Here is a 230,686-nt window from a genome sequence, read left to right as displayed (position 1 = left end):
TAGTCGGCCCAGACGTTGGCTTTGATCGGGAACGGATAGGAGGTGATGCCGTTCGTGGCGATCGTATATCCGCCGCCCGCGGCGGTTACCGTCGAAAAATCGATCGCGTATACATGCCGATTCCAGAAGAAGCCCTTGTACGTCATCGTGCCGGAGGCAACCACGGTTCCGCCGCCGTCCTTCACTTGATAGGACAGGTCGGCCAGCGGGCTCGTCGACACGACCTGAGCGTCTTTGAACCCGCCCGCGTTGTAGCCGGCCTGGCTGACGACGACGTCGAGCGCCTCGTTCGATTGCGTGACGACCGGGGCCGACTGCACCGGCGTTCGTACCTCGTCCGAAGTGAGGTCCCCGGCGCGGTAAAAGTGCGTATGCGTCCCGGCTGGCAGCTTCGTGATGTAATAATAGTCTTTGCCGTCCGAATAGGTCGTATCGCCGCTATCGGTCTCGAGCATGTCGTAGGCGGCGTCGTCGACGACGAGCTGCATGGCGAACGGTTTTTCGTTGTCGGCGTCCGTATACGTCGCGCGGAAGGTGAACGCCGTATTCTGGGTGTACGCGGACGCGTTGGCGCTCATGCTGCCGGTCAGCATCGGCGCGGTGCCGCTCTCGTCCGTCGAGGCGAAGATCTCGTCGATGAGCGTCTCGCCGTAGGCGCCGCCCGACTGGCGCAGCCAAATCTCAAGCTTGGCCGTCTTCTTCTTGAGGGCGGGCGCGAGCGTGTCGAGATCGTATCGTCGCGTCGTCCAATCCGTCGGGACAGAGACCCATCCGCCCGTCAGGTTGTAGTTGGCCGTCCCGTCGTTCACCGCGACCCGGATGAGCGAATCCGCGTAGCCCGGGTTTTTCATCGTGACGTTCAGGTAGCGGTATCCCGTCAGGTCGACGGACTCGTTCATCGGCTGGAACTTCGCCCAGGAGGAGCCGGTGCTCGGCGTCTGCGCGAACTTGCCGACCTGCCGCGAATCGACCGTGACCTTGGAAAAGGCGCCGGTGCCGCCGCTCTGGTTGTACCAATTGGTCCAATTCTGCTTGTAAAGCCCGCCGCCGCTGAAATCGTCGTACATTAGCGGATTGCCGGGACCCGGCAGCGGCGCGACGGCCGCCGAGACGGCGCCGAACGGCGCGAGCAAGCCGAGCAGAAGCGCCAGGCTCAGCAAGCCGGCAAACGATTTTTTGCCGTTTCCTTTCTTCCTCCAAAAGCTGGTCATTAACGAGGCCTCCATTCGTTTAATGGAATCGCTTACAAAGCTATCGTAATCACGCCGCCCATCGCGCACGAGGATGTAATCTCGCCCGCTTGTGATTTATTCGCGCATGATTTTACGTCACACCTTTCGAGAAAAAGATCATCGACAGGCGTCGCGTCCTGGCTTAGGCTAGACCTGACGGGAGTATCGTCCGATGCGGGCGAGACGGCGCGGACAGCGGGGAGGCAGCGGACATGCACAAAATACTGGTCGTCGACGACGAGCCGAGAGTGAGCACGGGCATCAAAAACTTCCTGCTCGGCTCGGAGCTGAACATCGCGCACGTAGAGACGGCGCTGAACGGCTTCGAGGCGATCGATTATTTGCGGATGGAGACGTTCGATCTGGTCCTAACCGACATCCAGATGAGCCGCATGAGCGGCATCGAGTTGATGGAGACGATCTACATGGAGCAGCCCCACCTGCCGGTGATCGTCATCTCGGCACACGAGAAGTTCGACTTCGCGAAAAAATCGCTGCGGCTCGGCGCGCGGGACTATCTCGTCAAGCCGGTCGAACGCGACGATCTGCTGCGGGTCGTCGGCAGCGTGCTGCGCGAGAACGAGGCGATCGGCCGCCGGTCGCTGGCGTTGACCGAGGCGCAGCGCGGCGGCGCCGAGAAGCCGGGCAGGCCGGGCATGGGCGAGCTGCTGGCGGCGCTCGTGACGGAAGGCGATCTGCCGGCCAAGGACGGCGAGGCGCTCGCGGCGCTGCTGAGCGCTCAGTCGGAGGGCGGGCTGTTCGGGGTCGTCTCGATCCGGCCGGATCTCACCCGCGGCGGCTTCAGCGACAGAGAGATCGCGCTGCAAGGCCGCAAGCTGCTCAAGTACGCCTCCATCAATATATTGAACGAGTGCCTCGTCGAATGGCGCGGACTCTCGCTGAGCGGATACGGCAACGAGATCGTCGCCATCCTTCGGTTCGACGAGCCGCAGGCGCACGAGCGCGGCGCGGGCATCGAGTCGCAGCTCCATCTGATCGGACAGATGATCCATATGAATCTGAAAAGCTACTTGAACGTCGAGACGACCGTAGGCATCAGCTCGCTTCACGCGGACGTGTTCATGCTGCCGAAGCTCATGGACGAAGCGAACGCCGCCGCGGAATGGCGGCATACGAATCCAGGGCAGCGCGTGTTCTATTATGAGGACCGCAAGGCGCGAGAAAATCTCGGCATCGCCGCCTGGATCGCGCAGGTAGATGCCTATGCGCAGTCGCTGAAGGCCGGTACCCGCGATGAAGGGCCGGATGGAAACGACGAAGCGCTGCTGCAGACGCTCCGCCGTCTGCAGGACGAAGCGGAGATCTTCAACAGCTACTTCGGCATGCTGGCGTATCGGCTGTACGGCCTGCTGCTCGAGCAAGGCCGGGCAAACGGGATGTCGCTGCAGAGGTTCGACCCCGACGCATACTTCCGCGGCTTGGATGCTGCAGGCAAGCTGACGGCGCTCGCCGCCTACATCCCCGAGGTTTCGGCCATGCTCGGCCAATTGACGCAAGAACGCGACCGCACCATTCTCGCGCGCATTACCGGCTTTATCCGCGAACGATTCCGCGATCCGGCGCTCAAGATTCAGGACATCGCCAGCGAGGTCCATTTCAGCACGGCTTACCTGAGCTACCTGTTCAAACGGGAGACCGGCAAAAATCTGTGGGACTTCGTCACGGAATTGCGGATCGAAGAAGCGAAACGCATGCTCGAGACGACCGACAAAAAGCGCTACGAGATCGCTTATGCCGTCGGTTATGAATCGCCGGAGCATTTCGGGCGAATGTTCAAGCGGTACGCGGGTCTAAGTCCGGCGGAATACCGCAAAGAGAGGCAGGGGAACGACGGCTGAAGCTCAAATACAAAGTCGCGATCGCGTTCGCGCTGTTCATCGTCTGTCCCTTCCTCGTCGTTGGCTGGATCTCCGCGTACAAGGCGTCCGATTCGATGCGGGGCGAGGTCGGCATGACGACCCTTCAACTCGTTAAGCAGAACCACGTCACGCTGGAGAAGACGCTGTCCGCCGTCAGCGACAAGACCGTCACCTTGCTCGATACTCACTTTTTCAGCGACGACGGGCAATACCGGTTTTGGACCAACATCGAGACGCTGGGCCAAATGCGGGAGGCGGATGCCGTCCTGGAGCGTTGGTCGTCCGACGGCACGGAATATTCCCTCTATATGACGAACAAGGAGGGGAAAAGCGCGCCGTTCGACCTGTCCAACAAAACCCGCGGCTTCAAGTATATAACCTGGGATACGGCCGCGCTGCCGGATTGGGCCGCCCGTGCGCTGAAGGAGAAGGGCGGGGCGACGCTGCTCCCGCTGTCGACGGACGGCGGCGCGCCGACCGTCAGCCTCGTACGCGCCGTGCTCAATCCCAAGGCTTACGACGATACGCTCGGCTTCCTGGTCGTCTCGAGGCTCGAGGCGCTTCTGAAGCGCGACCTCGTCTCGGTCGGGCTCGCGGACGATGCCGGCATCTATCTGTTCAACGATTCGGGCGAGCAGCTCATCCAGGTCGGAGAAGAGCCGCTCGATATGAGGGGCATGCCCGATCGTCTGCGGGGCGAGACGGAAGGCTATTACTTTGACAAGCGCGGCGGAGAGGAGCTGCTTTACGCTTTTTCCAGACGCTCCGCTTTCGGCACCCGTCTCGTGTACCAGATCCCGCTCGGCGCCGTCGCCGACAGACGGACCGCCTTCCAATGGATCATTATGGCCGCATCGGCGATTTACCTCCTGTGCGTATTCGCCTTCGTGCTGTATTTGCTTCGAATCGTCGTGCGTCCGCTCGTCCGTCTGACGAAGATTACGCGGATCTACGAGCCGGGCAAGCGGCTGGACGTCGACGACGGCCTGCTGCGGGGGGACGAGTTCGGCATTCTCTACGGCGCCTTTCTGAAGATGACCGACAGGCTGGACCGTTCCATCGAGGAAAACTACGTCATCAAGATCCAGCAGCGGGAAAACGAGCTCGCCGCGCTCCATTCGCAGATCACGCCGCATTTGCTGTACAACACGCTGGACTCGATCTATTGGTACGCGCTCGACAGCGGCAATCCGGGCGTCGGCGACATGGTCAAGGATCTGTCCAAGCTGCTGCGGATCGGCCTCAGCAAAGGGAAGACGGAGATCCCGATCGGCGAGGAGCTCGAGCATGCGCAGGCGTACTGCCGGCTGCAGATGAAGCGGTATCCCGATACGTTCGAGGCGCGCTGGGAGGTGGACGAGGGACTCTTGTCCTTCATGACGCCGAAGGTCATTCTTCAGCCGCTCGTCGAAAACGCGATTTTCCATAGCGTGAGCAGCATGGACGGCGAAGGACTGATCGTCATCCGCGCGGTCCGCGCAGGGGAGGACATCCGGCTCGAGGTAGAGGACAACGGCTTCCTGCCGGTGGACATGGAGCGGCTCGGCCGGATTCTGAGCGGCGAGGAGCATGACAAAGGCTATGGCATCCGCAACGTGCACGAACGCGTAAGGCTGCACTTCGGCGAGGCTTACGGGCTGAGCTACGAGCGTCCCGGGGAGAGCGGGCTGCGGGCGGTCGTCACAATCCCGGCCAAGGCCGGCGGAGATTAGCGGGAGCGGAGGACGCCGTTGAACGATCCGCCATGAAAAGGAATTCATCAGCGGACATATTCATCGTGGAGCGTCCTCCCTTACCGGACCAACTAAAAAGTCTCGCCTAGGAACAACGAGCGCGCGATAGTACCCAACCCCGCCAAACAAGTCTCAGCTAGGAACAACAAGCGCGCGCTCGCACTCAACCCCGCCAAACTAGTCTCGCCTAGGAACATCGAGCGCGCGACCGCACCCACCCCAGCCAAACAAGTCTCAGCTAGGAACAACAAGCGCACGTCCGCACCCAACCCCGCCAAACAGGTCTCAGCTAGAAACAACGAACTCGCACCCAAGCGCCAGTCTGTATTTCCGCCGGTCCGCCGACGGAGGCATCTCATTTTACATCACACTCTGACGGGAATACATCATCGTCGCAGCCGGACCGCCAATCTATACTGGAGTCACAGAAAGGATGTGGCGCCCGTTGCACGCAAGATGGAAGCTCTTTTGGAAATACAGGTATCTGACCTTGATGATCGTGCCTGCCTTGGCCGTGCTCGTCCTGAACAATTACCTGCCGATGTTCGGCGTGTTCATCGCCTTCAAGAACATCAATTATATCGACGGCATCTGGAAAAGCCCTTGGGTCGGCTTCGACAACTTTGAATTTCTGTTCACCTCGGGCTCGATCTGGCGGATCGCCCGCAATACGGTGTCGTACAGCCTCGTCTTCATGATCGTCAACCTGCTGCTGTCCGTGGCGATCGCCGTCGCGATCAACGAGATCCGCAACCGCTGGCTGGCGAAAACCTACCAGACTTTTCTGATCATGCCTTACTTTTTGTCGATGGTCGTCGTGAGCTATCTCGTATACGGATTCCTGAATCCGGAAAAGGGCTTCCTCAATCACACGATCGTCGAATGGCTCGGCATGGAGCACGTCTTCTGGTACTCCGAGACGGCATACTGGCCTTATATCCTGACGATCGTCAGCGCCTGGAAAGGCGTCGGCATCGGCGCCGTCATTTACATCGCGGCGATCGCGGGCATCGATCCCGAATACTACGAGGCCTCCGTCATCGACGGCGCGTCGAAGTGGCGGCAGATCTTCCACATCACGCTGCCCACGATCCGGCCGGTCATCATTATCATCACGATCCTGAACATGGGGCATGTGTTCAACTCCGACTTCGGCCTGTTCTACCAGGTGCCGATGAATGCCGGTCCGCTCTATCCCGTCACCGATACGGTCGACACATACGTCTACCGCGCGCTGAAGGAGCTGAACGATATCGGCATGTCGTCCGCGGCGGCGCTTGTCCAATCGGTGCTCGGCTTCGCGCTCGTGCTGCTGACCAACGCGTCGGTGCGCAAGATCGACAAGGATCAAGCCCTGTTCTAGTAAAAAAAGAGGTGAACTATAGCTATGCTTAGAACCGCGAGCCGCCGCGAGAATACGATCTCGCCGCTCACCAACTTCGCCCTGAACGGCGGCTTCATCGCCTTGGCGCTGGCCTGCGTGCTGCCCGTCGTGCTGGTCATCGTCGTCTCGTTCACGCACAACGATTCCTTGCTGAGCCGGGGCTACAGCTTTTTCCCCGCCAAGTGGTCGCTGATCGCCTACGAGAGCCTGTTCAAGGATTACGGCACGATCTTGCGCGCATACGGCGTCAGCATCGGCATTACCGCCGCCGGCACCTTGCTCAGCGTGCTGCTGATGGCGTTGTACGCGTACCCGATCTCCCGTCAGGACTATCCGCTGCGTCCGTTTTTCACCTTCTTCCTGTTCTTCACGATGCTGTTCAGCGGCGGCATCGTCAGCAAGTACATCGTGTTCACGCAGGGGCTCGGTCTGCTTGACAATTACCTGTCGCTCCTTCTGCCGCTGCTCATCGTTCCGTTTAACGTCATCATCATGCGCACCTTTTTCCAGACGACGATCCATCCCGCGCTCATCGAGTCGGCCCGGATCGACGGCGCCGGGGAGCTGCGGATCTTTATCCGCATCGTTCTGCCGCTCTCGCTCCCGGTCATGGCGACGATGGCGCTGTTCAGCACGATCCTTTTCTGGAACGACTGGTTCAACGCGCTGCTGTTCATCCGAGCCGCGGACAAGTACCCGGTCCAGTTTCTCATGATCCGCGTGCTGAACGACATCCAGTACTTGCGGGAAAACGTGCAGCTGGCGGCGCAAAATCCGGAGATGATGCGCGATCTGCCGAACGAATCGCTGCAAATGGCGATGGCGGTCGTCGGCATGGGCCCGATCCTGCTGGTCTATCCTTTTTTTCAAAAGTACTTCGTCAAAGGGCTCACGATCGGCGCCGTCAAAGGTTGATCCGAAGCTCGTCGCATACCGGTAGTCCCGGCCGCAGGCACGCTCGCTATGCCGATTCCCGGCCGATCTATATAATCTGAATTAAATACCAGGAGGGTTACGCAATGAACGCGAAAAAAACGAAAAGGCATATCCCGGCATTGGCGCTCGTCTTCGCCTTCGCCACGATGCTGCAGGCTTGCGCCGGCGGCAGCGGCAATGACAAGGAGGCTTCCTCGCCTCCGGCAAGTTCCGCCGCGCCCAGCGCCAGCGCATCCGCTACAGGCAGCGCAGCTCCGTCCGAGAGCGCCGCGCCGAGCGAGCTCGCCCCGTACGAGGTGTCGATCGTCTACTTCGGCAAGCCGCAGGCGGACGACGCGCTCGTCGAAGCGAAGCTGAACGAATTTTTCAAGGAAAAAATCAACGCGACGGTCAAGCTGCAGCCGATCGCCTCGAGCGACTATAAGAACCGCACCGAGCTGATGATGAATACCGGGGAAAAGATGGATCTCGTCTTCACGGCCTCTTGGCTGAACTTCTTTGGCAACGTTTCCAAGGGCGCCTTCGTCGAGCTGGACGACCTGCTGGCGAAGTACGGGCAGGGCATCAAGGACCGCCTGAACCCGCTCTATCTCGAGGCGCCGCGCCTGAAGGGCAAGCTGTACGCGATCCCGACGAACAAGGAAATCACGCAGGGCAAGGCGCTAACCTACCGCAAGGACATCGTCGACAAGTACCAGATTCCGATCGACAGCATCAACACGATGGCCGACCTCGAGCCCTGGATGGAGAAGGTCAAGGCAGGCGAGCCCGGCATCATCCCTTATTACGTGGCAGGCGGCTCGGGCAACTTCGGCGGCGGCTTCATGATGTACGAGACGCGCGGCAACTACCGGCCGATCGGCCCGGCGCCGGCGAAGACGCCGATGTTCCTGCTCGATTACAAATCGTCCGACGAGATGAAGGTCAAATCGGTGCTCGATCCCGAGATCGCGGACATCAACAAGCAGGAAGTCGGATTGTTCCGCAGCTTCTACGAGAAGGGCTACATTAACGCCGACGCGGCGACGAGCACGACGACCGTCAACGATCTGCAGAAGGAAGGCAAGATCTGGGTACAGGCCGCAACCTGGAAGCCGGGCGCCGACATCGAGATGAAGCTAGCAACGGATAGCAAGTACGACTACGTGTCCCATGTCGTCGAAGAGCCGATCGTCACGACGGACCTGGCCGCAGGCTCGATGTTCGCGATCTCCCGGACGTCCAAGGATCCGGACCGCGCGATGATGGTGCTGAATTACCTGCACACCGATCCGTACGTCATCAACCTGTTCGTCAACGGCATCGAAGACAAGCACTATAAAAAGGTCGGCGAGAACCGCATCGAGCCGATCGCCGACAGCGGCTACAACCCCGGCACGTCGTGGGTCGTCGGCAATCAGCTGCTCAACTACCTGAAGCCCGGCCAACCCGACGATCTGTACACGAGCTGGGAGAAGTTCAACAACGACGCCAAGCGCTTCCCGCTCATGGGCTTCGTATTCGACGAGGCCAACGTGAAAAACGAGATTACGCAAATGACCGCCGTCGTCACCGAGTACCAGTCTATCTTCACCGGCGCCGTCAAAAATCCGGAAAAGCTCCTCGACGAGCGCAACGCAAAGCTGAAAAGCGCAGGCATTGAGAAGGTGCAAGCAGAGCTGCAAAAACAAATCGACGCCTGGTGGGCAGAGAACAAAAAGTAAGATTGCGTTAAGCGACGGCAAAGGCATGGAGCGGCAGAGCGCCCGAAACTCGGGTCGCTCTGTCCGTCCGTTAAGGGAGAACATCATCTGCAGCGAGGAGGATTCACAAGTGAAGACGGAAACGAACACGGAAACGAAGACGCAATTGAACACGCAATTGAACACGCGAAACCTGATCTACACGTTTGTCAGCTACGCCGCGCACTACGATACGTCATGGGGGCGCGGCGTCGCCCTGGACGGCATCGACAGGACGGCCGAGCTGGCGCACAAGCACGGCATCCCGGTCACCTGGATCGTCAACGGCAAGTCCGTCCCCGTTCTGCGGGAACGGATCGCCGCGTGGCATGACGAATTCGGGGACGACGTCATTTTGCAAACGCCGTTTTTTATCGAGGACACGGGAGCGGACAAAGAGGCGTTCAAGCGGCGGCTGGAGGAGGACTGGCGCATCGTGCGGGAAGCGTTCCCCTGGGTTCGCACCAAGGTCGCGGCGCGCGGCAAAATTTACAATGAAGTGATCGAAGCGCTTGAGGAGCTGGAGTTTAGCGGCATGTGGGGCTACTGCTGGGAGCAGGTATGGTGGGACGGCATTACGCACAACGGCATTCCGTGGGGCTCGTGGTACGTCGATCCGTCCCGCTACAAAGCGCCGCATCCCGGCAAAGGGCGGGTCGTAGCCTGCGAATGGACGGCCCGCGACTTGAACGCGACGTTCCACTCCGGATGCCCGGTCATCTATTCAACGGATCCGAACGACGTGTTGCGGGCAGGACTCTGCGACGTTGGGGACGTTGAATATTGGAAGCGTCTGTTCGACGTCTACCTGGAAAACACGGCGCACAACGATCGGGTGTTTTTCCTGCAGCAGCAGGAGGCGCATGAGATGGAGTTTACGGATCGGTTCGCCGTATTTCCCGCCGACCATGTCGAGGCGTGCGCGGGCATGCTCGATCTGTTTTTCGCCTATGTCGCGAGCAGCTCCGTCACGCTCACGACCGTGCCCCGGGCGATGGAGATGTATCGCCGGGAGAACGCCGAGACGGCGCCTTCGTATATGCTTGCGAGGGATGCCGGCGGACGGCCGCAGACGAACGAATACACGGTCACGCTGGGAGGAACCGCGTCCGGCCCTTGGCCGAAAACGTTTCTTTACTACGACAAGGAATGTCAGCTGGCGTTCGTAGACGGAGAATGCGTGCCGCGCCGCCTGCGCAGCTATGTGGGCAGAACCGGCGTGCACGATACGTTCGACGCGCAGCCGCCGCAAGTGTTCGTGCGCGGCTACGACAAGACGGGGGACCGCATCGTCATGACCTTCGATATCGGGCATGCGCCGCCGATGCCGTTCGGTCTCGCCTATTGGGACGATCTGAGCGGCTATGAAATAGAGTCCTGTTCGGAAGTTGCGGCGGCCAAGGTGATTCTGGGCGAGCTTGTCTTCCTGCGGCTCGAACTGAAGGGGAAGCCGACGGCGATCGAATTGAGGCTGAAAAAGAAGATAAACGATGACCGATAAGCAAGGCGCATGCCCGCATGGCTGAAGCGGTGCGCCAAAGCTCGAATCGTGCGACGCGGTGATCGATAGGACGCAGGGAGCGCGACGGCGCGTCGGCCGGAGTCCCTCCCTGTTAGAAGAAGAGGGAGGAAGGCGTATGAACCTTTTGCTGGCGGAGGACGAGCTCCGGATCGGTCAAGGTTTTCGCGAACTGATCGAAGCCGCGTTGCCGGGCTTTTTCGTTTTCCGGGCCGCCGCTGCGAGCGGCGAAGAAGCCCATGAAGCGACGCGAAAGCAGCTGACGCTGTCGATCTTAGTAACCGGCGACTACGATACGTTCGCGTTCGCCGGGAAGACGCTTCGTTTCGGCGCGCTTGACGGTTTGCCCGAGCCGTTCGTCAGGTCGGAGCTGGTCCGGATGTTAGGAAGGATGCAGGAGGCGATCGCTTCCCGGACAGAAGGGGACGGCGACGAGAGCGGCGAAGGCGCGTCCGTCGACCGTGGCGGAGCCGGCCAAGCGCGTTTGCTCATCCGGCAGGTCAAGGAGCTGGTTTCGCTTAAACTCGACCGCGACATCTCGCTGCAGTCTCTTGCAGGCGAAGTCTATCTGCATCCCAAGTACTTATCCGATTTATTCAAGCGGGAAACGGGCGTCAACCTGACGGACTACGTGACGGAGCAGCGAATCGCGAAGGCCAAGCGCCTGCTTCGCCAGACGACGCTCAAGATCGGCGACGTCGCGTCCATGTGCGGACTGCCGAACCAGAAGTACTTCGCGTCGCTGTTCAAAAGGCGGACCGGCTGCACGCCGACCGCGTTCAGAGAGGGCTGAATAGCCTTGCGATATCGGGCGGTTATAAGCAAGCGAACGAGTCGCAGTCGACGTGGCGGCAGCCATGTGCACGAGAAGTGTGCACCATGCGAGCGCCGGCGAGCCGCATCGCCTGTCGCCTCCCCTTTTCATCGCAGCAAATTTTTCGCGACCAGCCATAAATTCCCCGGTTTCTCCGCCAGGCGGCGCGTGTAGTAGGGATACCACATCGTGCCGTAAGGCACGTAGCAGCGTACGCGATACCCCTCCTTGGCGAGCCTCGCCTGCTCGGACATTCGCAGTCCGTACAGCATCTGGAACTCGAATTTTTCCTTCGGAATTCCCTGCTTCGACGTATACGCCTTGACCCAGCTTACGATCGCATCGTCATGCGACGCGACCGCCGTGTAGACGCCCCGGTCCAAGTGCAACTGAATGATGCTTTTGAAGCTTGCGACAATCTCGGCCTTATGCTGAAAAGCGATGGCGGCAGGCTCGCGGTATGCCCCTTTAACGAGCCTTAATGAAACGCCTGCATCGATCAAGTCCCGCGCATCCCCTTCGGTCCGCTTGAGATACGCCTGCAGTACGGTGCCCGCGTTGGACAGCCCCTCCCGATGAAGCCGTACGGCCATATCGATCGTCGCCTGCGTGTAAGGCGAATTTTCCATATCGATCCGCACGAAGTTGCCGTACTGTCGGGCCCGGGCGACGATATCGCGAATGTTGCGGAAGCAGGCGTCGGCGTCGAGCGCGAGCCCCATCTGCGTGGGCTTCAACGATACGTTGGCGCGGACGCCCGAATCCGCGATCGCGTCGAGCAGCTTCAAGTATTCGTCGCGATAAGCGCGCGCCTCGTCCAGGCTGCCGATGCCTTCGCCGAGCGCATCCAGCGTAGCCGCTATGCCCAGGCGATTGAGCGCCGCCACCTCGCGCAGGGCGCCTTGCAGATGGTCGCTGGCGACGAAGCGGCTAGCCAGCTTGCGGCCGTATCGAAGCGTCAGCCGTTTCACCGCGCGGTTGCCCGCGACTGCCGTCATCGCTTTGCGGTACAACGTCGAGCCGATATTCATGAGAGACGCTCCTTTCGCATGTCGGTCGTGCATAGATTGAGGAGGAACGACTGTTACCATTCGTTACCCGAAGGAGGCTGTCTTTAGGGATGAGGACGGAATTCAAAAACGAAGCCTTCACGAACTTCAAGGCGGAACCGGGCAACCACGCTTATGACGCCGCGCTCCGGCTAGTCGAAGCCGAGCTCGGCCGGGGCTATCCGCTCGTCGTCGGCGGTGCGCGAATCGATACGGCGCGCAAGGCGACGTCGGTTAACCCGGCCAAGCACGGCCAAGTCGTAGGCATCGTCGCGCAGGCGGACCTCGAGCTGGCCGAACGGGCGATCGCCGCAGCGTCTGCCGCGTTCGAGACCTGGAAGCGGGTCGATCCTCAGGAGAGATCCCGCTACTTGTACCGCGCGGCGGCGATGCTGCGGCGGCGCAAGCACGAATTTTCGGCCTGGATGACGCTGGAGGCCGGCAAAACGCGCGCCGAGGCGGACGCCGACACCGCGGAGGCGATCGACTTCATGGAGTTTTACGCGCGGGAGATGCAGCGCCTCGCCCTGCCACAGCCGTTGACGCCCTCCGCGGAGGAAGAGAACCAGCTTTACTACGCCCCGCTCGGCGTCGGCGTCGTCATCCCGCCTTGGAACTTCCCGCTGGCGATCGTCGCGGGCATGACGAGCGCGGCGATCGTCTGCGGCAACGCGGTCGTGCTGAAGCCGGCGAGCCCGACGCCGGTCATCGCCGCCAAGTTCGTCGAGCTGCTCGAACAGGCGGGCCTGCCTCCGGGCGTCGTGAACTTCCTTCCCGGCCCGGGCGGGGAGGTCGGCGACGCGCTGGTCGATCATCCGCTGACGCGCTTCGTCAGCTTCACGGGCTCGCGCGACGTCGGCTTGCGCATCAACGAGCGCGCGGCCAAGACGCAGCCGGGACAACGGTGGATCAAGCGCGTCGTCCTGGAGATGGGGGGCAAGGACGCGATCGTCGTCGATGCGGACGCCGACGCCGATCAGGCCGCCGACGCGATCGTCGCCGCGGCGTTCGGCTTTTCGGGCCAGAAGTGCTCGGCATGCTCGCGCGCGATCGTACACCAAGATATATATGAAGCGGTATTGGATAAAGTCGTAGAACGAACCCGGAAGCTGGTCGTCGGCGATCCCGCGGATCGCGCGACCGACGTCGGACCAGTCGTCGACGACAAAGCGTACCGCAAAATTCTCGATTACATCGAGATCGGCAAGCGGGAAGGACGGCTCGTTCTAGGCGGGGGCACCCACGATCCGGGCGGCTGGTTCGTGGAGCCGACGATTTTCGCCGACGTCGACCCGAAGGCGCGGATCTCGCAAGAAGAGATCTTCGGCCCGGTCGTCGCCTTCACGATGGCGGAATCCTTCGAGGAAGCGCTGCGCATCGCGAACGACACCGACTACGGCTTGACGGGCGCGGTGATCTCGAACGACCGGGCGCATCTCGAGCTGGCTCGCCGCGAGTTTTTCGCCGGCAACCTGTATCTCAACCGCAAATGCACCGGCGCGCTCGTCGGCACGCATCCGTTCGGCGGCTTCAATATGTCGGGAACGGACTCCAAGGCCGGCGGGCGGGACTATCTGCTGTTGTTCACGCAGGCGAAGGTCGTATCGGAGCGATTTTGAAGGATGGGAAGTTCAAAAGCGTTAGCTCATTTCGAAACTAGAGGAACCGGCGCGCTTCGCGTATAATCGTGGTTAAAGAAGGGCCGACGGCTCTGCTCCGGAATGCCCAGGACATTTCTCGAACGCGCGGCGCGTCTGCGTTCCGAAAAACGTACCGCGCGCAGAGCCGAGTTAGGAGATTTCATGCTCTACTACGTTCTCATGCTTTCCGCGGCCGCGGTCGTGCTGCTCGCTTCCGACGTTCGCAGCGAGAGCGGCCGCTGGGCCGCTTTTTTCCTGCTGAGCGCCGCGACCGGCGGCGTCGCGCGCCTCTGGCTGCAATCTCCGCTGCCGCACGTTTGGTTCGAGACCGCGCAGATGATCAATCAGACCGTGACGCCGTACGGCGTCCTCGTGTTCAGCCTCGTCTATGCCGGCGGGGCGACAGCGGCCTTGACGAAGCGGCGGCGGCTGAAGGGCTGGCTGCTGCTGCCGCCGGCCGCCATGCTCGGGTACGCCTTGCTGCGGGGCGACCTCGAGCCGAACTACCCGCTGATGCTGATCTGGGCCGCGCCCTACTATTTAACGGCGTGCGTGCTGCTGATCGCGTCCTATCTCCGGGAGACCGACCGGCGGATGCGCAGGGGCCGGCTGATCACTGTCGTCATTACGGTACCGACGCTGCTCGCGGTCGTCGCGTTCATCCACGTCGCCAAGGCGATTTGGCCGGATTTCGATTTTTTCGGCTACATCTCGGCTTTCTTCGTCTATTCGTTCGCGATCGCCCTGCTGTGCGTTTTCGTCTACGGCGTGCTCGGGGTGAAGGTACGCGTCGAGAGCGACTCGCTCGCAGGCGCCATGAAGGCGGCTGGCATGGGGACAAGCCTGCTCAACCATACGATCAAAAACGAGGTCGGCAAGATTGCGATCAGCGTGGAAAACCTCCGCGGCGCGCCCGAAGGCTCCGGGACGGATGAGCAGTTGGCGGTCATCGAGCGGGCGGCGGCGCATCTGATGGAGATGGCGGGGCGCATCCACAGCCGCACGCGGGATTTTGCTTGGAATCCGGCGCGCTGCGATCCGGCTTCGCTGATGAGGGAAGCGATGGCGCCGCTGCGCGAGCGATTTGCCCGGCAGGGCGTTACGGTGGTTGAAGCTTACGACGAGACGGAGCCGCTCTTCGCCGATCCGGTCCATTTGCGCGAAGCGATCGGCAACGTGCTCGCCAACGCCGCGGATGCGATGGAAGCCGGCGGCGCGCTGGAGACGCAGATCCGAAGGGACCGCAGGGATATCGTGCTGAGCGTCCGCGACAACGGCGCGGGGATGCCGTCCGAGCTGCTCGACCGGGTATGGGAGCCTTTTTACAGCACGAAGCAAGGCAAGGGCAATTACGGACTGGGCTTGTCCTACGTCCACCAGGTACTTCGCAAATGCGGCGGGCGCGCGGAGATCGACAGCAAGCCCGGGGCCGGCACGGTCGTTCGGCTGCGGATTCCGCGTTCGCGCAAGATGAAGGAGGGAGCGGGGCCATGACGCCGATTCGCCTGCTGCTCGTCGAAGACGATCCGGATTGGGTCAAGTCGATGAGCGTCTATTTGAACCGGGAGGAAGACCTGCTGGTCGTCGGCACGGCCGCGACGCCGGAGGAGGCGCTGCGCTTGGCCGCTTCGATCGAATTCGACGTGGCGCTGCTGGACGTGCATCTGACCGAGGCCGGTCGCGACGGCATTTACGCGGCCCTCGCCTTGGCGGAGCTTCGTCCGGTCAGAATCGTCATGCTGACGTCGGATGCGTCCGAGCGCACGATGACGGATGCCTTCACGGCCGGCGCGCTGCATTATTTGGACAAGTCCAGGTTCAAGGAGCTCCCCCAGGCGATCCGCGGCGTCTACCACCATCCCGAGGCGATGGAGGCGCTGCTGAAGGAGCTAAGGCGGTTGAAGCGCGAGGAGCAGCTGCAGCCGCTGACCGCCGCCGAGCGGGAGGTATACGAGATGCTGGAGGAGGGCTGCACGCACGCGCAGATCGAGCGCAAGCTGTACAAGTCCGAGAGCACGCTCAAAAACCAGGTGAACAAAATTCTCAAAAAGCTCGGCGTGCGCAGCGGTCGCGAAGCGGTCGACAAGGTTCGCAAGGGCGGTCTGGACAATCATCGCGACATCGAGCGAAAATAGAAACCGAGACATCGGGATATAGGCAGAGGAGTGAGAGAGATGGAAATTATCGTAGACGACCTTTCCGGTCCGGAGGTGGCGGCCTTGCTGGAGGAGCATCTGCGGGGCATGGCGGAGGATACGCCGCCGGAGAGCGTTCACGCGCTCGATCTCGAGGGGCTTAAGCGGCCGGAGATCACGTTCTGGAGCGCTTGGGACGGCAAGGAACTGATGGGCTGCGGAGCGCTGAAGGACCTCGGCGGGGGGCACGGGGAGCTGAAGTCCATGCGGACGGCGGCGGCGCATCTGCGCAAAGGCGTGGCGGCGGGCGTGCTCGCCCACATCGTGGCGGAGGCGAGACGCCGGGGCTTCGAGCGGCTGAGCCTGGAGACCGGTTCGCCGGACTCGTTCATTCCCGCGCGCAAGCTGTACGAGAAGTTCGGCTTCGGCTATTGCGGACCGTTTGGGGACTACGAAGAAGACCCGTACAGCGTGTACATGACGATGACCTTATAGGACTTCCCGATTCATAGGCTTCCGGCGATTCGCCGGGGGCCTATTTTTTATAGTCCCCCGCGCGTCTGCCGTCCTACGGAAGTTGGAACTGCCGCGATCCGCCGCCGGCCTCTACAATGGGGACATGAAGGAGGCGGCGCAAGATGGGACGATACGTGGATATGGGGAAAAAGGGCGCTGGCGTCCGAGTGCCGGCGGCAAGTCGGCGCTCGCCGGAGAGCGGCATGCGGGAAGGCGAGGCGGATACGGTAGTGCTGCTGGTGGACGGAGAATGCGCGATGTGCAGGGGCATCGCCCGCTTCGCGGCGAAGCGGGACCGGGCGGAGCGGCTGCGCTTCGCGGCGCTGGATTCCGCCGTCGGGCGGGAGCTGACGGCGCGGCTCGGTCTGGCGCTGCCCGCCGGCGGCAGCTTCGTGCTCGTCCGCGGCTCGGCGTCGTGGACGCGGTCGGCGGCCGCGATCCGCGCGCTCGCCGCGCTGGACGCGCCTTGGCCGGCCGTCGCCGCGGCGCTGCGGCTCGTGCCTGCGCGGCTGCGGGACGCCGTCTACGATGCGATCGCCGCGCGAAGGCATCGTCTGGCGGGTCGCATGGGCGGGCGTTGCCCGGCCCTGCCGGACGAGCGGCTGCGGCGGAGACTGCTGGCCGGCGGCGGCTGGAGCGCGCAAGACGCCGCCGCCGCTGTTGCCGCCGTAATCGACGCGGGCATTGCGGGGCCGGCCGGGTGCGGCGAAGAAGCCCCTGCGACGGATGTCGCGGAGCGGCAAGGCGGGCTTCGATGAGCGGGCCGCGCGATCGTCGGCGAGCGGGGGGCGCAGGGCGTCCGATCTACGTCGAGATCGACGTCGCCTCCGACATGGAGGCGCTGTGGCGGCACACGCAGCAGCCCAAGCTTCATGAGCGATGGGATCTGCGCTTTACCGAGATCGACTATCTGCCCAAGACGTCGCCGGAGGACGACCAGGACTTCCTCTACCTGACCCGGATCGGCTTCGGGCTCTCGATCCGCGGCACGGGGAAGTCCCGGGCGCCAGACGTCGCGGCGGACGGCGTCCGCACCTCGGTCCTCGCCTTCGGCACGGGCCATCCGCTTTCGCTCATCGGGCGCGGCGGCGGCTATTGGCGCTATTCGCCGCTGCCTGACGGCGGCGTGCGGTTCGTCACGCGCTTCGACTATCGCACGCGCTTCGGCCGCGCGGGAAGCTGGCTCGACCGGCTGCTGTTCAGGCCGCTGTTCGGCTGGGCCACCGCCTGGAGCTTCGACGCGCTGCGACTGTGGCTCGACCGCGGCGTGCCGCCGGAGGAGAGCCTTTTGCGCGCCAAGCTGCACGCGCTCAGCGTCGCCGTCCTGTCGCTCTGCTGGGCTTATGCCGGACTGGTGCCGAAGCTGCTGTATCCCGCCGCGTCAGGCGAACTGGACCTGCTGCGCGCGCTCGGCTGGTTCCCAGGCATCGAGCCGGCGATCAATGTCGCGCTGGGCATCAGCGAGCTGCTGCTCGCGGGCATCGTGGCGCTCCGGCGGTCGCCGGGGCTGCTAGCGGCGCAAGCGATCGCGCTATGCGCGCTGACGTCCGGGGCGATGGCAACCTCGCCTGCGCTGGTGTATGCGCCGTTCAACCCGCTTGTCCTGGCGATGCTGATGCTGGCGGCGACGTTCGTCGCCATCCGGACGCGCAAAGGACTCCCGTCCGCTAAGCGATGCCGGAGGCGCCCGGGAAGTCGTTCCGATACGAATATAAAGGAGGAGCGGGCATGAAGTCGATATTTGAAAGAGCGCTCGGGGAGAAGGAGTTCGAGAAGCTGCATCCGAAGATCCGCGAGCGCTTCGGATTTGGCAGCGGCGAAGGAATCGCTTCGATCGGGCGCGGCGTAATGGAGGAGGTCCGATATGCGAAGTGGGCGGCGCTGCCGCTCGCGGTCGGCGCGTCGCGGCATATCATGTTTCCCGAGGGCGGCCGCCAAGTGCCGTTTTCCATCGAAAATTACGCTTACCGCGACGCGCTCGGCAGAGAGACGCTGACCATTAACCGCACGTTCCGATTCGAGCGGTCGATTCGCCGCTTCGACGCCACGATGGTCTATAGCGGCGATCGGAAACGCATCGTAGATTACCTGGGAAATAAACAGCATCTCGCGGTCGACCTTGAAGTTTGGGCGGCGCCGAACGGCGGCATCCAGATCCGTTCCGGCGAGCAGCGCTTCTATGAAGGTCCGCTCGGCTTCCGTTTTCCGGCGCCGCTCACCGGCTGCGCGGACGTGTGCGAATGGTACGACGAGGACGACGCCTGCTACCGCATCTCGGTGTCGGTACGCAATCCGTTGATGGGCAAAATATTCGCTTACAAAGGATCCTTCCAAGCGGAGACCATCCGCGTCGGCGCGGCAAGCATTCCGCTGCAGGCGATGCCGCTCCGGGTGGAACGGAGGGAGTAGTTCATTCAGAGCCATTTATACATTTCATAACACTTCATCGATTCATGGTGCGCAACGACCGAATAGCCGAGTCGCCGGTAAAACCGCGCGCCGCCCTCGTTCCCCTCGTCGACATACAGCATGGCGCGCAGGCAGCCGAGATTCTTCGCATGGCGTTCGACGCGACTCATCAGCCTGGAGCCGTAGCCTTTGCCCTGGCAGGACCGGTCCACGGCGAGCAGATCGACGAAGAGCGTATCGTACTGTATGATGAGGTGAAGAAAAGCGCAAATCTTGGGACCCTCGGACGCGACGAGCGTCGAGCCCTGCGCGAGTCGCGCTTTCATATCCTTGCGGAGCTTGCGGCTGCCCGGCTGCGGATGGGGAGAGATGGGGATCAGCTCCCGGCGGACGATCCGGACGATCGCGGGCAGGTCGCCGCGCCTCAACCAGCGCAACATAAGCCTTCACCTCCAGATCGGTCCGTTTGCGACGCGCGTATCCTGGACTATCATATGAAGGGATCCGGCTTTGCGCTCTCCGCGGAAGGACGCTCTGGGCGAAAATGGATTTATCCGAGACTTTAATCCTTGTCTTGACTAACGCTTCACCGGAGCATATAATGGGTACTACATTGATTCATCTTGAACAGCGTTGAAGAGGAAGATGCGGGTGGGCACTATCGCTCAGAGAGCGTCGGGATTGCTGAGACCGATGCCGATAACCCTGTACGCAAGGTCTCCTCGGAGCTGGTCTCCCGAACGGCTGCATGCAGCCTACTAAGGAGTCTCGGAATGGCGCACGTTATCGCGCCTGAAGTATGGACGTCCTCCGAGCGCTCGGATCGGCGGCATACTTGATGAGGCGCCGATCGCGAGATCGCGCGCGAATCCGGGTGGTACCGCGGAAGGAACAGCCTTTCGTCCCTGAACGTTTAACAGACGTTCGGACGAAGGGCTTTTTTATTTTTGATTTACAGCATACTGATCCATATAAGATTCTACTTAAGGAGGATGAAGGATGGTCGCGAACAGTGCCACGCTGAAGTCCAAGGAACAATTGATCGAGAAATGGAGCAAGCAAGAGGTCATCTCGGGATCCGAGATGTTGCTGCGCAGCCTGCTGCTCGAAGGTGTCGACTGCGTATTCGGCTATCCGGGCGGCGCCGTTCTGTATATTTACGACGCGATGTACGGCTTCGAAGACTTCAATCACCTGCTGACCCGTCACGAACAGGGCGCGATCCACGCGGCCGACGGCTATGCGCGCAGCACCGGTAAGGTCGGCGTCTGCATCGCGACGTCGGGCCCGGGCGCGACCAACCTCGTCACCGGCATCGCGACGGCGTATATGGACTCCGTGCCGCTCGTCGTCATCACCGGCAACGTCGCGACGACGCTGATCGGCACCGATGCCTTCCAGGAGGCCGACATCGTCGGCATCACGATGCCGATCACCAAGCACAGCTACCTGGTGCGCAAGGCCGAGGATCTGCCGCGCATCATTCACGAGGCGTTCCATATCGCCAACTCGGGCCGCAAGGGCCCCGTCCTGATCGACATTCCGAAGGACGTCTCCAACGAAAAGGCGCTGTTCAAGCCGCATGGCGAAGTGAAGCTTCGCGGCTACAACCCGACCGTTCAACCGAACAAGCAGCAGGTTGACAAGATGCTGCGCGCGATCGAGCAGTCGGAGCGTCCCGTATTGCTGGTCGGCGGCGGCGCCGTTTACTCCGGCGCCCACGAGGAAGTGCTCGCCTTCGCCGAGAAGACCGGCATCCCGGTCACGACGACGCTGCTGGGCCTCGGGGCGTTCCCGAGCGGACACGAGCTGCACATGGGCTTCCCGGGCATGCACGGTACATGGACGGCCAACATGGCGATCCAGGAGTCGGATCTGCTCGTCAACATCGGCGCGCGGTTCGACGACCGCGTGACGGGCAAGCTTGCGGGCTTTGCGCCGAACGCGAAGATCGTGCACGTCGACATCGATCCGGCCGAGATCGGCAAAAACGTGCCGACGGACATCCCGATCGTCGGCGACGTCAAGGCGGTGCTGCAGCAAGCGGTCGCCGGCGCGAAGTATGCGGCCAAGGCCGATGCCTGGCGGGCGCTGATCGCGGAGCGCAAGGCGGCGAAGCCGTTTACGTACAAGGATTCGGACGAGGAGCTTAAGCCGCAATGGGTCGTATCGATGATTCACGAGACGACGCACGGCGACGCGATCGTCACGACCGACGTCGGCCAGCACCAGATGTGGGCGGCGCAGTACTATCCGTTCAACAAGCCGCGTTCCTGGGTCACCTCCGGCGGCCTCGGCACGATGGGCTTCGGCTTCCCGTCGGCCATCGGCGCGCAAATGGGCAATCCGGACCGCACGGTCGTCTCGATCAACGGCGACGGCGGCATGCAGATGTGCTCGCAGGAGCTCGCGATCTGCGCGATCAACAACATTCCGGTCAAGGTCGCGATCCTGAACAACCAGGTGCTCGGCATGGTCCGCCAGTGGCAGGAGCTTATCTACGATAACCGCTACAGCCATATCGACCTGGCCGGCAGCCCGGATTTCGTCAAGCTGGCCGAAGCTTACGGCGTCAAAGCCTTCCGCGCGACCAACAAAGACGAAGCCCGTACCGCCTGGGAAGCGGCGCTCGCGCATGACGGCCCGGCCGTCGTCGAGTTCGTCGTCCGCAAGGGCGAGAACGTGTATCCGATGGTTACGCAGGGCAGCACGATCGATCAAATGCTGATGGGGGATGACGAATGAACGCCAGACATACGATCGCCATTCTCGTGAACGACCAGCCCGGCGTGCTGCAGCGGGTGTCCGGCCTGTTCGGACGCCGTGGCTTCAATATCGAGAGCATCACCGTCGGGACGTCCGAAGAGCCGGGCTTGTCGCGCATGGTTATCGTCACGAAGGGCGACGACCATACGCTCGAGCAGATCGAAAAGCAACTGTACAAAATTATCGACGTCATCAAGGTCGTGGATATCGGCAGCAGCCCGATGGTCGCCCGGGAGCTCGGCCTGATCAAGGTCGGCGCCGAGCCTTCCGCCCGGCCCGAGATTCTCGGCATCGTCGATACGTTCCGCGCGGCGGTCGTGGATATCAGTCCGAACAGCCTGATCGTCCAGGTCGTCGGCGACACCGACAAGATCGACGCCATGATCGAGCTGCTCAAGCCGTACGGCATCCGCGAGCTGTCGCGGACGGGCGTGACGGCGATGGCGCGGGGCAGCGCGCGTTAACGCCTTAAGTTAAGGCGCGATCTCGAAGTCGATCTCCGCAATTATTTCCTTCATCCGCTATCCCAGGAGCGGGTGTTCGAGGGGAGAACTCCCTTTCGCGGCTAAGGCTTGTCCGACGAGTCGGCCCCGGGCCGCGCGAATTCGGTTCTCCCTTGGGACGCCCGTTCCATGAGGGTCGCCTATTTAACCCAGCTTCACATACTAAGGAGGATCTTACTAATGGCAGTCAAACTGTTCCACGAAAAAGACGCCGACCTCGGCGCCCTGCAAAACAAAACGATCGCGGTCATCGGCTACGGCAGCCAAGGCCACGCCCAGGCGCAAAACCTGCGCGACAGCGGCCTGCAAGTGATCATCGGCCTTCGCGAAGGCAAGTCCGCTCAAGCGGCCCGCAACGACGGCTTCGAAGTATTCCCGGTAGCGGAAGCGGTATCCAAGGCGGATGTCGTACAAATCCTGATGCCTGACGAGACCCAAGCCCGCGTTTACCGCGAAGAGATCGAACCGAACCTGAAGAAGGGCGCAGCCCTCATGTTCTCCCACGGCTTCAACGTTCACTTCGGCCAGATCGTCGCTCCGAAGGATGCCGACGTCCTGCTCGTCGCGCCGAAGTCCCCGGGCCACATGGTTCGCCGCACGTACGTCGAAGGCTTCGGCGTTCCCGGCCTGATCGCCATTCACCAAAACGGCACGGGCAAGGCTTTCGAGATCGGCATGGCTTATGCGAAAGGCATCGGCTGTACCCGCGCGGGCGTCATCGAGACTTCGTTCCGCGAAGAGACCGAGACCGACCTGTTCGGCGAGCAAGCCGTTCTGTGCGGCGGCGCTACGGCACTCGTCAAAGCCGGCTTCGAAACGCTGGTCGAAGGCGGCTACGCGCCTGAGATGGCTTACTTCGAAGTGCTGCACGAGCTGAAGCTGATCGTCGACATGATGTACGAAGGCGGCCTCGCTTCGATGCGCAGCTCGATCTCCAACACGGCCGAGTACGGCGACTACGTCACCGGCCCGCGCGTCGTGACCGACGAGACGAAGAAGGCGATGAAGGCCGTTCTGACGGACATCCAAACGGGCAAGTTCGCTCGCGACTTCATCCTCGAAAACCAATCCGGCAACGCGTTCATGACGGCGACCCGCCGCATCGAAGCCGAGCACCCGATCGAAGTCGTCGGCGCGCAGCTGCGCGGCCTGATGCACTGGATCAAGAAGTAAGAACAAGCTAACCTTATGATATAATCGGGAGAAGGTCGGAGCATTTCGGCCTTCTCTTTCTCTCATCTGCATGACGATCGGAGGTGCGGGCCGACAGGCTCTGCCATGCGCAAAATTTATATGTTCGACACGACGCTCCGCGACGGTGAGCAATCCCCGGGGGTCAACCTGAATACGCAGGAAAAGGTCGAGATCGCCCTGCAGCTCGAAAAGCTCGGCATCGACCGGATCGAAGCCGGCTTCCCGATCGCCTCGCCCGGCGACCTCGCCGCGGTGGGCGCGGTCGCTCGCGCCGTCAAGAACGCGTCCGTCACCGGCCTGGCACGTTCACGCGAGAAGGACATTGACGCGGTCGTGGAAGCGCTGAAGGGCGCCCAGGATCCGCGCATCCACATCTTCCTCGCGACCTCGCCGATCCATCGCAAGCACAAGCTGCGCATGGAAAAGCACGAAGTGCTCGAAGCGGCGGAAGCGATGATCAAGTATGCGAAGAAGCACTTTTCCCAAGTGGAGTTCTCGGCGGAAGACGCCGGCCGCACGGAGATCGACTTCCTCGTGGAAGTGACAGCGCTTGCCGTCAAGCTGGGCGTATCCGTCGTGAACCTTCCAGACACGGTCGGTTACCTGTCGCCTTACGAATACGGCAACATCTTCAAGACGATGAAGGAGCAAGTGCCCGGCATCGAGAAGGTCCAGCTCTCCGCGCATTGCCACGATGATCTGGGCCTCGCGACCGCCAACGCGCTGGCGGCGATTCAGAACGGCGCCGATCAGATCGAAGGCACGATCAACGGCATCGGCGAGCGCGCGGGCAACACGGCGCTCGAAGAAGTGGCGCTCGCGCTGTACACGCGCGGGGAGTTTTTCCAGGCGACTACCGGCTTGAACCTGCAGGAGATCGCCAAGACGAGCCGTCTCGTCAGCAAGCTGACGGGCATGCCCGTGCCGGGCAACAAGGCGATCGTCGGCGCGAACGCGTTCGCGCACGAATCGGGCATCCACCAGGACGGCGTGCTGAAGGAGAAGACGACGTACGAGATCATTTCCCCGGCGACGATCGGCATGAAGGACAGCAAGCTCGTCCTCGGCAAGCACTCCGGCCGTCACGCCTTCCGCGAGAAGCTCGTCGATCTTGGCTTCGAAGGCTTGTCCGAGGAGCAGGTCAACGCGGCCTTCGGCAAGTTCAAAGACTTGGCCGACCGCAAGAAGGACGTCTCCAACGAGGATATCTTGGCGCTGCTCGAAGAGAAAATCATCGAGACGCCCGAGGTGTTCGCGCTCGAGCAGCTGGTCGTATCGTTCGACAGCCATGCGGGTCCGAGCGCGACGGTCAAGCTTAAGACGCCGGCCGGGATCGTGTCGCATACCGCCGAAGGCAACGGCTCCGTCGACGCCATCTATCACGCGATCAACGCCCAGACGGGCGAGGTCGTCGAGCTGGACGACTATACGATCAAGTCGGTCACGGACGGCACGGACGCGCTCGGCGAGGTTCACGTCGTTCTCCAGCAAGGCGAGTACAGCGCGCAAGGTCGCGGCGTCAGCACCGACATTCTCGAAGCGAGCGCGCGCGCGTACGTGGACGCGCTGAACCGTCTCGTCGAGAAGCGGCAGGAGCCGCCTCGCGTCAAGCGAGACCGCGACAACGTCACTTTGATCTAAGGCAATCGATTATTTAAGGCGGAGGCCCGCCGCATCAAAGCTACGGACCGCCGTCATTTGAGAAATGGGGAACTCCGTATGAACTATAGATACTCCTCCAGACTGGGGAGCTTCTCCTCCTCGGCAGTCCGGGAAATTTTGAAGCTGACGCAGGGGGATTCGATCATCTCCTTCGCCGGCGGGCTGCCTGCCGAGGAGCACTTCCCGGTCGCCGCGGTGTCCGAGGCATTCCAGCGCGTGATGGCCCAGGGCAACAAGGCGCTCCAATACGGCCTGACCGAAGGCTATCTGCCGCTGCGCGAGGCGCTCTGCGAACGCATGGCGCGCAAGGGCTGCGCCGTCACGCCCGACGACATGCTGCTCACGACCGGCTCGCAGCAGGCGATCGATTTGCTGACGCGCATCTACATCGACCCGGGCGACACGATTCTGGTCGAACGCCCGACCTATTTGTCCGCGCTGCAGGTGTTCCGCTCTTACGGCGCAGAGACGGTGTCCGTAGAAGGCGACAGCGACGGCCTCGACCTTGCGGATCTGGAGGCCAAGCTGCTGAAGCACAAGCCGAAGATTCTGTACGTCATCCCGACGTTCTCGAATCCGACGGGCAGGGCTTGGAGTCTCGAGCGCAGAAAAGCCGTGCTCGAGCTGTGCCAGCGTACGGACACGTTGATCCTCGAGGACGATCCGTACGGCGAACTGAAGTTCGGCGACGCGTCGCTGACGTATCCGTCGATTTTCTCGCTGGCGCCGTCCGTCGAAGGATCTTGCGTCGTTTATACGAGCACTTTTTCCAAGACGGTCGCTCCAGGTCTGCGTACCGGTTGGGTCATGGCCGATCCGGATATCATTCGCAACATGGCGCGTGCCAAGCAGGCGGCCGACCTGCAGTCCAGCACGCTGGACCAACAGACGCTCTACCAGCTGTTGACCTGCTTCGATCTGGACGCGCACATCGAATTCGTCCGTAGCGAGTACGAAGCGCGGATGGAAAACATGGTCGGACTGCTTCAGAAGGAAGCCTGGCCGGGCGTCAAATGGGAAGTGCCGAAGGGCGGCATGTTCATCTGGATCGAGTTTCCGGCGTCGGTGAACACGGCCGATCTGCTGAAGACCGCCGTCGAGCACGGCGTCGCCTTCGTACCGGGCGTCTCTTTCTACGCCGAGCAGCCGGAGCTGAACAAGGCGCGCTTCAACTTCTCGTATACGGACGAAGAGCGCTCGCGCGAGGGCATCGCCAGACTGTCCAAGGCGCTCGCGCATGTCGGCGTCGGCGTATAATTGAGTTAAAACGCGCGAGGATTTTAACATGTGAACGCACCGTTCGGTCGAGAATTCGCCGGCGGTGCGTTTTTTTATCGTGGGAGGCGGCGCGTGTAAATAGGCCCGTTTTCTGAGTTCATACCACTATCCCATTGGATCAGCTATGCCCGCTACGATTCGATCATTTATCCCATTAATTCAGCAATGCAAATCGATCCTTTACCAACCGTCTCCCGCAAACAAGTAGCTTTCGAACGATCAGCTTTTCCTTATTAAATCCGGCTGGATGCCAAGTTACGTAAATGGTGGAGGGGGGGCGCACTATTGCGAGTCGGGGAGAAATGATACAATAGTTAACATGCGAGCTGAGCCTATGCATAAATGTTACGTGAGCACGAACGTAGAAAAACATTTTCCGATCCTAAAAGATTTTGTCGATCTACCTTGAATGAGGTCGATCGGACCCGACGATGTCGATCTGAGTCGATGGGATAATGGAATGAGCGCATGAAATTCATATGCAAATTACGAATGTAATTATATGGATAATTTATATTTAGAGAATCGATAAGGGGCTAGAAGGATGAATGGACGCCGGGACGCGATATCCCTTGATGAAGCGCAGCGGCGCATCTTGGCTTGGGCCAAGCCGGTCGGCGCCGAGAAGGTGCCGCTGCTTCAGGCGAGCGGCCGTCGCTTGGCGGAGGCGGTGCGTGCGGATGCGCCGATACCGGCGTTTGCGCGCGCGGGTATGGACGGCTATGCGGTGAGAGCGGCGGACCTGGCGTCGGCATCGCCGCAGAACCCCGTCATGCTTGAGGTATTGGAGGGGGATCCGCGGGATGCTGCGGTTTACCGTATTCAATCGGGCGAAGCCATGCGCGTCGGGACGGGCGGGCCGTTGCCCGAAGGCGCGGATACTGTCGTGATGCAGGAAGCGGTCGCCCTGAGGCAGAGCGAAGACGGCACGCGTCAGGCTGTCTTCCTGCGGCCGGAGACGGCAGGCAGGCATGTGACCGCTTCGGGCGCCGAGGCAGCGTCTGGCAGCTTGCTCCTCGCCGCGGGAACGCGGATCGGGCCGGGACAAGCGGCATTGCTGGCGTCGGTCGGCGTAGCCACGCCGTACGTATTCCGCAAGCCGCGGATCGTCGTCGTTACGGCGGGCGACGATGTCGTGCCGGTCGAATCCGAGCCGATGATCGGGCAAGTTCGCAACGGCAACCTGCCGATGCTGCGGGCATTGATCGAATCGGCGGCGGGGGAAACGGCGTGGTACGCGCACGTGACGGACGAGCCGTACGAAGCGAAGCAGACACTGCAGCGGGGGCTCGCCGATGCCGACCTGGTCATCGTGTCGGGCGGCATCTCCGTCGGAGACACCGACGTCATGGGCGGAGTGTTCAGGGAAGCCGGTCCCGGCCTGTTGTTTTCCAAGCTGGCCATTCGACCGGGAAGCGCGTCTAGCGCGATCGTCATGGACGGCAAGCTGCTGATCGGGCTGTCCGGCAATCCGGGCGCTTGCTTCGCCGGATTCGAGCTGCTGGCGCGTCCGGCGATCGAGCGGATGGGCGGGGGCAGCGGTGCGCTCGATTGGTGCCGGGCGCGCTTGGCGGAAGGCAGCGTGAAGAGCAACGCCAATCCCCGGTTTCTGCGCGGCGTCGTTCGGATCGAGGACGGCATGCTGACCGCGCGTCCGTGCGAAGAGAACAGCTCATCGGGGCTCATCTCGATCGGGCAAGCGAATGCGCTGCTCGCGATCCCGCCGTCCGCCGAGGAGACGCGGCCGGGCGCAATGATCGACGTTCGGCTGCTTTCCGGCTGGCAGGAGCGTGCTTGGCAATGATATCCGAGTGGGATGGGAACGCTAACGATGCGATGCCCGGCTGTCATGCCGTCGTATTGTGCGGCGGAGCGGGCAGAAGGATGGGCACCCGCAAGGAGAGACTTGAATTCAACGGCGAACCGCTGCTCTTGCGATTGTGCAGAAGCCTGTCGGAGATCGCCGAACGGGTAACGGTCGTAGCGGAGCGCAAGCGTGAATACGAGTTTCTTCCAGGCGACGTCCGCGTGATTGAGGATGACGTAGCGGAGTTCGGTCCGATCGCCGGCATATGCGCGGGCATGGCTGCCTCCGAGCTACCGCTGCAGTTGGTCGTCGCCTGCGATTACCCGCTTGCGGGGCCAACCGTATGGCGGGCGTTGGCAGAGACGATGGCTCGGCATCCGGAGGCGGACGCCGTCTTGCCCGAGGCAGGCGGCAAGCTTCATCCGTTGTGCGCTCTATATCGCAGCCATACGCTCTCTATATGGCAAGCCGCGCTTGTTAGCGGCAACAGGCGGGTGATGGAGGCGACGGAACGGATGCGTTTCGTGAAATGGCTGCCGGGGGCCAATGCCTCGGACCAGCTGATGAACATGAACACGCCGGAGGATTACCGGCTTGCAAAGGAGCGTCTGCGATCATGAGTGCTCAGCCTCCCGTTATTCAGATCGTAGGTTATGCAGACAGCGGCAAGACGACGCTGCTCTGCGCGCTTGTCCGGCACCTGACGAGCCTCGGCATGACAGTCGCGACGCTTAAGCATCACGGCCATCCGCCGGAAGGCGAAGCGGACAACGCGGCGCTAGATCTGCCGGACAAGGACACTTGGCTTCATTTGGCAGCCGGCGCCGTGGGGACCGGCGCCTCGTCGTCGGCCCTTTCGGCCGTCTGGACGCCGGGCGAGGCCTCGCTTGAGGGACTCGCGGCGCGGTTGCCGCCGGCGGACCTCATTTTGGCAGAAGGCTTCAAACGCGCCTCCTACGCCAAATGGGTACTGCTGCGAGAGCCGCGCGATATCGTTCTTCTTGATACGCTGTCCAACGTCATCGGCGTTTCCGCCTGTTTTCCCTTTTCGCATCCGAGCCTGCCCGTCTTGGACCGGGACGAGGTCGAACGGATCGCGGCAATGGCAATCGCGGCGGTCCGAAGGTAGCTTCCAAGCAGCAACGCACCCTAATCGCAGCTTTGCCCCCGTAAAGCCGTTGCTCTACAGCCGCTCATAGTCATCAACTATTAACGGCATAGTTTTTATGTTTTGGACGTGACCCGCGATATGTGCTACAACTAAACATAGCAATCGGAATGGAACCTAAGTCGGGAGTGAGCTTAACGATCATGGCAGAAGTGAAGAAGATAGCGGTCATCGCCGGCGACGGCATCGGCCCGGAAGTCGTCGGTGAAGCGATAAAGGTACTGAAGAAAACGGAAGAGCTGTTCGGCTATAAGTTCGAACTCGAGCACGGCTTGTTCGGCGGCATCGCCATCGACGAGAAGGGCACGCCGCTGCCGCAAGAGACGCTCGACATTTGCCAGCGCGCGGATGCCGTGCTGCTCGGCGCGGTCGGCGGCCCGAAGTGGGACAACAATTCGAAGGAGCTGCGTCCGGAGACGGGCCTGCTCGGCATCCGCAAGGCGCTCGGCCTGTTCTCCAACATCCGTCCGGCCGTCGTATTCGACTGCCTGAAGGACGCCTCGACGCTGAAGCCTGAAGTGCTCGAAGGTACCGACCTTATCGTCGTTCGCGAGCTGACCGGCGGCATCTACTTCGGCGAGAAGTTCCGCCGCGAAGGCGCGGGCGGACAAGAGGCCGTCGACACCTGCGTATATAACGTGCAGGAGATCGAGCGCATCGTCCGCCAAGGCTTCGAGATCGCGCAAAAGCGCCGCAAGAAGCTCGCGTCGGTCGACAAGGCGAACGTCCTCGAGACAAGCCGCCTGTGGCGCGAGACCGTCAACAAGATCGCGCCGGAGTATCCGGACGTCGAGCTCGAGCACGTCCTTGTCGACAACTGCGCGATGCAGCTGCTGCGCCGCCCGTCCAGCTTCGACGTCATCGTGACGGAAAACATGTTCGGCGACATCTTGAGCGACGAAGCCGCCATGCTGACCGGATCGATCGGCATGCTGTCGTCCGCTTCGCTCGGCGAAGGCAGCTTCGGCCTGTACGAGCCGGTTCACGGCTCCGCGCCGGATATCGCGGGCCAAGGCATCTCCAACCCGATCGCGACGATTCTGTCGGTCGCGCTCATGTTCCAGCTGACGTTCGGCTACGCCGAAGCGGCAGAAGTGATCGAGCGCGCCGTCAAGGAAGTGCTTGACGCAGGTCACCGTACGGGCGATATCGCGGTCGACAAGAGCCAGGCGATCGGCACGACGGCGATGGGCGATCTGATCGTAGCGGCGATGGTTCGCTAAATCGCGTCTAATCGCGTCGGAATCTATCGGACAGCCGGCACGGCCTTCTTGCAGCTTGAACGGTAAAGATTAGATTAGAATAATTTCAAAGAAGTAATTACTACAGCTTGATTTTCATTCTCACTCTATGATACTATCGTTTATAGCAAATAAGGCCCGGCTTTGTAGTCGGAATTACAGGAGGTAATTGTCAATGGCAGAGCGTTTGGTCGGCCGCGAGGCCCCGCACTTTAACCTGGAGACGGTGTCCGGTGACGGCAAGGAATTCGGCAGAGCGTCCCTTACGGATTACAAGGGCAAGTGGCTCGTATTCTTCTTCTATCCGCTGGACTTCACCTTCGTATGCCCGACGGAGATCGTCGCGCTGTCCGAAGCTTACGACCAGTTCAAAGCGCTGAACACCGAAGTTCTCGGCGTCAGCGTGGACAGCATCCACAGCCACAAGGCATGGATCAACACGCCTAAGAACGACAACGGCCTCGGCCAATTGAACTTCCCGCTGGCTGCCGACATCACGAAGCAAGCGGCGCGCGAATACGGCGTACTGATCGAAGAAGAAGGCATCGCGCTGCGCGGCCTGTTCATCATCGATCCGGACGGCGTACTGAAGTACCAAGTCGTCAACCACAACGACGTAGGCCGCAGCGTCGAAGAGACGCTTCGCGTGCTCCAAGCGCTTCAATCCGGCGGGCTGTGCCCGATCAACTGGAAGCCGGGCGACAAGAACCTGGTCGCCAACTAATCGAATATCGTTTCGGCCAAAGGCGCATGCTCCCGCATGCGCCTTTGCCATCCTTTAGACGGCAGCCCTTTTATTGACTTTTGGGATGCGCGGCAGGAATTTGCCGTTTTAGAGGAGAATATAGTGAATCATCCGGCAGAGCCATACACGTCCAGAGCCATACATGTCCAAAAGGGAGGGGAAGTCGATGTCATTCTGTTGCGGAGCCAGCATGATCGGGACGAAGGGAACGCTGAAGCACTATCGCACGCGAATTCACAACGTCCCGATTCTGTTCTGTCCGGTATGCCACCGCGTCGAGGTGCATTACCTGGTCGAGAACGAATACGAGATTTTGGCCGACTACGCGCACGGCGACGGCGCGTCGGAGGTAGACTTCCAGGACTACGTGGACGAGTCGGAAAAGGATCTGCACGAGAACTCGGTCAACAACGAGGAAGAGGATCCGCTCCTCATGGTGCAGAATCAGATCGACATGGGGCTGGACCTGCTTACCTTCGCCAAGAAGATCGGAGACGAAGAGTGGGAACGGCAGCTCAAGCGCCGCCTTGGCGTGCTGAGCCAGCGCCGGCACAAGCTCCGTCTCAAGCGTACGACGGGCGGGGCGCTGTAGTTCCGACTTATAGAGCAGGCATAGACGCCGCTCCCTGACATGCGACTTTTTACTTAAGTCGTCAGTTCGGGAGCGGCGTTTTTCGCGTTTTTATTCGACATCTTCTCCGATTGACAGCTTTCCCATTCCTTTACTATGATGGACATGACGCAAGGGCGAGCCTGGAGGAATACGGCATGGAGAAATGGAGAACGAGATATTTCCCGGTTCTCGTGGAGTATGCGCTTCACGAAGACACGAGGGAGGGATACGATCTGAGCGAGCTGCTCGATCTGCTGAACGGCGTTCCGGCAGAGCACATTTTCGAGCATCACGAGGAGAACGTTCGCCTGCTCGTCTCGCATGCGGATAGCGAGGACAGGCTAGCGCTCATGCATCGGAGTCTATTGTTTCTTCACGAGATCCTCGGCAATCACCCCTGTTCCGAATCGGCTGCAGCCAATGAAGAACAGCTGCCGGAGGATTTGAGACAGGCCGCGGCGAAGGCCATTCCGCTCCAGGAAGAGAGGCCGAGCCGCTTCGAGACGGTACTCCAGCATCTGGACAGCGGGATTGCGTTGTTCGAACCGGGCGGGACGCTTCGGTTTCTGAACGTGCCGATGGCTCGGCTGCTGCAAGCGCCCAGGCGCATGCTGATCGGCCAGAGTCTCCGCCAACTATTGTTTCACCCCAGCTTGAGCCGTTCTCTGCGGCTTATTTTTATTCGTATGTACAGGCAATTGAAGTACGATCGGCGCGCACAGGGCGAATTCCAGGATGGCAGCCGGTATCTGCTGATCAGCATCTCCCAGATCGAGGAGCTCGACGGGGATATACTGGTCAGCATCAAGGACGTATCGGAGCACAAACAGATCGAACAGAGCGCTTTCCAAAACGACAAGCTGGCGATGCTGGGCAAGATCGCCGCGGCGATCGCCCATGAGATCCGCAATCCGCTGACGAGCATTCGCGGGTTCATTCAACTGCTGAAGCCGTACCTGGAGTCGATCGGCAAGCAGGAGTACGCGCGAATCATTTTATCCGAGATCGACAGAGCGAACGACATTATTTACGAGTTTCTCAATTCGTCCAAGCCTTCTGCGCCAATGACGCAGACCGTGCTGGTCGGGCTGCTGCTCAAGGAGACGATCCTGCTCACCGAGAGCGAGGCGCATATGCAAGGGGTTGAATTGACCTGCGAGATTTTCGATCCGTACCTGACGATCTCGATTGACGTCAAGCAGATCAAGCAAGTGATTTTGAACATGGTGAAAAATGCTTTGGATGCGGTTGCACACGTGTCTGACAAGCGCAGGCCGAACATTCGGCTGTCTGCGCGCAAGGAACGCGGATACGCCGTCATCAGCATCGCCGACAACGGTCGAGGGATGGACCGAGAGACGCTGAGCAGGCTATTCGATCCCTTCTTCACGACGAAGTCCGAAGGGACCGGGCTCGGTCTATCCGTGAGCTATCGGATCATCCGGAATCACGGCGGCACGGTGCAAGTCGACAGCCGGCTCGGCGAGGGCACGGAGTTCATGATTTATTTGCCATTCATAGGGGAAAGAGAGTAGAATCGGATTGAACGAAAGCGCGCTTCGCGACGGCTCCGTCGCGAAGCTTTTTTTATGCCGCCCGAAGGCCATAGCTGCGGGAGAAGCGGTCGATAGAGTCGGATCACCATGGGGGAACTGCCGATGACCAAGCGCATGCGAATCGCCGGTCTGGACATTCAGCGACTATTGCGGAGTAGGTTTAACGATTCAGAGACCAGACGCGGATTGCGAGCTTCATTGATAGAAGGCATCCCCGCCACGATCATCGGCAATCTGCTGGGAGGCCCCTTGCAAACGGCGTTTTTGTTGTACCTGGGGTTCCATTCCGAACAGATCGGGTTGATCGCCGCGATCCCTTCTTTGACGCTGCTCGCCCAGATCTTTATGGCGTTTGCCATGGAGCGTTGGAGAGACCGGCGAAAAGTCTCAATGATACTCGGCGTCGGACACCGCACGTTATGGGTGGGTACGGGTTTAATCCCTCTATTGTTTCCCGATGCGGCTTGGGCGCCGACGTACATGCTTGTATTCCTTTGTTCCTTCACGCTGGCGCAAGCCGGAGGCGTCATCTGGACGTCTCTTATGGCCGATATCGTGCCGCCTCCCGTACGAGGGCGCTATTTCGGCATCCGCAATACGATCCACTGGGCGGTGGCCAGCCTTACGCTGCTAGTAGGCGGTCAACTGTTGGATTGGCTGCCGGGCGGCCGCGGCTTCGCGATTTTGTTCGCGGTCTGCGCGCTCTGCGTCGTCTGGAACGGCATCGAGCTGTCCCGTTACGCCAATCCGCGCTTCGAGAGCGCAGGCGGCGGACTATCCGCTTCCCTAATCCTCAAGCCCTTCCGCGACCGGCCCTTTTTAACTGCGGCTTCTTTCATCACCTTATTTATTTTGATTCAGAACGTCGTCGTTCCGCTTTACGCTTATGCGATGCTTAACTTGCTGAACTTGAGCTACAGCAGCGTTACTTTGATCACGATGGTTCAAAATATTGTGATGATGGTCAGCTACATTTTCTGGGGTAATTTGAACGCACGGTTTTCCGCGCGCCAGCTGCTCACCTGGACGTTCCCGATCATCTCGCTCGCTTGCATCGTTTGGTTGGGCATGGCCGCGCTGCCAGTCCTGCTTATCCTGGGCCTATCGCACATTCTGCTCGGCATAGGGCTAGGAGGTTACAACTTACTCGTATTCAACTTTTTGATCGGGGATACGCCGAAGGCGGACAGACCGATTTATATTGCAGTGTTTTCCGCATTGACCGGCATTGCCGGATTCATCGGCCCGAATATCGGAGGCTGGTTGTTCAAGGCGGCCGACGAAGCGCCGTCTTGGCTGCAAGACTATGGCATCGTCGGGTTGACCGGATTCGCGCTGCTCGTACCCGCAGTCGCGATCGCGCCGTTCGTTTTCCGGAGCGCTCGAGGATCGCGGAATCGAATCCGCGGACTATAAGGACACGAGTCGAGAACATGCGTGCAATCGCAAAAAGGCCCGCCGCGCCAAAGGCGCAGCGGGACAGCAGGAGGAATTGCTAGAGGCAAGAGCTCTTAGTACAGGCCGATGCCCGCACGCAGAATGATCACGAGAAGAATGAAGAGGACGAGGACGAACGCTGCTCCGCCGCCGTAACCGCCAGCTACTCCGCTCATTTGCTACACCTCCGAGGTTTTGGATTGTGGTGACTTCCACACCCCTAATATATGTGTTGTTGCCGAATCGGACTGTCCATTCGCCTATTTCCGCAAGAAAAAGGTGAGCGATAGCCGATAGGTCATTACTATATTTCAATCATTTGACGCCAAAGTACTCCTTCAGTCCGTCCACGATCGCCTGGGCGACGCGGTTCTGGAAGCTGTCGCTGAACAAGATCGATTCTTCCGTTGCATTGGACATAAAACCGACTTCGAGCAGCGTCGCGGGCATGTCCGTCTCGCGCAGCACCTTGTAGCTTGCGTATTTGACTTTGCGGTCGGTGAAGCCTGTCGCTTGAACCAGATGCTTATGCATGACGTTCGCGAGGGTCTTGCCGCTTCCCGTGTAGTAATAAGTCTCCGTGCCGCGAACGGTCGGTTTGCCTGGCGCGATATTGGCGTGAATCGAGACGAATGCGTCCGCGTCGGCTTTGTTCGCGATCGTCGCACGATCGGACAACGGGATGAAGGTATCGTCATGGCGAGTCAGCACGACTTGGAACGCCGACTCCTTCTTCAGCAGCTTCTCCACCTTCAGCGCTAGCGAAAGATTAAAAGATTTTTCCTGCTTTTTCGTGGCGCCGATGCCGCCCGGGTCTCCGTCGCCATGACCGGGATCGATGACGACGATCTTTTTGCCGTTGTTCGGATTGACGGGAGGCGGCGTCGGCGTCGCGGTCGGCTTCAGGTCGACGACATATACGTTCGACTCGACATCGGTCTCTTGATAAGCGAAATATGGCTTGTCCGCCGCCAGGTCCAGCGTGATGGTGATGTTTTTGGAAGCAGCGTCGGTGACGGCATATTTGACATGGGTCGCGTTCGAATCGTCCGAGATGGCGAACTCGCCCGATTGAGTTGCCTTATCGAAAGTCTGCAGCGTAGAAAAAGCAGGGTCGAACGACGTATTCGGAAGCTCGACAACAATACGCGACGGGTTGGCGGCCGCATACGTTTTAGGGATGAGGCTGCCGCTGAAGGAGATGGCCAGCCTGCCGTCGCTCCAGCCGATCCCTTTAATCTGACCGCCAGTTGCGGGAGACGGCGATGGCGTCGGGGTCGTTTCGGGAGCGGGCGTCGGCGTTGGCACGGTCGAAGGCGTCGGTGACGGCGAAGGAGACGGCGTCGCCGATGGCGTGGGCGAAGGCGGCAGCCATGGCTCCGAGGGCTGGGACGTTGTCAGGGTCACCACCTTCTTGGCATTGTCCCAGCCGATGTCGAGTCCGGCGGATTCGCCGACGAAGCGGAGCGGGACGAGCGTCGTGCCAGAACGATTGACGGGAGCGGCGTTGAGCTTGACTTTAGCGTCGCCGACGCTGGCGTTCGAACTGCCGATGGTCAGCTTGATATCGCCGCTGCCGGACCAGATCTTCACGAGTTTGTCGGATGGGTTCCAGGTGACGAGCAGGCCCAGATTTTCGGCAATGACGCGGATGGGGACCATGACGCTGCCTTTAACGATTTCGACCTTGTCTTTCTTCTGGAGTGACAGAGCTTGTCCGTCCAGTATGATGGTTGCCCCCGATGACTGGGCGCTGGCTTGTCCGGCGAACGAAAAACAGAAGAATAATGCTGCGAGCAATGCAAAGAAGCCGAGCTGTTTCAATTCTCCACCTCATCCATGATGTTCTATTACGTTTAGGTTAAACGCCTTCTCTCGATAAAAGGTTTCGCAAGATAGCGAAATCGGGTCGAAAGTACGACTTCTTAACGCTAAACCTCATGTCGAGGGTCAAATAAAGCGGATTGACAGGGATATATAACCTCTTTTTTCTATTTCATACCATTATCCCATCGAATCAGATTGAGCTGCGAGAAAAGGCGACACGCATACTATTTTAAAAATAACAAATGCGATTGTTCACGCTCCCCATCTGCTCATATGGCGGCCTTTCCAACGCGACTTGCTGCCGAAATAGACCCATGGCACGACAAGTACGGGCTTGGGCCTGGTGAGCTCGTCGTATTGGATGGCGCGCGTGATCGAGCACCAGCGCAATAAAGGAAGCAGCACGGAAGCGGATTGCAAATGTTTGTTCAGTCGGAACGCGAACTCGTCCACATACGCCTGCAAATGCTTGGCGCCGATACCGTTGAAGGTATCGTTCAGCCATGCGCATACGGTCTTCGCAATCGGGAATACAGCGGCATGCAGCTTCCCGTAGCGATCGCTCGATGGTATGGCGTGCGGCTCGGCATGCTTGCGGGAGAAGGCGTGATAGCCCGATGCCAACACTCTCCTATTAACCGGGTCGACATGAGAAGGCTCCGGTTGATGAAGCACGACATGATCTGGCTGCTCATTGTCTTTCAACGAGGCGCCGATCAACAGCGGCTGCTGGGCGTCCTGATAGAGGGGCGAGCCGTAATAAAAGGCATCGAGCCTAAAGTCGGCATCGATGAGGTTCGAAGCTTCTGCGGATTGGAGGGCGAACCTAATCTTGTGCGCAATGTGCCAAGCCGTCTTATAGGTGACGGTAATAACGTCGGCTAAACGAAGCGCGCTGATGCCGCCCGGCAGCGAGAGCAGGAACATCGCCTGAAACCAACGCGGCAGCGGCGTACGGCTTCCTTCCATGATCGTGCCTGAAATAATGGAAGTCTGACGACGGCACGAGGCGCACTGATACAGCGGAAGTCTCCGGGTTCGAATGAGCGAGAAACGGCTGCAGCGACAGGCCGGACAGCGGAATCCTTCGGGCCAGCGAAGCGCAAATAGTGCATGCGCGCAGGCAGCATCCGACGAAAACCGTTGGCAAAACTGCTCATAAGTATCGGCTTCAACTGGCATGGCGCGCCTCCACAGGACCTTTTTTTACCATTATATCGAACGTTTGTTCCTATTTCAAGTATTTTATTTGCGGTGAAGGGCTTAAAAGCAAGCGGCTGATTCGATGGGATAGTGGTATGAAGCGCAAAAAGAGAGGCTGAACTATGCGTATGTAAAAATATGGATTATGTTGGAGAGTCAGCAATCCGCTGACTTGGCGGGCTAATTCCTCCGATTCCTCCGGTGTCCGCTGCGGAGCCGCGCGCGGATAATAGAAGAAACCGGAGGGAGGTTGTGCCATGCGATATGGCGTTTGTTATTATCCGGAGCAGTGGCCGAAGGCGCGTTGGCCGATCGATGCGGCGCTCATGCGCGAAGCGGGCGTCAATGTCGTGCGCATCGCGGAATTTGCATGGTCGAAAATGGAGCCGCGCCCCGGCGAATTCGATTGGTCGTGGCTGGACGAGATCATCGGTGTGCTGGCTGCGCATGGCATTCAAACGGTGTTGGGGACGCCAACCGCGACGCCGCCAAAGTGGCTTATGGACCGGCATCCGGACTTGTATATGCGAGACGAAAAGGGTCATGCGAGAGGCTTCGGCAACCGCCGTCATTATTGCTACAACCATGCGGAATACCGGCGGCTCAGCGCGGACATCGTGGAACGGATGGCGAAGAGATATGGCGGGCACGCCCATGTCACCGCCTGGCAGATCGACAACGAGTTCGGCTGCACGGACACGATCCGATGCTACTGCGACAATTGCCGAGCGGCATTTCAAAGGTGGCTGAAAAACAAATACGGCGACATCGGCACGCTGAACGAAGCGTGGGGAACGGTGTTTTGGAGTCACATCTACAATGAATGGGAAGAAATCGGGCTGCCGGCGTACACGGTGTTCCCGATGCACAATCCCGGATTGCATCTGGACTATATGCGCTTTGCGTCCGATTCGGTCGCCGAGTACCAGCAGGTCCAAGTCGACGTGCTGCGGCGCGAGTCGCCGGACAAGCCGATCACGCATAACTTCATGGGTTACTTCGCGGAGGTCGACGCGTACAAGCTGGCCGGTCAGCTGGACTTCGCGTCCTGGGACAACTATCCAAACCTTCATTTCGACGAGAAGGCGGATCCGCTGAATCCGGCGGTTCAGCACGATATGACGTGGGGGCTGAAGCGTCAGCCCTTCTGGGTGATGGAGCAGCAGAGCGGCTCGCCTGGCGGGAATTTCATCTTCGCGATGCCGAAGCCCGGCGAGCTGCGCAGGTGGACGTATCAGGCGGTTGCGCATGGGGCGGACGCGATTTTGTATTTCCGATGGCGTACTTGCTTGTTCGGGGCCGAACAATACTGGCACGGCCTGCTGCCGCATGACGGCATTCCGGGACGGAGATTCGAAGAGGCCAAGCGAACGGGCGAGGAGCTGCAGCGGCTGTCCGGCAGGTGGCTTGGCGCCGGTGCGGTCGCTGAGGTCGCCGTCCTCCGCTCGTATGATAACGAATGGGCGATGGATATCCAACCGCAGTCGTTCGGCCACCGCTATATGGCGCACTTGAAGACCTATTGCAGATACTTCTACGAGCGGCATATCCCGGTTGATATCGTCGCGCCAGACGCGCCGCTCGGGAAGTATCGCCTCGTCGTCGTGCCTCACGATATGCTGACGGATCCGGCGGCGGCCGAGGCGCTCTATGCATATGCCAGTGCGGGCGGTACGGTCGTGCTGGACTTCCGGGCGGGCATCAAGCGCCCCGACAATCGGATGGAGGAGCGGACGATTCCGGGCGCGTACAGGGATCTGCTCGGACTTCGCGTGGCCGATTACGGATCGTTGCGGCAGGCGGACGCGCGGGCGGTCACGCTAGAACAAGGGGAGCGTGCCCCGGAAGGCTTCGCGGGACGCGTATGGTACGACATCCTCGAGCTCGAGGGCGCGGAGGCGATCGCCTGGTACGGGGAAGACTTTTTCGCGGGCACGCCTGCCGCAACCCGGCATGCGTACGGAAGCGGAACGGCCTATTACTTCGCCACGGAGCCGACGCAAGTGCTGATGGCGGCGCTGATGGACCGAATTTGCGCGCATGCCGGCGTGAAGCCGATCCATGGCATCTCGGCGCCGGCGGGGGTTGAGATCGCGCGCAGGAAGAACGGCGATAAGGAATACGTATTCGTCCTCAATCATAACGAGCAGCCGGCCGCGCTCGCGCTTGCCGAGCCGCTGGACGAGCTGATCGCAGGCGTCAAGCAGGCTGGAGAAGTTTGGCTTGAGGCAAACGGCGTACTCGTCTTCGAGCGGGCGGTCCGCTAGCGGACCGCGCCGATTCGCAGGCGGATCGCGCCTCTCGTTTGAGGGGTGAAGGAAGCGGATCGAACAGGTTGTTGATCCAAGGGACCCAGCGCATAATCAGATTATAAGCATCAGACAGAGAAGGCAAGAAAGAGGGATCAAGAGATGGCCGATACCGCGAAAAGCCTTGTCCCGTCTCAGACAGAGGCAATCCGGCGGAAGCCTCGGCGCAAACAAAGCCTAGGCGGATTGATCGCAAGCCAGCATCAATTGCTGATCATGTCCATTCCGTTCGTACTGATCGTCATTCTATTTTCCTACGTCCCGCTGTGGGGATGGATCATGGCGTTTCAGAAGTACACGCTGGGAAAAGGCATTCTGCACAGTCCGTTCGTCGGACTGGACAACTTCAAGCTGTTGTTCAAGGACCAGCAGTTCTACCACGTGCTCCGCAATACGCTCGTCATGGGCGTGCTGAACCTGATTGTCTCGTTCGTTGGCGCCATCGCGCTCGCGCTGCTGTTGAACGAAGTCAGGGCGCGGTTTTTCAAACGAACGATTCAGACGATCACGTACATTCCCCACTTCGTCTCCTGGGTCGTCATCGCCAACATCGTCACGCAGCTGCTCTCCCCGGACGGAGGAACGCTCAACCAGATTCTCGTACAAGTAGGCATACTGAATGACCCTTACTACTTCATGTCCAATCCGAAGCTGTTCTGGGTCATCCATACGATCGCCAACCTGTGGAAGGAAGTCGGCTGGAACACGATCATTTATCTGGCCATCCTGGGCGGGCTCAATCCGGAGCATTACGAAGCGGCGGAAGTGGACGGTGCGAGCCGTTGGGCGAAAATGCGCTATATCTCGATTCCCGGGCTGATGCCGACGGCGATCCTGCTGCTGATCATATCGGTCGGGTGGATCATCCAGAGCGGGTACGAGTCGCAGTTTCTGCTCGGCAACGCGATGACGATCGATTATTCGGAGGTGCTCGATCTGTACGCGCTCCGGTACTCGCAGCAGCTCGGCGATTATTCGTACGGCGTCGCGATCAGCATGTTCAAATCCGTCGTCAGCGTGCTGATGGTGCTGGGCGTCAACTACCTGGCCCGCAAGACCAATCAAAGCCGGCTGTTCTAGCAGCGGCCGGCCGCAAGGAAGGAGATGCGAATCGATGAACCGCGCTCGCGGCAACTACGCGTTCAACACGTTTAATTACGTTTTACTAGCACTGCTCGGTTTTGCCACGGTGTTTCCTTTTCTCAATCTGCTCGCGATCTCGCTGAACGACACGCTTGACACGATGCGCGGCGGCATCTACTTTCTGCCGCGGAAGTGGACGCTGCTGAATTACGAGATTATTTTCCGCGAGAACGGTCTGTTAATGGCGGGCGTGCGCTCGGTCATACGTACGGTGCTCGGTACGACGCTCGGACTGTTCTGTACGACGCTGCTCGCCTACGCGCTCAGCCGCAAGGAGTTTTTCCTCCGCAAGCAGCTGAATGTCGTCCTCGTGCTTACGATGTACATCAACGGCGGCCTCATCCCGACCTACCTGCTCATTCGCAACCTGCATCTGATGAATCACTTTGCGGTGTACATTCTGCCTTTGCTCATCAGCGTTTACAACGTCATCATCATGCGAAGCTATTTCGAGCAGCTTCCCGACGGCATCACGGAGTCGGCGAAAATCGACGGGGCGAGCGACTTTCAGGTTTTGTTCCGCATCGTGCTCCAGATCAGCCTGCCGGTACTGTCCACGATCGCCCTTTTTATCGCGGTCGGTCACTGGAACTCCTGGTTCGACAACTATCTGTACGCCAGCCGCAATCAGAACCTAAGCCTGCTGCAGTACACGCTGCAAAAGGTGCTGATCCAGTCGGCCAACGAGATCGTGAGCGACAACGGACATGCCAACGTCCAAGCGATCCGCAACAATCCGGAGTCGATCCGGGCGGCGATCACGATGGTCGTCACGCTGCCGATCCTGTTCGTCTACCCGTTCCTGCAGAAGTATTTCGTCAAAGGAATTACGATTGGCGCCATGAAAGAATAGCGGTATCATACGGAAGAACCCTTCCGTTGATATAGAAATTCACACACAAATTGAGAGGGTGTCCTATGAAAATGGTCAAACGCAAATACGGCTTTGCGCTCGGCACCTCGGCGGTCCTGCTCGCAGGCCTCGTCACCGGCTGCTCGGGCAACGACAACGAAGGCGCTTCGCCTTCCGCAAGCCAAACTGAAAGCGCTCCCGCATCGAGCTCGGCTGCCGCGTCCGGCTCGGCCTCGGCCAGCGCCGCGCCGTCCCAGGATCTGACGCCGATCACGTATACGATCAACACGTCGGACGACAAGCTTACCTGGGAATCGCCGATCACGAAGAAGCTGACCGAGAAAACCGGCGTCAGCTTGAAATACGACCTGACCGTAGGCGATCAGTTCCAAAAGTGGGACCTGTGGCTCGCCTCGAACGACTATCCCGACATCATCTCGCTCGACCCCAAGTACACGCAAAAGTACAAAGACGCCGGCGCGATCATACCGCTGAACGATCTCATCGATCAATACGGCCCGCATATTAAGGAGAAATTCGGCAAGTACTACAACCTGCTGAAGGACAAGGACGGTAAAATCTACGCCCTATACAACGTCAACGCCAGCCAGGAAGCCTCGCCGGACGCGACGGGCAACTTCATTATCCAGCAAGACGTGCTGAAGGAAGCGGGTTATCCGCAGGTGAAGACGCTCGACCAGCTGTACGAGCTCATCAAGGCTTACAAAGAAAAGCATCCCAAAGTGGACGGCAAGGACACGATCGGCTTCGCCGCCGCGATGCTCAGCTATACGATGAACATCTCCTTCAACAATCCGATCGTCAGCTCCAACGGCTGGCCGGACAACGGCAACTTCAAAGTCCAGGACAATGGGGACGTCAACTACATTCCCGTAACCGACGACGCCAAGAGCTATTATAAGTTCCTGAACAAGCTTTACCGCGACGGATTGTTCGATAAGGAAGCGTTCTCGCTGGACAGTATCCAGGCGAAAATCTCCCAAGGCCGCGTGCTCGCCGCTTATGCGCCGGGTTGGTTCCTCGGGGATTCGGAGAAGGCGCTGCGCGCCGCAGGCAAGCCGGGCAGCACCTACGCCCATCTGCCGATCTACGCCAACGAGAACGTCGACGACCACTCTAACGCCATGACGCCGACGGCGGGCGGCGGCCTCTCGTGGACGATCAGCGCCGGCGCCAAAAACCCGGAGCGCATCATCCAGTTCATCGACTACCTGTTCTCCGACGAAGGGCAAGTGCTGACGCAGTGGGGCATCGAGAGCGAAGATTATACGGTGCAGGATGGCAAGAGAACGGTGGCCGAAGGCTTGCTCGCGCAGCGCAGCTCGGATCCCGACGTCGACTACAAGCGCGGCTTCAAGAGCACCGGCACGGGCGGGATGCCGTGGTTCGGCATCGGCAACGGCGCCAAGCTCGCGGACGGCGACTACGCGACGCCGCTCACCAAGGATTCCGTCGTGCAGACGTACGACGACACGACCAAAGCGACGCTGGCCGCATACGGCAAGCAGGTGTGGGCGGACTTCCTGCCTCCGGTCAACTTCGTGCCCGGGTACCTGTGGCAGCTCACGCCGCCTGAGAGCGTGAAGGTGCAGCAGCAGAAGATCGACGACGCTTGGCGCAAAAACCTGCCGAAGATCGTCATGAGCAAGAGCGACGACGAATTCGAGAGCTCTTGGACGACGATGGTGGGTTCGATCCAAAAGAGCGGACTCGACGACATGAACAAAGCGTATACGCAGCTGTGGGCGGACTTTAACGCGACTTACGAGAGCACGATCGGGGGATGACCTTACGCCCCGCCTTCGTGACGGCGCCTGGCGCCGTCACGAAGGCGGGAAGCTGAAGCAGCCAGAAATACTCCTTGTCTGGCAAGACGGGCAAGGAGTATTATCTTTACCAAGAAAGGGCTTGCAAAAGCCCGGGATGCCGGGAGAAGCGACGCATGAAAATCCGGACAAAACTCATTCTCGCCAACCTGTTCATCGTCCTGTTCCTGCTCGGGTCGGTGACCTATGTGCTCGTTCAGCGAAGCAGCGCGCTCGTCTACGAGCGGGTCATCGAGAACGCCTCTTTGTCGCTGTCGCAGGTGGCCAACAACCTCGACAACAAGCTCGAATCCTATGAATTGATCCCGAACACGCTGTTCCTGAACAATACGATCGACGGCATCTTGGAAACGCGGTACGCCGACTACAAAGATGCTTACGACGACTACGCCGAGTATTACTTTCCCTTCATCTCGGCCGTGCGCACGACGCGCGACGTCGCCCATCTCAATCTGTACACGACGAACGACACGTTCTTGTTCGGCGACATCCTGCTCATCGACGCCGACGTCAAAAAATCGGATTGGTACCCGAAGGTGATAGGCGGCAAGTCCGGCGGCTATTGGACCGGTCCTTATTCGATCATCGGGGAAAATCAGCAGGTCATCAGCTACCGCAAGCGGCTCAACAACTACGTGAACGACTCGCTCAAGATCGTATCGCTGGAAATTAAGCAGCAGGTGCTCTACGACCTCATCAGCGAGGAGGGCAAAAGCAAGCGGTACCTGTTCGCGCTGTCGGACGGCACGGTGATGATGGACAGCGACCGAAGCCGGCCGAAGCCGCTGGCCAAGCTGCAGGACCTGCCCTTTTTCTCCAAAATCGAGGGCTTGGACGGCAGCTTCCGCTATGAAATGGACGGCGAGCTCTATGAGATCGTCTACAAGTCTCTCGGCTCCCGCAACGTGGTCAAGGGCATGAAGGTGCTTACCTTTATCCCGGTGACGCAGCTTCAGCCCAAGCTCGAGCAGCTGCGGTCGCTCGCGATTCTGCTGTTCCTGATCGCCTTCGTCATCTCCGGCCTGCTAATCTCCGCCATCTCCGTGGGCATGACCCGCCGGCTCTCGGAGCTCGCGTCCAAGATGAAGCGGATCCACAAGGACAACTTCCAGAGCTTCGTCGAGGTGCGGGGCAAGGACGAGGTCGCACAGCTCGGCGAGATGTTCAACGTGATGGTCCGCCGCGTCGGTACGCTGATCCAGGAGGTGTACCAGTCCGAGATCGACCGCAAAGGGCAGGAGCTGCGGACGAAGGAGGTCGAGCTGTACGCGCTGCAGACGCAGATCAACCCGCATTTCCTGTTCAACGTGCTCAACATGATCCGCGGCAAGCTGCTGATCGTCGGCGAGCGGGATACGGCGAAAGTCGTCGGCTTGCTCGCGAAGTCGTTCCGCATGATGCTCAAAAGCGGCGGGCAGACGGTCGCGCTGTCCGAGGAGCTGGAGTTCGTCGACAGCTACTTGCAGATTCAGCAGTACCGGTTCGGCCACAAGTTCACGTACCGGATCGACGTACCGGACGAAGCAAGGGACGCGAGATTGCCGAAGCTGAGCCTGCAGCCGCTCGTCGAGAACGCGATCACGCACGGCATCGAGCTCAGCCCGAACGCGTGCCGCATCTGGATCGAAGGCGAGGTCGTCTCGGGAGAACTCCGGCTCGTCGTGGGCGACGACGGACTGGGGATGACGCCCGAGCGGTTGGCCGAGGTGGAGCGATCGCTCGCGGAGGATGCGCTGAGCAGCGATTCGCACATCGGTCTGCGCAACGTTCACGCCAGGCTCATAGCGAGATACGGCGAAGATAACGGCCTGAAAATCGCGTCGGAGCCGGGGGCGGGCGTCACCGTCCGCCTGGTCGTCCCGCTAACGTACAGGGTGGAGGGGGAACACGATGTATAGCGTATTGATCGTGGACGACGAGCCGCTCGCCCGGCAGTCGCTCCGTTATCTGCTCGACTGGAAGTCGCTCGGCTACCAGATCGCCGCGGAAGCGGCGGACGGCGCCGAAGCGCTCGCGGTCATGAAGGCGCAGCCGATATCGCTCGTGCTGACCGACATTCGGATGCCGGTCATGAACGGCCTTGCGTTCGTGGAGCGGCTGCGGGAATTTTCCGAAGCGGCCGTCGTTATCTTGAGCGGCTACGATGACTTCGAATACGCCCGGCAGGGCATGAAGATGGGCGTGAAGGACTATCTGCTGAAGCCGGTCGACGAGGACGACCTGGAGGCGCTGCTGCGCCGCGTCTCGGCGGAGCTCGCCGCCCGGAGCCGGCTGGATCGCCGGCAGCATCTCGGCGAGTCGATGCAGCGGGAGCAGCTGCTGCGCCGATGGACGCTCGGGCAGGCCGGCAAGGATGAGCTGGAGGCGCTGCGCGATCTGCTGCCTTGGCAAGATCGAGACGGCTTGTACGCCTGCCTCTTGATCGAAATGGACTTCGTCTACGGGGGCGGCGCGGCTCTGACGGAGCGGGACATCGCGCTAAAGCGGTTCGCCGTGCAAAATATCGCCGAAGAGATATGCATGGGCACCGGCGCGCTGTTCGAGGTAAGCGAGGACCGCTACGGCATCGTGCTTCGCGTCGACGGGCGACCGGGAGGCGCGGGGGACGAGGAGCGGCAAGCCAGCGAAGCCGGGGAAACGGATCCGTCCAAGGGCGCGGAGCCATGGGGAACGGGCGCGATCGCGGAAGCGGACCGGACCGCGGAGGCGCTGGCGGTACGCATCGCCGAATCCGTCGCGCTCTATGCCAAGGAGACGGTGACCGTCGGCGTCGGGCACGCGGTGGCTGAGCCGCTGCGTACGGCCGAATCGTTTGCCGCGGCGGAGGAAGCGTTGGCCGCCAAGTTCTTGCAGGGCGGCGGCGCCGTGCTGCGGCGGCTGGAGCCGCCGGCGGACGTCGGAGACGCGGAGGGGCGCCCGGCGGAGCCCGTCAAAGCGTTCATGGCGCTGCTCGAACGCGTGCTCGCGGCGGTGCGCAGCCAGGATCGCGCGGCGACCGAGCAGGCGCTGGCGGGCTTGCGCCAGGCGCTGCCGCACAGCGGCATGAGCGCCGGCGCGATGCGGACGGCGATTCTGTACGCACTCGTGCAGCTGTTTCAGCTGCTGAAGGAGCAGGGCGCGGATACGACCCCGCTGTTCGCGCGCGAGATCGGCGATTACGGACGCATCATGGCGTCCAAGACCGCGGACGAGCTGCTTCGGTTCGCCGAAGGCAAATATATCGGCGTGCTCGAGCAGCTCGCCCGGATGCGGGCGGTCAAGCCGAACCGGGTCATCGCCGAGGCGAAGGCGATGATCGACGCGCATTATGGCGAGAATCTCAGCCTGAGGAGCATCGCGGATCGCGTGTTCCTGAATCCGAATCATCTCGGAAAGCTGTTCAAGTCCGTCACCGGCTTGTCTTTTAACGATTATCTGCTGCAGGTCCGCATGGAGCACGCCAAGCGCATGCTGCGCGAGACGGACCTCAAGGTTTACGAGATCGCGTCAAGCGTCGGTTATACCGAATTGGATTGGTTTTACAAGCGCTTCAAAGCCTTCACCGGGGTAAGCGCTGGCGAATATCGGGCGGGCGCGGGATGACTGTCGTCCCCGCCCCCGAAAAGAGGCGAAAACATGGATGAACTTCGAGAATGGCGGGCCGGCTGGATCTGGCCCGAGTCGCTGCGCCGGGAGCCGGAAGGCGGCGTAAATCAGCAGCGGGCGTTGTTTCGCCGCGTGTTCGAGGTGCGGAAGGAGGACGGGGCAAGGCTCAAGCTGGACGTGTCGGCGGACAGCAAATACCGCCTTTACTTGAACGGCAAGCTGATCGCGAGAGGTCCGGTCAAAGGCGACGCTTGGGCGCAATATTACGATACCCTCGACGTCGGCGACCAGCTCGTTCCGGGCGCCAACGTGCTCGCGGCGGAGGTCGTTCATTATCCCCGCTTGGCCAGCTTGCCGGGCGCGGAGGTCGGACCGGCCTCCGAATGGCGGGCGGACTGCGGCGGTCTGTGGATTCAAGGCGCGCTCGAGGACGATGCGGGCGGGGAATTGACGAGGCTCGATACAGACGAGCAGTGGACGGCGCTGCCGCTGCGGGCCGTCCGAATCGGGCCGGAGTCGGGGACGCTGTTCGTCGGCGGCACGGAGGAAGCGCGAGGCGATATGATTCCGTCCGGCTGGCGGAAGGCCGGCTTCGACGACGCGTCGTGGGAGCGGCCGGCGGTGACGGAGCCGCTCGACCGGCTGTACGGTCAGGTTAGCCCTTGGCAGCTGGCCGCGAATCCGATTCCGCGGATGCGAGAGACGCCGCGCGCGTTCGCGCGCGTCATGAGAAGCGAAGGCTTGCTTCTTGCAGGGGGCGGCGCATCCGGTGAGGGCGCTTCCGTAGAGGCGGCAGCAGGTGCGTTGCCGTTTCCTCTGGTGCTGGCGCCGGGGCAATCCGCCTGGACCGAGCTCGACGCCGGGCTTCTGACGACCGGCTACGTTCGGCTGTCCGTCGCCGGCGGCGCGGGGGCGCGCATCTCGCTGCTGTATTCGGAAGCGTACGAATACGAGAACCCCGCCGGCCACGGCGGCAACCGCCGCGGCGTGCGCGACGATCCCGCGGGCAAGGTGCTGCGCGGCAACGAGGACGTGTACGTGCCGGGCGGCGCCGGCACGTCTGACGAGCCGGAAGTCTACGAGCCCATGGGCAGGCGGGCGTTTCGCTTCGTACGCCTGTTCGCGCAGGCCGGCGACGCGCCGCTGACGATCGCGGACCTCAGCTACTTGGAGACCGGGTTCCCCTTGGACGCCGTCTCGCAGGCGAAGACGTCCGACCCGCTGTCCGGGGATCTCTGGGACATCAGCCTGAACACGCTGCGCCGCTGCATGCAGGATACGTACGAGGACACGCCTTACTACGAGCAGATGCAGTATGTCATGGACGCCAAGTCGCAGGCGCTGTTCACTTATGCCGTCAGCGCCGACGATCGGCTGGCGCGCAAGACCATTCACGACTTTCATAGCTCGCTGACGCCTTCGGGCATGATCCAGAGCCGCTATCCGTCCGTGAACGGCCAGTTCATTCCCGGCTTCGCGCTCTATTGGGTCCTGATGGTTCACGATCACTATCGTCACTTCGGCGACTTGGCGCTCGTGCGCAGGTACCTGTCGACGGCCGACGCGATCCTGGGTTGGTTCGACCGGCGGATCGGGGACGACGGCCTCGTCGGACGCATGCCCGAAGCCCACTGGTCGTTCGTCGACTGGGTGGCCGAGTGGAACGCGACCGCCGGATCGCCGCCCGCCAAGTGGCAAGGGCCGCTCGCCGTCTACAACCTGATGTATGCGGCCGCGCTTCGCGAAGCGGCCGACTTGAATGCATGGTCGGGCCGCGGCGACACGGCGGCCGAATACCGGACGCGCGCGGAGGCGGTGCTCGCCGCCGTACGCGGGCACTGCTACGACGAGGCGGAGCAGCTGTACCGGGACGGCCCGCAAGTCGCGCAGTTCAGCCAGCATACGCAGATTTGGGCCGTGTTGGCGGACGCCGTCCAAGGCCGGGATGCCCGCGATTTGCTGGAGCGGATGCTGGCGCGGAACGACTTGCCGAAGGTGTCGTTCTCGATGGCGCACTATCTGTTCAGGGCTGCCGCGAAGACCGGGCTTTATGGACATGCCGACGCTTTCTGGCAGCCGTGGCGGGAGCAGGTCGGCCTGCATCTGACCGCTTGGGTGGAGGATCCCGTGCAGCAGCGCAGCGATTGCCACGGGTGGGGCGCGCTGCCGCTGTACGAATACATCGCAGAGACGCTCGGCGTTCAGCCGGAGGAGCCAGGCTATCGGACCGTCAGGATCGCGCCGCGCGTCGGCGGGCTGACTTGGGCGAGCGGCGAGGCCAAGACGCCTGCGGGTCTCGTTACAGTGTCGTGGAAACGGAATGAAACGAACGACGGAACGAAGTTCGTGCTGAACGGCGAGGCGCCGGAGGGCGTCCCGGTCGTGGTCGTGCTGCCCGACGGCACCCGGCACGTCCCGGCAGGATCGATTTTCGCATACGAATGCAGCATGGAGGAGGAAGCGACGGCATGAAGCTGGCGACGGCGTATTATCCCGACTATCATCCGCAGGCGGAATGGAGCAGGGACTTCCGGCTGATGCGGGAAGCGGGCATCGAATGCATCCGCATCGCGGAGTTCGCTTGGGCGAAAATGGAGCCGGAGGAGGGCGTCTACGATTGGGAGTGGCTGGACGACAGCATCCGCGCGGCGGAGGCGCACGGCTTGTCGGTCATACTGTGCACGCCGACCGCGACGCCTCCGATCTGGCTCACCGAGCGATATCCCGACGTGCTGCCGGTCGGCAAGAACGGCCGGACGATCGTCCACGGAGCCAGGCAGCAGCGGTGCTACAGCTCGGATCATTATAAGCATTATTCGCTGCGGATCGTGGAAGAGATGGGCAAGCGCTACGGCGCCGATCCGGCCGTCATCGGCTGGCAGATCGACAACGAGTTCGGCGGCGAGACGAAGTACGATTACGGCGACGTATCCAAAAAGGGATTCCAGGCGTATCTAGAAGCGGAGTTCGGGGACATAAACGCCCTCAACGAGCGCTGGGGAACCGCGTTCTGGTCGCAAACGTACCGGCGCTTCGATCAGATCCAACTGCCTGCGCCGATCGACTGCGACGTCATGATGTGGCCGCATCCGAGCCTGGAGCTGGCGTTCCGCCGGTTTTCCTCCAAGGTCATGACGGACTTTCACCGCAGCCAGGTCGAGACGCTTCGCCGGTATACGAAGGCGCCGATCACGACGAACGCCTTCATGTTCAATTGGGGCGACAACGTGGACTGGGCGAAGCTGTTCGATTGCAGCGACGTCGTCGGCATCGATATATACAGCAGCGACGAAGCGGAGATCGCCTTCTACGCGGACGCCTGCAGGTCGCTGCTGAACCGTCCGTTCTGGGTGATGGAATACGGCACGGGAAGCGCCGCGCTGCCGGCCGAGATGGACTTGATGCGATCGCGGGGCTGCGAATGGTTCAGCCTGTTCAAGTTCCGCGTGTTCCCGTGGGGGCAGGAGCAAGAAACGGCCAAAGGCGCGATGCTCGCCGTCACCGGCGACCCGCTGCCGGGCTACGGCGCGGTCAAGCGCTGGGCGGACGTCCGAGACGTCTCGCCGCCGCCGCCGCGGGCGCAAGATTCGGGTATCGGCGTCTACTACGACTTCGAGTGCGCCTGGACGTATGAGATCTCGAAGGCCGACCCGGTCGACTATTTCAAGTACGTTCACCGGACCGTATACGCCGGCGTTTACAGCAAAACGTCGACCGTTAGCGTCTTATTCGAGCCTGCCGCCGTCTCAGGCGTCCGCACGCTGCTGCTGCCGCTGCAAATTCTTCACGACGACGCGCTGGAGGAGGCGTTGATCGCTTTCGTCCAGGGCGGCGGTCACTTGGTGGCCACCTCCGACCTTTTCCGGCGCAACCGCGACAACGTCTACTTGAGCCGGGTGCCCGCGATTTTCCGGGAAGTGCTTGGCTGGCAAGACAGCCGCTTCATGGACGACGTGCCCGAGCTCATGGCTTCGCCGATTCCCGTACTGGCGGAGCGCGCTTACGGCCGGGGACGAATGACGATTGTCAGAAGGGATCTTGACCTCGAAGGTTGGGCGTCACTGGCGAAAGCGGGCGTCCAAGCTTGATTATGGATTGACAATTTATTACCGGGCTGTCTATAATATGAACCATCAAAGAAGAGGAGGCTGATGTAATATGTCCAACGTAGCGCTGATTGTGCTGTCGTCCGTCGCGTATGCATCGGTCCCGAACGGAGCCGGCTTGGGAGACTAAGCCTTGATTTCGGCCATCATGGCCGGCTGCCGCGGAGACCGACCGGTCCCCGCGGTTTTTTGTTGTGCACGGAAACGCTCCCCGCTCGCACGGTCGCCTTAGACTGCAACGGGCAGACTGGGTAGGCACGACGATTGTCGTCGCGCTTTGCCTTGCCTTCAGGGAGAGAGTCCGTCCGGCCGCAGGGGGACCTGGGGCTTTTTGTGTTTTTTGATCGTTTACTTTTTGGCCGAAATTCAAATTAAACGACTAAGGGGTTATCCAACGAATGAACGAATATGCAAAAACCGCTTGGCCGGAAATGGAGATTTACGGCTGGGACGAAGCGCGGGACAAGGAATATGCGGCGCTGCCGCCGACGGGCAAAAAACTCGCCCCGGCTCGCGTCGTCGCGCAGTTCAGCCATCAGTACCGCATCGCTGCGCCTTGGGGAGACAGACTCGCCGAGGTGTCCGGCAAATTCGCTTTTACCGCGGCGACGCCGGGGGATTATCCCGCTGTCGGGGACTGGGTCGCCGCGGAGCTGCCAGACGGCGACTCGCACGCGGTCATTCATGCGCTGCTGCCGAGACGGACGTCGATCGTGCGCCGGGCGGCGGGCAGCCGTCCGGACGAGCAGATCATCGGCGCGAATATCGATACGGTGTTTATCGTCGTCTCGCTGAACGAGGATTGGAATCTGCGCCGCATCGAACGCTATCTGATCGCCGTGCGCGATGGAGGCGCGAGGCCCGTGCTGCTGCTGACGAAGGCCGACCTGTGCGAGGAGCCGGACCGGTATGTCCGGGAAGCGAAGGCGATCGCGCCGGAGGTGCCGGTCTTCCCGGTCAGCGCGCTGCTGGACGAGGGGCGCGAAGCGCTGGCTCCGTATTTGGCACGGGGCACGACGGTAGGCGCGACGGGCTCGTCGGGCGTAGGCAAGTCTACGCTGCTTAACTGGCTTGCCGGCGAAAGCCGTCAAGCCGTGCAAGGCATCCGCGAGGACGACGCCCGAGGCCGCCATACGACGACGCACCGCGAGTTGTTCGTGCTGCCGACGGGCGCTGTATGGCTCGACACGCCCGGCATGCGGGAGCTGCAGCTATGGGAATCGGACGACGGCTGGCAGGCGACGTTCTCGGATATCGAAGCGCTGGCGGCGTCATGCCGGTTCCGGGATTGCAGGCACGAGGCCGAGCAAGGCTGCGCCGTTCGGGAGGCGCTTGACGGCGGCGAGCTCGATCCGGCGCGCTACGCGAACTACCGCAAGACCGAGCGTGAGCTTGCGCGTCTTGCGCAGAAGGAGCAGCGCGCGGGCAAGCGTCACGCGAAGGAGGCGGCGGCGCGAGGCGCTAAGTCGGCGGCTGGCGGCATGAAGCAAAAACGCGTGCGACTATATGAAGACGAGGATTAAAAAACAGGCGGGCCGACGAGGCCCGCCTGTTTGCTTTACCTCCCCCAAGCCAGCATCTTGCGTTGGAACTCCTTGGGCGAGCAATGGTTGAACCGCTTGAACATCTTGTAGAAATGCGCCATGTTCGGCATGCCGATGCGGTCGCCGACCTCGCTGACGCTGAGATCGCGGGTGAGCAGCAGCTGCTCGGCGGTCTTGATCTTGCGGAAGTTGACGTATTCGGTGAACGAGATGCCCATCGACTTTTTAAAAAACTTCACGAAGTAATAATAGCTCATATTCGCCAGCCGGCAGGCGTCCTCGACGGTGACGCGTCCGGTGATGCCGGACTCTACGTAGTCGAGCACGGGCTTGAGCCGGATGCGTTCGACGCGGTCCTGTCCCGCGAGCAGCCCCATCTTGTCGTGCCGGATCATGACGAGCAGTATTTTTTTGATCAGCAGATTGACCGCGAGCTCGTAGCCCGCTTCCTTGCGCCGCGCTTCTTCGTAGATCTCCGCGATGCAGGAGGCCGCCTCGCGCCGCGCGACGGCGTTCTCCTTGAACAGGTAGTTCATGGCGCTCAGCGGGACCTTCGTCTCGTTGAAGTACTGCAGATACGAGATCGTGCTCTGGTCGAAAAAGGCCTGGAGATCGAACTGCAGCACGAGATACTGCACCTGGGCGTCGCCGTAGCTCCGGTCGCGGTGAAGCTGCGAGCTGCCGAGCACGACGACGTCGCCTTCGCGCATGACATGCGTCTCGCCGTTCACGTCGACGTCGAGACGGCCGCTCTGGACGAGCAGCAGTTCGCATTCGGGGTGGTGATGCCAGCCGTAGAGCAGATCGGCGTGGCGCGTCGCCTGCCATACCTTGATCGAGAGCAGCGGATTCTCGTATTCGATTTTCTCCTGTCTTGCCTGCATGCCGGGTGGCCTCCCTGACCAAAATCGCATAACGACCGCGCACCATTGCACATGGGAATCCGTTAGATGAATGATATACTTGAATTGTAGTTCTATCAGCGCGAACATTCAAGGAGGACAACCTTTTGAGTCAAGTGCACGTGGGCATGATCGGCTGCGGAGGCATCGCCTTCGGCAAGCATCTGCCGTCGCTCGCCAAGATCCCCGAAGCTAAAATAACCGCATTTTTCGACGTATCCCAAGAACGGGCGCACGACGCCAAGAACAAGTTCGGCACGCCGGACGCGCGCGTCTACGACAACGTCCAAGCGCTGCTTCACGATCCCGACGTTCATGTCGTGCACGTGTGCACGCCGAACGATACGCATGCCGAGATTTCCATCGCCGCGATGGAAGCGGGCAAGCACGTGCTCTGCGAAAAGCCGATGGCGAAGACGTCCGCCGACGCCCAGCGCATGCTCGAGGTGTCCGAGCGCACCGGCCGCAAGCTGAGCATCGCCTATCAGAACCGCTATCGCGCCGACAGCCGCTGGCTGTATGCGGCCTGCCGCGGCGGCGAGCTCGGAGAGGTATATCTGGCCAAGGCCCATGCGATCCGCCGCCGCGCGGTGCCGACCTGGGGCGTATTCCTCGATCTGGAAAAGCAGGGCGGAGGCCCGCTGATCGATATCGGCACGCACGCGCTAGACCTGGCGCTGTGGATGATGGACAACTACGAGCCGCGGACCGTCCTCGGGACGACCTACCGCAAGCTCGCCGAGCAGGGCAGCCCGGCCAACGCCTGGGGCAACTGGAATCCGGAGGCGTTCACCGTCGAGGATTCGGCGTTCGCGATGATCACGATGAAAAACGGCGCGACCGTGTGGGTCGAATCGAGCTGGGCGCTCAATACCCTGGACGTGGACGAGGCCAAGGTTACGCTGCACGGCTCCAAGGCCGGCGCGGACATGAAGGGCGGCCTGCGCGTCAACGGCGAGGAGCACGGCCAGCTTTACACCAAAGAAATTCTGCTCGGCAACCAGTTCGATCCTTCGATGCCGAGCGACTCTGCCGAGCGCGAGGCGCGCGCCTGGATCGACGCGATCCTGAACGATCAAGCGCCGGTCGTCACCGCCCGCCAAGGCTACGTCGTGCAGCAGATTCTCGAAGCGATCTACGAATCCGCGAACAAGGGACAAGCGATTTCCTTCGCTTAAACCTACGTTTTAAGTCTACGTTTTAAGCATATCGTTCTACCGCGTTAGTACCCTTTTCCACCGCGTCGCCGGAAGTCATCTCCGTTTTCTCGCAAAACGGAGATGACTTCCGGCGACCGTTCCTGTAAACTAAGTTTGCTGGATAAACAAAGACAACATGGACCTCTAATTATGAAAGGTTGGGTGAAGCGCTCGTGAAATTGGGAGTATTTCTCGTATTGTTCGGCCAGCAGGACCTCGAAGCCGCGCTGGATACGGCCAAAGCCGCCGGTCTCGAAGCCGTCGAACTCGGCTGCGGCGGATTTCCCGGCACCGCGCACGTTAACGCGCGTGAAGTGCTGAATGACGAAGCCGCGATCGCGCGCATCAAGAATGCGGTCGATTCCCGCGGCATGACGATCAGCGCGCTGAGCGTGCACGGCAATCCGTTGCACCCCGATGCAAGCGTTGCCAAGTCCGATCACGAGGACTTCGTCGCTACCGTCCAACTGGCTGAAAAGCTGGGCGTCGACACCGTCATCACGTTCTCCGGCTGCCCCGGCGAATCGGAGAATTCCAAATATCCTTCCTGGGTCACCTGCCCTTGGCCGCCGGACTTCCTCACCGTGCTCGAATGGCAGTGGAACGAAATCGCGATTCCTTATTGGAAAGAGCAATCCGCGTTCTGCCGCAAGCACGGCGTGCGCGTCGCGATCGAATCCCACCCTGGCTTCCTCGTCTACAATACCGAGACCGCGCTGCGCCTTCGCCGCGAAGCCGGCGACAATATCGGCGTGAACTTCGACCCGTCTCACCTGTTCTGGCAGGGCATGGATCCGATCGAGTGCGTGAAGGCGCTCAGCGATTCGATCTTCCACGTGCACGCCAAGGACACGAAGATCGACGCCCGCAACACCGCCCTGAACGGCGTGCTCGACACGAAGCACTACGGCGACATCCTGAACCGTTCGTTCGTCTTCCGCACGGTCGGCTACGGGCATGACGACGAGTTCTGGAAGAACCTCGTCAGCACGCTGCGCCTGGTCGGCTACGACGGCGTCATCAGCATCGAGCACGAGGACGGGATCATGAGCGTAAACGAAGGCTTCACCAAAGCCGCGGGCTTCCTGAACGGCCTCATACTGAAAGAAAGCGCGGGTGAGATGTGGTGGGCGTAAACGACAAGAAGCTGAACGTCGGCATGGTGGGCTACAAGTTCATGGGCAAAGCCCACAGCCATGCGTACAAGGACGTCGGCATGTTCTTCGATCTCGAAGCGCCGGTCGTCATGAAGGCGATCTGCGGACGCGACGAGCAGGGCGTCAAGGAAGCGGCCGACAAGTTCGGTTGGGAAAGCTACGAGACCGACTGGAAAAAGCTCGTCGCGCGCGACGACATCGACTTCATCGACATCAACGCGCCGAGCGACGCCCACAAGGAGATCGCGCTCGCTGCGATCGCCGCCGGCAAGCACGTCTTCTGCGAAAAGCCGCTGGCGCTGAACCTGGCCGACGCGCGCGAAATGCTCGACGCCGCCGAAAAAGCGGGCGTCAAGCACGCCATTTGCTTTAACTACCGCTTCCTGCCGGCCGTGCAGCTGGCCAAGCAGATCATCGAAAGCGGCAAGCTTGGCGAGATCCACCATTACCGCGCGACCTACCTGCAGGACTGGCTGGTCGATCCCGAGGCACCGCTCGCATGGCGTCTCAAGAAGGAAGTGGCCGGTTCCGGTACGCATGGCGACCTGAACGCCCACAGCATCGACCTCGCCCGCTTCCTGATCGGCGAGTTCGACCGCGTCGTCGGCCACAGCCGCACGTTCGTGAAGCAGCGTCCGATTCCGTCGTCGACGTCCGGCCTGTCCGGCAAGGGCACGTCCGAGATGGGCGAAGTGACCGTAGACGACGCTACCGGCTTCCTGGCCGACTTCAAGAACGGCGCGATGGGCGTCTTCATCGCCTCCCGCTTCGCGGCAGGCCGCAAAAACCATAACACGTTCGAAATCCACGGCAGCAAGGGCACGATCCGCTGGGATCTCGAGCGTCTGAACGAGCTCGAGGTTTACTTCCGCGAGGACGAGCCCGAACTGGCCGGCTTCCGCACGATCCTGGCAACCGATCCGTCGCACAAATACGCGGCCAACTGGTGGCCGGCCGGTCATATCATCGGTTACGAGCACGGCTTCGTGCACATCGTGTACGAGTTCCTGCAACATATGGCGACCGGTTCGCCGTTCGCGCCGACCTTCCTGGACGGCGTGCGCTGCCAAGAGGTGCTCGAAGCGGTCGATCTGTCGATCGAGCGCGGCGCCTGGGTCGGCATCGAAGAAGTATAATGCAGTTTCCGGCGGTATTCCTACTATTCGCCGGCCCCAAAAATCCCTCGGCTCTTTAGAGCCGGGGGATTTTTTTGCTGGCGTGTCCCATTATCCCATCGGTTCAGGCGGGAAGGCTTCATCGATGGCCGTTAATGGTTGTCGATGACCGATAAGGGTTGTCGATGACCGTTAAGGTCGTCAACGGTCATCGATGGTCACCGATCGTCGTCGATCGATGAGACGAAATTGCGTATGTAATCCATTTTAAATAAATGGTAGTATCAGGATGTCGCATCATTCGCATTGCCGTGGAACCCGCGGCATTTTTTGCATGGAATAACACCAGAAATAGTAGGATCCACCCTGTAGACCGTTTCCAAAACATCTGATAATAGAGGATATCATGGGAAGCAAAGGGAGGTTATCCGAATGAATCATTACGCATTCCAGAAAAACGTGGCTGTCTATGACAAAGCGGATATTTTGGTCGTAGGGGGCGGTCCGGCCGGCGTGGCTGCCGCCATCGCGGCGGCAAGGCGCGGGAAAAAAGTCACGCTGCTCGAACAATCCGGACAATTGGGCGGCATGGGCACTTTGGGCAATGTCAGCGTATTTATGGGCGTCGGAAACGTGACGGGCATTTATCGCGAGATCGTGTCCGAAGTGCTGCCTGAGCAGGCGGTTCCGGACGACCATAAAGGTTCGATCTGGCCGCAGTACAGTCCGTTCCGGCTGCGGCACTATTTGAACGAGAAGCTGGAAAAGGAAGGCGTGCAGGTGTTGTTCCACGTCAGCTGCGCGGGAACCGTCACCGAGAAGGGGCAGGTCAAGGCGGTCATCGCGAATTCGCGCGAAGGGCTGCTGGCGTTTGAAGCGGACGTGTTCATCGACTGCACGGGAGACGGGCGCGTAGCCATCGAAGCGGGGGCCGACTACACGTCGGGCCGCGAAGCCGACGGACTGACACAGCCCATGACGATGATGTTCATGATGCAAAATACCGGTCAGCCCGTCAAACGGCAACTGCCGGAGGGCTGTTATCATTATGAAAACGTATCCGAATTGCCGCAAGGAAGACTGCTCCATTGGGAGCAAAGCGAACCGGGCAATCTGCTCGTCAACATGACCCGCGTGAGGGGAAACGGAGCCAAAGTCAAAGACGTCAGCTATGCGGAAAAGGAATCGCTGCGGCAAGCGTTCTCCGTCGCCGACTATTTGCAGCGCAACGGATTCGAGAACTACGCGCTTACTCATATTCCGGGTCAGGTCGGCGTCCGGGAGACGAATCAGATCGTCGGTCATTACACGCTGACCGAGGACGATATTCTCTCCAGCCGGAGATTCGACGACGTGGTGGCGCAAACCAACTACGAGATCGACATTCACAATCCGGACGGCAAGTCGGGCACCGACGAGCGGGCAGTGAAAGGTTACGACATTCCGTACCGCTGTCTGCTTCCGCAGGGCGTTCAAGGCTTGCTCGTAGCGGGGCGCTCGATATCGGCCACGCATGTGGCCATGTCTTCGATGCGGATTCAGGCGACGTGCTATGCGCTCGGCCAGGCGGCGGGCGTCGCGGCCTCGATCGCGGCGGATCGAGGAATGCCGCTGGAGCAGGTCCGTGCGGATGAGCTGCATGAAGCGCTAAGACAGCAAAACGTGATGTTTTTGAAGAACGCCGCCCAGTGATTCGGTCGCTCCATCGTCCGTGAAAAGCGCACAAACGGGTTCAAGTGCCGGAGCAGCTGCGAGGCCCGTTTGTGCTTTTTGTCGTCATAACGTTCCTTCATGTTCGGATGAGGAGGCTGGAAGGATGTATAAGTTGGTCATTATCGACGATGAGCCGGCCGTCCGGGACGGGCTTGGCAAATTCGTGGATTGGGGCGAATACGGTATCGAATTGGCCGGCACGGCTGACGACGGCGATACGGGGCTGGAACTGATCGAACGGGTGAAGCCCGACATCGTACTGACGGACGTCATGATGCCGGCGATGGACGGGATCCGTATGTCCAGGGACGTTCGCGAGCGGTTCCCCGAGACGAAGATCGTATTCATCAGCGGTCACAACGACGCGAACTATTTGCGTTCGGCCTTGCAAATTCATGCTGCCGATTATATTTTCAAGCCGGTCAAACGGACCGAGCTTCGGAAGGTCGTCGAAGGGGTCGTGCAGGACCTGCACGCCAAAGAAAAGGAGCGGCAGCTGCTCAAGGACATGCAGGTGAAATTGACTCAGAGCATGCCGCTGCTTCGCGAGAAGTTTCTGATGTCGCTGATCCAGGATGGCGTCGCAAATACAGATGAACTGCAGGAAAGGGCTGCGTTTCTCAATCTGGCGCTGCCGCTCGAGACGCCATGCCTCGTACTCGCCATAACCATTGACGATACGGAGGAAGTGTACGGCGGCCGCTCGGAGCGGGACAAGCAGCTGTTGTCTTACTCGCTCTTGAACATCGTTCAGGAGCTGATCGACCAGTTCCTGCCCGGGTATGCGTTCGAAAACAAAGTCGCCGAATACGTGGCGCTGCTGGTGCTTGACGATCGGCTGCAAGACCCGGAGGATACGCTGCTCTCGCTGGCAAAGGCGATCCGGGACAATCTGCAGCGATGGCTGAAGATCAGCGTGACGATCGGCATCGGCGGGCGCGCCGAGCACATCGGCTTGCTGCCGGCGTCCTACAGGCATGCCCGCGAAGCGGCGGACCAGAAATGGTATATGGGCAAAAACCAGGTGATCACCATGGACAGTTTGGAGAGCGGTACCGCAGGCCCGATCCGGTTCGATTCCCGCCAGAGCGAGCGGCTGCTGTCCAGCCTGAAGTCGGGAGAGAAACACCGATTGGAGACGGAACTGGACGGCATCTTCGAATCGCTGGCGCCGGTCCGCAAGGAAGGCATCAAATTCGTCAGGCACGCAGGGCTGCAAATGATCGCGCTCGCCGGCAGGCTGCTGCTTGAACTTAACCTGCTTACCCGCGAAAAGGAAGAGCAGGAGGCCCGGGCATTGGACCGTCTCATAAAGCTGGAGACGATGGCGGAGCTAAGGGGATTTGTAAGCGATTACTTATGCGGCATCTGCTGCTGGATTCAGGAGAAGCGGAGCGGGCGGTCGAGCAACGTCATCGAGCATACGCAGAAATACATAGCCGAGAATTATGCCAAAAACTTATCGATCGCGGAGATCGCGGCCAGCGTCTACCTCAGCCAAACGTATGTGAGCCTTTTGTTTAAGCAGGAGACCGGAGAGACGATTTACGAATATTTGATGAAAGTCCGCATCGAGAAAGCGAAGGAGCTGCTGCGCGATCCCCGCATCAAGTTTTACGAAGTGTGCGAGCAGGTCGGTTATACGGATCCGAGCCACTTCGGCAAGCTGTTCAAAAAGATGACCGGCCTTACGTTAAGCGCCTACAGGGATCAGCAATAGAAGAGGAACGGGGTTCCATGCAAAAGGAGTCGATCCGGTGAAAAGCGTCCTGCGAAAAAGAAGGAGCCGCGCATTCGAGCTGTGGCAAGGCATATTGGCGGCCAGAAGATGGATGCTCGCCTACGGACTGCTGATTTTTCTGCCGGCTTGCATCATGCTGTTCGTCTATTACGAACAGTCCTCCCGGATTTTGCAGGAGGAGGTGACCCAGACCATGAAGCAGACGCTGAAGCAGGCAGGCATTAACTTGAGCTCGCGGCTCGATTACGTGCAAAATTCATCCAATTCCTTATTCATGAACCATAAGCTGTATGAAAATCTGGATCCTGCCCATCCGATCATCGAGCGCATCAATCAATCGAAGGAGCTGCGCAATTTGCTCGAGTCGGTGCAGACGGCGCCCGACATCGTCAGGGCGCGTATTTTTACCGATCCGGACAATCTGTACGGCTTCGATTTATTGAATCTTTTTCCGCTGGACAACGTGAAAGAACGCCCTTGGCGCGAAGAAGTCATGAACGCCGGGGGCAGCATCGTTTGGACGGGGGTCTACGAAGAACACTATCTGGACGCGGGACCGACACGGATTCTTTCCTGCGTCCGCATGCTGAGGCACCCGCGGAATTTCGATCGGACGCTTGGCGTGCTGATGCTGGACGTTCCCGAAAAGATGGTCGCGGACATCCTTTCCGAGCTTGATTTCCCGGCGCAAAGCCGCATCTATATCATGGATCGCAGCGGGACGATCGTTTACAGCGCGGAGCATGCCTTGGTCGGCACCAAGTCTGCGCTCGCGAGCGAGTCCGACGAAGGGATCCTCGAACGATCCGACGGCGGCGTCGATTTGTTCGGGCTGCTCGCGCCGATCAAAACCGCGGATTGGCGGCTCGTGCTGGAGGTGCCTAAGACCGGTCTGACGCACCGCGCGACCGCGTTAAGTCAATGGTCCGGCATCGCGACGATCGCGGGCATGACGGTCATGTTTTTGATTCTCGTATTCGTGCTGCTGGCGTTCGTCATTAACGGCATGAACCGCCGCATCAAGTCGGTCGTCAAGACGATCCGCACGGAAGGCGTCGAAGGGCTTGAGGAGGCGCGTACGGTCACGGGGGGCGACTTTTATTTGCTCGAGCGGGTCGTCGATCACTTGGTGCACCGGGTGAAGGATCTGATGGAGGAAGCCTATCGATCGAAAATGCTGGAACGGGAAGCCGAGCTTCGCGCGCTGCAGGCGCAGATTAACCCGCACTTCCTCTACAATACGCTGGACACGATCAACTGGCTCGCGATCTCGCGCGACGCCGACGATATCAGCCATATGATCGAAAGCCTGTCCGACTATTTCCGGCTGAGCCTGAACAAAGGGAAGGATGATGTCCGCGTAGCGGACGAACTGGAGCTTGCGAGAGTGTATCTGGAAATTCAGCAGAATCGGTTTCCTTCGACGTTCGAATTCGCGATCGAAGCGGAGCCGGAGGCGAACGCGTGCATCATTCCGAAGCTGACGCTGCAGCCCATCGTCGAAAATGCGCTCCTGCACGGCATCCGCAAGAACAAAAGCAAAACCGGGACGATTTGCATTCGCGCGCGCCTGATCGGCGACGAGCTTGTCATCGCGATCTCGGATGACGGCATCGGCATGGAGGAGGAGCTGGCTGCCGGTCTATTGTCCGAATCGCGTCCTTCGCAGCGTTCCGAAGGAGGCGGCAGCTCGTACGGGCTTTTCAACGTGAACGAGCGAATCAAGCTGATGGCCGGCTATGAATACGGACTTACGGTCCTCTCCCGTCCGGGCGAGGGCACGGTCGTGACCATTCGTCTCAGGGCGCAGCAGGAGCAACAAACATAGTAGGATACGACGTGAAAGTGTCGGATTGCCATCTACATGACGCATCGCCCTGCAGGTACAATGAAGCCATAAGTGCAGGAGGTGCTACCATGATATGAGCGAGCTTATCACCCCATTGAACGATAAGGCAGAACGGACTCGCGTTTCGCGCAAACGCGAAAGCAGACGGCGATTGGTATGGCGAAACTTCGATACCTATTTGCTGCTGGTGCCCGGCCTTCTGCTACTGCTCCTGTTCAAATACGTCCCCATGTACGGCGTCGTGATCGCATTTCAGGATTACAACATCTTCGACGGGATCTCGGCAAGCGAATGGGTGGGGCTGGAGCAGTTCCGCAAGCTCATGCATTCCTCGGAATTCATGCAAGTGTTCGCGAATACGCTGCTCATCAGTATCTACAAGATCGTGCTGCTGTTCCCGATCCCGATCCTCATCGCGCTGCTGCTGAACGAGATTCGCTTCACGGCGTTCAAGCGGACCGTCCAGACGATCATTTACATGCCCCACTTCTTGTCCTGGGTCATCATCTCCGGTCTATTCATGACCATCCTGTCTCCTTCCGACGGCTTTGTCAATTCCGTCATCCAATGGTTCGGCGGCGAACCGATCAAGTTTTTTATGGACAACAGCGTGTTCCGAAGCGTCGTCGTGTTCACGGCGGGCTGGAAGGAGATCGGGTGGAACGCCATCATCTTCATCGCCGCGCTCGCGAGCATCGAGCAGGAGCAATACGAAGCGGCTTCGATCGACGGCGCAAGCCGCCTGCGGCAGATGTGGCATATCTCGCTTCCCGGCCTATTGCCGACGATCATCCTGATGCTCATTCTGAGACTCGGCATCGTGCTGGACGCGGGTACGGAGCAGATCCTGACGATGTACAATCCTACCGTCTACGAATCCGGCGACGTCATCGGCACCTATGTCTATCGGACGGGCCTCGGCAAGATGGATTACAGCTTCAGCACCGCGGTCGGCCTCTTCAATTCGGTCGTCGGCTTCATTCTGGTCGTCTCCGGCAACTGGTTCAGCAAGAGAGTGCTGAAGCGCGGAATCTGGTAAGGGAGAGCTGACATGCACATTCATAAAAGAACGTTTGGCGACTGGGTGCTGGATATCTTCGTCTACGGCTTCATGATCGTCTTGGGACTCATAACGCTGCTGCCCGTCATTTATGTTTTTTCCAAATCCGTAAGCTCCGACTGGGCGCTCGTATCGGGCCGCGTGAACCTGCTGCCTGTCGGCTTCCAGATCGATACGCTGGTGAACGTCGTTACCTCCCACGCCTTCAGCCGGGCGTTCGTCATCTCGGTCATCGTGACGTCGGTGGGGACCCTGCTCAGCATCCTGGTGACGGCGATTACGGCCTATCCGCTGTCCAAGCGACATTTGCCGGGCATTTCCTTCATCATGGTGATGTTCATCTTCACGATGCTGTTTAACGGCGGACTCATTCCCAATTATCTGCTGATCCGCGAGCTGCATCTGATCAACAGTCTATGGTCGCTCATTTTGCCGGCGATGATCAGCGTTTTCAACATGCTGGTGATCAAGAGTTATTACGAGGGGCTTCCCGAAGCGCTTGAAGAATCGGCGCGGATCGACGGAGCGAGGTCCTATACGATCCTGTTCCGCATCATTTTGCCGCTCAGCATGCCCGTTCTCGCGACGATCGCCTTGTTCTATGCCGTCGGCTTTTGGAACGACTACTTCAGTCCGATGCTCTACATCAACGATCCTGCGCTCAAAACGCTTCAATTGCATCTGCGCGACGTCGTGATGGAGAACGATACGGCAAACGCGATCAACAAGTCAGCAGATGATCTAATGAATATGTCGCCGGAAAGCATCCGGGCCGCTACCGTAGTCGCTTCAACCGTACCGATTCTTCTCGTCTATCCGTTCCTTCAGAAGTATTTTATCAAGGGCGTATTGATCGGCTCCGTCAAAGGTTGATGCTGCATTAACGCCGGCGGAAAACACCGCCGCTTAATGATAAATCGTAAACGATACACGGGAGGTTTAAGAAAAAGATGATGAAAACGATGAACAAATGGATCGCGCTCCCTGCGGCGGTCAGCCTCATGCTTCTTTCCGCATGCGGATCGAATGGCGAGGGAGCGGGCAATGCGGAGAAAAGCGCCTCGGCGCCGTCCACCCAGTCCCCGTCGGCAAGCGAAGCCGCCAAGCCCGAATTGAAAGCGCTTATGCGTCTGGGCCCCAACTTCGAAAAAGATCCGATCGCCGCCATGCTGGAAGAGAAGACCGGCTACAAAGTCAATTACGAAGCGCTCCCGGTGGATAAGCCGGAGGACAAACTCAATCTGCTGATCGCTTCCTCCGAGCCTTACGACATCGTCTCGACGGGCGGGGATAGCAGCTCCAAAGCCATTTATGCCGACTATGCCAAAAAGGGCGCGCTGGTCGATCTGACGCCGCTCATTGAGAAATACGGGAAAAACATCAAGGCGTCGTTATCCGCAGAGACGCTGGAAATGGCCAAGGTCGACGGCAAGATCTATGCGATTCCGACGAGATCCATCGAATCCGTCGGCACGAGCCTGATGATCCGCAAGGATTGGCTGGATAAGCTGGGTCTGCAAGTGCCGACGACGCTCGACGAGCTGACGGCCGTCCTCAAAGCGTTCAAGGAAAAGGACCCCGGCGGCAACGGAGCCAAAAACATCCCGATGGCGATCAAGGGCGACGTTCCGATGGTCGACAACATCGTCGGCGCCTTCGGCATCGTTAACGATTGGAACGAAGTGGACGGCAAGCTGGTCCCCCGCGCCATGAATCCTTCGTTTAAGGACTATTTGTCGTACATGTCCGATCTTTACAAGCAAGGGCTGCTCGATCAGGAGTTCGCGATCAACAAGGACGCGACGGTGAAGGAAAAGTTCACGAACGGCAAGGCGGGCGTCATCGTGCTGCACTGGGCCGACATTCCGCAGATCGACGACGCGCTTAAGAAAAACTTCCCGGATGCCGCGTATGCGTACATTCCCGCGCTGGCAAGCAAGGACGGCCAGGCAGGCCTGGCGCAGTCATCCGGTTTCGACCGGCTGACCTTCGTGCCAAAGTCCTCCAAGCATCCGGAAGACGCGATCAAATGGATCGACGCCAAGCTGGACCCGGATACGTTCAAAAACATGGCGATCGGCCTGGAGGGCACGCACCATACGTTCAAGGACGGAAACTATTATCCGATTCTGCCGATCTTCAATGACGAGCGCGGCTCGGCCAGCAACTATTTGACCGGTATCGACGAGAAAAACTATCCGATCTATTGGCAGGCCCGCGTCCGCAAGGACGAGCGGCTCTACAAGGGCTGGGAAGCGCTGAACAAGCAGCAGAAGCCGGAAGCGTTCAAGAAAAATCCTCTGGGATTGGCGCCCTATTTGCCGGATTACTCCAAGGAAGACGCGCAGCTCGGCCAGATGGTCAACGATTATGCCGTCAAAGTGATCGTCGGCGCCGAGCAATTGGCTGGGTTCGACGCCTTCACGGACCAATATAAAAAGGCCGGCGGCCAAACGAGCTACGACGAAATCAACGCCTGGTACGCGACGGTTAAGAAATAACGCAGTGCGGCAGTCTGCTAGCTTCTCTTGGAAAGCGCAGGCTGCCGCACTTGCTGTATTTAATCCAAAAAGTAGATTACGCAAAGGGGGGATAAATGCTGAAAGTCGGGCAAGTGGATATCCATTATGGGAGGGAATAGGGATGATCGGCTTGGAATTATCGAAAAGATGGAAATCGCGCGTTGTTTTGATGCTCTTTTTTCTGATCGGTATGCTCCTGTTCAATGTTAAATCCCTCAATGCCGCTCAACCGGAAGCTTACAATTGGCAAAACGTGCGCATCGGCGGGGGCGGCTTCGTAACCGGGATCGCCATTCACCCGACCGAGCCGGATCTCGTTTATATCCGCACCGACGTCGGCGGCGCTTTGCGCTGGGACTCGGCCAATCAGAAGTGGATTCCGCTTTTGAATGCGGTTCCACGCGAGAAATACAACTATTACGGCGTTGACAGCATCGCCCTCGATCCGTCGAACCCGGAAGTGGTGTACATCGCGGCGGGCAAGTACAACTATGTCGGCGCGCCGGCGGATATTCTGAAATCGACGGACCGGGGAGCCACGTGGAACCCGACCGGCTTCACTCCCAGACATTATGGCAACGGGTCGGGCCGGGATTTGGGCGAGCGGCTTGCCGTGGATCCGAACGACGGTCAAATCATCTACATGGGAACCCGGTACGACGGGCTTTGGAAAAGCACGTCCGGCGCGAGCAACGGCTCCTGGCAGCAGGTAACGAGCTTCCCGACCATGGGCGCCGATCCGACCGGACTCAACTTTGTCATGTTCGACAAGAGCACGGGGTCTCCGGGCAATCCGTCGCAGACGATCTATGTCGGCGTCAAAGGCACCGGTATCTACCGAAGCACGGACGGGGGAGCGTCTTGGACGCTGATGGCCGGAAGCCCGTTGACGCCTCGTCGGGCTGTTCTTGCCGGTGGCGGCACCCTGTACGTAACTTACGAGTCGGGCGTCGCCAAGTATGCAGGCGGCGTATGGACGGATATTACGCCGCCGTCGACAGGAAGATACAACGGCATTACGGTAGATCCCACCAATTCGAACATCGTGATGACGGCCATCGAGGATGGCTCGAACACGCCGGCGCCGATCTACCGATCGACGAACGGCGGCACGAACTGGACGCAGATCACTTTCGTCAAGCATCAGAACGTTCCTTGGTGGACGAGTAATTGGTTCGCCGCCAATACGTCCACCTTGACCATCGATCCCCATGACCCGAAGCGGGTGTGGCTGACCGACTTCTACGGCACATGGCGTACGGACGATATAACGGCAAGCCCGTCCCACTGGTATACGTACGAAGAAGGCCATGAGGAAGTGGTGACGTTCACCCTGCGCAGCACGCCGATCGGCGCGCCGCTGCTGAGCGGGCACGCGGATGTCGACGGCCTGCGCCATACGTCGCTTGCGACGTATCCGAGCACCAAATTCGGCGGACCTTCGATGGGCGATACGACTTCCATCGACTTTCAAGAGAGCAATCCGAACTTCATCGCCCGGGTAGGCTCCACGCGCTATGCCAGCTCGGGAGGCGGCGGCTACAGCACCAACAACGGGGCGACCTGGACGGCGTTCCCGAATCCGCCGGGCATCGCGGGCCGCATCGCCGTATCGGCCGGCAGCGAGACGATGGTCTGGGTACCCCAATTCGGCAGTCCGCTGTATTCGACCGATCGGGGGCTATCGTGGACGCCGGGAACGGGCGCGCCGTCCGGAACGGTACACGATTTCTGGGTCTGGTACCAGCCTCTCGCGTCCGACCGGGTCAATAACAACACGTTCTATCTGTTGGAACGAGGGACGTGGAAATTGTTCCGCAGCACGAACGGAGGGGCCTCTTGGTCGCTCGCTTCCACGATACCGGTATCGCTGAGCAAGACGCCCGCGTATTTCAGCATCAAGGCAGCACCGGGCAAGGCCGGCGAATTGTGGGCCAGCCTGGATGGGGGAGGTCTCTGGCGCTCCAGCAATGCCGGCGATACGTGGACGCAGCTGCCGAACGTGCAGCAGGCAACGCTGTTCGCATTCGGGAAAAACAAGCTCGGCTCTCCGGATCCTACCGTCTTCGTCTACGGCAAGGTGGACAGTACCGTCGGTATTTTCCGCTCCGACGACTTCGGCGCCACCTGGGCGAAGATCGACGTACTCGACCCGGCGATCGGCGACGAAGCCAATACGATGGAAGGCGACCGACAAACCTGGGGACGCGTTTATATCGGAACGAACGGCAACGGCGTTTATTACGGCGACACCCTGATGAGCGAAGGGACAGATACGGAACCGCCGACTACGCCTGCGAACCTGACGTCTCCGTCGCTTACGTCGGCGACCGTCAACCTGTCCTGGACGGCTTCGACCGACAATACCGGCGTGGCCGGATACAACATTTACAACGGAGGCACGTACGTCGGGGCCACCACGACGCCTTCGAGCACCAGCTATACCGTAAGCGGCTTAACGCCTAACACGACGTATTCGTTTACGGTGCGGGCCAAAGACGGCGCGGGCAATCTCTCGGCCGCGAGCAATGCGCTGAGCGTGACGACGGCGTCTCCGCCGGCATCGCCGACGAATCTGACGAAGACATCGGCAACGCTCACGAGTCTCAGCCTGAGCTGGAGTCCGCCGTCCAATCTGTCCGGCGTCGTCGGTTACAACCTATACGTCGGTTCCAAGCAGGTGGCCGCTACCTCGGGCACGACCTATACGCTTACGAACCTGCTGCCGGACCGCTCGTATTCGGTGACGGTTCGTTCGTTCGACGCCGCAGGCAGCACGTCTGCAGCGAGCAATACGCTTGCCGCGACGACCGCGGCAGGTCCGGGCACGCTTGCCTTCAGCGACGATTTTCAGGACGGGGTTGCGGACGGCTGGACCTCCGCGAACGGGATCTGGTCCGTCATAACGTCGGGCGGATCCAAGGTTTACAGGCAATCCTCCTGGCCGACGGTCGATTCGTTCAGCACGGTCGACGCAAGCGCGTATACCAATTACAGCGTGGAAACGAATATTAAACTTACGCAGAACGACAGCGACCTGGCAGCCGGCATTACGGCTCGCTATCAAGATCCGGGCAACTTTTACTACTTCCGGGTCAAGGCGGGCAAGCTGCAGATCGGGAAATCGGTGAACGGGGCAATCACGATTCTGACCGCGAAAAATTACATCATGACGACGAACGTCGTTTACTCGTTCACGGCGGTATTGAACAACAGCACGCTCGATTTGTACGTGAACGGGTTCAAGGAATTGTCGGTTACGGATACGAGCCTTACTTCGGGGAAAATCGGTCTGTACGCCTTTAAAACAAGCGTGGAATTCGATGATGTGAAAGTCGTCCGCGACCGCGATTTTGCGCCGCCGACGGCTCCCGGCAATTTGCGCTTGGCGTCAAAGAGCGAGACGACGGCAGACCTCGCGTGGGATGCGTCCTCGGACAATATCGGCGTCGCCCAATATGAGGTGTATCAAGGTTCGACTTTGATCGGAACCGCCGCGTCCAACGCGTATTCCGCGACCGGCCTTACGGCGAATACCGCCTATACCTTCAGCGTCAAAGCGAAGGATGCGGCAGGCAACGTGTCCGCGGCGAGCGCCGCGCTGAATCTCACGACCGATCCGTATCTGTATCAGGCGAAGAAGACGATCGCCGCCATAACCGTGAACGGAACGCTTGACGAAGCAGGCTGGTCGGCGTCCGCGTTCAAGCAAATCAAGAAGGCGATCGTCGGCACGCCGAACAATACGGCCCAATTCAGTACAGTGTGGGACAACAATTATTTGTACGTGGGCGTCAAAGTCATCGACGGCAATCTGTACAATACCGCTACGCTGCCCTATTACGACGACTCCGTCGAGGTTTATATCGACAGCAACAACAATAAAGGGACGACGTATGACAGTTATGACCAACAGTACGTAAAGGGCTGGAACGACGGCGCGCTCTGGCTGCAGCGAACGATGCCAAACGGGGTGCTGCACGCATGGGCGCCGATTCCGGGCGGATACAGCGTGGAGCTTGCGATTCCGTGGAGCTCGCTCGGCCTGACGCCGACCGCCGGCTTGACCGTCGGCTTCGACGTGGCGAACAATGACACGGACACCGGCGCCGCCCGCGAGAGCCAGCTGATGTGGGCAGGCACGAACGATAACTGGACGAATACGTCCGCCTTCGGGAGCCTCCAGCTGTCCTCCGTCTCGATCGGAGATACGCAACCGCCGACAGCGCCAGCGAATTTGACGGCGCCCTCGCACACCGACCGGACGGCGACCTTGTCCTGGACGGCTTCGACGGACAATGTCGGCGTGACCGGCTACAACGTTTATAACGGCGCCAGTTTGGTTGCATCCGTCGCTTCGACGACCTATACGGTCACCGGGCTGACGCCGGGAACCAGCTATAACTTCAGCGTGAAAGCGAAGGATGCGGAAAACAACGTATCGGCGGCGAGCAACACGGTCAGCGTCACGATGGATGCGTCCTACACGCTGCTCTCCGTGGCCAAGACGAATGCCGCCATCCAAATCGACGGCTCGCTCGGCGAAACGGCATGGGCGATCACGAAACAAGCGAGCAAAAACGTGAGCGGAACTTCTAACAACACCACGCAGTTCGGGGTACTGTGGGACGATAACTATTTGTACGTCGGGATCGCGGTCGCCGACGCCAATCTGTACAACAATTCGGCGGAGCCCTATTCCGACGATTCCGTCGAGATTTATATCGACGGAGATCATAACAAGGGCACGAGCTATGACGGCTTTGACCGGCAGTTTATCAAAGGCTGGAACGACAGCGCCCTGTTCGAGTCGCGAAGCTTCACGAACGGCGTGCAGCACGCATGGGCCGCGACGGCGGGCGGATACAGCGTGGAGATGGCGATTCCGTGGAGTTCGCTCGGCATTACGCCATCCGCCGGCATGCTTATCGGCTTCGATATCGCGAACAATGACGAGGACGACGGCAACGGCCGGCAAAGCCAAACGGTATGGGCCGGCGAGTCTACGAACTGGACGGATACGTCCGCCTTCGGGGAATTAAAGCTGTTGGCGCCGTAAGAGTACCGATATTATAATGGATCGCATCTGAGTCGATGGGATAATAGGACGAAATAAAAAGGGCCTTCTCGCTTTGGCGGGAAGGTCCTCTTTTACTTGTGTTAATCGGCGTTACAACCGGCAGCTTACTCTACGATAATTTGTCCGACCATATTGTCATGTCCGGATCCGCATTGAACCGAGCAGTTAAAATCGTAGGTGCCGGCTTTGTCGACCGTAAAGGTCGCCGTTTCGCCGTTTTTGATGTTCACGTCAAAGTCGGGGACCTCCAGGCCATGCACGCCGTCCGTGTTAGCAAGCGTCAGCTTGACCGTGTCTCCGACGTGCAGCTTGATTTCCTTTTGATCGAATTCGAAGTTTTTGGCATGCAAGGTGATCTCCTGCGTCGACCCTCCCGCGGCGCCGCCCGAAGCGGGAGCTGACGCGCTTGCCGTAGCGTCGGGACTGGAAGAAGCGTTGTTGTCGTCATTATTTTTGCCGCAAGCGCTCAGCACAAAAAAGGCCGCAAGGGCGACGAGGGCGACGAACAGATACGTTTTCTTGTTTCCTTTTTTCATAGCGTGAAAGACCTCCTAAGTATGTTTTACAGCAAAATGAAAGTCGAGGGCTGCGATGCCCCCTGCCTGTTCGCGTAAAACTTTCATACCCGTAAAGCCGGCCTCCTAATCTCCAATCATTCGACAATTCGACAAAAATCGCGCCGCCTGTCGCTTTAAAATCGCAGGAGGAGGGTAGATAGCAGTGACGCCCGCAGAAGGCTCGCCGGCAAGAAGAAGGCAGCCATGGGCATGTTTACTGAAAAAGGAGGGTTCACACAGGATGAAGAAGTCATACGCAACAGCGGGCGCGCTGCTGGCCGCAAGCTTGGCGCTCGGCGCGTGCAGCGGCGGCGATTCGAAGTCCGGCGCTTCCGCTTCCGCAAGCGCTTCCGCTTCGGCAACCGCGTCCGCAAGCGCCTCGGCGACCGCCTCCGCTAGCGCTTCGGCGACCGCGAGCCCATCGGCGCCCGCCACGGTAACGGGCACGCAGTTCGACAATTTTCCGACCTACGGCTACGACCTCGGCAACACGCGTCATGCGCCGTATACCGAGATCACCAAGGACAACGTATCGGAGCTGGGGGTCATCTGGTCCGCCGATTTTAAACAGCTCGACTCGGACGTCAAAAACGGCAATCAGTCGTACCCCGTCGTCGTCGACGGCGTCATCTACGTGACGACCGCAGGCAATCAGGTATTCGCTTTCGACGCCGTCACCGGCGGACAGATCTGGCACTGGAAGCCGCCGGCCGAGCAAGCGGCCACTTTCAGCAAAGCAGGGATCATCGCCAATCGCGGCGTCGCCGTCGGCGAAGGAAAAGTGTTCATGCTGACGATCGACAACCAGCTCGTCGCGCTGGATCAGAAGACTGGCGAACTGGTCAAGATGATCAAGCTGTCGGATACGATCGAAGGCGTGACCCTGGAAGGCGGCTACTACGAGACGACCGCGCCGGTCTACTACAAGGGCAACGTGTATATCGGCAGCAGCGGCGGCGACAACGGCGTTCGCGGCTTCGTCAACGCCTACAAAGCCGGCGATCTGACCCCGGCTTGGGACGCGCCGTTCTGGACGGTCCCGCCAAAGGGACAGGACTGGCTCGCCAACAGCAAGTTCCAGGGCGGCGGCGCGGTATGGAATCCGCCTGCGATCGACGAAGAGACCGGCATCATGTACTTCGCGGTCGGCAACCCGGCGCCCGACTTCTACGGCGCGGATCGTCCGGGCAACAACCCCTATACGGACTCGGTCGTAGCGGTAGAAGCCGCCACGGGCAAGCTGGTATGGGCGAAACAGGAGATCAGCCATGACCTCTGGGACTACGACGCCGCGGCGTCTCCGATGATCCTGAACGCGACGGTAAAAGGCCAGAAGAAAAAGATCGTCGTCGAAGGCGGCAAGTCCGGCCAGTGGTACGCCTGGGACGCGAAGACGGGAGACGTCGTCTGGGACGGCATCCCGTTCGCCAAGATTCAGCATCCGAAGCCGACGCCCGAGGGCGTACTCGTGTATCCGGGCGTACTCGGCGGCGAGAACTATGCGCCCGAGACCTACGATCCGGATACGAACTATGTCCTGATTCCGGGCATTGAATCGCCGTCCTTGCTCAAGTCGGCCAAGAACCAGGATGAAGCGTCCACGCCGGATTCTCCCGGGGCCGCAGCCTTCGGTACGTCGCTCGGAGAGACGCCCGCCAACGTGGAGTCTTACGGCACGATCACGGCTATGGATGTCGGCACGGGCAAGCAAGCCTACCAGGTCAAGACCAAAGACGCGATGCGCGGCGGCTTGACGAGCACCGCTTCCGGCATTGCTTTCTACGGCGAGCTGGACGGCAAGATCAACGCGCTGGACATCAAGTCGGGCAAAGTCATCTGGACGTTTCAGACTGCGGGCGACAACATTCAAGCCGCTCCGGCCGTATTCAAGGTGGACGGGAAGTCCTATATCACCTTCACGTCTGGCGGCACGAAGCCAAAGGTGTACGTGTTCGGCCTCGGCGGCGACAAGACCCAGGGCAAGGCGGGCAACGCCGATACGGGCAGCGCGCACAATGCCAACGACGACAATACGAAGAATAGCGACAACACGGACAAGAAAACCGACAACGAGGACAAATAAACGCAGTTACCGTTAGGAAACGGACGGGGTGCCTCCGGCACCCCGTTTGCGTTGGAAGAAGGGGGCGTATCGCATGAAAAGGTGGACGATCGTTCTCTCGTCCGTACTTCTGGCGGCAGCGCTGGCGGGCTGCAAGGGCAGCGAAGACGCCGGCGGCGGAGCGGCGCCCGGTGCAGCGGTCGCTACGGCATCCGTCGCGCCGAGCGCGGGCTCGGCGAACGAGACGGGTGCCGGCGCGATCCTTGCCCTCGAACGAGATTCGTTCACGCTGAAGCAGTGGAAAAACGACGGCTCGCACATGACCGCGATGAGCGGAACGCTGAAGCTAGGCGATCTACCGGTGGCCGGGGCCGTCATCCATGCGGGCGCCAGCAAGCGGGACATCGTCACGCAGGACGACGGCTCGTTCGCACTGACCGTGGACCGGAGTCTGCTGTCCGAGACGCCGGTCAAGGTCGTCGCGGTCGACCAAGCCCATGCGGGAGGCAAGCCGCTGGGTGACCAAGCCGCGAGCGCGCTGCTCAAGGCAGAAGCTTTTTACAGCGTCTATTATCCGATCGAGATTACGCGGGCGGATGACGCGCCTGGCAAGGAAGGCGAGGTCGAGGTACATGCGCGGATCGTGTCCGACCCGGGCGACGTCGTCACGTTTTTCCAAGTGGACAAATACCGGATCGGCGGCACGGTGAAGGACGCGGACGGAGCGCCCGTGAAGGATGCCGTCGTGTGGATCGACAGGGACGAGGGAGAAGGATTCGGCAAGTCGACGCCGACGGACGCCGAAGGCCGGTATGAGCTCTATTACTTGCCCGAGCAGGAAGAGGGCACGAATCTGAGCGTCACGATCGGCACGACGCGTTATACCCTGCCGGAGAACCGGGTGTTCCATATCCCGGAGGAGACCAGCGTGCAGATCAATATTACGCTCCCTTCCGAAGGCACGGTCATCGACGACAAGCCGCCGACGCTCGTCAGCGTCACTTCGCCCGGCGCGATGTATACGGGCGTGCTGGCGGGGCTTCGCGTACCGAAGGGGACAAGCTATACCGTCACGATACCGGACCAAGAGGGACGCTTCGTTCTGACTTTACGCAAGTCGGTATGGGATATGAAGCCGCGCTTCTTCGAGACGAAACTGACCCGTTTCGTAGAGGACCGGCAGTTGAGCTGGGGAGACTCGCTTCCTTCCGGATTTTTGCAGGCGGAAGCGGGCGACCCTTCGGTTGAAGCCGGCGGGGCGGAGATGGATTAAATGGTCCGCTTTATTTCGCCGACGCGCTTGTCGACGGGTTCCGTCTCACAATGATCCCCTCTGGCTATGCCCGACGGAGATGTGGTATAGTACCTACCGTACAACTAAAGAATAAATCCGGGCGAGGCTGTTCTGTAAAGACGGCCGGCAGCGCCGGGAGAGGTTCGCGAACTCCCTCTATAAAAAACTATGAAAAAGCGGCGGCCCGCCATGGGCGCTGTCGTTTTTGACGTTCGGCGCGAAGCGGCTGTAGGCCCGCTTCGCGCCGTTTCTTTAGCAACGGGAATTCAGAGACCTCTCTCCTGATGCCCAACTAGGAGAGTGCAGCGATGAAACAGGAAAAAGCGGTCGTCGTATTCAGCGGCGGCCAGGACAGCACGACTTGTCTGTTTTGGGCGAAGGAAAACTTCGCGGAAGTAGAGACCGTAACCTTTAAATACGGTCAACGGCACGCGCTCGAGACGGAGATCGCAGCCGCCATCTCCGAAGAGCTTGGCGTGCGCCATCATCTGCTCGACATGTCGCTGCTGGGACAATTGGCGCCGAACGCGCTGACGCGCGGCGACATCGAGATCAAGCAGGACGAAGGCGCGCTCCCGACGACGTTCGTGGACGGGCGCAATCTGCTGTTTCTCAGCTTCGCGGCCGTGCTGGCCAAGCAGCTCGGCGCGAAGCATATCGTGACCGGCGTCTGCGAGACGGACTTCAGCGGTTACCCCGACTGCCGCGACGTGTTCGTTAAATCGCTGAACGTGACCTTGAATCTGGCGATGGACTATCCGTTCGTCATCGATACGCCGCTGATGTGGCTGAACAAAGCGCAGACGTGGGAATTGGCCGACCGGCTCGGCGCGTTCGAATTCGTCAGGGACCGCACGCTGACTTGCTACAACGGCATTCCCGCCTCCGGATGCGGAGAATGTCCGGCTTGCAAGCTGCGCGCGAACGGCTTGTCAACGTATCTTCGCGAAGCCGGAAAGGAGGGCGCGCGCTGATGCTGCAGCAGATCTATCCGGTCGCCCCGCATCCTTACCGCTACGAGCTGAACAAGGATTTACAATTTGCCGCGGCGCACTTCGTGCCCGCCGAGTCCGCCGGCAAATGCAGTCAAGTGCACGGCCACACGTATTTCGTTAATGTGACCGTAGCCGGGGACTTGCTGGATGAAGCGGGGTTCCTCGTGAATTTCTCCGACATCAAGACGCTCATTCATACGCGTTTCGATCATACGCTGCTGAATGACGACACGGAAAGTTTTAACGCTGACGACCCGAATCGATTTCCGACGACAGAGGTCGTGGCAAAGACGATCTGCGAGCTCGTACAGCATTATTTGGACGGACGGCCGAACCATCCCGTATGCCTTCAGGTGTTCGTGCGGGAGACACCGACCAGCTATTGCGTATATCGGCCATGGCCTAAAGTGTCCAAGCGACCGGCCGGTGACGCCCGTGCTTAAGCAGGCCCCGAACGAACAGGAGAGCCGCGCGGCTCGCATTCCGGTAATGGAAGTTTTCGGCCCGACGGTTCAGGGCGAAGGCATGGTCATCGGGAGGAAAACGAAGTTCGTCCGCACCGCGGGCTGCGATTACCGGTGCAGCTGGTGCGACTCGGCCTTCACTTGGGACGGGACCGGCAAAGATGACATTCGCTTGATGAATCCGGACGATATTTTGCGAGAGCTGACTGCGCTCGACGGGTCCGCGCCGGACCATGTGACGCTGTCGGGCGGCAATCCCGCGCTGCTGCCGCAGCTTGGCGCGCTGATCGCCGCGCTCCGCGCAGCGGGGGCGGTCGTCGCCTTGGAGACGCAGGGCAGCAAATGGCAGGACTGGTTCTTGGACATCGACGAGCTGACGATATCGCCCAAGCCGCCGAGCTCCGGCATGACGACCGATTGGGCCGCGCTCGAGCGGATCGTCGCGCGCCTGGCGCAGGGCGGCCGCCATTTCAGCCTGAAGGTCGTGATTTTTGACGAGACCGACCTGGCCTACGCGGCTGACGTTCATCTGCGTTTTCCGGGCATCCCGTTTTATTTGCAGGCAGGCAACGGCCGGCTCGGCGAGCAGGACCGGGCGCAGCTGCTGCCGTATTTGCTGGCTCGCTACGAATGGCTCGTCGATCGGGTCGTCGCCGATGCCGGCTGGCGAGACGTACACGTGCTGCCCCAGCTGCACGCCTGGATCTGGGGAAACAAAAAAGGCGTATAAGGAGACAATGATCATGGCCGGAAGAAGCAAGGAAGAGCTGGCGGGCGTATCGCTCCTCGGCAACCAGGGGACCGCATACCCGAGCAACTACGCGCCAGAGGTGCTGGAATCGTTCGACAATAAGCATCCGGGCAGAGATTACTTCGTCAAGTTCAACTGTCCCGAATTCACGAGCCTGTGCCCGATGACGGGACAGCCGGACTTCGCGACGATCTATATCTCGTATATCCCGGACGCGAAGATGGTGGAGAGCAAATCGCTCAAGCTGTATTTATTCAGCTTCCGCAACCACGGAGACTTTCACGAAGACTGCATGAACATCATCATGAACGATCTCATCGAACTGATGGCGCCGCGGTATATCGAAGTATGGGGCAAGTTCACGCCGAGAGGCGGCATCTCCATCGATCCGTACTGCAACTGGGGAAAGCCCGGCACCAAGTACGAGGCGATGGCCGAGCACCGGCTGCTGAACCACGATCTGTATCCGGAAAAGGTGGACAACCGATAGGTTGAACGATTCGCCGTCATAACATACGCAAGGAGCTGTCTCGATCGTCCGCCTGGCGGACTGTCGGAGCAGCTCCTTTTGACGTTCTGAGCCAATGAATCCGCTTTTTTCGCGGACGTTCGTTAAAAAAGGGATAATTTACATTTCTCCATCCTTCTCCTAACGCCGCGTTGACAAGCCGCTGATAAACTGAGCGGGTCAAGATCAGCGGATAAGGGGTTGGGAGCATGAGTTTGCTTCTATTAGAAAAAGCGAAATCCCGGGTTGCCGAAAAGGCGCCACGCCCGAAAACGGGAGAGCGGAGCACGAAGCTCCAAGAGGCGGCGCCCGTTCGCGAGAGCGAACCGGCGGAGTTCGCCAAGCATTATCCTTCGGTCGCGCTGGCGGAGTGGATTCGTTCCTGCCCGCAGGTATCGCCGGAGCAGACTTGCGGCGAGATCGCCGAGCTGTTCCGCAGACGCCAGGAGCTCGAGTGCGTAGCCGTCGTGCGGACGACAGGCGAACCCGCGGGCATCGTCATGCGGCATCGCTTCTTTAAATTGATCGGTTCCCTCTACGGCATGCCGTTGTTCGCGGACAAGCCCGTATCCAAGCTGATGGACGTCAAGGCCATGACCGCCGAGACCGAACTGTCGCCGCAGGAGCTGATCGACCGCGCGATGTCGCGGGACGAAGAGCGAATCAACGATGCCGTGATCATGACGAGTGGCGGCGTCTTTGCCGGCGTCCTCACGGTCAGCGACATGCTGCAGCTCTCGCGGCTGCTGCGGCGAGAGCTCGCCGGACGCCAGATGGCGACCGTGCGCGGCGCCGAGAGGATGCTGCGCGACATCCGAGGCGCGGTGGACGTCCTCGCCGGCGAGGCATCGGTATCCCGCGCGGGCAGCCTGGAGATCGCGGAGCTGGCGGAGCACGGCCGGGAAGATTTGACCGAGATGCTGGGGCTGTTCCGCCTCTGGACGGAGACCGCGGAACGTCAAGCCAAGTCGGTGGACGAGCTGCTCGCCCGGGTATCGGACACGGTCGGCATCGCCAAGATGATCGCGCAGCTGGCGGACCAGTGCAACCTGCTCGCGATCAACGCGCAGATCGAAGCGGCGAGAGCCGGCGCGCACGGCCTGGGCTTTTCAGTCGTCGCCCAGGAAGTGCGCCAGCTCGCCGACGAGACGAAGTCGCAGGCCGGCCAGATTCGCGAACAGCTTAGCGGCATGGCGGCTTCGGCGGCCGCCGCGGCCGCTCACGTCCGCGAAGGGAAGGAAGGCGCGGATCGCGGACTGCTGCAAGTGCACAAGACGGAGGAGACGTTCAACCGCCTGTGGACGCAAAGCTCCGAGAACGCAAAGGGAACGGAGCATCTCGCGACGGCATCGCGCGAGGCGTCGGCCATGTCGGAGCAGATCGCCGCGCAGGTCGCCAAGCTCGCGGCGCAAATGAACGAATCCCCCGAAGAAAAATATTAACGTCCGACAATTTTTACATTGCGTTAACAATACCCGAATACAAGAATGACGAATGGCCGCTAGAATCAGAGATGTGCTTGAGAACAAACTATATAAACACAATTTGAAAGGGGCTCTATTCCTTGAAAAAATCTCTGCTCGTACTGACGACGCTCGCACTTAGCATCTCCCTTGCCGCTTGCGGAAAAAACAACAATTCCAATAATGCCGATGCTGGTGCATCGTCAGGCGCATCGTCGAGCGCTCCGGCAAGCGCCGCAGTCAGCGGCGCGTTCAGCGCAGCGGGCTCGACCGCGCTTCAACCGCTCGTCGATCAAGCTTCGAAGAAATTCATGGATCTCAACAAGGACGTCACGATCACCGTCAACGGCGGCGGCAGCGGCGCCGGACTGTCCCAAGTATCGGAAGGCACCGTGCAAATCGGCAACTCCGACGTATTCGCCGAAGAGAAGCTGAAGGATGCCGATGCAGAAAAAGCGAAAGAGCTCGTCGATCACCAAGTCGCCGTCGTATCGATCGCTGCTGTCTCTAACAAGGACGTTGGCGTAGACAACTTGACGAAGGCTCAACTGGTCGACATCTTCACCGGCAAAGTTACGAACTGGAAGGACGTTGGCGGCAAGGATGAAAAGATCGTCCTCGTCAACCGCCCGGCAAGCTCGGGTACCCGCGCTACGTTCGAAAACTTCGCCCTCGGCGCGAAGTCGGAAGACCTGCCGGACTCGATTACGGAAGACGCATCCGGCACGGTTCGCAAGCTCGTCTCCGAAACGCCCGGCGCGATCGGTTACCTGGCGCTCTCCTACCTCGACGACACGATTCAAGCGTTGAAATACGAAGGCGTAGATCCGACGGCCGAAAACGTAGCGTCCGGCACTTATCCGGTATGGGCATACGAGCACATGTATACGAAGGGCGAGCCTGAGGGCGCAGTCAAGGCATTCCTCGACTACATGCTGAGCGACGAAATTCAAGGAACCGACGTTAAGGATCTGGGCTACATCCCGGTTAGCGACATGAAGGTTACGCGCGACGTGGAAGGCAAAGTAACCAACAAATAATAAAAAACGTACGAGAATAGCCGGCAGAGGCGGACCTGAAAAGGGCGCCTCTCTTGCCACGTTAAGGAGAGGCTCGCATGAACATGACCCAAACCCGCCCAGCGGCGGATGCCATCGCGAAGGACGGACGCGGCAAATTTCCGAAGCACAAGCTTGAGGAACTCCGCGGCAGAGGTTACGTGATGTTTTGCGTGCTGCTGCTGATCGTCATCATTTTTTCGATCGTCTACTTTATCGCTTCGAGAGGCTTGACGCCGTTCGCGAGCCAGGGCGTGAGCGTCGGCGAGATGCTCGGCGGCCTGAAGTGGGCGCCGGAAGCGGACACGCCGCGTTTCGGCGCGCTGCCGTTTCTGTTCGGCTCATTCGCAACTTCGCTGCTCGCGGCCATCATCGCCGCGCCGCTCGGCATCTGCGCCGCGATCTTCATGACCGAAATGATGCCCAAAGTCGGCAAAAATATTTTACAGCCTGCCATCGAGCTGCTCGCCGGCGTCCCTTCCGTCGTCTACGGCTTCGTCGGCCTCAGCGTCATCGTGCCTTTCCTGCGGGACATCTTCCCAGGACAAGGCGTCGGCATCCTTGCGGGCGGGATCGTCCTGTCCGTCATGATCCTGCCGACGATCACGACCGTCGCGACGGACGCGCTTCGCAGCTTGCCAGCCGGACTGAAAGAAGGCTCTTACGCGCTCGGCGCCACGCGCTGGCAGACGATATCGCGGCTCGTCATTCCGACAACGCTGCCGTCGCTCATGACCGGCGTCGTGCTCGGTATCGCGCGCGCGTTCGGCGAAGCGCTCGCCGTGCAGATGGTCATCGGCAACGCGCCGCACATCCCGCACTCGCTGACGCAATCCGCCGCGACGCTGACCAGTATCATCACGCTGTCGATGGGCAACACGACGAGCGGTTCCTTGCACAACAACGCGCTGTGGAGCCTCGCGCTCATCTTGCTCATCATGACGTTCCTGTTCGTATTCGTCGTCCGGATGCTGGAGAGGAGAGTGAAGCACGCATGAAGGCCAAGTCCGTAGACCGAATCATGACCGGCGTCATCGTCGGCATCGGCTTTTTGATCATCGCGCTGCTTGCCGCGCTGCTCGGCTACCTGCTCATCCGCGGCGTCGGCCATATCAGCTGGCACTTCCTCACCTCCCCGCCCGAGTCGATCCGCGCGGGCGGCGGGATCGGACCCCAGTTGTTCAACTCGCTGTTCCTGCTCGTGCTGACGATGATCATCACGGTTCCGCTCGGCCTCGGCGCCGGCATCTACATGAGCGAGTACGCCAAGCAGAACCGGCTGACCGCGTTCATCCGCCTGATCGTCGAAGTTCTGTCTTCCTTCCCTTCGATCGTTGTCGGCTTGTTCGGACTCTTGGTCATCGTCAACCGCTTCGGCCTCGGGCTGTCGCTCATGTCCGGCGCACTCGCGCTGACGGTGTTCAACCTCCCGCTCATGGTGCGTATCACCGAGCAGGCGCTCCGCGCCGTGCCGCGCGAACAGAAGGAAGCCGGGCTCGCGCTCGGACTGTCCCGCTGGCGCACGATCACGACGGTCATGCTGCCGATCTCGCTGCCCGCCATCGTCACGGGTACGATCCTTGCTGCCGGCCGCGTATTCGGCGAAGCAGCCGCGCTGTTGTTCACGGCGGGCATGAGCTCGCCGCGCCTCGACTTCACCGACTGGAATCCGCTGCATCACACGTCGCCGCTCAATCCGTTTCGTCCGGCCGAGACGCTGGCCGTTCATATCTGGAAGATCAACAGCGAAGGTCTCGCTCCCGACGCCGCGCAGATCGCGGCAGGCGCTTCGGCAGTCCTTATCATCACCGTGCTCCTGTTCAATCTGGGAGCCAGATGGCTTGGACGCGTGCTGTACCGCAAGCTGACGGCAGGACGTTAAGACCGGCTCCGGCCGGATCACCTGGAACTTAAAGGAGGAATTCATCGTGACTATGATCGCGACCGAAAAGACGGAGGCCCGGCGCAATGCCGCCCCGACCGCCGGCGAAAAACCGGCGGGCACGCCCTCGCCGGCCGATTCCGCAAGCGAAGCCGCGCTTAACGCCGGCACGGGAACCGTCCTGCCGCCTGCACCCTCCGCGCCGCCTGCCCAGCCCGCGTCCGCGCCGAAGCAAGCCCCGTCCGTAAGCGCGGAGACGCCGAAGCCGGCGCCGTCCGAGCCCGAAGCAAGCGGGTCCGCCCTCACGCAAGCCGCGCCGCCGCCTGCTTTTTACACCAAAGACTTATCCGTCTTCTATGGCGAAAAGCAGGCGATCAAGCAGGTCAGCATGGCCTTCCCCGATCGCCAGGTCGTCGCGTTGATCGGCCCATCGGGCTGCGGCAAGTCGACGTTCCTGCGATCGCTCAACCGGATGAACGACCTGATCCCCGGCGCTTCGATCCAGGGGGAGATCTGGATCGGCGGCCATAACATCTGCGATTCGAAGACGGACGTCGTACGGCTCCGCCAGAAGATCGGGATGGTCTGGCAGCGCCCGAATCCTTTTCACAAATCGATCTACGAAAACGTCGCGTTCGGTCCGCGCTATCATGGCGTGAAGAACAAGGCAGCGCTCGATCAGCTCGTCGAAGAGTGCCTTCGCAAGACGGCGCTGTGGGACGAGGTCAAGGACCGTCTGCACCAGTCGGGCCTCGCGTTGTCGGGCGGGCAGCAGCAGCGTCTGTGCATCGCGCGCTCGATCGCCGTCAAGCCGGATATCCTGCTCATGGACGAACCGGCTTCCGCGCTTGACCCCGTGTCGACCGCCAAGGTCGAGGAGCTGATCGCCGAACTGAAGCAGGACTACACGATCGTTATCGTCACGCACAACATGCATCAAGCCGCGCGCGTGTCCGACAAGACGGCGTTTTTCTTCCTCGGCGACCTGGTCGAATACGACGATACGAACAAGATCTTCACCAACCCGACGCGCAAATCGACGGACGACTACATCTCCGGGCGCTTCGGCTGATCGTAAGCGACGGAGCGGCCGCGGGCAGCCGACAGGATGCGGTGCCGGACCGCAGGGCCCGGCCCGACGAGGAGGAGGAGCGCAAGTGATTATCGAGACCAAGAAGCTGCAGCTATACTACGGAAAGTTCCATGCGCTTAAAAACGTGGACCTGACCATTCCTGAGAAAAGCATCACTGCGTTCATCGGCCCTTCGGGCTGCGGCAAGTCGACGCTGCTGCGGACGCTCAATCGGATGAACGACACGATTCCGGGCGTGCTCATCGAAGGCGAAGTGGTCATCCAAGACCGCAATATTTACGACGGGCAGACCGAAGTCGAGTTTCTTCGGAAGCGGGTCGGCATGGTGTTCCAGCAGCCGAATCCGTTTCCCAAGACGATCTACGACAACGTCGCTTATGGCCCGCGCCTGCACGGCGTGACCAAGAAGTCCGAGCTGGACGGCGTCGTCGAAAAGAGCTTGCGTTCGGCGTCGCTATGGCACGAGGTCAAGGACGTGCTGAAAAAGTCCGCGTTGAGCCTGTCGGGCGGCCAGCAGCAGCGTCTGTGCATCGCGCGCGCGCTCGCGATCGAGCCGGACATCCTGCTCATGGACGAATCGACGTCGGCGCTCGATCCGATCTCGACGACGAAGATCGAGGAGCTCACGCGGGAGCTGAAAAAGAGTTATACGATCGTCATGGTCACGCATAACATGCACCAGGCAGCCAGAATCTCGGACCGAACGGTGTTTTTCCTGAATGGCGAAGTAGTGGAGTCCGCGGAGACGGAGCAATTGTTCCGTGCGCCGCGGGATCAAAGGACGGAGGACTATATCTCCGGCAGATTCGGTTAAACGACTTGGAAGGGGCAAACGGCCAATGACGGCGAGAAGGGAATTCGATATCGGGCTCGTGCAATTGCAGAACATGCTAGTAGAAATGGGGGACCGGGTGGAAAAAGCGCTCGGCGACGCGATGCAGGCGCTGGAGGGCTTGAACGGGCCGCTGGCGCAGCGCATCGTCAAAGCCGACCCCGAACTGAACAGGCTCGAGGAACGCATCGCCGATCTGGGGGCCAAGCTGATCGCTACGCAGCAGCCTGTGGCGAAGGATCTGCGCCGCATCCTCGTGGCGCTCAAAATCTCCTCGGACCTTGAGCGGATGGGCGATCTGTCCGTCGACATCGCCAAAGTCGCGATCCGGCTGGAAGGTCAGACGCTGATCAAGCCGCTCGTGGACCTGCCGCGCATGGCGACGCTGGCGCAAGGCATGATCGGCGAGTCGATCCGGTCCTACATCGACGAGAACGTCGATCTAGCCTATAAAATGGCCAAGGACGACGATATGATCGACGCCTTGTACTCGCAGATTCTGCGCGAGCTGTTCGAGATGGCCGGCGAGAACCAGAAGAACGTCGGACAGGCGATGAACCTGTGCTTCGTGGGACGCTACATCGAGCGGATCGCGGACCATGCGACGAACATCGGCGAGAACGTCGTTTTTCTCGTCGTCGGCACGCGTCCTGATTTGAACCAATAGGCTCGGCGAAAAAGTGCGGCGATGAAGCCGCAAGACAAGGGTTGCACTAGCAGTCATTAGTGGCTGCGGGGCAGCCCTTTGTTTTTGCGGGGCGAGGAAATGTTTGGCGGCACGCAGCGGCAGAAGGGGCATCGCCTGCTTTAGAGAAGGCGATGAGTGACATGGGGCCGCGAGAAGGGGCATCGCCTGCTGTAGAGAAGGCGTTGAGCGACATGGGGCCGCGAGAAGGGGCATCGCCTGCTGTAGAGAAGGCGTTGAGCGACATGAAGCCGCCGGAAGGAGTATCGCCTGCTGTAGAGAAGGCGATGAGCGACATGGGGCCGCGAGAAGGGGCATCGCCTGCTATAGAGAAGGCGATTAGCGACATGAAGCCGCCAGAAGGAGTATCGCTTCCTGTAGAGATGGCGTTGCAAGCGCCCATGCGCCATTAAAAAGGGTTGTTCCCATCCGCGTAAACGGAGGAAACAACCCTTTTTGCATTATTTCATCGGTATAAACATCAGCGTGATCGGCAGATTGGAGCCGAGCGCCGTCAGGTACGAGATCTCGACCGTCTCGTTGTACTGCCCGGTGCGATAGACCGGCGTCGCGACGTTCGGATTTTCAAGGATACTCGTGTTGGTGACGGGCACCTTCACGCCGTTGACGAGGAAGGCGCCGGTGTAGATGCCGCCCCGCGCGTTAAGCGAGATGAGCGTGTTCGCCTTGACCTGCAACGTCATGTGGTAGACGACGCCGAAGTTGCCCCAGTTGTTCTCGGGTTGGCCGTTCAGCTGGTCGATGCCGTCAAGCGCCGGGTCGATGCTGTGATCGCCGAACACGATGCGCTTCGCCGTATCGCCGAGCGTCTCCTGGATGACGATCTCGCGGTCCGCGCCCTGGAACGTGCCGCGGATATGCTTGCCGTCGCGCTTCATGACGCCGAGCGTCGGCAGCTTGGTCAATGGATCGTCGCCGCTCTTCACCGCGAACAGCGTGAACTTGACGTTCGTCGAAGTGCTCAAGTCCGCGTAAGCGGAGAAGGTCTGGCCTTTGGACAGCGCCTTCTGGTTCAGCTCGGGTACGATCAACTTGGTCGCGCCTGGCGCCAGCCAAGTGGTCGACGTCGATTGCGAGTCGCGGGCGTCGAGGTAGCGGATCGCCGCCATCTTGCCCGTATAAGCGCCGAATGTCTCCGGACCGGCGCTGCCCCAAGCGCCGAGATCGATGGCCGCCGATTCGGTTGTGCTCTCGTTGGTCGCCGCAAGATAGATCTTGAGCGGCTCGGAGCCGAGGTTCTGGTGGTACAGGAACAGGCGGAGGTCGCCGGACAGCGTGTCGCGGTAAAGGACGCCGGGACCGGTCAGATCCTCGGGACTGTCGGAAGCGATGAGCGCGCGGTTCGTATTATAGAACGTATAAGGCACGGTCGGAATCTTGAGAATGTTCGCGCCGACGACCGGATACTTGTCTCCGACGAGGGTGAAGCGTTCGTTGAATTCTTCCTCGGTGTACATGACGTCCGTCGAGATCGTGATCGTCTTCGAGAAGTCCGAAATGCTGCCGTGCTTGTCGGTCACGCGAAGCGAGATCGTCTGCGGGCCGGATACGAAGAAGCCTCGCTTGTTGTTCGACCATTCGGTCGACACGATCGCGTTCTCGTCGTCGTACGATTGATCCGTGATCGTGATCGGCTCGCCGATCATATACGTGTCCTTGTCGGTCGTAAACTGCGCGACCGGCGGCTGGTTCGGAGGCAGCACGGTGATCGAGACGGCGTACGGATCCAGCCAATTGCCGGCCATGTCCTGCACGCTGCGGGTGATCACGTATGTACCGGGCTCGGGAAACACGCTCAGGTTGCCGTCCCAGCTCTCGGACCAGATCTTGTTCGGATTTTTGGATAGGCTCGTGTAGGTGACCTGCGTCTCGCCTGCGTAAATGACGTCCTGGTCGACCTTGAAGTCGGCTGTCGGCGCGACGCTCCAGGTCAGGGACACCGTGCCTGGCGCGGCGGACAGCTTGGAGCCGCTCGCTTTGACCCAGTCGCGCAGCGGGACCATCAGGCTGCCTTTGTAGATATAGGTCTTGCCGGAAGACGCGACCTTCGCGCCGTTCAGCCAGTACGCGGTGCTGCCGGTCTTGAATTCGACCGCGTTGCCGTCCGTGGAGATCGTATACGACTTGGAAGCGGCGTTGTAAGTAATCTTATAGCCGAAACGGGCGGCCAACATGGATACAGGCGCATAGGTTACGCCTTTGACGATGAGCGCAGGCTGCGGCGAGGCGTACGTCGTGCCGTTGACCGACACTTGCGGCTTGTTCAAGGTCAGGGTAAGTACGTTGTCGCTGGGTCCTGCGGCCGTGGCGACGTGCGAGGCCGTGGGCGCGAGCAGCGTAACGAGGAGCGCGGCTGCGGTGAGCCATTTGATCATGCGTTGTCTTTCCAACTTCCATTTCATAGTGCTAAAGTCTCCTTTTATTTCGTAAAATCCGACGATTACGGTTGCATTCGACTCTATTCTAGACGAAAGCCGCATCCAAAAGTTGCGTAGAAATCGTGAATAAACGGCGAACAAAAGACCGTCCGTAAGGACGGCCTTCCTGTTTTGCGTCGAAAATAGCAGGAAAATAAGGGAACGGAACGTCTTTTTATGGCGTTGCGGACGTCTTCTTTTTAGGTGCCGAGGAGGTGCCGAACAGAATCCAGGCCCATCGGAAATTCCGCTGAATCGTCCAGGTGATCCCCCATGCGACCAGCAGCGCCGCGAGATATTCGCAGGCATAATAAACGTGGAATAGCATGCCGTTGCCCGGGACGGGTATGTCGCGGTAGTAGTACAGCACGGCGGGGTGGACAAAGTAAATGCCGAACGAGCAGACGCCGATATTGCCGAGCAGCCGGGCCCAAAAGGCGGCGGGACGGCGCATCATGACGTTCGCGATCAGAAACAGCGCGATGGCGGACATGATATTGAACACGAATTGCGTGTAGGTGAACACCTGTCCGTCGGCCCAGTTCTTGTGCACGAGACCCTGATAACGCAAGTAAACGTAATAAAAGCCCGATAAGAGCCACAGCGCGTAGGCGAACGGCACGGACAACCGGCGAACGGCGGGGCGGGCCGCGAACCAGGACAGGATCCGCTCATAGTGGATGGCCATCCACATGGCGACCGCGAACGCGCCGAAGTACGAGATGAACAGGCTGCCGGTACGGTGAAGAACGTCCGGCCATCCCGTTTGATGGACGATGTATTCGCGGTTTAAGTAGTAGTAGCCCCATTGGATCGCGATGCCGATCCACCAGATATGGCGGCGGACCCAGCCGCTTCGGAGTGCGAGCAGCAGGATGGGGAACAGGACATAGTACTGGATGATGACGAACATAAAGTACAAGTGGCCGTAAGCCTGTCCGGTGAGCAGCTGTCCCAGGAATTTCGGCGCCCAATCGGCGGCAGGCGCGAATTTGGCTTTCAGCAGAAAATAGAGCAGGCTGAAAATCGCGTACGGGACCACGGCGTTCCAGATGCGTTTGCGGTAAAAAGTCGCGATCGTGCCGCCGTTCAAAGGTTTGCCGACATAATTGTAGGTCAGTACGAAGCCGCTGATGAAAATAAAAGCGGGTACGGCAAAGACGGCAAATTCGTGTAGGAAAACGTATAAACCATAAAAGGAAGAAGACGTCTGCAGCTGAACTAGGGCATTGCTCGTGGAGTGAATCATGACGACGGCCAATATTGCCATCGCGCGCATCAAGTTGATTTCCGGGATGTAGCGTCTCGCTTGGGTCAACGCGAACTCTCTCCTTACGCTTCAAATATATTAGCAATATTAACACAGCCCGCGCGGGCCAGGTGCTTAAACTTTCCTTAAAGCGGCTCGGCGCCTAACGTCGCCCGGTCTCCGGCGTTTATGGTATGATTATTCTTAATGGAAGAAGAACGGATGGAGCGTGCGTAAACCGATGGCGAATAAATGGAAAACCGAGCAAGGCGAGGGCGGGCGGGACAAGCTGCTCCTCATCGACGGCAACAGTATCGTATTCCGCGCGTTTTATGCGATGCCGCCGCTGACCAACTCCGCGGGCTTGCATACGAACGCGGTGTTCGGATTCACGACGATGCTGCTCAAGGTACTCGAGGAGGAGCGTCCGACGCATCTGATCGTGGCGTTCGACGCCGGCAAGACGGTGTTCCGTCACGAGGGCTTCGCCGAATACAAAGGCGGACGGCAGAAGACGCCGCCCGAGCTGTCCGAGCAATTTCCGCTGCTCAAAGAACTGCTGGACGCATTCTCGATATATCGATACGAGATTCCCGGCTACGAGGCCGACGACATTATCGGCACCCTGACGAAGCAGGCCGAGCAGGCGGGCATCGAGGCTGTCGTCGTCTCGGGAGACAAGGATATGCTGCAGCTGGCGTCCGAGCGGACGAGCGTGCTCCTTACGCGCAAGGGCGTGAGCGAGACGGAGCGCTATACGCCCGCGGCGATCGGGGACAAGTACGGACTGACGCCGCTTCAGATCATCGACCTGAAGGGACTTATGGGCGATGCCTCGGACAATATCCCGGGCATTCCCGGGGTCGGGGAGAAGACCGCGCTCAAGCTGCTCTCGGAGTACGGCAGCGTCGAAGAAGTGCTGGCGCATGCAGGTGAGATCAAAGGCAAGCTCGGCGAGAACGTGCGGACCAACATGGACTCGGCAAAAATGAGCAAGGAGCTGGCGACGATCCTGCGAGAGATCCCGGTCGAGCGGAGCTGGGAGCAGCTCGCTTGGGAAGGCGCCGAAGAACCGACGCTTCTCGCGGCGCTGCGCAAGCTCGAGTTCAAGTCGCTCATCGAGCGGCTGGCGCTGAGCGAAGGCGAAGCGGACGCAGCTTCGGTCGCCGAAGCTGCTGCCGCCTACGAGACGGTGCGGATGACCGACGCCGCGGATTGGACCGCGCTCGCGGAGGCGCTCCCGCACGCCGATAGCTTCATCCTTGACGCGAGCGGCGACAACCCGCATCAGAGCGAAGGCATCGGCATCGCGGTCGCCGCGGGAGAGCGCGTGTACGCGCTGTCGTTCGAGGCGCTGCTGACTGCGCCCGAAGCTGCGCCGCTCAGGGCTTGGCTCGCGGACGCCGACGCGCCGAAGACCGGCTACGACCTGCACCGCGCGGAGCTCGTGCTGGCACGCCACGGCCTCGAGCTGCGCGGCCAAGCGTTCTGCTGCTCGCTCGCGGCGTATTTGCTTGACCCGACCGAAGCGGATCCTTCGCTCGTCGGACTGCTCGCGAAGGTGGGGCTCCCCGGCATCGCGTCGGACGAAGCGGCGTACGGCAAAGGCGCGAAGTTCCGCGTGCCGGCGCCGGAGACGCTGGCCGCCCATTTGGCGTCCAAAGCGGACGCGGTCCGGCGGCTAGCCTCGCGGCAGGCGGCCGAGCTCGATGAGGCGGGCATGAAGCCGCTGTTCTACGAACTCGAGCAGCCGCTCGCGATCATCCTGGCCGACATGGAAAAGCAGGGAATCGTCGTGCAGGCCGAGGCGCTCGAAGAGCTGGGCAAGGACTTCCAGGCGCGGATCGGCCAGATCGTGAGCGAGATTTACCGGATCGCAGGCTTTGAATTCAACATCGGCTCGACCAGGCAGCTGGGAGAGGTGCTGTTCGACAAGCTCGGCCTGCCCGTCGTCAAAAAGACGAAGACCGGCTATTCGACGGACGCCGAGGTGCTGGAGAAGCTGGAGCCCTACCACGAGATCGTGCGGCTCATCCTGCACTACCGCCAGCTCGCCAAGCTCCAGTCGACATATATCGAGGGCTTGCTAAAGGAAATTCGGCCGGAGGACGGCAAGATCCACACCTACTATCGTCAGACGATCGCGGCCACGGGACGGCTCAGCAGCCAGTATCCGAACCTGCAGAACATCCCGATCCGCATGGAAGAGGGCAGACAGATTCGCAAGGCGTTCGTGCCTTCCGAGCCGGACTGGCAGATTCTCGCCGCCGACTACTCGCAGATCGAGCTCCGGGTGCTGGCGCATATTTCCGGGGACGAAGGGCTGAAGGAAGCGTTCCGTCTGGAAATGGACGTTCATACGAAGACGGCGATGGACGTATTCGGCGTCAGCGCCGAGCAGGTGGACGGCAACATGCGCCGCAGCGCTAAAGCCGTCAACTTCGGCATCGTCTATGGGATCAGCGATTACGGCCTCTCCCAGAATCTTGGCATTACGCGGAAGGAAGCGGCTGCCTTTATCGAGCAGTACTTTGCTGCCTTCCCGGGCGTACGTCGCTACATGGACGACATCGTCGCGCAAGCGAAGAAGGAAGGCTACGTCAAGACGATGCTCGAGCGGCGCCGTTATCTGCCGGATATTCGCTCGTCGAACTTCAATTTGCGATCGTTCGCGGAGCGAACGGCGATGAATACGCCGATCCAAGGCACGGCCGCCGACATTATCAAGCTCGCCATGGTACGCATGGCCGAGGCGTTGAGGGATAAGGGGCTTAAGAGCCGAATGCTGCTTCAGGTGCATGACGAACTCGTATTCGAGGTGCCGCCGGAGGAGCTGGATTTGATGAAGAAGCTCGTGCCGGAAGTGATGGCTTCCGCGCTGCCGCTCGACGTGCCGCTGAAGGCGGAGGTTAGCGCCGGCGTCAACTGGTACGAGGCGAAGTAAGCGACTCGTGCCGGGTCGGCTTTTAGCGAATCGATCAGTCACCTTAGAGAAAGGATGAACGACAGATGCCGGAACTCCCGGAAGTAGAGACGGTCAGACGCACGCTGAGCGAGCTGATCGTAGGCAAGCGGATTCGATCGGTAACGGTGCGCCTGCCGCGCATCTTGCAGAAGCCGGACGATCCCGACGTGTTCGGCGCGATGCTGGAGGGACGGACGTTTACGTCCGTCGAGCGGCGGGGCAAGTTTTTGCGGCTGATCCTGGACGGACTCGTACTCGTCTCCCATTTGCGAATGGAAGGCCGGTACGGCATGTTCGCGGACGATGCGCCGCTGGACAAGCATACGCACGTTATTTTCCACTTCACGGACGGGACCGCGCTGCGGTACACGGACGTTCGGCAGTTCGGCACGATGCATCTCTTCCCTACGGGAGAGGAGCTCGTGTCGCCGCCGCTCGCGAAGCTCGGGCTCGAGCCGCTCGAAGCGGGTTTTACCGCGGAAGCGCTGATGGGCTCGCTCGGCCGCAGGAATACGAAGATCAAGCCGCTGCTCCTGAATCAGGAATGGATCGTGGGACTCGGCAATATTTATGTAGATGAGGCGCTGCATCTGGCGGGCATTCATCCGGAACGCATGGCCGGCGAGCTGAAGTCCAAGGATTGGACCAGGCTCCATGAGGCGATCGTGACCACGCTGACGGCCGCAGTCGAAGCCGGAGGCTCTTCGGTCAAGTCTTACGTCAACGGACAAGGCGAGATGGGGATGTTTCAGCATCGGCTGCGCGTATACGGCCGGACAGGCGAAGCTTGCCCTGTCTGCGGGTACCCGATCGCCAAGTCGGTCGTCGGCGGGCGCGGCACGCATGTGTGCGCGAAATGCCAAAAACCGCCGAAGGGAGCTGCTGGCCCGGCGAGCGGCGTCAGCGCGGCTGCATCGAAGCGGTACCGGGAGGGCGGCAACGCCGTAAAGCGCAGACTGGACGGCTCGGCTGCCGGCGAATCGTAACCGATTGTTCGAATTGAAGCGGGCATTCGCCCGCGCTTCTGCATAGGATGAACAGAACCGTCGATCCCTAACCGGGTTCGTCGGCATGTATTCGCCATGCAGGAGGTACGGTCATGCTCGCACATTCGGCATCCTTGTTATTTCTCGCGTTCGCGGTCAGTCTGGACGGCTTCGGTGTCGGCATTACGTACGGTCTACGCAAGATTCGCATCCCGCTCCCGTCCATCGCGATCATCGCGGCCTGCTCGGGCGCGGTTATCCTCATCTCCATGCTCGTCGGATCGCTCATCGCCGGATGGCTGTCGCCCTATGGATCCAAGGCCGTCGGCGCGGCGATACTGATCGGGATCGGGACTTGGGCTTTGATCCAATTCGCTCGAAATCGCAAAGCGGACGAAGATGGGAATGACGCGGCGAACGTGGGGACCGTAGCCGGGGAAGAGAGCCGGGTTATGGCGCTGGGCGCCAAGGACGACGGGGCTTCGGTTGCGAAGTCGGGCCTTACGGCGCAGCACCCGGCGGACGCCGAAGGCGCCGTGCCGATGCTGACGTTGGAGCTTCGCGTATTCGGTCTCATCATCCAAATCTTGCGGACGCCTTCGGTCGCCGACGTGGACCGGTCGGGCATCATTACTTCCGGAGAGGCGCTGCTGCTCGGCATCGCTTTGTCGCTGGACGCATTCGGGGCGGGCATCGGGGCTGCGCTCGTTGGATTTCCCGCGGTGCCGACCGCGATCTTGATCGCCGCGGCGAGCGGCATGTTTCTTTGGGCGGGCATGCGCGTGGGGTTTTTGGCGTCGGGTATGCGATGGGTGCAGCGGCTAACCGTTTTGCCGGGAATTATTTTAATCATAATGGGTATATTCAAGCTGATGCAGGCGTCTTAAGGGGCCTGATATCGTCGTCTTGTAGTTTAATTCATGCCATTATCCCATTGACTCAGCAGAAGGGTCGGCAGCCGGTTCGTTAACCGGATCTGAGCCGAGGGGATAATGGCATGGCGGGGAATGTCGGGTTCTGACGTGCGGGACCAACGCGGAAAAGAGGCGTCCCTTTCGTATGGAGCGAAAGACGGCTGATGCAGCCGCTGCAAGGAGGTTAACAGGATGAACATCGGATTGACCGGCGGCATCGCCACCGGCAAGAGTACAGTCGCACGTATGCTGGTCGCCCGCGGGGCGGCGCTCGTCGACGCGGATCGAATTGCCCGGGAAATCGTCGAGCCCGGACAAGCCTCGCTCGCCCGGATCGCGGAGCGTTTCGGGGCAGGCGTCATCCAGGAGGACGGCACGCTCAACAGACGTCTGTTGGGGACGATCGTATTCGCCGACGCGGAAGAAAGAAAAGCTTTGGAGGCGATTACGCATCCGGCCATTCGCGAGCTGATGCGCGAGCGGATCGCCGCGCTGGAGGCGGAGCGGCCCGATCGGCTGGTGGTGGCGGACATTCCGCTGCTGTACGAGTCGGGGCTGCAGCATTTATACGAGGGCGTCATGGTCGCATACGTCCCCCGCGAAGTCCAGCGGTTGCGTCTGATCGAACGCGACGGACTGGCGCCGGAGGAAGCGGACAAGCGGATCTGCGCCCAGATGGATATTGAAAAGAAGCGGCAAATGGCCGATTACGTCATCGACAATAGCGGCACGATCGCGGATACGGAAGCGCAGTTGGATCGCTTCTGGCGGTCGCTCCATCCGGGAACGGTACCGTTATGAGCAAAAAAAGGACAAGGCCGAAGCGAAAACGCTGGTTTTTGGCGCTGTTCCTCATCGTCGTCGCGCTGCTGTTTTTTCGTTCGGAATGGCTAGGCAAGATGGTTTATCCGATTCAGTACCAGGAAGAGATTCAGTCGAATGCGGATCGGTATGCGGTGGATCCGCGTCTCATCGCGGCCGTCATCCGGGTTGAATCCAACTTCGAACCGGATGCCGTGTCTCCGAAAGGCGCGATCGGCATCATGCAGATCATGCCGGATACCGCGGAGTGGATCCTGAAACAAGAAGACTTCGGCAGCATCACGACCAAGCAAGCAGGCGAGCGGGCCGACGCCGGCATTCGCCTCGGAGCCTGGTACCTCAAGGAGCTCCTGCGACAATTCGACGGCGATCCGGTTAAGTCCCTAGCCGCATACAATGCGGGACCCGGCAAGGTGAAGCAGTGGCTGCGAGAGGGTACATGGGACGGCCGGGAGGAGTCGCTATCGGACATTCCTTACGGTGAAACCCGAAGATACGTGCAAAAAGTGCTTTTTTACCGCAAGAAATACGACGAACTGTATGACAATTGGTCTTAAGCGCGTTAAAATGGAAAAGAAGCCCTGAAGCGCGAAGCTTCAGGACTCCTTGTTATTGAATTACCTAGGTGAAGAGCATGAACTTAGAAACGGCCTGCGAGTTGTTGCTCGGCGATTTGCACCAGGCGCTTCGTGATGCTGCCACCGATCGAACCGGTGTCGCGAGTAACCATGTTCCCGTAGTAACCGTCTTGCGGGATTGCGATGCCGAGTTCTTGAGCAACTTCATATTTCAGTTGGTCAAGCGCACCGTGAGATTGAGGTACCACCAGGTTGTTGCTGTTGCTGTTGTTTCCTTGGCTCATGTTGTTCACCTCCTCGCGGTTGGTAAACGTATTATGTGCCTTATCCCCGGAATCATGTAAGGGAAGGCTTGGAAAATTAAAAAAAGTTTCTCTCGTCAAAGGAGAGCCGTCCATATATGAAATGTCCTTATTGCGACTACAACGGTACGAAGGTGCTGGACTCCCGTCCGGCCAACGACAATAAGTCGATCCGCCGGCGTCGCGAATGCGAATCCTGCAATCGCCGCTTCACGACGTTCGAGATGGTCGAAGAGACGCCGCTGATCGTCATCAAGAAAGACGGCAGCCGCGAAGAGTTCAGCCGCGAAAAGCTGCTGCGCGGCTTGCTGCGCGCTTGCGAGAAGCGCCCTGTGTCCGTCGGACAGCTCGAGATCCTCGTCTCCAACGTCGAGCGCGAGCTGCGCAACACCGCCCAGGCGGAGATCGACAGCAACATGATCGGCGAGAGCGTCATGGAGCAGCTGTACCCGGTCGACGAGGTCGCCTACGTGCGCTTCGCGTCCGTGTACCGGCAGTTCAAGGACATCAACATGTTCCTCAAAGAATTGAACGTGCTCATCAACAAGCACGGGATTTGACAATTGGACATGGGAGTTCGGTCTGAACGGCGGACAGGCTCTGCGATCTCGCGGCAGAGCCTTCTTTTGCTTCCGTGAAGCAAAGAATATATGTTTAAAATGTGGTTGACATGCCTTTTGCTCCTGTGATAAGATCATTCTTGTCGCCAACGAACGACACATGATATGGGGCCATAGCTCAGCTGGGAGAGCGCATCGCTGGCAGCGATGAGGTCAGGGGTTCGATCCCCCTTGGCTCCACCAAATGCAAACTTACAGACACGCCGATAAGGCGTGTTTTTTTGCATTTGGTGGAGCCCCGTAGGGGGCGAACCCCGGGGAGCGTTCCACGCGCAGGGAGCGAAGCGGACGAGCATGGCATCGATATCAACCGCTGCGCTCTACTTCGGCGAATTTACTTCGTGAGCAAGTTTAATCAGGATATCGTTATCCCCCTTGGCTCCACCAAACAACGACCACCTACCACGTCCAACTGGACGTGGTTTTTTGTTGTTTGTTGGAGCCCTGGAGGGAGCGTTCCACGCGCAGGGAGCCGGAGGCGGACGAGCATGGTCTCGATATCTACCGCAGCACTCTATTTCGGCGAATTGGCTTCGTCAGCAAGTTAAAGCAGGATATTGTTATCCCCCTTGGCTCCACCATACAATCGATAGTTCATGGTTGCTGTACGCCCAGCACGGGCATCATCTTTAGCGTGAAAGTCCCGCACGGAGGCGGCGAGCGCGTACCGTAGCAAAGGGCAAGTCCACTGACTCTGCTTCCAAGTCGACGAGGTAAACATTAACGCTCCGAACGCACTTAGACCCTACATATGTTACGACTTCTGATAGCTGCGACGGAAGGCGCCGGGCGTGAGCCGTTCCAGCCTCTTGAAGATCGCTCCATAATAGCTGGCGGATTCGAAGCCGACTTGAAGCGCGATATCTTGCATCCCGCGCTGCACATGGTCGAGCAGCAGTTCCTTGCTCTTGTTGATCCTTACCTGATTGACATAGCTGATGGGACGAATGCCCGTCGCGTTCTTGAACAAATGGCAAAAGTATTCCGGCGTGACGCTCAACAGCCCGGCTAGCGTCTGCAAAGTAATCTCTTCGGCATAATGCCGGTCAATATAGTCCAGGACCGGCTTTAACCGCTCATACTGCTGCCCGACGGTATCGCTGCCCTCGACGGAGACGCGCTGAATAATCTCTGTCAATAACGTATAGAGGATGGCGGAGCAGGCGTAATTGCTTAACGTTTGCGCTTGCGGCGTAAGGGCAGCTTGCAGCAGGTCTTGCATGCGAGACAGCAGGTATTCGGGCGATGCGAGCGTGAATACGCTTGTTTCTGTAATGCCGACGGTTTCGAACAAGCTCGCTGACCCGCTGCCGTCGAAGATGACCCAGTCGACTTCCCAGCTCCCCGACAAAGCATAGTATTCATGCTTCTGGCCGGGGAACAGCAGCATGCCCATGCCTTGCTTGACGATATGTTCCGTCCCGCCTAGCTTGAGCTTGCCCTCTCCGCTGCGGCATTGAATCCATTGATAATCCTGAATGCCCGTGTCTCGGCGTATGTGCTCCTGTTCATGATGCACGCCAATGCCAAGCAAATGAAAAGGGAGCAGCTTGTCTCGGCCGGATAGTACCGGGAAAGCGCGATAGGGGTGGGGGTGAGGCATTCGTTCAACGCTCCCGTTATCTTAATATTATGATATCGCCTTAATTATTTAAGATATTCGCTGCAATTAATATAGCATATAATCGCAATATATTGATGGATAAAGGAGAACGCAAGATGGCGATAAAGATCGGAATCGATTATTATCCAGAGCAATGGACGCCCGAGCTATGGGAGAAGGATGCAGCGCTTATGCACGAGACGGGCGTCGCCGTTGTTCGAATGGCTGAGTTCGCCTGGAGCCGAATGGAACCGACCGAGGGGGATTATCGGTTTGAATGGTTGGATGCGGCGATCGAAGTATTCGCCGCGCGCGGCATGGAGATCGTGTTATGCACGCCTACCAATACGCCGCCGAACTGGATGACGACCCGTTATCCGGATGTGCTGCCCATGGACGAGCAGCGTCGAATCATCCGGCCGGGCGTGCGAGGACATCGTTGCAACAACAGCTATTCCTTGAAAATGTTGGGCTCCAGATTTGTGGATGCGTTGTCACGGCGGTACGCGAAGCATCCCGCCGTCATTGGATGGCAAATCGATAACGAGATGCACTACCAGGAATGCCATTGCGATACGTGCAATCGTGCATTCGTCTCTTGGCTGCAGAAGCGTTATTCCAGTCTGGAAGCGTTGAACCGGGAGTGGGGCACGGTCGTCTGGAGCGGGGAGTACAGCAGCTGGGCAGAGATCACGACGCCGCTCGGTACCAGCAAGGTGATGAATCCTTCCTATCTTCTGGAGTACAAGCGGTTCTGCTCGGACAGCGTAGGCTATCTGCTGGGATGGCAGCTTGAAATCCTGCGAAGCAACTGTCCGGGTCAATTCGTGACGCATAACATGTGGCAATACCCGAATAGTCTGGACTATTACGAGCTTTATAAAGAGCTGGACTTCGCCGCTATCGATTATTATCCGAATGAGCTGTATCGCGATTATGGCGATCGGTTCCCACGGAACGGAGCGCTGTCGCTGGACTTGGTCCGCGGCATCAAACGCCGCAACTTCTGGGTCATGGAGCAGCTTAGCGGAGCGCAGGGCGGCTGGATGCCGATTCAGCGGACTCCTTATCCTGGACTGATCCGAGCTCGTTCCTGGCAGACCATCGCCCGCGGAGCCGATACGGTCGTCCATTTCCGCTGGCGGAGTGCTGTCGTCGGCGCCGAACAGTTCTGGCATGGGCTCATCGACCATAGCAATGTTCCCGGACGCAGATTCAGGGAATTCGCGGAGCTTGCTCGCGAGGTGAACCGGGTAGGAGAACGATTAGCCGGCTCGACCATCGTTACGCAGGTTGCGATTCTGCATTCGCATGATCAGCATACGGCGCTTTCCCTTCAGCCGCAAGCGGAGGGGGGGATGCACTATATAGACAACTTGTCCTCGATGCACAATGCATTTTTAAAAATGGGCGTCGGTACGGACGTGATTAACTGGACCGAGGCGCTCGACGGCTACAAGCTGGTCATTGTCCCTTCCCTCTTCCTGTTAAGCGAAGAAGTAGCGCAGCGGCTGGAGCGATTCGCAGCCGGGGGCGGCACGGTCGTCCTCACCAACCGGACAGGCGTGAAGAACATGAGGAATGTATGCGAGATGCTGCCTTTGCCGGGGCTGCTTGCGGAAGCGGCGGGCGTTGTCGTTAGCGAATATGATGCCATAGGCAACAGCGAGCATCGGATTCGAAACGCGGAGGGCCAGACATTCGCTGCGAAGCAATGGTGCGATCTGCTGGAACTGCAAGGAGCAGAACCGATTGCCTGGTACGACAGCGACTTTTACGAGGGCGTGCCGGCAGTTACCGTCAATAAGCTTGGTGAAGGTGAAGTGTATTATGTCGGCACTTGGCCGGAGCCATCCTATTTCTATCAGCTGTTCGAAGGCATATTGAAGGAAAAGGACTTGGCGCCCAAGTTCCGGCTGCCGGAAGGCGTCGAATTGTCGATCCGAACGAAGGGCGAGGAAAGCTTCCTGTTCTTGATCAATTTGACGAATGAGCAACGCGAGGTTACGCTAGACGTTCCCTATCGGAGCTTGCTGACGAGCGAGAGATCGGAGCAGAAGATCACGCTGCCGGCGCTGGGCGTGGATATTCTGACTTTATAAGATCAGCGGCTTGCCTTTTTACGAAGGGCTGTCTCACAAGGCGGAATATCTTGAGGGACGGCTCTTTATCGCTGTTCAACAGAGGTATGGTTGGAAGCGCGTAAAAATCGAAGTATTTTCATACTCGATATATCTAATATTCACGATAGATAACCAACGTTTGTTATATGGTCCCCTCCGGCACAGACCCGTACAATAGAGGCCAGAGGGGGGAAGCCTGGTGGGCAGACTTTATAAATACCGTTGGCAATATCTCATGATTGCGCCGGCCGTGCTGCTATTATTCCTGTTCAACTATGTCCCGATGGCGGGCATTCAGATCGCGTTTCGGGACTTTCAGATCGGCGCTTCGATTTGGAGCAGCCCGTGGGTCGGCTTCGACAACTTTGCATTCTTGCAGGAACCGCAGTTCCGGGTTGTCGTCGCCAATACGCTGTATATTTCCGTATTAAAATTCATCTTCGGATTTCCGGCGCCGATCCTGCTGGCGATTCTCATCAACGAGGTCACCCATTCGGGATTCAAGCGTTTCGTGCAATCGATCAGTTACTTGCCGCACTTTTTCTCATGGATCGTCGTGGCCTACATTCTTCAGTCCTTCTTGACGCTGGATGGAGGATTGGCCAACGACCTGATCGCAAAGGCCGGCGGCGAACCGATCTTCTTCCTGGGGTCGGAACAATGGTTCCGGCCGATGATCGTCGGAAGCGGATTATGGAAAGAGGTAGGCTGGAATACGATTCTTTATCTGGCCGCGATCACGACGATCGATCCGCAGCTCTACGAAGCGGCGAAGGTTGAAGGGGCGGGCAAGCTGGCGCAGATTCGCCATATTACGCTGCCCAGCATCATGCCGACGATTACGATCGTGCTGATCCTTAGCATTCCCAGCTTGATTTCGGTCGGGATGGACCAGATCTATCCCATGATGAACCCGGCGAATATGGCAGTTGCGGACGTATTGGATACTTACGTTCTCCGCAGCGGCTTACAGCAAGGCTACTTCGGCATGGCGACCGCCGTAGGGCTGCTGTCATCGATCCTGGCGTTGATCCTGGTGCTCACGACGAATCAGCTATCCAGGCGAATCAACGGCGAAGGGCTGTGGTGATCGGATGAGCGTCTCGCGTATCGAAAAAGTCAGCCAAGCCGTCATCATCGCCTTGCTGTCATTGCTCTGTCTCTCGGTGCTTTATCCGTTCTTCTATATGCTGGCGATCTCGCTCAATGAAGGTGCCGATGCGGCGAAGGGCGGCGTCTATCTCTGGCCGAGATCGTTCACGCTCATCAATTACGAGATCGTGCTCGGTAACGAGGTCATCCGGAATTCCTACCTCATTACGATCGGCCGGACGATCCTGGGAACCATTTCGGGACTGCTCGTCACGCTGCTCGCAGCGTACGGCTTGTCCTACCGGGCGCTGCCGCTGCGCAATGGATTGCTAACCTACGTGCTCATCACGATGCTGTTCAATGGTGGATTGGTGCCGCTCTACATTCAATTATTTAACTTGGGGCTGGTCAACAGCTTCTGGGTGTACATCATCCCGACCATGTTCTCGGCATGGAATATGTTCGTCATGCTAAAGTTCATCCAGGGCATCCCAGACGCGCTGATCGAGTCGGCAGAGCTGGATGGCGCAGGTCCGGTCCGGATTTTGTTCCAGATCGTCGTCCCGCTGTCGAAGCCGATGCTGGCCGCGCTGGGCTTGTTCACTGCGGTCGGTCACTGGAACGATTGGTTCGCGGGAGCCTTCTTCGTCACCGATCAGTCGTTGATCCCGGTGCAGACGTTCCTGCAGCAATTGCTGCAAGCCTCCGATCTGTCGGCGGTACTTGGCTCGAATACGAACCAGGAAGCGTTGGCGCGGGGATCGCAGATGCAGAATATCACGCTCATGTCGATCAAGATGGCCGTCGTTATGGTCAGCGCGTTGCCGATCTTGTGCGTCTATCCGTTTTTGCAGAAGTATTTTGTCAAAGGCGTGCTGATCGGATCGGTCAAAGGCTGATCCCCCAATCATGGGTATACGGCAATATCATATATACCGCATCATTCGGATAATCAGGGGAGGATACACCATGAAGAAGAGGAATAGGGCAACGAGCATGGCGGCCGGCATACTGTCGCTGATGCTGATGTCCACGGCATGCTCGAATTCGGGCGGTTCGTCGGATAGCAACGGCGCGAAAAATAGCGCTGCCGCTTCGAGCGAGGGCAGCGCAGCATCCGCGGGCGGGCCTTTATCTTTCGATCTATGGCTCGGCTGGACGGCGACGATCAACAACGATAGTCTTGTCCAGAAGTATTGGCGAGAGAAGGAGCCGGGCGTCGACGTGAAGCTGGAAGCGACGCAGGGCGATGCGATCACCGCATTGAACCTCCGCATGAATACGGACGGCTTCAAGGACGCCGCCGTGTTCAACCGCAGCGAGACCGTGAAGAACGCGATGAATCGCTCGGGTAAGGTCATGTCGCTGGAGCAATACTTCGACATGCCGGACAAATATCCGAATCTGGCGGCAATCCCGAAGGTCTATCTGGATCGGATGCGCGACGCGGACGGCCATATCTGGTCGATTCCGACCTGGTTCGACCAGAATCCGGATAAACCTTGGCCGGGCTGGGCTTCCACCACCTGGCTGGTTCGCACCGACATCGTCGAGAAAGCGGGCATGAAGCTGGACGACCTGTCTACGCTCGAAGGCGTGGAGACGTACCTTAAGAAGGCGGCGGAGCTGAAGGATGCTTCCGGCAAGCCGCTGAATCCGATGGGCTTCCTGATGGATCAGAACGATTCGGTGGGCTACAATGACGAGAACGCAGTGCTTAGCGCATTCGGCGTCACGACGGGCTCGGCTAGCGGCGTCATTCCCGTCGAGAAGAAGAACGGCGAATTCGTCCTTCTCTACGACGACCCGCAGTATAAAGCAGCTTATCAATGGATGAACCGAATGTACCAGCAAAAACTGATCGACCCCGAGGTCGTGACGGACAAGAAGGAACGGTACAAGGAGAAGAACAAGAACGGCCGCACGGCATTGAACGTCGGCTCCTTCTGGAATGTCGATCAGACGCTGTGGGAGACGCTCGACGGACCGACTGAGCCCGGATGGTATTACCAACCGATTCCGTTCCCGAAGGTGGAAGGTGTCAACGCGATAGGCTTCAATCAAGTGGTTAACCCTTATCCGGGCTATGATGTATACATTAACAAGAATACGAAAAATCTCGAAGCGATCTTGAAATTCATCGACTATACGCTTAAGCCAGCAGCAGAGCAGCAGCACGTCGTCAACGAAGGTCCGGCAGGATTGTACTGGGATTGGATCGACCAGCCGCTGGGCAAATGGAAGTACATCGATGAATCATACGCCGGACCGCGCAACTCGGGCGATGCTGCGCAGAAGTCGACGGTAACGCCGGAGTTGTACATGCTGTCGTCGTACAATAATGACTGGTATCCGTGGTGGAACAACGAGACGACCGTCGCCGGCGCGGCGAAAAACCAAGAATTCTCCAAAGCCATCGGCGAGATGGGCGGCGTACGTACGGCGCACGCTTACGATACCGTCGCGGCGAAGCAGGGCGGTCTGTGGGAGAAATACGGACCGGAGCTCGAGAATCTGCGCAAGGAATATCGTGCGAAGCTGATCCTGGCGAAGGACGACGCGCAATTCGAAACCGTATGGAAGTCGTTCCGCGACGCATTGGAGAAGCGCGCGCACTGGAGCGAATTGAAGCAAGAGTGGCAAGCGTCTTATCAAGCGCTTGTCGAGACGAGCGGCGAATTCTAGAGCGATCGGAGCAATCCCGGGTAAGGGGTTGCTCCCTTTGCCGTTTAAACTGCGTTCACAGGATCGGAGGTGGCAGCGTTGCTGCTGAGGTTCATCGAGAGGATTACCATCAGGATCACGAGCACGCTTCATCTTCGGGGAAAAATCTTGCTGCTATTCGGCCTCATCGTGATCATCCCGACGATCATACTCGGCATCGCCGCGGGCTATTTCGCTCTTCAGAGCGTACGAAGCAATTATATGGTCACGATTCAAGAAGCGGTTCGGCAGACGGCCCAGAATATCGAATTCCGGAAGCAGGGATATGACCTGCTGGCCGTTCGAACGGCCATGGACGGAGAGCTGGTTGCCCGCTTGACCCGCGAATACGAAGACATGTACGACCGGCTGGATACGGTCGAATACTTCGACCGTGCCTTCCTGTCTACGAGCAAGTACATGCCGGGCATCGAGAACTTTCGCATCTATCATACGAATCCGACGCTCGTCCAAGACGGCAGGCTCCTGTGGAAGCCGGAGGATCGCATGCTTGCGGGCATGTCCGAGTCGTTATGGTACGAACGGACATTGGAGTCGAAGGACATGTCCCGCTGGATCAACGTGCCGGGCAGGCCGGAGGACATTGTCATCACGCATAAAATTATAGCCGCCAGCGGTGCCGGGATCGGCATGGTCTTCCTGCAGCTCGATTACAATGCCGTGTTCGGCAGCCTGACCGAAAAGCCGTTCAACGGCGCGGGAGAGCTGTATATCTTGGATGCGGAGCACCGGGTCATCGCGGCAACGGACCGGGCCCAGATCGGTACGCCGATCGGACCATCGCCGATCCGCGATTTAGCGGAGGAGATCTCCGGCGGAGGCGGCGCGGCGAAGGACGGCAGCCAGTATTTCGTCCAGTCTATCGGATCGGGCTGGAGCGTCGCCGCCGTCATCCATCTGGATCAGTTGGAACGCCAGTCGAAGTGGATCTTGTACGGCATTATCGGGTGTATCGTTTTCTTCCTGCTCTTGTCCACGTTCATGGTCATGACGGTGATGAAGAATGTCGTATGGCGCATCCGCAAGCTGGGCAACCGAATGAGCGATATTGCGGAGGGCGAGTTCGCCGTGTCGGTCATGAACCGGGATAAGGACGAGCTCGGCGAGCTGGAGATCTTATTCAATTCGATGTCGGGGAAGCTCGGAAAGCTGGTCGTGGATATGGCGAAGGTCAAGCTGAAGGAAAGGGAGCAATCGTTTCGCGCGTTGCAGGCGCAGATCAATCCCCACTTCATCTATAACTCGCTCAGCTTGATCAGGTGGCGCGCGATGGATCTGAACGACCAGACGCAGATCACCACGATCGATGCGCTGACGACCTTCTACCGACTGGCGCTCGATAATGAGATTAACGTGACGCGAATCGAGAAGGAACTGCAGCATGTGCAGGCTTATCTGGAGATTCAACAGCTTCGATACCCCGAATTGGTGCGCATCGAATGGGATATCGACCCCGCTGCGGCAAGATTCTATACGATCAAGTTGCTCCTGCAGCCGATCGTCGAGAACTGCTACGTGCATGGTGCGATTACCAGCAAGACGGATGCTGTCATACGTATCTCGGCGAGATGCGCGGGAGATCGCATCCGGTTCCAAGTGGAGGACAACGGAGCGGGCATCCCGCCGGGGACGTTGGCATCGCTTGAACGAGGCGAGCGGACAGGTTCGGGCAACGGTTTCGGCACGGCCAACATCCGCGAGCGCCTACGGCTGTACTTTGGCAGCGAGAGCCGGTTCGCGATCGACAGCGAGCAGGGCTTCGGGACGAGAGTAACGATCGAGATTCCGGCTTGCGTCGAACGGCCGGACATTCGAAAGGAGGGGGATGCATGATACAAGCACTGGTCGTGGATGACGAGCCGATGCACGTTCAGGGGTTGATCCGCCATGTAGATTGGCAATCGCTCGGATATGCCAAGCCGCTGTCGGCCTTGTCCGGGGATGCTGCGCTCCGGATCATGCGCGAGCATCGGGTGGACGTCTTGATTACGGATGTATCCATGCCCGTCATGAACGGCATCGAGCTGGTCGCCCGATGCAAGGAAACGGATCCGGCCGTACAGGTGCTGATGGTCAGCGGCTTCAACGAGTTCGAATTCGTGCAGGAAGCGATTCACGTTGGGGCGCAGGGGTACGTGCTCAAGCCGATCAAGGTGGAGGAAGTCGAATCCAAGCTGACCGCTTTTCGCGTCGCGATCGAGAAACGGCGCCGTATCGAGGAGGAAGCGAACGTACTGCAGGAGAAAGTAACCGATAGCCTCAATGCCGTGAAAGAGCGATTCGCCCACGATCTGATACAGGGGGCGGTAGACAACGGCATGATGGAATCCTGGAGCCGGTTACTGGAATTGCCAAGCTTGACTAGCGGCATCCGCATTGCGGTGTTCGGTTACGATCGATTCATGGACGGCAGTCTGGACGCCAGAGGCCGGGTCGTTCGCGGCGTCGGTTTTCAACAAGCAGTCAGCGTAGGCCTATCGGATATCGATTCCGTCATCGTAGCCAGAATCGGCGCGGACGAAGTGCTCGTCATGCATCTGAATCCGACGCCCGAAGCCCAAGCGATGGCGGAGAAGCAGATCGCTTTCATCCAGCGCGTCATGGAGGAACAATACGGTTCTACCATCACGGTCGGCATCAGCCATAAATTCGCGGAATGGGGCGAGATGCCGCTTGCCTATAAGAGAGTGAAGTTCATGATTGCGAGGGCACGATTAATCGAAGGCGGGCAGCTGCTGTATGAGGACCGGTTCGACAAGACGGATTACCAGGACTATCGGCTCAGGGAAGAGTATATCCCCGAGATCGTTCGAATGCTGGCGGAGTCGGACGACGTAAACGAGGTGCTTGAATACGCCCGCAACGTGTTCGACATGCTGGCGACGCGGCATTCCTTCTCCTACATCCAAGCGTTCGGGATCGGTTTGATCAGCGAGCTCATGCGAAGGCAGAAACAGACGGATGCTTCTGCCTCCGAATGGAACGTATCGGTCATGCAGCGGTTGATCGACAGCAATCAGGCGTCCTCGGTCAGCGAGCTGGTGCTGGATTATATCGGTCGTTATGCCGCAGCCGAACGGACGGAGCAGGTGAACCAGCAGCATCATCTGATTCGCCGGATCAAGGCCTATATCGAGGAGCATTTGCACGAAAACGTAACGGTCAAGCATCTGGCGGAGCTGCATCTCATCAATGTCAGCTACTTAAGCGTCCTATTCAAAAAGGAGACGGGTAAGACGGTATTGGAGTTCATTCAGGAGACCCGAATGAACAAGGCGATCGAGCTGCTGCAGGATCCAACGATACGAATCTATGAAGTAGCCGAACGGGTAGGTTTCCAGACGGCGGCGTATTTCGCCTACCTGTTCAAGAAGTTTACGGGCCGGACGCCGCAGGAATACAGAGATTACCACTGGCAATGACTACTGATGCGCGAAGAAGCGCCGAAAGGTCTGGAATGACAGCATGCTGACGAGAATCGGATTGGAAGGCACTTGGGAATTGCAGTTGGATGCGAACAAGGAAGGGCTTCGTCAGCCGTTCGGCGACACGATGACGCTGCCGGGTACGACTTCGCATGCGCGAAAGGGCAAAGTAAACGAGCTAGTCGAGACAGGCGCGCTTACGGATGAATATCGATTCGAGGGCTATGCTTGGTTCTCTCGAGAGGTCGATATCCCGGAAGCGCTGGACGGCGTCGCCTGCACGTTGTATCTCGAGCGGACGCGCGCGACGACCGTGTGGGTCGACGGACGCGAGATCGGGACGCAGAATAGCCTGTGCACGCCGCATCTCCATGAACTCGGCGGGCTGACGAGCGGGAAGCGCCGGCTCACGATCCGGGTCGATAACACCGACTACCCGACGAAGGGCGGCCATATGACCTCCCGCGATACGCAGACCAATTGGAACGGCATCACCGGCCGAATCGAGCTGCAGTTCCATGGCGCAGCGTATATGCATGATGTGCAAGTGTATCCTGAACCCCAGGACAAGTCGGTGACCATACGCGCGCAAGTGATCGGGACGCAGGAAGGATCGCTGAGCGTATCGGCAACATCCGTTCATGGGGGGAGCGGGCACAGCGCAGAACCGGTGTCGTGTGCGGTGAAGGAGGGCGAGTTCGTCGCTCGCTACGAGCTGGGGGAAGACGCCAAGCTCTGGAGCGACTCGGAGCCTCATCTGTACCGGCTGACGCTTCGTCTTGCCGGCGGCGATCGACAGGAGGATACCTACGAGACCGTGTTCGGCCTGCGCGAATTCAAAGCCGATGGGGACAAGTTCGCAATCAATGGCAAGAAGACATTCCTTCGGGGCAAGCATGACGGGCTGATCTTTCCGCGGACCGGCTTCGCGCCGACGACGGTAGAGGAATGGCTCGACGTGCTCGGCACCGCCAAGTCCTACGGCATCAATCACTATCGCTTCCACACCTGCTGTCCGCCGGAAGCCGCCTTCACGGCTGCGGACATGCTCGGGATCTTTATGGAGCCGGAGCTGCCCTTCTGGGGGACGATTACCGAGGAAGGCGACGAGAAGCACAACCAGGCCGAGCAGGACTACCTGATCGAAGAGGGCTTCCGCATCCTCCGTACGTTCGGCAACCACCCGTCGTTCGTCATGATGTCGCTCGGCAACGAGCTGTGGGGCAGCAAGTCCACGCTGAATAGAATCTTGAAGGCTTACAAGGCGTACGACGACCGCCGCCTCTATACGCAGGGATCGAACAACTTCCAGTTCGTGCCGGTCATCCTCGAGGAAGAGGATTTCTTCACAGGCGTCCGCTTCTCGCGGGACCGCCTGTTCCGCGGCTCGTATGCGATGTGCGACGCGCCGCTCGGCCACGTGCAGACGGACAGGCCGGGCACGATGAAGGATTATGACGAGCAGATCGTCCCCGCCCTCAAGCCGCTTGATACGGACGAGGCAGCAACCGAAGGCGGCACGATCCAGATCCAATACGGCACCGAGGCTCGGACGGTGAAGGCGGACGCGGCAGGGGAGGAGCTGATCCCCAATCTGCCGGTCGTCTCCCATGAGATCGGACAATATGCCATGTATCCCCGGTTCGGCGAGATCGAGAAGTATACGGGGCCGCTCAAGGCGCGCAATTTCGAGACGTTCCGAGACCGCCTCGAGGCGAAGGGCATGGGCCATCTGGCGGACCGCTTCTTCGAGAGCTCGGGGCAGCTTGCGGTAGCCTGCTATAAGGAAGAGCTGGAGGCAGCCTTCCGTTCGAAGCGCTTAGCGGGCTTCCAATTGCTCGACCTCCAGGACTTCAGCGGCCAGGGGACGGCGCTCGTCGGGATCCTGGACGCGTTCATGGATTCCAAGGGGCTGATCTCTCCGGAGGAATGGAGGAGCTTCTGTTCGGATGCCGTGCTGCTCGGCCGATTCGAGAAGTACAACTACGTCGCAGGCGAGCCATTCAGCGCCGCTGTGGAACTTGCCTACTTTCGGCCCTCCCCGCTTCGCGGCGTGCAGCTGACATGGTCGCTTGCGGTAGGGCAGCGCGTCATCGCCGGCGGCCAGCTTGAAGCAGCGGCGGAGGAGGGCTTGCCTTACATCGGCTTAGGCGAGATCGCATGCGACATGCCGGACGTGACGGAGATGACGAATGTCGTCCTGACCTTGGCGATCGCGGGTACGGACATTGCGAAGTCATACGACCTGTGGATCTATCCCAAGAGTGTAGATGCGGATGCGGACCTTGCGGGCGTGCATCTGTTCCATTCGTTGTCCGCGGAGGCGCTCGCCCTGCTCGAACGCGGAGAGAACGTGCTGATCATGGCAAAGACCGACGATCTTTCCCATACGATCGAGGGTACCTATTGCACGGATTTCTGGTGCTACCCGATGTTCCGCTCGATATCGGAGAGCATGAACAAGCCCGTGCCCGTTGGCACGCTTGGCTTCTTGATCGACAATGCGCATCCGGCGTTGGCCCAATTTCCGAGCGAAGCGCACTCGACCTATCCGTGGTGGAGCATCGTGATGCGTTCGCGATCGTTCATCCTCGACGACATGCCGAGGGAGCTGCAGCCTATCGTCCAGACGATCGATAATTTCGATCGCAATCACAAGCTGGGCTTGTTGTTCGAGTGCCGCGTTCTGAACGGGAGCGCAGTCGTTTGCGCGCTAGATGCCGACGGCGCGGCACAGACGCCGGAAGGGCGGCAGTTCTTGCGCAGCCTTGCCCGGTATGTCCGATCCGAACAATGCCAGCCATCCGTTCGGCTGGAGGTAACCGAGCTAAGACGGCTGCTGGGTTAAGCGATCGGTCATATTTTTCGATTCTATAGAGCGCTATCATAATCGCGGGATCGTCCCTAAGGGCGGTCCTATTCTTTTATAGATTATTGATTCTGTCTTTGAATTCAGATCCTCTTAAAGTCTGAAAAGTGAATGCAGAGTCGGAATTGTTGCATTGTAGCGCATCATGAGGACGACTATAATAATGCGACGATTCATATGCGAGGAGCGCGTCAATATGGGGCAATCCAATCGAAAATGGCATAGATCCATCTTCTTCAGACTTATCGTCGCCTTCGCGGTCGCGATGCTACCGATTTATTTGCTTGCGGGATTTCTTTATCAGTGGGGAACATCGATGCTCAGGAACGATATCGTGGAATCTGCGGAGACGCAGTCGACCAATTATGTCAATGAGTTAGAAAATACGTTTAAACGTTTCAGTACGATGCAGTACGAAACGTTGAACGATGACATGCTCATTCGGCTAATGGGGGCCTACGACGTATTGGAGCCTTATCGAAGAATCGAACTGATCAATTCGATTCGATCAAAGTTATTTTCGATGAAGAACAGCAGCGATTTGATTGCCGACGTACGCATCTACTTGTCAGGGATCGGGATCCAGATATCGGCAGTAGATGGGTATGGCGAATTGAAACAGGATCATTTGTCGCTTAACCTTATTCGTTCGCCGTATCAGGTTATTTTCGAGCGAAACACGCTTTTAATGGTCGCCTATCCGCTTGAAAACGAATCGGCAGGAATGCCCGATCTTATCGTGGAAATCGAGCTCCGGGAAAGAGAGATTCGTCAAAACTTGCAATCTGCCCTGGGTCGCGAATATACGGGAGCGATCGATCTTCGCTTATCCGACGAGCGACATATTATCGTTGTCCAGAAGCCCGAGCTTCGCAAGTGGATAGACAGCCATGAGACGTCGCTTGAGACGGCGAACGGACACGGGACTGTGGATATCGCTGCGGAAGGAAACGATTATATTCGCGTTAGATCCGCTTTAACGGAAACAGGCGTATTCATCGATCAATACCTGTATAAGAAGTCCATGTTCCATAAGGTGACGAAGCATATTCAGTGGTTCTGGTTGTTTTTCGTCGTGGCGTTCATAGCGGTAGCGTTTTTCCTGTTTTATATCAACCGTGCGATTAACAAACCGCTCGTGAAAATCGTCCGGGCATTCCGGCATGTGGAGGAGGGGAACTTCGATTTTACGATCCGGCACGATACGGACGACGAATTCGGCTACATGTACGTACGTTACAATGAAATGCTCGTGAGATTAAAAGCTTTGATCGACGAAGTATACAATCAACAACTTCAACGTCAGAACGCGGAGCTCAAGCAATTGCAATCTCAAATCAATCCGCATTTCTTGTACAATTGCCTCTTTAGCATTACCCGATTAATCAAAATGGACAAATTCGATGAGGCCATTCGTTTTACGGATCAACTGGCTAGATATTTTAGATTTATTACGCGAAGCACGAGGGACACCGTTCCGTTGGAACAGGAGGTCGATCATGCGCGCAATTACGTGATGCTGCAGTTAACCAGGTTCTCGGATCGCGTATCGGTGTCTTTCGAGGATGTACCTGATCGTCTAAAGCCGATCGGCGTTCCCCGACTCATTTTGCAACCGTTGGTCGAGAATGCCTTCGTCCATGGTCTCGAAAACGTGGACGAAGGAGGATTGCTTCGCGTTTCATTCAGAGCCCGCCCGGAGGGTGCGATCATTTCCGTTGAAGATAACGGAGAGGATGCGGAACGCCAACTTACGCGAATGAACGAAGTCCTTCAGGAAGCGGATAATCCCCAAGAAGTCACCGCTATCCTGAATATACACCGCAGGCTTTTATTTATGTTCGGTACCGGAAGCGGGCTCCAGTTTGAAAGAAGCGAGCTTGGCGGCGTAAAAGTCAGCATGATGATCAAATGGAACGGGGGAGAGTCGATTGTACCGGATGTTAATCGTCGATGATGAAAAGCTGATCGTCGATGGCTTGTTTGAAATGCTTGTTGAACAAGAAGGCGACCGTCTCAGTTTATATAAAGCTTCCAGTGCCCGCGAAGCGCTTGACGTAATGGGCGATCGTAAAATCGACATTCTTATGTCCGATATTAAAATGCCCAAAATGACGGGGCTTGAACTCGGCGATATCGTTAGGCAAAGCTGGCCGGAATGCCGCATCATTTATTTAACGGGTTTTGACGATTTTCATTATATTCATCATGCGGTTAAAAACGGTGCGCAAAACTTTGTATTGAAGTCGGAAGGCGACGATCAAATCTTGACTTCGGTGCGTCAAGCCATAGATTACCTGGAAGCCAGAACAGAAATGAATTCATTATTGATAAAAGCAAACGACATTCGACGGCAGCAGATCGCGCACCATCGATCCATGTATTTTACGGATCTGCTGGAAGGTCAATTACCCGAAAACGAAATGACCGAGTCAGCCTTTGGAACATTAGGTTTGACGATAGATGCTTCCAAACAGATATGGCTCGTTATCGGTCGGCTCGATCCGGACGGAAATGCCATTCGAATCAAAGACAAAGACATCTTATTCGCTGCCCTCGCCTCGGTATGCGGCAGATTTTTGTCTCCGGTTATCCGGTTCGATCATGTTGTCTATACTCGGGAGTTGCTCGTTATTTTTCTTCAACCCGCGGAGGAAGCCCGCATGTCCGATGAACGGATTCGTTCGTTCGTAGAAGGGGCGTTCGAGACGATTTCACAGACGGCCGACAAGTCCACGGGACACACCTTTTCGTTTGCAATCGGGGCGAAGGCTTTGCCATTGAATGAAGTTCCCATACAATTCGCCAAGCTTCATGGACTGTTGTCCCATTTCTACGGAGAGAAGAAAATTATCGTTAACGAGCGGAATATGGCATCTCTCATGGAAGGAATCTTACAATCCGATTCGAGAGGTCAAGTTGAATTGTATCTTAAAAAAGCATCGTTGCTGGATACGTATTTAGAGACGGGTCGAAGGAATGAAGTGCAGCAGGTGCTTTCAGAGCTTCGTGCGCTCGCCTTTCAACCTGCACATGGAGATCGATTTCTTGAAATGCATTACGCCACGGTCCTTCGGTTCATGACGGTCGTGAACAATTATGGTTTGCGAAGATTTTCTGCCATTCAAGAACAAATCGATCGACTGCTGCAGCCAGCGAGTTACGGTTCCATCGAAGATTCGATCAAGGCGTTGGAGCGGCTGGCCGTGACGTTAGACGATTATTATACGGCCAACGCCTTGAAGATGAGGGGCGATGCGGTTGAGACGGTTAAATCGTACATTGACGGAAACCTATCCGAAGATTTGTCGCTTCCTCGATTGGCGGAGATCGTACACTTAAACCCGGATTATATGGCACGATTGTTCAAACAGTCGGAGAAATGTACGTTAACCGAGTATATCGGCATGCTGCGAATTCAAAAAGCGAAGGAGCGTCTCTCGCAGCCTCATGTTCTTGTTCAGGATATCGCCAAAGAGCTCGGGTTCTCGACAGCGGGATATTTCAGCCGATTCTTCAAAAAGGAAACCGGCATGACTCCGCAAGAATATCGGACGAAGTAAGGAGTCGTGAAAGTGCAAGCGAAATCGGAAGTTTGAAATAGGAAGGCTGTAAGCGATTTCGGTAAAATGAAGCCGTAACCAAAACACTTCCTTGGGGGGAAACACTTGAAAATCAACGTAAAGAAATCGTTAGGGGCAAGCACGGCAGCCCTATTGCTGCTGACCGTGTTGTCCGCTTGCGGAGACAACAATAACAACAACGCTGCGAGCGATTCGGGGAATGCCTCGAATCGTCCGACGGCAAGCGCGCAGGCTTCTGGCGAAACCGGCGAAGTATCGGACGCACCTATCGATCCGAACGCGAAGTTCGAACCGGCTGTGGACGCGACCGTCGGCGTATCCATTAATGACGCCATGGGGAAAGATTTTACCGAGGAAAAATGGGAAAATAGCGTATGGATCCAGGCTTATCGGGACCAGCTCGGCATCAACATCAAGCCGTCATGGTACGCAAAAGGAGTAGACGCGACTAAACAAAAGATCAGCGTCTCCATCGCTTCCGGGGATATCCCGGACATTCTCGGCGTTACCCAAGAACAGTTGGCTACCTTGTCCAAGACGGATTTGATATGGGATATGAAAGACATCTTTGACAAGTACGCGACGCCTCTTACAAAGCAGATCATTACCGAAGAAGGAAATACGGCTTTGGATTCCGCGACTTTTGGCGGCAAATTGCTGGCGGTTCCCGGAACGAATTCCGCAATCGACGGCGCTTCCTTCTTATGGGTAAGACAAGATTGGTTGACGAAGCTCGGGTTGGCAGTTCCGAAGACGACAGACGAGCTGTATAACGTAATGAAGGCTTTCGCGGACAAAGATCCGGATGGCGACGGCAAGAAAAATACGGTCGGACTTATGTTAAACAAAGACTTCTTGGCGCCGGGGGTAGCGGAAGCGATTGGCATCTTCAACGCATTCGACGCCTATCCGAAAGCATGGGTCCGAGGTGCTGACGGCAAATTGGTTTACGGAAGTGCGCTTCCGGAAGTGAAAGATGCGCTGGCCTACTTGAACAAGCTTTACAAAGAGGGTTTGATCGAAAAAGATTTCGCTGCGAAAGACTCGTCCAAAGCCGCCGAACTAGCCGCCTCGGGCAAAGTAGGCGTCGACTTCGGCGCCATGTGGAACGGTATGTACCCCTTGCAGCAAACGAAGGATAACTTTGCGGATTCCGATTGGCGCGCATATGCGATCGTTTCCAAAGACGATCAACCAGCTAACCCGCAAATTAAACTGAACGTCGAGAACTACTACGTCGTTAGCAAGGAATACGAGCATCCGGAAGTGTTGGTCAAACTGATCAATTTCTGGACGGAGCTGAACTACGGTAACGCGACGCAAGAAGAATTCGATAAGTTTTTGGGTCCGGCTCCCGCGCCTGGCCACCATTGGGCCGTAGCTAAAGCTTGGAAAGCGCAAAAGAACCTGCAAGCGCATTTGAACGTTGTTGAGGCGTTCAAGTCGGGCGACACGTCCAAGCTGAATGCTGAAGAAAAAGGCTATTACGACAATATCGTCAAGTTCAAAAACGGAGATAACGCACAAGCGCAGTTCGAGAAGGTGTTCGGAGAGACGGGATCCTTCGTGGCCATGAACGATTATGTCACGGGGAATCTCTTCAAAATGGATAAGTTCTACGGCGCATCCACGGAAGCCATGAAAAATCGGTTGAAGACGATCGAGCAGACGGTAATCGAATATTACACCAAAGTCATCATGGGCGCGGATTCCATCGATAACTTCGATAAATTCGTCGATCAGTTGAATAAGCTCGGGCTTGCTGATGTTACCCAAGAAGTGAACGAGTGGGACGCAGCTAAAAAATAATGGTTTGTAAGGGAAGGGGTTATCCGACCCCTTCCCTTACTCATAGAGAGACGGAGTGAACATACCGATGGAAACGACAGGAATCCGTAAAAGCGGGCGAATCGCGAGCGCCTATCACCTGATGTTGTTGCCGGCCGTTATCCTTGTGCTTATTTATAGCTACGGGCCGATCGCCGGAATTGTCATCGCGTTTCAGGATTTCGTTCCTTCGAAAGGCTGGTTTGGATCCGATTGGATCGGTCTTGGCAATTTCGAATACGTATTCAATATGCCCGATACGATGCAGGTATTGAAAAATACGCTGCTGATTTCCTTGATGAAAATGATCGTAGGAATTATTTTTCCGCTTACGCTCGCTATTTTGTTGAGCGAAGTGAAAAACGCTTTGTTCAAGCGTACCGTGCAAACGATCGTTTATATGCCTTATTTTTTATCTTGGGTTATTTTATCGGGGATCCTGGTCGACATCTTGTCCCCAACGGACGGCATCGTCAATAATGCGTTGCATGTGTTCGGCATCGATTCCATTTATTTTCTGGGGGATGGGGTCTGGTTTCGAATCGTGCTGATTGCTTCCCATATTTGGAAAGAGCTCGGGTTTGATACGATCGTTTATTTGGCTGCCATATTAAGCATCGACAAGTCCCTATACGAAGCTGCTTCTCTCGATGGAGCAGGTCACATGAAGCAAACTTGGCATATTACGTTGCCGGGTATGCGGCCGATTGTCGTACTCTTGAGCGTATTGAGCCTTGGCAATATATTGAATGCCGGGTTTGATCAAGTATTCAACCTGTATAGTCCGCAAGTGTACGATAGCGCGGATATTCTAGATACCTTCGTCTATCGAATCGGGATCGAGCAGATGCAGTACGGCGTAGCCACGGCAGTCGGACTTTTCAAATCGGTCGTGTCGTTAATATTCATATCGGGCTCTTATTTTATGGCCTATCGCTTCGCGAATTACCGCATTTTCTAATCGATCGGAGGAATGGAATATGATAGAAAGACGCACGCCCTCCAGAATGTTATTTCTGTACGGTAATTACGTAATACTGACCCTGTTCGCAATAACTTGCCTATTTCCTATTCTGCATATGGCCGCGATGTCATTAAGCAGCAATTCTGCCGTTACCGCCGGTTGGGTCACCGTTTGGCCGGTGGACTTTAACTTGGATACCTATAAATATATCGTTCGTAACCAAAGTTTCTTGTATAGCGCGGTAAATTCCTTCGAACGGCTTTCCCTCGGCGTTAGCCTGGGACTGGCATTAACGATATTGGCGGCTTACCCGCTCTCCAAATCCAATCTCAAATTCAGATCGAGAACGGTTTATTCGTGGTTTTTCGTCATTACCATGATATTTAACGGTGGATTGATCCCTACATTCATGGTCGTGAAAGAAACGGGCTTGATGGATTCGATAGGGGCGCTCGTCATTCCATCCGCCGTTAACGTATTTAATATCGTGCTTATGCTGAACTTCTTCAGGTCGCAACCTATCGAACTCGAAGAGTCGGCGCAGATCGACGGCGCGGGTGCCTGGCGGACGCTATGGAGCATCTATTTGCCCATCTCGAAGCCCTCACTGGCCACCATTGCGTTATTCACGATTATTTTTCATTGGAATGCCTGGTTCGACGGACTGATTTATATGAATTCGCCGACGCATTATCCCCTGCAAACTTATTTGAGGACGGTGATTGTATCGCACGATTTGTCGAACGTAAACGCAAGCGATTTTAGCATGATCCAGAACATTTCGAGCCGCACCGTACTCGCTGCGCAGTTGTTCGTTTCCATGTTGCCCGTATTATGTATTTATCCGTTCCTGCAGAAATACTTCGTGCATGGGCTCGTACTTGGAAGCGTCAAAGGATAACGGCAAACGATGAAAAGAGGCGATGAAATGAAACTGCAGCGACTGAAGGAAATATTCAAAAGTCCATCGGCGGATTATCGTGCCGTACCGTTCTGGTCTTGGAACGACGACTTGAAGCAAGAGGAGCTCGACCGGCAGGTAAAGGGATTTAAAGATCAAGGCATGGGCGGATTTATGATGCACGTTCGGGAAGGACTCGAGACTCCTTATCTCGGAGAAGCGTTCATGGAACGAATCAAATCGACAGTCGATACGGCCAAGAAGGAAGGCGTGTTTGCTTGGCTTTATGACGAAGACCGATATTCCTCGGGTATGGGCGGCGGCGAAGTGGCTCGATTAGGCGGCGATGACGTTCGCGCTAAAGCGCTCACCCTGGAGGTCGTAAAAGAGATACCGCAGGGAAACGACCCTAGCATGGTCGCCCTTTATGAAGCCTTTATTAGGGGCGACGAGCTCGCATGGTTTCGTAGAATCGATCCCACGGTCAATAAAGGGGACATTCCTCCAGCTTCGGATGAAAATACATATCTTCTATTCCGACGCGAATTCGGAGTCGCCAACGACTGGTGCCATGGAGATACGTATACGGATTTGCTGAATCCGCGTTCGACCGAGCTTTTCATTCAATCGACGTATGAGAAGTACAAGGATGCGGTGGGCAGTGAATTCGGCGAGACCGTTCCCGGCATTTTCACTGATGAACCAAGCATTCGCGGGGTTTCTGAAAGCCTGCAATTAAACCGAGCATGGATATCTTGGACGGACGGACTCCCTGCGTATTTCAAGGACAGCGTAGGATATGAAATTTGGGACGTCCTTCCCTACTTGTTTTTCCAAGGAGAGAAGGCGTCTAAGACCAGATTCGATTATTGGAAAACGGTGACTGAGCGGTTCAGCGAATCTTATACGAAGCAAATCGGCGATTGGTGCCGGAGCAACGGACTATTGTTCAGCGGACATTATCATTCCGAAGGCAGCCTGGTAGGTTCTGTGCAGACGGCTGGCGCCGTTATGCCCCATTATCGTTATATGAACGTTCCGGGAATTGACACGCTGTGCGAGCAAACCGACGAAAGCTTGACGATCAAGCAAGTGGCGAGCGTGGCGCGGCAATATGGAATGAATCGCGTCATTACCGAAACTTACGGCGTGACCGGATGGGATTTCACTTTCGAAGGACGCAAATGGCTTGGAGATTGGCAATTCGTTCTCGGCGTCAACGTGTTAACCCACCATCTCGCCTTATACTCGCTTAAAGGTTGTCGCAAACGCGATTATCCGCCTTCCTTTAACTACAATACCAATTGGTGGTCGCATAATCACGTGATGGAAGATTACTTCGCGCGCTTGAGCAGCGTCCTCACGCAAGGGAAAGTCGTTAGGGACGTTCTCGTGCTGCATCCGATATCGTCGGTATGGTCAATGCTTGGCGCCAACGCTAAGGATGAGCGGATCGACGACTTGCGGGAATTCGAACGCCAATTCAATCGGTTTATCGATCTGATGCTTGCGGTCCATTATGATTTCGACTTGGGCGATGAACTGATCTTACAAGAAAGCGGCCGAGTCGAGGACGGGAAACTGATCGTTAATTTAGCTGCCTACAAAGTCGTTATCATGCCGACGATGATGAATGTGTTCAGTAGCACCTTGGAGCTTATTCGCAAGTTTATGGATGACGGAGGCAAAGTCATCGCTTCGGGAACGCTTCCCGAAAGGGTAGACGGCGAAATGACGGATGCAATGGAAGGAATATCGCGGCATTCAGGATTCATTCATGTCGAAGATGCCGGAGAAATCTCATCTGTCCTAGAGAAAATCCTGCCTAGGGAAGTCAGCCTGAAGAACGAGAACCAACGCGAAGCCGAGGATTTTCTGTACATGCTGCGCGAAGCCGATCAAAGCAGAGTCTTATTCGTAGTGAATAAAGATCGACACAAGGGGGCGAACATCGAGATCGCGTTAAACGGCATTGGACGCGTCGAAGCCTGGGATCCGCTAACCGGCGAAATAACAGAAGCGGAGTCCTTGGAGAAGGACGGAAAAATGATCATTCGTCAAGCATTCGGTCCTGCGGATTCTAAGCTGTACATGATGGATCTTGCTGGTAAAGGAGAATCCAAACCGGACCGATCCATCGAACGTAGTAAAAAGACGACGAAGCGCAAGGATCGGATTGTTACGGCGCTGGGCCCGGCAAGCCGCTTCTCCCGTACGCAGCCCAACGCCTTGACGCTAGACAAATGTCAGTATCGAATCGGGGAAGGCGAATGGTCGACGGAGATGGATGTCTGGCAGGCGCAACGAGAAATTAGATCTGCGCTCGGCATGCGCCAGGTATTCGCCAATGGAGGTCTTCAACGTCATTTGTGGATTCACGGTCCTCATATTAAAAATGGAACTCTAATATCGTTAGCCTTTGAATTCAACGTTTCCGTCGTACCTTGTTCCGAAATATGCGTAGCGATCGAGCAAGCGGAATTATTCGCGATGAACTTAAACGGCGATGCCGTTGTCGGTGGAGCGAAGGGCTGGTACTTGGACAGAAGTATCGGTACGGTCTCCCTGCCGCAGCTTAAAGAAGGTCTTAATCGGCTTGAGGTATCCTGTGCCTATGATCATGCCATGGAACTGGAGGATTGTTACTTAATCGGGGACTTCGGGGTGTCGCCCGATAGGGTTCTCGTGAAAGAGCCTCATACATTGCGTTTCGGTGACTGGTGCTTGCAAGGTTATATGCATTATTGCGGAAGCATGGTCTATCATTTGGCTTACGAGTGCCTGGAGTTGCCAGGTGCCGGATCAACGATGATCCTTGAGCTGGGAGATTATCGTGCGGTGACGATTGAAGTGAAGGTGAACGGCCGGCACGCCGGTTATGTACCTTGGGCAGCTGCGAAGCAGCTGGATATCGGCGAATGGCTCGTTATCGGCGAGAACAGCATCGACATCGAAGTCGTCGGCAGTCCGCGCAATTTGCTCGGTCCGTTACACCAAGCGGCAACTTCATACGATTGGAAAGAGTGGTGGGACTATCGCCGCGAGGGCGTCGAATATACGCCGGAATACGTCGTTGTCCCCTACGGCTTGATGGGTCAAGTACATCTCAAGCTGAGGGAAGTGCAGCTCGTCAATTAGACAGCATAAATTATATAGGTCTTTAATCGGTCTTGGTCCTGAATTCCATGGGACTAGGATCGTTTTTTTTGAGTTTGCTAGTCCTTGAGACAGCCATTCAATTGGTCGAAAGAGTGAAAGGATAGTCGGTTCATTCACATTGTAAGCGCTATCAGATGAAATTAGAATTTTTATAGAGCCTCGGAAAGGAGGCAGCTGGTCAACCGTAATGTAACAAACAGATTTTTGTATGACGGGGAACTCGAATCAAAAATCGAACAAAAAAAGGGTGATTGTGATGACTCGAAAGTTTAATTTTCGCAAGATTAAGCTATTTCTCATGATATCCGCAATGCTGTTGGTATCGATTCAGGCCGCTTATCTATCTCCCAAACCCGCATATGCTGCCAGTACTCTAATTCAGAACGACGTTTTCTGGAAGGACACTTCGAATCATAATATTTACGCTCAAGGGGGCGGCATTCTAAAGGTCGGAAACACCTATTATTGGTACGGCGTAAAATATAACGGTGCAGTCACCTACGCGAATAATCCAACATCTAAAAACTCGGATACTAGTTTTAACGCCATTACGATTTTTAACGAGCACTTCTCCTAACGGTCCTTTTACTTACTCTCATGTAGAGAGCAATATTCCAAACGTAGTAACGGCAACTACAGGAGATCAGTCCGTATTTGTTGACGATAACGGGCAAGCCTATTTGATTTTCAGCAATTCGAACGGTAGAACCCATCTCTATGTTGCCCCTATCAGGGCGTCGGATTCTCTGCACATTGAGCCGGCCACTGAGGTGTATACGAGTACGAACGGGGGCCGAGAAGGCAATGTTATGTTCAAGCATAATGGTTATTACTATATGCTTTCATCGGATCTTCATGGTTGGAATGCATCCCACACGTACTTTATTAAATCCACTAACATCATGGGGCCCTATTCTTCTGAATCCGTCATGTCAGGTACGAACTCCGATTTCTCGCACGTAACGCAAACCGGACTAGCAGTTACGGTCACGGGTAGTTCCGGATCATTTGTCGTGTTCGGCGGCGATCGGTGGAGCGATTTTGCGGGAAATGGAATCGGGTACAACCAGTGGATTCCCATTTCTTTTAGCGGGAGCACGCCTTACTTTAACTCGTTAAGTCAATGGAGTATCGACGTGGCAAACGGTACTTGGAGCGTGGGGGCGGGAAATAACTACGTATTGAATCCAAGCTTTGAAGCCGATAGGGTAGCACAAACCGCGTTAGCAGGCTGGGCGAATTGGGATAATCTTCCCTCCGCTGAAGCGAACGCGAACGTATCCGGAGGACAGACCGGAAGATGGGCAATGACACAATATTTTGCATCGGCTTATAATGCTAGCATGTACCAGAACATCATCGTTCCGAATGGAACCTATACGCTCAAAGCATGGGTGAAGAGCAGCGGAGGCCAAACAACGGCTCATCTATATGCTAAAAACTTTGGCGGAACCGAGAAGACCATAGCCATCAATAGCAGTATAGGTAACTGGACACAGATGACGATATCAAACATTCAAGTAACGAACGGTTCCATACAGGTGGGTGTCTTTCAGTCGCCAATGCTGGAAATTGGGTCAGAGCGGATGATTTTTCTTTGGTTAAAGATAAACTCCAAAACAGGGTCCCCATTAAAGTCGCCTATTATGCGGCTTTTTTAATTTACGGGAGCTAGTTCTTGTCGTAGGCCGATGTCAAGAACGCGATCCCGAAGCGATCCTGCCTCTTGAACCTTCTGAATATTTTGCAACTCAGGAACCGAGCATATTGAATTATTAAGCGCTCTCTTGAATGCTACGATGTTATTGCAAACGACCACATACGAGAGAGGGGCACCATCCTTGAAAAAAACAAAACTTGCTGCCATCGGCACAAGCGCGCTGCTCGTCACCGCTTTCCTTGCAGGCTGCTCAACCAACAACAACGCGAACTCAGGCAGCCCGTCGGGAACGGCTTCGGGAAGCGCATCCGCGTCGTCGTCCGCATCGGCTTCCGACAAGCCCGCATCCGGCGAGCAGGTGAAGTTGACCTTCTGGCGCAACTCCGGCAATGACGCCGAAAACTCCGCTTACGATCAATTGGTCAAGGCATTTAATGCGAGCAATCCGGACATCAAGGTCGAGATGAGCCCGATTCCTTATTCGGACTACGACGCGAAGCTGCGGACCTCGATCGCAGCGAACAATCCGCCCGATATTATGGCGATCGATGCGCCGAACATGGCATCCTACGCGCAATCGGGTGCATTGCAATCCTTGACGGACTATTTCAAGGCGGACGGCAATCTCGACGATATTCCCGCGGGTACGATCGGGGCTTATACTTACAAAGACAACATCTACATGGCGCCGCTCACCGAATCGTCCATCGCTCTTTTCTACAATAAGAAGATGTTCGAGGCAGCGGGTATTCCGCTGCCGTCCAAAAACCCGGATGAGCCGATGACCTGGGATCAAGTACGCGAAGCGGCCATGAAGCTGACCGACGCGAAAAAGGGCATTTACGGCATCGATCCGGCCCAAGGCTTTGGGAACGCGGGAGCGACCGCTTACTTCAAGTACCCGATCGTCTGGCAGTTCGGCGGGGAGATCATGGACAAGGACGGTACGACCTCTAAGGGCTACCTGGATATGCCGGAGACGAAGAAGGCGCTGCAGTTCTTCGCGGATCTGTATAATAAGGATAAAGTATCGGCGCTGGAGTACCCGCCGGATCCGTTCCCTACAGGCAAGCTTGCTATGACGGTCGACGGCTCCTGGTCGTTGTCCTTCTTGGCCGAGAAGTTCCCGAACTTCAAGCTTGGAGAAGATTGGGACATCGCGCCGCTGCCGAAAGGAACGAAGCAAGCGGTGGCCAACGGCTCTTGGTCCCTCGCCATCTCTTCCAAGAGCAAAAATGCGGACGCAGCCTGGAAGTTCGTGAACTACGTGACGGGAGCGGAAGGCTCCAAGCTGTACAGCAGCGTGACGAAGGATATTCCGGTTCGCTACTCCGTCGCGAAGCAGTTCCCGGAGCTGAACGAATATCCGAAGAACGTCTTTGTCATCCAGAACCAGAAATACGGCCGCTCGCGTCCGATTACGCCGATCTTCCCGCAGATGTCCGATGCGGTCAACAAGATGTTTGAAGACGTAACGATCAGCAAACGCAACGTCGATACGGCGATTGCCGACGCCATCAAGAAAATCGACAAGGCTTACGCCGATATGCCGAAGTAAGAAACCATCGATAACCTGAAAGAGACGATCCGCGAAAGGCGGACGTCTTTTTCAGGCTTTTGCGTTCATACTGCTTTCATCTTACATTCACCGGAGGCCTGACGACATGCTCTACTCGCTTCGAAGCCGGCTTATGGTTGCTTTCTCCATCCTGCTTATTTTCCCGTTCGTTGCGTTGGTCTATATTCTGACTTCCGAGTCGGCGAAGCTCATTAAGACTTCCCTTGAAGTATCCGCTTCGCAGACGATCGAGCAGTATGCTTCCCACGTAACGACCTTGATGAAGCAGCTCGAGGATGTCGGCAACCAGGTTCTCGGAAGCTCGACGACCCAGACTTGGCTGGCCGATCTGCGCAATATCGAAAGCCAGGATAGAGAAGAACTGCTGTCGAAGCGCAGGGTGCAGAATTTTCTGTCCTCCTATGCGGTGAATAATTCAAACGGAATCTCGATCAGTCTTTTTACGGCAGCGAAGGGCGGACTGTGGAGGCAGGACCGCACCTATGAACAGCAGCCTTGGTTTGTGGATTACAAGGAGCAGGATGTGAAATGGACGGGGTCTCACCTGGAAGAGGACCAGCCGGACGAGAGTATGAGGAGCCGGAGCGTGAACGCCTACCTGCTGCCTCTTGTTGAGCTTCAGACGTTGACCGGCGTAGGCATCATTAAGGTCAACTATCCGACGAGCGTGCTGCGGGATCCAATTGACCGGATTCATTTCGGCGAGACGGGCCGCGTCTTCCTGCTGGACGCCGATGGGCGGAGCGTGCTCGGCCAGCAGCTTACAGGAGAAGCGGCTATCTTGAAGGAAGGGGAAAGCAAGCTTGCGAAAGTCCTGCAAACCACTCGGGTGAGGAAGCCAGAGGGGGAGAGCGGCGTGTTCGCCGTTCGAAATCAGGGCAAGCCTTATCTAGTCTTCTACCGGAAGCTGCCGGACCAGAACTGGACAATCATGGGCGTCGTGCCGGAACGGGAATTGTATGCGAAGCTGAACCGGATTAAGGAGACGATGCTGCTCGTAAGCGGTATTCTGCTGGTGATCGTGCTTGTCGTGGCATTCGGCCTGTCCAAAAGCGTCACGAATCCCCTTACGCGAATGGCCCGATCCATGAAGCTTGTGAAGCGGGGCGAGTTCGACGAAGCGATTAAGCAGATGCCGGACACCCAACGGGGGCACAGCGAGATCGGTTATGTGACCGGCGCCTTCGGACAGATGACGAACCGGCTAAAGTACCTGATCGAAACGGAATACGAGACGAACCTGAGGCGTAAAAACGCCGAATACAAAGCGTTGCTGCTGCAGATCAACCCGCATTTTTACAACAATACGCTCGAAATTATTAGCGGTTTGGCCGCGATGAAGCGCAATGACCTCGTGATGGATGCAACCGAAGCGCTAGGGCAGATGATGCGGTATTCGCTGGATTTGAGCGCCGATCAGGTATGGGTATCGGAAGAACTCGCGTATATCCGCGATTATTTGTTCATCCTAAAGCTAAGGTACGACGATCGACTACAGGTCCGGATCGAAGAGGCGCCGGGGACCCGCGAACTTAAGATGCCTAAGTTTATTCTGCAGCCGTTGGTTGAGAATGCGGTGAAGTACAGCTTGGAAAACGGGGAACAGGCGCTAGTTGAACTGGGGGCCGAGGCCCGCGACGACTGGCTGTACTTGACCATCGCCGACAACGGAATCGGCATGAATGGGGAACTGGCAGCCGATCTGCAGAGAGGGCTGTCCGGGGCGGATACAACGGCGATCCTCTACTCGAAGGGGGACAGCATCGGACTGCGAAACGTGCTGGCGCGCTGCCGGGTGCAATACGGCGATGCCTTTGAAGTCCGCATTGCTTCATCTCCGGATTCCGGCACGACGATAACGATGCGGTTGCCCGCAAGCAGGAGTTGATCATCATGTACCGTGTCATGCTCGTAGACGATGAAGCCGGCGTTCGCAATAGCATCCGGGCGAAGATCGATTGGGAGGGTGCCGGATTCGTTATCGCTTACGAAGCGTCCGGCGGAGAGGAAGCGCTCCATATGCTTGCCGAGGCGGAGGTACGTCCGGATATCGTCATCTCGGACATTCGGATGCCGAAAATGGACGGGATCGCCTTTATCCGAGCTTGCAAGGAGGCCTATCCGGACCTGCGCGTCATCGTCTTGTCCGGCTATTCGGACTTCGATTATATGAAGTCGGCCATCCAGCTCGGCGTCAAGGATTACCTGCTGAAGCCTGTCGTGCGGGCGGAACTCTCTTCGCTGCTCGGGAAGCTGGCGGGCGAGTTGAAGGAGGAACGACTGCTGGAAGGCGAGCGCCAGCGGGAGAAGGTTCAGCTTAACCAGCAGCTGCGGCTCATGCAGGAGCATTTCCTCCTTCAATTGGTGAAGGAGGAAGGCATCAGCGAGTCTGCGGTGCGGGATCGACTGCACCAGTTGCAGCTCGCCAAGCTGGACGGCGAAGCGCTAAGCCTACGCTTCGCGGCACTGGAGATGCGCTTGCCGCCGGGACGGCTGCGAAGCTGGGAGGGACGCCGCGATCTGCTGCAGCTGGCATTCCGCATGCTCTGCCGGGAGACGGCCGACAAGCGGGAGAACGTGTACCCGTTCTATGACGTGGGGCACCCGTCGATGATGTTTTTCCTGCTGGCGGAGACGGGAAGCAAGGCGTCCGGGGACGAAGTCGCGGAGCAGTTCGTTCGCGAGCTGAGGCGCAATGCGGCGACGTACCTGCGGCTTGAAAGCGTCGGCGGCATCGGCGAGCCCGTGCGCGGGTGGCGCGAAGCGAAGAACGGCTATGCCAGCTGCATGCTGGCCTGGAGCCGCGGAACGGTCGACGGATCGGCCGCCGCTTCGACCCAGAGGGAAGCACTTGATTGGGCGCAGTCATTCACGGCCGAGACGGAGCGTAGGCTGATTCAGGCGATCGAGACATTGGATCGACAAGCTTTTTCCGCTCAACTGCTTGAGCTGTTCCCGCCGAATCGGGACATGCCGATGTTCGCCTTCACCTTTCTAGCGCTGCGGGTCATCCTAACCTTCGGGTCGCTTGCGAAAAAGTTCGAACTGGGCGACACCTCGCTTCAACAGGTGCTATGGAATTGCCAAGCTTCGATCGCGACCTATCGGAGTCGGGGAGAGGTACTTGCGCAAATTGAACGGCTTGCCGATCTGGTCATGGGTGCGGTGCGAAGCAGCCGGACGTCCAGCGGCCAGCTGCAGGCGGAGGCGGTCCGCAAGTATGTGGACGAGAATTATCCTTACGAGTTGACGCTGTCCCAGTTGGCCAGTATGTTTCACATGAACGAGACTTACCTGTCAGGCTTGTTCAAGCAGAACGCGGGCTTTACGTTCAGCGACTATTTGACGCGGCTCCGGATGACGCGCGCCGCCGAGCTGCTGAGCGGGACCGATCTGAAGCTGACGGATATCGCGATGCTGGTCGGCTACTCCAGCTCCAGCTATTTCAGCACCTCTTTTAAAAAGAATTACGGCTGCAGCCCGAAGGAATACCGGGAGAAGCAGCAGAAAACGAATGAAAGCTAACGATCCGCTGCTTCCTCCCTCCACCCAGCATTTTAGAAGTCGCTCCCCGAGCATAGTGAAAGCCTTGGCCCTTCCCGCAGCCTTACAATGGAGGCAATCGAAACAACCATGGAAGCCGCGGGAAGGAAGAATTCAACATGAAGAGCACGAACACGAGGCAAAACAGCCGCCAATTCGAGCATGAAGAGGCGCTTAAGCGAGCGGAGGAGGCGGTTCAGGCCGGAGCCGCGCGGGCGGCGCAGGACCCGTTCCGCCTGCGCTATCACCTGATGGCGCCGTCGGGCTGGATGAACGATCCGAACGGCCTGATTCATTATAAAGGCGAGTATCATGCGTTCTACCAACATTTCCCGTTTGGCGATTATCAAGGCCCGATGTACTGGGGGCATGCGGTCAGCCGGGACTTGGTGCGGTGGGAGCATCGCCCGGTTGCCCTTGCGCCTACGGAGCCTTACGAGTTCGGTTCGCCCGAAGGCGGCTGCGGCTGCTGGTCGGGCAGCGCGGTGGAGCACGAGGGGCAAATGGTGCTTTTCTATACCGCGCACGTCGACGGGCGTACCCCGGAGGAAGTGCAGGCGATGGCGACGAGCGAGGACGGAATCCGTTTCGTTAAGCATCCGGCGCCGGTCATTCAAGGCAGTCCCGACGGTGAATGCTTCGGCTTCCGCGACCCGAAGGTATGGGAGCATGAAGGGCGCTGGTATATGGTCGTCGGCTCGGGTAAAAACGGCCGCGGCCGCGCTCTCCTCTATGAGTCGGCCAACCTTGTGGATTGGTCGTACCGCGGCGTCGCGGCGGAGAGCGACGGCACGCAGGGCGATATGTGGGAATGCCCGGATTTGTTCCCGCTAGGCGGCAAGTATGTCCTGATCGTTTCCCCGATGAACATGGACGGCGTCAAAAATCTCTACATGATCGGCGAGATGGACTTTGCGACGGGGCGTTTTACCCCCGAGAGCAGCGGCATCATCGATAACGGACCGGACTTCTATGCCGCGCAGACGATGCGGGACAGCAGCGGCCGCCGCATTCTAATCGCCTGGATGGACATGTGGGGATCGCGGCTCATCAAGACAGGACGCGCCTGGTATGGAGCTATGACGCTTGCCCGTGAGCTTCAGCTGACCGAGGATGGGCGTCTGGCCTCGAGACCGGTAGAGGAGCTAGTCACTCTTCGAGGACAAGAAATCGCAAAATTAGACAACGGACTTCGTCTGCAGCCAGGCGAAGAACGGACCTGGTTGCTGCCGCCGGCCTTTGAATGGCAAGCCGATATTGATCTGTCCGCGACAGAGGCGCAGGAGCTGCGGATCGTTATTGCCGGAGCGTCCGAGGAATTATCCGACGCTAAGTCCGTAAAAAATTCGCGGTCCGTCACCGAAGAGCGCACGAAGATTCGCTGGCTGGCTGCGCAGCGCCGCATCGAATTGAATCGCGACGAGGCGGGAATCGGCGACCCCGGCGTGTACGTATCCGACCTTCCGGCTTCTGCCGCCGCTCGCCTGAGCCTCCGTCTGTTCTCGGATCATTCGTCGGTAGAGTTGTTTGTCAACGATGGCGACCGGGTGTTGACCAGCCGCATTTATCCGCTGGCTTCAGGCCGCAGACTGGCGCTTCAGGCGTTGGGGGGAACCCTTGTATTCAAAGCCATGCGGCTTTGGCATATGGATGGGCTGGAGGCTAAGGAATGAGCGGGATTCCGCGAAAGTCCAAGCCGGCCTTTGCCGTGATCGTTATCGGCGCGGCGGTTGCGCTCGCGATCGGAGGAGCGATCTGGATGTCTGGCAAAGCCAACAAGGGGAAGGACGCATACGCGCCGCCCGCCCCGTTCCAATTCAATCCGACCGAGAATTACTACACGGAACGCCATCGCCCGCAGTACCACTTAAGCGTCGAGTCCGGCAACATGAGCGATCCGAACGGCATGGTGTATTACGAGGGCGAGTACCACCAATTTTACCAGAACAGCGGCCAGTGGGGACATGCGGTCAGTCAGGATCTCGTGCATTGGGAGCATCTTCCGGTCGCCTTGATGCGCGATGAGCTCGGCGAAATATGGTCGGGCAGCGCGGTCGTGGACTGGAACGATACGAGCGGTTTTTTCCATGGGAAATCCGGGCTGGTTGCCATCTTTACGCATTTCCAGGGAGGCGTGCAGTCGCAGAGCATCGCCTATAGCAGCGACCGCGGGCGTACCTGGACCAAGTATGAGGGGAATCCGGTTATTCCGAATCCCGGGCTCAAGGATTTTCGCGATCCGAAGGTGATCTGGCACGAGGCGAGCAAGCGTTGGGTCATGGTCGTATCCGTCGACGATCATGTGAGATTCTACGCTTCGCCCGATCTCCGAACATGGACCGAGACAGGCGAATTCGGCATCGATCAAGGTTCGCATGCCGCCGTTTGGGAATGTCCGGATCTTTTCGAGCTTCCGGTAGATGGCAGCGGTAAGCGCAAGTGGGTGTTGACGCTGAGCGTCGGCAGCAACGAGGCGACCAAAGGCTCGACAGCGCAATATTTCGTCGGCGAGTTCGACGGCAAAACCTTCCATAATGATAATCCCGCCGATACGGTGTTGTGGACGGATTTCGGTAAGGACTTCTATGCGGCAGTCTCGTATTCGGACATCCCGGAGAAGGACGGACGGCGCATTTGGCTCGGCTGGATGTCCAACTGGCGCTACCCGTTCACGATGCCGACCGATCCTTGGAAAGGCAACATGTCCGTTCCCCGCGAGCTTATGCTTCGCGATATTCCCGGTGAAGGAATCCGCCTCATTCAACAACCAGTCAAAGAACTCGCTTCGCTGCGCGGCACCGCTCTTAAGCTCGAAGCGCAGCAGCTCGCGGCCAACTCGAACGCGTTCGGGAAGTGGCGCGGAACCGCTTATGAGCTGGATACGACCTTCACCGTTTCGGCAGATGCTGCCTTTGCGCTCAAGGTAAGGACAGATGGCACGGGGGCGGAGGAGACCAGCATCCGCTACGATGCCTCAGCAGGAACACTTACGGTCGACCGTTCGAAATCCGGCGATGTTTCGTTCGAGCGAGATTTCGCGGAGAGCTTTGCGGCTCCGGTGAAGCCGTCTGCAGACGGAAGGTTGCCTCTTCGGATCTATGTAGACGAAGACACGCTCGAAGTGTTCGCCGAAGACGGCGCGAAGGTGCTATCTGCCATCGTGTTCCCCGAGCCGACAAGCAATGGCTTGTCGCTAGAACTTGAGCGGGGCAGCGTCAAGCTCGATGAAGCCTCATTCTACCCGATGCGCTCGGCGTGGCGCGACGAGAATCCGGATTCCGGCGTACCGAGCCGCATCCTCATCGGCAAGGATAGCGTAGACGTGGCGGTTGGCGCGCATGCAACCGTGAAGTCGTCCGTGCTGCCGCTGGCCGCCCCCCAGCAGATCGATTGGACGTCCAGCGACGAGTCGGTCGCTAAAGCGACGCGTGCAGCGGACGGCAGCGGCGTTGACATCTCCGGAATCGGCGCAGGGCAAGCGGACTTAATCGCGAAGACGCCTGACGGCCAAGTGACGGCGACGATGAGCGTGTTCGTCTACGAGCCGTAAGGGGCGCTCGCTCTCTCAACCAAGTTTATTCACCCCATCCACCAAACTGAAAGGAAGGGAAACCATGGCGCACACCGAGCTGGCTACATCGATATCCAAGCGCCGCAAGGGAAATTCCTTCGGCCGGGCACTGCGCCAGGAAGAGAGAACGGCCTGGCTGTTCATCTTGCCTGCGTTGGCAGCGCTTCTGCTCTTTGTCTTCTACCCGATGGTCAAAGCATTCCTCATCAGCTTCCAGAACTACAACATGGTAGGCGGAACCCGGTCTTTTAACGGCATCGATAATTACCGGACGCTGATAAATGACGCTGAATTTCTGGCAAGCCTTCGGCACTCGCTGTTCTTCGCGGTCATTGTCATCCCGGTACAGACGGCGATCTCCCTTGGCCTCGCGATGCTGATTCAACGAGCCAGGCGTTTTACGGGCCTGTTTCGCACGGCTTATTTTATCCCCGTCGTGATCTCGACTTCGGTCGCAGCCACGGTGTTCAAGCTCATCTACAACAAGGACTTCGGCATCCTGAATCAGGTGCTCAAGACGATGGGACTGCCGATCACGAACTTTTTATCCAACCCGGATACCGCGATGTACGGCATCATCATTCTCGGTATCTGGAAAGCAGCCGGGTTTTTCATGATTATTTTTCTCGCGGGACTGAATAACATCTCCCAAGACTTATATGAAGCGGCTCGGGTTGACGGAGCAAGCCGTGCGCAGCAGTTCTTCCGCATTACGCTGCCGATGCTGAACCGGACGATGGCTTTCGTCGTCATCATGACGACGATCGATGCCATCAAGCTGGCCGGTCTCGTCTTCGTCCTCACGAACGGCGGGCCCAACGGCTCCACCCAGACCGTCGTGTATTACATCTGGAAAATGGCATTCCAGCAAATGCAAATGGGCTACGGCACCGCGGCGGCTTTTATACTGTTCGCGATCGTGCTGATCATCTCGCTTGCGCAAATGACCTATTTTAACAAGAAAGCTGACTACTAGGGGGATCATCATGCGGCAAATGGGGCTTGCGCTTAAATACATCCTGATGACGCTCATCGCCATCGTCTGCATCATTCCGATCGTATGGATGGTCGCCGGATCTCTGCGTCCCTATGAGGAACTGTTCCAATATTCATCGAGCTTGAATTGGCATTTGTTCGTGCCCGTCGAGTTCACCTGGATAAACTACAAAAAGGTTATTTTCAACGATACGAATCCTTTCCTGCGCTACATTTGGAACACCGTGATCGTTGCCGGGTCCGTAACCGGCATCGTGCTTGTCGTAAGCGCCTTGGCCGCCTTCGCTTTCGCGAAGCTGCGATTCCGCGGCAAGTCGATCGTCTTCGCCTTGTTCATGTCGGCGATGATTATTCCGGGTGAAGTAACGCTCGTGCCAAACTACTTGCTGATGAACAATTTCGGGTGGGTCAACTCGTACGCAAGTCTCATCGTGCCTTCCGCGCTGTCGGTATTCGGCATCTTCCTGCTGCGGCAGTTTTTCGCGGACATTCCGAATGAGATTATGGAGGCGGCAAAGATTGACGGCGCTTCGGTTCTGCGCGCGTTCTTGCGTATCGTCGTTCCGGCGGCCGTTCCGGCGCTGATCACGCTCGGCCTGATGACGTTTCTCGGCAACTGGGACTCGTATCTCTGGCCGCTTATCGTCATCAACGACGACAAGAAGCAGATGCTCCAAGTCGCGATTGCGTCGTTCTCTTCGATAGCGGGTACCGATTGGTCCAAAATTTTGGCCGCCAGTACGATAGCGACGGCTCCGATCCTGATTCTGTTCTTGTTCCTGCAGCGCTACTACATTCAAGGAATCACGATGTCGGGGGTCAAAGGGTAATGGGGCGCAAAATTTACGATGCGGTGGCGCTCGGCGAGTATTTGATCGATTTCGTGCCGGACGGCTTGTCGGCATCCGGGGAGCCCCTATTGGAACGCAATCCCGGCGGCGCACCGGTCAATGTGCTGGCGGCGCTCGCGAAATTGGGCAACAAGACGGCCTTTATCGGCAAGGTCGGGCAGGATCCGTTCGGCGAGTATTTGCGGGATGTGCTCATCCGGCAAGGGATCGCAGATGAGGGGCTTGTGTCAAGCCGGGATGCGCATACGACGATGGCATTCGTCCATTTGGACGAGCGGGGAGAGCGTTCTTTCCACTTCGCCCGTCAGCCGGGAGCGGACGCACTGCTAACGGAGGCCGAAGTACGGCCGGAGCTTACGCGCGGAACGCGCCTGTTCCACTTCGGCTCCATCTCGCTAACTTCGGAGCCTTCGCGCCAAGCGACGCTTCATGCAGTCGAGGCGGCGCGGCAAGCAGGGGCGATCATCTCCTACGATCCGAACTGGCGTCCGTCTCTGTGGGAGACCGATGAACTGGGGCTTGTCTGGATGAAGAGCGGGCTTGAACAGGCTCACATCGTTAAGGTGTCGGACGAGGAGCTGGCGCTGCTGACGGGGGGCCAGCCTGACGCAGGCACGCCGGATCTCGCTGCCGGAGCCGAAGCGCTTGTCCTGCGCTACGGGCTGGACGTTCTGTTGGTGACGCGAGGAGCAGCAGGAACGTATTATCGGACGGCGCGCTACGCCGGCGAAGTGGCAGCCAGCCGCGTCGTTCCCGTCGATACGACAGGGGCGGGCGATGCCTTCATGGGCGCGTTCCTGCACCGCGTGCTCGGCAGCGAGACCAAGCCGGCGGACTGGAGCGAAGAGGAGCTGCGCAGCGCCGTCGCCTTCGCTAACGCTGGAGGAGCCTTGGCGACCACACGCAAAGGCGCGATTCATTCGCTCGGTACGCTGGAAGAAATCGAGGCGCTGCTTGGCGGGACGCGTTAACATCGAACATCGAGGATCAGCGATAACTGACTCTCGCCGCAGAACAAGAACGAATGTGCCTGATTATTCGGATTGAAGCGACTTTATGTCGCTTTTTTTGTTGTTCGGGTTTGATCGGCGATCCCTTTCAATCATCGTTGATTTTGTATTAGTTTTAGTTGCTTGCCTGAATGTGTCGATCTGCCATAACGAACTATAATCGGTTTGTGAAAGAGTTTCCAATGTTGGTAGCGCTTACGACGAAGAGGAGGGTATGCATGAACGACAGGAGAGCGTACATGAAGCGAAGTTGGAGTAGGCCGCTCGCGATCATGCTCGCGGCGGCTTTGGCGTTATGCAACGTCACAATCGCCTCGGGCCGGTCGGCTGCCGCAACGAACGAACCGCTCGCGACGAACAACTTGACCGTCAACGGCGAGACGGCGGCATGGACGATGAACGGCACTTGGCCGACGACGCTTGGAGACGGCAGTTCATCCGGCGGGCTCGACTATTGGGACAACAAGCCCATCGACTTCACGATTACGCATGAAATGACGGGGCTCGCGCCGGGAACGTACTTGATGACGGCGAAGACATACGGGGACAAAGGCGAACCGGCTGCCGGTTCGGTCATGTTCGCGACGAGCGGCGGCCAGACCAAAACGACGCCGATCACGTATGCGGGCAGTGCTTGGGGGAGCCCGAGCACGTTAACGCTCGGAGACGTTGTCGTCGGGAATGACGGCGTCGCCACGCTGGGCTTTACCGTGAAGTCGACGGGCGAGCATTACGGTTATCTCGACGAGGTCACTTTCACGCGGACGGTGCCGTCGGCTCGTCTGACCGTGAACGGAGACCCTGCGACGTGGACGCTCTCCGGCGCCCAACCGGACAGCTTGTCCGATACGGCTTACAGCTTGAATTATTGGGACGATGGCGCGATCGATTTCGGTCTGGAACATCGCGTAGCCGGACTGCAGCCGGGCATCTATACGATGACTGCGAAGGTCTACGGCGAAACGGCGCCGGATACGGGCTCGACGATGTATGCGAACGCGGGGGGCCAGACGTTCTCGACGCCGATCGCGTACGACGGCAGCGGATGGCAAAACGGGGCGTCGGTGCCGACATTCCGGACGCTGACCATGGACGGCGTCGAGGTCGGCGACGACGGGATCGCGACGATCGGGTTTGCCGTCAAGTCGGCCGCGTCGAACTGGGGCCACTTCGCCGACGTGACGTTCGAGCCATCGACGAACGTCGGGAAGTTGAAGACGAAGCCGGCGAGCGCGAACCTGCGCCCGGCGAAGACGCAGCAGATTGCCTTCGAGCTGCCGCAAGGCACGGTTGCGAACGTGACGTATGCCAGCGACAATCCGGCGGTCGCGACGGTGGATGCGAACGGTCTCGTCACTGCTGCCGGGAACGGTCAGACGACGATCCACGTCACGCTCGACACGGAGGACGGCCGCCAGTTGATGGGCAAGACGGACATCTTCGTGTCCGGAACGATGCAGCAGCTAGCCGGCGCGCCGGTCTATGCGAAGCCCGTGCCGGAGCTTCAGAACGGGAAGCGGAAGGATTTCATCATGGGCGTCGACATTTCCACGGTGCTGGAAATGCAAAAGTCCGGTCGAAAATATTACGATCTGAACGGCGCCGAGAAGCCGCTGATGCAGATCCTGAAAGAAAACGGCGTCAACTGGATCCGCCTTCGTCTATGGAACGACCCGAAGGACCCGCAGGGCAACGGGTACGGCGGGGGCAACGCGGATAAGGCAAGCGTCATCGAGATGGCGAAGCAGGCGAAGGCAGCCGGTCTGAAGGTGCTGGTCGACTTCCACTACAGCGACTTCTGGGCGGATCCCGGAACGCAGACCATGCCGAAGGCGTGGGTCGGTCTCGACGAAGCGGCACTGAAGCAAGCCGTATACGACTATACCTACGACATGGTGAACGCGCTCGCGGACAATGGCGCCTATCCGGATATGGTGCAGATCGGCAATGAAATCAACAACGGCATGCTGTGGCCGCTCGGCCGGACGCCGGCCGGTGCGAAAACGTATATCGAGCGGGGCATCGCCGCGGTGCGCGCCGTCGAAACGGCGAAGAACGGCACGCGCATCAAAATCATGATCCACCGCGCGAATCCGAACAACGGCGCCGAGGCGCTGACGAGCTTCTACGGTAACTACGCCGATCTGGATTACGACGTGATCGGGCTGTCGTTCTATCCGTATTGGCATGGGACGTTCGACAACATCAAAGAGGTCATGAACACGCTGTCCGCGACGTTCGATAAAGACGTCGTCATCGCGGAGACATCGTACGGGTTCACGGCCGAAGACGCGGTGAACAACGGCCCGCCCGGCCAAGTATTCAACGCGGAGCTGGCAGAAGCGGGGGGCTATATCGCCAGCGTAACGGGGCAAGCGTCGGCCGTTCGCGACGTCATCGCCGCCGTCGCCGAAGTGCCGAACGGCAAAGGGCTCGGCATCTTCTACTGGGAGCCGGCTTGGCTGCCGGGCGCCGACACCGGCTGGGCGACGAAATACGCGTCGTCTTACAGCAGCCAGGAGATCGCCGAAGACGGCGGCAGCGGCTGGGCCAATCAAGGCATGTTCAATTACTTCGGCGAAGCGCTTCCGTCCATTCGGGTATTCAATCTCGTGCGGGCTTCCGACGAATCCTACCGTCAACCGGCGATCGTGGAAGTACCGGACGTGACGATCGCGACCAGCGAAGGCACGAATGTTCCGCTCCCGGCGACGGCGAGGGCATTGATGGCGGACGATGCATACCGCACCGTCCCGGTAACCGCTTGGACGCCGAATACTTACGATTACAATAAAGCAGGAACGTACGAAGCGGTCGGTTCGCTGCAAGGCGGGGCAACGGTTAAGGCGGTCATAACGGTCGGCCCGAAAAACTATGTCGTTAACCCGAGCGTCGAAAGCGCCGACATGAGCGCGTGGGCGCTGCAGAACGGCAATCGAAGCCCCGAGGCGGCGAGCGCGGGAACGTACGCGATTCATTTCTGGGATCAAGCGTCGGTAACGGTCAAGCAGACCGTATCGAACCTGCCGAACGGCAAATACCGGTTGTCGATGCATTCACGCATCGGCGCCAACGCCGATCCGATCGGTGAAATCTACATGTACGCCGCTGCGGACGGAACACGCAAGCAGACGGACTTGACGGCCTCGGGCTGGAGCGCGTGGAACTTGAACGTGATTCCCGACATCGAGGTGCAAAGCGGCACGGCGGAGATCGGGGTCGTTGTGAAAGATGCTTTTGAAGCGGGCGGCGACTTCGACGAATGGGAACTGGTCCGGACAGGCGACCTGCCGAACGCCGATACGTCGGGCAACCCGGACTCGGGTCAGACGCCGCCTTATCCGGCGCAGCAGCCGGACCGAAAAATCGTAACGAACCCGCAAGCGAATGCGGAAGGCAAGATCGCCGTCTCGATCGAGAACGGCGAGAAACAAGTACTGCTTCCGGCGAACGCGGCGGCGATTGACGGGAAGAACGCGCTCCTCGTGGCGTACAAAGACGTTGCCGTCGAAATTCCGGGCGTAGTACTTGCGAAGCTGAAGACGCTCGCAGGCGGCAACCTCGAAGGCGCGCAGATCGCGCTCAGCGTGTCGGCGCTCTCGCCGGAGCAATCCGCGGCCTTGCTTCATGAGGCGAAGCGCAAAAGCGGTGCGGGATTGACTGCTGCCGGCCAAACGTTCGATTTCGAACTGGCACTTGTGGACAAAAACGGCAAGTCGAACCCGCTGCGGCAGTTCGACACGCCGATTAAGCTTCGGTTGAACGTCGGCGAGGCTGCCAATCCGGATTTACTCGGCATGTACTACATCGCGGACGACGGGGAGCTCGAATACGTCGGCGGGACGCTCGCGGGAGGCGCGCTGGAAGCGCAAGTAAGCCACTTCAGCGCGTATGCGGTATTGGAATACGACAGGTCGTTCGAAGACGTGGCCCCGAACCATTGGGCTTATGGCGCCATTAAATCTTTAGCGGCAAAGCACGTCGTAGAAGGGGGCGTAGACGCATTATTCGCTCCGGAACGGGAAGTGACGCGTGCCGAATTCGCCGCGCTGCTCGTTCGCTCGCTCGGTTTGAAGGCGGCGGGAACGTCGCCGTTCAAGGATGTGGATGCGAACGATTGGTACGCCGGAGAAGTAACGGCGGCGAACGAAGCGGGTATTGCTAAAGGACGCGGCGGGGACCGGTTTGCGCCGAACGCTCCCATCACCCGGCAAGAGATGGCTGCGATGATCGTTAAGGCTTACGAGCTTCACGCCGGGAAAACAGCCTCTTCTGCCGGAGCGGCGGGGTTCGCCGACGCGGACGCGATCGATGCATGGGCACTGCCGGCCGTGCAGGCGGCACAGGCGCTTGGTCTAGTCAACGGCAAAATGCAAGGCAAGTTCGATCCGCATGGCATGGCGACTCGCGCGGAAAGCGCAAAGGTCGTCGCGCTCATGCTGAAGCGTTAATCTTTCTTGGGCCAGCCGATCTGTGGCGAATAATTGCCGCGATAAGGCGACCGCGTCCGAGAAAATGAAAAGCCTCGCCCTTCCTGAAGGGACGAGGCTATTTCTATTCGGCGAACTGTCCGTTATCGAGCAGATCGAGCTCTTCGTCGCCGAGGATCAAGGCGCCTGCGCCCAGACTGTCCGCCAGCTGAGACGCATGGGACGCGCCTACGACGGCAAAGGCGGGAAACGGACGCGAGACGATATAAGAGAGCGCGATCTGCGAGATCGTCGCGCCTCGTTCAGCGGCGATGCGACGCGCTTGCTCGAATCGGCTCACATTCGCTGGAAGATCGTACAATGGAGGCGCCTCGAAAACCGTACCTGCCGCTGCTGCGGCTTCCATCTTTGCAAATAATCCTTTGGCTTGCGAAGAATAGGCGAAAAGCGGAAGGCCGGTCCCCGCATGAAGACGGTACATCGACTCGTCCAATACGACGACGGTCGGGTCCCCGATGTGCGCCGGATCCAGAGTTGCAAGACTCCACCATGCCTGATTGGCGGCGAATAGCGGAAGGCCTTGCTTCGCCGCCAAGCGATTCGCCTCGGCGATCCGGTCCGCCTCCCAGTTGGAACAGCCGAAGCTGCGTATCATGCCGTCTTCGACGAGCCTGGCGAGCGAACCGAGCAGCTCGGAGACAGGGATGGTCCGGTCGTCCCGGTGCAGCCAGTACAGGTCGATCACGTCCGCCTGCAGCCGGCGCAGACTGCCTTCGGCGTCGGCTCTGATGTCGGCCGAATGAAGCCTGGAGACATTCATCGATCCCAGGTCCGGATGCCCGCCCTTCGTCGTCACGATCATGCGATCCCGGTTGCCGCGCGACTTCATCCATTTGCCGATTACGATCTCGCTCGCGTTCGTCTTGCCCGGAACCCAGTTGCCGTATACTTCGGCCGTATCGACCATGTTGCCTCCCGCGTCCGCATAAAGATCCAGGAGCCGCATGGAATCACTCTCGTCCAATCGGGTCCCGAGATGAACGCCGCCCAGGACGATGACCGAACAAGGTTGATCGAGGCCGGGGATCGGGCGTTTACGCATGCTCATACGTTTGTGAGCCTCCTATGTCCGCCAGTCGGCAGGGATTCATCAAGCTATTAACTCGATTATAGCCGCTGCGAGGATCAATTGAACAACGTAAAAATGAGCTGAATTGAAAACGTTGACAAATCGGGAATATAGTTATTATCTTTATTTGTATAAGATCATATCAATAGTTATAGCGAAGCGCGGGTGACGCTGATGAAGAAGCTGGCTCATGAAGAAATCATAGCGCAATTACAAGCACAAATCCGCTCAGGGGAGTGGAAGCCCGGAGAACGCCTGCCGACGATGCAGGAATTGGCGTCGCGGTACGGTCTCAGTCTGACTGCAGTAAGGGAAGCGCTGCGTCTGCTCGAGAGCCGGAGAGTCGTCAGTATCGAGCATGGCAGAGGCATTTTCGTCCGCAACGATCCAGGGCTTCTTGAAGATCCGATGGCTCCGATCAAAGGCATGGAGATTCGTTCGCTGCTTGAACTGCTGGAAGCGCGCCTTGCGATCGAACCGGAGCTGGCGGCTTACTGCGCGCTGCGGGCGTCTGCGGCCCAGGCCAAGTCTATCCGTGAGTTGTCGGATTTGATGGAGGCGCAGATGAAGCGGGGCGAGGAGCACTTCCAGACGGATGTCCGATATCACCAGGAAATCGCTGAAGGCGCAGGCAACCCGCTGCTTGCCCAAATGCTGTCCGTCGTGGCGGATTTGTCGGCGCAGGGAAGGAGAGAGACGGACAAACTGCCGCTTATGAGGGAGAAGGCTGCCAGCTATCATCGACTGATCGCGATTGCGATACAGGAGCGGGAATTGGAACAAGCAAGAGCGCTCATGAAGGCTCATATTCAAGACATGATCAATGCCATCCAAGCGAAGGGAAGCTGCTTATGAAGATCACGGGGATGGAATTATTTATCGTGCCGCCGAGATGGTTGTTCCTGAAGATCGATACGGATGAAGGAATAACGGGCTGGGGAGAGCCGATCGTAGAGGGCAGAGCCCGCGCGGTGCGAGCCGCGGTCGAAGAATTGCGCGGGTACCTGATCGGCAAGGATCCGCTCGCGATCGAAGATCATTGGCAGGCGATGTACAGGGGCGGATTCTATCGTGGCGGCCCGGTGCTGATGAGCGCGATCGCGGGAATCGATCAAGCGCTGTGGGACATCAAGGGAAAATACCACCAAGCCCCGATCTACCAATTGATGGGCGGAGCCTGCCGCCAGAAAATCAAGGTGTATTCCTGGATCGGCGGAGATCGTCCCTCCGAGGTCGGGCAAGCCGCGCTGCGCGCGCAGACCGAAGGCTTCACCGCCGTCAAGATGAACGCGACGGAGGAATTGCAATATATCGATTCGTACGCCAAAATCGACGAAGTGCTGAAGAGAGTGGCTGCAGTCCGCGGAGCCGTTGGCCCGTACTTAGGAATCGGCATCGATTTCCATGGTCGCGTCCACAAGCCGATGGCTAAGATTCTGGCCAAGGAACTGGAAGCCTTCCGTCCGATGTTCCTCGAAGAGCCCGTGCTCCCGGAGAACAACGAGGCGCTTCGGGAGATCGCGGCCGCTACGAATATCCCGATCGCGACCGGCGAGCGGATGTTCTCCCGGTGGGACTTCAAGAGACTGCTCGCGGACGGCTATGCCGATATCATTCAACCGGACGTGTCGCATGCAGGCGGCATCACGGAGTGCAAGAAGATCGCGAGCATGGCGGAAGCTTACGACGTAGCGCTTGCGCTGCACTGCCCGCTCGGACCGATCGCGCTGGCAGCATGCTTGCAAGTGGACGCGACTTGCCATAATGCGGTTATTCAAGAGCAAAGCCTGGGGATTCACTATAATCAAGGGAATGACTTGCTCGACTATGTCGTCGACCCGTCCGTGTTCAACTACGTGGATGGCTGCGTCACGATCCCGGACGGTCCCGGACTCGGTATCGAGATCGATGAGGCGCATGTGCGGAAGATGGCGGATATCGGACACGACTGGAAAAATCCGATATGGCGCCATCAAGACGGCAGCGTAGCGGAATGGTGACAGGTGACCAAGCTTGCTGCGCATGCTGATTATCGGCTGCGTCTTCTAGCGGTAGAGATATGGCTAGAAAAGCAATCGTGGGAAGACCATGAGAATCAAAATCTGCGTCTCCTGATTATTCAGGGGGCGCGTTTTTTTGCGGAAATAAGCCAATCGTCCGATGCAGCGAAAATCAAACTCAGGCCGTCTAATAGGGTGGAGGTGACGATCGCATGAAGCCGGCCGGCTTTAGCTCCAAAGAAAGCTTCTCGAAGGATCCCGCCGAAGCGCTTGAGCAGCTTATGGAAGCGTTTGGAACAGTGGTTATGCGTACCGCTTATTTTTATACACGGGATCGGCACCTTGCGGAGGATATCAGCCAGGAGGTATTCCTGCGGGCTTACCGGAGCTGGACGTCCTTCCGGGGAGACAGCAGCGTGAAGACCTGGCTGACGACGATCGGCGTCAATGTATGCCGGGACAAGACGGGCGTACGGATGTATACCGAACAGCCGACCGACCCGAACAGATTGGAACAAGGCAGAACGTTTAACGTAGAGGACGAGGCGCTTGAGAGGCTGGAGAAAAGCGAGGTGCTGCAGCACGTGCTTCGCTTGCCGATTCCGTTCCAGGAAGCGTTGTACCTGTACTACTATCTGGAGCTCACGACCAAGGAGATGGCGGAAGCGACGGCTTCTCCCGAAGGAACGATACGCAACAGGCTGCATCGGGCGCGCGAGGCGCTGGCCCGGGCGATGAACAAGGAGGAGACCATACATGGCGGATATGGATCGTGAATTGCGAATGCATTTGGCCAAGGAGGCCGACGAAGTGCTCTTTTCCGACTTGGAATTGACGGACAGGATCAAACAAAGCATTCGGCAGAAGGCAGCTTCTGCGCATGCGGGTCGCAGAAGCGTCTCTAGGAATGTATGGGCGGCAGGCGTGGCTGCAGCGGCTTTGGCGGTATTTCTGACGGTAGGGTTGCCGACGCTCCAGCATACATCCGCGCCGGCGCCAGCGCAGAGCCCGATCGGAGCCTCGCCTTCGTTCGACGCGGGCAATGCAGGGAATTCCGGAAATGCAGGGAATGCCGGACATGCAGGCGCTGCCGGCTCCGAGCTGTCCCAGCTCGTGTCGACGTCCTACGCCACCGCCGAAGAAGCAAAAGCTTCGTTCGGCGCGCGTATGCTTGCTCCGGAGGCCGTACCGGCAGGTTTCACGCTCACAGATATTCAAGGGGCGGGGATGGCAGGAGAACCGCTTCGGGACGTGATTTTCTCCTATGCCTCCGCATCGGGCGACAAGTCGATCACGTTCACCGCGAGCCGCATGGCTGCCGTATTCCCGGCGGAAATGTTTACGGCGACGCAAGTCAACGGTAATGACGGCTTCGTATTCGCACAGCCCGAGCTGACCGAATTGTACTGGATGGAGGACGGCATCCAATACGGCATCGTCGGTCACATTACGTCCGAAGAAGCGATGAAGATCGCCGAGTCGGCGAAGCCGTAAGGTTGGACCTCAAACCCGAACACTCCATTGCGAGAACCGCGAAGCGAACTGCTTCGCGGTTTTAAGCGTTTTGCGACCTTTAGTGATCCGAATAAAAATCAATTGATTTCAAACCGATGCTTGTTCTTCTCGACCCACTCCGCAAAAGACTTTAGCGCAACGCCGTACTGCCTGGTTTCCTGAATATCGAATCCGTAGCCAGGCACTGCCTCAAGCCATTCCATAAAGTAAACCGTTCCTTCCAGCATGCCGCGTTTTCGGGTCTCTTCGCTGCTTGCCCGTTCATAAGCTACTTTTTTATCGAGAACGCGGCTTAATGTCTGCGCGATCTCCGTCATCGTCAGTTCGTCGCTTGCGACATTAATATCTTTACCATGAAACTTCTGCGGATTTTCAAATGCGGCGCGGGCGAATTGGGTCGTATCTTCCCCCGAATTCAGCTTTAAGGGCGTGTCCTCCTGCAGCGTGCCGAACAAAACGCCGTCTTTTAATTCCGGTGCCATGATGGCCGAATGGGGCGCCACGAAATTCTCCATGAACCAGACCGGGTGCAGGATGGTCCAATACTTGAAACCGCCGTTTCGGATGAGCTCTTCAATATTGTATTTATTCTCCCAAGTCTGCACCAAATACTTGTGTTTGTCCCACCGGGGAAAAAGATCGCTGCCGGCAACCGAGGTATGCACGACTTGTTCGATGCCGGCTCTTTGGGCGGCCTGGACCATGTTGGCGGCATTTCGCGGCTCGATCGTCTGATCGTACGGGTCGGCGTACTGCACGGAAAAAATGGCCGACACGTTTTGCATGGCAGGCTCAAGCGAGGCCGGGTCGGCCAGGTCGCCCTGGATCATTTCCGCTCCCTTGGCTGCCATTGCTTGCGAAGCCGCCGACGCCAGGTTCCTGGTTAAGATTCGTACGCGATGACCCTGCTTTAACAATTCGCGGGCGACATGGCCGCCTTGCGTACCCGTGCCGCCTATGACCAGTATGAATCTTGAATGGTTGGACGCCAAATCCGATCACTCCAATCTGATGAAGGAATAATCGGATTATATTACCGTGGTAAAGTTTAGTCAATACATGGGTAAACTTAAATTCGTTTATTTCTCATTGACGACCAGTAAGATTTCGAATCGCTTCCTGGTCTCCGCCAGCACATCGAAGCTGCCGCCCATGATTGCCCAGTTTAGAATGACCCCGCTAGCGATGTTGCACATCGATTCGAGCAAATCTTCGGCATTCGCCGGATTTTTGACTTGACCTGCGTCTTTCGCCCGTTGGATCAGCGTTGGAATCACGCTGCCGAGCAAAGCGGATTGGCTTTTATCGAGCGGAGGCACTTGGGTGCGAAGGTGGATCCTATAATTTTCTTTGGTCATTTCAACGCCGAGACGAACGATGTGCTTTACGAAAATCTCCATGGCCTTCATGGCCTGATCGGCAAAATCCGTGACGGAGAGAATGTCCAGCAAATCGTCGTTCGAGACCATGTTTTCAAACGAGAAAAAATCGGAGATCAATTCGTCTTTAGATTTGAAGTGGTAGTAAAACGCTGTCTTCGTTACATTGATCTCTTTGCAAATCTGGTTGATCGTAACCTGTTCGAAGCCATATTTATTGAATAGCTCGATACTTTTAGACAAAATAGCCTCTTTGGTTGCACCTCTCGTACTCATCCAAGCGCCAACTCCTTTGCGATTATTATAAAACATTTAACCTCTAAATAGAATTTCATTACCGAAGTAATGTTTATAGTTAACGAGGTATTGACAATGCATTTCCCTGGTAATATTATGATTCCTAGAATTGCAATTCGCTATGAGCTCATGAGCAAGGAAGTCGTACATCGTTAAAACCAAGTAAGAAAGGTTGAACACTAAGACTAAAACGATACGTGGAGGAGTTTTAAAAATGATGAGATTGATGAGTCTTGCGCTTACGATTGCAATTTTCCTAACCGTCACCGCTTGCGGAAATAACAAAAATACATCCAATGCTGCGGGACAGGACAAGGAAGCATCCAAGCCGGAGACGATTACGGTAGGTCTTGTCAATGGTATACCTAAAATCAGCGTCCTGGATGAAAGCGGAAAGTGGACGGGCTACGATTATGAAACGCTTGTCAAAATCGATGACCTTCTGCCGCAATACGTTTTCAAATACGAGCCCATCACCGATTTTCAGGCCGCTTTTGTCGGTCTGGATACGAAGTCCTTCGATATCCTTGCCGTTCACGCCAGCTGGACGGAAGAGCGTGCGGCTAAGTACCTTTACGGCGAGGCAAGCAACTACGAGAATTCCGGCTATACGTTAAAAGTCAAGAAAGGTTCGGGGATCGTCGTCAAAAGCGAGGAGGACCTTGGGGGCTTAAAAATAGCATTGGCGCCTGGCGCTGCCGTTGCCAGCGACGTTGAAAAATATAACGAGCAGCATCCGGACCGTAAGATCGAGGCGGTCTGGGACACCGGAACGGTCGAGCAGCAACTGGCCAATTTGAAAAGCGGCGCGATCGATGCGCTCTTCGGCGAGCCGTTGAACGATAAAGCGCTGCTGGAAGCATATGGGGCGGATGCGTTCGATATTGCGGGAAGTAATTTGTTCTACGACGCCAGCAAGAAGAACGGCACGTACCTCTTATTTAACTATGGCAGCGAGCCGCTGCAGAAAGAAATCGATGAGACTATAAACAAGTTGCTCAAAGATGGAACGCTCAGTAATCTCTCCAAAGAAATATTGGGTATTGACGTTACCGTCAAACCGGATTAACCGGAAGCGCAGATGGACGGCGATTTCTTTTCCTTTGAACGCTTAGTCGCGTATTTCCCTAAAATACTATCCAAGTTCCCGATTTCGCTGTATGTGGTCGCCGTTTCGACAGCATTGGCGCTGGCACTCGGAACGGTATTGGCGATCATCCGCATTCGAAAGATTCCGGTGCTGCATCAGTTGGCCGTCGTGTATATCTCCTTTGTTAGAGGCACCCCGATTTTGATTCATTTATTTCTCGTTTATTACGGACTGCCGCTGCTATTTAACGCCCTTTTCGGTTACAACATCGCTTCAGGCTGGAATAAACTGATCTTCGTGTTTTTGGCTTACGGGCTTAATGAAGCGGGATTCCTTGCCGAACACATTCGAGCCGCCATTCTATCCGTTCCGCGTGGCCAGACCGAAGCGGGGCATATGGTGGGCCTTACGAGATTTCAAACCTTTCGAAGGATCGTGATGCCGCAAGCATTCCGCGTGCTGCTGCCGGGACTAAGCGCCATGGTCGTGGGCATGCTCCCCGCAACCGGGCTCGCCTATTTGCTTGGCGTCACCGATATGATGGGCATGATTACGACGGTCAGCTACAGCTCGCAGCATTCGCTGGAAGGCTATGCGGACGCCGCCCTCATTTTTATTTCAGCCAGTTTTATTCTGGAAAGGCTCTCCGCGGTTCTCATTAAGAAGTCGAGCTATGGAAGGAAATCGGTGGACGGGTCGATATGAACATACAACCGGTACTGATTTGGGAAGCCTTCAAGAGCGCCGTATCCTATATCCCCATTACGCTTCTTATCACGTCGGCGGTTGTCGTTATCGGATTGTTTTTCGGCGTCATGGTCGCGGCCGTTCGTACCTATCGCATTCCGGTCCTATCGCCACTGGCAGACGGATTCGTCATTGCGTTCAAGGCGATTCCGATCAACTTGATATTAGTCGTATCCAGCCTTTTGTTTGTCACGCATTTTAACGGCATTGCAAGCCTTTTGCATTTGACCGTTACCATCAGGGATGTCAGCCGCATTTATGTCGGTATTTTCGCCCTGTCATTCCCTGCGATCGCTCAGATGAGCGAGTATATACGAGGTTCTCTCCTTTCGGTAGACAGGGGACAGTATGAGGCCGGATATTCGGTCGGATTAACTTTTTGGCAGACTTTTCGGCGCATCGTTTTGCCGCAGATGATGCTTGTTTTCGTGCCGTCGTTGACCGGTATCGTCATTGCGCTCATGAAGGCGACGTCCCTTGTCATCCTGATCGGGGTCGTTGATGTGATGAATGGCGCCTTGAAATACGCCAACCTTTATTTCAGCTATTTCGAAGCTTACTTGGCCGCCGCCCTCGTTTACTGGGGACTCAGTCTCTGTATAGAGTTTCTCGGAAAAGCATTGGAAAAGCGCATCGGAAGATACAGGGGGGCGCTGCATGATTGAAATTAAAAACATCCATAAAGCTTTCGGGAAAAACAAAATCCTGAACGGCGTGGACGTTCATGTCGACGATGGCGAGGTGGTCGTAATCCTGGGCGCAAGCGGCTCCGGCAAAACGACGCTGCTGAGAAGCATCAGCTTCCTTGAAAATGCCGATCAGGGCACGCTCACCATCGGCGAAAAGACCGTCGAGTTGAACAAGGCGAAAAAGCTGGATATCGCTGCGTTAAGGAAAAAGATGGCGTTCGTTTTCCAGAATCATAATCTGTTCAACAATAAGACGGCTTTGGAGAACGTTGCCGAGGGTTTGATCGTCGGGAGAAAAATGCCTAAAACGGAAGCCGTCGAAATCGCTAAAAACGCGTTGGCAAAGGTGGGACTGGCGGATCGGCACGACTATTATCCGTTCCAGCTTTCAGGAGGGCAGCAGCAGCGGGTCGGCATCGCCAGAGCGGTGGCGCTGAACCCGGAAGTGATCCTATTTGACGAGCCGACATCCGCGCTGGATCCGGAATTGATCGGGGAGACATTGTCGCTCATCAAAAAAATCGCTGAAGAAGGCATTACGATGATGATCGTGACGCACGAGATTTCGTTCGCTCGCGATGTGGCGAGCAAAGTGATTTTTATGGATGGCGGCGTCATCGTAGAGGAAGGCAAGCCTGACGAAGTATTGGTCCGGCCGAAGGAAGAACGAACCCGGCAATTTTTAAAACGAATACTGAAGCCGGTTGAATTTAACATCTGAGGAGCCGTCAAATGAGCGATCATACCCCTGCGATCGGAAAGCCGTTTGCTTTTGTCCCCAAGTTGGAAGAGGCCGATCTCATTGAAGCAGCGCATCAGGCCCACCGCTATATCGAGCAATTCAGCGTGTCCGATCCGGACGGATATTATTGGACGGGTACGCCGGACGCGAATATCGACCTCGGATTCGAGAACGGGGCAGCAGGCATTTCCTACTTCTACCTCGAGCTGTTTAAGACGACCGGGAACGGCGAATATTTGCGAATCGCTCAAGAAGGCTTCCGATATCTCTGCCGACACTGGCGCAAGCAATTGCGCATCCAAAACCCGAATGCAAAAGGTTATGAGCTGAACGTCAATTCAGGCGTTGGAAGTATAGGCGTTGCGCTTCTTGCGCATTACGAAGAAACGCGGGACACCGGGAGCTTAATCGCTTTGCGGGAGATTGCGGAATACTTGTCCGAATCGGCCGAACGCGGCAACGGCGACGTAAGCTGGACTGGGTTGCCCTACTATGCCATTGGAGACGCCGGCATTGCTCTTTTGTTACTGAGAATCGCAATTGTACGAAACGACGAGAAGCTGCATGCTTTGGCCGTGGCGTCCGCGAAAACGATTTTGAGAAGCCAGCGGCCGCACCCTCGAGGCGGCAAAGCATGGGATGTAAAGCCGCCCGGATATCCGCACAACTTCCCCAATTTTGTCATCGGTACGTCCGGAATCGGCTATGCGATGTCCGTATTTTACGAGCATACGAATGACGAGGATTTCCTGTCTTCTGCTGCAGCGGCAGCGGACCATCTGTGCGCCATCGCCGTTCCTCTGTCGGAAGGAAGACTTGTTCCTCTGACGGATGACCCGGAGGAACGTACGCTATATTTAGGCTCGTGTCATGGAGCCGGCGGGACGTCAAAGATCTTTTATCAGCTCTACCGTATGACTGGAGACGATCGTTACAAGCGCGAGATCGAGGAGATGAGCAAGGGCATTCTCAGTCTCGATGCGCCGGAGTTACAATCCTCGGGCTACTGGAATAATACATGCATTTGCTGCGGCACGGCGTCCATCCTTCAATTTCACGCGGCACTATACGCGGCCTTCGGGAATCGAAAGAATCTGGAGGTGGCGAAGCGCTGTGCCCAAGTCATTCTTGGCGAAGCGCGGGAAACGGGTAACGGCGCGATCGCTTGGCCGCTTGCGGAGACAAGACTTGAGCCGGACAACATCACCTTGAATAAAGGGTATATGCACGGCGCTGCGGGAATCGCAAGCGCGCTGCTTCAACTTTTCCAAATGCTGAAAGGAGCGTTTGAATGGAATCGCCTGATTGACGATCCCTATCCGGCACATTGCGAGCTCAACCCAAACGAGGTGCAGGCATGAATACTTTGATTAAAAACGCCAACGTTTTCGACGGTAAAAATGCCGCTTTGCAAGAAAACGTCAATATCGTGATTGAGCGAAATCTTGTGAAAGAGATCATTCACGGCTCTGTTACGGAAGAAAACTTTGAGGCAGTGTACGATGCGGCGCGCCATACCGTCATACCGGGACTTACGGACGCGCATGTTCATTTATCCATAACCGGCAATTCCTTGTCCGACGGCTGGCGGATCGACGAGAAGGCTGTCCGATCCGTCCGTTTCGCCAAGGAAATGCTCCTGCGCGGGTTTACGACCGTGCGCGATGCGGGCGGCATCACCTTTGGCTTGAAGAAAAACATCGACAATGGCTTTCTGGACGGACCCAGGATCCTGCCCTCCAATGCGATGATCTCGCAGACCAGCGGGCACGGCGATATCCGGGCCAATCATGCGGAGGTACGGATCGCGGACAGCATTTATGCTTCTGCCGATTTAAACAGCAAGCTGTCGGTCCTTGCAGACGGCGTCGACGAGGTGATTCGCGCCGTCAGAGAGCAGCTCTTTTTGGGAGCGTCCCAGATCAAGCTGATGGCCGGAGGCGGGTTTAGCTCCGCTTACGATCCGATTTGGACCGTACAGTTCAGCTTCGAGGAAATGAAAGCCGCCGTGGACGCTGCGGCTGACTACGGCACCTATGTCATGGCGCATTTGTATACGCCGTCATCCATGCAACGAGCGGCCCGAGCGGGCGTAAAGTGCTTCGAGCACGCCACGCTGCTCGACGAAGAAACAGCCAGGATCGTTGCCGACCAAGGCATTTGGATCACGCCCGGCCCACAGTTGGGCAGAGAATATCCTACGACAGGATTACCGAAATCGACGGTCAAGCTTATTGAAGATTTTCGCGACGGCGAAAGACGCGCAACCGAATGGATCGACAAATACAACCTTCCCATCTTATACGGAACAGACGCCTTTGGCGACATTCACAGGGCTGCGGAAATACAATTAGACGATTTCAGATTATTCAAGTCGCGGTTCGGCAGTTTTCGCGGCATCGTGGCGGCGACCGGAAATATTTACGAACTCATTCAATTATCTACATATCAGAATCCGTATCCGGAGGGCAAAATAGGCGTTCTAGAGGAAGGTTCCTTTGCGGACCTGCTCATCGTCAGCGGCAATCCGGTCGAGGATCTGGATATCCTGGCGGATAAAAGCAACATACGGTTCATTATGAAAGATGCCGTGGTTTATAAAAATACACTCTGATTCCGCCGATCCAAACCTCTGAGCCGCCCCGGTCCGTATGGATCGGGGCTGATTTTCGCAGATGGATGGTCGGCTTTCAGCAACATCCCGCGCCGACCCCGAAGCAAAGATCAAGACCCCCCGCCCCGAAACAGCTTCCGGTACTGCTGGGGAGAAATCCCTTGCCACTTCTTGAAGACATGGCTGAAGTTGTGCAGATCGTCGTAGCCGACCAGCGCGCCGATTCGCTCGATTTTTTCGTCCGTCTCGAGCAGGTAGCGCTTGGCCGCTTGATGGCGCAGCCTTTGCACGTATTTTTGCGGCGACTCGCCGAACAGCTGCTTGAACAGACGGATGAAATAATCCTCGCTTACGTTAAGCCTCTGCGCCAGCGTTTTATTCGTATGCGGCAGATGGAGACTTTGCTGCAGATCCGACTTTAGCTCGAGCAGCCGCTTCTGATAGGCGGTGACGGTCTGACTCTGCGGCTCCAGCGAGAGTCCGACGAGCGCGGCCAGCACGAGCTGCATGTAGCCGCGGCAGGCAAGCGAAGCGGCGGCGCGGCTGGCGTGGTAGGCCTCCGCGGCTTGTTCCATCCAAGATACAAGCTCCAGCGGCGCCGACCGGTATCGGCGAGCGAAGACGGGACTCCCGGTTCCCGTTACGGGCCAATAGCCGATCCGATCCTCCCGCGCGTCCCCGTCCTGGAAGACTAACTGGTGTTCGAACTCGATCTCCACCTCGTCATACAGGTCGAAATGGAGGCCGAGCAGCCGGGTGTCCGGCGTACCGGTCAGCTCGATCCGGTGCTCGATGGCCGGAGGCAGCACGAGCAGATCCCCAGCGAACAAGGCAAGCGGCGACGCTTCGTCTTCGAAATGCACCCGGATGCTGCCGGAGTAAATATACATCAGCTCGCTGTCGTACAGACGTCGCAAATAACCCCGAGTAGGCGGCGTACGCTGATATTCGGCATAGTGGACGCTCGGCGCGAATGCCCGGACGTCCAACGGTCTCGTATGGGGCTGCATGAAGCCCGACGGCATAATTCCCACCTCTTGCTGGAACGGAAATTCACAACTCTAATGCGAGGAACGACAAATACAAGCGATTATGCTCATGATAGCATAAACGTGTTGAACAGGAATTCACAATTTCGAAGGAGAGATGGATTCATGCCAGCTTCGTCTGCGAAGGTCCGGATCGGCGTCATCGGTTTGGGACAACGGGGGAAGGATCTTTTCGGCTTGCTTCAGGAAATGGACGACGTCGAGATCGCGGCGGTCAGCGACCTGTATGAAGATCGGTTGCACAAGGCGGCAGAGGCAGCGCAAAACGCTTCGAAACCGAAGCCGTCCTTGTACCTGAATTATAAAGAATTGCTGGCGCGGGAGGACATCGAAGGCGTCATCGTGGCGTCCTCCTGGACCAGTCATGCGGAGATCGCGATCGCGGCGATGAGAGCGGGGAAATACGTCGGGTCCGAAGTCGGAGGCGCGGCATCGATCGAGGAATGCTGGGAGCTGGTGCGGACCTCCGAAGCGACCGGCGTGCCGTGCATGCTGCTGGAAAACTGCTGCTACGGACGCAGCGAGATGGCCGTGCTGAACATGGTCAGGCAAGGATTGTTCGGCGAATTGATCCACTGCCGCGGCGGTTATCTGCACGATCTGCGCGAGGAAGTGGCGAAGGGGATCGAGAACCGGCATTACCGCATTCACAACTACCTCAATCGCAACGGCGACCTGTACCCGACGCACGGGCTCGGCTTGCCTGCAGCCTGCTTGAACATCAACCGCGGCAACCGAATCGTCAGCGTCGCCTCGATCGCCTCCAAGTCGAGGGGGATCAACGAATGGGCCGGCGAGCATCTCGGACCGGACCATCGGGCCGCGCGTTCGCCGATCGAGCTCGGCGACATCGTCACGACGATGATGAAGTGCGCGCACGGCGAGACGATTCTGCTGACGCACGATACTTCCCTGCCCAGACCGTATTCCAGAGCCGGACAGATTCAAGGCACGAAGGGCGTCTGGATGGAGGACGGCAACTCGATCTATATCGACGGCGCGAGTCCGGCGCATGAATGGGAAAAGTTCGATTCGTACCTGGAACGATACGAACATCCGGTGTGGCAGCGCTTTTTGAACGACGGCGTCAAGGGCGGACACGGCGGCATGGATTATTTGGTCCTGCGCGACTTCGTCGACTGCGTGAAGTCCCGATCGACGCCGCCGATCGACGTCTACGATATGGCCACGTGGATGGCGGTGACGGTGCTGTCCGAGCAGTCGGTGCACGCCGGCGGGGCGCCGGTCGCCTTTCCCGATTTTACGAACGGCAAATGGATCGAGCGCAGCGAGCCGATGTTGGCTTCGACGTTCGGCGCCTGAGCCCGGCGTCCCTCCCAAATACAACTTCCGGATCCCTCGCGCAGCAAGCTAGAAAAGCTTCGCAAGCGGGGACGCTTGGCGGATCCGGGGAAACGATGAAGAGCTATCCGCCATGGATAGCTCTTTGCGTTCTTCGGGCTGCTATGGCGCTAACTCGTAAACGCGGGGTAACGAAGTAAAAACTTGCACATTGTAGACGCAAATTTAAACATCCTATACTGAATTGAAAGCGCAATCAACAAGTCTCTATTTCAATCTTTGATTCGCATTCTGCGGGGAGGATAAGCGTTTTGGAACAACTCAAGGGAAAAAGCGTCCTCGTGCGCGATGGGGAGATCAATCGAAGGAAAGCGGCGAACCGTTCGTATTTAATGAAGCTGAACAGCGATCATCTTCTTTTTAATTATCGGCTGGAAGCGGGTCGTTTTTCCGGCCGCGGCATTCCGCACGACGCGCATGGTGGGTGGGAATCGCCGGTCTGTCAGCTGCGGGGACACTTCCTCGGCCACTGGCTGTCGGCTGTCGCCATGCATGTGGACGAGACCGGAGACCCGGAGCTGAAGGTGAAAATGGATCTCATCATCGACGAGTTGGCGGCGTGCCAGCAGGACAACGGAGGGCAATGGGTCGGTCCCATTCCGGAGAAATACCTGCACTGGATCGCGAGCGGCAAGCAGATCTGGGCGCCGCAGTACAATCTCCACAAGCTCCTCATGGGCCTCGTCGACGCTTATCGATACGGCCGAAACGAGAAAGCGCTCGCCGTCGCGGACGCGTTCGCGGACTGGTTCGCAGATTGGAGCGGACGATTTTCCAGGGAGCAGTTCGACGACATTCTGGATGTGGAGACCGGCGGGATGCTGGAGGTATGGGCAGATCTTCTGCGCACCACCGGCAAAGAGAAATACAAAACATTGCTCGAGCGCTATTATCGCAGCCGCTTGTTCAAGCCCCTGCTCGAAGGCAAAGACCCGCTGACGAACATGCACGCGAATACGACCATCCCGGAAGTGCTCGGCTGCGCCAGGGCTTACGAGGTGACTGGCGATAAGCGATGGATGGATATCGTGAAGGCCTACTGGAATTGCGCGGTGACGGAAAGGGGCTATCTGGCGACGGGCGGACAGACGGCCGGCGAGGTGTGGATGCCCAAGCAGAAGATGAAGGCGCGCCTCGGGGACAAAAACCAGGAGCACTGCACGGTCTACAACATGAACCGCCTGGCCGAGTTCCTGTTCCGGCATTCGGGAGATCCCGCCTATGCGCAATATATCGAGTACAACCTGTACAACGGCATCATGGCGCAGGCGTACTACCAAGCGTACCCTTTGACCGGCAGTAAACATAACGATCCTTCGACCGGGCTGCTCACGTATTTTCTGCCGATGAAGGCCGGCCTGCGCAAGGATTGGAGCGGTGAGACGGACAGCTTCTTCTGCTGCCACGGAACGATGGTCCAGGCGAACGCGGCCTGGAATCAGGGGCTCTATTATCAAGACGCAGCCGACGGCGTCTATGTCTGCCAATATTTCGATTCCGAGTTGAGCGCGGATCTCGGGGGAGATGCCGTGCGGATCGTTCAATCCCAGGATCGCATGAGCGGGAGCTTGATGAATTCCTCGATAACCGCAGGCATTCAGGGCATCAATGAGATGACCGCGATTCACGAGAATTTGCCGTCGTATCGCAAGTACGATATTGCCGTATACACGTCGGCTCCGAAGGCGTTCGCCATTCACTGCCGGATTCCGGAATGGATCATGTCGGAAGCGGCGATTTACGTCAACGGCAGCCTTCAGGGTAAGACGGCGGATAGCGGCCGTTTTTATTCCATTCGCCGAACCTGGCAGGACGGGGACCAAGTAAGCGTCATCCTGCCGATCGGAATCCGCTTCGTTCCGCTGCCGGACGACGGGAGTATCGGGGCATTCCGGTACGGTCCGGATGTACTGGCCGGGATCGGCGAGACTGAACGGATTCTGCATGCTGAAAAGGATGACATCGCGTCTGAGGTCGAGATGGAAAACGAGCGCGAATGGGGAAGCTGGCGATTCTTTTTCAAGACGGTTAATCAAGACCCCGCGATTCAAATGAGGCGAATTCGGGATATCGGGTATGAGCCGTTCCAGATCTACTTCAAAGTGAAAGGAAGATCGTCGGCCAACCATCCATAAATACGGAAAAGGGGTTCGCTATGCATACAACCGTCGCCAATCCGATCCTCTGGGCCGACGTTCCGGACGTAAGCGTCATCCGGGTCGGCTCCGTCTACTATATGGTCAGCACGAGCATGCATTCGATGCCCGGCTGTCCGATCATGAAGTCCGGGAATCTGATGCACTGGGAGCTCGTGAGCTATGTCTTCGACAAGCTGGAGGACAACGACGCCCACAATCTGATCGACGGCAATGGCATCTATGGCAACGGCTCGTGGGCGGCAAGCCTTCGGTATCATGCCGGCATGTACTATGTCGCCTTCAGTTGCAACGACATGAACCGGTTCTACGTGTATCGCGCGTCGGATATCGAGCGCGGTCCTTGGAAGCGCTCCGTCATCGAGGGGCTGCATCACGATCCGAGCCTGCTGTTCGACGACGACGGACGCGTCTATGTCATCTATGGCAATGGCGGCATTCGTATCCGCGAGCTGACTGACGATGCGTCCGCCTTGCGGGAAGGCGGTCTCGATCGGCTGCTGTTCGAGACGGAGCGCGAAGGCATCGGCTTGCGCTGCGAGGGCTGTCATGCCTATAAACTGAACGGTTACTACTATCTGTTTTTCATCGAATGGCCGAACGTCGGCAACCGGCGCCGCCGGCAGCTCGTCTACCGTTCGCGGGAGCTGCTCGGTCCCTATGAGCGCCGCATCGCGCTCGACGACGACCTGGGCTATCGGAACTGCGGCGTCGCCCAAGGCGGTATCGTCGATACGCCGGAAGGAGACTGGTACGCGATGTTGTTCCAGGATCGCGATGCCGTCGGCCGTCTTCCGTGCCTCGTGCCGATGCGCTGGGAGAACGACTGGCCGGTGCTGGGCGAGGACGGCCAAGTACCCAAGACGTTCGAGGTGCCGCAGCCGGACCCTGCGCCCAAGCCGCTCGTAAAGAGCGACGAATTCGACTATTTCGAAAATCAGCTGGCGCTGAACTGGCAGTGGAACCATAACCCGGACGACAGGCTCTGGTCGGTGACCGAGCGCCCGGGCTGGCTGCGGCTGGCGACGGGACCGGTCGTCGACCGAATCGAGCGCGCCTGCAATACGCTGACGCAGCGGACGGAAGGTCCAACCTGCGTCGGGGAGACGCTGCTGGACGCGACGGGGATGAAGCCGGGCGATCGCGCCGGCCTGGCCGCGCTGCAGAGCGGCTTCGGCACCGTCGGCATTTGGGCCGGCGAGAGCGGGGAGCGGCTCGTCGCGATGTGCGTGCGAGGAGAAGACGGAAGCGAAGAGATCGTGGAAAGCTTGCCGTTCGCCGGCGAGGTAATCCGTTTGAAGATCGATTTTGACTTCAGGGAGAGCGCGGATACGGCAGTCTTTGCTTATGCAGCCGAAGGCGAAGCGTGGAGGACCATCGGCCGTCCGCTGAAGATGAAGTATACGCTGGATCACTTCATGGGCTACCGTATCGGCTTGTTCAACTATGCGACCCGCCAGCGCGGCGGCTTCGCGGACTTCGATTATTTCCGCTATGCCAAGGGCGAACCTATCCATGAAATGGAGTGAACCTCGAATGAACCAGGCTCCGAAGCCGAATCAACCGCTCGTGACCCACATTTACACGGCGGATCCGTCCGCACACGTATTCAACGGGCGTATCTATGTTTACCCTTCGCACGATCTCGACCATGACGGCGAGAGCAATGACAACGGCGACCAATACCGGATGGAGGATTACCATGTCCTGTCCTTGGACGACTTCGATTCCCCGGTCGTCGATCACGGCGAAGCGTTGCATATTCGGGACGTTCCGTGGGCGTCCAAGCAGATGTGGGCGCCGGATGCCGCGTACAAGAACGGTAAGTATTATCTCTTCTTCCCGGCACGCGACCGAGAGGGAATCTTCCGGATCGGCGTGGCGACAGGCATATCCCCGGAAGGGCCCTTCCGGGCGGAGCCGAATTTTATGGAGGGAAGCTTCAGCATCGATCCGGCGGTGCTCGTCGACGATGACGGCCGCAGTTATATGTACTTCGGCGGCCTCTGGGGCGGCCAGCTGGAGAAGTGGCGGACCGGCGAATTCCGGCCGGATCCGGAGGAGCTCGCGCCCGACGCGCCTGCGCTCGGACCGCGCGTCGCGCTGCTGAACGACGATATGCTGTCGCTCCAGGGGACGCCGCAGGAGGTCGAGATCGTCGACGAAGACGGCAGCCCGATCCTCGCGGGCGACGAGGACCGGCGCTACTTCGAGGGACCGTGGGTGCACAAGCACGATGGCTTGTATTACCTGTCTTACTCGACCGGGACGACACACAAGCTCGTCTATGCCGTCAGCCGCGACCCGCTCGGGCCGTACACGTTCAAGGGGACGATCCTGACGCCCGTGATCGGGTGGACGACCCACCACTCGATCGTCCGGTTCCGGGACAAGTGGTATCTGTTCTACCACGACAGCTCCCTGTCGGGCGGAGTCAACCACAAGCGCTGCGTCAAGTATACGGAACTGCACTACGACGAGGACGGAACGATCCGGACGATCGATCCTTACCCGGAGGACCATACGAACGCTTGAATTCACATCATCCGCACACGGAGAGAATCAACCAGATTCTCTCTTTTTTATTAGCCGATCGTCATCAAACGGCTGGCAGCCCCTGGAATATATAACGCTTACAAAAACGTAAACGATCGTTAAGCAAGTAAAAAGATGCACGTAGTTCCGGGCATATAAGGGTGCCTATAATGTAAACATGAAAGCGTCATCAAGACTGCGCGGCAATAGGAAGGGAGATCGATATGAAAGGTAACGCCCATTCGAAACGAAAAGGAGAGGCGGAGTGCGCATGCTAAATTACAACAAGAGAAGCACGTCGTTCAGAAAGTTTCTCTATATCTCTCCTTTTATGATTCTGCTGTTCATCTTCGCCTACTACCCCCTGTATGGCTGGGTATACGCCTTCTTCGACTATACGCCTCCGATTCCGTTGTCCAAGTCGCCGTTCGTCGGGCTTCAATGGTTCAGATCGCTGGTCGAAAACCAGGTGAAAGTCGATCAACTGCTGCAGGTCATCAAGAACACGTTCGGCTTGAGCGGACTAAGCCTGCTTTTCTCCTGGCTTCCGATGGTATTCGCCATTTTCCTCACCGAGATCAAAGCCGTACGCTTCCGGAAGTTCATCCAGACGGTCACCACGCTCCCGAACTTTATCAGCTGGGTGCTGGTTTATTCCCTCGCCTTCTCCATGTTCTCGAGCGAAGGCGTCATTAACGGCATGCTGCGGCAGCTGGGCCTGACCGACGCGCCGATCTTGTTCCTCCAGAGCTCCGACCACGTGTGGCTCACGATGTGGATGTGGACAACCTGGAAAGCGTTGGGGTGGTCCGCCATTCTGTACATCGCCGCGATCATGGGGATCGACGATTCCCTCTACGAGGCGGCCCACGTGGACGGCGCTACCCGCATGCAGGTGATTCGCCATGTCGTTCTGCCGAGCATGCTGCCGACGTACTTCGTGCTGCTGATGCTTCAGATCGCGAGCTTCCTGAACAATGGCCTGGAGCAGTATTTCGTCTTCCAGAACGCATTCAACAAGGACAGCATTCAGGTTCTGGACTTGTACGTGTACAACCTGGCCATGGGCGGGGGCAGTTATTCCGTGTCCGTCGCGATCAGCATGCTGAAGAGCTTGATCAGCGTCGTGCTTCTCTTTTCGGTGAACGGACTGTCCAAAATGTTAAGAGGGGAGGGCATCGTATGAGCGACAATACGACCGAGCTGGTACCCGAAGCGATTTATCAAAGCCGAGCGGACAAAAAGTCGGGCTATAAGCTCAGCGCGACGGACAAGTTCATCTCCGTCGTCATCTATACGCTTTTCTCTCTGTTTGCGCTGATCTGCGTCTATCCCTTTTACTCGATCATCATCAACACGATCAGCGCGAACGATATCAGCGCTCGAGGCGACGTCGTGTTTTTCCCGAAGCATATTCACTTCCAGAATTATATCGACGTGTTCAAAATCCCGGGGCTCGGCCACGCGGCGCTCATCTCGCTGGGCAGAACGGTCATCGGCACGAGTCTGACGGTGGGCGCTTCCGCCTTCCTGGGCTTCATGTTCTCCCAGGAGGATATGTGGGCGCGGAAGTTCTGGTACCGGTTCACGGTGATCACGATGTTTTTCAGCGCCGGGATCATTCCCTGGTACTTGACGATGAGATCGCTGCATCTGACCAACAACTTTCTGGCTTACGTGTTGCCGGTGATCGTCTCTCCGTTCTTCATTATTCTGGTCAAGACATTCGTCGAGTCGACGCCGAAGGAGCTGCAGCAGGCGGCCAGCATCGACGGTGCCGGGGTGATGACCATCTTCTTCCGCATCATGCTGCCGATCTGCAAGCCGATACTGGCGACCGTCGCCATCTTCGCGGCCGTGGATCAGTGGAATTCCTTCCAGGATACGCTGCTCTTGGTAACGGACAGCAATTTGTACAGTCTGCAGTTCATCCTGTACAACTACATCAATCAGGCGAGTTCCTTGTCGACGATGGTCAACCTGCAAAATGCAGGCTCGACCGCGATGTCCAGCCTGTCGACCAAGCAGACGACCACGTCCATTCGAATGACGGTGACCATCATCGTCGTGGCGCCCATTTTGCTGATCTATCCGATATTCCAAAGGTTTTTCGTAAAGGGGATTATGATCGGCGCGGTGAAAGGCTGACTCGCGCTTGCGCCATTATAATAAATTAACCAAACGGGGGTTTCACATGAGCAAAAGTATGAAAGTCGTCAAAAAATCGATGTCCGTGTCGCTGGCAGGTCTGTTCCTCGCGTCTGCGGCATTGACCGGCTGCAGCGACGGATCCAAGAATAATACATCATCATCCGCAGCACCATCCGGCGCGAGCGCCGGCGCATCCCAAGCGGCCGGCGCGATCGACCACAGCAAGCCGATCACCATCACCGTGTTCGACAACGCGGCCAATTACCAGGGCGAGCAGACGGGATGGTACGGCAAGCTCGTCAAGGATAAATTCAACATCACCTTGAACATTCTAGCGCCGCAGGTCGCCGGCGACCAGCTGTACAAGACCCGCACGGCGGCGGGCGACCTGGGCGATCTGGTGATCGTCGACAACAGCCAGTTGGAAGAACTGATCCCGGCCGGTCTCGTCATGGATATGACGGACAAGATCAAGAGCACGAAGTACTTGTCCCAATACGTGGACAACCATTTCAAACCGTTCAATGCAGGCTTCGACAAGGTCAATCCGGAAGGCAAGATCTACGGCTTGCCGACGTTCGAAGCCGATACGTCGCCGACGACCTTCTCGGAGGAGCTCCCTTACTCCAGTCCGATCATGCCCTGGGATTATTACAAGGGCGTCGGGGCTCCCAAACTGAACAATCTGGACGATCTGCTGAACGTGCTGAAGCAAATGCAGGCTAAATATCCGAAGACGCCGGACGGCAAGCCGATCGTACCGATCTCCCTATGGAAGGATTGGGATGGCGGCAGCATGGAAAACGTGCGTTGGCTAAGCGGCTGGTACGGCTTCGAGCAGCCGGACGGGACGTCGACCATCCAGCTCAATGCCAAAGGCGACATCGTTCCGCTCGTCGACGACAACAGCATGTACAAGAAGATTCTTCAGTTTTACTTTAAAGCGAATCAGATGGGGCTGGTCGATCCCGACTCGCCGTCCCAGGATTGGAACAAAGTCTCCGAGAAGCTGACCAACAAACAGGTGCTGCTCCTGTGGTACTCCTGGCAGACCGGCTTCTACAATTCGATCGAGAGAGGCAAAAACGGAGACGGCAACGTTGCGGTTCCGATCGCCGACACTCATATCATTCAGAGGAGCGACGCTTATTACGGCAACGGAAGAGCGTTCGCGATCGGCGCAAAGGCGAAAAATGCCGACCGCATCATGGAATTCATGGATTGGCTCGCCTCTCCGGAAGGTCTGCGCTATTACGTCGACGGCCTCGAAGGCTTCAACTACGAGAAGACGGCCGACGGCAAGTTCAAGCTGACCGAAGTCGGACAGACCGCCTTCCAGAAAAATACGCCTGTTCCGGACGAGTACGGCGGCGGCGGTTACCAGGACGGACAAAGCAAGCTCAATACGATGATCATGAGCGATTTTACCTTCGATCCGGACACCAAGGAGTTCTATAACAGCAACTACTGGAGCTCGACGATCGAAGCGAACAAGACGGTGCTGACGACGGACTGGCAGAAGACGTACAACGCCAAGAACGCGACGGATTATTACTTGAAAAACAACATGATCGATATCGTACCGAACATCAACACGAGCCTCGGAACCGATTCCTCGGACATCAAAAACAAGCGCAGCCAGATCTCGGACTACGTGAAAAATACGTCCTGGAAGATGGTATTCGCGAAAAATCAAGCGGAATTCGACCAACTCTGGACGAAGATGAAGAAGGACGTCGAAGGCCTCGGCTGGAAGGACGTCCTGGCAGCAGATACGGTCAAAGCGCAGAAGATCGTCAAGATGCGCGCCGATGCATTAGCCAGCAAATAACATCGATTCGCACTTATATATGAAGGGGGACGGATATCCGCGAGGGTATCCGCCTCCGCATTTTATTGACCATGGGTAGAAGGGAGACGCAGCGATGCTAAGAGTCGTGAAGGTGGAAAACGGTACCGTGCAGGGACTGCCTGCCGCCGATCCTCGGATTACGAGTTTTAAAGGGATTCCGTTCGCCGCGCCGCCGGTCGGAGACAATCGCTGGCGCGCCCCGCAGCCGGCCGAGAACTGGGAAGGCGTGCGTCAAGCCTTTCAATTCGCGCCGGTCCCGATGCAGGTGCGGCAGGAAATAGACGAAAACAACATCTATACCCGCGAATGGACGGTCGAGCCGGACATCGCCATGGACGAGGACTGTCTCTACCTCAACGTATGGACGCCGGCCAAGAACGTCGATGAGAAGCTGCCGGTATTCGTGTGGTACTTCGGCGGCGGCCTGCAGGTCGGCCATACGGCCGAGATGGAGTTCGACGGCGAACGTATCGCCCGAAGAGGCATCGTGGTCGTGACGATCGCCTACCGGCTGAACGCGTTCGGCTTTCTGTGCCATCCCGAGATTACGGCGGAAGCGCCGGAAGCGCCCGCGAACTTCGGCCATCTGGACCAGCAGTTCGCGACCAGATGGGTCAAGCGCAACATCGCGGCGTTCGGCGGCGATCCGGACAACCTGACGATCGGCGGGCAGTCTGCAGGCGGCGGCAGCGTCATGAACCAGCTGGCCTCGCCGCAGAACGAGGGCCTGTTTCAGCGGGCGATCGTGCAGAGCGGGGTTTTCACGAAGCTTTATCCGGGCAACGGCGCGCCCAAGTTCCTTCGCGAGTTCGGGGAGGCCGAAGCGGACGGCATTCGCTTTTTCGAAGCGCTCGGCGTGTCCTCGCTTGCGGAAGCCCGCAAGCTCGATGCGGCGTATGTGCGCGACAAGTATCTGGAATCCGGGCGCTTCTGGGGCACCGTGGTCGACGGCAAGTTCAATGTCGGGGATGCGTTCGAGGCGTTCCTTCGGAATGAGCGCTTACCGGTGCCGGTGCTGTTCGGCCATACCTCCTCCGAATTTTTCAGCGTGCCGGAAGCCGGTACGGCGGCCGAATTCAAGAAGATGGCGGCCGAGCTGTTCGGCGACGATGCCGAGACTTTTCTCGCGCTATGCGGAGCGAATGCGGGAAGCTTGGACGAGGCACTGAAGCGGGCATCGGCGAGCGGCATCGAATACGCGATCCGGATCGCGGGACAGGCCAATGCCGATACCGGCGCCAACCTTCCGCTGTACTATTACAACTTCGACGCGGACATTCCGGGTTGGGATAACCCCGGCACGTTCCATTCGGTCGATCTGTGGTTTTTCTTCGAGACGCTCGCCAAATGCTGGCGGCCGTTCGTCGGCAAGCATTACGACCTGGCGCGGCAGATGTGCGATTACTGGGCGAACTTCATTCGCGGCGGCGATCCGAACGGGCGGGATTCGACGGGAGCGGACCTGCCGCGGTGGGAGGTCTATACGCCGGAGGCGCCTTACGGCATGCGCTTTGCGGACCAAGCCGGGTTTGCCAGAGAGCGGCCCGACGAGATCATGGCGTTCCTCGTGCAGCAATACTTCAAGAAAAACCCGCTGCATTCGTATTCGAAAGGATAAGGGGGACGGTCCATGAGACTGGCATGCGGCAACTACATCTTGCAATTCAAAGAGGGCGGCGTCGAGGTTCGTAAAAACGGCCGGCTTCTTTATTCCAACAAACGGCCGATGTTCGCCACGGTAAAAACGGCGTTTGCCGTCAGCGAGTTTTACGACCACGCTTACGACGATATCGTCGCTTCCGACGGGAAGATCGTCGCCCGGGGCACGATGACCGTGCCTTCGGGCTCGGCTTTTGCATTTACGGACGTGTATGAAACCGCAGGCGCCGGGTTCAAGATGAGCCGGAACGTCAAGGTGACGAAGGCGGGAGACGACCTTGGATTTTCTACGAAGGTCTCTTTTACGATGGCCGAATCGGATGACGTCCACGACTACAACTGCTTCGCGCCCGGCGTCTGGTACAAGCAAAACGAATTCGCGCCGGCATCCGCGATAGGAAAAGATTTGGACAACGAATACTTCTGGCGGATGGAGACCCGGTACGCCCTGCCGCTGTTCGCGATGCAGCACATCGCGTCGGGAGAGACTGCGGCGCTGTCGCGCTGGGCTGCGGACGCGACCCTGCCGACGACGGATATCGTGAGGTCGGAAAATATCACGGACCCGAAATGTACAGTCGGAGCCATCGGCATGAGCAAGCCGAAGAGCGAGACGCTGAATTATATGTATTACGGATATGGCATACGCAAGGAACTCGAGACGGAAACGGCCGGCCTGTCGATCGATTACGTGTATCCAGGCTGCGACGGCCAACTGCCCGTCAACAATCCGTATGCCGGCCTGGATTACCGCGAGAAACCGAAAGCATTCCAGCGCATGAACCATCCCGTAGCGGTCGGCTTCGAGCAAAATTATGCCGTCGCCATCCATTTCGACCATTACGCCGGCGGCTTCCAGCCGATGATGAAGGAGCAGTGGCGCATCGTCTACGCCCGGCTGCGCGACAAGCTTTTCGAGGTGGACAACGAGCGTCACTACCGCAACGGCATGAACATACTGACCCGATACACGCGGCCTTATGGCGATTCGTACGGGCTGCCCTTCGCTTGTCAATTACCCGATATGGACATTTCTAGCGTTTCCTTTCAGTTCGGCTTCGTCGGCCAGCAGCCGGGCATCGGCTATCAGCTGCTCAGGTACGGCGACAAGGAGAGCATGCCCGAAGCCTATGAGAAAGGCGTGGGCGTGATCGATTTCTGGGCGAGGAAGGCTATGACCGAATCCGGCCTGCCGCGGATGTGCTACAATCCGACCCTCCAAGGTTTCGAGCCTTATCCGCACTATATCCGAATGCTGGCAGACGGGATCGAAGCCATTCTGGACGCCTACCTCTATATGCGCGGCAAAGGCGACGAGCGGCCTGCATGGCTGGAATTTTGCAGACGGACGGCCAATTGGCTCGTAAAGGTTCAGAACGAGGACGGCAGCTTCTACCGGGCTTACCACGCCGACAGCTCGATCCGCATGGACTCGAAGTCCAATACGCCAAGCGTGATCCGGTTTCTCGTCCAATTCTATCTCGTGTCCGGCGAAGAACGCTATAAAACAGCCGCGCTTCGGGCCGGCCAGTGGTCCTACGACCATAATTACCTTAACCTGGAGTACCGGGGCGGTACCTGCGACAATGCGGATATCCAGGATAAAGAAGCTGGCATCTATGCTTTGTTCGGCTTCCTTGCCTTATACGATCTGACCGGCGAAAAAAGATGGCTCGAAGGCGCGATCGGCGCCGCGGATTATACCGAGACTTGGACCTATGCCTGGCGCTTCCCCGTGATCGCCCCGTGGCCCAAACATCCGTTCAACAAATTTTCCATCAGCGGTCAGAGCATCATCACGATCGGCGGCGGCGCCGACGTGTATATGGCGGCCTGCTCGTACACGTACTACAGGCTGTATGTCATTACGGGCGACGAGCACTATCTCGACTTCGCCGAGTTTATTCATAAGAACACCAGACAGTCCACGGACGCGGACGGCAGCATCGGATATGCGATGCCGGGCTTGGGGCACGAGAGCGGCAACTTCGCGAGCCAAACGCTGCAGAGCCACTATCACTGGCTGCCCTGGTGTACTTATGTGGAAGTCGACCCTTCGTCCAGATTGTATGATACCTTCGGCGGCTATGAGATCGCGGATGCGCAGAAGCTTCTCCCGGAGGAGAGGGCGAAGAGAAATCGCATCTACGACACATTCGTCAAGAAGGCTTGATAAAAAAACGGTTAGGGGCGAGCGGAGAGATGAAAAAACAAGGATTGAACCCGTACCTGCCTTCTTGGGAGTATACGCCCGACGGCGAACCCTATGTTTTTAACGGTAGAGTGTACGTATATGGTTCCCACGACAGATTCAACGGCCACGCCTATTGCTTGAACGACTATGTCTGCTGGTCCGCGCCGGAGCACGATCTGGCCGATTGGCGGTACGAAGGCGTGATCTATCGCAAGACGGACGATCCGCTCAATCCCGACGGCAGCATGTGCCTGTATGCGCCGGACGTCACGGTTGGGCCGGACGGGCGGTATTATCTCTACTATGTGCTCGACAAAGTGCCTGTCGTATCTGTCGCGGTGTGCGATACGCCGGCAGGCAAGTATTCGTTTTACGGCTATGTCCGTTATGCCGACGGCACGCGTCTTGGCGAGAGAGAAGGCGACGAACCGCAATTCGATCCGGCCGTGCTGACGGAGGGAGACCAGACCTATTTGTACACGGGCTTCTGCGCGCCCGGCGATCGTTCCCGGCACGGCGCCATGGCGACGGTGCTCGGTTCGGATATGCTCACCATTATCGAGGCGCCCGTATTCGTCGCGCCAAGCGAGCCTTACAGCGCCGGGAGCGGCTTTGAAGGCCATGCCTTTTTCGAGGCGCCCTCTATTAGAAGGATCGGCGATATGTATTACCTGATCTACTCCTCTGTCGTCATGCATGAGCTATGCTACGCGACAAGCCGGTTCCCGACCCGGGGGTTCGTCTATCAAGGCGTCGTCGTCAGCAACAACGATCTTCATATCGATGCCTATAAACCGGCGGACCAACCCATGTATTACGGAGGCAACAATCACGGCGGCATCGTCGAGATCGACGGCAAATGGCATGTCTTTTATCACCGGCATACGAACGGAACGAACTTCAGCCGGCAGGGCTGCATCGAGCCGATCGCGTTCAGGGAAGACGGCACGATCGTCCAGGCGGAGATGACCTCCTGCGGTCCGAACGGCGGACCGCTCGAGGGCCGAGGCGAATATCCGGCCTATCTGGCGTGCAATCTGTTTTGCCGGGACGAAGCCTTGTACACGGGCGCTCCCGGGGAGTGGATGGACAGCCGTTTTCCGAAGATTACCCAGGACGGCAAAGACGGGGACGAGGAGGTCGGCTATATCGCCAACATGAGGGATGGCGCGACGGCGGGCTTCAAGTACTTCCGCTGCGCGGGGATCCGCTCCGTCCGCATCAAGGTGCGCGGCTATTGCCGAGGCGCCTTTGAAGTCAAGACGTCGTGGGACGGACCCGCGCTCGCCAGGATTCCGGTCGATTTTACGAACGTGTGGCGCGAATATGCGGCCGATGTCGCGATACCGGACGGCATTCAAGCGATTTATTTGACCTATACGGGGACGGGGGGCGCCAGCTTAGCTTCCTTTGCGCTCGATTAAAGCTGGCAAAGATGTACATTGTCCGGGTCGCGCTCGTCCGCCTATAATGAGAGCGTAAACATTGCAATCGCTGAGCCGAAGAAGAGGGGATGGCCATGAACAAAAGCAACGCGCGATCCATATCGGCTTTGGGCTCGGCCATGCTGCTCCTGACGGCGCTGACGGCATGCGACGGCGGCATCGAAGGCAAGGGAGGCGGTAGCGCGGCCGCAAGCCCCGCCGCTCCTCGCCCATCCGGCGGATCCGCGTCGGAAGCGACCGGAGGCCCGCTCGGCAGCTACGACCCGCCGATCGAGATCACGACCGTGCGCAATCTGAGCGACATCGTCGAGAACAACGTGCTCGGGGTGCTGAAGGACGAGAAATTCGAGGATAACCGGTGGAGCCGGCTGTACGCCGACCGGCTCGGCATCAAGATCAAGTACAATTGGGTCGTCAAAGGCAACGATACGTCGGATCCGTACCTGCAGAAGATGAACGTCATGCTGGCCTCGGGCGACCTTCCCGATATTATCCCCGTGAACGCCACCCAGCTGAAGCAGCTCGCGGACACGGACGAGATCGAAGACATGACCGACCTGTACGAGCAATATGCTTCGCCGGAACTGAAGAAGATCCTCTCCGAGGAAGGCGCCGGTCCGTTCGACGCGGCGACGTTCGGCGGCAGGCTGATGGCCATTCCGCAGACGGGCTCTTCGATCGAGCAAGCGCAATTCGTCTGGATCCGGACGGACTGGCTGGACCGGCTGGGCCTGCAGCCGCCGAAAACGATGAACGACATCCTGGCCATTTCGAAAGCGTTCGCAGAGCGGGATCCGGACGGCAACGGCCAAAAAGACACGTACGGTCTTGCCGTCACGAAAGATCTGTGGGGCGGATCGATGGGGCTGGAGGGCTTCGCGGCCGGCTACGGCGCTTTTCCGAACATATGGATGGATGACGCGGCCGGCAAGCTGGTTTACGGAAGCGTTCAGCCGGAGATGAAGCGGGCGCTTCTCGCCCTGCAGGGCATGTACCGCAACGGCGAGCTGGACGAAGAGTTCGGCGTCAAGGAAGGCACCAAGGTGTCGGAGGTCATCGCAAGCGGAAAAATCGGGATGGAGTACGGACAGCAGTGGAATTCCATCTGGCCGCTTCAATTGAATAAAAACGCCGATCCGAACGCGCAGTGGCGCGCGTTCCCGATCGTGTCGGAAGCGGGCGGGCCTGCTACGGTGCCGCTCAAATTCAGCACGATGAAGTTTTTCGCGGTCCGCAAGGGCGCGGCGCATCCCGAAGCCGTGATTAAGCTGTTCAATATGCATGTCGAGAAAAACTGGGGGAAAACCCAGGAGAACGCGTATTATTATGCGCCGCCGGACGCAGAGAGCGTATGGCAGCTGTCCTTGGTTCAGCCGGCGCCGACGAAAAAAAACCTGGAGCTGTTCCGGACGCTGGAAGAAGTGCGCCGCACCGGGGACAAGTCGAAGCTGACGGGAGAAGCGAAGGCCGTTCAGCAAAAGCTGGACGCCTACGCGAGCGGCTCCAAGGAAGGCTTCGCGCTGTGGGGCTGGGAACGCATCTACGGCTCCGAAGGCTCGGAGGGCGTCGTCGATCAATACGACAAAAACAAGCAATTTTTATTCGATAAATTCGAAGGCGCGCCGACGGCCACGATGGTGGAGCGTCAGACGACGCTGGATAAAATGCAAAACGAAGTGTTCGTCCGGATCATCCTCGGCGCGCCGATCGGGGAGTTCGACAAGTTCGTCCAGGATTGGAACAAGCTTGGCGGCGAGCAGATTACGAGGGAAGTCAACGACTATTACGCAAGCGTAAAGGGAAAAGTTCGAATCGATCAGACAGAGTAGGGGTTGAAAGCCGCCATGTTCAAGACGCCGATGTTCTCGATTCGCAACACCCTGTTTCTTCGCTTGATCTTTACGTTTCTGCTGATCTTGACGCCCTTGCTCGTGCTCGGCGTCTATCTGTACCAGTGGTCGATTCACACGGCGAGCCAGGATATCTCCAAGACGGCGGCCTCCCAGACCGCCTTCTATCTGACCGATCTCGAGAACGAGATCGAACGGATCAAGCTGCTGCAGTTCGGCTTGCTGGAGGACGAGGACCTGAACAAGCTGACGCTGCTCTGGAACCGGATGGGCGTGATCGAAAAGACCGACAAGATCAATTCGCTCCGCAATCGGCTCTATCTGATCCAGAACAGCAGCAAATATATCAAAGAGGTAAGCGTATATATCCATCCGATCGGGCGAATCATCTCGTCCGTCGACGGCGTCAGCCAGCTGGACGAGACGATCTACGATGCCATTCTCGCCGTCTACGGCAGCCGGAATACCCGGATCAACGAGTGGAAGAACGGGCTCTACCTCAGCGCGGCCAAGCCGAGCGGCAGTCAGAACGGACAGCCGCTGTTCGTCGTCGAGATCGAGCTGGACCAGCAGAAGCTGACGGAGGCATTGGCCCAATTCAACACGTATCCCGGCAGCGGTACGCTGTTGGTAACGGCGAACGGCGGCATCCGGCTTGCTAGCGGTTCCGTGGCGTCGTTTCTTGATGAAGCGTCAGCTTACGTCAGGCAGCGGGAAGAAAGCAACGAATACGGCGAAGCCAAAGCGTTCGGCGGGCAATCGTATTACACCATTTACGCAAGCTCGGACAAGCTGGACACGGCCATTTACCGGTTCATCCCGTCGCAGGTCATACGCAAGCCGCTCGACAAATTTTACAGATGGGCCTGGCTTTTTGCCGCGGCGGCGCTCGTGATCGTCGCCATCTATGCGATGTCGACGTACAAATTCATTCACAAGCCGCTGCTGCGCCTCGTGAAGAGCTTCCGCCGCGTCGAAAACGGCGACTTGGAGCAGGTCATCTTGCACACGTCGAAGGACGAATTCGGTTACCTGTACGGACGATTCAATCAGATGGTCGCCAACCTGCGGTCCTTGATCGATCAGGCCTATCGGCAAAAGCTGATGGCGCAGCGCTCGGAGCTGAAGCAGCTTCAGTCGCAGATCAATCCACATTTTTTGTTCAACAGCCTGTTTATCTTAAGCACGATGGCACGAACGGGAGATATGGAGCGGGTCGAGCAATTTACGATCCAGCTCGGCGAATATTTCCGCTTCGTGACCCGCAGCGCTTCCGACGAGATCTCGCTCGCGCAAGAGATCCATCATGCGCGCACGTACACGGACATTCAGCTTCTTCGCTTTTCCAGGCGCATCCGTGCGCGGTTCGAGGAGCTGCCTCCGGCGCTCGCGGAGGCGAAGGTGCCGCGCCTGATCGTGCAGCCGATCATTGAGAACGCGTTCGAGCACAGTCTGGAGCGCAAAGAGGAGAACGGATGGATCGTCGTTCGCTTCGCCGCCCAGGACGGCGAATTCCGGATCGTCATCGAGGATAACGGCAGCGAGTTGTCCGAACAGAAGCTGCTTGAATTATCGAAAAGGCTGGCGAACCGGGACGATACGGCCGAAACGACGGGGATGGTCAACATTCACCGGCGCCTCGCGATCACGTTCGGCGAGCGGGGAGGCGTCCGGGTCGCCCGAAGCGAGCTTGGCGGACTGCAAGCGACGCTATATTTTCCGTGGGAGGGAGAGGCCGATGTACAGATTGCTGATTGTGGATGACGAGGAGATGATCACCGACGGCCTGTACGAGACTTTGTCCGGCTGCGGTCTCGATCTCGACCTGTGCAAAGCTTACTCGGGAAGGGAGGCGCTCGACTGGCTGAATCGGACGCGGGTGGACATCGTCCTGTCCGATATTCGCATGCCGGGCATCGACGGGCTGCAGCTGATGTCCGCCATCAAGCGCCATTGGCCGCATTGCCGGTTAATCTTCCTCACCGGCTACAGCGACTTCGATGCGGTGTACCGGGCGATCCAGACGCCGGGCGTTCAATATCTGCTCAAGAGCGAAGGGTACCCGAAGGTCATCGCGGCGGTCGAGCAAGCCGTCGCCGAACTGAACGACAGCCTCCGCGAAAAGGATCTGGTCCAACGGGCGCAGGAGAAGCTGAATACGCTAGAGGTACTGGCGCGCGGCGAGTACTTCCGGCATCTCCTGCACGGCGCGAATCCGGCGCCGAATCTGGCGGCGGACTTTAGCAAGCTGAACATTCCGCTTGATGCCGGCAGGCCGGTCTACATGGCGCAGGGAAGTCTCTCCCGCGCCTCGTCTTCCGAGTCGTCCGCGACGTCCTATGCGAACCGGCATGAATCGGCCATGGCCGTCACGCTGCTCGCCGAGCGATTGCTGGACGGCCAGGTGCTGAGCCTTGGCATGATCGACCGCTTCGGCGACGTCATCTGGCTCATCCAGCGTCCGGCGGATCGATCGGACGCGGACGCCCACGCCCACGGCGATCAAGGTGACGATGCGGCCGTCTTGTCCTATCTAGTCGGCCAATTCGAGTTGATCCAGCAAGCGTGCCTGAGCAGTCTCGAGCTCTCCATCGCCGTATCGCTGGGAGACCGGCCCTCCGAATGGGCGAAGCTGTCTTCGGCCTATGACAAGATGCGGCGCCAATTGCAGACCAGAACCGGAGACGGCGCGCAAATGGTTCGGACGCTCGGCCTCGATGCTTCCTGTTGCGCGAAGGAGCGTTCGCCGCGGGACAAATCGGATGCTTTATCCGCCCACCTGGATGCCGGCCGGCGCGACGAGTTCCTTCAGCTTTTCGACGAGCTGACGGATTCGGAGCAGGACAACGGGGCTCCTTATTTACTGGAGCTTTACTATACGATCTCGCTTGTTCTCCTGTCTTATATCAACCGGTTGGAGCTCGAGAATCAGATAGCGAGCTTCCCGGCTTTGATGCGGCCTGACGAATTCGCGTCCTGGAAGGACGCGTTCGCCTTTCTTCGCGCGACGTCCGGGGAGCTGTTCGAGCTCCGAAGCTCCGGAGAGAGCAATCGGGCCGCCGAAGCGATCCTGAAAGTCCGCGCTTATATCGAGGAGCATCTGGACGAGGACTTGTCCCTGGTCCGCCTTGCGGGTTACATCCATTTCAATCCGTCGTACTTGTCGCGTCTATTCAAACAGGCATGCGGCGTCAATCTGTCCGAATATATCGAAGCCGCGCGAATCGAGCGGGCGAAGGCGCTGCTGCGCGGCGACGATCTGAAGGTATTGGAGGTCGGGGTGCGGGTCGGCTACGAAGCCTCCCAGTCGTTCACCCGCTTTTTTAAGAAAGCGACCGGCGTAACGCCGCAGGAATACCGGGATGCAGTAAGAACGTGACGAAGGGGGTTCGATCATGACCATAAGCGCGGCGAACGGGAAACTCTGGTACAGACAGCCCGCCAAGGACTGGAACGAAGCGCTGCCGATCGGCAACGGACGGCTCGGGGCCATGATATTCGGGGGCGCGGGCGACGAGCTTCTTCAATTGAACGAGGATTCGCTGTGGTACGGCGGTCCGCGGGATCGCAACAATCCGGATGCGCTGCCCAATCTGCCGAGGATCCGCGAGCTGATCATGGCCGGGAGGCTTCGCGAAGCGGAAGATTTGGCCTTAATGGCGCTAACGGGCGTTCCCGAATCGCAGCGTCACTACTTGCCGCTGGGGGACTTGGAGCTACAAAGCGCGGCATCTGGCGATTTGGTCGAACAATACGAACGGGAGCTGAATCTCGACTGCGGTCTTTACGCCGCCAGCTACTTGCAAGAAGGCGTTCGCTATTCCCGGGAAGCGTTCGCGAGTTATCCGGATCAAGTCATCGTCGTCCGGCTTGCTGCCGACAAGCCGTCGTCGCTTTCCTTCCGTGCGCGCTGGAACCGCCAGCAGCGACGGAACCTGGACGGCATCCGTTCATGGGAAACGGACGGGCTGGTCATGTCGGGCCATGCGGGCGGCGAGGGCGGGGTGGACTTTCGCGCGGCGGTGAAGGCCGTCGTCAAAGGTGGCAGTTGCCGCACGATCGGCGAATATCTGGTGGTCGAGGGAGCTGACGAAGCATTATTGTTCATCGCGGCCGCAACGACGTTCCGCTCGCCGGATCCGGAGCGCGCCTGCAAGGCGGCCATCGACGAGGCGGCGCGCCGTTCCTACGAGGAACTGCGCGAGCGCCACGTCTCCGATTACCGCGCCCTGTTCAATCGCGTGCATCTGGAAATCTCGGACGCCGGCGGAGAGAAGGCCGGCCTGCCGACGAACGAGAGGTTGGCTAGCCTGGAACGGGGCGAAGACGATCCGGGACTCGTGTCTTTGTACTTCCAGTACGGCCGTTACCTCCTCATCTCCTCCAGCCGTCCGGGATCGCTGCCGGCGAATCTGCAGGGAATCTGGAATCCTCATTTTCTGCCGCCATGGGACAGCAAATACACGATCAATATCAATGCCCAGATGAATTACTGGCCAGCGGAGAACTGCAATCTGTCCGAATGTCATTTGCCGCTGTTCGAGTTGATCGAGCGCATGCGGGAACCGGGACGGCGAACGGCCGAGACCATGTACGGGTGTCGCGGGTTCGCGGCGCATCACAATACGGACATCTGGGCGGATACGGCGCCGCAGGACGGGTGGCCGCCCTCGACGTTCTGGCCGCTCGGCGCGGCGTGGCTCTGTCTCCATCTCTGGGAGCATTACGCCTTCGGCAAAGACGAGACGTTTTTGGCGCAGGCTTATCCGACGATGAAGGAAGCCGCCCGATTTTTGCTGGACTACCTGATCGAGGGGGAAGACGGACGGCTCATCACTTGTCCGTCCATTTCGCCGGAGAATACGTACAGGCTTCCCGGCGGAGAATCCGGCGTCTTGTGCGCTGGCGCTTCCATGGACTTTCAGATCACTCGCGCCTTGTTCGAAGCCTGTCTCGAGAGCGCGCGGCTCCTCGGCATCGACGAACCGTTCGGCGAGGAGCTGACCGATGCCCTAAGCCGGATTCCCGTGACGAAGATCGGCAAGCACGGCCAGATTCAGGAGTGGATGGAGGACTACGAGGAAGCGGAGCCCGGACACCGGCATATCTCGCATTTGTTCGGGCTGTACCCCGGCGAGCAATTTACGTCCGAGGAGACGCCGGAGCTGGCGGCTGCCGCGCGCGTTACGCTGGAGCGGCGGCTCGCCCACGGCGGCGGTCATACCGGCTGGAGCAGAGCTTGGATCATCAACTTCTGGGCGCGTTTGCGAGATGCGGAGCAGGCCCGTGTTAACGTACTTGCGCTGCTCGGCCATTCCACGCTGCCGAACCTGCTCGACAACCACCCGCCGTTTCAGATCGACGGGAACTTCGGCGGAACGGCGGGCATCGCCGAGATGCTGCTCCAAAGTCACCGCGGCGTGCTGCATCTGCTGCCGGCATGGCCGGCGGCCTGGGGCGACGGGCGCGTGAGCGGTCTTCGGGGCAGAGGAGGCTATACGGTGGATATGGAATGGTCGCAAGGCCGTCTCACCCGGGCCGTCATTCGCGCGGACCGGACCGGCGTCTGCCGAATTCGGGGCCTTGGGCCGGAGCTTGTCGAGCTGCCCGTCGAGGCCGGGCGGCGCTATGCGTTTGCGGCCCCGTTTGACGATCCAATATAATGGATGGGAACGGGAGGGAGTCCAATGGAAGTTTTCGCGGAATACCTGGATCGCATCGACAACCCGTCCCACCGGGAGAGACTCGAAGCGGTTTTCGAATGGATCATGGATAAGTTTCCGGCGTTGAGGCCCAAGATCGCATGGAATCAGCCGATGTTCACCGATCACGGCACGTTTATCATCGGGTTCAGCGTTGCCAAGCCGCATATGGCCGTCGCGCCGGAGAAGGCAGGCATGCTGCGCTTTGCGGACGATATCGCGCAAGCCGGTTACGCGCATACCAAGGAGCTCGTGCGAATTCCTTGGGACAGCCCGGTCGACTTGGCGCTCCTGGAGAAAATGATCGCGTTTAACATCGCGGATAAAGCGGACTGCGAGACATTTTGGCGCAAATAGAGAAGCCCGGGCGTCCGAGACGCCGCGGGCTCTTCGTCTATGAGTTTAACGCTTCCTTGAACGCCCTCATTTTCCGTCCGATCTCCGTTCTGATCCGCTTCAACGTCCAGATTTGCTCCCACAGTTGCTCGCGGCTCGCTTGTTCGCTCTCGCTTTGCAGCTTGCGATATAAGACGATGAGCGTCCGATTGACATCGTTAAAGTACGCGATAAGCTGATCGCGCTGCCGCTTGCGGACCTCGGTCCGCTCGTCGTGCGCGGGAGCGCTCAGCTCCGCCAAGATCGACCGCTGCCATTCCTCGTCCTTGATGGACACCGCATAATTGTACAGATCCAGATAATCGTCGATCCGCTTTTCACGTAGCGCGTTCCCGTCGTGACTCATGATCTCCTGTCTATTTCAACTGTTTTATACCGACAATTATACTCGGATAAATAGGTATTTCAAGTGGATTTCCTTTTCTTAAAAGAAACACTCCGCCGGATGAGCCGGAGGAGTGCGGGATAAGCATGGATTAATTTTTGATAAGTACCGAGTCCTTAAACCCCTTGCGCAAGCATGGCGTCGGCCACTCGGACGAAGCCGGCGATGTTGGCGCCGATCACGAGGTTGCCGGGAATGCCGTATTGATCGGCGGCCTTGATGCATTCGCGGTAAATGTTGTGCATGATCGTCTGCAGCCTGGCATCGACTTCTTCCATCGTCCAGGACAGTCTGGCGCTATTCTGGGCCATTTCCAGCGCGGATACGGCTACGCCGCCTGCGTTGGCGGCTTTGGCCGGCGCGAAGAGCACGTTGTTGTCGAGGAAGACATCGATCGCTTCCAGGGTGGAAGGCATGTTGGCGCCTTCGCCGACGGCTTTGACGCCGCCTTGTACCAGCAGCTTGGCGGAGGCTTGATCGATTTCGTTTTGCGTGGCGCACGGCAGCGCGATGTCGCAAGGAATCGACCAGATGCCGGCGCAGCCTTCGACGTAGACGGCATCCGGATGCTCGAGGACGTAGTCTTTGCAGCGTTTGTTTTCGACTTCCTTGAGCCGCTTGATCGTAGCGAGGTTAATGCCCTCCGCATGATAGATATAGCCGGCAGAATCGCTGCAGGCCACGACCGTGGCGCCGAGCTGGATCGCCTTTTCCATGGCGTAGATCGATACGTTGCCGGAGCCGGAGACGACGACTTTGCTTCCCTTGAAGCCGGAACCCGCGTCTTGCAGCATTTCCTCCACGAAGTAGACCGCGCCGTAGCCGGTCGCTTCCTTGCGGCCCAGGCTGCCCCCGTAGCCGATGCCCTTGCCGGTAAGCACGCCCGCTTCGTACGCGCCGACCAGCTTCTTGTACTGGCCGAACATGTAGCCGATCTCGCGCGCGCCGACGCCGATATCGCCCGCCGGAACGTCCTTGTCCGGTCCGATATGCTTGCTGAGCTCAGTCATGAAGCTTTGGCAGAAGCGCATGATTTCAAGGTCCGATTTGCCTTTGGGATCGAAGTCGGAGCCGCCCTTGCCGCCGCCGATCGCCTGCCCGGTCAGCGCGTTTTTAAGGATTTGTTCGAAGCCGAGGAACTTGATGATGCTGGCGTTGACCGAAGGGTGGAAGCGAAGGCCGCCCTTGTACGGGCCGATCGCGTTGCTGAATTGGACGCGGAAGCCGCGGTTGACCCGAACCTTGCCTTCGTCGTCGACCCACGGCACGCGGAACGACAGGATGCGGTCGGGCTCGACCAGCCGATCGAGGACGGCGTTCGCGATGTAGGCGGGATTCTGGGCGAGCACGGGAACCAGGGAGAGGAAAACTTCCTTGACGGCCTGATGGAATTCGGGCTCGTTCGGGTTGCGCTTTTTGACGGTCTCGAACAGGCCGTCGACGTAATCGTGCGCGTGCGTCGCGTGCGTTTGTTCGATTTTTTCGAGGATGCTCATGCGTCCAAAACTCCTTTAGGTGCAATGGCCAAAAGCCATTTCGCTTTTTTATAGATCGTAGTTTAATATTATGATCGAAGTCGTTGATCGCTCCAATATTCAGTTACGATGAAGTTAATGCGTTTTGCGTATGAAGGAGAGGCGATTGGCTCTGGAAATCAGGCAAATGCGATATTTTATGGAAGTCGCGAAGCGGGAGCATGTGACGGATGCGGCCAACGCGCTGCATGTCGCCCAGTCGTCGGTGAGCAGGCAGCTGCTGCAGCTGGAGAGCGAGCTGGGGGTGGACTTGTTCATTCGCGAGGGGAGGAGGGTCAAGCTCACCCCGAACGGAAGGCTCTTTCTGGCGCGCGTGGAGCAGATCATGAATATGATCGGCGAGGCGAAGCGAGAGGTGAAGGAGCATTTGGAGCCGGAAAAAGGAACGGTCCGTATCGCGTTTCCGATCAGCCTGGCCGCCCATGTGATGCCGACGGCTATTTATGCGTTCCGCCAACGGTACCCGGAGGCCAAGTTCCAGATGCGGCAGGCGCTCTATCGCGATCTGATCGAGGGCGTCGTTCACGGCGAATCCAATCTCGCGTTGATCGCGCCGCTGCCGGCCGAGGAGAAAAAGATTCGCTCCAAATTGCTGTTCACCGAAAAAATCGTCGCCCTGCTGCCGGTCCACCACCGGCTTGCCGGTCAGCCCGGCGTACGGCTGTCGGAGCTGAAGGACGATCCTTTCGTCACTTTGCCGGAAGGGACGATTTTTCGCGAGATCGTGCTGAATGCGTGCCGCGAGATCGGCATCGTGCCGCACATCGCGTTCGAGGGCGACGATATCGATGCGTTGAAGGGGCTTGTCTCCGCCGGTCTCGGCGTGGCGCTCATGCCGGAGGTCACCTTGGTGGACATCATCCCGCAGTCGACGGTGAAGCTGCCTCTGATAGACCCCCAGGTGACGCGCACCGTAGGCGTCATCTCCCCGACGCAGCGCAAGCTGTTGCCGACAGAGCATCTATTCTATCATTTTCTCTCCGATTTTTTCGCCGATTGGAATCGTATTCCATAATAGGGGAGCGGCAGGCTTGTACCGAAAGCTGCGTCCATCGACGCAATCGAGATGAAGCAGGCGACTGGCCTGCTTCGTTTTGTATCTTTTATTCATGCAATATCCATATAACCCGCTTCATCAGGATGATTCTCATATATGGGGAGGAAAGAGGTCCTTTGTATTGACATTTAATTCAACGACATCTAAAATAACAATGTAAGCAAGCACTTGCATTAGGGGTGAGCGCATGAGTGCTAGTCCGACTACAAGCGAAAAAATATTGCTGGCAACCATCGAGCTCATGGCGGAAAAAGGATATGACGGCACAACGACCAAGGAAATCGCGCTAGCTGCCGGCGTGAACGAAGTCACTTTATTTCGGCATTTTGGAACGAAGGAAAAACTGCTTGAGGCCGCCTTCAGCCGCTTCCACTATGGCAATGAGATGACAAAGCTTTTCAACGAGGGTCTTAAAGGACTTCTTCATGAAGATTTGCTTACGGTGAGCCGAACGTATCATAACATCATGAACCAGAACAGAAAACTGATTTCGATCGCACTTAAAGGAAGCAGCACGCTGCCTGACTCAGTACTGCTAGAGGCTTCGCGCAACCCGAAGCACCTGCAAAGTTTGCTCGCTGATTATCTAACCAAAATGTCATCCGAAGGCAAAGTGATCTCCTCAAACCCCGATATCCAAGCATTATCGTTTATGTGGATGAATTACGGGGCGTTTATTAGCGGACTAAATGCCAAAGAAGCAACCTCGGAAGATACGCTGGACGAATTTATCGAAGAAAGCGTAAGTATATTTACTAAGGCACTAAGCCCTTAGGTTTTGGTTTCTCTAAGAGCAGCCTCCAACGGGGGCTTTTCTTATTATTTATATGAAAGTATGTGCTTGCATTCATCGTGCAGGCATTTACCTATAACAATCCCACATATGAAAGGTTTGATTCCGAATGGTTAAACCGTCTATCCCATACGCCAAAAAGCGTCAACGGGTGCTTGGTCTGGAGATGGCCTACGTAGACGAAGGAAGCGGCAATCCGATCGTCTTCCTGCACGGCAATCCTACTTCCTCTTATCTCTGGCGTGAAATTATTCCTTATGCGCAACAATTCGGTCGTTGCATCGCTCCTGACCTCATAGGTATGGGCGATTCGGAAAAAATTCCCCATAGCGGTCCCGATTCCTATACCTTCTTAGAAAATCGCCGCTATCTCGATGCCCTTCTGGATCAACTTGGCGTTGGCGAACAGGTTACCTTTGTGGTGCACGACTGGGGTTCGGCTCTGGGATTCGATTGGGCGTATCGTCATCCGGATGCCGTTAAAGGAATCGCCTACATGGAAGGAATCATAAAACCTCGCAGTTGGAGCGAGCTTCCGGAACGGGGACGGAAAATTTTCCAGGCATTACGCTCAGAGGAAGGCGAGCAGATGGTGTTGGAACGCAACTCTTTCATTGAGACGAACCTTCCGATCGGCATTCTTCGTAAGCTGACGGAGGAAGAGATGAATGAGTATCGTCGGCCATTCTCGCTGCCTGGCGAAGGACGCCGACCGACATTAACCTGGCCGCGACAACTTCCGTTCGATGGGGATCCGGCCGATGTGACGGACATTGTTAACGCGTACGGAGAATGGATGGCGCAGAGCGCGTTCCCGAAACTCTTCGTCAACTGCGATCCGGGCACGATGCCGGCATCTCATGTGGCGTTTTGCCGTACCTGGCCCATGCAAACGGAGATCACGGTCCGCGGGCTCCATTATCCCCAGGAAGATTCGCCTCAAGAAATTGGCGAGGCACTTGCAGCCTGGTTAAAGGATTTAACATAGTCGTTAAGAATATGGAAGGGATAGGTTAAAGCGGATTGAGAACGCGGTCCGCGGGGGGAATCCGTATTCCCGCGGGCAAGATGGATGATGTAAACTGTAGTGAGAAAGGGGGCACGGCGATGAAGCATACCATACGCGCATGGAGAACGGGCGTCGTTGCGGCGGCCGTCCTGCTGCTGGCTGCATGCCAGGGCCATGGTTCAGGCGATGCGTCTCTCCCGTCGCCGTCAGCTTCCTCCGCGTTTACGCATCCAGACGCGAACGGCGGCCGATCCGCCGATGACCGTTCCGAGCACGTCGATCTACAATTCTATATGCTGGGCAGCGCGCCGCCGGACATGCCGCGGATCCAGAGCGCCATCAACGAGATGACCGAAGCGGAGCTGAACGCGTCGGTCACCTTCAATTTTATCGCTTGGACGGATTACGATCTCAAATACAAGCAGCTGCTGTCCTCTGGCCAGTCGGTCGATCTGCTGTTCACGGCCGACTGGGCGCAGTATCAGACGTATGCCAAGCGGGGCGCCTTTCTGCCGCTGGACGACTTGCTGCCCGCGGCGTCGCCGGCGCTTCAGCGCTTCGTCCCCCAGGAGACGTGGGACGCGGTGCGGATCGACGGCCACATTTATACCGTGCCGTCGACTTTCAAAGAGTACGTCACCGGCGGCTTCGTATGGCGCGAGGATCTCCGCGAGAAATACGGACTGCCCAAGCCGGTCGATATCGCCACCTTCGAAGCGTACCTGGCGGGGATCAAGCGGCACGAGCCGGATATGCAGCCCGTCGCGATCGGCGCCGAGGTGCAGAACGCGCTCGCCTTCTCGCAGCTTGACGTGACGCGCCATTCGATCGGCTCGATGCCGTATGGTTTGCTCGCTACGTACGCGAACCCGGCGGACGTCCGGTCGTATTGGGGATCCCCGGAGCAGCTGGCGGATCTGAAGCTGTTCAAGCGTTGGTCGGATCTCGGCTATTTTTCCAAAAACGAGCTGAATACGTCCGAATTCAATCAGGACCGCATCATTGACGGCTCCGCGGCCGCGATGTTCGGCGACAACCTGATACGGTACAACGAAGCGCTGAACAACATGCAGGCCGCGCATCCCGACTGGCGGCTGGGCTATTATCCGTTTCCGATGGCCAAGGGCTATGCGACGCCGGTTCATCCGACGCACAACGGCTTCGCGATCCCGAAGAGCGCGAAGCATCCTGAGCGCGCGCTTGCGTTCTACGAGAAGCTCGTCACCGACGAACGTTATAACCGCTTGACCGAATACGGCATCGAAGGCGTGAATTACACGATCGAAGACGGCTACTACCGCATGATCGGCGATACGTCGACGAACGGCTTCCCCCGCGAGGCGATGAACGGCTGGGCGTGGCGCAATCCCGAGTACATGCTGTTCGCGCCGAGCTACGACGAGATTCGAAGTACGTTCCGCGAGCTGGACCGCATCCAGAAGCCCGACATCTACACCGGCTTCGCCGAAGACGACACGGCCTATCAAGCCGAGAAGGCGGCGCTGGATCAGGTTCAGAAGTTGTACTTGTACCCGCTGCTGGCCGGCTTGGTCGACGACGTGGACGCCGGCTTGGCGACGTTCATGAAGGAGGCCAAGGAAGCGGGACTCGATAAGGTGCAGGCGGCGTACAAAAAGCAGTGGCTGGCTTATCTGAAGGAGCGAGGAATAGCCGGAAGTTGACGGTGCAAAGTCGGTCTTAATTGGAAGCACAAGCATGCGATCCCCGCGATCGCATGCTTTTTTTTGCGCGAAATCCTGCATTTGTGCAGAAAAGTCACAATCGTTCACTGAACAAACCGCACGATCCTTCAGGACTGAACGGGATTGTCACTATGGCGCCGGCCGCGCGCCCCCTATAGTTGGAATCAATCCGGAAGGCGCCGCCCTTTGCGGAGTTCACTAACCCAATAGACGCTAGAAGGCGTAAAGGAGGGGCTGGACGCCGTGCCGAAAAAATACGGCTTCGTGCAAGAATTGATCAAAAATCGCACCTTGTTCCTCATGCTGCTGCCGGTCCTCGCGTACTTCCTCGTGAACAATTATGTTCCGATGGTCGGCATCTACTACGCGTTCGTCCGGTTCGACTTCAACACCCCGCTTTTCCGAATGGACTTCATCGGACTCAAAAACTTCGAGTTCTTATGGAGATCGGGCAAGCTGACGGAGCTGACGTACAACACGATCGGCTACAACCTGATCTTCATCGGGCTCGGCAACGCGCTCTCCGTGACCGTGGCGATCCTCGTCAGCGAGGTGAAGAGCAAGTGGTTCAAAAAAATCACGCAGTCCGTGCTGTTCCTGCCGTACTTCGTCTCCTTCGTTATCCTGAGCGTCATCGTGTTCAACATTTTCAACTTCGAGCACGGCGTGCTCAACACCGTCCTTAAAGCGCTCGGCGCGGATCCGGTCGACGTGTACAGCAAGCCGAAGGTCTGGATCCTGCTCATCGTCGTGTTCTATCTGTGGAAAAGCTTCGGCTACAGCATGGTCATCTATCTGGCCGCGATCACCGGCATCGGCGAGGACTACTACGAGGCTGCGAAAATCGACGGCGCGAACACGTTCCAGCGGGCCTGGCACATCACGCTTCCGATGTTGAAAAATACGTTCGTGATTCTGCTGCTCTTCTCGCTCGGCACGATCATGAAGGGACAATTCGACCTGTTCTACCAAATGGTCGGCAACAACGGCCTGCTGTACAGCACGACCGACATCCTCGATACGTACGTGTACCGCTCGCTCAAGGTGACGTTCGACATGGGCATGGCGACGGCGGCGGGCGTTTATCAATCGCTGTTCGGCTTCACCCTGATCATGGTCGTCAACGGGATCATCCGCAAAATCAACAAGGAATACGCGCTGTTCTAGGAGGGGAATCGCATGAAAATCAAGGAAGACCGCTCGTCCGTCTGGTTTCAGCTCATCGCGCATGCCGTCGTCGTCGCCGGGAGCATCTTGTGCATCCTGCCGTTCCTCTTGATCGTGTCGGCCTCCTTCACGAGCAACGCCTCGATCATCCGCGACGGCTACAGCTTGTGGCCGAAGGACTTTTCCTGGGAAGGCTACAAGGTCATCTTCCAGGTACCCGACGAGGTGCTGCGCGCGTACGGGGTGACGTCGACGGTCACCGTCGCCGGCACGGCGATCGGCCTGCTGCTCATGACGATGGCCGGCTACGTGCTGCAGCGCAAGGATTTCAAGTACCGGAATTTCTTCTCCTTTTTCATCTACTTCACGACGCTGTTCGGCGGCGGACTCGTGCCTTATTACATGCTGGTCAACAACTATTTGAAATTCACCGACTCGTATTATGCGCTTATCTGGCCTTCGCTCATGACGCCTTTCCTTATCATTCTGATGCGAAGCTTCATCGGTTCGGCCGTGCCGGACGAGGTCGTCGAGTCGGCGAAGATCGACGGCGCGGGAGACTTCCTGATCTATTGGCGCATCGTGATGCCGCTGGCGGTGCCGGGCCTCGCGACCATCGGGCTGTTTCTCGCGCTTCACTATTGGAACGACTGGTTCTCGTCCGCCCTCTTCATCAACGACACCGCCAAGTACCAGCTGCAATTTTACCTGTACAACATTATCAATACGTCGTCGTTCCTGACGAGCATCGGCGCGGGTGCCGGCATCATCCTCTCGGAGGGCATCCCCTCGGAGACGATGAAGATGTCGATGGCGGTCGTCGTCACGGGGCCGATCCTGCTCCTGTATCCCTTCGTGCAGCGGTACTTCGTCAAGGGCCTCACGATCGGCGCGGTCAAAGGCTAGCTCGGCCTGAACGATTAGAAACGATTAGAAGCGGTTAGAACCGGCATGCGCGCATGTCCGGCTAACATAGATCATCACTTGAACAGGGAGGATTCATATGCTAAAAAACGTAAACAAATCAGCGGGAGTCGCGCTGTCCATGGCGCTCATGGCATCGGTGTTCGCGGGCTGCAGCGGCAGCAACAACGGGGAGGCCGGCGCTTCGTCCGAGCCCGCCAAGGCGTCTCCTTCGGCATCGCAATCTTCGTCCGCGGCGGCTTCGTCGTCCGCTGCCGCCTCCGCTGTGCCTGCAGGCATCGATACTTCCAAGAAGGTGCATCTTCAATTCTACATGCTCGGCAACGCGCCGAAGGACCTGCCGAAGGTCGAAGCCGAGATCAACAAGATGGCGCAGGAGGACCTGAACGCGACCGTCACGTTCAACTTCACGACCTGGACGGATTGGGACCAGAAGTACAAGCTGCTGCTGTCGACCGGACAGGACGTCGATCTGATCTTCACGGCCGACTGGACGCAGTACCAGCAATACGCCAAGAAGGGCGCCTTCCAACCGCTGGACGATCTGCTGCCGACCGCCGCGCCGGCGTTGAACGACTTCGTGCCGAAGGACATGTGGAACGCCGTCAAGATCAACGGCAAGATCTACACGGTGCCCGCGACGTATCAGGAATACGTCACCAACGGCTTCGTCTGGCGCGAGGATCTGCGCAAAAAGTATAATTTGCCTACGCCGGTCGACATCCCGACCTTCGAAGCCTACATGGACGGCATCAAGAAAAACGAGCCGACCCTGCAGCCGCTCGCGATCGGATCGGACGTTCGCGGTTCGCTGAACGACACGTACCTCGACGTCTTCCGCAAAAAGGTCGGCGCCCTGCCGTACGGCATGTTCGCCTCGTACGACAAGCCGGCCGAGATGACTTCCTATTGGGGATCGCCGGAGCAGCTCGAGGATCTGAAGCGGTTCAAGAGCTGGGCGGATAAAGGCTACTTCTCCAAAAACGAGCTCAACGAAAAGGCGACCAACCAGGAAAAGCTCGTCAACGGCACGGCGGCGGCGATGCTCGGAGACAATCCGACGCGCTTCAACCAGACGAACGGCAATATGAAATCGCTTCATCCGGATTGGGAGCTCGGCTACACGCCGTTCGCGGTCGCGACGGGCTATGCGACGCCGGTACATCCGATCCACAACGGCTTCGCCATCCCGGCGAGCAGCAAAAACGCCGAGCGCGCGCTGGCCTTCTACGAGAAGATGGTGCTGGACAAACGCTACAACCTGCTGACCCAGTACGGCTTCGAGGGCACGAACTACACGGTCGACGGCGGGTACTACAAGATGGTCGGCGACGCCAACACGAACGGCTTCCCGCGCGAGGGCATGCAGGGCTGGGCGTGGCGCAATCCCGAGTTCATGCTGTTCGAGCCGAGCTACGACGGCGTCAAGGCGATCTTCGACCAGCTCGACAAGGTACAAAAGCCCGACATCTACACCGGCTTCGCGGAAGATTATACGGAGTATCAGGCGGAGAGGTCGGCCCTCGAGCAGGTCGAGAAGCAGTATCTGTTCCCGCTGCTGGCCGGCCAAGTCAAAGACGTCGAAGGCGGCGTGAAGACGTTCATGGACAAGGCGAAGAAGGCGGGCCTCGACAAAATCCAGGAGTCGTACAAGAAGCAATGGCTCGCGTATCTGAGCGAGTCGGGCATCCAGTAAGACTTTGCTTAGATACGGCGACGGTAAAGAAGACCTGCAGGGAGCCGCTCGATGGCGGTTGCCAGCAGGTCTTTTGCGTAGCGGGTCGGGCCACTCATGGAGTTACGAACTCTCTGTTACTGCTGCCCGCCCTGCGCCTTGCGGAATTCCACCGGCGTCACGCCGGTTAGCTTCTTGAACATGCGGTGAAAGTAGGAGCTGTTCGTGAAGCCGGTCCGCTCCGCGACCTCGGCGACCGGATCGTCCGACGACATGAGGATCGCCTTCGCTTTTTCGATGCGGACGTTGTTGATCATGTCTACGATCGTCGTGAACGTATGCTGACGATAGACGCGGCTCACATGGTAGGTCGACATTTTCAGCTCCTCGGAGATCGAATTCAGGCTCAGGTTCGAATCGTCGTACCGGGTCTCGATGAGCGCGTTGATTTTGCGGATCAGATCCTCCTGCTTGTTGCTTCGCTTCTCGAACACCTTGGCGCTCAGCTGGCCGAAAAAACGGCCCATCGCTTCCGTCAGCCCGTCGAGCGTCTCGAATTGATCGATGCCGGGAATGCTGAGCTCCGCGCCGATGCCGAGCTGCAGCGAGCCGTTCCGCTCGATCTCCGCCAGCATGTTGCCGAGCGTGACGGCCACATGGTTTGCCGCGGATTGCGTGACTCTGAACGGCGAGTCGGCGGTCTCGAGGAGGATGTCCCGGTACAGGGCGGCCGCTTCCTCCGCTTTGCCCGCGACGAGGGCGTCCAGCATCTTTTTTTCCTTGCCGACGGAAAAGGAGTGGCGGTCGCCGGGGCCGGGCGTCGCCTCGATGATCGCGCCGCAGCCTCTGAAGAAGCGGCGATCGGTGGCTTCCCGGGCGAGCTTGTACATGGCGTGCAGCTCGTGCGGGCTCTTGGTGGCCGGCGTCAGCGACACCGTGAGGCCGATGCGCAGAAACTCCGCGCACGCATCCTGGATCTCCTTGAGCATGGCGAGCAGCGCCTCCGCGTCCTGCTCCTTTCCGCCGGTATTGATCAGCATTAGAATGCAGTCGTCTTCTAAATCCACCGTATCTGCGCCGTACAGCTTAGACGAGATCTCGGCGGCGATATTCATGATCGCGAATTTGTACGTGAGCAGGTCCTTGGGGCTCTGGCTGCGTACCCGATCGAAGCCGTCGATCCGCAGGAGTGCGAGTTGATACGGCTGCGTGAAGTCGAAGGCGATGCCGGCGCTGCGCAGCTTTTCAAGCTGGAAGGCCGGATCGAAGTCCTGGATCTGAATGAGCTTGCGCAGCGTATTCTGGCGCAGCGTGTAGCTGCTGTTGCGCTTTTCCGATTCCAGGTCGGACATGCGCTTCTCGATCCGGTTGATCGGCACATATAGATAACGGGACATGAGCCAGGACAGCAGCAGCCCGACGGCGAGGATCGCGCCTGCGACCTGCAGCGTTTTGCCGCGAATGTCCTTCGTCTTTTGCGTGATCTCCCCGTACGGCGTGATCCGGACGTAGTGCCATTCGTAAGGCGTAGGCGCCGTGTATGTAATAAGCGACTTCGCGCCCTCGAACTCGGCGACGGCGAAGCCGGATTCGGGCTTGGCTACGAAGCTTTGAAGAAGCGCGAGATCCGACTCGCCCAGCTTCGCGCTCATGAGATCGTCGACGGAACGCACGACGTCGTGATCGTCGAGCAGGTACGTGCGCCCGGCGCTTGCGGTTTCCGTTTTGCCTAGCTCCCGGTTGATCCAGGATGCCGACAGGTTGACGATGACGGCGGAGTTGATCTCCCGGTTGAAGTTGATGGCATCGTAGCACAGGTACGTATAGACGCCGAGATCCGGCGCGTTGGCCGCAGCCGACTTGATCGTCCGCGGGATCGGCGTAAACGGCTTGTAGTCCCTGTAGCGGCCCAAAATATCGAGGATGCCCGCGTCCTGTACCTCCGACTCGCGCCAGATGCCTTCCTGGCCGTTTTGCGCTGCGATATAGTAGTAGCCGGAGGCCGGATTGTAGACGTAGATCGATTGAATGAAGGGCATCGTCGATAAATAATTGCGTAAATCCAGCATCGCGGCTTGCGTATCGAAGGCGTCGGGCTTGCTGTAATAGAGCATCTTCGTAATCGCGCTGTTGCGGTAAATCTGGAAGGCGACCGTCTGCGCGCTTTCGGTCGTGTTGGCGACGGCCTTGCCCGTCTGCCGAAGATTGGCGAGATCGTTTTCGACGGCTTCGTCCTGCAGCACGCCCGTGAAGATGAGGTAGAAGATGAAGTTGCTCGCGATCAGGACGAGGACGATGCTCAAGGTGAGTCCCAGCAAAATTCTCACGTACAGCTTTCCGTTGCGGCGGATTCGGTTTAAGCGCATCGATGGGCTCCCTTCGGGTTTCTATGGCATCGATCGGATCGAAGGTGTTTGTATCATTATATATTCGGGATGTGAACGGATACAGTGGCTGAATTCCCCAGTCGTGAACGAAAAAGGGATTGAACGGTGAACAATCCGGGCATGAGTGAACGATTCTGCGGAAAGGACGGTATTTAGGAGTGAAGTAAGGGGGGAATTGACAACAATTGGGTTCATCGTCTAAGCTTTATTTATTCCGACTGATCAGTATAAATAAACGGAGGCGATACCATGCCCAAAGTCGGAATGGAGCCGAGACGCAGGGCCGACGTCGTCAACGCGACGCTCGTCTGCATCAGCAGGTACGGCATCGACGGGATGACGCTGGACAAGGTCGCGGATCAGGCGGGCTGCTCGAAGGGCGTCGTCACCTATTATTACAAAAACAAGGACGAGCTGACGACCGAAGCGTTCAAGTCGTTCATGGCGTACTACGGCGCGAAGATCGAAGCGGAGATATCGGACGGCATGACGGCGGGGGCGATGCTCGAGATTGCGCTCAAGCATATGCTGCCTCCGGCGGGGCAGGATGCGGGAGCGAGCGTCAGCGTGTCGCAGCTGGACGGGATCGGGGAGATGCGCATTCCGTACGAAGACCAAGGCCGATTGTTCGTCCAATTTTTTTCGCGGGCAGCCGTGGATCCGAAGCTGCGCGAGGTGGTATCAGGCAGCTACGAGAGGGATCTGGCGGGCATCGCGCGGATTTTCGAATTCGGCGACCGGACGGGTGAGATGTCGGCGCCGGATGCGCACAGCGCGGCGTATGGCTTGATGGCCATGGTCGTGGGCTTGAGCTTCTTCCGCGTAGCGAATGTGGCGCCCGCCAGCGGCGCGGACAACCGGTACATCGGCGAGGAATTCGCTAGACGCTTCATGAAGCGTAAATGAGCGAACAAAGGAGGAGAAGAACATGTGGAAAATAACGAAAGCCGAGGCGGAAGGGCGCGAGCCCGTGGCCGTCGTGAGCGGGGACGTCATCGGGGACGTTCAATCCGCGCTGGATATGATGGCGAACGTACGGTACGAGACAGGTTTCGATCGAATCGTGATCGACGGGACGATGCTGGGCACCGGGTTTTACGATCTGAAGACGGGATTGGCCGGGGAGATCGCGCAGAAATTCGTCAATTATCAGGTGAAGCTCGCGATCGTCGGCGACTTTTCGGGGTATACGAGCGCGAGCAAGAGCTTTCGCGATTTTATTTATGAATGCAATCAGGGCAGGGATCTTTTTTTCTTGCCGACGGAGCCGCAGGCGATCGAAAAGCTGGGCGCGACGCGTTAGTGCGCGTGAACGAGGTGTTTGCGGACGAGATGGAACCATACGATAGGCGCAAGAGCCAGTCAGCTTCGTATCCGATGGCGCAAATTCCCGCGGGATGCGTCCATCTAAGGGACGACCGCAAAAAGACCGCGTGGATGGCGGAAGTCGGTTCGTTTCTGCTGGCGCCGGTGCCGGTGACGCGCGGGCTGTACGACGCGATCGTCCGGACGGAGCGGTACGGAATCGAAGAGGATGAAGTCTTAGCCGAATGTCCGGTGACGGATGTTTCCTGGCTGGACGCGATTCGTTTTTGCAATGCGATGTCGCGTCGATCGGGCTTCAAGGCCTGTTATGCCATTGGCGAGGACGGAGAGACGGTCGCATTCGACGGTCAGGCGGATGGGTATCGCCTTCCGACGGAGGCCGAGTGGCAGCATGCGTGCCGAGCCGGCACGGACGGCTACCGGTACGGAGACTTGGACGAGATCGCATGGTATCGGGACAACGCCGGAGGGGCCGTGAGAATCGTGGGCGGGAAGCTGCCGAATCCGTGGGGGCTCTACGACATGCTCGGCAATGTATGGGAATGGTGCTGGGACGTCTACGATGCGCAAGTATACGGCGCCTATCGGATCTTTCGCGGCGGCAGCTGGGCGGAGGAGGCGAGAGGCTGCGGGGCGACGGTTCGCCGCCGAAGCCATCCGGCGTTTAGGATCGACGATCTCGGCTTCAGGCTCGCCAGATCCTGCCCGGAATCGGCTTTTAGCGATTCCATATACATTTGACTTAGGAACGGTCACGGCGAACGCCTGCCTTTCATACCTTATCTAAAGCGTTATAAACTTACCGATGAGGTAACCGACATGCCCTCCATAATTGGTAAAGTAAAGATTCTTAACGTCAACCAGGGCTCGAATGTCCAATTTGGCGACACGGGATTCATCTCTCTGACCAGTACCTCCAAAAATTACGGCGGAGCGGCTTCGTTTTCGCCTGGGGACGCTTTCGGCAGCGTCAGCAATAACCAGTTAAGCAAGACCAACACGGTCGATACGGACGGGGTCGACAATTCTAACGTAGTCTAAGCCGCTCGCGGGTAATAAAAAAAGGAGGCGGAAGGCACTGGCAGCGAACGCAAGGCGCCCGAAGCGATCAATCCGTGTTGGGAGGAATGAACGATGAAGCCGCGCATGACGGTGCTGACCTTGGGCGTCGAAGATTTGGAGAGATCGCTGGCGTTTTACAGGGACGGGATGGGCTTGCCTACGAAAGGCATCGTCGGAACGGAGTTCGAGCACGGCGCGGTCGCTTTTTTCGATTTGCAAGCGGGCTTGAAGCTTGCGATCTGGCGCCGCCAGGATCTCGCGCACGAGGCGAAGGTGGCCCAGGCGCCGCCCAGTTCGACGGAAATGACGATCGGGCATAACGTGGCGAGCAAAGAAGAGGTCGACCGGGTCTTGGATCAGGCGCGGCAAGCGGGGGCCGTCGTCACCGATCCCGCGCACGATACGTTTTGGGGCGGATATTCCGGTCACTTCATGGACCCGGACGGCCATCTATGGGAAGTCGTATGGAATCCGGCTTGGGAGACGGACTTGCTTTAACGCTCCGCCGAGGCTATCATGGGCATACAAAGTCCATCATCGAGGTGTGCCAATGAAGTTTTCGCAGGCGACGGATTACGCGCTCCATGCCATGATGTTTCTGATGAGTCAAGCCCCGGACAAGCCCGTGGGGGTGCAGCTGCTTGCCGACAGACTCGGCGTTTCCCAGACGTATCTGTCCAAAATGTTGAGCAAGCTGGTTAAGGCGGGGTTGATCGGCTCCGTGTCCGGCGCGAACGGCGGATACCGTCTGAAGGCTCATTACGAACGTATTTCTTTTCTGGACGTGATCCATGCGATCGAAGGAACGGCATCGATCTTCGAATGCGGGCTGAGCCACGGCGAAGATTGCATGATCCAGAAGGTCGTTATGGACGCCGAGCAGCAGATGGAGCGATATCTGAGCGACAAGAAGATCATCGATGTCGCCAGACAGCGCGCGATATAACGAAAGAGGCCCGAGGGGGCCTTTTTTTCGTTATTCCGCGTCCTTTTTCTCGTAGGCGATCAGCGTGACCGCTTGTCCGCTGGCAGCGGTCAACTCCTGCTCCAGCCGCTTCAGTTCATCGAGTTGCTCATCTTCGAGTTTCGCAAACGCATATCGGGAATCGTCCACGTTCAAGCCTCCTCGCTTTTATGCTCGCGCTCCTTATTATGGTCGGACTATGGTGCGCTTATGATTTTTTGGCCGCGCTGACCGGTTCATATTCAATTCACATTCGCGCCTTAGTATCCGTATTAATCAGTTCAACAGGAGGAATGACGATGAACGCGATTCACGTAAACGATAAGGCGGTCGGCGGTGGAGAATGGGCCGTCGAGGCGTCCGGGCTCGTTAAAACGTTCGGCAGCAACCGCGCGGTGGACGGCGTGAGCCTGAACGTACGCGCAGGATCGATCTACGGCGTGCTCGGTCCCAACGGCGCCGGCAAGACGACGACGATCCGGATGCTGGCGACGCTGCTCAAGCCCGATGCGGGCTCGGCGCGAATTTTCGGCCACGACGTGACCAAGGAATCCCAGATCGTCCGGCAATTGATCGGGGTGACCGGCCAGTACGCCTCGGTCGACGAGTCGCTTAGCGCCACGGAAAATCTCATTATTTTTTCTCGGCTGCTCGGGCTTGGGCGTGCCGAGTCGAGGCGGAAGGCGGCGGAGCTGCTGGAGGAATTCGGCTTGACGGAGGCCGCCAAGCGGCCGCTCAAAAACTTCTCGGGCGGCATGCGACGCCGGCTGGATCTCGCCGCGAGCCTGATCGCGCAGCCGCCGCTCATCTTCCTGGATGAGCCGACGACGGGACTCGATCCGCGGACGCGCGCCCAGATGTGGGAGACGATCCGCAGACTGGTGAAAACGGGCTCGACCGTCCTGCTCACGACGCAGTACTTGGACGAGGCGGACCAGCTGGCAGACCGCATCGCGGTCATCGACCGCGGCACCGTCGTCGCCGAAGGCACCGTCGATGAATTAAAAGCTTCGGTCGGCACTTCGTCGCTTCATCTGCGCGTACAGGACCAGCCGGCGATCGGCGAAGCGAGACGGATCGTCGAGCGTGTGCTTCAGGTGACGTCCAGCGTGACGTCGGAGGCCGGCAAGATCACGGCGCCGATGGCGGACGCCGATCGCGTGACCGATCTCCTCGTCGCGCTGCGGGAGTCAGGCATCCGGCTGTCCGAGATCAGCGTGCAGAAGCCGACCCTTGACGAAGTGTTCTTGACGATTACCGGCCGTGGCGCGCAGGAGAACGCGGCGCCGAATACGCAAGCATCCCATCGCAAAGAGGAGGTCATGCTATGAAAAGCACGACAGCCGTCAACCCGGGCGCCCGGCTCAAAAACCGCACGAGCTTCGGCCAGTCCGTCCGCCACTCGCTGACGATGGCATATCGCGGCCTGCTTAAGATTAGGCGCACGCCCGAGCAATTGTTCGACGTCACGCTGCAGCCGATCATTTTCACGCTCATGTTCACCTATATTTTCGGCGGGGCGATCTCCGGCGACGTCATCAGCTACTTGCCCGTCATCATTCCGGGCATCCTCGTGCAGACCGTCATCACGACCTCGATCGTGACCGGCGTGCAGCTGCGCGAGGACATGGACAAAGGCGTGTTCGACCGCTTCAAGTCGCTTCCCATCGCGCGCATCGCGCCGCTCGCCGGGGCGCTGCTCGCGGATACGATCCGGTACACGATCGCCACGGTGCTGACCTTCGGCATGGGCTACATCATGGGCTATCGCCCGGACGGCGGCCTCGGTCACGTCGCGATCGCCGCGCTGCTCGTCATTTTCTGCTCGTGGGCCATCAGCTGGATCTTCGCCTTCTTCGGCGTCATCGCCCGAACGGCCTCGAGCGTTCAAGGCATCTCCATGATCGTGCTGTTCCCGCTCACGTTTCTCTCCAACGCTTTCGTGCCGACGAAGACGATGCCGAACTGGCTGCAGTGGTTCGCCGACATCAATCCGATCTCGCATCTGGTGACGGCCGTCCGCGACCTCGCGAACTCGGGCACTGTCGGTTGGGACCTAGGCATCTCGCTGATCGGCGCGGCCGTCATCGTCGCGATCTTCGCGCCGATCACGGTGCGGGCTTACATGCGGCGGACATAGGAGTGGTGCGGGGGGAGTGTCGAAGGGAGACAGGGGGCCATCGCCTGCTGTAGAGAAGGCGATGGTTCGAATGAGGCGCTCACGGTGGTAATCGCCTGCTGAATAGAAGGCGATGGTTCAAATGGAGCGCCTGCGGCGGTGATCGCCTGCTGAATAGAAGGCGATGGTTCGAATGGAGCGCCTGCGGCGGTGATCGCCTGCTGAATAGAAGGCGATGGTTCGAATGGAGCGCCTGCGGCGGTGATCGCCTGCTGAATAGAAGGCGATGGTTCGAATGGAGCGCTCGGGCGGCCATCGCTTGCTGTAGAGAAGGCGATCGCTCGGTTACCCGCGTTCCCGCCCTCATGGCCGCACCCCCGACGCCGGATCGCCGCTCCGCCGCTCCGCTGCACATGAATAACCCCGAGCGTTCTCAGCTCGGGGTCTTGTCGAATCTTTTACACTTATTTAATAGAAGCTTCGTATATATTCCGCACCGATTCGGACAGCATCTCGTTAAATTCTTCGTCCGACTGGCCGGCGCTCAAGCCTTCGGACAGCGCGCGCGAGAAGCTCGCGATCAAGCCGTGGTTGCGCGCGAGACGCTCGTTCGCTTCGGCTTGCGAGTAGCCGCCGGACAGCGCGACGACGCGAAGCACATGCGGTTCCTCGATCAGTTCGGCGTAGAAGTTGTCTTCGGTCGGGATAGACAGCTTAAGCATGACCTTCACGTCCGGACCGAGCGCGGCGAGCTGCGAGAGGAGCTCGGCCTTCAGCAGCTTTTCCGATTCGGCTTTGTCCGCGCTGGCGATGTCCACTTCGGGCTCGATGATCGGCACGAGGCCAGCGGCCGCAATCTGCTTGCCGATGGCGAATTGCTGCTCCACGACCTGCCGGATACCCGCGGGATTCGCCTCTTTAATGAGGGAACGCATCTTGGTCCCGAAAATCCGTCGCTCGACGGCCCGCTTCAACAGCGCGTCCAGTCCGTCGATCGGCTTCAGAAGCTGAACGCCGTCGGCCTGCTCGGCCAATCCCTTGTCCACCTTGAGGAAAGGAACGATGCCTTTCTTTTCCCACAAGTAGTCCGCGGTCAGCAGTCCATCGATCTCCCGGTCCATCGTATTCTCGAACAGAATGGCGCCGAGAATGTACTTCGAGTCGAACGCCGGGCTCTTGATGATGCGCGTCCGCATCTCGTGAACGAGCGCATACATCGCTTCCTCGCCCGAATAGCTGCTCTCCGGCACGCCGTATTGCAGCAGCGCCTTCGGCGTACTCCCGCCGCTTTGATCCAGGGCCGCAACGAAGCCCTTCCCCGTGCGAATCCGTTCCAGTTGTTCCGCGTTCATCGATGTTGCTCCTTCCCGAATTTAGCGTATTCTGAGCGATTGGCAGCCTTGTCCATCTCATCATAGCATTTTAGCGCCCGGTTGCATAAGCGGGGAAATCAGCAGCTAACATGCGCATTTCTGGTGCATCTTCGCGTCAGCCCCCGTGCGCCGAGTCGGCTGCGAAGTATGCAGGTTTGATCCTAGCCGAGACTACCTGCGCCGAGTCGGCTGCGAAGTATGCAGGTTTGATCCTAACCGAGACTACCTGCGTCGAGCCGGCTGCGAAGTATGCAGGTTTGATCCTAGCCGAGACTACCTGCGCCGAGCCGGCCGCGAGGGAGGCAGGTTTGTTCTTAATCGAGACTACCTTCGTCGAACCGGCTCCCAAGGAGGCAGGTTAGTTCCTAACCGAGACTACCTGCGCCGAGCCGGCCGCGAAGGAGGCAGGTTGTCCCTAACCGAGACTACCGTGACACTTCCGGCCTGTCGGAGCGATGGCTGCATCATGCGCGCATATGGACCCGCTCGCCCTGCACCCATACCTCCCGAATGTTCTCCGGACGCACGAGGTACATGATCTTTTGGAAAATCTCGTGCAGCGGCTCGTCCTCGCCGAATACGGGCAGCCTCGCGCCGGCGAGCGAGATGTCCACGATTTGCGCGTCCCAGGCGTAGCCCTCCGCGAGCCGGCCGATCGGCAGGCTTAACGCTTCGCCGCCGCCGGCCGTCGCCAGATAGAAGGCTTCGTCGATCGTAATGCGGGAGGCCGGCACGCCGCGAGCGTCCGCGGGGAGGGCGGGATTTACGCCGTCCTCCAGCATCCGGGACGAGATGACCGCCTGCCTGGCATTGTCGTACAGGCTCGGCGAATAGCCGCCCGAGACGTCGGAGCCGAGGCCGATCTCGACGCCCTTTTCCATCAAGCGGGCGATCGGGATGACGCTGTTCGCGAAGTAGGCATTGGAGATCGGGCAGTGGCCGATCGCCGTCCCCGTCCGGGCGAAGAGCGCGGCATCGTCCTCGTCGAGGAAGTTGCAATGCGCCATGACGGACTTGTCGCCGAGCAGCCCGAAGTCGCGGAGCGCGACGGCGTCGCGCTTGCCTAGCCGATCCTGCACGTACCCATGCGCCCAGTCGCTCTCGCTGCAGTGGGACTGGACATGCGTATCGTGCTTCGCGGCGAGCGCGCCTAGTCCCGCTAGCGCCTCGTCGGTGCAGCTTGGAATGAATCTCGGCGTCACGACGGGGTACACGCCTTGCTTGACGTTTTTCGCCAGCTCTTTGACGGCGACGATAAAAGCCTCGGTGTCCGCCAGCGCCGCGTCGGCATCGGCATCGCGGTAGTACGCGGGATTTTGCGCGGGATCGTCCATGACGACTTTGCCGACCAGGCCGCGCTGCCCCTTTTTCGCGCAGATCTCGGCCAACAGCAGGCTGGATTCCTTATGGATCGTGGCAAAATAGAGGGCCGTCGTCGTGCCGTTCGCGAGCAGCGCGGCGACGAGATCCTCGTACACTTCGGCCGCGAAGCTCAAATCCGTGAACTTCGATTCCAGCGGAAACGTATGCGCGTGCAGCCAATCGTAAAGGGGCACGTCAAGCGCCGTACCGGCTTGCGCCCACTGCGGCGCATGCACGTGCAGATCGACGAAGCCGGGCAGCAGATACTGGCCTGGCGACAGGCGAAGATAGCGATCGGCGTCCGCGTATTCGATTCGAACGGCTTCGTAATCCGGGGCATCCGGCGCGATCGTCCTCGCGATGATGCCGTCCGCGTCCACGCAGAACAAATGGTCCTTTAAAATATCGATTTCCTTCGGAGATCGGGCGGTAAATGCCGTTCCTTGAAACACGCGGGCATATTCCTTCATCGTTCGTCACCTTGCCATTTCGCATTTGAATTTTTATCATTATAGGGAATCTGCATCGGTAAGTCCATGCATCGGCAACATCGTTGTGCGAGCGACCGATATAACCTCATTTCTTAGGCCATGCTAGCAATGACATTGTTAGGAGGGATTAAAGATGACGCCTATTGCCGGACAGGTACCCTTCGGCTACGAGCCGCCGGTCAAGCGAGAAAAAGGCACGTTGATCTACTACGATACGTTCGAGGATACGACGGACGAAGCGCTCGGCATCGCCGCCGAGACGGCCAAGGCGCGTTCGTTCGCGCGGTTCGTGCTCTATCCGATTCATGAAGAGACGGCGAGGCGAATGTCCAAGGCGCCGGTAAGCGCCTACTATAAGCGGGAAAAGAGGCTTTCCGAGTGGGCGCATGACAGGGAAAAGGACGAGCCCGCGCCCGAGATCGACCGCTGGGAAGGCAAACGAAAGAAGTATACGCCAATGGAAGCCGCGCTGCGCCACCTGACGGAGACGCTGCCAGGGCCGCATTTCGTCTACATGACGCCGGCTACGGCGAATCTGTTCGCTTCCTACGACGTTTTCGACGGCTGGATCTCGAAGCTCCGGCTCGTGCTGTCCGCAGAGCCCGCCGATCCGGCACCTAAGCTGGCTCAATACCGCAACCGATGGAGCCTGGCATGGGAAGATGAATGACTCGCTTCCTCGGATAAAGGGCCTTTTCGCTCGGAATCGCGACCGCTACAGCGCGTCGCATGGCAGTCTTATGACGGCCGGCGGACAAACGTTGACGAAAACGGTTACATTTTGTCTAACCCGAAGCCCTTTCCATACGTGGAAAAGGGCTTTCATTATTGGTACCAACTGACACATGAATACGCTTACTTTCTCTCATGTTTCTCATTCAAACCCGCGTCCCGCTTTGATTTGGCGCTGCGGAGCTTCTTGCAGTCTTCCTTGTAAAAACGCTTTATCAACGAATATAGTAAAATTATGGATGAAGATTAAGAAATTCACCTAAACGCCTCCACAAGAAAATATAGGCCTAAAGAACTATAATCTTGATTTCAAGACATACAGGCTTGCAAATTATGTCATTCGTCAATTCGACTTGGAGTCCGCACTATGGCATACGTCGGCTGCCGAAAGATTGGGTAATTCTGGATCGAAAAGCATCCGAACGCGCCTTTGGTCATGCCCGAAGGCACCCTGATCCTTATCAAACGACCCATACAATAATCGGTACTCCCGTAGCATGGGCATGTCAATTTCGGCAAGGTATGTTGAAAATGAACGTCAACGCCTAGAAGTGAGGGAACCTGACGAAAGATTTGAATTTTCTCATTATAATACATGACGGGAAAGGCGATGATTGGATGGCCATGCAGAGCAAGGTGGAACCGTACTTATTGTTCGAGGAACGCAACCGGATCGCAGAAGAACTCCACGATCGCATTTGCCCGCATCTATTCGGCATCACCTACGCGGTGCATTCCGCGGAGCATGAATGGGAAGAAATGACGAGCGCGCAGCATCTGGCGCTGCTGCGCGACATCCAGGAGGCGGCGGCGGAAGCGACGCGGGAGCTGCGCAAGACGATATACGACCTTAGCGTATCCGACCATGGGGACGCTTCGTGGCTCGGCGGCGTGGAGTCGCTGCTCGCGAGCCAGGCGAAGCTGAGCGGCGTCCGGATCCGGTTCAGGCCGCCCGCGCCGGACCGGCGCCTCGGCGTGCACCATCAGAAGGCGCTGTACCGGATTATCGCCGAAGGGGCCGCCAACGCGATCCGCCACGGCGAATGCAGCGCCATCGATATCAAGCTGACGCTGCGGCCCTGCTCCGCCACGCTCCGGATCTCGGACAACGGCAAAGGGTTCGATTGCGGCGCCGTGCTGCAGCAAGACGAATCCTCGGGCTTCGGGCTGAGAAGCATGAAGACGCTCGCCGCCGCGCTTGGCGGCAGCCTGCAGATCGACAGCGAAGAGGGGGGCGGCACGCGCATCGTCGCGCGTCTGCCGCTGTCCGACGTGCGCGAGGAGAAGAACTAGATTGTGTATTAAGGAAGGTGATGACATGAAGATCGTAATCGTGGACGATCATCCTCTCGTCCGCAGAGGACTGAGAGCCGTTCTATCCGGCGAGGAAGGATTCGAGATCGCGGGCGAGGCGGAGACCGTATTAGGCGCGCTGTCGGTCGTCGAGACGACGAATCCCGATCTCGTCATCTTGGATATCCGGCTGGGCGCCGAGTCCGGCTACGACCTTGTTCGTTCGCTCCGGGGACTGCACTGCCGGTTCATGATGCTGACCTCTTCGGCTTCCGAGGCAGACATCCGCAGAGCGAAGGAGTGCGGAGCCGACGGCTACGTGCTCAAGGACGCGGCGCCGGACGAGCTGCTGCTCGCGGTCAAGATGATCGGCCGCGGCCGTAAGTACTTCGACCAGAGTCTGCTCGGCACCTTGCTCCGCAAAGAATCGGACGATCCGCTCGAGAAGCTGACGCCGAAGGAGCGGGAGGTGCTGGTCGCGCTCGGGGAAGGCTTGTCCAATAGCGCCGTGGCCAAAAAGCTGGTCATCAGCGAGTTCACGGTCAAAAAGCACGTCAGCCGTATTTTTCAAAAATTGAACCTGACCGACCGGACGCAGGCTGCCTTGTTCGCGCAGTCGCAGGGGATCGGAGACTTCTCTCCCTCGGATATCCGGACGGAGGGCGGCTTCGCCCTCCCGAATGGTACTAAAGTATAATATCGATACCTACCGACGCGGCACGATGATAGCTTCCGAAGAAGAAGCAAAATCATCCTGCCGCGTAATAGTTTTGAAAGTCGCGGGCGATTTACAATAAAAACAGGACGAGGCAGGGGAGGCCAAAACGAAAAGGAATATCGGAAGATGAGTCAGAAAATTCTGATATTTATTTCATTTTCTAAAAGAAATCAGCATCGGAGTGAAGCGTTTTGGAAATTCAACGATATTGGAGCATAGTCAGGAAAAGGCTATGGTTGATCGCTTTAATTACGATCGTCTTGTGTACGGCGGTCGGATATTATACGTCGCAACAGAGACCGACTTATCAGGCAGCCGCCAAGCTGATGGTGTACCAAAGCGAAGTCCCCGGCAATACGTCCTCAGCGCCCGACGCCGGCGCGATCAACTCCAACATTTTGCTGATCAAAACCTTCAAGCAGCTGATCCTCACGCCTCGAATTTTGGAAAAGGTCGCCGCGGCTTATCCCGATCTCCATACATCGGCAGGCGAGCTCGCGGGTAAAATCGGCATCTCGTCCGTGAGCGAGACGCAGATCATGACCGTGATCGCGACGGACGGCTCGTACGCAAGAGCCGCCAATATGGCGAACGCCGTGTCCAAGGTGTTCCAGTCCGAGATTCGCACGCTCATGAATCTGGACAACGTCTCCGTCCTCAACTGGGCCGACCCGGAAGCGCACGGAGGATCGATCTCTTCAAGTCCCGCCAAGAACGTGGCGATCGCGTTCGTCCTGTCGATCCTGATCGGCATCGCGCTTGCCTTTCTACTCGAACATATGGACAACTCGGTCAAGACCGAGCAAGAAGTGCGCGCCAAACTTGGTCTGCCGCTTCTGGCCGACGTTCCGCGAATCCGCAACCGGGACTTGATCGGACCGGACGATTCGGAACGCACCACGATGGGAGCAAGGGGGAAGCCGAATGTCACGATGGATGCGTAAACGGGGATTGATCGCCGCGCAAAATCCGAAGTCGGCAGCCGCCGATACGTATCGCAGATTAAAGACCGGCATCGAATGGTCGGTACGGGATGCGGGCATGAAGACGATCGCGATCGCTTCCGCCGAGCCGGGAGAGGGGAAGAGCACCACGTCCTCCAACATCGCGGTCGCCTATGCCAAAGCCGGCAGAAGGGTACTGCTGCTGGATACGGATCTTCGGTCGCCCGTGCAGCATCAAATCTTCGATCTGCCGAACGACGCGGGGCTAAGCACGGCGCTGGCGGGGCGAGGGGAGCTGGATCAGGTCGCCCGCAGGACGGCCTATCCCAACCTGCAAGTGGTGTGCGCGGGACCGATGCCGCCCAATCCGTCCGAGCTGCTCGATTCGGAAGCGATGAGCGCGATGCTGGACGCGGCCAAGGCGCGCTTCGATATCGTCATCGTCGATACGACCTCGATGGCGGCCGCTTCGGACGCGATGATCGTCGCGGACAAGTGCGACGGCGCGGTGCTCGTCATCCGCAAGGGCAAGACGAGCATGGATGCGGTTCTGAAGGCGAAGGAGACGCTCTCGTCCGGACGGGTCCGGGTCGTAGGCGCGGTATTCAACCGCCGGGGACGTTAAGAAAGCGCTGAAGGCCATGCAGCAAGAGATACAGGGAAGCTTCGATCAATCGATGCGCGTTCCAAGGAAATGTCTCCTGCTCCTTTATCACTGGAGGCACTCGGCCATGCTGTGGGTCAGCGGACCTTAGACGTTTATCGTCAGGGGTGTGGCGTGAGGATGGGTTCAATGCCCGCTTTATCTTTATTTAAATCCGACTTTTGCACGCGAATAAATGAATTTATGCAGTTGCAAGTCTAAAGAGAAATACGGATGGGGTGAGAGCGTATGAAAAAAGTGAGAAAAGCGATTATTCCCGCGGCAGGCCTCGGCACGCGCTTCCTGCCTGCTACGAAGGCGATGCCTAAGGAAATGTTGCCGATCGTCGACAAGCCAACCATACAGTACATCGTGGAAGAAGCGATCGAATCCGGAATCGAGGACATTATCGTCGTGACCGGCAAAGGAAAACGGGCGATCGAGGATCACTTCGACATCGCCTTCGAGCTGGAGCACACGCTGGCGGAAAAGGGCAAGCTCGATATTTTGAGCAAGGTTCGCAAATCGTCCAACGTCGAGATCCACTACATCCGGCAAAAAGAAGCCAAAGGCCTCGGCCATGCCGTCTGGTGCGCCCGCAACTTCATCGGCAACGAGCCGTTCGCGGTGCTGCTGGGCGACGATATCGTGCAGTCCGAGACGCCTTGCACGCGGCAGCTGATCGAGCAGTACGAGCAGACCGGCAAGTCGGTCATCGGCGTACAAGCGGTCGGTACCGACCAAACGAACCGCTATGGCATCCTCGATCCGATTGAGCGGCGCGGACGTCTGTACGAGGTGCGGCGTTTTGTAGAGAAGCCGCCGATCGGACAGGCGCCGTCCAATCTGGCCATCATGGGCCGTTATGTGCTCACGCCGGAAATATTCGATTTCCTTGGCAAGCACGAAGTAGGCGCGGGCGGCGAGATTCAGCTGACCGACGCGATCCAACGGCTGAACGAAGCGCAAGGCGTTAACGCCTACGACTTCGAAGGCATGCGCTACGACGTCGGCGAGAAGCTTGGATTTATCATGACGACAATCGACTTCGCGCTTCGCGACGAGGAGCTCAGGTACCGCCTGATGGACGGGCTCGAGTCGCTGATCCAACGCGAGAAAGTGGGGGAAAGCCATGGCTCTGCGGTATGATATGGAACTGGTCGCACGCCTGACGGACTTCGAACGCAAGCGGATCGCGGCCCAGAACGACGGCAAGCTGGCGATGTATAAGTCGGTCAAGCGAGGCATGGACGTCGCGGGCTCCCTATTCGCGCTGGCGCTGTTCAGCCCGATCTTCGCGGTAACGGCGACGCTCATCAAGCTGGAAAGCCCGAAGGCGCCGGTCTTTTTCCAACAAACGCGCATCGGCAAAAACGGACGCAAATTCAAGATGTACAAGTTCCGCTCGATGGTGCCGGACGCCGAGCAAAAGCTCGCGGCGCTGCTCGAGAAGAACGAGATCAAAGGCGCGATGTTCAAGCTCAAGGACGACCCGCGCATCACCCGAATCGGCCGGTTCATCCGCAAGACGAGCATCGACGAGCTCCCTCAGCTCGTGAACGTGCTTAAAGGCGAGATGTCGCTCGTCGGCCCCCGGCCGCCGCTGCAAAGAGAGGTGGAAGAGTACTCGGATTACGACAAGCTTCGGCTCTCCGTTAGCGGAGGCTGCACGGGACTGTGGCAAGTGACCGGACGCAGCAACCTCAGCTTCGAGCAGATGGTCGAGCTGGACCTGGAATACATTCGCAAACGGAGCATTCGGGGGGATCTGAAGATTATTTTCCGGACCTTCAAGCTGCTGCTTGGGGCCAAAGACGCTTTTTAAGGGTGGCGACAAATGAACAAGATTTTGTTTATTACGAATCGGCTGCCTTTTCCCGGCACGGACGGCCGCAAAAACATGCTGCTGCAATACGTTCGGCACATGAAAGAAATCTACCCAGGCAGCGAGATCGTAAACCTCTCGTTCGTGGACGATCCGAAATATTTATCCCAGCGTCCGCCGGAGATCGGCAGGCTGGCCACGCTGGAGCCGCCGGGCAAGCTTGAAAAGCTGTACAATATCGTCGTCCATTCGCTGATCCGGCGCAAGTGGCCGCTTCAGGTGTCGGTGTACTACAGCCGCAAGACGCATCGCAAGATCCGGGACTTCGTCCGCGAGGAGGAGCCGGACTTCGTGCTATACGACATGGTGCGGGTGGCCGAATACCTGGCGCCGGGGCAGGGACGCAAGGTGCTGAGCTACGACGATCTGTTGTCGCTGCGCTACCGCCGCCAGCTCGACTGGTTCCAGTACATCCCGTCCGTGCTCGGCGGGTTCTCGGACAAGCTGCCGAGCGGCCTGAAGAAGTTCGCGGACCTGAAGTTCGTCCAAAAATGGCTCATCGCCTTCGAGAGCAAAATGCTGGGCAAGTATGAAAAGCAAGTGGCCCCGCGATTCGACCATCTGATCTTCACCTCCCCGGCCGAAGCGCAAAACTTCAGGAAAACGACGCGTCACGAATCCTGCCACGGCGTCCCGATGAAGGTCGAGCCCGACTTCCGGATGCAGGCAAGAGGCTCCCGGCTCTACGACAAAAACAAGGTCGTGTTCGTCGGGAAAATGGACATTCCCCACAACAGCTCGGCGGCCGTGTACTTTTGCGAGCGCGTATGGGCCCGAATCAAGCAGAGCAATCCGGCGGCGGTCTTCTACATCGTCGGCAAAAATCCGACGGCAGAAGTGCTGCGCCTCCAGCGCGACCATCCCGGCGTCATCGTTACCGGCGAGGTGGACGACGTCAAGCGGATCGTCGGCGATTCGGCGCTCATGATCGCGCCGCTCTTGTTCGGCACCGGGATCAAGACGAAGATTCTCGAGGCGATGTCCTGGGGCGTACCGGTCGTGACCAACGCGATCGGCAGCGAAGGCTTGGACGCGAACAACGGCGAGGACTTGTTCGTATGCGAATCGGAAGACGAAATGGTGCGCAGCGTACTGCTGCTGATGGGCGACAGCGAGATCAACGACAGCATATCGGGCAATTCGATCCGTTACGTGAGCCGCCGGTTCAGCGGTTCGGCGACCCGCAAAAACATGGAGCTGATCTTATCCTAGCGCATGGCCGCGACGAACCGGTCGATCTCGTCCGCGCTTCGGTCGTCGCGCTGTTTTTGTTCTCGCTGGCGGTCATCACGTATGACAGCTTGCCATACTTCGCCTTCTCGGTCTATCGCCCGTTGGCGATGTTTCCGATGTTCGCAGCCTCGCTTCTGCTGTTGTTCACCGATTTTAAGTTCCGCCGCGGAGACGTGCCGCTCCTGATATTCGCCGCTTATAGCATCGGGCATTCGCTGCTCGCGTCGGTCGGCGGAGATATGGGCGCGAGCCTTAAGCACGCCGTGACGCTGCTGTTCGGCATCTCGATGTACAGGGTGTCCCTGTATATCGCCGAGCAGGCGAGGAACGATCCCGCGCTTCGCCGGCAGATCGCCGTCTACCTGCTCGTCGGCTTCGTGCCGCCGCTCGCGGCGGGGCTGCTGCAGCTCGCCGACGCGTACTTGATCCGCAGCGGCTTTTCCGGCATGCTGACCGGCCTCTTTTCCGAAAAGGTGTACAAGGGCCGGATCCAGCTCCTGTCCGGCGAGCCGTCCTGGGGAGGCATTCATCTGCTGACCGGCGGTTTGCTGCTGCTGTACCTGTACAAGGAAGGCTACAAGAAAATCACGCTGGCGCCGCTGCTAGGCTGCGTCGTGCTGCTCGTCCTGTCGTTCTCGGCCTACGCTTACAGCGTGCTGCTGATCGCGCTGCTCGTCTACGTGCTCGTCGCGAACAAATATCGCGGCCGCATGCTGCTCGCGCTCGGCGCCATCGGACTCGTCATCGTCGTCGGCGTTCCTTTTCTGCTCGAGACGCTGAAGGTGAGCGGCTACTTCACGGACCGGTTCCAGTTCGATTTTCCGCATCTGCTGCGGGCGGACAATTCCTTTTTTATCCGCGTCATTTTCCCGGCGATCGGCTTCATGGAGTTTTGGCATCATCCGATCTTCGGCGTCGGCGGCGGCTTTTACTACCGCGAATTCGCGGACCTGCTGCTCGGGCACTTCGATTACGGCATGAAGTTCACCGAAGTCGCGAACCTCGTGAACGATCATCCGGAGATGGCCACATCCCGCAACATGTGGTCCAAGCTGTTCGCCGAGGAAGGCCTCATCGGCGCGCTGCTGTTCCTCGGGTTCATGACGGCGGCCCTGCGCAGCTCGCGCCGCCATCCGTTCGCCCAATTCGCGTTCGCGTTATGCGTTTCGCTCGTTATGAATTTCGATTCCTATTCCTTCGTGAACTTCTGGCTGCTGATCGGATGGATCCGGGGCGGATTTTTTGAAGGACGGCCGGACGCCCGGGCGGCAGAATGGGATACGCAGAACGATAGGGAGTTGAGACGTACCGCATGAAAATCGTCATTGTAAACAGCTTGTACACGCCCCACATCATCGGAGGGGCAGAGATATCGACGCAGATCCTGGCGGAGACGCTCGCGTCCGTCGCCGACGTTCACGTGCTGACTCTCGGCGGGCACGGAAGCGCGGAAGGCGTCCGGGAAGAGCGGATCAACGGGGTCACCGTACACCGGATGCCGCACGGCAGCCTGTACTGGATCGGCGACGCCAAAAGGCGCGGCGTGCTGATGCGGACCGCCCGGAGGCTGACCGATCTTTACAATCCGCGGATGAACGAAGCGGTGCGGGAGCGGCTGGCCGCGATCAAGCCGGATCTGATTCACACGCAAAACCTGTCCGGCTTCGGCGCGGGCATCTGGACGGCGGCAGCCGGGCTGGACGTACCGATCGTGCATACCCTTCGCGACTATTCGCTGCTGTCGCCGGTCAGCTCGCCGATCAAAAATCCGCTGCTAGCCCGGCTGTACGCGATGACGACAAGCGGCTACAGCCGGCAGGTGTCGGCGGTCGTCGGCATTTCGTCGCACATCCTGAAGCGCCATACGGACGCGGGACTGTTCCCGGCCGCCGCGCCGAAGGTCATTCCGAACGCGGTGGAAGGCGGCATCGCCGCCAGCGACAAGGACTTCGACAGGCGGCCGCTTCGCATCGGCTACTTCGGACGGATCGAGCCGGAGAAAGGCGTGCGGGAGCTGATCGAGGCGGCGATGTCGCTGCCGACCGACATCGTCGAGCGCATCGTCATCTGCGGCGAAGGGAGCCTGCGGGCGAAGCTCGCCGACAGCTGCCGCGAGGACGCGCGCTTCGTGTTTCCGGGCAAGGTGAAGCCTGCCGAGGCGCGCCGCATGATGGGCGAGGCCGACGTCAACTTCGTTCCTTCGGTGTGGGAAGAGCCGTTCGGACGGGTCATCATCGAGTCTTATCAGGTCGGCACGCCGGTATACGCCACCGACGTAGGCGGCATCCCGGACGCGGTGTACGATCCCGAGGAATTTCTGTTCCCTCCGGGCAGCGCCGCCGCCATCCGGGCCAAGATTCTGTCGTACCACTCGGTGCCGGGCGCGGACAAGCGGCGCATCCAGGCGGCTTGCCTCAAGCACTGCCGCGGCTTCACGCAAGCGGCGCTGCTCGACCGGCATTTAGAACTGTACGATCAGACGCTGGCCGGCGGCGAATATACCGCGGTCAGGACCGCCGTCGGGCAGGTGCATTAGATGAGCGAACCGACCGTCTACATGTGGCCCAAGACGAATCCGCACAACAAGTATACCGACCTGCTCGCCAGGTCGCTCGAACGGCGCGGCCTGCGCGTCGAGCATTATGCCAAGGGCTCGCAGTTCAAGCCGCGCCGGGGCGATATCGTCCATATCCACTGGCCGAGCTACACGTACCAGGCTTCCGTTTTCCCGCTGACCGTCGTGAAGTCGCTGTTTTTTATTTTGCTGCTGTACTGGTACAAGTTCCTCGGGGTGCGGCTGTTCTGGACGATTCACAACATTTGGCCGCACAAGGGCCGTTCGCGTTGGGACTTCTTCGTCCGCAAGCGGCTGCTAAGCCTGTGCGACGCCGCGTTCGTCCTCAGCGAATCGTCGAAGCGCGAGGCCGCCGAAGTGTTCGGCGCCCCGGAGGACAAGATCGTCGTGACGCCGCACGGTCACTATGACGACGCCTATCCGAGCCGCGGCATCGATATCCGCGCCCGGTTCGGCATCCCGAAGGACCGGTTCCTGTACCTTTTCGTCGGCAGGATCAACCGGTACAAGGGCGTTGAGCAGCTCGTGTCGGCTTACCGGTCGCTCGATTCGGCGAACGTAGCGGACGCCGCGCTGCTGATCGCCGGACAGGCAGATACAGGCTACGACCTCGGGTTCATCGGCGCGGGCAAGGCCGGCGACGATGCGGGGGCGATCAAGCTCCACTCGTCGTTCGTGGACGACGGCGATCTGGCCGATTACCTGCTCGCGGCCGACGCGGTCGTGCTGCCGTACCGGCAGATCACGACGAGCGGGAGCGCCATTCTGGCGCTGACCTTCGGCAAGCCCGTCGTCGCGCCGCGGCTCGGCTCGCTCGGCGAGTACGTGTCCGAGGGATGCGGCGTGCTGTACGATCCCGACGACAAGGACGGCCTGCGCAAGGCGCTGCGCGACGTGATGAACATGGACCGGCTTAAGACGGAGCGACGGATCGCGGACAAGCTCAGGGAGCTCGACTGGGACCGGATCGCGGACCGGATGCTCGCCGTCTACGCCGGCCGGATACCGCAAGAGGTGAACGCATGAAAGCAACGGTAGCGATATGCACGCACAACCGGGCCGCGGATCTGCGAGAAGCGCTGCTCAGCCTGCTGCGGCAGCGGCACGACTCCTTCGAGGCGGTCGTCGTGGACAACGGCTCGACCGACGCCACGGCCGAGACCGTGAAGGAATTCGAGCGGATGGTCAGCTTCCCGGTCCGCTATATCTACGAGGAGCGGCTCGGGCTCTCCGTCGCCCGCAACCGGGCGATCCGCGAATCGCAGGGCGAGTTCGTGCTCTTCCTGGACGACGACGCGGTCGCGTCGGACGACTGGATCGGCGGCATCGTCGACCTGTTCGAGCGGGATGACCGCATCGGCGTCGTCGGCGGCAAGATCGAGCCCGCCTGGGAAGGGGAGGCGCCCGCCTGGCTCGCGCCCGAGAACCGCACGCTCTACACGATCCTCGATTATGCGGACGAAGTCGTTGAGATGAAGCGACCGCATATTCCGTTCGGCGCCAACGTAGCGTTCCGGCGCTCGGCGCTCGACATGGCGGCGCTGTTCCGCGAGGACCTGGGACGCGTCGGGAGCAACCTGCTCTCGAGCGAAGAAGGGGAATTGATCGACCGAATTCGCAAGCGTTATTCGGTCTACTACACGCCGCACGCATCGGTGCTGCATAAGATTCCGCGCAGCCGCATCAGCCGCAAGTGGCTGCTCAGGCGAATCTATTGGCAGGGCGTCAGCAGCGCGGTCAGCTCGGAGCGCAAGATGCGCGTGTTCGCAAGATCGGTCGTGAAGCTGCCGATCATCGTGCTGCTCTCGCTGCCGGTGCTCTACGACAGGCGGCGCGTATTCCGCAACGTCAGCCGGATCGCCTATAACAACGGGCAGATCAGCGGCGTGCTGGGCACGTACGAATGAAGAGGCTAAGTCGCCTCTGGAGCGGCGGAGGAGCGCTCACGGCGATCATGAAGACGAGCGCCGCCAACCTGATCATCGTGCTGCTCGGCACCGTCACCTCGATCGTGACGGCGCGCATGTTCGGCGTAGCTGGCAAGGGCGAATTTTCGGCGATCCTCTTCTGGTCGACCTTGCTGGCCGGCGTCCTCAGCTTCGGGCTGCCGACGTCGCTGATCTTCAACCGGCGGACGCATCCGACGCACGGACCGGCCTACATCAGAGCCGGATTCCTGTTCCAGCTGCCGGTATGCGTGATCGCAGGCACGGTTGCCTGGCTCTGCATGCCTGCCTGGCTCGGCAACTACGGCGACCATATCGTAGCGATCGCGCGGTGGTACACCGTGCTCACGCTGCCGCTGCTGCTCATGGTCAACCTGCTGTCGGCGCTTGCGCAGAGCATGGAAAACTTCGGGCTGTACAACGGCATCCGGCTGTACGTGCCGCTCAGCAATCTGATCGGACTCCTCGCGCTGTGGGCTTGCGGTTATTTAAGCCAGTTTTCCTCTGCGCTCGTGTTCCTCGTCACGAGCCTGTGCGTCGTCTGCTGGGCGCTGTACCGGCTGAGACGCGAGTTGGCGGTGGGCTGGTTCGGTAAAAAGGACGATGCGGCAGGAGCCGGCGTCAAGCCCGGCGAGCGCGGCCCGATCAAGTCGCTGTTCGGCTACGGCGGCAGAGTGTACGGCGTCGAGCTGCTCGGCACGCTCTACACGCAGTGCGACAAGCTGATTATCCTGTCGCTGCTCGCGCCGCGGGAGTTCGGTCTTTACACGGTCGTATACACGCTGTCCCGCGTGTTCAATATCGTACAGACGGCCATCTCGGGCGTCGTCTTCCCGAAGGTGACGGGACTCGGGCAGGAGGAGGTCGTCGCCAAGGTCAGCCGGGCGTTCAGGCTTTCCTTCCCGATCATGCTCGCCGCGCTCGTCCCGGGCATGCTCGTCGGCCGCTGGCTGCTGGGCCTGCTCTACGGCGAGCAGTTCCTGGCGGCGGATACGGCTTTCTACCTGCTGTCCCTGGAATGCGTCGTCGGCGGCGGCTCTTGGATACTGGCTTCCTCCTTCAACGCGATGGGACGGCCGGGCCTGGTGGTCGCGAGACAAGCGTTCGCGCTGGCGCTGACCGTCGGCATGTGCTTCTTGCTCGCCCCTTCGTACGGTCTGAACGGAATCGCGCTGGCGATGCTGATCGGGGCTTTCAGCCGCATCATCATTTCGGTCGCCGCGATGAAGGTCGTATTCAAGGCGCCCGTATCGGGCGTGCTGTTCGACAAGGACGACTGGCGCTTTCTGGCGGGTCGCCTGACCAGGGCTGCGCAATCCTGACCCGCGCAATCCCGACCGGAGACGAAAAGCAAAGATAGAAAAGAAAGATACAAGCGCGAAGGAGACAAACGGATGGAGATCGCGACCTTAACGGCTCACCCGATGGATGAGCTCAAAAACCGGCTGAGGATCATACTGAACGTCATTCCGCCAGGCTCGAACATCTATTATATCGATTATCCCGTTTATTCCAACGGCGGAGACCTGCTCATCATGAAAGGGACAGAAGCCTTCTTCAGGGAAAACGGAATCAGGGTGCGGGCGCGATACAGCACGTTCGACTTCCCCGACGGGCTGAGCGTGCCAAAGGATCATATCCTCGTGCTGCAGGGCGGCGGCAACTTCGGCGATCTGTACCCCGTGCACCAGAAGCTGCGCGAGCGGGTCGTCGCCGGCTACCCGAAGAACCGGGTCGTCATCCTGCCGCAAACGATTCATTACAAGGACGTGCGCGAGTTCGACCGGACCGCCGACATCCTGAACCGCCACAAGGACGTTCATCTGTTCGTTCGCGACACGCTATCGCTGGAGATGGCGAAGGACAAGTTCAAGCGCTGCGGCGTCTATCTGTCCCCGGACATGGCGCACCAGCTGTGGCCGATCCGCGGCGGCGGCGAGCCGGCGAGGGAGCTGCTTCGCTTCATGCGAACCGATATCGAGAAGACGGCCGGGCAGGACGGGCTGACCTTCGAAGGCGCGGGCGACGATCTCGACTGGTCGACATTGTACAGCCGTACGGAGCATCGGTCGATCCGCGCGATCGGCAAAGTACTACGCATCTCCAAGGGCAAGCTGCCTGTCGGGAAGTTCTGGAGCAAGTACTCGGATCGGCTCGTGAGCAAGGCGGTCGAACGGTTCGCACAGTATCGCACCGTGCAGACGTCGAGACTTCACGGTCATATCCTGTCTTGTCTCATGGACAAGCCGAACGTCCTGTACGACAACGCGTACGGCAAAAACGGCCGCTACTATCGCACCTGGACCCAAGGCATCGCGTCGGCCAAGCTGGCGGCGGAGCCGACGAGCAAGCAGAGCGGAGGGATGGCATGAAGATCGTGCTCTTGTCCGGCGGATCGGGCAAGCGGCTCTGGCCGCTCTCGAACGATTCCCGCTCGAAGCAGTTTCTGAAAGTTCTTAAGGATTCGTCCGGCCGGCCCGAATCGATGATCCAGCGGGTATGGCGGCAGCTCGGGGACGCCGGGCTGCAGGACCATGCCTACGTGGCGACGGGCAAGTCCCAGGTCGAGATCCTGTACGGCCAGCTCGGCAGCGACGTCAGGCTGATCCCCGAGCCGTCCCGCAGGGACACTTTCCCGGCGATCGCCCTCGCGGCTACGCATTTGTACGCGATGGAAGGCGTTAGCCTCTCCGAAACGATCGTCGTCATGCCGGTCGACCCTTACGTCGACGGCCGGTTTTTCGCGGAACTCGCGAAGCTCGAACGCGCGCTGGACGCTTCCGGCGCGGATCTGGCGCTCGTCGGCGTGCAGCCGACGTACCCGTCGGAAAAGTACGGGTATATCGTGCCCGGATCGGGAGTCGCAGGGGAAGACGGGAGCGCAGGCACGGCTGCAGGCGCTTATGAAGGCGGCGACGAGCCGTTCATGACCGTACGCGGGTTCCGCGAGAAACCGGCAAAAGAAGAGGCCGAGAAGATGATCGCCGAAGGCGCGCTTTGGAACTGCGGCGTGTTCGCGTTCAAGCTCGATTTTCTGATTAATATCCTGATCGCCCACGAGCTGCCGATCCAGCACGAGGAGATGGCGAGGCGCTACGATGCGCTGCCGAAGATCAGCTTCGACTACGAGGTCGTCGAGAAGGCGAACCGGATCGCGGCCGTTCGCTACGACGGCGATTGGAAGGACCTCGGCACCTGGAACACGCTCACCGAGGAGATCGCCGAACCGCTCACGGGCAAAGGCACGATCTCCGTACAGACGAAGGGCTCGCACGTCATCAACGAGCTGGACGTCCCGATCGCGGTGCTCGGCTTGTCGGACGTCATCGTCGCGGCGAGCCCGGACGGCATCCTCGTCGCGGACAAGGCGCTCAGCCCCATGGTGAAGGACCTGCTGGGGTCCGCGGATCAGCGTCCGATGTACGAGGAGCGGCGCTGGGGCAGGTACCGCGTACTGGATTATGCGGTCTATCCGGACGGACGCGAGGTGCTGACCAAGCGGATCACCATCGCCGCGGGACGAAACCTCAGCTATCAATACCACAGCCTTAGGGACGAGGTATGGACCGTCATGGCAGGCAGCGGCACGTTCGTCTTGAACGGGAAGATCACGTCCGTGGTCGCCGGAGACGTGATCCGGATTCCCAAGGAGAGCATGCACAGCGTGCGCGCGGAGCAAGATCTCGAGATCATCGAGGTACAGTCGGGGACGCTTCTGATCGAGGAGGATATCGTCCGGCTGGAGATGGCTTGGGGAGATATCATGGAACTTTGCGAGACACAGGAGGGATCCATTTGAAAATCGCGGTAATTGGCACCGGCTACGTCGGACTCGTGTCGGGAATCTGCTACGCCGAGCTCGGTCATACGGTCGTCTGCGTCGACAAGGATCCGTACAAGATCGCCACGCTGCAGAGCGGAGGCATCCCGATCTACGAGCCGGGACTCGAGGAGCTGTCGCGCAAAGGCGTCGCGGCCGGCAAGCTGCGCTATACGCATGATCTTGCGGAGGCCGTGCGCGGTACCGATCTCGTTATCATCGCGGTCGGCACGCCGCCGCTGCCCAGCGGTCAAGCGGACCTTTCTTATATCGATGCCGCGGCCGGCGAGATCGCGGACGCGCTTACCGGCTACGCGATCGTCGCCGTCAAGAGCACCGTTCCCGTCGGCACGAACGAGCGGGTGCGCGATCTGATCCGCGCCAGAACCGCCGTGCCGTTCGACAGCGTGTCGCTGCCGGAGTTCCTGCGCGAAGGCTCGGCCGTGCGCGACACGCTCGAGCCGGATAGGGTCGTCATCGGCGCCGACTCGCCGGCCGCCGCCGAGCGGATCGCCGAGCTGCACCGGCCGCTGACCAAGCAGGTCATGGTGACCGACATCCGCAGCGCGGAGATGCTGAAGTACGCCTCGAACGCGTTTCTGGCGACGAAGATCTCGTTTATCAACGAGATCGCCAACATCTGCGAGAAGGTCGGCGCGGACGTGGCGGAGGTCGCCGCGGGCATGGGGCTCGACCGCCGGATCGGGACCGCTTTCCTGAACGCGGGCATCGGCTACGGCGGCTCCTGCTTCCCGAAGGATACGCGGGCGCTCATCCAGATCGCCGGCCACGTCGAGTACGAGTTCAAGCTGCTGCGCTCGGTCGTCGAGGTCAACCAGGACCAGCGCATGCGCATCGTCCGCAAGCTCGAGACGATTTTCGGCGGCGAGCTGCGGGGCAAGACGGTCGCGGTATGGGGGCTGTCGTTCAAGCCCAACACCGACGACGTGCGCGAGTCCCCGGCACTCGAGATCATTCGGCATCTGGTCGATAGCGGCGTGGTGGTGCGGGCGTACGATCCGATCGCGACGCCGAGCTTCCGCGGCCTGTTCGGGGACGGCGGCGTCGTCTGGTGCGACGGGGCGCTCGAAGCGGCGCGCGGCGCCGACGCCCTGTGCTTGCTCACCGAGTGGGAGGAGTTCGCCAGGACCGACCTGCACGGGCTGCAGGAGACGATGCGCCGGCCGATCCTCATCGACGGGCGCAACGTGTTCAAGGAAGCGGATCTCGCCGGCACGGCTTTCGTCTATTACTCGATCGGCCGCCCGAGCCTGAATCAGGGCGTCAGAGAAGAGATGCCGATCCTCCAGTACTAAAAGCAGGGCCAAAGGAGCTTCGCCATCATGAAAAGAAAAGCGATCTGGCTCCTGGCTTACGGCATGCTCGTCGTCGTTCTTCCCTCGCACTCGCACGGGAACAGCCCGGGCAGCTACGAGATCGAGGTCGACGACCTTGCCGATTGGGAGCAGACGTACGGGCATTCCGACACGCTCGCGCTGCGAACGGTCGCAGGCGACGGACAAGACGCCACCCGCATCGCGCCGAGCGGCGCGGCCGGCGAGGAGCTCGTTTACAAGACGAAAGGCAATTTGCGATCGTTCGCGGTTCAGACCCACGGCCGCGCTGCCAACGCAAGCGGCGGGCTGCAGTTCCTGATCTCGGCCGACGGCAAGTCGTACCGAAGCGTGACGCCGGACGTTCACGAGGATCCCGGCCAATCGCCGACCGTGACCTATGCGTCCAGAGGATTCCCGCTCGGCACGAAGTACTTGAAGATCGTGTTCGGGGGCGAAGGCGCGGGCGGCTCGCCGGAGATCGGCGAGGTCGTGCTGAACGACGACGCCGGCACCGGGGCCAGCAAGCCCTCCGGCGCGGTACTGTACGGCAGCATGATCCTGCTGACTCCGAAGGAGGAAGGCGAGGCCGTCTACTACACGACGGACGGCAGCGACCCGCGTACGTCGAAGACGCGTTTGCTGTACGGCTCGCCGATCCCGATCGCGGACGAGACGGTGCTGAAGACGACGTCGGCGAACCCCGAGAGCGGCCCGGCGAAAGCGACGGACGGCGTATCCACGTATTCGTATACGCCGTACCCGCTCGCCGCGCCACCGAAGGGCATCGACGACAAGCTCGACGACTTCGGCCTGAGCGCCGTCCGGGCGAACGTCTACACGGCGACCGACAATCCCGCCTTTTACGGCGGAGACGGACGCCGGGCGGTCCGGGCGACGCTGGGGGCAGGCGTGATCCTTTACAAGACCGATTACGACATGACTTCCTTTTCGGTCAGCAGCTATTATTTTGCCGGCTTTCCGCTGAGCAAGCTGAAGTTCTACGCCTCTTCCGACGACGAGACGTACAGCGAGGTCGCCGCCGAATCCTACCCGTCCGGCAATCCCGTGAAAAACTGGCAGCCGTACGCATACGAGAACATGTCCCTGCCGGAAGGCACGCGGTACCTGAAAATCGAGATGCTGGGCAAGAGCAAATCCTGGACCCCGCAGGTATCGCGCGTGGCGATCAACCTGAACACGGCGTCCGCCGCGCTCACGACGACCAAGACGAAGGGCGGGATGCTCGCCACCCTCGCGGCGGCGACCGAAGGCGCGCGCGTCTACTATCGGCTGAACGACGGCGGGGACTTCCTCCCGTATACGGGGCCGATCGCGCTGCACGGCTACGTCCGGCTCGAAGCGTACGCGGTCAAGGAAGGGCTCCTGCCGAGCCCCGTCCGCAGCTACGCGATCAACGCGAGCGACGACGTGCAGCTCGACCGGTTCGGCCAGATGGAGGAGGCGAGCTTCGCGGCCAAGGTGACGTCCGAGTCGCAGCTGGCGGCGGACGCGAAGGCTGACAAGGCCTATTATGCGAGTCTGCAGGCGCCGGCAGGACGCGACGAATACGGCGGGCTGGCCGGCAGCAAGGACAAATACGGTTTCAAGGCGACCGGCCATTTCGCGATCCAGCGGTTGAACGGACGCCCGGTCATGACGACGCCGTCCGGCAACCTTTACTTCAGCCTCGCGGTCAACGGCGTGACGGCCAACGAGACGTACTCGCTGGTCAAAGGCAGGGAGACGCTGTACGAGTCGGTGCCGCCCTATGCCGGCGAATACAAGCCCGCCTGGCTCGGGACGGACAGCTTTTCGTACTTCGTTGCGAACAAGTACCGCAAGACCGGCGTCTTCCCGTCGGAGCACGATATTTACATGGAAGCGATCGGACGGCTGGCAAAGTGGGGCTTCAACGGCATCGGCGGCTTCTCGCCGGAAAAGTACGGCGAAGAGGGGCTGTTCCCGTACACGCGCATGCTGCCGCTGGACAGCATGAGTTGGGCCAAGATCAACGGACTGTCGATCTTCGACATCTACGCGGCGGGCGCCGAGACCAAGCTCGATCAGGCGTTCGCCCAAGCGGTAGCGCCGTATAAGGACGATCCCATGCTGGTCGGCTACTTCATCGGCAACGAGTACGATTTTCACAAGTTCTATCAGATCGTGCCGGGTCTCAAGGCGAGCAAGGCGGCGATCAAGGGTCGCCTCGTCCAGCGTCTGCAGTCTAAGTACGGTACGATCGGCGCGTTCAACAAAGCGTGGGAAACGGACTTCGCCTCGTTCGACAGCCTGAAGGAAGCGAAGCTGCCGGTCGAAACGAAGACCGCCTGGAGCGATATGAACGGACTGTTCGCGGAGTATCTCGACCGGTTCTACGGCACCGTCTCGAAGCTTTTCCGCAAGTACGATCAGCGTCATCTGCTTCTCGGCGACAGGTGGACCGTGACGGCCTTCCGCGATACGAAGCTGCGCGGCATGCTCGCAGCGGCCGAAGGCAAGTACGTTGACGTCATCAGCCTGAATTACTACTCGCACAAGGTCGAGACGGAGCTGCTGGCCGATCTGTACGCCAAGGCGGGCAAGCCGATCATGATGAGCGAGTTCGGCTACGGCACGGCGGAGCAGGGCCTGGCGCCGCTCATTCAAAACGCGGCGGCGAACCAAGCCCAGCGCGGCATCCGCTATCGCAACTACGTGGAGGGCGTCGCGACGCTGCCTTACGTCGTAGGGGCCAACGTGTTCAACTACGTGGACCAGGCGGGCCTCGGGCGCCACTGGCAGGGCCAGTGGGGCGAGCACTACAATTCGGGGCTCGTCAATGTCGCCGACCGGCCGTATAAGGACTACGTGACGGCTGCGAAGGCGACGAACGACGACATCTATCGGATCATGCTCGGCCAACGGCCGAAGTATTACTACGATTTCAACAAGAAGTGAAGGAGGCGCCCCGGATGGTCGACGCAAGCGGCAACAACCTCGTATTCCTGCTGTGCACGCCGAGGAGCGGCAGCTCCCTTGCTACGGTCATGATGCAAAATCATAGCAGGGTGTATGCGGCGCAGGAGATGTGGTTTCTCATGAGCCTGCTCGACCTGAAGGCGGCGCAGCGGCGGGCGTACGGCGGCGGAGCGATCCTCGAGCGGTTTTTCGGCGGCGTGCTGCCCGAAGACGCCTTCGCGGACGCGTGCCGGTCGTTCGCGGTCGAGGCCTACAACGGCCTGCTGCGCGGCGGCGAAGGCGCCGACATCGTGGTGGACAAATCGCCGAGATACTATTATCTGCTCGAGTTCCTCGACGTGCTGTTCCCGCGTTCCAAACGGATATGGCTGCTGCGCAATCCGCTGGACGTGCTCGCCTCATACAAGAAGCTCGGCGCGTCGCGCGGCGGCGCCGCGGACCTCGCGGGACTGCTGACGGGCGACGCGTTCGATATCAAGGCCGCTGATCTCACGATCGGACTCCTGCGCTACATGCGGTACTTCGCGGCGCCCGATCCGTACGCCTACCGGCTGCGCTACGAGGAGCTGGTCGCGGATCCCCGCGGACAGCTGGCGGGCGTGAGCGAGTTCCTCGGCATCGCGTACGAGGAAGGGATGGAGCGGTACGGCGAACGCATGGGCACGGCGAAGTCCGAGCTGTACTTCAGCATGGGCGTCGGCGATCCGAACGTCGCGGACCACGCAGCTCCGCATACGAACGCCGTCGGCTCTTGGAAGGACGCGCTCGCTAAGAAAGAGGCGGAGCTTTACGTACGCCTGCTCGGCGCGCGGACTTTCGAGGCGCTCGGCTACGGCGAGGCGCTGGCCGAAGCGGAGCGCTGGACCGGCGCCCGCTTCGAACGCGAGCCGGACGAAGCGCTGCTGGCGCAGCGGGAGCGGCAGCTGCTGGATGCGACCGGGTGCCGCTGGGAGCCGGGGTACGCGATGCGGAGCGCGGTAGTCGGCGGCAGCCTGAAGGCGGCCGGCTCGGCGAGCGGTTCCGCGTTCGGCTCCGCGGTCGGGATGCAGGCTGTGCGCGCTGACGGGATTACGGCGGTACCGGCTACGGCAGCAAACGTTGCGAGGCCTGCGAATGGCGTCAACGAAGCAACGTCGGCGATGGCAGACGAGGCGAAGCTGGCAAGGGCGGCGGACGCTCGCGTACATCAGTTGCAGATGACCGTCCGCGCGCTGGAAATGCGGCTCGAAGCCGGCATCCGGGAGCAGCGGCATCTCCGCGCGCAGCTCGGGGCGATGAAGCGGAAGGCGGATTGGCTGAAGTCGGCCATCCCGTTCGGCAGGCGATTGTCCCGGTTCGCATCGGCCTACATGGCCGGCGGAGGGAAGAAGTGAGCGCGCTGGCGGGGATCGTCCGGTTCGACGGCCGGGAAGCAGAGGCATCGGACGGCGAAGCGATGATGGACGCCATGTCCCGATACGTCGCGGACGATGTGCGCACTTGGCGCGACGGGCCGGCGTTCCTCGGCTGCCGCATCCGCTGGATCACGCCGGAATCGGTCGGCGAACGGATGCCGGACGGCGATGCCGGCGGCGCGGCGGGCGGGCGGCTGCGAATCGTCGCGGACGCGATCATCGACAATCGCGACGACTTGTTCGATCGGCTAGAAGTGCCTTCCGGCCGCCGTGCGACGGTTACGGACGGCGAGCTGATCCTGCTCGCGTACCGCAGATGGGGACGGCTCGCGCCGTCCCATCTGATCGGCGACTTCGCGTTCATGATCTGGGACGAGACGCGCCGGGAGCTGTTCGGCGCCCGCGATTTGTTCGGCAGCCGCTCGCTCTACTACCACATCGGCGCCGGACGACTCGCCTTCGCCACGACGATGGCTCCGCTGCTGGCGCTGCCGGACACCGGCAGCAGGCTGGACGAGGCATGGCTTGCCGAGTTCATGGCGATTCCCGAGATGTTCGAATCCACCGACGCCGGCGCGACGCCGTATGTCGGCATCCGGCAGGTGCCGCCGGGGCACGCGGTCGTCTTCGCGGACGGACGGGCCCGCTTCGAAGCCTACGGCTCGATCGAGCCGGCCGAGCCGCTGCGGCTCCGGTCGGACGGCGAGTACGAGGAAGCGATGCGCGACATTTTCGGCGAAGCCGTCCGCGCCAGGCTTCGCACGCATCGCGAGGTCGCGGCGACGCTGAGCGGCGGCCTTGATTCCGGCGCGGTCGCGGGGTTCGCTGCAAGGGCGCTGCAGCGGGAGGGCAAGACGCTCCAGGCTTACAGCAGCGTGCCCGCCAGCGGCTTCGCCGATTGGACGCCGGGCCATGCGGCGGCCGACGAGCGCCCGCACATCGCGGCGACGGTCCGGCATGTTGGCAATATCGATCCGTCGTACATGGACTTCGAGGGCATCAGCCCGCTGACCGAGGTGGACGAATGGATCGACCTGCTGGAGACGCCTTACAAGTTTTTCGAGAACTCGTATTGGCTGAAGGGCATCCACGAGCGCGCGGGCAGCCGGGGAGCGGGAATCCTGCTCACCGGCGCCCGAGGGAACTTCACCGTCTCGTGGGGTCCGGCCCTCGACTATTATGCGCAGCTGCTGAAGCGCATGAAGTGGATGCGGCTGTCGCGCGAGCTGCGCATGTTCGGCGCGAACAAGGGCATCGGACGGCGTCGGCTGCTGTCGACCTTGGGGAAGCTGGCCTTTCCGGCGCTCTCGGGCGGACGGCGCGGCGGCGAAGAACCGGACCTGCCGGCGATGCTGATCCATCCGGATTTCGCGCAGCGCACGGGCGTATTCGCCAAGCTGCGAGGCGGCGGAAGCGGTGCCGGATTCGGCAGCTCAAGCGGCGGTACGGGCCGCGGCTCGGGGTCGGCGGATCCGTTCGCGGTGCGCAGGGACAAGCTCGCCAGTCTAGCCGCCGCGAACAAGAACGGCGCGACCGCGACCAAGCTGTCGCTGCGGTACGGCGTCTGGGAGCGGGATCCGACCTGCGATCTGCGGGTCGTGCGCTTCTGCCTCTCGGTGCCGGTCGAGCAGTACGTGCGGGACGGCATGGACCGGGCGCTGATCCGCCGGGCGACGAAGTCCGTGCTGCCCGACGAGGTGCGGCTCAACCAGCGGGTCCGGGGCGTCCAGGGCGCGGATTGGATCCACCGGGCGGCGCCGATGTGGCCGCGCCTGCTCGACGAGCTGCGGCGGCTCTGCGACGATTCGGCCGTCGCCGGCTACTTGAACGTCGAGCGGATCCGCGCGGCGGCGGCGGGAATCGGGCGGGAGCCCCGATCGGAGCTCGCTTTTCACCCGGAGATGCGGCTGCTCTTGCGCAGCGTCATCTTGTATAGATTCATCAAACGGCACGCCTGACGATCGGATACGCGAGCCGCGCCAGCGGGCGCCGGCCCGCCTTTGAAAGGAGGTGAACGCACAATGGCAAAGCAACAATGGCAAACGCCCGAACTCGAAACGCTGAACGTCAGCGAGACGATGTACGGCAAAGGCATGACGAACATCGACTTCGTCACGACCGAAGACATGGACATCTACACTCCGAGCTGACTTTGATTTTCACCCAAAAGTGTCCTTATACAGTCCGAAGCGGACTGTATAGGGACTTCTTTATCCATGCGTCACGGCTTGGCCGCGACGAGAGTCGTACCGCAAGTAAGCAAGTCGTTTTACAAATCGAGGATACATCCGCCGTTAGCGGCTTTAGCATGAACGTAGATTTCTATTTTCGGCATACATCCGCAGCTAGCGGACCGCGTATGCACGCAATTCCTTTCCTATTGGCCATAACCGCGTTAGCGGTCGAAATAGTCATCCCATTTGAAGAAAAAAGGAGCGATCACGATGATCGATGCGGTTTTGGCCGAACGAACGGCGACGACGACGGTCTACAGGGCGTTCGGCCTCGACATGGAGAGCTCGATTCCGCTGCCCGAATTGCCGCCGGCAGGCGCCGGTCGTACGGCAGACACTGCGGACGTCACGATCGTTACGGCCGATCCGGTTCCGCTCAGGGAGGAGCTCGAAGCGAGCGGCAGCAACTTTTCGCTGACGCGCGAAGGCAGCCGCTTTCTTTTCCTCATTCCCGATACGGCCGTCTACTGCATCGACGAAGGCCGGCATATCGCTGTCGCGCCGCTGCCCGGCGCAGATCCGGAGAAGGTGCGCGTCTACCTGCTCGGCACTTGCTTCGGCGCGCTGCTCTTGCTCCGCGGACTGCTGCCGCTGCATGGCAGCGCGGTCGTCATCGGCGGCAAAGCGTACGCCTTCGTCGGCGATTCGGGCGCGGGCAAGTCGACGCTCGCCGCCGCGCTCGTCGGCATGGGACATTGTCTCCTTAGCGACGATGTCGTGGCGGTCACGGCCGGCGTAGACGGCAAGCCGTTCGTCATGCCGGCTTATCCGCAGCAGAAGCTATGGCGGGAAAGCCTGGACGGACTCGGGATGCATGCATCTCCGTATCGCACCATCTATAGGGAGACCGAGAAGTTCGCCGTACCGGTCTCTAAGGACTTCGGTTCGGACCCCGTGCCGCTGGCTGGCGTGTTCGAACTCGGGCGGTCGGGCGGCGAGCGGATCGGCGTCGTCGCGCTGCCGGTGCTCGAGCGACTTCGCGTTATGCTGCAGCATACGTACCGGCAAGCGTTGATCCCCCGGCTCGGTCTCGTAGATTGGCATTTCCGGGCGGCATCCGGCATTGCGTCCGGCATCGCGGTCGGACAACTTTATAGGCCGTCCGAAGGGTTTACGGCGCGCGAGCTCGCCGAGATCATGATCCAATTCGACAAGGGAGGCAAAACGATATGATCGAAGCAGGCTTGACGAGCGGTCACGATACCGAACAGATCGTAGTAAGGGCAGAGGGCAACATGGCAAGCGACATGAACGGCGAGAAGGTGATGTTCAGCACCCGCACGGGCAAGTACTACAACCTTGGCGCCGTCGGGGGCCGAATCTGGGATCTCATCGCCGAGCCCATCGACATCGGCCGGTTGGTCGACACGCTTGCCTCGGAATACGAGGTCGAAAGGGAGATGTGCGAGCGGGAGGCGCTGGCTTTTCTTCGGCAAATGTACCGGGAGTCGCTCATCGAGGTGCGTCCGTCCTGATGCGGGCCCTCCGAAAGTTCATGGCATGGCCCGCCGCTCGACGGCGGCTCATGCTGGAGGCGCTCTTGTACCTGGCGTGGGCGCGAATCCTGAAGGCGCTGCCGTTCAGCCGGCTCGCGCCGAAGCTCGGCCGGCCGATGACGGAGACGCCGCACGTGCACGATCTGAACGCCGAGCGCGTGGTGCGCAGCATCTCCGAGGCGGTGCGGGTGATGAGCCGCCATACGTTCTGGGAGAGCCAATGTCTCGTTCAGGCGCTCGCGGCCAAAAAAATGCTGGAACGGCGGAGCGTGGACAGCACGCTGTATCTCGGCACGGCCAAGGATAAGCAAGGCAACCTCATCGCGCATGCGTGGCTCCGGAGCGGCCCGGTCATTCTGACGGGCGCCGGGGAGCGGCGATTGTTCACGACGGTGGCTGTATTCGGCACGGACTATTCGACTGAAAAGATTGAAGGTGCGAGGCATGAATCAAACTTACGAGCTTAATACGACCGCTTTTCCCCAGGAGCTGACCGCGATGCTCGCGGCAATGCGGAGCGAGGCCGCGCAGGAGGAGAAGGCGCAGCAGGAGAGGGCGCAGCAAGTGCCTCCGTTGCCGAACATCGATTGGAATCAATTCGTGAAGCTGGTCCGCCATCATCGGGTCTATCCGCAGATCCGCGGGGACCGGGACGGCACCGGCTTGATTCCGTCCGATGTCCTGCAAGCCCTGGGCGGCGATTGCCGGCAAAATACATGGCGCATGCTCAGGCTGAGCGGCGAATTGGACCGGGTGTGCAGGTCGCTGGGAGCGCGAGGCGTGCGTTCGCTGTCGCTCAAAGGTCCGGCGCTCGCCAGGCAGCTATACGGGGACATCTCGCTGCGGACGTCCAAGGACCTGGATATTCTGATTCCCGTCGGCGACCTGGAGCAGGCGGAGCGTCTGCTGCTCGAGCTGGGCTACCGGGCGGACGAAGAGATACCGCGCGGACTTGGCGACTGGAAGTGGAAAATCCATCATGTCTCCTTCACGAATCCGAATACGGGCATCCAGGTCGAGGTGCATTGGCGGCTGAACGGCGAAAACGGCAAGGAACCGTCGTTCGAGGCGCTTTGGCGGGATCGGCAACCGTGCGCGCTGTCGGACGCGATCTTCATGCCGGGCGACGCGCATCTGTTCATGTATCTCGTCACGCACGGCGCGCGTCACGGCTGGTTCCGGCTGCGTTGGCTCGCCGATATCGACCGCATGGTCGGGCGCGGCCTGGATTGGGACGCGATTATCCCGCTGCTTCGGCGCTACCGCGCGCTCGATCAGGCGGGCCAGGCGCTCGTGCTCGCCTCGGGACTGCTGCATACGCCGATTCCCGACGAGATCGGCCGTATGCTCGCCAGAGGACGCGGTCCTGCGCTGGCGGACCGCGCGCTCGGGTTCATCCGCGATACCGTCGTGCTGACGACCGACCCCAGCGCCGGCGAAGTGTCGCGAACGTACAAGCGGTATTTGTTCGAGCTCAAGACGACGCGGCAAAAATGGGGCTACGCGGTTAGCCGGCTTTACCCCAGCTTCCGGGACACCAAAGCGCTGCCGCTGCCGCGCTCTTTGTATTTTCTTTATTTTCCGCTGCGGCCGTTCGTCTGGCTGTGGAGGCAGGTACGCCAGGAGACTTGAGAGCGGGGTGAGGCGATGAATGAACTGCGGTTTTACTTGAACCGGCTGCGAAGCTACGGAGGAATGCGCCTGTACGCTCAGCTCGCCGCGATGGTCGCGCTCGGACTGTTCGACGGCATCGGCATCTACATGCTCGCGCCGATGCTCGGACTCCTCGGCCTGCTTGGCGACGGCGCTGGAGGCACGGGCAGTCTCCCGTTTGCCGGCGAAGCGCTGGCCGCGCTGCGCGAACTGCCCTCGAACCTTGCGCTGCCCGTCCTGCTGGCCGCCTATGTTCTCATCATGACGCTGCAGTCTCTACTGCAGCGGGCCCAGAGCATCCGCGGCACCCGGCTGCAGCAGGGCTTTATCCGGCATTTGCGCCTCACGCTATATGCGTCGCTGATGCGGTCCGACTGGATCTTTTTTCTTCGACGCCGGCGATCCGACTTTCATCACCTGCTCACGTCCGAGTTGGCGCGAGTCAGCCAGGCGACGTATTTGTTTCTGCAGCTCGCTTCTTCGGTCGCGTTTACCGTCATCCAGATCGGGATCGCCTTCTGGCTGTCGGCGAAGCTCACGGCGGTCGTGCTCGTTAGCGGCGCCGCGATCGCGGTCGTCATGCGCCGCAAGATTCGGCGGGCCAAGGAGGTCGGCAATCGGACGAGCGAGTTGTCGCAGCAATATTACGCCGGTTTGACCGATCATTTCAACGGCATCAAGGATATTAAGAGCAACCGCTTGGAAGATTCGTATCTCGGCTGGTTCCGCGGACTGACCGGACGGATGGAGGCCAACTTCATCGCCTTCGCGAGGCTGCAGGCGACGACGTCGAGCTTGTACAAGATTTCCTCCGCGGCGCTGATCGCCTTGTTCGTATACCTGGCCGTCGAGGCGCTGCACGTCGGCGCGGGCGAACTTCTGCTCATCGTCGTGCTGTTCGCCAGGCTGTGGCCCCGCTTCGCCCAGATCCAATCGAACGCGGAGCAGATCGGCTCCGCGATTCCCGCGTTTCGCAGCCTGCGCGAGCTTGAGCGCGAATGCGCCGAAGCCCGCGAATCGGGCGCCGACGAAGCCGGCGAACGCGCGGAGGGTCTGGACGTCAAGGCGGGGATCGAATGCCGCCACGTCTACTTCAAGTACGGCGGCGACGCGTATGCCGAATACGCGCTGCGGGACGTATGCCTTCACATCCCGGCAGGCAAGATGACGGCCATCGTCGGCAAGTCTGGCGCAGGCAAGAGCACGCTCGTCGACCTGCTGATGGGCCTGCTCGAGCCCGAGCGCGGATCGGTGCTTATCGACGGCCTCCCTGTAGCGGGAGAGCGGCGGCTTGCCTTGCGCCATGCGGTAAGCTACGTTGCGCAGGAGCCTTTTTTGTTCCACGAGAGCATCCGGGACAATCTGCTGGCCGTGCGTCCGGACGCACGGGAGACGGAGCTGTGGGAGGCGCTGCGTTTCTCGGCTTCGGAGGAATTCGTTAGGCGCTTGCCCGAAGGGCTGGACACGGTCGTCGGCGACCGCGGCGTCCGGCTGTCGGGCGGCGAGCGTCAGCGGCTCGTGCTGGCGCGGGCGATCCTCAGGAAGCCGTCGATCCTCGTGCTTGACGAAGCGACCAGCGCGCTCGATACCGACAACGAGGCACGAATCCAGGAAGCAATTGACCGACTCAAAGGGAAGATGACGATCATCGTCATCGCGCACCGGCTGTCGACGATCCGGGGCGCGGATCAGGTCGTTGTCATGGAGCAGGGCGAGGCTATCGTGCGGGAAGACGGTCGAATAAGCGCGCTGGACGGCACGTCGGCCGACGGCGTCGTCGAATGGCCGGCAGGCGCAAGATAAACGCTCGCGAAGGGCTTGCGGGCAACTACGGGAGGGATACGAATGCGAGTGAACGAGACGATCGCAGAAGGCGGCGCGGCCGGCACGGCAGCAGGGCGGGGAGCTGCGCCGGTCGGCCAAGTAACCTGGCAGCGCTCCGGCATCTCGCGCGCGGACCGGGAGCGCAAAAGCGGGCATCCCGGTCGGGTGCTCTGGCTCACGGGGCTGCCGGGATCGGGCAAGTCGACGCTCGCTTTCGCCTTGGAGCGGGAGCTGCATGCCCGCGGCATCGGCTGCTTCGTGTTGGACGGCGACAACGTCCGTCATGGACTGTGCCGGGACCTCGGGTTCTCGGAGGCGGACCGGCGGGAAAATCTGCGGAGAGTGGGCGAGGTAGCCAAGCTGTTCGTCGAAGCGGGAACCGTCGTGATCGCGGCGCTGGTCTCTCCGAACGGCGAGGACCGCCGGATGGTCAGAGATTTGTTCGAGGAGGGCGACTTCGCGGAGATCTATGTCCGCTGTTCGCTCGAGGAGTGCGAACGCAGGGATCCGAAGGGGTTGTACAAAAAAGCGCGAAGCGGCCAGATCCCAAGTTTCACGGGCGTCGGCGCGCCGTACGACGTCCCCGAGCGGCCGGAGCTGACGATCGATACGCAGCTGGAGTCTGCGGATGAATCCGTAGCCGCCTTGATCGAGTATTTGGAAGCCCGCGGCGATCTGCTCGGCAGGCTGGCCGAAGCGGGACAGGTCTAGCGGCAGAAAGGGGAAAGGCATCATGACCGACAATAAGAGCTGGAGACGTCTCATAGCGCTTGGTCTCTTGTGCTTCGTCGTCATCGCGATATTCAAGCTATCATCCCAGCCTTATAGCAAGCAGACGATTCAGCCGTTGCTGAATCGGACCTTGTCCTGGGAGACGGCCGAGCGATTGCTGCCGGGCGTAGATATCCACTACGACGGCAAGGAGTACCGGCGGGACATTAATCCGTACGGCATGATCGAATTCGCATTTCGCAAGAGCGCTCATTTGTTCGTTTATGGCGTGCTTGCGGCCGTGACCGCGCTCGTGCTGCGCCTGTTCCGCCTGCGTCCGTTGTCCACAGCCGCGCTATCGCTGGCGGTCGTCGGTTTTGTCGCGATTTTGGACGAGTGGAACCAGCGCTATTCCGCGGCCCGAACGCCGACTTATCAAGACGTGCTCGTCGATCTGACAGGCGGCGCGATCAGCCTTGCCGTTTGCTTCGGGATATCCGCCCTCTACAAGCAATGGCGAATCATCCGAACGGCAGGGCGCCGATAATACCTCTGCTGTACCTAAACTGAGAGCGATCCGCCTAGCGCGGATCGCTCTTTTTTGCGTTTTGGATCGATCGCCCAGACAAATGCTTTTGTTTCCTTAATTTGTTAAATGTGATATAACGAAGGTATTCATATTGGTAGGCAAAGGAGGCACCCGATGAAGCGATACATCTCCTTATTACTGCTTTTCAGCTTTGTTGCGATCGGACTTTTCACTTTTACATCCGATAGAGCATCTGCCTGTAGCTGCGCCGTTAGGAATACACAGGAAAGACTGGACGACTCCGCAGCCGTCTTCGTCGGCCAAGTGATTCATAAAGGCTTACCCAGCTTATTTCGATCACGCGAAACGAGAGAGTATGCTTTTGACGTTCAGCTTGCCTGGAAGGGCGTCTCGACGAAACTAATCACGATTCAAGCGCTGAGCGGCGGCTCGGAATCTTGCGGAATCACGTTCAGCAAAAACCAATCGTACATCGTGTTCGCCCATTATAACGAGAATCGGATGCTCCAAACGAATCTGTGCAGCGGCAATCTGCAGGCATCCGCCGATGAATCCGTGGCGATTCTCGGTACGGCTTCGATAGAGGCCGACGCGTTAAGCGGGGGAGCCTATGGAGGGACTATGCTGTCGCTAAATCTTTTCTTATATATATCTGCATTCATACTCGTTGCCGCTGCAGCGATCATGGCCTGGAAAGCATATCAGCGGAAGCGTAGGTTGTGATCAAGTAACCGGTTGTAAATCTGTAGGAAGCTATGGTGTATTTTCAGCAAACATGTCTGCCGAAAGTATCGGGGACCGCGAAGTCGTATTCGACTTTGCGTTCCCTTTTGCATGTCGGGCGGCTGAAGGAGATTGCATGGAAATTTATCTTTTTAAGAGGGACGAGGCGACGCTGGGTCTTCAATTCGAGTTTGACCGTGCGACGATCGATATCATCAAGACTTTACCGGGCAGAAGATGGGTGCCGGAAGCCTCATTGTGAACGGTGCCTTATACACTCGCAATGGCTGAAAGACTGATGAAGGAATTCCAAATGAGCCTGCGAATAGAGGACCGATTATGCGAGGAGAGCTATCTTTTCCTAAAGAATCGGGCCTCCAGGCGTGAACCGTAAGAGCAGCAGTTGAGGCAGCAGCTGCAGATAAGGGGCTGCGGCGGAAAAACAATTCAGGCTTATTGCGGCCATGTCGGGCGATAATGGATTATTGCGACACCATTCCGAAGCATAACCGACAAGAATGTCTTAAGAAATACATGCTGGAGCTTCAGGAGAAAAAGCCATCTCACGCTTAAGTGAACCAGGCGATCAGTGCGATCAAGTTTTTCGAGCAAGAGGTATTGCAAATCGAAAACACGGTTCCGTACGAGAGACCAAAAAAGAAAACAAGCTTCCGAATGTATATGCACTAAAAGAAGTGAAAGCGCTGCTCGGCGCCTTGTCCAATCTGAAGCATCAAGCGCTATTATTTCTTACCTATTCTTCGGGCTTGCGGGTTGTCGAAGTCGTGCGACTCCGAATACAGGACTTTGACTACGAATGAAGAACGTTACTTAGTTAGAAAAGGAAAAGGAAGGAAAGATCGCATCAAGGTTTTGTCGGATAGCGCCGTAGAAATCGTCAAACGCTATATCCGCCATGATGCGCAGGACCAGTGGTTCTTTCCCGGACAAAATAAAACCAGCCACCTCACCGAACGTTCCGCCCAAAAAATGTTCGAGCACGCGCTTGCCGTCTCCGGCATCAACAAAAAGGTGAGCATTCATGCCCTGCGCCATTCATTCGCTACGCATCTGCTGGAAGGAGGCATCGACCTTCGATATATTCAAGAACTGCTAGGTCATCAGAGCTCACGTACAACCGAGCGCTACACCCATGTGAGCGTGAAAAATATTCGGCGAATCAAAAGCCCCCTGGATATCGAAGAGGCGCGGTCTGCTACAGACTTACGCAAATATATCGCATCGATCTATTTTAGCGAACTACGCAAAACCAGCCGAATTGAATGATTTAGTCAAGTTCGTAAAAAAGACGTTAGTTGAAATTGACCGAGGGGCGGGAAGGTTATAAAGAACAATACTAAACCAAATTTCAGTTTGATAGGATTAGTTTTATTCTCACTTACTTTAGCTGTCCATCTTTGTTATAGATTTACGAAAACATCAGATGTAGGAATAGGTATGATGTTGTCACTTGCCAACGCTCTTTTATTAATATTTACGTTGTTATGGAGTGTACTGGGGATAATTGATTTTCGTATTTTAATGAATTCCTACAGAGATATCAAGGGGGATTTAAAATCTGGAAGTCTTAACAAAAGTGAATACAAGAGCGCTTTAAGTACATTTAAATTCAGATTAACTATAAACATTAGTTACTTATTTATAGTCGTATTTCAATTGGGATTTGTTATATATGACTGGAATGAATTAAATATATAAATTCAAAAAATCTGATTGGAATTCGAAGAAGGGTCAACTTCATCTAACAATGTATTCGCGCTTCGGAGCCTGCGGCCCCTCGGTCCGCCAGATGAATTTCGGGGAAGCAGAATCAGGCGGACACACCTGCGAAGCTAACTGCGCTGACACGCATCCGGTCACTTAGTGACCTTAAGCGCCTCTCGGCCTCGTGAATACGGGAACGTTATATGACATACCACTTGAACGGAGAAGAAATAAATGAAATCAGGAAGCATCGTAAGTAAATTAATAAGTCTATTTATTACATCTTTGATTATGACAGTGGTGATGTTATTAATATCCTTTCCTAATGAATTTATTGTGTTATTTTTCCCCGTTTATTTTATATTTTTTGCTGTTTCATTATTTATTTCGTTTCCAATGTCATACTTAGTAGAGAAATTATCTTTAACAACTCGAAATATATGGAAGAGAACGATCATGTCAATTGCTCTGAGTTTCATCATTTTGTTACTAACATTAGTTATTTTACTTCTTGTTGGATTTTATATTAATCAAAATCACATTCTATATGGAATTATTGCTTACTACCTATTCTTTACATTGGATAACATACTTTCATTTGCAGAGAGTAAAACTAGAAATACAAACAAAGAATTTAAAAAGCTATAAACATTGGATGTGTTTCAAGAAGTGTGGTACGCCATATAACAATGTATTTACGCATCGGGCCGACTACGTTGACCTTCGGTCCGCCAAATGGAATTCGGGGAAGTGGAATTAGGCGGACACACATGCGAGTCCTGTCGGACCCGGTCACTTCGTGACCTTAAGCCTCACAGCGTCGTGAATACGGGAACGTTATCGGAAATTCCCAAAGACAGAAAGGAAATACTAAATGCAAACAAGGACAGAAAGAACAATTCAAAGAAAACGAGAGTTTCGGAAGCAAGTATTAATTACACCTAAATTAATATTCAGTCTATTTTTTTGTTTAATCTTTTACTCTATCTCTCAGTTAATACTGACTCAACCATTGAAAGGGACATCCTACGATGAAATTGTTGGTGGAATAACAAAAGTTAATATAATGGCAATCGGTATCTTCTGCATTGCTGGCTTCACAAACATTAAGATTTTAGTCGTATTAATAAAATCAATTCTGAAGATAATGTTTACAGTTTGGATGGTTACGATCATTCAGTTTTCAAAACTGGAACAAATAGAGCAGAATGTATGGATAATCCTTTCCTCGTTTTTCTTTGTTTATCTTGAAGTCTTATTAGAATTAAATGACGTTTTGTTTCAAATCCCAGAGTTTCAAAATAAGAAAATAAAATTTCTCAATTCTAATTTTTTGAGAGCATATTCAGTTCCTATTTCAATTTTTGCTTTATCTTTAATAAATATTCTTCTCTCGTTTTTCATAATAGACCTTTTAAAGGAGCTTAGTTAGTCTCTCAAAGAGGTAGGGAACTTCCGATAACACCGTGTTCACGCATCGGGGGACAAGCCCCTCGGTCTGGCAGAGGGATTTCGTGGAAGCGTAATCAGCCAGACACATTCGCACCGACTAAGCGCATCGCGCCCGTCGACTTCGTCGCCTTAAGTCGGTGGGACGTCGTGAACACAGCAACGTTAAATGACATTCTTGAAATATGTTTTAAAAACATATTATAAATGATCTATGTGTTTTGCCATATGTATTTGTCTACAAACATGATAAATTACTAGTTCAAAATTGGCCTTTAAATCGTGTTCCCAAATTCTAATTATTGTCCAATTTATTTTTTGATAGTAGAGAGTAACTTCATTATCTCTATCAATATTTCTCTTAATCTTATTATTCCAGTATTGTGGATTCTTATTAGGAAGTTTAAAGTGAGATTGACATCCGTGCCAAAAGCATGAATCAATAAAGATCACGACTTTGTACTTTTTTATTGCTATGTCTGGTTTTCCAAAAAGAGACAATACATTTTTCCTAAACCGTATGCCTCTTTTCCAAATACATTTTGAAACCAATTGTTCTAATTTTGTGTTTTTTCCCCTCACTCTACTCATTATTCTACTTCGTTGCTCGGAGATTGAATTTACACTCATAGATTAAACCCCCAAATCAAAAAAAAGAACGTATGTTCTATTTTATAGTATCATAAAGGAATAATAATGTAATTAGAGAATTGGTTAGTAATTCTGAGGCGACACGAACGTCATATAACAATGTATTCACGCTTCGGGGCCAGTGGTCCCTCGGTCCGCCAGATGGATTTCGAGGAAGTGGAATCAGGTTGACACACCTGCGAGGC

181 protein-coding genes, 1 tRNA gene, 1 pseudogene and 1 riboswitch (1 of these 184 cut by a window edge) are annotated in these 230,686 nt (G+C 58.5%); of the genes and pseudogenes, 159 read left to right on the top strand and 24 right to left on the bottom strand.

Going from position 1 to position 230,686, the window contains the following annotated elements; all coding sequences use genetic code 11:
- Window positions 1–1,211, bottom strand: partial view of a glycoside hydrolase family 9 protein gene (locus BM235_RS13835; protein WP_158543859.1) — the 5' portion only. The gene continues 3,010 nt to the left of window position 1, outside the view; 1,211 of the gene's 4,221 nt are visible here — the first part of the coding sequence; the start codon lies at window positions 1,209–1,211; its stop codon lies off the left edge, out of view.
- Between the two features lie 233 nt (window positions 1,212–1,444).
- On the opposite strand from BM235_RS13835, the gene BM235_RS13830 reads away from it, so the two are divergent.
- From BM235_RS13830 to BM235_RS13795, 7 genes are all read left to right on the top strand, one after another.
- The gene (locus tag BM235_RS13830; RefSeq protein WP_090114062.1) at window positions 1,445–3,091 is read left to right on the top strand and encodes a response regulator transcription factor; all 1,647 of its coding nucleotides are present in this window, start codon (window positions 1,445–1,447) and stop codon (window positions 3,089–3,091) included.
- A gap of 113 nt (window positions 3,092–3,204) precedes the next feature.
- Window positions 3,205–4,824, top strand: a complete 1,620-nt coding sequence (locus BM235_RS13825) for a sensor histidine kinase (protein WP_158543860.1) — start codon at window positions 3,205–3,207, stop codon at window positions 4,822–4,824.
- A gap of 466 nt (window positions 4,825–5,290) precedes the next feature.
- Entirely contained in the window at window positions 5,291–6,208 is a 918-nt protein-coding gene (locus tag BM235_RS13815) for an ABC transporter permease (RefSeq protein ID WP_369803513.1), read from the top strand.
- Between the two features lie 24 nt (window positions 6,209–6,232).
- Window positions 6,233–7,144: a carbohydrate ABC transporter permease gene (locus tag BM235_RS13810; RefSeq protein WP_090114043.1), complete on the top strand. Its 912-nt coding sequence runs from the start codon at window positions 6,233–6,235 to the stop codon at window positions 7,142–7,144.
- Between the two features lie 104 nt (window positions 7,145–7,248).
- A complete protein-coding gene (locus tag BM235_RS13805; protein WP_090114040.1) occupies window positions 7,249–8,868 on the top strand; it encodes an ABC transporter substrate-binding protein in 1,620 nt (539 codons plus the stop codon).
- A 109-nt stretch (window positions 8,869–8,977) separates the two neighbouring features.
- The gene (locus tag BM235_RS13800; RefSeq protein ID WP_090114038.1) at window positions 8,978–10,387 is read left to right on the top strand and encodes a hypothetical protein; all 1,410 of its coding nucleotides are present in this window, start codon (window positions 8,978–8,980) and stop codon (window positions 10,385–10,387) included.
- Between the two features lie 136 nt (window positions 10,388–10,523).
- The gene (locus BM235_RS13795) at window positions 10,524–11,198 is read left to right on the top strand and encodes a helix-turn-helix transcriptional regulator (RefSeq protein WP_090114036.1); all 675 of its coding nucleotides are present in this window, start codon (window positions 10,524–10,526) and stop codon (window positions 11,196–11,198) included.
- Between the two features lie 128 nt (window positions 11,199–11,326).
- Here BM235_RS13795 and BM235_RS13790 read toward each other — a convergent pair whose 3' ends face one another.
- The gene (locus BM235_RS13790) at window positions 11,327–12,250 is read right to left on the bottom strand and encodes a proline dehydrogenase family protein (RefSeq protein ID WP_090114034.1); all 924 of its coding nucleotides are present in this window, start codon (window positions 12,248–12,250) and stop codon (window positions 11,327–11,329) included.
- 89 nt (window positions 12,251–12,339) lie between these two features.
- On the opposite strand from BM235_RS13790, the gene pruA reads away from it, so the two are divergent.
- From pruA to BM235_RS13755, 7 genes are all read left to right on the top strand, one after another.
- On the top strand, window positions 12,340–13,887 hold the full coding sequence (pruA, locus tag BM235_RS13785; RefSeq protein ID WP_090114032.1) for an L-glutamate gamma-semialdehyde dehydrogenase: 1,548 nt from the start codon (window positions 12,340–12,342) through the stop codon (window positions 13,885–13,887).
- Between the two features lie 183 nt (window positions 13,888–14,070).
- Window positions 14,071–15,402 carry a sensor histidine kinase gene (locus BM235_RS13780; RefSeq protein WP_090114030.1) on the top strand — a complete coding sequence of 444 codons (1,332 nt, stop codon included), beginning with the start codon at window positions 14,071–14,073 and terminating at the stop codon, window positions 15,400–15,402.
- Window positions 15,399–16,043: a response regulator transcription factor gene (locus tag BM235_RS13775; protein ID WP_090114028.1), complete on the top strand. Its 645-nt coding sequence runs from the start codon at window positions 15,399–15,401 to the stop codon at window positions 16,041–16,043. Before BM235_RS13780 ends, BM235_RS13775 begins: the two co-directional genes overlap by 4 nt.
- A gap of 39 nt (window positions 16,044–16,082) precedes the next feature.
- Window positions 16,083–16,538: a GNAT family N-acetyltransferase gene (locus tag BM235_RS13770; protein ID WP_090114026.1), complete on the top strand. Its 456-nt coding sequence runs from the start codon at window positions 16,083–16,085 to the stop codon at window positions 16,536–16,538.
- A 143-nt stretch (window positions 16,539–16,681) separates the two neighbouring features.
- Window positions 16,682–17,317, top strand: a complete 636-nt coding sequence (locus tag BM235_RS13765) for a thiol-disulfide oxidoreductase DCC family protein (protein ID WP_090114024.1) — start codon at window positions 16,682–16,684, stop codon at window positions 17,315–17,317.
- Window positions 17,314–18,291, top strand: a complete 978-nt coding sequence (locus BM235_RS13760; RefSeq protein ID WP_090114022.1) for a DoxX-like family protein — start codon at window positions 17,314–17,316, stop codon at window positions 18,289–18,291. Before BM235_RS13765 ends, BM235_RS13760 begins: the two co-directional genes overlap by 4 nt.
- Window positions 18,288–18,968 (top strand): DUF4166 domain-containing protein, encoded by a 681-nt coding sequence (locus BM235_RS13755; RefSeq protein ID WP_090114021.1) that lies wholly within the window; start codon window positions 18,288–18,290, stop codon window positions 18,966–18,968. The genes BM235_RS13760 and BM235_RS13755 overlap by 4 nt, the downstream gene beginning before the upstream one ends.
- A 5-nt stretch (window positions 18,969–18,973) precedes the next feature.
- On the opposite strand, the gene BM235_RS13750 is transcribed toward BM235_RS13755, so the two are convergent.
- Entirely contained in the window at window positions 18,974–19,408 is a 435-nt protein-coding gene (locus BM235_RS13750) for a GNAT family N-acetyltransferase (protein WP_090114019.1), read from the bottom strand.
- A 559-nt stretch (window positions 19,409–19,967) separates the two neighbouring features.
- On the opposite strand from BM235_RS13750, the gene ilvB reads away from it, so the two are divergent.
- The 13 genes from ilvB (at window position 19,968) to BM235_RS13685 (ending at window position 34,917) form a co-directional block, all read left to right on the top strand.
- The gene (gene ilvB / locus BM235_RS13745) at window positions 19,968–21,713 is read left to right on the top strand and encodes a biosynthetic-type acetolactate synthase large subunit (RefSeq protein ID WP_090114017.1); all 1,746 of its coding nucleotides are present in this window, start codon (window positions 19,968–19,970) and stop codon (window positions 21,711–21,713) included.
- Window positions 21,710–22,198, top strand: a complete 489-nt coding sequence (gene ilvN / locus BM235_RS13740) for an acetolactate synthase small subunit (protein WP_090114015.1) — start codon at window positions 21,710–21,712, stop codon at window positions 22,196–22,198. The genes ilvB and ilvN overlap by 4 nt, the downstream gene beginning before the upstream one ends.
- Before the next feature lie 219 nt (window positions 22,199–22,417).
- Window positions 22,418–23,410 carry a ketol-acid reductoisomerase gene (gene ilvC / locus BM235_RS13735; protein ID WP_090114013.1) on the top strand — a complete coding sequence of 331 codons (993 nt, stop codon included), beginning with the start codon at window positions 22,418–22,420 and terminating at the stop codon, window positions 23,408–23,410.
- 105 nt (window positions 23,411–23,515) lie between these two features.
- A complete protein-coding gene (locus BM235_RS13730) occupies window positions 23,516–25,072 on the top strand; it encodes a 2-isopropylmalate synthase (protein ID WP_090114011.1) in 1,557 nt (518 codons plus the stop codon).
- Window positions 25,073–25,150: 78 nt separating this feature from the next.
- The gene (locus tag BM235_RS13725; RefSeq protein WP_090114009.1) at window positions 25,151–26,350 is read left to right on the top strand and encodes an aminotransferase-like domain-containing protein; all 1,200 of its coding nucleotides are present in this window, start codon (window positions 25,151–25,153) and stop codon (window positions 26,348–26,350) included.
- Between the two features lie 565 nt (window positions 26,351–26,915).
- Window positions 26,916–28,175 carry a molybdopterin molybdotransferase MoeA gene (gene glp / locus BM235_RS13720; RefSeq protein ID WP_090114007.1) on the top strand — a complete coding sequence of 420 codons (1,260 nt, stop codon included), beginning with the start codon at window positions 26,916–26,918 and terminating at the stop codon, window positions 28,173–28,175.
- On the top strand, window positions 28,172–28,798 hold the full coding sequence (locus BM235_RS13715; protein WP_090114005.1) for a molybdenum cofactor guanylyltransferase: 627 nt from the start codon (window positions 28,172–28,174) through the stop codon (window positions 28,796–28,798). The genes glp and BM235_RS13715 overlap by 4 nt, the downstream gene beginning before the upstream one ends.
- Window positions 28,795–29,307: a molybdopterin-guanine dinucleotide biosynthesis protein B gene (gene mobB, locus BM235_RS13710; RefSeq protein ID WP_158543861.1), complete on the top strand. Its 513-nt coding sequence runs from the start codon at window positions 28,795–28,797 to the stop codon at window positions 29,305–29,307. Before BM235_RS13715 ends, mobB begins: the two co-directional genes overlap by 4 nt.
- 182 nt (window positions 29,308–29,489) lie before the next feature.
- Window positions 29,490–30,569: a 3-isopropylmalate dehydrogenase gene (gene leuB, locus BM235_RS13705; protein WP_090114001.1), complete on the top strand. Its 1,080-nt coding sequence runs from the start codon at window positions 29,490–29,492 to the stop codon at window positions 30,567–30,569.
- A 193-nt stretch (window positions 30,570–30,762) separates the two neighbouring features.
- On the top strand, window positions 30,763–31,311 hold the full coding sequence (locus BM235_RS13700; protein ID WP_090113999.1) for a peroxiredoxin: 549 nt from the start codon (window positions 30,763–30,765) through the stop codon (window positions 31,309–31,311).
- Between the two features lie 187 nt (window positions 31,312–31,498).
- Window positions 31,499–31,924: a hypothetical protein gene (locus BM235_RS13695; protein ID WP_090113997.1), complete on the top strand. Its 426-nt coding sequence runs from the start codon at window positions 31,499–31,501 to the stop codon at window positions 31,922–31,924.
- 176 nt (window positions 31,925–32,100) lie between these two features.
- Complete coding sequence (locus tag BM235_RS13690) at window positions 32,101–33,480, top strand: two-component system sensor histidine kinase NtrB (protein WP_090113995.1); 1,380 nt, start codon at window positions 32,101–32,103, stop codon at window positions 33,478–33,480.
- 123 nt (window positions 33,481–33,603) lie between these two features.
- Window positions 33,604–34,917 carry an MFS transporter gene (locus BM235_RS13685; RefSeq protein WP_255374371.1) on the top strand — a complete coding sequence of 438 codons (1,314 nt, stop codon included), beginning with the start codon at window positions 33,604–33,606 and terminating at the stop codon, window positions 34,915–34,917.
- A 95-nt stretch (window positions 34,918–35,012) separates the two neighbouring features.
- Here the strand turns inward: BM235_RS13685 and BM235_RS13680 are convergent, their stop codons facing one another.
- The 4 genes and pseudogenes from BM235_RS13680 to BM235_RS32965 all read right to left on the bottom strand — a co-directional run.
- Complete coding sequence (locus BM235_RS13680) at window positions 35,013–35,114, bottom strand: YjcZ family sporulation protein (protein WP_090113993.1); 102 nt, start codon at window positions 35,112–35,114, stop codon at window positions 35,013–35,015.
- Window positions 35,115–35,253: 139 nt separating this feature from the next.
- A complete protein-coding gene (locus tag BM235_RS13675) occupies window positions 35,254–36,762 on the bottom strand; it encodes an N-acetylmuramoyl-L-alanine amidase (RefSeq protein ID WP_090113992.1) in 1,509 nt (502 codons plus the stop codon).
- A gap of 255 nt (window positions 36,763–37,017) precedes the next feature.
- Complete coding sequence (locus BM235_RS13670) at window positions 37,018–37,734, bottom strand: hypothetical protein (protein WP_255374370.1); 717 nt, start codon at window positions 37,732–37,734, stop codon at window positions 37,018–37,020.
- A 36-nt stretch (window positions 37,735–37,770) separates the two neighbouring features.
- Window positions 37,771–37,947 (bottom strand): annotated as a pseudogene (locus BM235_RS32965) (transposase); the annotation flags it as partial.
- Window positions 37,948–38,225: 278 nt separating this feature from the next.
- On the opposite strand from BM235_RS32965, the gene BM235_RS13665 reads away from it, so the two are divergent.
- The 9 genes from BM235_RS13665 (at window position 38,226) to rsgA (ending at window position 53,334) form a co-directional block, all read left to right on the top strand.
- Window positions 38,226–40,235 carry a beta-galactosidase gene (locus tag BM235_RS13665; RefSeq protein WP_090113988.1) on the top strand — a complete coding sequence of 670 codons (2,010 nt, stop codon included), beginning with the start codon at window positions 38,226–38,228 and terminating at the stop codon, window positions 40,233–40,235.
- Window positions 40,236–40,379: 144 nt separating this feature from the next.
- The gene (locus BM235_RS13660) at window positions 40,380–41,357 is read left to right on the top strand and encodes an ABC transporter permease (RefSeq protein WP_090113986.1); all 978 of its coding nucleotides are present in this window, start codon (window positions 40,380–40,382) and stop codon (window positions 41,355–41,357) included.
- A gap of 34 nt (window positions 41,358–41,391) precedes the next feature.
- Complete coding sequence (locus BM235_RS13655) at window positions 41,392–42,273, top strand: carbohydrate ABC transporter permease (protein WP_090113984.1); 882 nt, start codon at window positions 41,392–41,394, stop codon at window positions 42,271–42,273.
- A 65-nt stretch (window positions 42,274–42,338) separates the two neighbouring features.
- Window positions 42,339–44,081, top strand: coding sequence for an extracellular solute-binding protein (locus BM235_RS13650; protein WP_090113982.1), 1,743 nt, complete (start codon window positions 42,339–42,341; stop codon window positions 44,079–44,081).
- Window positions 44,082–44,236: 155 nt separating this feature from the next.
- Window positions 44,237–46,018, top strand: a complete 1,782-nt coding sequence (locus BM235_RS13645; RefSeq protein WP_090113981.1) for a cache domain-containing sensor histidine kinase — start codon at window positions 44,237–44,239, stop codon at window positions 46,016–46,018.
- On the top strand, window positions 46,011–47,702 hold the full coding sequence (locus BM235_RS13640) for a response regulator (protein WP_090113979.1): 1,692 nt from the start codon (window positions 46,011–46,013) through the stop codon (window positions 47,700–47,702). Before BM235_RS13645 ends, BM235_RS13640 begins: the two co-directional genes overlap by 8 nt.
- A 33-nt stretch (window positions 47,703–47,735) precedes the next feature.
- Window positions 47,736–50,177, top strand: a complete 2,442-nt coding sequence (locus BM235_RS13635; protein WP_090113977.1) for an alpha-L-rhamnosidase-related protein — start codon at window positions 47,736–47,738, stop codon at window positions 50,175–50,177.
- Entirely contained in the window at window positions 50,174–51,793 is a 1,620-nt protein-coding gene (locus BM235_RS13630; RefSeq protein WP_158543862.1) for a beta-galactosidase, read from the top strand. The genes BM235_RS13635 and BM235_RS13630 overlap by 4 nt, the downstream gene beginning before the upstream one ends.
- Before the next feature lie 416 nt (window positions 51,794–52,209).
- Window positions 52,210–53,334 carry a ribosome small subunit-dependent GTPase A gene (rsgA, locus tag BM235_RS13625; protein WP_255374369.1) on the top strand — a complete coding sequence of 375 codons (1,125 nt, stop codon included), beginning with the start codon at window positions 52,210–52,212 and terminating at the stop codon, window positions 53,332–53,334.
- 35 nt (window positions 53,335–53,369) lie between these two features.
- Here the strand turns inward: rsgA and BM235_RS13620 are convergent, their stop codons facing one another.
- Window positions 53,370–54,239: an AraC family transcriptional regulator gene (locus tag BM235_RS13620; protein WP_090113973.1), complete on the bottom strand. Its 870-nt coding sequence runs from the start codon at window positions 54,237–54,239 to the stop codon at window positions 53,370–53,372.
- A gap of 125 nt (window positions 54,240–54,364) precedes the next feature.
- Between BM235_RS13620 and BM235_RS13615 the strand changes: the two genes are divergently transcribed.
- From BM235_RS13615 to BM235_RS32550, 10 genes are all read left to right on the top strand, one after another.
- A complete protein-coding gene (locus tag BM235_RS13615; protein WP_090113970.1) occupies window positions 54,365–55,435 on the top strand; it encodes a Gfo/Idh/MocA family protein in 1,071 nt (356 codons plus the stop codon).
- Between the two features lie 194 nt (window positions 55,436–55,629).
- A complete protein-coding gene (locus BM235_RS13610; RefSeq protein ID WP_090113968.1) occupies window positions 55,630–56,592 on the top strand; it encodes a sugar phosphate isomerase/epimerase family protein in 963 nt (320 codons plus the stop codon).
- Between the two features lie 23 nt (window positions 56,593–56,615).
- Complete coding sequence (locus tag BM235_RS13605; RefSeq protein ID WP_090114630.1) at window positions 56,616–57,749, top strand: Gfo/Idh/MocA family protein; 1,134 nt, start codon at window positions 56,616–56,618, stop codon at window positions 57,747–57,749.
- Between the two features lie 411 nt (window positions 57,750–58,160).
- Window positions 58,161–59,420 (top strand): FAD-dependent oxidoreductase, encoded by a 1,260-nt coding sequence (locus tag BM235_RS13600; RefSeq protein WP_090113966.1) that lies wholly within the window; start codon window positions 58,161–58,163, stop codon window positions 59,418–59,420.
- A gap of 124 nt (window positions 59,421–59,544) precedes the next feature.
- Window positions 59,545–61,161, top strand: a complete 1,617-nt coding sequence (locus BM235_RS13595; protein WP_090113964.1) for a response regulator — start codon at window positions 59,545–59,547, stop codon at window positions 61,159–61,161.
- Window positions 61,162–61,198: 37 nt separating this feature from the next.
- A complete protein-coding gene (locus tag BM235_RS13590) occupies window positions 61,199–63,010 on the top strand; it encodes a cache domain-containing sensor histidine kinase (RefSeq protein ID WP_090113962.1) in 1,812 nt (603 codons plus the stop codon).
- Window positions 63,011–63,104: 94 nt separating this feature from the next.
- Window positions 63,105–64,070: an ABC transporter permease gene (locus tag BM235_RS13585; RefSeq protein ID WP_090113960.1), complete on the top strand. Its 966-nt coding sequence runs from the start codon at window positions 63,105–63,107 to the stop codon at window positions 64,068–64,070.
- A gap of 12 nt (window positions 64,071–64,082) precedes the next feature.
- Window positions 64,083–64,964 (top strand): carbohydrate ABC transporter permease, encoded by an 882-nt coding sequence (locus BM235_RS13580; RefSeq protein WP_255374368.1) that lies wholly within the window; start codon window positions 64,083–64,085, stop codon window positions 64,962–64,964.
- 77 nt (window positions 64,965–65,041) lie between these two features.
- Window positions 65,042–66,592, top strand: a complete 1,551-nt coding sequence (locus BM235_RS13575; RefSeq protein ID WP_090113957.1) for an extracellular solute-binding protein — start codon at window positions 65,042–65,044, stop codon at window positions 66,590–66,592.
- A 142-nt stretch (window positions 66,593–66,734) separates the two neighbouring features.
- The gene (locus BM235_RS32550; RefSeq protein WP_090113955.1) at window positions 66,735–71,672 is read left to right on the top strand and encodes a sugar-binding protein; all 4,938 of its coding nucleotides are present in this window, start codon (window positions 66,735–66,737) and stop codon (window positions 71,670–71,672) included.
- Between the two features lie 125 nt (window positions 71,673–71,797).
- Here BM235_RS32550 and BM235_RS13565 read toward each other — a convergent pair whose 3' ends face one another.
- Window positions 71,798–72,229 carry a cupredoxin domain-containing protein gene (locus tag BM235_RS13565; RefSeq protein ID WP_090113953.1) on the bottom strand — a complete coding sequence of 144 codons (432 nt, stop codon included), beginning with the start codon at window positions 72,227–72,229 and terminating at the stop codon, window positions 71,798–71,800.
- A gap of 262 nt (window positions 72,230–72,491) precedes the next feature.
- Here BM235_RS13565 and BM235_RS13560 point away from each other — a divergent pair, with 262 nt between their 5' ends.
- The 13 genes from BM235_RS13560 (at window position 72,492) to phoU (ending at window position 85,319) form a co-directional block, all read left to right on the top strand.
- A complete protein-coding gene (locus BM235_RS13560) occupies window positions 72,492–74,333 on the top strand; it encodes a pyrroloquinoline quinone-dependent dehydrogenase (protein WP_090113943.1) in 1,842 nt (613 codons plus the stop codon).
- A 73-nt stretch (window positions 74,334–74,406) separates the two neighbouring features.
- Window positions 74,407–75,585: a carboxypeptidase-like regulatory domain-containing protein gene (locus BM235_RS13555; RefSeq protein WP_090113940.1), complete on the top strand. Its 1,179-nt coding sequence runs from the start codon at window positions 74,407–74,409 to the stop codon at window positions 75,583–75,585.
- A gap of 153 nt (window positions 75,586–75,738) precedes the next feature.
- Window positions 75,739–75,782: riboswitch (PreQ1 riboswitch) on the top strand.
- A 132-nt stretch (window positions 75,783–75,914) separates the two neighbouring features.
- Window positions 75,915–76,580, top strand: a complete 666-nt coding sequence (gene queC / locus BM235_RS13550; RefSeq protein WP_090113938.1) for a 7-cyano-7-deazaguanine synthase QueC — start codon at window positions 75,915–75,917, stop codon at window positions 76,578–76,580.
- The gene (gene queD / locus BM235_RS13545; RefSeq protein ID WP_090113936.1) at window positions 76,580–77,044 is read left to right on the top strand and encodes a 6-carboxytetrahydropterin synthase QueD; all 465 of its coding nucleotides are present in this window, start codon (window positions 76,580–76,582) and stop codon (window positions 77,042–77,044) included. The genes queC and queD overlap by 1 nt, the downstream gene beginning before the upstream one ends.
- 46 nt (window positions 77,045–77,090) lie before the next feature.
- Complete coding sequence (queE, locus tag BM235_RS13540) at window positions 77,091–77,795, top strand: 7-carboxy-7-deazaguanine synthase QueE (protein WP_090113933.1); 705 nt, start codon at window positions 77,091–77,093, stop codon at window positions 77,793–77,795.
- A gap of 13 nt (window positions 77,796–77,808) precedes the next feature.
- Complete coding sequence (gene queF / locus BM235_RS13535) at window positions 77,809–78,306, top strand: preQ(1) synthase (RefSeq protein WP_090113931.1); 498 nt, start codon at window positions 77,809–77,811, stop codon at window positions 78,304–78,306.
- Window positions 78,307–78,533: 227 nt separating this feature from the next.
- On the top strand, window positions 78,534–79,766 hold the full coding sequence (locus BM235_RS13530) for a methyl-accepting chemotaxis protein (RefSeq protein WP_090113919.1): 1,233 nt from the start codon (window positions 78,534–78,536) through the stop codon (window positions 79,764–79,766).
- 122 nt (window positions 79,767–79,888) lie between these two features.
- Window positions 79,889–80,827 (top strand): phosphate ABC transporter substrate-binding protein, encoded by a 939-nt coding sequence (locus BM235_RS13525; protein WP_090113906.1) that lies wholly within the window; start codon window positions 79,889–79,891, stop codon window positions 80,825–80,827.
- 83 nt (window positions 80,828–80,910) lie between these two features.
- Entirely contained in the window at window positions 80,911–81,843 is a 933-nt protein-coding gene (gene pstC / locus BM235_RS13520) for a phosphate ABC transporter permease subunit PstC (RefSeq protein ID WP_090114627.1), read from the top strand.
- Complete coding sequence (pstA, locus tag BM235_RS13515) at window positions 81,840–82,727, top strand: phosphate ABC transporter permease PstA (RefSeq protein ID WP_090113904.1); 888 nt, start codon at window positions 81,840–81,842, stop codon at window positions 82,725–82,727. Before pstC ends, pstA begins: the two co-directional genes overlap by 4 nt.
- A 181-nt stretch (window positions 82,728–82,908) precedes the next feature.
- Window positions 82,909–83,799, top strand: a complete 891-nt coding sequence (gene pstB, locus BM235_RS13510) for a phosphate ABC transporter ATP-binding protein PstB (RefSeq protein ID WP_090114625.1) — start codon at window positions 82,909–82,911, stop codon at window positions 83,797–83,799.
- An 88-nt stretch (window positions 83,800–83,887) separates the two neighbouring features.
- A complete protein-coding gene (gene pstB, locus BM235_RS13505; protein ID WP_090114622.1) occupies window positions 83,888–84,634 on the top strand; it encodes a phosphate ABC transporter ATP-binding protein PstB in 747 nt (248 codons plus the stop codon).
- Window positions 84,635–84,659: 25 nt separating this feature from the next.
- Window positions 84,660–85,319, top strand: coding sequence for a phosphate signaling complex protein PhoU (gene phoU / locus BM235_RS13500; RefSeq protein ID WP_090113902.1), 660 nt, complete (start codon window positions 84,660–84,662; stop codon window positions 85,317–85,319).
- Window positions 85,320–85,798: 479 nt separating this feature from the next.
- Here the strand turns inward: phoU and BM235_RS13490 are convergent, their stop codons facing one another.
- On the bottom strand, window positions 85,799–87,760 hold the full coding sequence (locus BM235_RS13490; RefSeq protein WP_158543863.1) for a copper amine oxidase N-terminal domain-containing protein: 1,962 nt from the start codon (window positions 87,758–87,760) through the stop codon (window positions 85,799–85,801).
- 190 nt (window positions 87,761–87,950) lie between these two features.
- On the bottom strand, window positions 87,951–89,093 hold the full coding sequence (locus BM235_RS13485; RefSeq protein ID WP_110468924.1) for an acyltransferase: 1,143 nt from the start codon (window positions 89,091–89,093) through the stop codon (window positions 87,951–87,953).
- A gap of 172 nt (window positions 89,094–89,265) precedes the next feature.
- Between BM235_RS13485 and polA the strand changes: the two genes are divergently transcribed.
- From polA to BM235_RS13460, 5 genes are all read left to right on the top strand, one after another.
- Entirely contained in the window at window positions 89,266–91,968 is a 2,703-nt protein-coding gene (gene polA, locus BM235_RS13480) for a DNA polymerase I (RefSeq protein WP_090113896.1), read from the top strand.
- A gap of 65 nt (window positions 91,969–92,033) precedes the next feature.
- On the top strand, window positions 92,034–92,975 hold the full coding sequence (gene mutM, locus BM235_RS13475; RefSeq protein WP_090113894.1) for a DNA-formamidopyrimidine glycosylase: 942 nt from the start codon (window positions 92,034–92,036) through the stop codon (window positions 92,973–92,975).
- A 113-nt stretch (window positions 92,976–93,088) separates the two neighbouring features.
- Window positions 93,089–93,862, top strand: a complete 774-nt coding sequence (locus BM235_RS13470; protein WP_090113892.1) for an MntP/YtaF family protein — start codon at window positions 93,089–93,091, stop codon at window positions 93,860–93,862.
- 219 nt (window positions 93,863–94,081) lie between these two features.
- The gene (coaE, locus tag BM235_RS13465; RefSeq protein ID WP_090113890.1) at window positions 94,082–94,690 is read left to right on the top strand and encodes a dephospho-CoA kinase; all 609 of its coding nucleotides are present in this window, start codon (window positions 94,082–94,084) and stop codon (window positions 94,688–94,690) included.
- On the top strand, window positions 94,687–95,268 hold the full coding sequence (locus tag BM235_RS13460; protein ID WP_090113888.1) for a lytic transglycosylase domain-containing protein: 582 nt from the start codon (window positions 94,687–94,689) through the stop codon (window positions 95,266–95,268). The genes coaE and BM235_RS13460 overlap by 4 nt, the downstream gene beginning before the upstream one ends.
- Before the next feature lie 83 nt (window positions 95,269–95,351).
- Here the strand turns inward: BM235_RS13460 and BM235_RS13455 are convergent, their stop codons facing one another.
- Window positions 95,352–95,573, bottom strand: a complete 222-nt coding sequence (locus BM235_RS13455; protein WP_090113886.1) for an alpha/beta-type small acid-soluble spore protein — start codon at window positions 95,571–95,573, stop codon at window positions 95,352–95,354.
- Between the two features lie 116 nt (window positions 95,574–95,689).
- Here BM235_RS13455 and nrdR point away from each other — a divergent pair, with 116 nt between their 5' ends.
- Both nrdR and BM235_RS13445 read left to right on the top strand, forming a co-directional pair.
- Window positions 95,690–96,151, top strand: coding sequence for a transcriptional regulator NrdR (gene nrdR, locus BM235_RS13450; RefSeq protein ID WP_090113883.1), 462 nt, complete (start codon window positions 95,690–95,692; stop codon window positions 96,149–96,151).
- Between the two features lie 167 nt (window positions 96,152–96,318).
- A tRNA-Ala gene (locus BM235_RS13445) sits at window positions 96,319–96,394 on the top strand.
- Between the two features lie 571 nt (window positions 96,395–96,965).
- Here the strand turns inward: BM235_RS13445 and BM235_RS13440 are convergent.
- The gene (locus BM235_RS13440; protein WP_090113881.1) at window positions 96,966–97,814 is read right to left on the bottom strand and encodes an AraC family transcriptional regulator; all 849 of its coding nucleotides are present in this window, start codon (window positions 97,812–97,814) and stop codon (window positions 96,966–96,968) included.
- 116 nt (window positions 97,815–97,930) lie between these two features.
- Between BM235_RS13440 and BM235_RS13435 the strand changes: the two genes are divergently transcribed.
- The 23 genes from BM235_RS13435 (at window position 97,931) to BM235_RS13325 (ending at window position 138,143) form a co-directional block, all read left to right on the top strand.
- On the top strand, window positions 97,931–99,916 hold the full coding sequence (locus BM235_RS13435; protein ID WP_090113879.1) for a beta-galactosidase: 1,986 nt from the start codon (window positions 97,931–97,933) through the stop codon (window positions 99,914–99,916).
- Window positions 99,917–100,136: 220 nt separating this feature from the next.
- Entirely contained in the window at window positions 100,137–101,027 is an 891-nt protein-coding gene (locus BM235_RS13430; protein WP_255374366.1) for an ABC transporter permease, read from the top strand.
- 4 nt (window positions 101,028–101,031) lie between these two features.
- Window positions 101,032–101,928 carry a carbohydrate ABC transporter permease gene (locus BM235_RS13425; RefSeq protein ID WP_090113876.1) on the top strand — a complete coding sequence of 299 codons (897 nt, stop codon included), beginning with the start codon at window positions 101,032–101,034 and terminating at the stop codon, window positions 101,926–101,928.
- A 70-nt stretch (window positions 101,929–101,998) separates the two neighbouring features.
- A complete protein-coding gene (locus BM235_RS13420) occupies window positions 101,999–103,714 on the top strand; it encodes a type 2 periplasmic-binding domain-containing protein (protein WP_090113874.1) in 1,716 nt (571 codons plus the stop codon).
- A gap of 69 nt (window positions 103,715–103,783) precedes the next feature.
- Window positions 103,784–105,586 carry a cache domain-containing sensor histidine kinase gene (locus BM235_RS13415; RefSeq protein ID WP_369803512.1) on the top strand — a complete coding sequence of 601 codons (1,803 nt, stop codon included), beginning with the start codon at window positions 103,784–103,786 and terminating at the stop codon, window positions 105,584–105,586.
- Window positions 105,583–107,175: a response regulator transcription factor gene (locus BM235_RS13410; protein ID WP_255374365.1), complete on the top strand. Its 1,593-nt coding sequence runs from the start codon at window positions 105,583–105,585 to the stop codon at window positions 107,173–107,175. The genes BM235_RS13415 and BM235_RS13410 overlap by 4 nt, the downstream gene beginning before the upstream one ends.
- Before the next feature lie 43 nt (window positions 107,176–107,218).
- Window positions 107,219–110,026 (top strand): glycoside hydrolase family 2 TIM barrel-domain containing protein, encoded by a 2,808-nt coding sequence (locus BM235_RS13405; protein WP_090113870.1) that lies wholly within the window; start codon window positions 107,219–107,221, stop codon window positions 110,024–110,026.
- Between the two features lie 217 nt (window positions 110,027–110,243).
- Window positions 110,244–112,004: a sensor histidine kinase gene (locus BM235_RS13400; RefSeq protein WP_158543864.1), complete on the top strand. Its 1,761-nt coding sequence runs from the start codon at window positions 110,244–110,246 to the stop codon at window positions 112,002–112,004.
- Complete coding sequence (locus BM235_RS13395) at window positions 111,988–113,610, top strand: helix-turn-helix domain-containing protein (protein WP_090113865.1); 1,623 nt, start codon at window positions 111,988–111,990, stop codon at window positions 113,608–113,610. Before BM235_RS13400 ends, BM235_RS13395 begins: the two co-directional genes overlap by 17 nt.
- 105 nt (window positions 113,611–113,715) lie before the next feature.
- Window positions 113,716–115,440 (top strand): type 2 periplasmic-binding domain-containing protein, encoded by a 1,725-nt coding sequence (locus BM235_RS13390; protein WP_090113863.1) that lies wholly within the window; start codon window positions 113,716–113,718, stop codon window positions 115,438–115,440.
- A gap of 67 nt (window positions 115,441–115,507) precedes the next feature.
- Window positions 115,508–116,419 (top strand): ABC transporter permease, encoded by a 912-nt coding sequence (locus BM235_RS13385; RefSeq protein WP_090113861.1) that lies wholly within the window; start codon window positions 115,508–115,510, stop codon window positions 116,417–116,419.
- Window positions 116,420–116,438: 19 nt separating this feature from the next.
- Entirely contained in the window at window positions 116,439–117,323 is an 885-nt protein-coding gene (locus BM235_RS13380) for a carbohydrate ABC transporter permease (protein ID WP_090113858.1), read from the top strand.
- Between the two features lie 27 nt (window positions 117,324–117,350).
- Complete coding sequence (locus BM235_RS13375) at window positions 117,351–120,461, top strand: glycosyl hydrolase (RefSeq protein ID WP_158543866.1); 3,111 nt, start codon at window positions 117,351–117,353, stop codon at window positions 120,459–120,461.
- Window positions 120,462–120,970: 509 nt separating this feature from the next.
- The gene (locus tag BM235_RS13370) at window positions 120,971–122,143 is read left to right on the top strand and encodes a family 43 glycosylhydrolase (RefSeq protein ID WP_255374364.1); all 1,173 of its coding nucleotides are present in this window, start codon (window positions 120,971–120,973) and stop codon (window positions 122,141–122,143) included.
- Window positions 122,144–122,323: 180 nt separating this feature from the next.
- On the top strand, window positions 122,324–123,700 hold the full coding sequence (locus tag BM235_RS13365) for an ABC transporter substrate-binding protein (protein ID WP_255374363.1): 1,377 nt from the start codon (window positions 122,324–122,326) through the stop codon (window positions 123,698–123,700).
- Between the two features lie 106 nt (window positions 123,701–123,806).
- Complete coding sequence (locus BM235_RS13360; RefSeq protein ID WP_090113852.1) at window positions 123,807–125,609, top strand: sensor histidine kinase; 1,803 nt, start codon at window positions 123,807–123,809, stop codon at window positions 125,607–125,609.
- Between the two features lie 5 nt (window positions 125,610–125,614).
- Entirely contained in the window at window positions 125,615–127,246 is a 1,632-nt protein-coding gene (locus BM235_RS13355; RefSeq protein WP_090113851.1) for a response regulator transcription factor, read from the top strand.
- Between the two features lie 137 nt (window positions 127,247–127,383).
- Window positions 127,384–128,937, top strand: a complete 1,554-nt coding sequence (locus BM235_RS13350; protein ID WP_090113849.1) for a glycoside hydrolase family 32 protein — start codon at window positions 127,384–127,386, stop codon at window positions 128,935–128,937.
- Window positions 128,934–130,814, top strand: coding sequence for a GH32 C-terminal domain-containing protein (locus tag BM235_RS13345; protein ID WP_090113847.1), 1,881 nt, complete (start codon window positions 128,934–128,936; stop codon window positions 130,812–130,814). The genes BM235_RS13350 and BM235_RS13345 overlap by 4 nt, the downstream gene beginning before the upstream one ends.
- A gap of 64 nt (window positions 130,815–130,878) precedes the next feature.
- Complete coding sequence (locus BM235_RS13340; protein ID WP_090113845.1) at window positions 130,879–131,811, top strand: carbohydrate ABC transporter permease; 933 nt, start codon at window positions 130,879–130,881, stop codon at window positions 131,809–131,811.
- A gap of 10 nt (window positions 131,812–131,821) precedes the next feature.
- A complete protein-coding gene (locus tag BM235_RS13335; RefSeq protein ID WP_090113843.1) occupies window positions 131,822–132,661 on the top strand; it encodes a carbohydrate ABC transporter permease in 840 nt (279 codons plus the stop codon).
- Window positions 132,661–133,653, top strand: a complete 993-nt coding sequence (locus BM235_RS13330; protein ID WP_199408943.1) for a carbohydrate kinase family protein — start codon at window positions 132,661–132,663, stop codon at window positions 133,651–133,653. Before BM235_RS13335 ends, BM235_RS13330 begins: the two co-directional genes overlap by 1 nt.
- 257 nt (window positions 133,654–133,910) lie before the next feature.
- The gene (locus BM235_RS13325) at window positions 133,911–138,143 is read left to right on the top strand and encodes a glycosyl hydrolase 53 family protein (protein WP_158543867.1); all 4,233 of its coding nucleotides are present in this window, start codon (window positions 133,911–133,913) and stop codon (window positions 138,141–138,143) included.
- 103 nt (window positions 138,144–138,246) lie between these two features.
- Here the strand turns inward: BM235_RS13325 and BM235_RS13320 are convergent, their stop codons facing one another.
- Window positions 138,247–139,230 carry an aldo/keto reductase gene (locus tag BM235_RS13320; RefSeq protein WP_090113839.1) on the bottom strand — a complete coding sequence of 328 codons (984 nt, stop codon included), beginning with the start codon at window positions 139,228–139,230 and terminating at the stop codon, window positions 138,247–138,249.
- Window positions 139,231–139,425: 195 nt separating this feature from the next.
- On the opposite strand from BM235_RS13320, the gene BM235_RS13315 reads away from it, so the two are divergent.
- The 4 genes from BM235_RS13315 to BM235_RS13295 all read left to right on the top strand — a co-directional run bounded on the left by BM235_RS13315 (window position 139,426) and on the right by BM235_RS13295 (window position 142,745).
- Window positions 139,426–140,106 carry a FadR/GntR family transcriptional regulator gene (locus BM235_RS13315; RefSeq protein WP_090113838.1) on the top strand — a complete coding sequence of 227 codons (681 nt, stop codon included), beginning with the start codon at window positions 139,426–139,428 and terminating at the stop codon, window positions 140,104–140,106.
- Window positions 140,103–141,251 (top strand): galactonate dehydratase, encoded by a 1,149-nt coding sequence (dgoD, locus tag BM235_RS13310; RefSeq protein WP_090113835.1) that lies wholly within the window; start codon window positions 140,103–140,105, stop codon window positions 141,249–141,251. Before BM235_RS13315 ends, dgoD begins: the two co-directional genes overlap by 4 nt.
- Before the next feature lie 212 nt (window positions 141,252–141,463).
- Window positions 141,464–142,027: a sigma-70 family RNA polymerase sigma factor gene (locus tag BM235_RS13300; RefSeq protein WP_090113832.1), complete on the top strand. Its 564-nt coding sequence runs from the start codon at window positions 141,464–141,466 to the stop codon at window positions 142,025–142,027.
- A complete protein-coding gene (locus BM235_RS13295; protein WP_090113830.1) occupies window positions 142,008–142,745 on the top strand; it encodes a DUF4367 domain-containing protein in 738 nt (245 codons plus the stop codon). The genes BM235_RS13300 and BM235_RS13295 overlap by 20 nt, the downstream gene beginning before the upstream one ends.
- Window positions 142,746–142,843: 98 nt before the next feature.
- Here BM235_RS13295 and BM235_RS13290 read toward each other — a convergent pair whose 3' ends face one another.
- A complete protein-coding gene (locus tag BM235_RS13290; protein ID WP_090113828.1) occupies window positions 142,844–143,758 on the bottom strand; it encodes an NmrA/HSCARG family protein in 915 nt (304 codons plus the stop codon).
- 87 nt (window positions 143,759–143,845) lie between these two features.
- The gene (locus BM235_RS13285) at window positions 143,846–144,421 is read right to left on the bottom strand and encodes a TetR/AcrR family transcriptional regulator (RefSeq protein WP_158543868.1); all 576 of its coding nucleotides are present in this window, start codon (window positions 144,419–144,421) and stop codon (window positions 143,846–143,848) included.
- Window positions 144,422–144,656: 235 nt separating this feature from the next.
- On the opposite strand from BM235_RS13285, the gene BM235_RS13280 reads away from it, so the two are divergent.
- From BM235_RS13280 to BM235_RS13255, 6 genes are read left to right on the top strand one after another with little or no spacing between them, the layout of a single operon-like run.
- On the top strand, window positions 144,657–145,511 hold the full coding sequence (locus BM235_RS13280) for a transporter substrate-binding domain-containing protein (protein WP_090113824.1): 855 nt from the start codon (window positions 144,657–144,659) through the stop codon (window positions 145,509–145,511).
- A 12-nt stretch (window positions 145,512–145,523) separates the two neighbouring features.
- Window positions 145,524–146,237: an amino acid ABC transporter permease gene (locus BM235_RS13275; RefSeq protein ID WP_090113822.1), complete on the top strand. Its 714-nt coding sequence runs from the start codon at window positions 145,524–145,526 to the stop codon at window positions 146,235–146,237.
- A complete protein-coding gene (locus BM235_RS13270) occupies window positions 146,234–146,944 on the top strand; it encodes an amino acid ABC transporter permease (RefSeq protein WP_090113820.1) in 711 nt (236 codons plus the stop codon). Before BM235_RS13275 ends, BM235_RS13270 begins: the two co-directional genes overlap by 4 nt.
- A complete protein-coding gene (locus tag BM235_RS13265) occupies window positions 146,937–147,689 on the top strand; it encodes an amino acid ABC transporter ATP-binding protein (RefSeq protein ID WP_090113810.1) in 753 nt (250 codons plus the stop codon). Before BM235_RS13270 ends, BM235_RS13265 begins: the two co-directional genes overlap by 8 nt.
- An 11-nt stretch (window positions 147,690–147,700) precedes the next feature.
- Window positions 147,701–149,071, top strand: a complete 1,371-nt coding sequence (locus BM235_RS13260) for a lanthionine synthetase LanC family protein (RefSeq protein WP_090113808.1) — start codon at window positions 147,701–147,703, stop codon at window positions 149,069–149,071.
- Window positions 149,068–150,324, top strand: coding sequence for a metal-dependent hydrolase family protein (locus BM235_RS13255; RefSeq protein ID WP_090113807.1), 1,257 nt, complete (start codon window positions 149,068–149,070; stop codon window positions 150,322–150,324). The genes BM235_RS13260 and BM235_RS13255 overlap by 4 nt, the downstream gene beginning before the upstream one ends.
- 110 nt (window positions 150,325–150,434) lie before the next feature.
- Here the strand turns inward: BM235_RS13255 and BM235_RS13250 are convergent, their stop codons facing one another.
- Window positions 150,435–151,349, bottom strand: a complete 915-nt coding sequence (locus BM235_RS13250; protein WP_090113806.1) for a helix-turn-helix transcriptional regulator — start codon at window positions 151,347–151,349, stop codon at window positions 150,435–150,437.
- Window positions 151,350–151,478: 129 nt separating this feature from the next.
- Here BM235_RS13250 and BM235_RS13245 point away from each other — a divergent pair, with 129 nt between their 5' ends.
- From BM235_RS13245 to BM235_RS13175, 15 genes are all read left to right on the top strand, one after another.
- A complete protein-coding gene (locus BM235_RS13245) occupies window positions 151,479–152,696 on the top strand; it encodes a Gfo/Idh/MocA family protein (RefSeq protein ID WP_090113804.1) in 1,218 nt (405 codons plus the stop codon).
- A gap of 290 nt (window positions 152,697–152,986) precedes the next feature.
- Window positions 152,987–154,870: a beta-L-arabinofuranosidase domain-containing protein gene (locus BM235_RS13240; protein WP_090113793.1), complete on the top strand. Its 1,884-nt coding sequence runs from the start codon at window positions 152,987–152,989 to the stop codon at window positions 154,868–154,870.
- A 20-nt stretch (window positions 154,871–154,890) separates the two neighbouring features.
- The gene (locus BM235_RS13235) at window positions 154,891–156,420 is read left to right on the top strand and encodes a glycoside hydrolase family 43 protein (protein WP_090113790.1); all 1,530 of its coding nucleotides are present in this window, start codon (window positions 154,891–154,893) and stop codon (window positions 156,418–156,420) included.
- 7 nt (window positions 156,421–156,427) lie between these two features.
- A complete protein-coding gene (locus tag BM235_RS13230; RefSeq protein WP_090113786.1) occupies window positions 156,428–157,426 on the top strand; it encodes a glycoside hydrolase family 43 protein in 999 nt (332 codons plus the stop codon).
- A 271-nt stretch (window positions 157,427–157,697) separates the two neighbouring features.
- A complete protein-coding gene (locus BM235_RS13225) occupies window positions 157,698–158,612 on the top strand; it encodes an ABC transporter permease subunit (protein WP_090113782.1) in 915 nt (304 codons plus the stop codon).
- A complete protein-coding gene (locus BM235_RS13220) occupies window positions 158,609–159,574 on the top strand; it encodes a carbohydrate ABC transporter permease (RefSeq protein WP_199408944.1) in 966 nt (321 codons plus the stop codon). Before BM235_RS13225 ends, BM235_RS13220 begins: the two co-directional genes overlap by 4 nt.
- Window positions 159,575–159,620: 46 nt before the next feature.
- On the top strand, window positions 159,621–161,408 hold the full coding sequence (locus BM235_RS13215; RefSeq protein ID WP_090113779.1) for a type 2 periplasmic-binding domain-containing protein: 1,788 nt from the start codon (window positions 159,621–159,623) through the stop codon (window positions 161,406–161,408).
- 94 nt (window positions 161,409–161,502) lie between these two features.
- Complete coding sequence (locus BM235_RS13210; RefSeq protein WP_090113777.1) at window positions 161,503–163,047, top strand: carboxylesterase/lipase family protein; 1,545 nt, start codon at window positions 161,503–161,505, stop codon at window positions 163,045–163,047.
- A 12-nt stretch (window positions 163,048–163,059) separates the two neighbouring features.
- Window positions 163,060–165,261, top strand: coding sequence for a hypothetical protein (locus BM235_RS13205; RefSeq protein ID WP_090113774.1), 2,202 nt, complete (start codon window positions 163,060–163,062; stop codon window positions 165,259–165,261).
- A 29-nt stretch (window positions 165,262–165,290) separates the two neighbouring features.
- A complete protein-coding gene (locus BM235_RS13200) occupies window positions 165,291–166,706 on the top strand; it encodes a family 43 glycosylhydrolase (protein WP_090113771.1) in 1,416 nt (471 codons plus the stop codon).
- 95 nt (window positions 166,707–166,801) lie between these two features.
- On the top strand, window positions 166,802–168,556 hold the full coding sequence (locus BM235_RS13195; protein WP_090113768.1) for an extracellular solute-binding protein: 1,755 nt from the start codon (window positions 166,802–166,804) through the stop codon (window positions 168,554–168,556).
- Between the two features lie 15 nt (window positions 168,557–168,571).
- Complete coding sequence (locus BM235_RS13190) at window positions 168,572–170,341, top strand: sensor histidine kinase (protein WP_090113765.1); 1,770 nt, start codon at window positions 168,572–168,574, stop codon at window positions 170,339–170,341.
- Window positions 170,316–171,956, top strand: coding sequence for a helix-turn-helix domain-containing protein (locus BM235_RS13185; protein ID WP_090113762.1), 1,641 nt, complete (start codon window positions 170,316–170,318; stop codon window positions 171,954–171,956). Before BM235_RS13190 ends, BM235_RS13185 begins: the two co-directional genes overlap by 26 nt.
- Before the next feature lie 16 nt (window positions 171,957–171,972).
- Window positions 171,973–174,240 carry a glycoside hydrolase family 95 protein gene (locus BM235_RS13180; protein WP_090113759.1) on the top strand — a complete coding sequence of 756 codons (2,268 nt, stop codon included), beginning with the start codon at window positions 171,973–171,975 and terminating at the stop codon, window positions 174,238–174,240.
- A gap of 24 nt (window positions 174,241–174,264) precedes the next feature.
- Window positions 174,265–174,636 (top strand): iron chaperone, encoded by a 372-nt coding sequence (locus BM235_RS13175; protein WP_090113757.1) that lies wholly within the window; start codon window positions 174,265–174,267, stop codon window positions 174,634–174,636.
- Window positions 174,637–174,673: 37 nt separating this feature from the next.
- Here BM235_RS13175 and BM235_RS13170 read toward each other — a convergent pair whose 3' ends face one another.
- Window positions 174,674–175,021 carry a hypothetical protein gene (locus tag BM235_RS13170; RefSeq protein WP_090113755.1) on the bottom strand — a complete coding sequence of 116 codons (348 nt, stop codon included), beginning with the start codon at window positions 175,019–175,021 and terminating at the stop codon, window positions 174,674–174,676.
- A gap of 155 nt (window positions 175,022–175,176) precedes the next feature.
- A complete protein-coding gene (gene gdhA / locus BM235_RS13165) occupies window positions 175,177–176,556 on the bottom strand; it encodes an NADP-specific glutamate dehydrogenase (protein WP_090113753.1) in 1,380 nt (459 codons plus the stop codon).
- Between the two features lie 151 nt (window positions 176,557–176,707).
- Between gdhA and BM235_RS13160 the strand changes: the two genes are divergently transcribed.
- The 7 genes from BM235_RS13160 (at window position 176,708) to BM235_RS13130 (ending at window position 184,944) form a co-directional block, all read left to right on the top strand.
- Window positions 176,708–177,610, top strand: a complete 903-nt coding sequence (locus BM235_RS13160; protein WP_090114612.1) for a LysR family transcriptional regulator — start codon at window positions 176,708–176,710, stop codon at window positions 177,608–177,610.
- Window positions 177,611–177,839: 229 nt separating this feature from the next.
- Complete coding sequence (locus BM235_RS13155; RefSeq protein WP_090113750.1) at window positions 177,840–178,427, top strand: TetR/AcrR family transcriptional regulator; 588 nt, start codon at window positions 177,840–177,842, stop codon at window positions 178,425–178,427.
- A gap of 127 nt (window positions 178,428–178,554) precedes the next feature.
- Complete coding sequence (locus BM235_RS13150) at window positions 178,555–179,433, top strand: haloalkane dehalogenase (RefSeq protein WP_090113747.1); 879 nt, start codon at window positions 178,555–178,557, stop codon at window positions 179,431–179,433.
- A 119-nt stretch (window positions 179,434–179,552) separates the two neighbouring features.
- On the top strand, window positions 179,553–181,136 hold the full coding sequence (locus BM235_RS13145) for an extracellular solute-binding protein (RefSeq protein ID WP_090113745.1): 1,584 nt from the start codon (window positions 179,553–179,555) through the stop codon (window positions 181,134–181,136).
- 321 nt (window positions 181,137–181,457) lie between these two features.
- Entirely contained in the window at window positions 181,458–182,324 is an 867-nt protein-coding gene (locus BM235_RS13140) for an ABC transporter permease (RefSeq protein WP_090114610.1), read from the top strand.
- A 12-nt stretch (window positions 182,325–182,336) separates the two neighbouring features.
- Complete coding sequence (locus BM235_RS13135; protein ID WP_090113742.1) at window positions 182,337–183,230, top strand: carbohydrate ABC transporter permease; 894 nt, start codon at window positions 182,337–182,339, stop codon at window positions 183,228–183,230.
- A gap of 97 nt (window positions 183,231–183,327) precedes the next feature.
- Window positions 183,328–184,944, top strand: coding sequence for an extracellular solute-binding protein (locus tag BM235_RS13130; protein ID WP_090113740.1), 1,617 nt, complete (start codon window positions 183,328–183,330; stop codon window positions 184,942–184,944).
- A 116-nt stretch (window positions 184,945–185,060) separates the two neighbouring features.
- Here the strand turns inward: BM235_RS13130 and BM235_RS13125 are convergent, their stop codons facing one another.
- A complete protein-coding gene (locus tag BM235_RS13125; protein ID WP_090113738.1) occupies window positions 185,061–187,289 on the bottom strand; it encodes an AraC family transcriptional regulator in 2,229 nt (742 codons plus the stop codon).
- A 270-nt stretch (window positions 187,290–187,559) separates the two neighbouring features.
- On the opposite strand from BM235_RS13125, the gene BM235_RS13120 reads away from it, so the two are divergent.
- From BM235_RS13120 to BM235_RS13095, 6 genes are all read left to right on the top strand, one after another.
- Window positions 187,560–188,216 carry a TetR/AcrR family transcriptional regulator gene (locus BM235_RS13120; RefSeq protein WP_090113736.1) on the top strand — a complete coding sequence of 219 codons (657 nt, stop codon included), beginning with the start codon at window positions 187,560–187,562 and terminating at the stop codon, window positions 188,214–188,216.
- Between the two features lie 22 nt (window positions 188,217–188,238).
- A complete protein-coding gene (locus tag BM235_RS13115) occupies window positions 188,239–188,613 on the top strand; it encodes a DUF4180 domain-containing protein (protein WP_090113735.1) in 375 nt (124 codons plus the stop codon).
- A gap of 29 nt (window positions 188,614–188,642) precedes the next feature.
- The gene (locus tag BM235_RS13110) at window positions 188,643–189,377 is read left to right on the top strand and encodes a formylglycine-generating enzyme family protein (RefSeq protein WP_255374361.1); all 735 of its coding nucleotides are present in this window, start codon (window positions 188,643–188,645) and stop codon (window positions 189,375–189,377) included.
- A gap of 78 nt (window positions 189,378–189,455) precedes the next feature.
- Window positions 189,456–189,677, top strand: a complete 222-nt coding sequence (locus tag BM235_RS13105; protein WP_090113733.1) for a spore germination protein — start codon at window positions 189,456–189,458, stop codon at window positions 189,675–189,677.
- A gap of 93 nt (window positions 189,678–189,770) precedes the next feature.
- Window positions 189,771–190,196 carry a VOC family protein gene (locus BM235_RS13100; protein WP_090113728.1) on the top strand — a complete coding sequence of 142 codons (426 nt, stop codon included), beginning with the start codon at window positions 189,771–189,773 and terminating at the stop codon, window positions 190,194–190,196.
- 52 nt (window positions 190,197–190,248) lie between these two features.
- Window positions 190,249–190,644: an RrF2 family transcriptional regulator gene (locus BM235_RS13095; protein WP_090113726.1), complete on the top strand. Its 396-nt coding sequence runs from the start codon at window positions 190,249–190,251 to the stop codon at window positions 190,642–190,644.
- A gap of 30 nt (window positions 190,645–190,674) precedes the next feature.
- Here BM235_RS13095 and BM235_RS32045 read toward each other — a convergent pair whose 3' ends face one another.
- Window positions 190,675–190,812 (bottom strand): hypothetical protein, encoded by a 138-nt coding sequence (locus tag BM235_RS32045; RefSeq protein ID WP_158543869.1) that lies wholly within the window; start codon window positions 190,810–190,812, stop codon window positions 190,675–190,677.
- Between the two features lie 149 nt (window positions 190,813–190,961).
- Here BM235_RS32045 and BM235_RS13090 point away from each other — a divergent pair, with 149 nt between their 5' ends.
- Both BM235_RS13090 and BM235_RS13085 read left to right on the top strand, forming a co-directional pair.
- Entirely contained in the window at window positions 190,962–191,993 is a 1,032-nt protein-coding gene (locus BM235_RS13090) for an ATP-binding cassette domain-containing protein (protein WP_090113724.1), read from the top strand.
- Window positions 191,990–192,802 (top strand): ABC transporter permease, encoded by an 813-nt coding sequence (locus BM235_RS13085; RefSeq protein ID WP_090113722.1) that lies wholly within the window; start codon window positions 191,990–191,992, stop codon window positions 192,800–192,802. The genes BM235_RS13090 and BM235_RS13085 overlap by 4 nt, the downstream gene beginning before the upstream one ends.
- Before the next feature lie 443 nt (window positions 192,803–193,245).
- Here BM235_RS13085 and BM235_RS13080 read toward each other — a convergent pair whose 3' ends face one another.
- Window positions 193,246–194,133 (bottom strand): fructose bisphosphate aldolase, encoded by an 888-nt coding sequence (locus tag BM235_RS13080; protein ID WP_090113719.1) that lies wholly within the window; start codon window positions 194,131–194,133, stop codon window positions 193,246–193,248.
- Between the two features lie 485 nt (window positions 194,134–194,618).
- Window positions 194,619–195,986: a guanine deaminase gene (gene guaD, locus BM235_RS13070; protein ID WP_090113714.1), complete on the bottom strand. Its 1,368-nt coding sequence runs from the start codon at window positions 195,984–195,986 to the stop codon at window positions 194,619–194,621.
- Window positions 195,987–196,140: 154 nt separating this feature from the next.
- On the opposite strand from guaD, the gene BM235_RS13065 reads away from it, so the two are divergent.
- The 30 genes from BM235_RS13065 (at window position 196,141) to BM235_RS12925 (ending at window position 227,963) form a co-directional block, all read left to right on the top strand.
- Complete coding sequence (locus tag BM235_RS13065; protein ID WP_090113712.1) at window positions 196,141–196,677, top strand: hypothetical protein; 537 nt, start codon at window positions 196,141–196,143, stop codon at window positions 196,675–196,677.
- 680 nt (window positions 196,678–197,357) lie between these two features.
- Entirely contained in the window at window positions 197,358–198,032 is a 675-nt protein-coding gene (locus BM235_RS13060; RefSeq protein WP_090113710.1) for a sensor histidine kinase, read from the top strand.
- Between the two features lie 25 nt (window positions 198,033–198,057).
- A complete protein-coding gene (locus BM235_RS13055) occupies window positions 198,058–198,729 on the top strand; it encodes a response regulator (RefSeq protein WP_090113707.1) in 672 nt (223 codons plus the stop codon).
- 212 nt (window positions 198,730–198,941) lie between these two features.
- On the top strand, window positions 198,942–199,694 hold the full coding sequence (locus BM235_RS13050; protein ID WP_090113704.1) for a YveK family protein: 753 nt from the start codon (window positions 198,942–198,944) through the stop codon (window positions 199,692–199,694).
- Window positions 199,675–200,319, top strand: a complete 645-nt coding sequence (locus BM235_RS13045) for a CpsD/CapB family tyrosine-protein kinase (protein WP_090113702.1) — start codon at window positions 199,675–199,677, stop codon at window positions 200,317–200,319. Before BM235_RS13050 ends, BM235_RS13045 begins: the two co-directional genes overlap by 20 nt.
- 267 nt (window positions 200,320–200,586) lie before the next feature.
- A complete protein-coding gene (galU, locus tag BM235_RS13040) occupies window positions 200,587–201,486 on the top strand; it encodes a UTP--glucose-1-phosphate uridylyltransferase GalU (RefSeq protein ID WP_090113700.1) in 900 nt (299 codons plus the stop codon).
- Window positions 201,470–202,162: a sugar transferase gene (locus BM235_RS13035; RefSeq protein WP_090113698.1), complete on the top strand. Its 693-nt coding sequence runs from the start codon at window positions 201,470–201,472 to the stop codon at window positions 202,160–202,162. Before galU ends, BM235_RS13035 begins: the two co-directional genes overlap by 17 nt.
- Before the next feature lie 12 nt (window positions 202,163–202,174).
- Entirely contained in the window at window positions 202,175–203,434 is a 1,260-nt protein-coding gene (locus tag BM235_RS13030) for a glycosyltransferase (protein WP_090113696.1), read from the top strand.
- A gap of 56 nt (window positions 203,435–203,490) precedes the next feature.
- Entirely contained in the window at window positions 203,491–204,771 is a 1,281-nt protein-coding gene (locus tag BM235_RS13025) for an O-antigen ligase family protein (RefSeq protein ID WP_090113694.1), read from the top strand.
- Complete coding sequence (locus BM235_RS13020; RefSeq protein ID WP_090113682.1) at window positions 204,768–205,991, top strand: glycosyltransferase family 4 protein; 1,224 nt, start codon at window positions 204,768–204,770, stop codon at window positions 205,989–205,991. Before BM235_RS13025 ends, BM235_RS13020 begins: the two co-directional genes overlap by 4 nt.
- Window positions 205,992–207,056 (top strand): glycosyltransferase, encoded by a 1,065-nt coding sequence (locus BM235_RS13015; RefSeq protein WP_090113680.1) that lies wholly within the window; start codon window positions 205,992–205,994, stop codon window positions 207,054–207,056.
- Entirely contained in the window at window positions 207,053–207,937 is an 885-nt protein-coding gene (locus tag BM235_RS13010) for a glycosyltransferase (protein ID WP_090113677.1), read from the top strand. The genes BM235_RS13015 and BM235_RS13010 overlap by 4 nt, the downstream gene beginning before the upstream one ends.
- Window positions 207,938–207,984: 47 nt before the next feature.
- Entirely contained in the window at window positions 207,985–209,298 is a 1,314-nt protein-coding gene (locus tag BM235_RS13005) for a lipopolysaccharide biosynthesis protein (RefSeq protein ID WP_255374360.1), read from the top strand.
- A 72-nt stretch (window positions 209,299–209,370) separates the two neighbouring features.
- Window positions 209,371–210,348: a polysaccharide pyruvyl transferase family protein gene (locus tag BM235_RS13000; protein WP_090113672.1), complete on the top strand. Its 978-nt coding sequence runs from the start codon at window positions 209,371–209,373 to the stop codon at window positions 210,346–210,348.
- Entirely contained in the window at window positions 210,345–211,775 is a 1,431-nt protein-coding gene (locus tag BM235_RS12995; protein ID WP_090113669.1) for a sugar phosphate nucleotidyltransferase, read from the top strand. The genes BM235_RS13000 and BM235_RS12995 overlap by 4 nt, the downstream gene beginning before the upstream one ends.
- On the top strand, window positions 211,772–213,112 hold the full coding sequence (locus BM235_RS12990; RefSeq protein ID WP_090113667.1) for a UDP-glucose dehydrogenase family protein: 1,341 nt from the start codon (window positions 211,772–211,774) through the stop codon (window positions 213,110–213,112). The genes BM235_RS12995 and BM235_RS12990 overlap by 4 nt, the downstream gene beginning before the upstream one ends.
- Window positions 213,113–213,139: 27 nt before the next feature.
- A complete protein-coding gene (locus BM235_RS12985) occupies window positions 213,140–216,070 on the top strand; it encodes a chitobiase/beta-hexosaminidase C-terminal domain-containing protein (RefSeq protein ID WP_090113664.1) in 2,931 nt (976 codons plus the stop codon).
- 14 nt (window positions 216,071–216,084) lie between these two features.
- Complete coding sequence (locus BM235_RS32040) at window positions 216,085–217,464, top strand: sulfotransferase family protein (protein ID WP_090113662.1); 1,380 nt, start codon at window positions 216,085–216,087, stop codon at window positions 217,462–217,464.
- Window positions 217,461–219,443 (top strand): asparagine synthase-related protein, encoded by a 1,983-nt coding sequence (locus BM235_RS12975; RefSeq protein WP_090113660.1) that lies wholly within the window; start codon window positions 217,461–217,463, stop codon window positions 219,441–219,443. The genes BM235_RS32040 and BM235_RS12975 overlap by 4 nt, the downstream gene beginning before the upstream one ends.
- Before the next feature lie 63 nt (window positions 219,444–219,506).
- A complete protein-coding gene (locus BM235_RS31660; protein WP_110468926.1) occupies window positions 219,507–219,635 on the top strand; it encodes a paeninodin family lasso peptide in 129 nt (42 codons plus the stop codon).
- 294 nt (window positions 219,636–219,929) lie between these two features.
- Entirely contained in the window at window positions 219,930–220,892 is a 963-nt protein-coding gene (locus tag BM235_RS12970) for a hypothetical protein (protein WP_090113657.1), read from the top strand.
- Window positions 220,889–221,194: a lasso peptide biosynthesis PqqD family chaperone gene (locus BM235_RS12965; protein ID WP_090113655.1), complete on the top strand. Its 306-nt coding sequence runs from the start codon at window positions 220,889–220,891 to the stop codon at window positions 221,192–221,194. Before BM235_RS12970 ends, BM235_RS12965 begins: the two co-directional genes overlap by 4 nt.
- The gene (locus BM235_RS12960) at window positions 221,194–221,682 is read left to right on the top strand and encodes a lasso peptide biosynthesis B2 protein (protein WP_255374359.1); all 489 of its coding nucleotides are present in this window, start codon (window positions 221,194–221,196) and stop codon (window positions 221,680–221,682) included. Before BM235_RS12965 ends, BM235_RS12960 begins: the two co-directional genes overlap by 1 nt.
- Entirely contained in the window at window positions 221,660–222,847 is a 1,188-nt protein-coding gene (locus tag BM235_RS12955) for a nucleotidyltransferase domain-containing protein (RefSeq protein ID WP_090113653.1), read from the top strand. The genes BM235_RS12960 and BM235_RS12955 overlap by 23 nt, the downstream gene beginning before the upstream one ends.
- A gap of 15 nt (window positions 222,848–222,862) precedes the next feature.
- Window positions 222,863–224,671 carry an ABC transporter ATP-binding protein gene (locus BM235_RS12950; protein ID WP_090113651.1) on the top strand — a complete coding sequence of 603 codons (1,809 nt, stop codon included), beginning with the start codon at window positions 222,863–222,865 and terminating at the stop codon, window positions 224,669–224,671.
- 42 nt (window positions 224,672–224,713) lie between these two features.
- Window positions 224,714–225,403, top strand: a complete 690-nt coding sequence (gene cysC / locus BM235_RS12945; protein ID WP_090113649.1) for an adenylyl-sulfate kinase — start codon at window positions 224,714–224,716, stop codon at window positions 225,401–225,403.
- A gap of 22 nt (window positions 225,404–225,425) precedes the next feature.
- Complete coding sequence (locus tag BM235_RS12940) at window positions 225,426–225,950, top strand: VanZ family protein (protein ID WP_090113647.1); 525 nt, start codon at window positions 225,426–225,428, stop codon at window positions 225,948–225,950.
- Between the two features lie 156 nt (window positions 225,951–226,106).
- Window positions 226,107–226,676: a hypothetical protein gene (locus BM235_RS12935; protein ID WP_090113644.1), complete on the top strand. Its 570-nt coding sequence runs from the start codon at window positions 226,107–226,109 to the stop codon at window positions 226,674–226,676.
- 136 nt (window positions 226,677–226,812) lie between these two features.
- Entirely contained in the window at window positions 226,813–226,938 is a 126-nt protein-coding gene (locus BM235_RS32545; protein WP_255374358.1) for a hypothetical protein, read from the top strand.
- A 512-nt stretch (window positions 226,939–227,450) separates the two neighbouring features.
- Window positions 227,451–227,963, top strand: a complete 513-nt coding sequence (locus tag BM235_RS12925; protein ID WP_199408945.1) for a tyrosine-type recombinase/integrase — start codon at window positions 227,451–227,453, stop codon at window positions 227,961–227,963.
- Between the two features lie 2,088 nt (window positions 227,964–230,051).
- Here BM235_RS12925 and BM235_RS12915 read toward each other — a convergent pair.
- On the bottom strand, window positions 230,052–230,480 hold the full coding sequence (locus BM235_RS12915) for a very short patch repair endonuclease (protein ID WP_090113636.1): 429 nt from the start codon (window positions 230,478–230,480) through the stop codon (window positions 230,052–230,054).
- Between the last annotated feature and the right edge of the window lie 206 nt (window positions 230,481–230,686).

The sequence above is a fragment of the Cohnella sp. OV330 genome (assembly GCF_900112065.1).
In the GTDB taxonomy this organism is placed as follows: domain Bacteria; phylum Bacillota; class Bacilli; order Paenibacillales; family Paenibacillaceae; genus Cohnella.
Note: the sequence above shows the minus strand (reverse complement) of the source record. Positions and strands in the feature narration are given on the sequence as shown.

What these genes read in the sequence shown, in the direction of transcription:
- BM235_RS13830 (WP_090114062.1), top strand. Translation starts at nt 1,445, where the DNA reads ATGCACAAAATACTGGTCGTCGACGACGAGCCGAGAGTGAGCACGGGC.
- BM235_RS13825 (WP_158543860.1), top strand. Translation starts at nt 3,205, where the DNA reads ATGACGACCCTTCAACTCGTTAAGCAGAACCACGTCACGCTGGAGAAG.
- BM235_RS13810 (WP_090114043.1), top strand. Translation starts at nt 6,233, where the DNA reads ATGCTTAGAACCGCGAGCCGCCGCGAGAATACGATCTCGCCGCTCACC.
- BM235_RS13805 (WP_090114040.1), top strand. Translation starts at nt 7,249, where the DNA reads ATGAACGCGAAAAAAACGAAAAGGCATATCCCGGCATTGGCGCTCGTC.
- BM235_RS13795 (WP_090114036.1), top strand. Translation starts at nt 10,524, where the DNA reads ATGAACCTTTTGCTGGCGGAGGACGAGCTCCGGATCGGTCAAGGTTTT.
- BM235_RS13790 (WP_090114034.1), bottom strand. Translation starts at nt 12,250, where the DNA reads ATGAATATCGGCTCGACGTTGTACCGCAAAGCGATGACGGCAGTCGCG.
- pruA (WP_090114032.1), top strand. Translation starts at nt 12,340, where the DNA reads ATGAGGACGGAATTCAAAAACGAAGCCTTCACGAACTTCAAGGCGGAA.
- BM235_RS13780 (WP_090114030.1), top strand. Translation starts at nt 14,071, where the DNA reads ATGCTCTACTACGTTCTCATGCTTTCCGCGGCCGCGGTCGTGCTGCTC.
- BM235_RS13775 (WP_090114028.1), top strand. Translation starts at nt 15,399, where the DNA reads ATGACGCCGATTCGCCTGCTGCTCGTCGAAGACGATCCGGATTGGGTC.
- BM235_RS13770 (WP_090114026.1), top strand. Translation starts at nt 16,083, where the DNA reads ATGGAAATTATCGTAGACGACCTTTCCGGTCCGGAGGTGGCGGCCTTG.
- BM235_RS13765 (WP_090114024.1), top strand. Translation starts at nt 16,682, where the DNA reads ATGGGACGATACGTGGATATGGGGAAAAAGGGCGCTGGCGTCCGAGTG.
- BM235_RS13760 (WP_090114022.1), top strand. Translation starts at nt 17,314, where the DNA reads ATGAGCGGGCCGCGCGATCGTCGGCGAGCGGGGGGCGCAGGGCGTCCG.
- BM235_RS13755 (WP_090114021.1), top strand. Translation starts at nt 18,288, where the DNA reads ATGAAGTCGATATTTGAAAGAGCGCTCGGGGAGAAGGAGTTCGAGAAG.
- BM235_RS13750 (WP_090114019.1), bottom strand. Translation starts at nt 19,408, where the DNA reads ATGTTGCGCTGGTTGAGGCGCGGCGACCTGCCCGCGATCGTCCGGATC.
- ilvB (WP_090114017.1), top strand. Translation starts at nt 19,968, where the DNA reads ATGGTCGCGAACAGTGCCACGCTGAAGTCCAAGGAACAATTGATCGAG.
- ilvN (WP_090114015.1), top strand. Translation starts at nt 21,710, where the DNA reads ATGAACGCCAGACATACGATCGCCATTCTCGTGAACGACCAGCCCGGC.
- ilvC (WP_090114013.1), top strand. Translation starts at nt 22,418, where the DNA reads ATGGCAGTCAAACTGTTCCACGAAAAAGACGCCGACCTCGGCGCCCTG.
- BM235_RS13730 (WP_090114011.1), top strand. Translation starts at nt 23,516, where the DNA reads ATGCGCAAAATTTATATGTTCGACACGACGCTCCGCGACGGTGAGCAA.
- BM235_RS13725 (WP_090114009.1), top strand. Translation starts at nt 25,151, where the DNA reads ATGAACTATAGATACTCCTCCAGACTGGGGAGCTTCTCCTCCTCGGCA.
- glp (WP_090114007.1), top strand. Translation starts at nt 26,916, where the DNA reads ATGAATGGACGCCGGGACGCGATATCCCTTGATGAAGCGCAGCGGCGC.
- BM235_RS13715 (WP_090114005.1), top strand. Translation starts at nt 28,172, where the DNA reads ATGATATCCGAGTGGGATGGGAACGCTAACGATGCGATGCCCGGCTGT.
- mobB (WP_158543861.1), top strand. Translation starts at nt 28,795, where the DNA reads ATGAGTGCTCAGCCTCCCGTTATTCAGATCGTAGGTTATGCAGACAGC.
- leuB (WP_090114001.1), top strand. Translation starts at nt 29,490, where the DNA reads ATGGCAGAAGTGAAGAAGATAGCGGTCATCGCCGGCGACGGCATCGGC.
- BM235_RS13700 (WP_090113999.1), top strand. Translation starts at nt 30,763, where the DNA reads ATGGCAGAGCGTTTGGTCGGCCGCGAGGCCCCGCACTTTAACCTGGAG.
- BM235_RS13695 (WP_090113997.1), top strand. Translation starts at nt 31,499, where the DNA reads ATGTCATTCTGTTGCGGAGCCAGCATGATCGGGACGAAGGGAACGCTG.
- BM235_RS13690 (WP_090113995.1), top strand. Translation starts at nt 32,101, where the DNA reads ATGGAGAAATGGAGAACGAGATATTTCCCGGTTCTCGTGGAGTATGCG.
- BM235_RS13685 (WP_255374371.1), top strand. Translation starts at nt 33,604, where the DNA reads ATGACCAAGCGCATGCGAATCGCCGGTCTGGACATTCAGCGACTATTG.
- BM235_RS13680 (WP_090113993.1), bottom strand. Translation starts at nt 35,114, where the DNA reads ATGAGCGGAGTAGCTGGCGGTTACGGCGGCGGAGCAGCGTTCGTCCTC.
- BM235_RS13670 (WP_255374370.1), bottom strand. Translation starts at nt 37,734, where the DNA reads ATGGAAGGAAGCCGTACGCCGCTGCCGCGTTGGTTTCAGGCGATGTTC.
- BM235_RS13665 (WP_090113988.1), top strand. Translation starts at nt 38,226, where the DNA reads ATGCGATATGGCGTTTGTTATTATCCGGAGCAGTGGCCGAAGGCGCGT.
- BM235_RS13660 (WP_090113986.1), top strand. Translation starts at nt 40,380, where the DNA reads ATGGCCGATACCGCGAAAAGCCTTGTCCCGTCTCAGACAGAGGCAATC.
- BM235_RS13655 (WP_090113984.1), top strand. Translation starts at nt 41,392, where the DNA reads ATGAACCGCGCTCGCGGCAACTACGCGTTCAACACGTTTAATTACGTT.
- BM235_RS13650 (WP_090113982.1), top strand. Translation starts at nt 42,339, where the DNA reads ATGAAAATGGTCAAACGCAAATACGGCTTTGCGCTCGGCACCTCGGCG.
- BM235_RS13645 (WP_090113981.1), top strand. Translation starts at nt 44,237, where the DNA reads ATGAAAATCCGGACAAAACTCATTCTCGCCAACCTGTTCATCGTCCTG.
- BM235_RS13640 (WP_090113979.1), top strand. Translation starts at nt 46,011, where the DNA reads ATGTATAGCGTATTGATCGTGGACGACGAGCCGCTCGCCCGGCAGTCG.
- BM235_RS13635 (WP_090113977.1), top strand. Translation starts at nt 47,736, where the DNA reads ATGGATGAACTTCGAGAATGGCGGGCCGGCTGGATCTGGCCCGAGTCG.
- BM235_RS13630 (WP_158543862.1), top strand. Translation starts at nt 50,174, where the DNA reads ATGAAGCTGGCGACGGCGTATTATCCCGACTATCATCCGCAGGCGGAA.
- rsgA (WP_255374369.1), top strand. Translation starts at nt 52,210, where the DNA reads ATGAACGAATATGCAAAAACCGCTTGGCCGGAAATGGAGATTTACGGC.
- BM235_RS13620 (WP_090113973.1), bottom strand. Translation starts at nt 54,239, where the DNA reads ATGCAGGCAAGACAGGAGAAAATCGAATACGAGAATCCGCTGCTCTCG.
- BM235_RS13605 (WP_090114630.1), top strand. Translation starts at nt 56,616, where the DNA reads ATGGTGGGCTACAAGTTCATGGGCAAAGCCCACAGCCATGCGTACAAG.
- BM235_RS13600 (WP_090113966.1), top strand. Translation starts at nt 58,161, where the DNA reads ATGAATCATTACGCATTCCAGAAAAACGTGGCTGTCTATGACAAAGCG.
- BM235_RS13595 (WP_090113964.1), top strand. Translation starts at nt 59,545, where the DNA reads ATGTATAAGTTGGTCATTATCGACGATGAGCCGGCCGTCCGGGACGGG.
- BM235_RS13585 (WP_090113960.1), top strand. Translation starts at nt 63,105, where the DNA reads ATGAGCGAGCTTATCACCCCATTGAACGATAAGGCAGAACGGACTCGC.
- BM235_RS13580 (WP_255374368.1), top strand. Translation starts at nt 64,083, where the DNA reads ATGCACATTCATAAAAGAACGTTTGGCGACTGGGTGCTGGATATCTTC.
- BM235_RS13575 (WP_090113957.1), top strand. Translation starts at nt 65,042, where the DNA reads ATGATGAAAACGATGAACAAATGGATCGCGCTCCCTGCGGCGGTCAGC.
- BM235_RS32550 (WP_090113955.1), top strand. Translation starts at nt 66,735, where the DNA reads ATGATCGGCTTGGAATTATCGAAAAGATGGAAATCGCGCGTTGTTTTG.
- BM235_RS13565 (WP_090113953.1), bottom strand. Translation starts at nt 72,229, where the DNA reads ATGAAAAAAGGAAACAAGAAAACGTATCTGTTCGTCGCCCTCGTCGCC.
- BM235_RS13560 (WP_090113943.1), top strand. Translation starts at nt 72,492, where the DNA reads ATGAAGAAGTCATACGCAACAGCGGGCGCGCTGCTGGCCGCAAGCTTG.
- BM235_RS13555 (WP_090113940.1), top strand. Translation starts at nt 74,407, where the DNA reads ATGAAAAGGTGGACGATCGTTCTCTCGTCCGTACTTCTGGCGGCAGCG.
- queC (WP_090113938.1), top strand. Translation starts at nt 75,915, where the DNA reads ATGAAACAGGAAAAAGCGGTCGTCGTATTCAGCGGCGGCCAGGACAGC.
- queD (WP_090113936.1), top strand. Translation starts at nt 76,580, where the DNA reads ATGCTGCAGCAGATCTATCCGGTCGCCCCGCATCCTTACCGCTACGAG.
- queE (WP_090113933.1), top strand. Translation starts at nt 77,091, where the DNA reads ATGGAAGTTTTCGGCCCGACGGTTCAGGGCGAAGGCATGGTCATCGGG.
- queF (WP_090113931.1), top strand. Translation starts at nt 77,809, where the DNA reads ATGGCCGGAAGAAGCAAGGAAGAGCTGGCGGGCGTATCGCTCCTCGGC.
- BM235_RS13530 (WP_090113919.1), top strand. Translation starts at nt 78,534, where the DNA reads ATGAGTTTGCTTCTATTAGAAAAAGCGAAATCCCGGGTTGCCGAAAAG.
- pstC (WP_090114627.1), top strand. Translation starts at nt 80,911, where the DNA reads ATGACCCAAACCCGCCCAGCGGCGGATGCCATCGCGAAGGACGGACGC.
- pstA (WP_090113904.1), top strand. Translation starts at nt 81,840, where the DNA reads ATGAAGGCCAAGTCCGTAGACCGAATCATGACCGGCGTCATCGTCGGC.
- phoU (WP_090113902.1), top strand. Translation starts at nt 84,660, where the DNA reads ATGACGGCGAGAAGGGAATTCGATATCGGGCTCGTGCAATTGCAGAAC.
- BM235_RS13490 (WP_158543863.1), bottom strand. Translation starts at nt 87,760, where the DNA reads ATGAAATGGAAGTTGGAAAGACAACGCATGATCAAATGGCTCACCGCA.
- polA (WP_090113896.1), top strand. Translation starts at nt 89,266, where the DNA reads ATGGCGAATAAATGGAAAACCGAGCAAGGCGAGGGCGGGCGGGACAAG.
- mutM (WP_090113894.1), top strand. Translation starts at nt 92,034, where the DNA reads ATGCCGGAACTCCCGGAAGTAGAGACGGTCAGACGCACGCTGAGCGAG.
- BM235_RS13470 (WP_090113892.1), top strand. Translation starts at nt 93,089, where the DNA reads ATGCTCGCACATTCGGCATCCTTGTTATTTCTCGCGTTCGCGGTCAGT.
- coaE (WP_090113890.1), top strand. Translation starts at nt 94,082, where the DNA reads ATGAACATCGGATTGACCGGCGGCATCGCCACCGGCAAGAGTACAGTC.
- BM235_RS13460 (WP_090113888.1), top strand. Translation starts at nt 94,687, where the DNA reads ATGAGCAAAAAAAGGACAAGGCCGAAGCGAAAACGCTGGTTTTTGGCG.
- BM235_RS13455 (WP_090113886.1), bottom strand. Translation starts at nt 95,573, where the DNA reads ATGAGCCAAGGAAACAACAGCAACAGCAACAACCTGGTGGTACCTCAA.
- nrdR (WP_090113883.1), top strand. Translation starts at nt 95,690, where the DNA reads ATGAAATGTCCTTATTGCGACTACAACGGTACGAAGGTGCTGGACTCC.
- BM235_RS13440 (WP_090113881.1), bottom strand. Translation starts at nt 97,814, where the DNA reads ATGCCTCACCCCCACCCCTATCGCGCTTTCCCGGTACTATCCGGCCGA.
- BM235_RS13435 (WP_090113879.1), top strand. Translation starts at nt 97,931, where the DNA reads ATGGCGATAAAGATCGGAATCGATTATTATCCAGAGCAATGGACGCCC.
- BM235_RS13425 (WP_090113876.1), top strand. Translation starts at nt 101,032, where the DNA reads ATGAGCGTCTCGCGTATCGAAAAAGTCAGCCAAGCCGTCATCATCGCC.
- BM235_RS13420 (WP_090113874.1), top strand. Translation starts at nt 101,999, where the DNA reads ATGAAGAAGAGGAATAGGGCAACGAGCATGGCGGCCGGCATACTGTCG.
- BM235_RS13410 (WP_255374365.1), top strand. Translation starts at nt 105,583, where the DNA reads ATGATACAAGCACTGGTCGTGGATGACGAGCCGATGCACGTTCAGGGG.
- BM235_RS13405 (WP_090113870.1), top strand. Translation starts at nt 107,219, where the DNA reads ATGCTGACGAGAATCGGATTGGAAGGCACTTGGGAATTGCAGTTGGAT.
- BM235_RS13400 (WP_158543864.1), top strand. Translation starts at nt 110,244, where the DNA reads ATGGGGCAATCCAATCGAAAATGGCATAGATCCATCTTCTTCAGACTT.
- BM235_RS13395 (WP_090113865.1), top strand. Translation starts at nt 111,988, where the DNA reads ATGTTAATCGTCGATGATGAAAAGCTGATCGTCGATGGCTTGTTTGAA.
- BM235_RS13385 (WP_090113861.1), top strand. Translation starts at nt 115,508, where the DNA reads ATGGAAACGACAGGAATCCGTAAAAGCGGGCGAATCGCGAGCGCCTAT.
- BM235_RS13380 (WP_090113858.1), top strand. Translation starts at nt 116,439, where the DNA reads ATGATAGAAAGACGCACGCCCTCCAGAATGTTATTTCTGTACGGTAAT.
- BM235_RS13375 (WP_158543866.1), top strand. Translation starts at nt 117,351, where the DNA reads ATGAAACTGCAGCGACTGAAGGAAATATTCAAAAGTCCATCGGCGGAT.
- BM235_RS13360 (WP_090113852.1), top strand. Translation starts at nt 123,807, where the DNA reads ATGCTCTACTCGCTTCGAAGCCGGCTTATGGTTGCTTTCTCCATCCTG.
- BM235_RS13355 (WP_090113851.1), top strand. Translation starts at nt 125,615, where the DNA reads ATGTACCGTGTCATGCTCGTAGACGATGAAGCCGGCGTTCGCAATAGC.
- BM235_RS13350 (WP_090113849.1), top strand. Translation starts at nt 127,384, where the DNA reads ATGAAGAGCACGAACACGAGGCAAAACAGCCGCCAATTCGAGCATGAA.
- BM235_RS13345 (WP_090113847.1), top strand. Translation starts at nt 128,934, where the DNA reads ATGAGCGGGATTCCGCGAAAGTCCAAGCCGGCCTTTGCCGTGATCGTT.
- BM235_RS13340 (WP_090113845.1), top strand. Translation starts at nt 130,879, where the DNA reads ATGGCGCACACCGAGCTGGCTACATCGATATCCAAGCGCCGCAAGGGA.
- BM235_RS13335 (WP_090113843.1), top strand. Translation starts at nt 131,822, where the DNA reads ATGCGGCAAATGGGGCTTGCGCTTAAATACATCCTGATGACGCTCATC.
- BM235_RS13330 (WP_199408943.1), top strand. Translation starts at nt 132,661, where the DNA reads ATGGGGCGCAAAATTTACGATGCGGTGGCGCTCGGCGAGTATTTGATC.
- BM235_RS13325 (WP_158543867.1), top strand. Translation starts at nt 133,911, where the DNA reads ATGAACGACAGGAGAGCGTACATGAAGCGAAGTTGGAGTAGGCCGCTC.
- BM235_RS13320 (WP_090113839.1), bottom strand. Translation starts at nt 139,230, where the DNA reads ATGAGCATGCGTAAACGCCCGATCCCCGGCCTCGATCAACCTTGTTCG.
- BM235_RS13315 (WP_090113838.1), top strand. Translation starts at nt 139,426, where the DNA reads ATGAAGAAGCTGGCTCATGAAGAAATCATAGCGCAATTACAAGCACAA.
- dgoD (WP_090113835.1), top strand. Translation starts at nt 140,103, where the DNA reads ATGAAGATCACGGGGATGGAATTATTTATCGTGCCGCCGAGATGGTTG.
- BM235_RS13300 (WP_090113832.1), top strand. Translation starts at nt 141,464, where the DNA reads ATGAAGCCGGCCGGCTTTAGCTCCAAAGAAAGCTTCTCGAAGGATCCC.
- BM235_RS13295 (WP_090113830.1), top strand. Translation starts at nt 142,008, where the DNA reads ATGGCGGATATGGATCGTGAATTGCGAATGCATTTGGCCAAGGAGGCC.
- BM235_RS13285 (WP_158543868.1), bottom strand. Translation starts at nt 144,421, where the DNA reads ATGAGTACGAGAGGTGCAACCAAAGAGGCTATTTTGTCTAAAAGTATC.
- BM235_RS13280 (WP_090113824.1), top strand. Translation starts at nt 144,657, where the DNA reads ATGATGAGATTGATGAGTCTTGCGCTTACGATTGCAATTTTCCTAACC.
- BM235_RS13275 (WP_090113822.1), top strand. Translation starts at nt 145,524, where the DNA reads ATGGACGGCGATTTCTTTTCCTTTGAACGCTTAGTCGCGTATTTCCCT.
- BM235_RS13270 (WP_090113820.1), top strand. Translation starts at nt 146,234, where the DNA reads ATGAACATACAACCGGTACTGATTTGGGAAGCCTTCAAGAGCGCCGTA.
- BM235_RS13265 (WP_090113810.1), top strand. Translation starts at nt 146,937, where the DNA reads ATGATTGAAATTAAAAACATCCATAAAGCTTTCGGGAAAAACAAAATC.
- BM235_RS13260 (WP_090113808.1), top strand. Translation starts at nt 147,701, where the DNA reads ATGAGCGATCATACCCCTGCGATCGGAAAGCCGTTTGCTTTTGTCCCC.
- BM235_RS13255 (WP_090113807.1), top strand. Translation starts at nt 149,068, where the DNA reads ATGAATACTTTGATTAAAAACGCCAACGTTTTCGACGGTAAAAATGCC.
- BM235_RS13250 (WP_090113806.1), bottom strand. Translation starts at nt 151,349, where the DNA reads ATGCCGTCGGGCTTCATGCAGCCCCATACGAGACCGTTGGACGTCCGG.
- BM235_RS13245 (WP_090113804.1), top strand. Translation starts at nt 151,479, where the DNA reads ATGCCAGCTTCGTCTGCGAAGGTCCGGATCGGCGTCATCGGTTTGGGA.
- BM235_RS13235 (WP_090113790.1), top strand. Translation starts at nt 154,891, where the DNA reads ATGCATACAACCGTCGCCAATCCGATCCTCTGGGCCGACGTTCCGGAC.
- BM235_RS13230 (WP_090113786.1), top strand. Translation starts at nt 156,428, where the DNA reads ATGAACCAGGCTCCGAAGCCGAATCAACCGCTCGTGACCCACATTTAC.
- BM235_RS13225 (WP_090113782.1), top strand. Translation starts at nt 157,698, where the DNA reads ATGCTAAATTACAACAAGAGAAGCACGTCGTTCAGAAAGTTTCTCTAT.
- BM235_RS13220 (WP_199408944.1), top strand. Translation starts at nt 158,609, where the DNA reads ATGAGCGACAATACGACCGAGCTGGTACCCGAAGCGATTTATCAAAGC.
- BM235_RS13215 (WP_090113779.1), top strand. Translation starts at nt 159,621, where the DNA reads ATGAGCAAAAGTATGAAAGTCGTCAAAAAATCGATGTCCGTGTCGCTG.
- BM235_RS13210 (WP_090113777.1), top strand. Translation starts at nt 161,503, where the DNA reads ATGCTAAGAGTCGTGAAGGTGGAAAACGGTACCGTGCAGGGACTGCCT.
- BM235_RS13205 (WP_090113774.1), top strand. Translation starts at nt 163,060, where the DNA reads ATGAGACTGGCATGCGGCAACTACATCTTGCAATTCAAAGAGGGCGGC.
- BM235_RS13200 (WP_090113771.1), top strand. Translation starts at nt 165,291, where the DNA reads ATGAAAAAACAAGGATTGAACCCGTACCTGCCTTCTTGGGAGTATACG.
- BM235_RS13195 (WP_090113768.1), top strand. Translation starts at nt 166,802, where the DNA reads ATGAACAAAAGCAACGCGCGATCCATATCGGCTTTGGGCTCGGCCATG.
- BM235_RS13190 (WP_090113765.1), top strand. Translation starts at nt 168,572, where the DNA reads ATGTTCAAGACGCCGATGTTCTCGATTCGCAACACCCTGTTTCTTCGC.
- BM235_RS13185 (WP_090113762.1), top strand. Translation starts at nt 170,316, where the DNA reads ATGTACAGATTGCTGATTGTGGATGACGAGGAGATGATCACCGACGGC.
- BM235_RS13180 (WP_090113759.1), top strand. Translation starts at nt 171,973, where the DNA reads ATGACCATAAGCGCGGCGAACGGGAAACTCTGGTACAGACAGCCCGCC.
- BM235_RS13175 (WP_090113757.1), top strand. Translation starts at nt 174,265, where the DNA reads ATGGAAGTTTTCGCGGAATACCTGGATCGCATCGACAACCCGTCCCAC.
- BM235_RS13170 (WP_090113755.1), bottom strand. Translation starts at nt 175,021, where the DNA reads ATGAGTCACGACGGGAACGCGCTACGTGAAAAGCGGATCGACGATTAT.
- gdhA (WP_090113753.1), bottom strand. Translation starts at nt 176,556, where the DNA reads ATGAGCATCCTCGAAAAAATCGAACAAACGCACGCGACGCACGCGCAC.
- BM235_RS13155 (WP_090113750.1), top strand. Translation starts at nt 177,840, where the DNA reads ATGAGTGCTAGTCCGACTACAAGCGAAAAAATATTGCTGGCAACCATC.
- BM235_RS13150 (WP_090113747.1), top strand. Translation starts at nt 178,555, where the DNA reads ATGGTTAAACCGTCTATCCCATACGCCAAAAAGCGTCAACGGGTGCTT.
- BM235_RS13145 (WP_090113745.1), top strand. Translation starts at nt 179,553, where the DNA reads ATGAAGCATACCATACGCGCATGGAGAACGGGCGTCGTTGCGGCGGCC.
- BM235_RS13140 (WP_090114610.1), top strand. Translation starts at nt 181,458, where the DNA reads ATGCTGCTGCCGGTCCTCGCGTACTTCCTCGTGAACAATTATGTTCCG.
- BM235_RS13135 (WP_090113742.1), top strand. Translation starts at nt 182,337, where the DNA reads ATGAAAATCAAGGAAGACCGCTCGTCCGTCTGGTTTCAGCTCATCGCG.
- BM235_RS13130 (WP_090113740.1), top strand. Translation starts at nt 183,328, where the DNA reads ATGCTAAAAAACGTAAACAAATCAGCGGGAGTCGCGCTGTCCATGGCG.
- BM235_RS13125 (WP_090113738.1), bottom strand. Translation starts at nt 187,289, where the DNA reads ATGCGCTTAAACCGAATCCGCCGCAACGGAAAGCTGTACGTGAGAATT.
- BM235_RS13120 (WP_090113736.1), top strand. Translation starts at nt 187,560, where the DNA reads ATGCCCAAAGTCGGAATGGAGCCGAGACGCAGGGCCGACGTCGTCAAC.
- BM235_RS13115 (WP_090113735.1), top strand. Translation starts at nt 188,239, where the DNA reads ATGTGGAAAATAACGAAAGCCGAGGCGGAAGGGCGCGAGCCCGTGGCC.
- BM235_RS13110 (WP_255374361.1), top strand. Translation starts at nt 188,643, where the DNA reads ATGGAACCATACGATAGGCGCAAGAGCCAGTCAGCTTCGTATCCGATG.
- BM235_RS13105 (WP_090113733.1), top strand. Translation starts at nt 189,456, where the DNA reads ATGCCCTCCATAATTGGTAAAGTAAAGATTCTTAACGTCAACCAGGGC.
- BM235_RS13100 (WP_090113728.1), top strand. Translation starts at nt 189,771, where the DNA reads ATGAAGCCGCGCATGACGGTGCTGACCTTGGGCGTCGAAGATTTGGAG.
- BM235_RS13095 (WP_090113726.1), top strand. Translation starts at nt 190,249, where the DNA reads ATGAAGTTTTCGCAGGCGACGGATTACGCGCTCCATGCCATGATGTTT.
- BM235_RS13090 (WP_090113724.1), top strand. Translation starts at nt 190,962, where the DNA reads ATGAACGCGATTCACGTAAACGATAAGGCGGTCGGCGGTGGAGAATGG.
- BM235_RS13085 (WP_090113722.1), top strand. Translation starts at nt 191,990, where the DNA reads ATGAAAAGCACGACAGCCGTCAACCCGGGCGCCCGGCTCAAAAACCGC.
- BM235_RS13080 (WP_090113719.1), bottom strand. Translation starts at nt 194,133, where the DNA reads ATGAACGCGGAACAACTGGAACGGATTCGCACGGGGAAGGGCTTCGTT.
- guaD (WP_090113714.1), bottom strand. Translation starts at nt 195,986, where the DNA reads ATGAAGGAATATGCCCGCGTGTTTCAAGGAACGGCATTTACCGCCCGA.
- BM235_RS13065 (WP_090113712.1), top strand. Translation starts at nt 196,141, where the DNA reads ATGACGCCTATTGCCGGACAGGTACCCTTCGGCTACGAGCCGCCGGTC.
- BM235_RS13060 (WP_090113710.1), top strand. Translation starts at nt 197,358, where the DNA reads ATGGCCATGCAGAGCAAGGTGGAACCGTACTTATTGTTCGAGGAACGC.
- BM235_RS13055 (WP_090113707.1), top strand. Translation starts at nt 198,058, where the DNA reads ATGAAGATCGTAATCGTGGACGATCATCCTCTCGTCCGCAGAGGACTG.
- BM235_RS13045 (WP_090113702.1), top strand. Translation starts at nt 199,675, where the DNA reads ATGTCACGATGGATGCGTAAACGGGGATTGATCGCCGCGCAAAATCCG.
- galU (WP_090113700.1), top strand. Translation starts at nt 200,587, where the DNA reads ATGAAAAAAGTGAGAAAAGCGATTATTCCCGCGGCAGGCCTCGGCACG.
- BM235_RS13035 (WP_090113698.1), top strand. Translation starts at nt 201,470, where the DNA reads ATGGCTCTGCGGTATGATATGGAACTGGTCGCACGCCTGACGGACTTC.
- BM235_RS13030 (WP_090113696.1), top strand. Translation starts at nt 202,175, where the DNA reads ATGAACAAGATTTTGTTTATTACGAATCGGCTGCCTTTTCCCGGCACG.
- BM235_RS13020 (WP_090113682.1), top strand. Translation starts at nt 204,768, where the DNA reads ATGAAAATCGTCATTGTAAACAGCTTGTACACGCCCCACATCATCGGA.
- BM235_RS13015 (WP_090113680.1), top strand. Translation starts at nt 205,992, where the DNA reads ATGAGCGAACCGACCGTCTACATGTGGCCCAAGACGAATCCGCACAAC.
- BM235_RS13010 (WP_090113677.1), top strand. Translation starts at nt 207,053, where the DNA reads ATGAAAGCAACGGTAGCGATATGCACGCACAACCGGGCCGCGGATCTG.
- BM235_RS13005 (WP_255374360.1), top strand. Translation starts at nt 207,985, where the DNA reads ATGAAGACGAGCGCCGCCAACCTGATCATCGTGCTGCTCGGCACCGTC.
- BM235_RS13000 (WP_090113672.1), top strand. Translation starts at nt 209,371, where the DNA reads ATGGAGATCGCGACCTTAACGGCTCACCCGATGGATGAGCTCAAAAAC.
- BM235_RS12995 (WP_090113669.1), top strand. Translation starts at nt 210,345, where the DNA reads ATGAAGATCGTGCTCTTGTCCGGCGGATCGGGCAAGCGGCTCTGGCCG.
- BM235_RS12985 (WP_090113664.1), top strand. Translation starts at nt 213,140, where the DNA reads ATGAAAAGAAAAGCGATCTGGCTCCTGGCTTACGGCATGCTCGTCGTC.
- BM235_RS32040 (WP_090113662.1), top strand. Translation starts at nt 216,085, where the DNA reads ATGGTCGACGCAAGCGGCAACAACCTCGTATTCCTGCTGTGCACGCCG.
- BM235_RS31660 (WP_110468926.1), top strand. Translation starts at nt 219,507, where the DNA reads ATGGCAAAGCAACAATGGCAAACGCCCGAACTCGAAACGCTGAACGTC.
- BM235_RS12970 (WP_090113657.1), top strand. Translation starts at nt 219,930, where the DNA reads ATGATCGATGCGGTTTTGGCCGAACGAACGGCGACGACGACGGTCTAC.
- BM235_RS12965 (WP_090113655.1), top strand. Translation starts at nt 220,889, where the DNA reads ATGATCGAAGCAGGCTTGACGAGCGGTCACGATACCGAACAGATCGTA.
- BM235_RS12960 (WP_255374359.1), top strand. Translation starts at nt 221,194, where the DNA reads ATGCGGGCCCTCCGAAAGTTCATGGCATGGCCCGCCGCTCGACGGCGG.
- BM235_RS12955 (WP_090113653.1), top strand. Translation starts at nt 221,660, where the DNA reads ATGAATCAAACTTACGAGCTTAATACGACCGCTTTTCCCCAGGAGCTG.
- BM235_RS12950 (WP_090113651.1), top strand. Translation starts at nt 222,863, where the DNA reads ATGAATGAACTGCGGTTTTACTTGAACCGGCTGCGAAGCTACGGAGGA.
- cysC (WP_090113649.1), top strand. Translation starts at nt 224,714, where the DNA reads ATGCGAGTGAACGAGACGATCGCAGAAGGCGGCGCGGCCGGCACGGCA.
- BM235_RS12940 (WP_090113647.1), top strand. Translation starts at nt 225,426, where the DNA reads ATGACCGACAATAAGAGCTGGAGACGTCTCATAGCGCTTGGTCTCTTG.
- BM235_RS12935 (WP_090113644.1), top strand. Translation starts at nt 226,107, where the DNA reads ATGAAGCGATACATCTCCTTATTACTGCTTTTCAGCTTTGTTGCGATC.
- BM235_RS32545 (WP_255374358.1), top strand. Translation starts at nt 226,813, where the DNA reads ATGGAAATTTATCTTTTTAAGAGGGACGAGGCGACGCTGGGTCTTCAA.
- BM235_RS12915 (WP_090113636.1), bottom strand. Translation starts at nt 230,480, where the DNA reads ATGAGTGTAAATTCAATCTCCGAGCAACGAAGTAGAATAATGAGTAGA.